General features: G+C 62.4%; 190 protein-coding genes, 38 pseudogenes and 1 other annotated feature (1 of these 229 cut by a window edge). Of the genes and pseudogenes, 123 read left to right on the forward strand and 105 right to left on the reverse strand.

Annotation, left to right across the window (positions count from 1 at the left end; genetic code table 11):
• The 20 genes and pseudogenes from LRS09_RS27725 to LRS09_RS27820 form a co-directional block, all read left to right on the forward strand.
• Nucleotides 1-87: the 3' portion of a crotonase/enoyl-CoA hydratase family protein gene (locus tag LRS09_RS27725; RefSeq protein ID WP_252913172.1), read on the forward strand. Its footprint begins 711 nt before the window's first position; only the last 87 of its 798 coding nucleotides appear in the window; its start codon lies beyond the left edge, outside the window; the stop codon is at nucleotides 85-87.
• Nucleotides 72-1,396: pseudogene (locus tag LRS09_RS27730) on the forward strand (acetyl/propionyl/methylcrotonyl-CoA carboxylase subunit alpha); the annotation flags it as partial. The gene LRS09_RS27725 and the pseudogene LRS09_RS27730, both read left to right, overlap by 16 nt.
• A 399-nt stretch (nucleotides 1,397-1,795) precedes the next feature.
• Entirely contained in the window at nucleotides 1,796-2,086 is a 291-nt protein-coding gene (locus LRS09_RS27735) for an acetyl-CoA carboxylase biotin carboxyl carrier protein subunit (protein ID WP_374684951.1), read from the forward strand.
• 53 nt (nucleotides 2,087-2,139) lie between these two features.
• On the forward strand, nucleotides 2,140-3,249 hold the full coding sequence (locus LRS09_RS27740) for an acyl-CoA dehydrogenase family protein (RefSeq protein WP_252913174.1): 1,110 nt from the start codon (nucleotides 2,140-2,142) through the stop codon (nucleotides 3,247-3,249).
• A 74-nt stretch (nucleotides 3,250-3,323) separates the two neighbouring features.
• Nucleotides 3,324-3,929 carry a biotin transporter BioY gene (locus LRS09_RS27745; protein ID WP_252913175.1) on the forward strand — a complete coding sequence of 202 codons (606 nt, stop codon included), beginning with the start codon at nucleotides 3,324-3,326 and terminating at the stop codon, nucleotides 3,927-3,929.
• A gap of 269 nt (nucleotides 3,930-4,198) precedes the next feature.
• Entirely contained in the window at nucleotides 4,199-5,416 is a 1,218-nt protein-coding gene (locus tag LRS09_RS27750) for a CaiB/BaiF CoA-transferase family protein (protein ID WP_257810475.1), read from the forward strand.
• Nucleotides 5,413-6,579, forward strand: a complete 1,167-nt coding sequence (locus tag LRS09_RS27755; protein ID WP_173194943.1) for an acyl-CoA dehydrogenase family protein — start codon at nucleotides 5,413-5,415, stop codon at nucleotides 6,577-6,579. Before LRS09_RS27750 ends, LRS09_RS27755 begins: the two co-directional genes overlap by 4 nt.
• Nucleotides 6,580-6,689: 110 nt before the next feature.
• On the forward strand, nucleotides 6,690-7,544 hold the full coding sequence (locus tag LRS09_RS27760) for an SDR family oxidoreductase (RefSeq protein ID WP_173194942.1): 855 nt from the start codon (nucleotides 6,690-6,692) through the stop codon (nucleotides 7,542-7,544).
• 27 nt (nucleotides 7,545-7,571) lie between these two features.
• Nucleotides 7,572-8,390 (forward strand): ABC transporter ATP-binding protein, encoded by an 819-nt coding sequence (locus tag LRS09_RS27765; RefSeq protein ID WP_244649507.1) that lies wholly within the window; start codon nucleotides 7,572-7,574, stop codon nucleotides 8,388-8,390.
• A complete protein-coding gene (locus tag LRS09_RS27770) occupies nucleotides 8,383-10,260 on the forward strand; it encodes a long-chain fatty acid--CoA ligase (protein ID WP_257810476.1) in 1,878 nt (625 codons plus the stop codon). The genes LRS09_RS27765 and LRS09_RS27770 overlap by 8 nt, the downstream gene beginning before the upstream one ends.
• A gap of 179 nt (nucleotides 10,261-10,439) precedes the next feature.
• The gene (locus LRS09_RS27775; RefSeq protein ID WP_257810636.1) at nucleotides 10,440-11,192 is read left to right on the forward strand and encodes a branched-chain amino acid ABC transporter permease; all 753 of its coding nucleotides are present in this window, start codon (nucleotides 10,440-10,442) and stop codon (nucleotides 11,190-11,192) included.
• Complete coding sequence (locus LRS09_RS27780; RefSeq protein ID WP_252913179.1) at nucleotides 11,164-12,270, forward strand: branched-chain amino acid ABC transporter permease; 1,107 nt, start codon at nucleotides 11,164-11,166, stop codon at nucleotides 12,268-12,270. Before LRS09_RS27775 ends, LRS09_RS27780 begins: the two co-directional genes overlap by 29 nt.
• Before the next feature lie 127 nt (nucleotides 12,271-12,397).
• Nucleotides 12,398-13,095 (forward strand): annotated as a pseudogene (locus LRS09_RS27785) (ABC transporter ATP-binding protein).
• A gap of 33 nt (nucleotides 13,096-13,128) precedes the next feature.
• Entirely contained in the window at nucleotides 13,129-14,376 is a 1,248-nt protein-coding gene (locus LRS09_RS27790) for an ABC transporter substrate-binding protein (protein ID WP_257810477.1), read from the forward strand.
• 101 nt (nucleotides 14,377-14,477) lie between these two features.
• On the forward strand, nucleotides 14,478-15,320 hold the full coding sequence (locus LRS09_RS27795; RefSeq protein ID WP_257810478.1) for an ABC transporter substrate-binding protein: 843 nt from the start codon (nucleotides 14,478-14,480) through the stop codon (nucleotides 15,318-15,320).
• A 37-nt stretch (nucleotides 15,321-15,357) separates the two neighbouring features.
• A complete protein-coding gene (locus LRS09_RS27800) occupies nucleotides 15,358-15,729 on the forward strand; it encodes a hypothetical protein (protein ID WP_257810479.1) in 372 nt (123 codons plus the stop codon).
• Between the two features lie 86 nt (nucleotides 15,730-15,815).
• Nucleotides 15,816-16,598 carry an enoyl-CoA hydratase-related protein gene (locus LRS09_RS27805; protein ID WP_257810480.1) on the forward strand — a complete coding sequence of 261 codons (783 nt, stop codon included), beginning with the start codon at nucleotides 15,816-15,818 and terminating at the stop codon, nucleotides 16,596-16,598.
• Between the two features lie 13 nt (nucleotides 16,599-16,611).
• Complete coding sequence (locus tag LRS09_RS27810; protein ID WP_257810481.1) at nucleotides 16,612-17,394, forward strand: enoyl-CoA hydratase/isomerase family protein; 783 nt, start codon at nucleotides 16,612-16,614, stop codon at nucleotides 17,392-17,394.
• 41 nt (nucleotides 17,395-17,435) lie between these two features.
• Entirely contained in the window at nucleotides 17,436-18,194 is a 759-nt protein-coding gene (locus LRS09_RS27815; protein ID WP_257810482.1) for an electron transfer flavoprotein subunit beta/FixA family protein, read from the forward strand.
• Entirely contained in the window at nucleotides 18,194-19,120 is a 927-nt protein-coding gene (locus tag LRS09_RS27820) for an electron transfer flavoprotein subunit alpha/FixB family protein (RefSeq protein ID WP_257810483.1), read from the forward strand. The genes LRS09_RS27815 and LRS09_RS27820 overlap by 1 nt, the downstream gene beginning before the upstream one ends.
• A gap of 193 nt (nucleotides 19,121-19,313) precedes the next feature.
• On the opposite strand, the pseudogene LRS09_RS27825 reads toward LRS09_RS27820, so the two are convergent.
• Nucleotides 19,314-19,997, reverse strand: a pseudogene (locus LRS09_RS27825) (transposase).
• Between the two features lie 72 nt (nucleotides 19,998-20,069).
• A pseudogene (locus LRS09_RS27830) lies at nucleotides 20,070-20,411 on the reverse strand (transposase); the annotation flags it as partial.
• Between the two features lie 137 nt (nucleotides 20,412-20,548).
• Between LRS09_RS27830 and LRS09_RS27835 the strand changes: the two are divergent.
• A pseudogene (locus LRS09_RS27835) lies at nucleotides 20,549-21,830 on the forward strand (IS110 family transposase).
• Nucleotides 21,831-22,040: 210 nt separating this feature from the next.
• Here the strand turns inward: LRS09_RS27835 and LRS09_RS27840 are convergent.
• Nucleotides 22,041-22,882: pseudogene (locus LRS09_RS27840) on the reverse strand (IS3 family transposase); the annotation flags it as partial.
• A gap of 84 nt (nucleotides 22,883-22,966) precedes the next feature.
• Here LRS09_RS27840 and LRS09_RS27845 point away from each other — a divergent pair.
• The 3 genes from LRS09_RS27845 to LRS09_RS27855 are packed head-to-tail and all read left to right on the forward strand — an operon-like array spanning nucleotide 22,967 to nucleotide 24,278.
• On the forward strand, nucleotides 22,967-23,122 hold the full coding sequence (locus LRS09_RS27845; protein ID WP_257810484.1) for a hypothetical protein: 156 nt from the start codon (nucleotides 22,967-22,969) through the stop codon (nucleotides 23,120-23,122).
• Nucleotides 23,123-23,127: 5 nt separating this feature from the next.
• Entirely contained in the window at nucleotides 23,128-23,346 is a 219-nt protein-coding gene (locus tag LRS09_RS27850) for an acyl-CoA dehydrogenase family protein (RefSeq protein WP_257810485.1), read from the forward strand.
• The gene (locus tag LRS09_RS27855) at nucleotides 23,346-24,278 is read left to right on the forward strand and encodes an acyl-CoA dehydrogenase family protein (RefSeq protein ID WP_257810486.1); all 933 of its coding nucleotides are present in this window, start codon (nucleotides 23,346-23,348) and stop codon (nucleotides 24,276-24,278) included. The genes LRS09_RS27850 and LRS09_RS27855 overlap by 1 nt, the downstream gene beginning before the upstream one ends.
• Before the next feature lie 296 nt (nucleotides 24,279-24,574).
• Here the strand turns inward: LRS09_RS27855 and LRS09_RS27860 are convergent.
• Nucleotides 24,575-24,829, reverse strand: a pseudogene (locus tag LRS09_RS27860) (transposase); the annotation flags it as partial.
• 75 nt (nucleotides 24,830-24,904) lie between these two features.
• On the opposite strand from LRS09_RS27860, the pseudogene LRS09_RS27865 reads away from it, so the two are divergent.
• Nucleotides 24,905-25,173, forward strand: a pseudogene (locus LRS09_RS27865) (IS110 family transposase); the annotation flags it as partial.
• A 74-nt stretch (nucleotides 25,174-25,247) separates the two neighbouring features.
• On the opposite strand, the pseudogene LRS09_RS27870 reads toward LRS09_RS27865, so the two are convergent.
• Nucleotides 25,248-26,594, reverse strand: a pseudogene (locus LRS09_RS27870) (IS3 family transposase).
• Between the two features lie 32 nt (nucleotides 26,595-26,626).
• On the opposite strand from LRS09_RS27870, the pseudogene LRS09_RS27875 reads away from it, so the two are divergent.
• Nucleotides 26,627-27,445, forward strand: a pseudogene (locus LRS09_RS27875) (IS110 family transposase); the annotation flags it as partial.
• Nucleotides 27,446-28,344: 899 nt separating this feature from the next.
• Here the strand turns inward: LRS09_RS27875 and dctP are convergent.
• From dctP to LRS09_RS27895, 4 genes are read right to left on the reverse strand one after another with little or no spacing between them, the layout of a single operon-like run.
• The gene (gene dctP / locus LRS09_RS27880) at nucleotides 28,345-29,013 is read right to left on the reverse strand and encodes a TRAP transporter substrate-binding protein DctP (protein WP_257810487.1); all 669 of its coding nucleotides are present in this window, start codon (nucleotides 29,011-29,013) and stop codon (nucleotides 28,345-28,347) included.
• The gene (locus LRS09_RS27885) at nucleotides 28,935-29,393 is read right to left on the reverse strand and encodes a hypothetical protein (RefSeq protein ID WP_257810488.1); all 459 of its coding nucleotides are present in this window, start codon (nucleotides 29,391-29,393) and stop codon (nucleotides 28,935-28,937) included. Before LRS09_RS27885 ends, dctP begins: the two co-directional genes overlap by 79 nt.
• Before the next feature lie 58 nt (nucleotides 29,394-29,451).
• A complete protein-coding gene (locus LRS09_RS27890; protein ID WP_257810489.1) occupies nucleotides 29,452-30,738 on the reverse strand; it encodes a TRAP transporter large permease in 1,287 nt (428 codons plus the stop codon).
• Nucleotides 30,735-31,292 (reverse strand): TRAP transporter small permease, encoded by a 558-nt coding sequence (locus LRS09_RS27895; RefSeq protein WP_257810490.1) that lies wholly within the window; start codon nucleotides 31,290-31,292, stop codon nucleotides 30,735-30,737. The genes LRS09_RS27890 and LRS09_RS27895 overlap by 4 nt, the downstream gene beginning before the upstream one ends.
• Before the next feature lie 245 nt (nucleotides 31,293-31,537).
• Between LRS09_RS27895 and LRS09_RS27900 the strand changes: the two genes are divergently transcribed.
• Genes LRS09_RS27900 through LRS09_RS27910 form a run of 3 tightly spaced genes read left to right on the forward strand, consistent with a single transcriptional unit; the run spans nucleotide 31,538 to nucleotide 34,828 of the window.
• Entirely contained in the window at nucleotides 31,538-32,788 is a 1,251-nt protein-coding gene (locus LRS09_RS27900; RefSeq protein ID WP_257810491.1) for a CaiB/BaiF CoA-transferase family protein, read from the forward strand.
• Nucleotides 32,785-33,645 carry a GntR family transcriptional regulator gene (locus tag LRS09_RS27905; RefSeq protein WP_257810492.1) on the forward strand — a complete coding sequence of 287 codons (861 nt, stop codon included), beginning with the start codon at nucleotides 32,785-32,787 and terminating at the stop codon, nucleotides 33,643-33,645. The genes LRS09_RS27900 and LRS09_RS27905 overlap by 4 nt, the downstream gene beginning before the upstream one ends.
• Nucleotides 33,646-33,664: 19 nt before the next feature.
• Entirely contained in the window at nucleotides 33,665-34,828 is a 1,164-nt protein-coding gene (locus LRS09_RS27910) for an acyl-CoA dehydrogenase family protein (RefSeq protein ID WP_257810493.1), read from the forward strand.
• Here LRS09_RS27910 and LRS09_RS27915 read toward each other — a convergent pair.
• The 3 genes from LRS09_RS27915 to LRS09_RS27925 form a co-directional block, all read right to left on the reverse strand.
• The gene (locus LRS09_RS27915; RefSeq protein ID WP_257810494.1) at nucleotides 34,764-35,786 is read right to left on the reverse strand and encodes a CoA ester lyase; all 1,023 of its coding nucleotides are present in this window, start codon (nucleotides 35,784-35,786) and stop codon (nucleotides 34,764-34,766) included. The genes LRS09_RS27910 and LRS09_RS27915 overlap by 65 nt on opposite strands.
• A 191-nt stretch (nucleotides 35,787-35,977) precedes the next feature.
• On the reverse strand, nucleotides 35,978-37,144 hold the full coding sequence (locus tag LRS09_RS27920) for a CaiB/BaiF CoA-transferase family protein (protein ID WP_257810495.1): 1,167 nt from the start codon (nucleotides 37,142-37,144) through the stop codon (nucleotides 35,978-35,980).
• Nucleotides 37,141-38,304: a CaiB/BaiF CoA-transferase family protein gene (locus LRS09_RS27925; protein ID WP_257810496.1), complete on the reverse strand. Its 1,164-nt coding sequence runs from the start codon at nucleotides 38,302-38,304 to the stop codon at nucleotides 37,141-37,143. The genes LRS09_RS27920 and LRS09_RS27925 overlap by 4 nt, the downstream gene beginning before the upstream one ends.
• 107 nt (nucleotides 38,305-38,411) lie before the next feature.
• On the opposite strand from LRS09_RS27925, the gene LRS09_RS27930 reads away from it, so the two are divergent.
• From LRS09_RS27930 to LRS09_RS27995, 16 genes and pseudogenes are all read left to right on the forward strand, one after another.
• The gene (locus LRS09_RS27930; protein ID WP_257810497.1) at nucleotides 38,412-38,783 is read left to right on the forward strand and encodes a Zn-ribbon domain-containing OB-fold protein; all 372 of its coding nucleotides are present in this window, start codon (nucleotides 38,412-38,414) and stop codon (nucleotides 38,781-38,783) included.
• Between the two features lie 4 nt (nucleotides 38,784-38,787).
• A complete protein-coding gene (locus LRS09_RS27935) occupies nucleotides 38,788-39,939 on the forward strand; it encodes a thiolase (protein ID WP_257810498.1) in 1,152 nt (383 codons plus the stop codon).
• A 21-nt stretch (nucleotides 39,940-39,960) separates the two neighbouring features.
• Nucleotides 39,961-40,818: a MaoC/PaaZ C-terminal domain-containing protein gene (locus LRS09_RS27940; RefSeq protein WP_257810499.1), complete on the forward strand. Its 858-nt coding sequence runs from the start codon at nucleotides 39,961-39,963 to the stop codon at nucleotides 40,816-40,818.
• Nucleotides 40,819-40,829: 11 nt separating this feature from the next.
• On the forward strand, nucleotides 40,830-41,957 hold the full coding sequence (locus tag LRS09_RS27945; RefSeq protein ID WP_257810500.1) for a CaiB/BaiF CoA-transferase family protein: 1,128 nt from the start codon (nucleotides 40,830-40,832) through the stop codon (nucleotides 41,955-41,957).
• Between the two features lie 89 nt (nucleotides 41,958-42,046).
• Complete coding sequence (locus LRS09_RS27950) at nucleotides 42,047-42,772, forward strand: transglutaminase family protein (protein WP_244649502.1); 726 nt, start codon at nucleotides 42,047-42,049, stop codon at nucleotides 42,770-42,772.
• On the forward strand, nucleotides 42,769-43,218 hold the full coding sequence (locus LRS09_RS27955) for a MaoC/PaaZ C-terminal domain-containing protein (RefSeq protein ID WP_257810502.1): 450 nt from the start codon (nucleotides 42,769-42,771) through the stop codon (nucleotides 43,216-43,218). The genes LRS09_RS27950 and LRS09_RS27955 overlap by 4 nt, the downstream gene beginning before the upstream one ends.
• Nucleotides 43,215-44,333: an acyl-CoA dehydrogenase family protein gene (locus LRS09_RS27960; RefSeq protein WP_257810503.1), complete on the forward strand. Its 1,119-nt coding sequence runs from the start codon at nucleotides 43,215-43,217 to the stop codon at nucleotides 44,331-44,333. The genes LRS09_RS27955 and LRS09_RS27960 overlap by 4 nt, the downstream gene beginning before the upstream one ends.
• Nucleotides 44,330-44,527 (forward strand): acyl-CoA dehydrogenase family protein, encoded by a 198-nt coding sequence (locus LRS09_RS27965; protein WP_257810504.1) that lies wholly within the window; start codon nucleotides 44,330-44,332, stop codon nucleotides 44,525-44,527. Before LRS09_RS27960 ends, LRS09_RS27965 begins: the two co-directional genes overlap by 4 nt.
• Nucleotides 44,449-44,619: pseudogene (locus tag LRS09_RS30485) on the forward strand (hypothetical protein); the annotation flags it as partial. The gene LRS09_RS27965 and the pseudogene LRS09_RS30485, both read left to right, overlap by 79 nt.
• Nucleotides 44,605-45,480, forward strand: coding sequence for an acyl-CoA dehydrogenase family protein (locus tag LRS09_RS30490; protein ID WP_374684952.1), 876 nt, complete (start codon nucleotides 44,605-44,607; stop codon nucleotides 45,478-45,480). The pseudogene LRS09_RS30485 and the gene LRS09_RS30490, both read left to right, overlap by 15 nt.
• A 19-nt stretch (nucleotides 45,481-45,499) precedes the next feature.
• Complete coding sequence (locus tag LRS09_RS27980; RefSeq protein WP_252913193.1) at nucleotides 45,500-46,309, forward strand: enoyl-CoA hydratase/isomerase family protein; 810 nt, start codon at nucleotides 45,500-45,502, stop codon at nucleotides 46,307-46,309.
• A 30-nt stretch (nucleotides 46,310-46,339) separates the two neighbouring features.
• Entirely contained in the window at nucleotides 46,340-47,536 is a 1,197-nt protein-coding gene (locus LRS09_RS27985; RefSeq protein WP_252913194.1) for a phenylacetate--CoA ligase family protein, read from the forward strand.
• Between the two features lie 206 nt (nucleotides 47,537-47,742).
• Nucleotides 47,743-48,144 carry an MBL fold metallo-hydrolase gene (locus tag LRS09_RS30495; RefSeq protein WP_374684947.1) on the forward strand — a complete coding sequence of 134 codons (402 nt, stop codon included), beginning with the start codon at nucleotides 47,743-47,745 and terminating at the stop codon, nucleotides 48,142-48,144.
• A pseudogene (locus LRS09_RS30500) lies at nucleotides 48,029-48,439 on the forward strand (MBL fold metallo-hydrolase); the annotation flags it as partial. The gene LRS09_RS30495 and the pseudogene LRS09_RS30500, both read left to right, overlap by 116 nt.
• Before the next feature lie 15 nt (nucleotides 48,440-48,454).
• A complete protein-coding gene (locus LRS09_RS30505; protein ID WP_374684953.1) occupies nucleotides 48,455-48,763 on the forward strand; it encodes a hypothetical protein in 309 nt (102 codons plus the stop codon).
• Nucleotides 48,750-49,016 (forward strand): hypothetical protein, encoded by a 267-nt coding sequence (locus LRS09_RS27995; RefSeq protein ID WP_252913196.1) that lies wholly within the window; start codon nucleotides 48,750-48,752, stop codon nucleotides 49,014-49,016. Before LRS09_RS30505 ends, LRS09_RS27995 begins: the two co-directional genes overlap by 14 nt.
• Before the next feature lie 262 nt (nucleotides 49,017-49,278).
• Here the strand turns inward: LRS09_RS27995 and LRS09_RS28000 are convergent.
• Nucleotides 49,279-49,620 (reverse strand): annotated as a pseudogene (locus LRS09_RS28000) (transposase); the annotation flags it as partial.
• Nucleotides 49,621-49,757: 137 nt separating this feature from the next.
• Between LRS09_RS28000 and LRS09_RS28005 the strand changes: the two are divergent.
• Nucleotides 49,758-51,042, forward strand: a pseudogene (locus tag LRS09_RS28005) (IS110 family transposase).
• Between the two features lie 210 nt (nucleotides 51,043-51,252).
• On the opposite strand, the pseudogene LRS09_RS28010 reads toward LRS09_RS28005, so the two are convergent.
• Nucleotides 51,253-52,094: pseudogene (locus tag LRS09_RS28010) on the reverse strand (IS3 family transposase); the annotation flags it as partial.
• Between the two features lie 63 nt (nucleotides 52,095-52,157).
• On the opposite strand from LRS09_RS28010, the pseudogene LRS09_RS28015 reads away from it, so the two are divergent.
• Nucleotides 52,158-52,316, forward strand: a pseudogene (locus tag LRS09_RS28015) (integrase core domain-containing protein); the annotation flags it as partial.
• Nucleotides 52,317-52,714: 398 nt separating this feature from the next.
• Here LRS09_RS28015 and LRS09_RS28020 read toward each other — a convergent pair.
• From LRS09_RS28020 to LRS09_RS28040, 5 genes and pseudogenes are all read right to left on the reverse strand, one after another.
• Nucleotides 52,715-52,852, reverse strand: a pseudogene (locus tag LRS09_RS28020) (NUDIX domain-containing protein); the annotation flags it as partial.
• A gap of 301 nt (nucleotides 52,853-53,153) precedes the next feature.
• Nucleotides 53,154-53,636 carry an ADP-ribosylglycohydrolase family protein gene (locus LRS09_RS28025; protein ID WP_252913201.1) on the reverse strand — a complete coding sequence of 161 codons (483 nt, stop codon included), beginning with the start codon at nucleotides 53,634-53,636 and terminating at the stop codon, nucleotides 53,154-53,156.
• Nucleotides 53,572-53,916 (reverse strand): hypothetical protein, encoded by a 345-nt coding sequence (locus LRS09_RS28030; RefSeq protein WP_252913202.1) that lies wholly within the window; start codon nucleotides 53,914-53,916, stop codon nucleotides 53,572-53,574. The genes LRS09_RS28025 and LRS09_RS28030 overlap by 65 nt, the downstream gene beginning before the upstream one ends.
• Nucleotides 53,913-54,242: a hypothetical protein gene (locus LRS09_RS28035; protein WP_257810506.1), complete on the reverse strand. Its 330-nt coding sequence runs from the start codon at nucleotides 54,240-54,242 to the stop codon at nucleotides 53,913-53,915. The genes LRS09_RS28030 and LRS09_RS28035 overlap by 4 nt, the downstream gene beginning before the upstream one ends.
• A 635-nt stretch (nucleotides 54,243-54,877) precedes the next feature.
• Nucleotides 54,878-56,080, reverse strand: a complete 1,203-nt coding sequence (locus LRS09_RS28040) for a DUF1173 domain-containing protein (protein WP_252913204.1) — start codon at nucleotides 56,078-56,080, stop codon at nucleotides 54,878-54,880.
• Nucleotides 56,081-56,317: 237 nt separating this feature from the next.
• On the opposite strand from LRS09_RS28040, the gene LRS09_RS28045 reads away from it, so the two are divergent.
• From LRS09_RS28045 to LRS09_RS28055, 3 genes are all read left to right on the forward strand, one after another.
• Entirely contained in the window at nucleotides 56,318-57,508 is a 1,191-nt protein-coding gene (locus LRS09_RS28045; protein ID WP_252913205.1) for a DUF932 domain-containing protein, read from the forward strand.
• Nucleotides 57,509-57,898: 390 nt separating this feature from the next.
• The gene (locus LRS09_RS28050) at nucleotides 57,899-58,237 is read left to right on the forward strand and encodes a hypothetical protein (protein ID WP_257810509.1); all 339 of its coding nucleotides are present in this window, start codon (nucleotides 57,899-57,901) and stop codon (nucleotides 58,235-58,237) included.
• 131 nt (nucleotides 58,238-58,368) lie between these two features.
• A complete protein-coding gene (locus LRS09_RS28055) occupies nucleotides 58,369-58,773 on the forward strand; it encodes a hypothetical protein (protein ID WP_252913207.1) in 405 nt (134 codons plus the stop codon).
• Nucleotides 58,774-58,974: 201 nt separating this feature from the next.
• Here the strand turns inward: LRS09_RS28055 and LRS09_RS28060 are convergent, their stop codons facing one another.
• Together LRS09_RS28060 and LRS09_RS30510 are read right to left on the reverse strand one after the other, a co-directional pair.
• Entirely contained in the window at nucleotides 58,975-59,364 is a 390-nt protein-coding gene (locus LRS09_RS28060) for a DUF5615 family PIN-like protein (protein WP_252913208.1), read from the reverse strand.
• Nucleotides 59,361-59,567, reverse strand: a complete 207-nt coding sequence (locus LRS09_RS30510) for a DUF433 domain-containing protein (RefSeq protein ID WP_374684954.1) — start codon at nucleotides 59,565-59,567, stop codon at nucleotides 59,361-59,363. Before LRS09_RS30510 ends, LRS09_RS28060 begins: the two co-directional genes overlap by 4 nt.
• Nucleotides 59,568-59,833: 266 nt before the next feature.
• On the opposite strand from LRS09_RS30510, the gene LRS09_RS28065 reads away from it, so the two are divergent.
• The 10 genes from LRS09_RS28065 to LRS09_RS28110 all read left to right on the forward strand — a co-directional run bounded on the left by LRS09_RS28065 (nucleotide 59,834) and on the right by LRS09_RS28110 (nucleotide 67,464).
• Complete coding sequence (locus LRS09_RS28065; protein WP_257810511.1) at nucleotides 59,834-60,016, forward strand: hypothetical protein; 183 nt, start codon at nucleotides 59,834-59,836, stop codon at nucleotides 60,014-60,016.
• A 147-nt stretch (nucleotides 60,017-60,163) separates the two neighbouring features.
• The gene (locus LRS09_RS28070; protein ID WP_257810513.1) at nucleotides 60,164-62,305 is read left to right on the forward strand and encodes a ParB/RepB/Spo0J family partition protein; all 2,142 of its coding nucleotides are present in this window, start codon (nucleotides 60,164-60,166) and stop codon (nucleotides 62,303-62,305) included.
• 74 nt (nucleotides 62,306-62,379) lie between these two features.
• Entirely contained in the window at nucleotides 62,380-62,856 is a 477-nt protein-coding gene (locus LRS09_RS28075; RefSeq protein ID WP_252913211.1) for a hypothetical protein, read from the forward strand.
• Between the two features lie 83 nt (nucleotides 62,857-62,939).
• Nucleotides 62,940-63,332 (forward strand): hypothetical protein, encoded by a 393-nt coding sequence (locus LRS09_RS28080; protein WP_252913212.1) that lies wholly within the window; start codon nucleotides 62,940-62,942, stop codon nucleotides 63,330-63,332.
• Between the two features lie 136 nt (nucleotides 63,333-63,468).
• The gene (locus LRS09_RS28085) at nucleotides 63,469-64,074 is read left to right on the forward strand and encodes a DUF1419 domain-containing protein (RefSeq protein WP_252913213.1); all 606 of its coding nucleotides are present in this window, start codon (nucleotides 63,469-63,471) and stop codon (nucleotides 64,072-64,074) included.
• Between the two features lie 11 nt (nucleotides 64,075-64,085).
• Nucleotides 64,086-64,523 (forward strand): hypothetical protein, encoded by a 438-nt coding sequence (locus LRS09_RS28090; protein WP_252913214.1) that lies wholly within the window; start codon nucleotides 64,086-64,088, stop codon nucleotides 64,521-64,523.
• Nucleotides 64,524-64,616: 93 nt separating this feature from the next.
• Nucleotides 64,617-65,330, forward strand: coding sequence for a hypothetical protein (locus LRS09_RS28095; RefSeq protein WP_257810515.1), 714 nt, complete (start codon nucleotides 64,617-64,619; stop codon nucleotides 65,328-65,330).
• Between the two features lie 104 nt (nucleotides 65,331-65,434).
• Entirely contained in the window at nucleotides 65,435-65,818 is a 384-nt protein-coding gene (locus LRS09_RS28100) for a hypothetical protein (protein ID WP_257810517.1), read from the forward strand.
• Nucleotides 65,819-65,885: 67 nt separating this feature from the next.
• Nucleotides 65,886-66,890: a hypothetical protein gene (locus LRS09_RS28105; protein ID WP_257810518.1), complete on the forward strand. Its 1,005-nt coding sequence runs from the start codon at nucleotides 65,886-65,888 to the stop codon at nucleotides 66,888-66,890.
• A gap of 151 nt (nucleotides 66,891-67,041) precedes the next feature.
• Nucleotides 67,042-67,464 carry a hypothetical protein gene (locus tag LRS09_RS28110; RefSeq protein WP_252913216.1) on the forward strand — a complete coding sequence of 141 codons (423 nt, stop codon included), beginning with the start codon at nucleotides 67,042-67,044 and terminating at the stop codon, nucleotides 67,462-67,464.
• Nucleotides 67,465-67,497: 33 nt separating this feature from the next.
• On the opposite strand, the gene LRS09_RS28115 is transcribed toward LRS09_RS28110, so the two are convergent.
• On the reverse strand, nucleotides 67,498-67,881 hold the full coding sequence (locus tag LRS09_RS28115; RefSeq protein WP_257810521.1) for a hypothetical protein: 384 nt from the start codon (nucleotides 67,879-67,881) through the stop codon (nucleotides 67,498-67,500).
• A 369-nt stretch (nucleotides 67,882-68,250) separates the two neighbouring features.
• Here LRS09_RS28115 and LRS09_RS28120 point away from each other — a divergent pair, with 369 nt between their 5' ends.
• The 8 genes from LRS09_RS28120 to LRS09_RS28155 all read left to right on the forward strand — a co-directional run bounded on the left by LRS09_RS28120 (nucleotide 68,251) and on the right by LRS09_RS28155 (nucleotide 78,090).
• Nucleotides 68,251-72,708, forward strand: coding sequence for a strawberry notch family protein (locus LRS09_RS28120; RefSeq protein WP_257810523.1), 4,458 nt, complete (start codon nucleotides 68,251-68,253; stop codon nucleotides 72,706-72,708).
• A gap of 12 nt (nucleotides 72,709-72,720) precedes the next feature.
• Nucleotides 72,721-73,770 (forward strand): toprim domain-containing protein, encoded by a 1,050-nt coding sequence (locus tag LRS09_RS28125; RefSeq protein ID WP_252913086.1) that lies wholly within the window; start codon nucleotides 72,721-72,723, stop codon nucleotides 73,768-73,770.
• Nucleotides 73,771-74,021: 251 nt separating this feature from the next.
• Nucleotides 74,022-74,963 (forward strand): DUF2493 domain-containing protein, encoded by a 942-nt coding sequence (locus LRS09_RS28130; RefSeq protein WP_257810524.1) that lies wholly within the window; start codon nucleotides 74,022-74,024, stop codon nucleotides 74,961-74,963.
• 163 nt (nucleotides 74,964-75,126) lie between these two features.
• Entirely contained in the window at nucleotides 75,127-75,387 is a 261-nt protein-coding gene (locus tag LRS09_RS28135; RefSeq protein WP_252913088.1) for a type II toxin-antitoxin system prevent-host-death family antitoxin, read from the forward strand.
• A complete protein-coding gene (locus LRS09_RS28140) occupies nucleotides 75,377-75,796 on the forward strand; it encodes a hypothetical protein (protein WP_252913089.1) in 420 nt (139 codons plus the stop codon). The genes LRS09_RS28135 and LRS09_RS28140 overlap by 11 nt, the downstream gene beginning before the upstream one ends.
• A gap of 336 nt (nucleotides 75,797-76,132) precedes the next feature.
• Entirely contained in the window at nucleotides 76,133-76,666 is a 534-nt protein-coding gene (locus LRS09_RS28145) for a hypothetical protein (protein WP_252913090.1), read from the forward strand.
• Between the two features lie 713 nt (nucleotides 76,667-77,379).
• On the forward strand, nucleotides 77,380-77,703 hold the full coding sequence (locus LRS09_RS28150; protein WP_252913091.1) for a DUF736 family protein: 324 nt from the start codon (nucleotides 77,380-77,382) through the stop codon (nucleotides 77,701-77,703).
• Nucleotides 77,704-77,766: 63 nt separating this feature from the next.
• Nucleotides 77,767-78,090: a hypothetical protein gene (locus LRS09_RS28155; protein ID WP_252913092.1), complete on the forward strand. Its 324-nt coding sequence runs from the start codon at nucleotides 77,767-77,769 to the stop codon at nucleotides 78,088-78,090.
• Between the two features lie 80 nt (nucleotides 78,091-78,170).
• On the opposite strand, the gene LRS09_RS28160 is transcribed toward LRS09_RS28155, so the two are convergent.
• Nucleotides 78,171-78,422 (reverse strand): WGR domain-containing protein, encoded by a 252-nt coding sequence (locus LRS09_RS28160; protein WP_257810527.1) that lies wholly within the window; start codon nucleotides 78,420-78,422, stop codon nucleotides 78,171-78,173.
• A gap of 472 nt (nucleotides 78,423-78,894) precedes the next feature.
• On the opposite strand from LRS09_RS28160, the gene LRS09_RS28165 reads away from it, so the two are divergent.
• On the forward strand, nucleotides 78,895-79,509 hold the full coding sequence (locus LRS09_RS28165; protein ID WP_257810528.1) for a hypothetical protein: 615 nt from the start codon (nucleotides 78,895-78,897) through the stop codon (nucleotides 79,507-79,509).
• Between the two features lie 118 nt (nucleotides 79,510-79,627).
• Here LRS09_RS28165 and LRS09_RS28170 read toward each other — a convergent pair whose 3' ends face one another.
• The 3 genes from LRS09_RS28170 to LRS09_RS28180 form a co-directional block, all read right to left on the reverse strand.
• Nucleotides 79,628-80,227, reverse strand: a complete 600-nt coding sequence (locus LRS09_RS28170) for an XRE family transcriptional regulator (RefSeq protein ID WP_257810529.1) — start codon at nucleotides 80,225-80,227, stop codon at nucleotides 79,628-79,630.
• A gap of 80 nt (nucleotides 80,228-80,307) precedes the next feature.
• A complete protein-coding gene (locus LRS09_RS28175) occupies nucleotides 80,308-80,544 on the reverse strand; it encodes a hypothetical protein (RefSeq protein ID WP_257810530.1) in 237 nt (78 codons plus the stop codon).
• 117 nt (nucleotides 80,545-80,661) lie between these two features.
• Entirely contained in the window at nucleotides 80,662-81,363 is a 702-nt protein-coding gene (locus tag LRS09_RS28180; RefSeq protein WP_257810533.1) for a ParA family protein, read from the reverse strand.
• Between the two features lie 92 nt (nucleotides 81,364-81,455).
• On the opposite strand from LRS09_RS28180, the gene LRS09_RS28185 reads away from it, so the two are divergent.
• From LRS09_RS28185 to LRS09_RS28225, 9 genes and pseudogenes are all read left to right on the forward strand, one after another.
• The gene (locus LRS09_RS28185) at nucleotides 81,456-82,037 is read left to right on the forward strand and encodes a MobC family plasmid mobilization relaxosome protein (protein WP_257810534.1); all 582 of its coding nucleotides are present in this window, start codon (nucleotides 81,456-81,458) and stop codon (nucleotides 82,035-82,037) included.
• Entirely contained in the window at nucleotides 82,037-84,526 is a 2,490-nt protein-coding gene (locus LRS09_RS28190) for a relaxase/mobilization nuclease domain-containing protein (RefSeq protein WP_257810536.1), read from the forward strand. The genes LRS09_RS28185 and LRS09_RS28190 overlap by 1 nt, the downstream gene beginning before the upstream one ends.
• Nucleotides 84,527-84,535: 9 nt before the next feature.
• The gene (locus LRS09_RS28195) at nucleotides 84,536-84,757 is read left to right on the forward strand and encodes a hypothetical protein (protein WP_252913100.1); all 222 of its coding nucleotides are present in this window, start codon (nucleotides 84,536-84,538) and stop codon (nucleotides 84,755-84,757) included.
• A gap of 363 nt (nucleotides 84,758-85,120) precedes the next feature.
• A complete protein-coding gene (locus LRS09_RS28200; RefSeq protein WP_257810537.1) occupies nucleotides 85,121-85,285 on the forward strand; it encodes a DUF4143 domain-containing protein in 165 nt (54 codons plus the stop codon).
• Nucleotides 85,286-85,387: 102 nt separating this feature from the next.
• Nucleotides 85,388-86,599, forward strand: a complete 1,212-nt coding sequence (locus LRS09_RS28205; RefSeq protein ID WP_257805003.1) for an IS110 family transposase — start codon at nucleotides 85,388-85,390, stop codon at nucleotides 86,597-86,599.
• 351 nt (nucleotides 86,600-86,950) lie between these two features.
• A complete protein-coding gene (locus LRS09_RS28210) occupies nucleotides 86,951-87,391 on the forward strand; it encodes a transposase (protein ID WP_257810538.1) in 441 nt (146 codons plus the stop codon).
• Between the two features lie 26 nt (nucleotides 87,392-87,417).
• Entirely contained in the window at nucleotides 87,418-87,744 is a 327-nt protein-coding gene (tnpB, locus tag LRS09_RS28215; protein WP_374684955.1) for an IS66 family insertion sequence element accessory protein TnpB, read from the forward strand.
• Between the two features lie 108 nt (nucleotides 87,745-87,852).
• Nucleotides 87,853-89,331, forward strand: a complete 1,479-nt coding sequence (locus LRS09_RS28220; protein WP_374684956.1) for an IS66 family transposase — start codon at nucleotides 87,853-87,855, stop codon at nucleotides 89,329-89,331.
• 13 nt (nucleotides 89,332-89,344) lie between these two features.
• A pseudogene (locus LRS09_RS28225) lies at nucleotides 89,345-89,515 on the forward strand (AAA family ATPase); the annotation flags it as partial.
• Nucleotides 89,516-89,546: 31 nt separating this feature from the next.
• On the opposite strand, the gene LRS09_RS28230 reads toward LRS09_RS28225, so the two are convergent.
• The 16 genes and pseudogenes from LRS09_RS28230 to LRS09_RS28310 all read right to left on the reverse strand — a co-directional run bounded on the left by LRS09_RS28230 (nucleotide 89,547) and on the right by LRS09_RS28310 (nucleotide 103,493).
• Nucleotides 89,547-89,948 carry a hypothetical protein gene (locus LRS09_RS28230; protein ID WP_257810650.1) on the reverse strand — a complete coding sequence of 134 codons (402 nt, stop codon included), beginning with the start codon at nucleotides 89,946-89,948 and terminating at the stop codon, nucleotides 89,547-89,549.
• Between the two features lie 48 nt (nucleotides 89,949-89,996).
• The gene (locus LRS09_RS28235) at nucleotides 89,997-90,278 is read right to left on the reverse strand and encodes a helix-turn-helix domain-containing protein (protein WP_192568394.1); all 282 of its coding nucleotides are present in this window, start codon (nucleotides 90,276-90,278) and stop codon (nucleotides 89,997-89,999) included.
• Complete coding sequence (locus LRS09_RS28240; protein ID WP_192568393.1) at nucleotides 90,275-90,604, reverse strand: type II toxin-antitoxin system RelE/ParE family toxin; 330 nt, start codon at nucleotides 90,602-90,604, stop codon at nucleotides 90,275-90,277. Before LRS09_RS28240 ends, LRS09_RS28235 begins: the two co-directional genes overlap by 4 nt.
• Before the next feature lie 115 nt (nucleotides 90,605-90,719).
• Nucleotides 90,720-92,760: pseudogene (locus LRS09_RS28245) on the reverse strand (type IV secretory system conjugative DNA transfer family protein).
• Nucleotides 92,757-93,788, reverse strand: coding sequence for a P-type DNA transfer ATPase VirB11 (gene virB11, locus LRS09_RS28250; protein WP_148914172.1), 1,032 nt, complete (start codon nucleotides 93,786-93,788; stop codon nucleotides 92,757-92,759). Before virB11 ends, LRS09_RS28245 begins: the two are co-directional and overlap by 4 nt.
• Nucleotides 93,769-94,987: pseudogene (gene virB10, locus LRS09_RS28255) on the reverse strand (type IV secretion system protein VirB10). The gene virB11 and the pseudogene virB10 overlap by 20 nt, the downstream one beginning before the upstream one ends.
• Nucleotides 94,987-95,795 (reverse strand): annotated as a pseudogene (locus LRS09_RS28260) (TrbG/VirB9 family P-type conjugative transfer protein). Before LRS09_RS28260 ends, virB10 begins: the two co-directional pseudogenes overlap by 1 nt.
• Entirely contained in the window at nucleotides 95,792-96,487 is a 696-nt protein-coding gene (locus LRS09_RS28265) for a virB8 family protein (protein ID WP_257810543.1), read from the reverse strand. Before LRS09_RS28265 ends, LRS09_RS28260 begins: the two are co-directional and overlap by 4 nt.
• 44 nt (nucleotides 96,488-96,531) lie before the next feature.
• Nucleotides 96,532-97,218 carry a type IV secretion system protein gene (locus LRS09_RS28270; RefSeq protein WP_257810544.1) on the reverse strand — a complete coding sequence of 229 codons (687 nt, stop codon included), beginning with the start codon at nucleotides 97,216-97,218 and terminating at the stop codon, nucleotides 96,532-96,534.
• Nucleotides 97,148-97,543: a type IV secretion system protein gene (locus LRS09_RS28275; RefSeq protein WP_257810545.1), complete on the reverse strand. Its 396-nt coding sequence runs from the start codon at nucleotides 97,541-97,543 to the stop codon at nucleotides 97,148-97,150. Before LRS09_RS28275 ends, LRS09_RS28270 begins: the two co-directional genes overlap by 71 nt.
• Before the next feature lie 230 nt (nucleotides 97,544-97,773).
• On the reverse strand, nucleotides 97,774-98,472 hold the full coding sequence (locus LRS09_RS28285) for a type IV secretion system protein (RefSeq protein WP_192568386.1): 699 nt from the start codon (nucleotides 98,470-98,472) through the stop codon (nucleotides 97,774-97,776).
• 11 nt (nucleotides 98,473-98,483) lie between these two features.
• Nucleotides 98,484-99,549, reverse strand: a pseudogene (locus LRS09_RS30155) (lytic transglycosylase domain-containing protein).
• Nucleotides 99,546-101,958, reverse strand: a pseudogene (locus LRS09_RS28295) (VirB4 family type IV secretion/conjugal transfer ATPase). The pseudogenes LRS09_RS30155 and LRS09_RS28295 overlap by 4 nt, the downstream one beginning before the upstream one ends.
• Before the next feature lie 2 nt (nucleotides 101,959-101,960).
• The gene (locus tag LRS09_RS28300) at nucleotides 101,961-102,260 is read right to left on the reverse strand and encodes a type IV secretion system protein VirB3 (RefSeq protein ID WP_252913109.1); all 300 of its coding nucleotides are present in this window, start codon (nucleotides 102,258-102,260) and stop codon (nucleotides 101,961-101,963) included.
• A gap of 3 nt (nucleotides 102,261-102,263) precedes the next feature.
• Nucleotides 102,264-102,557: a TrbC/VirB2 family protein gene (locus tag LRS09_RS28305; RefSeq protein ID WP_245414201.1), complete on the reverse strand. Its 294-nt coding sequence runs from the start codon at nucleotides 102,555-102,557 to the stop codon at nucleotides 102,264-102,266.
• A gap of 54 nt (nucleotides 102,558-102,611) precedes the next feature.
• Nucleotides 102,612-103,493 (reverse strand): lytic transglycosylase domain-containing protein, encoded by an 882-nt coding sequence (locus LRS09_RS28310; RefSeq protein ID WP_257810546.1) that lies wholly within the window; start codon nucleotides 103,491-103,493, stop codon nucleotides 102,612-102,614.
• 167 nt (nucleotides 103,494-103,660) lie between these two features.
• Here LRS09_RS28310 and LRS09_RS28315 point away from each other — a divergent pair, with 167 nt between their 5' ends.
• From LRS09_RS28315 to LRS09_RS28330, 4 genes and pseudogenes are all read left to right on the forward strand, one after another.
• On the forward strand, nucleotides 103,661-104,242 hold the full coding sequence (locus LRS09_RS28315) for a hypothetical protein (protein ID WP_257810642.1): 582 nt from the start codon (nucleotides 103,661-103,663) through the stop codon (nucleotides 104,240-104,242).
• A complete protein-coding gene (locus tag LRS09_RS28320; protein WP_252913111.1) occupies nucleotides 104,239-104,775 on the forward strand; it encodes a thermonuclease family protein in 537 nt (178 codons plus the stop codon). Before LRS09_RS28315 ends, LRS09_RS28320 begins: the two co-directional genes overlap by 4 nt.
• Nucleotides 104,772-105,468 (forward strand): annotated as a pseudogene (locus tag LRS09_RS28325) (thermonuclease family protein). Before LRS09_RS28320 ends, LRS09_RS28325 begins: the two are co-directional and overlap by 4 nt.
• Nucleotides 105,469-105,490: 22 nt before the next feature.
• Nucleotides 105,491-105,976: a hypothetical protein gene (locus LRS09_RS28330; protein ID WP_252913113.1), complete on the forward strand. Its 486-nt coding sequence runs from the start codon at nucleotides 105,491-105,493 to the stop codon at nucleotides 105,974-105,976.
• 60 nt (nucleotides 105,977-106,036) lie between these two features.
• On the opposite strand, the gene LRS09_RS28335 is transcribed toward LRS09_RS28330, so the two are convergent.
• Complete coding sequence (locus LRS09_RS28335; protein ID WP_257810548.1) at nucleotides 106,037-106,429, reverse strand: hypothetical protein; 393 nt, start codon at nucleotides 106,427-106,429, stop codon at nucleotides 106,037-106,039.
• Between the two features lie 222 nt (nucleotides 106,430-106,651).
• On the opposite strand from LRS09_RS28335, the gene LRS09_RS28340 reads away from it, so the two are divergent.
• From LRS09_RS28340 to repC, 6 genes are all read left to right on the forward strand, one after another.
• On the forward strand, nucleotides 106,652-107,278 hold the full coding sequence (locus LRS09_RS28340) for a response regulator (RefSeq protein WP_252913115.1): 627 nt from the start codon (nucleotides 106,652-106,654) through the stop codon (nucleotides 107,276-107,278).
• A gap of 3 nt (nucleotides 107,279-107,281) precedes the next feature.
• Nucleotides 107,282-107,986, forward strand: a complete 705-nt coding sequence (locus tag LRS09_RS28345) for an FkbM family methyltransferase (protein WP_257810553.1) — start codon at nucleotides 107,282-107,284, stop codon at nucleotides 107,984-107,986.
• Nucleotides 107,976-109,781, forward strand: coding sequence for an ATP-binding protein (locus LRS09_RS28350; RefSeq protein ID WP_257810554.1), 1,806 nt, complete (start codon nucleotides 107,976-107,978; stop codon nucleotides 109,779-109,781). The genes LRS09_RS28345 and LRS09_RS28350 overlap by 11 nt, the downstream gene beginning before the upstream one ends.
• A gap of 276 nt (nucleotides 109,782-110,057) precedes the next feature.
• On the forward strand, nucleotides 110,058-111,263 hold the full coding sequence (repA, locus tag LRS09_RS28355; RefSeq protein ID WP_257810555.1) for a plasmid partitioning protein RepA: 1,206 nt from the start codon (nucleotides 110,058-110,060) through the stop codon (nucleotides 111,261-111,263).
• Nucleotides 111,264-111,338: 75 nt separating this feature from the next.
• Nucleotides 111,339-112,325 carry a plasmid partitioning protein RepB gene (gene repB, locus LRS09_RS28360; protein ID WP_252913120.1) on the forward strand — a complete coding sequence of 329 codons (987 nt, stop codon included), beginning with the start codon at nucleotides 111,339-111,341 and terminating at the stop codon, nucleotides 112,323-112,325.
• Between the two features lie 166 nt (nucleotides 112,326-112,491).
• Nucleotides 112,492-113,808, forward strand: coding sequence for a plasmid replication protein RepC (gene repC / locus LRS09_RS28365; RefSeq protein WP_257810556.1), 1,317 nt, complete (start codon nucleotides 112,492-112,494; stop codon nucleotides 113,806-113,808).
• Nucleotides 113,809-113,880: 72 nt separating this feature from the next.
• Here the strand turns inward: repC and LRS09_RS28370 are convergent, their stop codons facing one another.
• The 4 genes from LRS09_RS28370 to LRS09_RS28385 form a co-directional block, all read right to left on the reverse strand.
• Nucleotides 113,881-114,090, reverse strand: a complete 210-nt coding sequence (locus LRS09_RS28370; RefSeq protein ID WP_257810557.1) for a hypothetical protein — start codon at nucleotides 114,088-114,090, stop codon at nucleotides 113,881-113,883.
• Nucleotides 114,091-114,304: 214 nt separating this feature from the next.
• A complete protein-coding gene (locus tag LRS09_RS28375; protein WP_252913123.1) occupies nucleotides 114,305-114,727 on the reverse strand; it encodes a type II toxin-antitoxin system VapC family toxin in 423 nt (140 codons plus the stop codon).
• On the reverse strand, nucleotides 114,724-114,990 hold the full coding sequence (locus tag LRS09_RS28380; protein ID WP_252913124.1) for a type II toxin-antitoxin system prevent-host-death family antitoxin: 267 nt from the start codon (nucleotides 114,988-114,990) through the stop codon (nucleotides 114,724-114,726). The genes LRS09_RS28375 and LRS09_RS28380 overlap by 4 nt, the downstream gene beginning before the upstream one ends.
• Before the next feature lie 82 nt (nucleotides 114,991-115,072).
• Complete coding sequence (locus tag LRS09_RS28385; RefSeq protein ID WP_252913125.1) at nucleotides 115,073-116,278, reverse strand: site-specific integrase; 1,206 nt, start codon at nucleotides 116,276-116,278, stop codon at nucleotides 115,073-115,075.
• 197 nt (nucleotides 116,279-116,475) lie between these two features.
• On the opposite strand from LRS09_RS28385, the gene LRS09_RS28390 reads away from it, so the two are divergent.
• From LRS09_RS28390 to LRS09_RS28430, 9 genes and pseudogenes are all read left to right on the forward strand, one after another.
• On the forward strand, nucleotides 116,476-116,754 hold the full coding sequence (locus LRS09_RS28390; RefSeq protein ID WP_252913126.1) for a DUF1778 domain-containing protein: 279 nt from the start codon (nucleotides 116,476-116,478) through the stop codon (nucleotides 116,752-116,754).
• A pseudogene (locus LRS09_RS28395) lies at nucleotides 116,751-117,283 on the forward strand (hypothetical protein); the annotation flags it as partial. The gene LRS09_RS28390 and the pseudogene LRS09_RS28395, both read left to right, overlap by 4 nt.
• A gap of 203 nt (nucleotides 117,284-117,486) precedes the next feature.
• Nucleotides 117,487-119,073, forward strand: a complete 1,587-nt coding sequence (locus tag LRS09_RS28400; protein WP_257810559.1) for a Mu transposase C-terminal domain-containing protein — start codon at nucleotides 117,487-117,489, stop codon at nucleotides 119,071-119,073.
• The gene (locus tag LRS09_RS28405; RefSeq protein WP_257810561.1) at nucleotides 119,070-119,993 is read left to right on the forward strand and encodes a TniB family NTP-binding protein; all 924 of its coding nucleotides are present in this window, start codon (nucleotides 119,070-119,072) and stop codon (nucleotides 119,991-119,993) included. Before LRS09_RS28400 ends, LRS09_RS28405 begins: the two co-directional genes overlap by 4 nt.
• Nucleotides 119,993-121,180 carry a TniQ family protein gene (locus LRS09_RS28410; protein ID WP_257810562.1) on the forward strand — a complete coding sequence of 396 codons (1,188 nt, stop codon included), beginning with the start codon at nucleotides 119,993-119,995 and terminating at the stop codon, nucleotides 121,178-121,180. Before LRS09_RS28405 ends, LRS09_RS28410 begins: the two co-directional genes overlap by 1 nt.
• A 425-nt stretch (nucleotides 121,181-121,605) precedes the next feature.
• Nucleotides 121,606-122,523, forward strand: coding sequence for a DUF1403 family protein (locus tag LRS09_RS28415; RefSeq protein ID WP_257810563.1), 918 nt, complete (start codon nucleotides 121,606-121,608; stop codon nucleotides 122,521-122,523).
• Nucleotides 122,524-122,525: 2 nt separating this feature from the next.
• Nucleotides 122,526-123,218, forward strand: a complete 693-nt coding sequence (locus tag LRS09_RS28420) for an SMC-Scp complex subunit ScpB (RefSeq protein ID WP_257810564.1) — start codon at nucleotides 122,526-122,528, stop codon at nucleotides 123,216-123,218.
• A complete protein-coding gene (locus LRS09_RS28425) occupies nucleotides 123,215-123,523 on the forward strand; it encodes a hypothetical protein (protein ID WP_257810565.1) in 309 nt (102 codons plus the stop codon). The genes LRS09_RS28420 and LRS09_RS28425 overlap by 4 nt, the downstream gene beginning before the upstream one ends.
• A complete protein-coding gene (locus tag LRS09_RS28430; protein WP_257810566.1) occupies nucleotides 123,520-124,077 on the forward strand; it encodes a LysR family transcriptional regulator substrate-binding protein in 558 nt (185 codons plus the stop codon). Before LRS09_RS28425 ends, LRS09_RS28430 begins: the two co-directional genes overlap by 4 nt.
• Nucleotides 124,078-124,432: 355 nt before the next feature.
• On the opposite strand, the gene LRS09_RS28435 is transcribed toward LRS09_RS28430, so the two are convergent.
• The 6 genes and pseudogenes from LRS09_RS28435 to LRS09_RS28460 form a co-directional block, all read right to left on the reverse strand.
• Nucleotides 124,433-125,602 (reverse strand): ABC transporter permease, encoded by a 1,170-nt coding sequence (locus LRS09_RS28435; protein WP_257810567.1) that lies wholly within the window; start codon nucleotides 125,600-125,602, stop codon nucleotides 124,433-124,435.
• Nucleotides 125,599-126,575 (reverse strand): annotated as a pseudogene (locus tag LRS09_RS28440) (ABC transporter ATP-binding protein). Before LRS09_RS28440 ends, LRS09_RS28435 begins: the two are co-directional and overlap by 4 nt.
• Nucleotides 126,576-126,577: 2 nt before the next feature.
• Nucleotides 126,578-126,886, reverse strand: a complete 309-nt coding sequence (locus LRS09_RS28445; protein WP_257810568.1) for an HlyD family efflux transporter periplasmic adaptor subunit — start codon at nucleotides 126,884-126,886, stop codon at nucleotides 126,578-126,580.
• Nucleotides 126,867-127,535 carry an HlyD family secretion protein gene (locus LRS09_RS28450; protein WP_257810569.1) on the reverse strand — a complete coding sequence of 223 codons (669 nt, stop codon included), beginning with the start codon at nucleotides 127,533-127,535 and terminating at the stop codon, nucleotides 126,867-126,869. The genes LRS09_RS28445 and LRS09_RS28450 overlap by 20 nt, the downstream gene beginning before the upstream one ends.
• A 38-nt stretch (nucleotides 127,536-127,573) precedes the next feature.
• Nucleotides 127,574-128,203: a TetR/AcrR family transcriptional regulator gene (locus LRS09_RS28455; protein WP_173194983.1), complete on the reverse strand. Its 630-nt coding sequence runs from the start codon at nucleotides 128,201-128,203 to the stop codon at nucleotides 127,574-127,576.
• A 77-nt stretch (nucleotides 128,204-128,280) separates the two neighbouring features.
• Nucleotides 128,281-129,180 carry an SDR family oxidoreductase gene (locus LRS09_RS28460; RefSeq protein ID WP_257810571.1) on the reverse strand — a complete coding sequence of 300 codons (900 nt, stop codon included), beginning with the start codon at nucleotides 129,178-129,180 and terminating at the stop codon, nucleotides 128,281-128,283.
• 374 nt (nucleotides 129,181-129,554) lie between these two features.
• On the opposite strand from LRS09_RS28460, the gene LRS09_RS28465 reads away from it, so the two are divergent.
• Nucleotides 129,555-129,959, forward strand: a complete 405-nt coding sequence (locus tag LRS09_RS28465; protein WP_257810573.1) for a helix-turn-helix domain-containing protein — start codon at nucleotides 129,555-129,557, stop codon at nucleotides 129,957-129,959.
• Between the two features lie 819 nt (nucleotides 129,960-130,778).
• Here the strand turns inward: LRS09_RS28465 and LRS09_RS28470 are convergent.
• Nucleotides 130,779-131,075 carry a PepSY domain-containing protein gene (locus LRS09_RS28470; RefSeq protein WP_257810574.1) on the reverse strand — a complete coding sequence of 99 codons (297 nt, stop codon included), beginning with the start codon at nucleotides 131,073-131,075 and terminating at the stop codon, nucleotides 130,779-130,781.
• 143 nt (nucleotides 131,076-131,218) lie between these two features.
• On the opposite strand from LRS09_RS28470, the gene LRS09_RS28475 reads away from it, so the two are divergent.
• A protein-coding gene (locus LRS09_RS28475; RefSeq protein WP_257804818.1) for an IS3 family transposase occupies nucleotides 131,219-132,450 on the forward strand; the annotation gives its coding sequence in 2 pieces (ribosomal slippage) (nucleotides 131,219-131,510 and nucleotides 131,510-132,450; 1,233 coding nt in all).
• Nucleotides 131,503-131,619, forward strand: a sequence feature (AL1L pseudoknot). (Overlaps the previous gene by 117 nt.)
• A 36-nt stretch (nucleotides 132,451-132,486) precedes the next feature.
• Here LRS09_RS28475 and LRS09_RS28480 read toward each other — a convergent pair.
• The gene (locus LRS09_RS28480; protein WP_257810575.1) at nucleotides 132,487-132,993 is read right to left on the reverse strand and encodes a MarR family winged helix-turn-helix transcriptional regulator; all 507 of its coding nucleotides are present in this window, start codon (nucleotides 132,991-132,993) and stop codon (nucleotides 132,487-132,489) included.
• The gene (locus LRS09_RS28485; RefSeq protein ID WP_257810576.1) at nucleotides 132,990-133,469 is read right to left on the reverse strand and encodes a universal stress protein; all 480 of its coding nucleotides are present in this window, start codon (nucleotides 133,467-133,469) and stop codon (nucleotides 132,990-132,992) included. The genes LRS09_RS28480 and LRS09_RS28485 overlap by 4 nt, the downstream gene beginning before the upstream one ends.
• A gap of 79 nt (nucleotides 133,470-133,548) precedes the next feature.
• Between LRS09_RS28485 and LRS09_RS28490 the strand changes: the two genes are divergently transcribed.
• The 4 genes from LRS09_RS28490 (at nucleotide 133,549) to LRS09_RS28505 (ending at nucleotide 137,215) form a co-directional block, all read left to right on the forward strand.
• Entirely contained in the window at nucleotides 133,549-133,974 is a 426-nt protein-coding gene (locus LRS09_RS28490) for a MarR family transcriptional regulator (protein WP_257810577.1), read from the forward strand.
• 1 nt (nucleotide 133,975) lies between these two features.
• Nucleotides 133,976-135,163: an HlyD family secretion protein gene (locus tag LRS09_RS28495; RefSeq protein WP_257810578.1), complete on the forward strand. Its 1,188-nt coding sequence runs from the start codon at nucleotides 133,976-133,978 to the stop codon at nucleotides 135,161-135,163.
• Nucleotides 135,153-136,724 carry a DHA2 family efflux MFS transporter permease subunit gene (locus LRS09_RS28500; protein WP_257810580.1) on the forward strand — a complete coding sequence of 524 codons (1,572 nt, stop codon included), beginning with the start codon at nucleotides 135,153-135,155 and terminating at the stop codon, nucleotides 136,722-136,724. The genes LRS09_RS28495 and LRS09_RS28500 overlap by 11 nt, the downstream gene beginning before the upstream one ends.
• A 284-nt stretch (nucleotides 136,725-137,008) precedes the next feature.
• Entirely contained in the window at nucleotides 137,009-137,215 is a 207-nt protein-coding gene (locus LRS09_RS28505; protein ID WP_257810581.1) for a hypothetical protein, read from the forward strand.
• On the opposite strand, the gene LRS09_RS28510 is transcribed toward LRS09_RS28505, so the two are convergent.
• The 4 genes from LRS09_RS28510 to LRS09_RS28525 form a co-directional block, all read right to left on the reverse strand.
• The gene (locus LRS09_RS28510; protein WP_257810582.1) at nucleotides 137,203-138,825 is read right to left on the reverse strand and encodes an ISL3 family transposase; all 1,623 of its coding nucleotides are present in this window, start codon (nucleotides 138,823-138,825) and stop codon (nucleotides 137,203-137,205) included. The two genes, LRS09_RS28505 and LRS09_RS28510, sit on opposite strands and share 13 nt — an antisense overlap.
• A gap of 131 nt (nucleotides 138,826-138,956) precedes the next feature.
• The gene (locus tag LRS09_RS28515; protein ID WP_252913139.1) at nucleotides 138,957-139,823 is read right to left on the reverse strand and encodes a TniQ family protein; all 867 of its coding nucleotides are present in this window, start codon (nucleotides 139,821-139,823) and stop codon (nucleotides 138,957-138,959) included.
• Nucleotides 139,820-140,701, reverse strand: coding sequence for a TniB family NTP-binding protein (locus tag LRS09_RS28520; RefSeq protein WP_257810583.1), 882 nt, complete (start codon nucleotides 140,699-140,701; stop codon nucleotides 139,820-139,822). The genes LRS09_RS28515 and LRS09_RS28520 overlap by 4 nt, the downstream gene beginning before the upstream one ends.
• Before the next feature lie 135 nt (nucleotides 140,702-140,836).
• The gene (locus LRS09_RS28525; protein WP_257810584.1) at nucleotides 140,837-142,330 is read right to left on the reverse strand and encodes a Mu transposase C-terminal domain-containing protein; all 1,494 of its coding nucleotides are present in this window, start codon (nucleotides 142,328-142,330) and stop codon (nucleotides 140,837-140,839) included.
• A gap of 206 nt (nucleotides 142,331-142,536) precedes the next feature.
• Here LRS09_RS28525 and LRS09_RS28530 point away from each other — a divergent pair, with 206 nt between their 5' ends.
• On the forward strand, nucleotides 142,537-144,159 hold the full coding sequence (locus tag LRS09_RS28530) for an ISL3 family transposase (RefSeq protein WP_257810582.1): 1,623 nt from the start codon (nucleotides 142,537-142,539) through the stop codon (nucleotides 144,157-144,159).
• 12 nt (nucleotides 144,160-144,171) lie between these two features.
• On the opposite strand, the gene LRS09_RS28535 is transcribed toward LRS09_RS28530, so the two are convergent.
• From LRS09_RS28535 to LRS09_RS28600, 15 genes and pseudogenes are all read right to left on the reverse strand, one after another.
• Nucleotides 144,172-144,624, reverse strand: coding sequence for an NADH dehydrogenase ubiquinone Fe-S protein 4 (locus LRS09_RS28535; RefSeq protein ID WP_374684948.1), 453 nt, complete (start codon nucleotides 144,622-144,624; stop codon nucleotides 144,172-144,174).
• 65 nt (nucleotides 144,625-144,689) lie between these two features.
• Nucleotides 144,690-144,887, reverse strand: a pseudogene (locus LRS09_RS28540) (Hsp20/alpha crystallin family protein); the annotation flags it as partial.
• Between the two features lie 109 nt (nucleotides 144,888-144,996).
• Nucleotides 144,997-145,397 (reverse strand): annotated as a pseudogene (locus LRS09_RS30515) (transposase).
• Nucleotides 145,398-145,566: 169 nt separating this feature from the next.
• Nucleotides 145,567-145,785: pseudogene (locus LRS09_RS30520) on the reverse strand (transposase); the annotation flags it as partial.
• A 309-nt stretch (nucleotides 145,786-146,094) separates the two neighbouring features.
• Nucleotides 146,095-147,378 (reverse strand): MmgE/PrpD family protein, encoded by a 1,284-nt coding sequence (locus LRS09_RS28550; RefSeq protein ID WP_257810587.1) that lies wholly within the window; start codon nucleotides 147,376-147,378, stop codon nucleotides 146,095-146,097.
• A gap of 37 nt (nucleotides 147,379-147,415) precedes the next feature.
• Nucleotides 147,416-148,024, reverse strand: a complete 609-nt coding sequence (locus LRS09_RS28555) for a protein dehydratase (protein ID WP_257810589.1) — start codon at nucleotides 148,022-148,024, stop codon at nucleotides 147,416-147,418.
• Nucleotides 148,025-148,300: 276 nt separating this feature from the next.
• Nucleotides 148,301-149,464, reverse strand: coding sequence for an acyl-CoA dehydrogenase family protein (locus LRS09_RS28560; RefSeq protein ID WP_257810590.1), 1,164 nt, complete (start codon nucleotides 149,462-149,464; stop codon nucleotides 148,301-148,303).
• A gap of 3 nt (nucleotides 149,465-149,467) precedes the next feature.
• Nucleotides 149,468-150,271 carry a citryl-CoA lyase gene (locus LRS09_RS28565; protein ID WP_257810592.1) on the reverse strand — a complete coding sequence of 268 codons (804 nt, stop codon included), beginning with the start codon at nucleotides 150,269-150,271 and terminating at the stop codon, nucleotides 149,468-149,470.
• Entirely contained in the window at nucleotides 150,271-151,185 is a 915-nt protein-coding gene (locus LRS09_RS28570; RefSeq protein WP_257810593.1) for an SDR family NAD(P)-dependent oxidoreductase, read from the reverse strand. The genes LRS09_RS28565 and LRS09_RS28570 overlap by 1 nt, the downstream gene beginning before the upstream one ends.
• An 11-nt stretch (nucleotides 151,186-151,196) precedes the next feature.
• Entirely contained in the window at nucleotides 151,197-152,156 is a 960-nt protein-coding gene (locus LRS09_RS28575; protein ID WP_257810594.1) for a hydroxymethylglutaryl-CoA lyase, read from the reverse strand.
• The gene (locus LRS09_RS28580) at nucleotides 152,153-154,174 is read right to left on the reverse strand and encodes a biotin carboxylase N-terminal domain-containing protein (protein WP_257810595.1); all 2,022 of its coding nucleotides are present in this window, start codon (nucleotides 154,172-154,174) and stop codon (nucleotides 152,153-152,155) included. The genes LRS09_RS28575 and LRS09_RS28580 overlap by 4 nt, the downstream gene beginning before the upstream one ends.
• A 4-nt stretch (nucleotides 154,175-154,178) precedes the next feature.
• Nucleotides 154,179-155,787, reverse strand: a pseudogene (locus LRS09_RS28585) (acyl-CoA carboxylase subunit beta).
• Between the two features lie 63 nt (nucleotides 155,788-155,850).
• Nucleotides 155,851-156,339, reverse strand: a pseudogene (locus tag LRS09_RS30525) (phenylacetate--CoA ligase family protein); the annotation flags it as partial.
• Between the two features lie 13 nt (nucleotides 156,340-156,352).
• Nucleotides 156,353-157,177 (reverse strand): phenylacetate--CoA ligase family protein, encoded by an 825-nt coding sequence (locus tag LRS09_RS28595; protein WP_257810596.1) that lies wholly within the window; start codon nucleotides 157,175-157,177, stop codon nucleotides 156,353-156,355.
• Nucleotides 157,178-157,202: 25 nt separating this feature from the next.
• The gene (locus LRS09_RS28600; RefSeq protein ID WP_257810598.1) at nucleotides 157,203-158,147 is read right to left on the reverse strand and encodes an acyl-CoA dehydrogenase family protein; all 945 of its coding nucleotides are present in this window, start codon (nucleotides 158,145-158,147) and stop codon (nucleotides 157,203-157,205) included.
• Here LRS09_RS28600 and LRS09_RS28605 point away from each other — a divergent pair.
• The gene (locus LRS09_RS28605) at nucleotides 158,146-158,352 is read left to right on the forward strand and encodes a hypothetical protein (protein WP_257810599.1); all 207 of its coding nucleotides are present in this window, start codon (nucleotides 158,146-158,148) and stop codon (nucleotides 158,350-158,352) included. The genes LRS09_RS28600 and LRS09_RS28605 overlap by 2 nt on opposite strands.
• A gap of 25 nt (nucleotides 158,353-158,377) precedes the next feature.
• Here LRS09_RS28605 and LRS09_RS28610 read toward each other — a convergent pair whose 3' ends face one another.
• Nucleotides 158,378-159,157 carry an enoyl-CoA hydratase/isomerase family protein gene (locus tag LRS09_RS28610; protein ID WP_257810600.1) on the reverse strand — a complete coding sequence of 260 codons (780 nt, stop codon included), beginning with the start codon at nucleotides 159,155-159,157 and terminating at the stop codon, nucleotides 158,378-158,380.
• Nucleotides 159,154-160,335, reverse strand: coding sequence for an acyl-CoA dehydrogenase family protein (locus LRS09_RS28615; protein WP_257810601.1), 1,182 nt, complete (start codon nucleotides 160,333-160,335; stop codon nucleotides 159,154-159,156). Before LRS09_RS28615 ends, LRS09_RS28610 begins: the two co-directional genes overlap by 4 nt.
• 93 nt (nucleotides 160,336-160,428) lie before the next feature.
• Here LRS09_RS28615 and LRS09_RS28620 point away from each other — a divergent pair, with 93 nt between their 5' ends.
• The 10 genes from LRS09_RS28620 to LRS09_RS28665 all read left to right on the forward strand — a co-directional run bounded on the left by LRS09_RS28620 (nucleotide 160,429) and on the right by LRS09_RS28665 (nucleotide 172,078).
• Nucleotides 160,429-162,462, forward strand: coding sequence for an FAD-dependent oxidoreductase (locus LRS09_RS28620; RefSeq protein ID WP_257810643.1), 2,034 nt, complete (start codon nucleotides 160,429-160,431; stop codon nucleotides 162,460-162,462).
• 32 nt (nucleotides 162,463-162,494) lie between these two features.
• The gene (locus LRS09_RS28625) at nucleotides 162,495-164,024 is read left to right on the forward strand and encodes a class I adenylate-forming enzyme family protein (RefSeq protein ID WP_257810602.1); all 1,530 of its coding nucleotides are present in this window, start codon (nucleotides 162,495-162,497) and stop codon (nucleotides 164,022-164,024) included.
• A gap of 382 nt (nucleotides 164,025-164,406) precedes the next feature.
• Nucleotides 164,407-165,189: an ABC transporter ATP-binding protein gene (locus LRS09_RS28630; protein ID WP_257810644.1), complete on the forward strand. Its 783-nt coding sequence runs from the start codon at nucleotides 164,407-164,409 to the stop codon at nucleotides 165,187-165,189.
• Nucleotides 165,190-165,193: 4 nt separating this feature from the next.
• Nucleotides 165,194-166,834 (forward strand): long-chain fatty acid--CoA ligase, encoded by a 1,641-nt coding sequence (locus LRS09_RS28635; protein ID WP_257810603.1) that lies wholly within the window; start codon nucleotides 165,194-165,196, stop codon nucleotides 166,832-166,834.
• Entirely contained in the window at nucleotides 166,800-167,192 is a 393-nt protein-coding gene (locus LRS09_RS28640) for a hypothetical protein (RefSeq protein ID WP_257810604.1), read from the forward strand. The genes LRS09_RS28635 and LRS09_RS28640 overlap by 35 nt, the downstream gene beginning before the upstream one ends.
• Nucleotides 167,193-167,208: 16 nt before the next feature.
• Nucleotides 167,209-168,093, forward strand: a complete 885-nt coding sequence (locus LRS09_RS28645) for a branched-chain amino acid ABC transporter permease (protein WP_257810606.1) — start codon at nucleotides 167,209-167,211, stop codon at nucleotides 168,091-168,093.
• Nucleotides 168,094-168,096: 3 nt separating this feature from the next.
• Complete coding sequence (locus LRS09_RS28650) at nucleotides 168,097-169,149, forward strand: branched-chain amino acid ABC transporter permease (protein ID WP_173194966.1); 1,053 nt, start codon at nucleotides 168,097-168,099, stop codon at nucleotides 169,147-169,149.
• Nucleotides 169,150-169,231: 82 nt separating this feature from the next.
• Nucleotides 169,232-170,419: an ABC transporter substrate-binding protein gene (locus LRS09_RS28655; protein WP_257810608.1), complete on the forward strand. Its 1,188-nt coding sequence runs from the start codon at nucleotides 169,232-169,234 to the stop codon at nucleotides 170,417-170,419.
• Between the two features lie 63 nt (nucleotides 170,420-170,482).
• Entirely contained in the window at nucleotides 170,483-171,274 is a 792-nt protein-coding gene (locus tag LRS09_RS28660; protein WP_257810404.1) for an ABC transporter ATP-binding protein, read from the forward strand.
• A gap of 15 nt (nucleotides 171,275-171,289) precedes the next feature.
• Nucleotides 171,290-172,078, forward strand: a complete 789-nt coding sequence (locus tag LRS09_RS28665; protein ID WP_257810405.1) for an SDR family NAD(P)-dependent oxidoreductase — start codon at nucleotides 171,290-171,292, stop codon at nucleotides 172,076-172,078.
• Between the two features lie 18 nt (nucleotides 172,079-172,096).
• On the opposite strand, the gene LRS09_RS28670 is transcribed toward LRS09_RS28665, so the two are convergent.
• Nucleotides 172,097-173,200, reverse strand: coding sequence for a CaiB/BaiF CoA-transferase family protein (locus LRS09_RS28670; protein WP_257810406.1), 1,104 nt, complete (start codon nucleotides 173,198-173,200; stop codon nucleotides 172,097-172,099).
• 110 nt (nucleotides 173,201-173,310) lie between these two features.
• Between LRS09_RS28670 and LRS09_RS28675 the strand changes: the two genes are divergently transcribed.
• From LRS09_RS28675 to LRS09_RS28690, 4 genes are read left to right on the forward strand one after another with little or no spacing between them, the layout of a single operon-like run.
• Nucleotides 173,311-174,102: an enoyl-CoA hydratase/isomerase family protein gene (locus LRS09_RS28675; RefSeq protein ID WP_257810631.1), complete on the forward strand. Its 792-nt coding sequence runs from the start codon at nucleotides 173,311-173,313 to the stop codon at nucleotides 174,100-174,102.
• A 17-nt stretch (nucleotides 174,103-174,119) separates the two neighbouring features.
• On the forward strand, nucleotides 174,120-175,358 hold the full coding sequence (locus LRS09_RS28680; protein WP_257810609.1) for a thiolase family protein: 1,239 nt from the start codon (nucleotides 174,120-174,122) through the stop codon (nucleotides 175,356-175,358).
• A 15-nt stretch (nucleotides 175,359-175,373) separates the two neighbouring features.
• The gene (locus tag LRS09_RS28685; RefSeq protein ID WP_257810611.1) at nucleotides 175,374-175,817 is read left to right on the forward strand and encodes an acyl-CoA dehydrogenase family protein; all 444 of its coding nucleotides are present in this window, start codon (nucleotides 175,374-175,376) and stop codon (nucleotides 175,815-175,817) included.
• Nucleotides 175,814-176,539 (forward strand): acyl-CoA dehydrogenase family protein, encoded by a 726-nt coding sequence (locus tag LRS09_RS28690; protein ID WP_257810613.1) that lies wholly within the window; start codon nucleotides 175,814-175,816, stop codon nucleotides 176,537-176,539. Before LRS09_RS28685 ends, LRS09_RS28690 begins: the two co-directional genes overlap by 4 nt.
• 916 nt (nucleotides 176,540-177,455) lie before the next feature.
• Here the strand turns inward: LRS09_RS28690 and istB are convergent.
• Together istB and istA are read right to left on the reverse strand one after the other, a co-directional pair.
• Nucleotides 177,456-178,185 (reverse strand): annotated as a pseudogene (istB, locus tag LRS09_RS28695) (IS21-like element helper ATPase IstB).
• Nucleotides 178,115-179,681 (reverse strand): annotated as a pseudogene (istA, locus tag LRS09_RS28700) (IS21 family transposase). Before istA ends, istB begins: the two co-directional pseudogenes overlap by 71 nt.
• A gap of 115 nt (nucleotides 179,682-179,796) precedes the next feature.
• On the opposite strand from istA, the pseudogene LRS09_RS28705 reads away from it, so the two are divergent.
• Nucleotides 179,797-181,051 (forward strand): annotated as a pseudogene (locus LRS09_RS28705) (hypothetical protein); the annotation flags it as partial.
• A gap of 173 nt (nucleotides 181,052-181,224) precedes the next feature.
• Nucleotides 181,225-181,374 carry a hypothetical protein gene (locus tag LRS09_RS30530; RefSeq protein ID WP_374684945.1) on the forward strand — a complete coding sequence of 50 codons (150 nt, stop codon included), beginning with the start codon at nucleotides 181,225-181,227 and terminating at the stop codon, nucleotides 181,372-181,374.
• Nucleotides 181,375-181,501: 127 nt separating this feature from the next.
• On the opposite strand, the gene LRS09_RS28715 is transcribed toward LRS09_RS30530, so the two are convergent.
• The 7 genes from LRS09_RS28715 to LRS09_RS28745 all read right to left on the reverse strand — a co-directional run bounded on the left by LRS09_RS28715 (nucleotide 181,502) and on the right by LRS09_RS28745 (nucleotide 186,348).
• Nucleotides 181,502-181,957 (reverse strand): PaaI family thioesterase, encoded by a 456-nt coding sequence (locus LRS09_RS28715; RefSeq protein ID WP_257810413.1) that lies wholly within the window; start codon nucleotides 181,955-181,957, stop codon nucleotides 181,502-181,504.
• Nucleotides 181,958-181,974: 17 nt separating this feature from the next.
• Nucleotides 181,975-182,715: a helix-turn-helix domain-containing protein gene (locus LRS09_RS28720; protein WP_257810415.1), complete on the reverse strand. Its 741-nt coding sequence runs from the start codon at nucleotides 182,713-182,715 to the stop codon at nucleotides 181,975-181,977.
• A complete protein-coding gene (locus LRS09_RS28725) occupies nucleotides 182,699-183,553 on the reverse strand; it encodes an NAD(P)H-binding protein (RefSeq protein WP_257810417.1) in 855 nt (284 codons plus the stop codon). Before LRS09_RS28725 ends, LRS09_RS28720 begins: the two co-directional genes overlap by 17 nt.
• Nucleotides 183,550-183,789, reverse strand: coding sequence for a hypothetical protein (locus LRS09_RS28730; protein WP_257810615.1), 240 nt, complete (start codon nucleotides 183,787-183,789; stop codon nucleotides 183,550-183,552). Before LRS09_RS28730 ends, LRS09_RS28725 begins: the two co-directional genes overlap by 4 nt.
• A complete protein-coding gene (locus LRS09_RS28735) occupies nucleotides 183,776-184,201 on the reverse strand; it encodes a hypothetical protein (protein WP_374684949.1) in 426 nt (141 codons plus the stop codon). The genes LRS09_RS28730 and LRS09_RS28735 overlap by 14 nt, the downstream gene beginning before the upstream one ends.
• 163 nt (nucleotides 184,202-184,364) lie before the next feature.
• The gene (locus LRS09_RS28740) at nucleotides 184,365-185,489 is read right to left on the reverse strand and encodes an AMP-binding protein (protein ID WP_257810617.1); all 1,125 of its coding nucleotides are present in this window, start codon (nucleotides 185,487-185,489) and stop codon (nucleotides 184,365-184,367) included.
• A 97-nt stretch (nucleotides 185,490-185,586) separates the two neighbouring features.
• On the reverse strand, nucleotides 185,587-186,348 hold the full coding sequence (locus tag LRS09_RS28745; protein ID WP_173194957.1) for a glucose 1-dehydrogenase: 762 nt from the start codon (nucleotides 186,346-186,348) through the stop codon (nucleotides 185,587-185,589).
• Between the two features lie 113 nt (nucleotides 186,349-186,461).
• On the opposite strand from LRS09_RS28745, the gene LRS09_RS28750 reads away from it, so the two are divergent.
• On the forward strand, nucleotides 186,462-187,769 hold the full coding sequence (locus LRS09_RS28750) for a TetR/AcrR family transcriptional regulator (RefSeq protein WP_257810618.1): 1,308 nt from the start codon (nucleotides 186,462-186,464) through the stop codon (nucleotides 187,767-187,769).
• 20 nt (nucleotides 187,770-187,789) lie between these two features.
• Here LRS09_RS28750 and LRS09_RS28755 read toward each other — a convergent pair whose 3' ends face one another.
• Genes LRS09_RS28755 through LRS09_RS28775 form a run of 5 tightly spaced genes read right to left on the reverse strand, consistent with a single transcriptional unit; the run spans nucleotide 187,790 to nucleotide 191,838 of the window.
• Nucleotides 187,790-188,191 (reverse strand): PaaI family thioesterase, encoded by a 402-nt coding sequence (locus LRS09_RS28755; RefSeq protein WP_257810619.1) that lies wholly within the window; start codon nucleotides 188,189-188,191, stop codon nucleotides 187,790-187,792.
• The gene (locus tag LRS09_RS28760) at nucleotides 188,188-188,673 is read right to left on the reverse strand and encodes a PaaI family thioesterase (protein ID WP_257810428.1); all 486 of its coding nucleotides are present in this window, start codon (nucleotides 188,671-188,673) and stop codon (nucleotides 188,188-188,190) included. The genes LRS09_RS28755 and LRS09_RS28760 overlap by 4 nt, the downstream gene beginning before the upstream one ends.
• A gap of 16 nt (nucleotides 188,674-188,689) precedes the next feature.
• Nucleotides 188,690-189,493: an enoyl-CoA hydratase-related protein gene (locus LRS09_RS28765; RefSeq protein ID WP_257810430.1), complete on the reverse strand. Its 804-nt coding sequence runs from the start codon at nucleotides 189,491-189,493 to the stop codon at nucleotides 188,690-188,692.
• Nucleotides 189,486-190,343 carry an SDR family oxidoreductase gene (locus LRS09_RS28770; RefSeq protein ID WP_308240380.1) on the reverse strand — a complete coding sequence of 286 codons (858 nt, stop codon included), beginning with the start codon at nucleotides 190,341-190,343 and terminating at the stop codon, nucleotides 189,486-189,488. The genes LRS09_RS28765 and LRS09_RS28770 overlap by 8 nt, the downstream gene beginning before the upstream one ends.
• Nucleotides 190,344-190,353: 10 nt before the next feature.
• Nucleotides 190,354-191,838 (reverse strand): acyl-CoA dehydrogenase family protein, encoded by a 1,485-nt coding sequence (locus LRS09_RS28775; protein ID WP_257810621.1) that lies wholly within the window; start codon nucleotides 191,836-191,838, stop codon nucleotides 190,354-190,356.
• On the opposite strand from LRS09_RS28775, the gene LRS09_RS30535 reads away from it, so the two are divergent.
• Nucleotides 191,747-191,941 (forward strand): DUF1446 domain-containing protein, encoded by a 195-nt coding sequence (locus tag LRS09_RS30535; protein WP_257810438.1) that lies wholly within the window; start codon nucleotides 191,747-191,749, stop codon nucleotides 191,939-191,941. The two genes, LRS09_RS28775 and LRS09_RS30535, sit on opposite strands and share 92 nt — an antisense overlap.
• A gap of 420 nt (nucleotides 191,942-192,361) precedes the next feature.
• Here the strand turns inward: LRS09_RS30535 and LRS09_RS28780 are convergent.
• The 13 genes and pseudogenes from LRS09_RS28780 to LRS09_RS28840 all read right to left on the reverse strand — a co-directional run.
• A pseudogene (locus tag LRS09_RS28780) lies at nucleotides 192,362-192,611 on the reverse strand (transposase); the annotation flags it as partial.
• Nucleotides 192,612-193,165: 554 nt separating this feature from the next.
• Nucleotides 193,166-194,752: an acyl-CoA carboxylase subunit beta gene (locus LRS09_RS28785; RefSeq protein WP_257810622.1), complete on the reverse strand. Its 1,587-nt coding sequence runs from the start codon at nucleotides 194,750-194,752 to the stop codon at nucleotides 193,166-193,168.
• A gap of 8 nt (nucleotides 194,753-194,760) precedes the next feature.
• Entirely contained in the window at nucleotides 194,761-195,270 is a 510-nt protein-coding gene (locus LRS09_RS28790; protein ID WP_257810440.1) for a biotin/lipoyl-containing protein, read from the reverse strand.
• On the reverse strand, nucleotides 195,270-196,742 hold the full coding sequence (locus LRS09_RS28795) for an acetyl/propionyl/methylcrotonyl-CoA carboxylase subunit alpha (RefSeq protein WP_257810441.1): 1,473 nt from the start codon (nucleotides 196,740-196,742) through the stop codon (nucleotides 195,270-195,272). Before LRS09_RS28795 ends, LRS09_RS28790 begins: the two co-directional genes overlap by 1 nt.
• 77 nt (nucleotides 196,743-196,819) lie before the next feature.
• Nucleotides 196,820-197,023, reverse strand: coding sequence for a hypothetical protein (locus tag LRS09_RS28800; protein WP_257810624.1), 204 nt, complete (start codon nucleotides 197,021-197,023; stop codon nucleotides 196,820-196,822).
• Nucleotides 197,004-198,011, reverse strand: a complete 1,008-nt coding sequence (locus LRS09_RS28805; RefSeq protein ID WP_257810625.1) for an ABC transporter substrate-binding protein — start codon at nucleotides 198,009-198,011, stop codon at nucleotides 197,004-197,006. The genes LRS09_RS28800 and LRS09_RS28805 overlap by 20 nt, the downstream gene beginning before the upstream one ends.
• A gap of 52 nt (nucleotides 198,012-198,063) precedes the next feature.
• Nucleotides 198,064-199,101: a branched-chain amino acid ABC transporter permease gene (locus LRS09_RS28810; RefSeq protein WP_257810444.1), complete on the reverse strand. Its 1,038-nt coding sequence runs from the start codon at nucleotides 199,099-199,101 to the stop codon at nucleotides 198,064-198,066.
• A 3-nt stretch (nucleotides 199,102-199,104) separates the two neighbouring features.
• A complete protein-coding gene (locus LRS09_RS28815; RefSeq protein ID WP_257810445.1) occupies nucleotides 199,105-199,977 on the reverse strand; it encodes a branched-chain amino acid ABC transporter permease in 873 nt (290 codons plus the stop codon).
• Between the two features lie 10 nt (nucleotides 199,978-199,987).
• Nucleotides 199,988-200,905 (reverse strand): long-chain fatty acid--CoA ligase, encoded by a 918-nt coding sequence (locus LRS09_RS28820; RefSeq protein ID WP_257810627.1) that lies wholly within the window; start codon nucleotides 200,903-200,905, stop codon nucleotides 199,988-199,990.
• A 160-nt stretch (nucleotides 200,906-201,065) separates the two neighbouring features.
• Nucleotides 201,066-201,833 (reverse strand): annotated as a pseudogene (locus LRS09_RS30540) (AMP-binding protein); the annotation flags it as partial.
• Entirely contained in the window at nucleotides 201,833-202,621 is a 789-nt protein-coding gene (locus LRS09_RS28830; RefSeq protein WP_257810447.1) for an ABC transporter ATP-binding protein, read from the reverse strand. The pseudogene LRS09_RS30540 and the gene LRS09_RS28830, both read right to left, overlap by 1 nt.
• Nucleotides 202,618-203,408: pseudogene (locus tag LRS09_RS28835) on the reverse strand (ABC transporter ATP-binding protein). Before LRS09_RS28835 ends, LRS09_RS28830 begins: the two are co-directional and overlap by 4 nt.
• A pseudogene (locus tag LRS09_RS28840) lies at nucleotides 203,395-204,687 on the reverse strand (acyclic terpene utilization AtuA family protein); the annotation flags it as partial. The pseudogenes LRS09_RS28835 and LRS09_RS28840, both read right to left, overlap by 14 nt.
• Nucleotides 204,688-204,780: the final 93 nt, after the last annotated feature.

Below are 204,780 nucleotides of genomic sequence, written 5' to 3' on the forward strand. Positions count from 1 at the left end.
CTGGCCGACGCCTGGGAGACCGAGGAAGGCATCGAGGGGATCAACAGCTTCCTGAACAAGGACACGCCGTCATGGCGGGTGAGTTGAGCTTCACCCGCGTCCTGATCGCCAACCGCGGCGAGATCGCCCGCCGGATCCAGCGCGCCTGCCGGAAGCTGGGGCTGGAAGCCGTGGCCGTCTTCTCCGAGGCTGATCGCGACACACCCTTCGTCGCCGAGGCCGATTACGCCGTCTGCATCGGCTCGGCCGCCCCGGCGGAAAGCTACCTGAAGATCGACGCCATCCTCGAGGCGGCGCGCGCCACCGGGGCAGGCGCTATCCATCCCGGCTATGGGTTTCTGTCGGAGAATGCCGAATTCGCGGGGCACGTGGAAGAAGCCGGATTGGTCTTCATCGGGCCTTCGCCCGAGGCCATTGCGCGTATGGGATCGAAGATCGAGGCCAAGGCCACGGCCGAGGCCGCCGGCGTGCCGGTGCTGCCCGGCTATCGCGGCGCCGACCAGTCCGACGGCCGGCTTCTTAAGGAGGCGCAGGCGCTCGGCGCGCCCTTCCTGGTCAAGGCCAGCGCCGGCGGCGGCGGGCGCGGAATGCGGCTTGTCACCGATCCCGGCGCAGCAGGCGAGGCCATCGCCGCCGCGCGGGCCGAGGCGAATGGCGCCTTTGGCGATCCGACAGTGTTCCTGGAGCGCTACGCGCCGCGCGCCCGCCACGTCGAGGTGCAGGTGCTGGGCGACGCGTATGGCCATGTGCTGCATCTGGGCGATCGCGACTGCTCGCTCCAGCGCAACCACCAGAAGCTGATCGAGGAAGCGCCCGCCCCGGATATTCCCGACGCTTTGCGCTCGGCCATGCGCGATGCCGCGGTGCGGCTGGCGCGGGCCATTGGCTACCGCTCGGCGGGCACGGTGGAATATCTTGCGACCCCACGCGGGCCGAATTCTACTTTCTGGAGATGAACACCCGCCTCCAGGTGGAGCATCCAGTGACCGAGGCCATCACCGGTATCGACCTGGTGGAGTGGCAGTTGCGTATCGCGCGTGGCGAGGCGCTGGGGTTTGCGCAAGAGGACGTTTCGTTTGACGGCCACGCCATCGAGGTCCGCGTTGCCGCCGAGAACCCGGCCGAGAATTTCCGTCCCGAAACCGGGACGATTACGCTATGGGCGCCGCCGGGGATCGTGCGACTGGACAGCGGGGTGGAAGAAGCATCGGTCGTAAGACATCACTACGATTCGATGCTTGCCAAGTTGATCGTCCACGGTGCGGACCGTGACGAGGCGATCCGCAAGGCGGTCGCGGCGCTCGATGAATTTGCGGTCGGCGGAGTGGGAGTGAACCTGGCGTTTCAGCGAGCGCTGATTACGCATCCCGACTTCGTCGCCATGGCGCACTATACGGCCAGTCTGGCCGAGATGTTCCCCTGCGGCTGGACCGCCCCCGTATCCGACGACGAAACCCGCGCTCTGGCCGCGCTGGCCCTGCACCTGCATCTTGCGCCCGCGCCGGACACGCCTTGGCAGAGCCTCGCCGCCTGGCGGCTGACAGAGGCTGCGGGGCGGGCGGGCGCGGCCTGCTACTGGAGCGATGACGCCGATGCGCCGATCAGGGTCGCGGGGCAGGGCGCGCGGCTAAAGGTGATACTGCCCGACGGCACCGCCCTTGGCGTCGACGCTGCGCGCCTGACCGCGCAGCGTCTGACCGGGCGGATGGACGGCGCGCCCTTCACCCGCCGGGCCCATGTGCTGCGGTCGGGCGACCGCTGGCAGGTGCATCTTTCCGCGCCGGAAGGCATGACGATGGTGCCACTTCGTACGCTCGAGGACCGGCACCTGCAGCGCGCCTCCGGCGCCGTGGGCGGTGCCGACACCGTGCGCGCGCCCATGCCCGGCGCGGTGGTCGAGATCCGGGTGGCGCCCGGCGAGCGGGTGAGCAAGGGCAAGACGCTGGTGGTGCTCGAAGCGATGAAACTCTTGCAAAGCCTGCCCGCGCCCGTCGCGGGCTTGGTAGCCGAGATCTACTGCGCGCCGGGCGACACGGTCGCCGGCGGCGCGCCCCTGGTGAGGCTCGATCCGGAGGACAGGACGTGACCCGACACGAGACTATCGACGCGGCCACCGGCCCGTTCGGCGAGGATATCCAAATGATCCGAGCTCAGCTGCGGCGCTTCATCGAAACCGAGGTGAAGCCCAAGGGCGAAGCCTGGGAAGAGAAGGGCATGGTTTCGCGCGAGGTGCTACGCCAGATGGGCGCGCTCGGCGTTCTCGGCATGCGCTATGACGAACAGTATGGCGGCGCCGGGCTCGATGTCATGTCGAGCGTGATGCTGGCCGAGGAGGTCGGCCGGTCCACCTTCGGCGGGTTCTCGGCCACGGTGCTGGTGCATACCGATATGGCCTCGCCGCACCTGGAAAACGCCGGCACACCCGAGCAGAAGGCGCGCTGGTTGCCCGGCATCACCGCGGGCGAGACGATCACCGCCGTCGCCGTGACCGAACCGGGCGCGGGCTCGGACGTTGCGGGGATGCGCACCCGCGCCGTGCAGCATGGGTCGGATTGGGTGTTGAACGGCACCAAGATGTTCATCACCAACGGTGTGCATGGCGATCTCTACTTTGTTGGCGCCAAGACCGACCCCGACGCCAAGGGCTCGCGCGGGATCACCATGTTCGCCATCGAAAAGGGCACACCGGGCTTTTCGGTCGGCCGGGCGCTGAACAAGACCGGCTGGCTGTGTTCGGACACGGCCGAGCTGATTTTCGAGGATGTCCGCGTGCCGGCCGAGAACGTCCTCGGCGAGGTGAACCGCGGCTTTTATGCGGTGATGAAGAACTTCCAGAACGAGCGGATCGTGCTGGGCGCGATGGTCTGCGCCGAGGCGCAGACCGCGCTGGACATGACCGTGGACTATGTCAAGCAGCGCAAGGCTTTCGGCGGCGTTTTGTGGAACAAGCAGGTCGTCCGCCAGCGTCTTGCGGACTGCCAGACACGGATCGAGGCGGGCCGGCAGCTCGTCTATCACGCCGCGCGGCTCGACGCGGCTGGCGTTGAATGCGTGCGCGAGGTGTCAATGGTGAAGGCTTATTGCGGCGAGCTGGCCAACAGCGTGCTCTATGACTGCGTGCAGTTCCATGGCGGCATGGGCTACATGCGCGAAAACCCGGTCGAGCGAATGTCGCGCGACGTTCGTGTGCAGGCGATCGGCGGGGGCGCGACCGAGGTGATGCTTGAAGAAGTCGCCAAGCGCATGTGAACAGCCAATTGAGCCCCAACCTCTGAAGAAAACTCTTCAAGATCTCAGCCCAAGTCATGAAAGGAGTCAGAAAGATGTATAGCAACAAGATGTTTGTGGGACGGAATATTGGCGCAACATTGCTCGGCGAGGCGCTCATCCTGATCGCCGGTACGATACTTCTGACGGCGTCTGCGAAGGCGCAAGTTCCGTTCTATCCAGTTCCGATGACGTTGCAGACCCTGGTGGTCGTTGCGCTTGGCCTGTTCCTCGGGCCTGTCCGTGGTTCAGGCATCGTCATTGCCTATATCCTGCAGGGGCTGGCAGGCTATCCGGTCTTCGCCGGCACGCCACCGGCGTCTTCTGGCCTGGCATATGTTGCCGGGCCGACGGGCGGCTACCTTGCGGGTTTTGCGATATCGGCCTTTGCGGCTGGATGGCTGGCAAGAAAAGGATATTCCAAGACAATCCCGGGGGCGGTCACAGTTGCAGTCGTCGCAGGTGCGCTGATCTACGTTCCCGGGCTCGCATGGCTGGGTGTCTTCACCGGCTATGGAGAGCGCCTCCTCACGGCCGGCTTCTATCCGTTTCTGTTGGGTGACTTGGTTAAATCGGTTATCGCCGGTCTGCTCTTCATTGGCGCATCCGCGGTCGTTCCGGGACTTGGACACATGTCGGGAGAAAAGCCCGAGAAGAAATAATGGAGTGTCCCTTCTCGACCGCGAACGATGCGGAGACCAAAGATGGTGTCCGCGTTTCGAGGGCGATGGCTTTCGCCTTGTGGCGTCCTGGCCGAAATGCCGCCGCACGGCTTCATTCAGCCGGCGAGGCGACCTATCGAGCGAACGGGCGATCCGTGACTCGCCCGCTTCGCCCCATCACTTTCTTGCGGCCTTCGCGTAGATTCCCTCCTTCAAATCTAACATATGTTAGATTATGCTTGCTTTCGTGAGTACCAGGGAGGGCTGACATGGCGATGCCGCTCGGCGATATTCGGATCATTGAACTTGGCCATGTGATCGCAGGGCCGCTGGCGGCAGCACTCCTTTCGGATTTCGGTGCCGAGGTGATCAAGATCGAAGCCCCCGGCCGAGGCGACATGATGCGCGAATTGGGCCCGAAAGCGCAGGACGGGGTCGGCGTCTGGTGGAAGACGCTTGCCCGCAACAAGCGAATCCTCGCGCTCGACTGGAAGAGCGATCCCGGGCGCAAGGTCCTGGAAAAGCTGGTCGAAATGCCCGATGTTCTGGTGGAAAATTTCCGTCCCGGCGTGCTCGAGCGGGCGGGGATCGGGCCTGAGGTTCTGCATCAATGGAACCCCGACCTGGTGATCTTGCGGGTGTCGGGCTACGGACAGGATGGGCCGATGCGTAAGACGCCGGCCTTTGGGCGCGCCGCCGAGGCGATGAGCGGCCTGGCGCACCTCACGGGCTACGCCGATGGCTCGCCAATGCATCCCGGTTTCCCGGCCGCCGACAGCACGACGGGGCTGATGGGAGCCCTGGGCATCATGATCGCCCTTTTCGCCCGCGAGAGGGGCAGGGTTCGCGGTCAGATCGTCGATCTGGCGGTATTCGAAGCCCTGTTGCGGCTAATCGATTATCATATTCCCGCTCTGACCGGAGCAGGTGTCTCGCCGATGCGCAACGGGCTGCGTCAGCCGATGGATTTTGCGCCGGGCGGCACATTCCGCACCAAGGACGGTGTCTGGGTGACCGTCTCGGCCGGGGGCGCGGAGACGGCCAGACGGCTGTTGCGCGCGGTGGGCGGGGACAGTTTTGCCGAGGATCCGCGCTTTGCCACGATGGAGGGAATCTCGGCGCATATGAGCGAGATCTTTGACCGGCTCAACGAATTCGTCACCGCGAGGGAGTTTGCCGAGGTCGAGGCGGAATTCGCGCTCCACGACGCGGTGGCCGCGCCAGTGCTGAGCGCCGAGAACATCGTGGCCCACCCGCAGATCGCCCATCGCGGCGATATCGTATCGGTCGAAGGCGATGCGACGAAGGTGGTCGGCCCAGTGCCGCGTCTGAGTGATACGCCGGGCAGCGTTCGCTGGTTGGGGCGGCGGCCGGGCGCGGACACTGCTGAAATCATGCAGGAGCTCGGCTGCGACCTGGCGACGATCGAAAGGTTGGTGGAGGCAGGCCTGATCGCAGTTAGCCCTGCCGGGGAGGAAACGGCATGAGTTTCAGGCTGACCGAACACCAGCAGGACATCCGCGATACGATCCTGAGGATCTGTGCGGCCTTCGACGACGAATACTGGCTGGAGCGCGACCGCAACGGCGGCTTTCCCCACGACCTGCACAGGGCGATGGCGGACGGCGGCTGGCTGGGAATTGCCATGCCGGAGGAGTTTGGAGGCGCCGGCCTCGGGATCACCGAAGCCACGATCATGATGCAGGCCATTGCCGAGTCTGGCGGCGGTGCCAGCGCGGCCTCGGCCGTTCACATGAACATCTTCGGACTGAACCCGGTCGTGGTCTTCGGCAGCGCGGAGCAAAAGGCACGGATGCTGCCACCTCTGATTAAAGGGCGCGAGAAGGCCTGTTTCGGCGTCACCGAGCCGACGACCGGCCTCGACACGACCAGGCTCAAAACGCGCGCGGTTCGACAGGGGGACCGCTATGTCGTGCATGGCCAGAAAGTTTGGATTTCCACCGCCCAGGTGGCCGACAAGATCTTGCTTCTGGCGCGCACGACGCCGCTCGAAGAGGTGGCAAAACCGACCGAGGGCCTGTCGCTCTTCTATACCGATCTGGACCGGACCTTCGTCGATGTGCGCGAGATCGAGAAGATGGGCCGCAAGGCGGTCGACTCGAACGAACTGTTCATCGATGGGCTGCCGATCCCGGCGGAGGACCTGATCGGCGAGGAAGGACAGGGTTTCAGACAGATCCTGCACGGGCTCAATCCCGAGCGTATCCTCGTGGCCGGGGAGTGCGTGGGCATTGCCCGGATCGCTCTAAAACGCGCTGCCGCCTATGCCAAGGAGCGCCAGGTTTTCGGACGCCCGATCGGACAGAACCAGGGGGTGCAGCACCCGCTCGCCAAGGCCTGGGCGAAGGTCGAGGCTGCGAACCTGATGGTAATGCATGCGGCGGCGCTCTACGACGCGGGAGAGCCGTGCGGGGTCGAGGCGAATGCCGCCAAGTTGCTGGCGGCCGAAGCCGCTGTCGAGGCGACACAAACGGCACAGATGACATTTGGCGGCTTCGGCTACGCCAAGGAATATCACATCGAGAGACTGGTTCGCGAAGCGCTTCTCTTTCACATCGTGCCGGTCACGCCGCAGATGCTGATGTCGTTCATCGCCGAGAAGGCGCTGGGTCTGCCCAAATCGTACTGAAACCGGAGCGAAACCGTTCCAGTGAAAAGGGGGGTTGCGCATTTTTCTAACGTGCGTTAGATTTAGTCAGATCAAGGACAACAGTCCGATCCGCTTTGGGAGGAACGTCAATGCCGGAAGCCGGTTACGGGTTTTCCCGTGAACGACTGCGCGATCATCCAACGGTCTATGTTGATGGGCTGTTCTCGGGAAAAACCATTGTCGTGACCGGCGCGGGAGGCGGGCTGGGCCTGGCGATCGCCACCCTGTTCGCCCGTCTCGGGGCTGATCTGGCCATCAACGGGCGGAACGAGGAAAAGCTCGAAGAAGCCGCAAAGTTCCTGCGTGGCTTTGGCGGGCAGGTGCTGGCTCGTCCCATGACCATCCGGAATCCCGAACAGGTACAGAATTTCGTGGATGGCGTGGGCGATCATTTCGGCGGGTTCGACATTCTGGTAAACAATGCGGGTGGACAGTTTCCGCAGCCCGCCCTTGAATATGCGCCGAAGGGCTGGAACGCCGTCATCGACACCAACCTCAATGGCACCTGGTGGATGATGCAGGCCGCGGCCCGAAACTGGGTCAAGGCCAAGCGTCCTGGTGCCATCGTGAGCATTGTCGCGGATATCTGGCGCGGGATGCCTGGTATCGCGCATAGCTGTGCTGCGCGCGCCGGGGTCATCTACCTGTCCAAATCGGTGGCCGTCGAATGGGCGCCGCACAATATCCGCGTCAATTGCGTGGCGCCGGGATGCTGCGAAAGCACCGGGTTTGCGCGATATCCCGAGGAGGGGGCGGCGACGTTTGAGGAGTCGAACCCGATGCGCCACGCCGGAGACGAATGGGATGTCGCCGAGGCGGTAGTCTATTTGGCTGCGCCTTCCGGCAAGTTCATTACCGGCGAAGTGTTGACCGTGGACGGCGGGCAGCAGCTGTGGGGCGATCCCTGGCCGACGGGCCGGCCCGACTATTTCCGTATCGCGTGATACCAGAACAAGAGCTTCGACGGCGATATGAATGAAATGACAAACAATTACACCCGAGAGCAACAACACGCCAAAGCTCCTCCCGTATTGGAGTGTCGCGGAATCGAGCGTCGATTCGGCGGTATTGTTGCCGTTAGCGGCGTGGACCTCAGTATTCATAAGGGCGAAATATTTGGCCTCGTCGGACCGAACGGGAGCGGGAAGACGACGGTGACAAATGCGATCACCGGGTTCTATCCGCCGAACAAAGGCTCGATATGTCTCGATGGCAAGGACATCACGGGCACCGCGCCTCACAAGGTGGCCAAGCTCGGCGTCGCCCGGACCTTTCAGAACCTTGCGCTTTTCAACGGCATGAGCGTGCTCGAGAACATTCTCTTGGGGCGCCACATCCACATGAAGCCCGGAGTTCTTCCCACTGCGCTGTATTGGTGGGTGGCGCGACCGAGCGAGATCAGGAACCGCGAAGTGGTAGAGGAGGTGATCGAATTCCTCCAGCTCGAAAGCATCCGCAACGAGCTTGTGGACGGGATTCCAATCGGGCTCAAGAAGCGTGTGGAACTGGCACGGGCACTGGTCGCCGAGCCCCATCTTCTCATTCTCGACGAGCCCATGGCCGGCATGAACCAAGAGGAGAAGGGGTACATGGCCCGTTTTATTCTCGACGCGAGAGCTGAACGGGGCATAAGCGTGCTGCTGATCGAGCACCACATGGACGTCATTACCGGTATCTGCGACCGGATGCTGGCGCTCAATTATGGCGAGATGATCGCCAGCGGGATTCCGAAGGAGGTCGTCAAGGATCCCCGGGTCGTTGAGGCGTATATCGGGGGCGCCCATGGCTGAGACCACACAAAGCCCGACGGTCGCGGGTGAAACCATTGCCTCGGTTCTGATGCGGAACGCGTCCGAACACGGCAGCGACATCGCATTGCGGGAAAAAGAGCGTGGGATTTGGAAGGCAACCACCTGGGCTCAATACACGGAAGAGGTGCTGGCCTGCGCGGCCGGCCTCGACGGGCTCGGCCTGAAGCCGGGGGACGCGGTGCTCATTCTCGGCGACAATCGTGTACGCCTCTATTGCGGAATGCTGGCGCTGGCCACGCTCGGAGTTTACGCAATGCCCGCCTATCCGGGCACCACACTCGAAGAGCTCCAGCATTTCGCGGACGAGGCGAACGTCGTAGCCGCTCTCGCCGAGGACCAGGAGCAGGTGGACAAGATTTTGGAACTGCGTGACGCCGGGGCCGCGCAGTTGAAGTACATCGTGTATGACGACGGCCGGGGCCTCGGCTTCTACAAGGCGGCCGGACTGATGTCATGGGAGCATCTCGTCGAGAGCGGCAGCCATCGTCTCAACGGTGAGCCGGGGCTGCGCGAGAATCTGCTCGGCCGGGCCAAGCCCGACGATCCGGCGGTGTTCCTGCATTCGTCGGGCACGACGGACAAGCCCAAGGGCGTCGTGCTGAGCCAGAAGAACGTGTTGGCGGCGGCGCGGAACGGCCATGCCGCCGGGGCCTTCGACTTCGGAGAGCAGGTGCTGGCCTATCTGCCGATGGCCTGGGTGGGCGATTATGCGATCACGGTAGCCGCCGCGCTTCTGCTGCGCTTCACCGTCAACGTGCCCGAACGACAGGAAACCGTGCTGCGTGATATGCGAGAAATCGCGCCGACATTCTATCTGGCCGCACCGCGCAGCTGGGACAACATCCTGACCACCATTCAGGTAGGCATCGAGAATTCGACGCCGCTGAAGAAGTGGCTTTATCACTTGTTCATCGAACGGGCCATGGCAGCCGAGCGTCGCAAGCTCAACGGCATGAGCGCTGGCGCTTTGGAAGGTATCGGCCGTTTCATCGGCGAGATTCTGATCTTCGGGCCGATCAAGGACCAGTTCGGCATGCACCGTCTCAAGAACGCCTTCACCGGCGGTGAGGCGATCGGAGAGGACACCTTCGTATTCTACCGGGCGCTCGGCATCAAGCTGCGCCAACTGTATGGTCAGACGGAGAACAGTGCCATCAACGCGATCCAGGCGCCTGATGAGGTGCGGCTCCACACCGTGGGCAAGGTTGCCCCGGGGGTCGAGGTGAAGATCGCCGACAATGGCGAAATCCTCCTGAAGTCGGATAGCGTTTTCGCCGGATACTATAACAAGCCCGAAGCTTCGGCCGAGACGCTTTCCGCTGGCTGGTTGCGTTCAGGCGATGCCGGCTACCTCGAAGACGATGGCAATCTCGTGGTGCTTGGCCGCGTTTCAGAAGTGATGCACACAAAAGCCGGAGAGCGCTATGTGCCAAATTACATCGAGAACCGCCTGAAGTTCAGTCCATACATAAAGGACGCGGCCGTGGTGGGCGCAGGCCGACACGAATTAACGGCAATGGTGTGCATCGATTTCGATGCCGTCGGCCACTGGGCCGAAGTGAACGGCGTGCCCCTATGTGTCCTATGCCGATCTGTCTCAGCGCGAAGAGGTGGCCGCGCTTCTGAGCGAGGCATTCCTGCGGGTAAACAAAGTCCTCCCGGAGCCTCTGCGGCTCAAAAGGTTCGTCAGCCTGCACAAGGAATTCGATCCCGACGACGGAGAGATCACGCGCACGCGCAAGCTGCGCCGAACGGTGGTGGAAGACCGCTACCAGAACGTGATCGCGGCGCTTTACGACGGATCAAAGCACGTCCACGTCAGCGCCGTCGTGACCTACGAGACGGGTGAGACGGGAAGGGTCGACCGCACCCTCCCTGTCAGGGAGGTTTAGATGGAACTAGTTTTCTTGGCTGAGCTAGCGGCGAACGGAGCTCTCACAGGGTTGCTCTACTCGTTGTTCGCGATCGGCCTGGGCACTGATCTACAAAGCCTCTTCCGTGCCAAACCTCGCGCAGGGCGGGCTCACCATGGTGGGAGCGTACGTTGTGCTGGCGCTAGCTCGCGACATAGGGCTTCCGCTCTGGGTGGCAATCCCCGTGGCTGCCGTCGCCATGTTCGGTTTCGGTATGGGGATCGAGCGGGTTGCGCTGCGCCGGCTCGCTGGCCGACCGATCGTGATGATCCTCATGATGACGCTCGGGATTGACATCTTTCTGCGCGGCACGACGCTTGCTATCTGGGGCGGTACGTCGCGCTCGGTCGAACTAGGCGTCGGCTATGATCCGCTTTTCATTGGCGACGTTCTGATCAGCCGCATCCATTTGGTTGGCGCTGTTGTAGCCCTCGTTTTGTTTGTGGTCTTCGTCCTGTTCTTCCGCAGCCGACAGGGTATCCGCCTGCGCGCAATAGCCGACGATTACATGGCCTCATGGTCCGTCGGCATATCTGTCGAGCGTGGGGTTGGCCTGTCCTGGGGACTGGCTTCGATCGTTGCGGTGGCGGCAGGCGTCATATGGGGCGAGGTTCAGGGCGTCGACCAGTCGCTGTCGCTCTTGCTGCTCAAGGGATTGACGGTAGCCGTTCTAGGCGGGCTGGACAGCATCTTTGGCGCGGTGCTCGCGGGGATCATTCTCGGCATCATCGAGAATGTGGGGTCCGCCTATCTGGATCCGTTCGTGGGCGGTGGCAGCCGCGACCTGATCGTGGCAGCGGTGCTCATCCTCACTGTCATGCTTCGGCCGCACGGTCTGTTTGGCCGTCAAGACATCGAAAGGGTTTGACGCGATGTTTTACCGGCTATCTGGTATCCATCATACCAGCTACGTATCCGACAGTCGGCTCTACAAGATTCCAGCCGACAGGAATCTCGCACTGTTCTTCCTGGCGCTCGGCCTGGCAGCTCCGTTCCTTGTCGGGTCGCTGTACCTCAACAGCTATATGTTGCCTTGGCTTGTTTGGACGGCAGCGGCGCTCGGGCTCAACCTGGTGACGGGTTGGGCCGGCCAACTGCACCTCGGCTATGCGGCGGTGATGGCCGTCGGCGCATATTCGGCTGTTCACGCGGCCAGGTACGGCTTGCCCTGGGAATTCGCGCTCCTGATCGGTGGGATTTCCGCCTCGGTCATCGGCAGCCTGTTCGCCTTCGCGGCCCTGCGGGTGAAGGGCCTCTATCTGGCCTTGACCACACTGGCGATGCAGTTCGTCATGGACTGGGTGCTGACCCATTCGCCGGCGATCTCGGGTGGCTCGCACGCTTCGCTGCAGGCGCCCACATTTGCACTTCTGGGCCAGCGGATTACGTCGGATACAGGCCTGTATTATGTCGCCTTCGGCTGGTGTCTGCTTGTCACCATTTTTATGCTGAATCTGCGCCGTACCGGTCTGGGTCGTGCGCTGGTGGCAGTCCGCGAGAAGGACTATGCGGCGGCCATTCTCGGAGTCAACAGCTTCTACTACAAGATTGTTGCGTTCGCGACCTCCTCCTTCATCGGCGGAGTCAGTGGAGCGATCCTTGTCGCTACGTTCTTTTTTCTGGCCGCGCCCGAACAGTTCTCGGTCGCCGTGTCGATCCAGGTTCTGGCTATGGTGATCGTTGGCGGCCTCGGCAGTATCATCGGCACCTATTTTGGTGTCGCGTTGATCCTGCTGGTGCCGGGCGTCGTCAATGGCCTCGTGGCAGAAGGCGCCGGAGCACTGGGGCTTCAACTGAATGTCGAATCGCTGGCCCACATTCCGAACGCGGTCTACGGAGCGATCATCATCATCATCCTGATGATCGAGCCGCTGGGATTGGGCAAGCTTTATAGCAACATCCGGGACTACCTGAGGGTGTGGCCCTTTGATCAATTCAAGAAATAGGCCGGAGATGACCCACGCTCCCGACAAAGAAGCAGAAAACATCCTGTCGATGAACAGTGTAGAGGTCCTGTATGACAACGTCATGTTGGCGATCAAGGGGGTCTCCATCCAGATTCCAAAAGGAGGAATGGTAGCGCTGCTTGGGTCCAACGGGGCCGGAAAGAGCACGACGTTAAAGGCGATCAGCGGCCTTCTCAAGGCCGAGCGCGGCCGCGTCAACCGCGGCGAGATCAGCTTCGACGGCGCAGTGATCACCGGTGTTCCTGCGCAGCGACGTGTAGAGATTGGGATTTGCCATGTGATCGAAGGCCGTCGAGTTTTCGAACATCTGACGCCCGACGAGAACCTCGAAGCGGCTGCACCGATTTCGATGAATCGCGCCACACTCAAAACGGAAAAGCAGAGAATCTACGTAGCTTTCCGCGCCTCGCTGAACGGAAGAACTCCCAGGCGGGATATCTCTCAGGCGGCGAGCAGCAGATGCTGGCGATTGGTCGAGCATTGATGACCCAGCCCCGTCTTCTGATGCTCGATGAACCGAGTCTAGGCTTGGCTCCTTTCCTGGTGGCCGAGATCTTCAGCATCATCAAGAAGGTCAACGAGGAAGAGAAGTTGTCTGTTTTGCTGGTCGAGCAGAATGCACTCGCGGCGCTGGAGATCGTCTCGGACGGGTATCTGATCGAGAATGGCCGCGTTGTCATGCACGACACGGCCCAGGCATTGAAAGCGAATTCAGACATTCAGGAATTCTATCTGGGGGGAGGTTCGGGAACGAATTTCCACGACATCAAACATTACAGTCGGCGCAAACGCTGGCTGAGCTGACTCGATTGTTCCAAACGAGACCGGGAGGAGAATATGCAGTCGATTGGAAGAACACTGGCTTTGGCCTTGCTCGCCGCAGGCCTCCTATCGGAATCCGCCAAGGCGGCGGATCCCGAGCCATTCAGGATCGGCGTTTGCTACGATCTGAGCAAGGCCTATACTTTCGCTACGCCACAGGTCTCGCAGGCGGCGCTCGATCTTGCCGATCTCGTCAACATGAAAGGCGGAATCGATGGGGCACAGGTCGAGGTGATCGTGCGCGACCACGGCAATGAGCCGCAGCGCGGGATCGAATGCTACAGCAAGCTCAGCCGCGAGGGTGTGTTCGTTTTCGACACGCTGTCCACACCGGTTTCACTGGCGATCTTGCCGCGCGCAATGAAGGACCAGCGCATCCTGATGCAATCGCTTGTCGGGCGAGGCGACGCTGTCGACGGCACCGTGTTCAACTGGGTCTATCCTGTCGGACCGACCTACTGGGGCCAGGCGGCCAACGACATCGCCTATATCAAGCAGCTGCACGACGGAGATCTTTCGGATGTAAAGGTGGGCTTCGTCTACTTCGATTATCCCTTCGGGCAGGAGCCGATCGAGATCCTTAAAACACTGTCGGGTAAGGAAGGATTCGACCTGGTCCTCTATCCGGTTCCGTTGCCTGGCAGCGACCAGGCGAGCGTCTGGTCCAAAGTGCGCCGAGATAAGCCTGACCATATCATCAGCTGGATGCTTGGCGGTGCGCACGTGGTTGCGTCAAAGGAAATGAAGCGTAACGGTATCCCAATGGAGAAGTACATCGCCGTCAACTGGCTCAACGAGGTGGATATCTCCAATATCGGCGCGGCGGCGGCGAAGGGGCTCAAGCGCGGTACGAATGTCGTGGGCGGTCAGGACATCCCACTCTACAAGGAAATCATGACCGAGCTTTATGACAAGGGCAAAGGTAACGGCCCGGTCGAAAAGACGCTGGATGTTTTCTACAATACCGGCCTTGCGATGTATTCGATCGTGTTCGAAGCTGCTCGTCAGGCGGCTTTGCTGCACGGCCATCCGATCACTGCCGAGTCATACAAAGCCGGGCTAGAGGCGATCGAGAAATTTGACGCAAATGGCCTGATGGCGCCGATCACGGTGACGGCGGAGGATCATGGCGGCGGAGGTCGCACGCGCATCGAAATGTGGGACGGGGCCACTTGGGTGCCGCAGACCGACTGGATTGCCGCCTATCAGGATGTCGTCTGGGAGGTTGTTAAGGAGAGTTCGTCGAAGTTCGACGGCAATTGATGTGAAGCAGGTGCAAGCCGCACCGTCCGTGGGGCCTGTGAAGCCGGGCCCCGCGGAGTGGGCAGTCAATGAGGAAGCGATATGCAACAGGGAGGTTCGACATGACTATATTCAATAGAGTGACTGCCGCTGTACTGGCAGCGGCGCTGGGACTGGCAATCCAGACAGCCGCGGCACAAGACAAGGAGCCGATCCGCTTCGGCCTTTGCTTTGATCTGAGCAAATCCTACACCTTCATCTCACCGCAGGTGGCGCAGGCTGCGCAGGATCTGGCCAAATACACAAACGACGACGGCGGCATAGAAGGTCATCCAGTCGAAATTATCGTGCGCGACCACGGCAACGAGCCGCAGCGCGGTGTCGAATGCTACGAACAGCTCAAGCGAGAGGGCGTCTTCATTTTCAACTTCCTCTCGACGCCCGTGACCAATGCCGCTCTGCCACGTGCGATGAAGGACGGCAACATCGTCATGCAATCCTTCGTCGGCCGCGGCGACGCTGTGGATGGCGATGTGTTCAAGTGGATTTTCCCGGTCGGTCCGACCTATTGGCAGCAGGCGGCCAATGACGTGGCCTTCATTAAGGATCAGTTGGGAGGTGATCTGAGCGAAGCCAAGATCGGCTTCATCTATCTAGACTATCCTTTCGGTCAGGAGCCGATCGAGATTCTCAAGACCCTCTCGGAGGAAGAAGGCTTCGAACTCAAACTCTATCCAGTGCCACTGCCCGGCAGCGACCAGGCGAGCGCCTGGACTCAGATTCGGCGTGACAAGCCTGATTACATGATCAGCTGGATCCTGGCCGGCGGTCACGTCGTGGCTTCGAAGGAGATGAAACGGAACGGATTTCCGATTGATCGCTATCTTTCGGTGAACTGGCTGAACGAAGTTGACATCAAGAATATCGGAGCCGATGCAGCCAAAGGCATCTTGCGGGGGTACTAACGTGGCGGGTGGCCAAGAAGTTCCTCTGGTCAAGACAATGCTCGAGACCTTGTATGCCAAGGGTGAAGGCAGTGGTCCGGAATCGCTCGTCCGCGACGTCTATTACAACACCGGGTTAGCTATCTATGCCACTGGGTTCGAAGCTGCCCGCATTGCGATCGAAAAACACGGCTGGCCGCTGAATGCCGAAAGGATGAAGGAAGGATATGAGTCCATTGAGAATTTCGACGGAAATGGTGTGATGTCGCCGATCACCGTGACCGCGAAAGACCATGGAGGCGGCGGTAAGACCCGCGTCGAGCAGTGGGATGGTTCGACCTGGGTGCCGCTCACGGATTGGAGCGCGGACTACACCGACGTGGTGTGGGAAGTGATCAAGGAAAGCTCGTCGAAATTTACCGTCGAGTGATTTGACGGCGTGCCTGCGGGTCGGAGTGACCCGCAGGCATAAGCCGGTTCCCAGTCGTGCAAGGTCAGTCTGCGAGGGATCGAGAAATGGAAAGCAGCCCCATCGAAGTATCCGTCGAAGGTGGCGTGGCCATCGTCACTATCAACCGGCCCGACCGCAAGAACGCGCTCTCGGTCGCCGCCGCCAACGGATTGGTCGATGCATGGGAGCGGATCGAGGGCGACGATACGGTCAGCGTTGCGATCCTGACCTCGGCTGATTGCGGCGTCTTTAGCGCCGGGCTAGACCTCAAGGAGGCGGCAGAGATCGCGCGAAATGAGGGCGTCGACATCCTCAGCAAGATGCGCGACCCCTTTCACGACACGATGCGCGCCTGTCGCAAGCCGATCATAGCTGCCATGACCGGCTCCTTGATGGCTGGTGGGATGATGCTGGCGCTGAACTGCGATTTGCGGGTCGGACTCAAAGGAACCAAAATCGGGATCACCGAAGTCAAGATCGGACGCGGCTCGCCCTGGGCAGCGCCGGCGCTGTGGATGCTGCCGCAGCCTGTCCTGATGGAAATCGTTCTGACCGGCGATCTCATGCCGATCGAGCGGCTGCACGGTTACGGCTTCACCAATTATCTTGAAGACACGCCTGATCTGGTTCGCGAACGGGCCCGCGACCTCGCACGTCGGATCGCCAGTGCCGCACCGCTTTCGGTAGTAGCTGCGAAGGGCAGTGTGCGCGCGACCATGGATCTGGGCTGCGCCGCCGGGCTGGAAGAGGGTAAGCGCCTGCACGAAGTGGTCTATGCCAGCCAGGATGCCATCGAGGGCCCGCGGGCCTTTGCCGAAAAACGCGCGCCCGTCTGGCAAGGCCGGTAAAGGAGAGAGAGGCATGGGCGAATTGATGCGGCTTGATCGTGATGGGCCTGTGGGCGTTTTGCGCTTTCTCTGCCCGGAACGGCGCAACCCTTACAGCATTGCATTCGTCGAGGCGCTCATCGCCAATCTGCGTCAGGCCGAGATGGACGATGCGATACGTGCCGTGGTGATGACCGGCGGCGAGCATTTCTCAAGCGGCGGCGATCTTGTCGGCTTCCGCGCCGAGATCGCCAAAGGCGCCCGCGCCACCTCGCAGATGGTCGACATGGTCCACGACGGCGGTCGTGCCGCCTATCAATTCAAGAAGCCACTCATCGCTGCGGTGAATGGAATCGCCTATGGCGCGGGGCTAAGCCTGGCGCTGTCGGCCGATATCGTCGTGGCTGCCGAGGATGCGCGCCTCTGCGAGGTCTTTGCCAAGGTCGGCGGCTGCCCCGACACCGGGTCGAGCTGGCTCCTTCAGCAGCGCGCCGGGGCTGGGGTGGCCCGGATGCTGGTGCTTACCGGCCGCGAGATCGACGGACGAACGGCTCGCGAGCTGCGTGTAGTCGAGGAATGCGTCCCGGCCGGCGAGGTCGAAAACCGGGCAATCGAGATCGCGCGAGAGATCGCCGCCCACCCCGCCTTCGGCATGCAGACAACCAAGCGTGTCATGCGGGCGGCTGCCGAATGCTCCTACCTCGAGGCTCTGGAGATCGAGCGCGATGCGCAAAGCGTGCTGCTTTGCGCCCATGATTTTCCCGAGGCCATGAACGCCTTCCAAGAAAAGCGGCCGCCACGGTTCAAGGACTGCTGATTGCGGCCAAAGACGTTCAAACAGTCATAGGAGAAACGCCGATGAAGGTGCTCGTGCCCGTCAAACGCGTGATCGACTACAACGTGAAGGTTCGCGTGAAAGCGGATGGGAGCGGTGTCGATCTCGCGAATGTGAAGATGTCTATGAACCCTTTCGACGAGATTGCGGTTGAGGAGGCGATCCGTCTGAAGGAAGCGAGGACGGCGGACGAGGTCGTAGCAGTTTCGATCGGGGTGAAGCAGGCGCAGGAGACGCTGAGAACGGCGCTGGCGATGGGGGCGGACCGCGCGATCCTGATTGTGGCGGCCGCAGATGTGCATCAGGACATCGAGCCCCTGGCGGTGGCGAAGATCCTGAAGGCGGTGATCGACGAGGAGCAGCCGAACCTGGTGCTCGCCGGCAAGCAGGCGATCGATAACGATATGAATGCCACCGGGCAGATGCTCTCGGCGCTGCTGGGCTGGAGCCAGGCGACCTTCGCCTCGGAAGTGAAGGTCGAGGGCGGCAGCGCCGTGGTGACGCGCGAGGTCGACGGCGGGCTGCAGACCGTCAAGGTCAAGCTGCCGGCGATCGTGACGGTCGATTTGCGCCTCAACCAACCCCGCTACGCTTCGCTGCCGAACATCATGAAGGCCAAGAAGAAGCCACTCGACGAGAAGACGGCGGCGGATTACGGCGTCGACGTGAGCCCGCGGCTCGAAGTGGTGAAGACGGCCGAGCCGGAAACACGCCAGGCTGGCGAGATCGTGCCGGATGTCGATACGCTGGTGGCGAAACTCAAAGAGAGGGGGTTGGTGTGATGGCTGTTCTTCTGCTGGGCGAAGTAAATGACGGCGAACTGGCGCTGGACCCCACCGCCAAGGCGGTGAATGCCGCCAAGGTGCTGGGCGAGGTCACCGTGCTCTGCGCCGGGGCTTCGGCGGCAGCCGCCGGCGAGGCAGCCGCGACGATCGAGGGCGTGGCGAAGGTTCTGGTGGCCGAGCATCCGGCGCTGAGCCACCGCCTGGCCGAGCCGACTGCGGCAATGATCGTAAGCCTCGCGGGCGACTATTCGCATATAATGGCCCCGGCCACCACCGACGCCAAGAACGTGATGCCGCGGGTGGCCGCGCTGCTGGACGTGATGGTGATCTCTGATGTCTCGGGCGTTGTCGATGCTGAAACGTTCGAGCGCCCGATCTATGCCGGCAACGCAATCCAGACGGTGAGATCGAAGGACGCCAAGAAGGTCGTGACCCTCCGAACCTCGGCCTTCAAGGCCGCCGGCAAGGGCGGCCCGGCCAAGGTGGAGACCGTAGATGTGCCCGGCGATCCGGGCCTGTCGGAATGGGTAGAGGACAAGGTGGCCGAAAGCGACCGCCCCGAACTGACCTCTGCCGGGGTCGTAGTCTCTGGCGGCCGCGGCGTCGGCTCGCAGGGAGATTTCGCCCTGATCGAGAAGCTGGCCGACAAGCTCGGCGCAGCAGTGGGCGCCTCGCGGGCCGCAGTCGACGCGGGCTTCGCGCCGAACGACTGGCAAGTCGGCCAGACCGGCAAAGTCGTGGCGCCCGAGCTCTATGTTGCAGTGGGCATTTCCGGGGCGATCCAGCACCTTGCAGGGATGAAGGATTCGAAGATCATCGTCGCAGTCAACAAGGATCCGGACGCCCCGATCTTCCAGATCGCCGACTACGGCCTTGTGGCTGACCTCTTCCAAGCCGTACCCGAGCTGATCGAAAAGCTCTGAGACGCGGACTGCCCTCTGTCTTAGTCCAGGAGCTCGCCTGAACTAGCCGTCTTTTTGGAAGCTGGACACTTCTACCAAAGCCCTGATTGAGGCTGGATCGGCCCACGTTGACGCGCGGAAGGGCTGGTTCGGCGGCGGCTGATGGCCTTGTTGGCCCATCAGCGCGCTGGACATGGACTTCCGGTGACGGGCTTCACGTGACGGCGGCAACGCGCTGTAGGTGGATCAGGCGTTTCATGTTGAAGACCATGTTGGCCATCCCGATCTTCGTCGTGGCTCGCGCGATGCCGATGGTTCGGATGAACAGCCCCATGCGGCTCTTCTGCTCGCCGAAGACATGCTCGACGCGGGAGCGGACCTTCGATTTGAGATTGTTGGCGCGGCGGATGGTTTCGGGCATGGGCCGGCCTTTCGGTTTCTTGCGGTGGACCCGGCTGACGAAGCCGTTCTTCTCCATGAAGGCCTCGTTGGCCGCCGACCTGTAGCCGGCATCTCGCAGCATGGCGTCGAAGCGCTCGAACAGCGCATTGATGGCGCCGGCCTTCGTCAGTCTCTCCCGGAACAACCAGATCGTGCGTGCGTCGGGAACCCGGTCCGAAAGGAACCGCATGAAGGACAGCCGGTCGTTGATCAGGAACTCGGTGCGCTCGTCCGACAGGTTGTTGGCGGTCTAGATCACCAGCACCTTCAGCATCATCACCGGATCGTAGGGCGGGCGGCCCCCATGGGTTCCGCTCGAATAGGCAAGCGCCCTTTCCAGTTCGGGCCTGAAGGATTCGAAATCCACCACTCGGCCGTAGGCCTCGAGCTGGTCGCCGAGGTCGCTCAGCCTCCGCAGCCGATCGTCGAAATCGAAGAAACCCGGCGCGCTCCTCATTCGAACCCCCATCCGCCATCAACAGGCGAATGGAATCATGATCGGCCCCCACGGACGGGTCCAATTTGATTGTTAGTGCAATGATGGTCGTGGCGCCAGCGCGGGCGGCATCGCTGGTTGGGGTTGCAGGGCCGCCCGCGCGAATGCCGGGATGAAGACCTCCGGCGCCGGCGGCTTGTAGCCGAGCGATCCATGCGGACGCACGGTGTTGTAATGCCGACGCCAGCTTTCCACGATGATCCTGGCCTCTTTGAGCGTGTAGAAGATCTCGCCGTCGAGGAGTTCGTCGCGCAGGCGAGCATTGAAGCTCTCGATGTAGCCATTCTCCCATGGGCTTCCGGGTGCGATGTAGGCAGTCTTCGCCCCGACGGCGGTGATCCAGTCCTGCACGGCCGTGGCGATGAACTCCGGGCCGTAGCACGTCGGGAAGAAGATTGTTTGGGAAGGCTATGGCCTCCTGCGCAGCCTTCAAAATAGCGCAGCAGGTGGCCATAGCCGGGTCTCGGGTCTCTACAGTGGTTTTGCGAACCACACCGTAAAGGAGACCGGCCATGACCATCGCCAACACTATCCCCGTTTCGCCCCTTCTTGTAGCCATCGACATTTCCAAACACCGGCATGAGGTGCTGATCGCGGTTCCCGGTAAAGCGCGCCGGCGCCGATTGGCGATCCGGAACAGCCTCGAGGATTTCGAGCGACTGATCGCGGTTCTTCGCCAGTATGGCTTGCCGGTCCGGATCGGATTCGAGGCGACGGGCAATTATCATCGGGCACTCGCGCATCATCTGGGCGCAGCCGGTTTCGAGCTGAAGCTGATCTCCTCGGTTGCCCTCGCTCGGACGCGGGAAGCCCTTCACAACAGCTGGGACAAGAACGACCCAAAGGACGCCCAGGTCATCCTGCGCATGCTGGAGATCGGCGCGGTCCAGTTTTTCCACGATCCGCTGATCGCGGGCACGAACGACATTCAGGAGCTTTCCAAGACGCACGAGATCATCTCGCGCTCCAAGACCGAACTCTGGCACCGGATCCTGACCCACTACCTGCCGCTGTATTTCCCTGAAGCCGAGCGGTTCCATCGCAGCGCACGCAGCGACTGGTTCCTGGCCTTTTTGGAACAGTTCCCGTCGCCGCACATGATCTCGGCAATGACGAAGGAGGCCTTCATTGATGCCGCCTGGAACGTCGTCGGCCGGAAGGTTTCCAAAACGCTCCTGCTTTCAGATATTTACGAGTCTGCCAAAGACTCTGTCGGCTTACCTGTAGCAGCAGAGTCCGATGCCTTGCGGATGTTCCGGCTGGTCCTCGCCGAGGGTCGCGGCTTGGTGCGCCAGCGCGATGAGGTCGAGAACCGCGCTGTGGAACTGCTGTCCGACCATCCCGACTACCAGCTACTGGTCACCGTTCCGGGCATTGGGCCGATCAACGCCCTGACCATTCTCGCCGAAGCCGGCGATCTGCGCCGTTTCGGGCATCATCGCCAGTTCCTAAAGTTCTGCGGCATGGATCTCGCCACCGTGCAATCAGGCATGTTCCGAGGACAGAGCAAGATCTCAAAATATGGCAACGCCCGGCTTCGACGGACCTTCTGGATGGCAGGGCAAACCGCAGTGCTACACCGAACCAACAGCTTCCGCGATAGGTTCGAGCGCTACATAGCCAAGGATCGGCACAACGCTCACCTGCGTCGCAAAGCCTATACCGCAATCGCAGCCAAGATGGCGCGTACTACGCCGTGATCAAACACGGCGAACCCTATCGTCCCTTCTTCGAGGGGGCGAGCCCAGGCGGAAGAACCCTTTTCTGACAAGGGCCGTGGAGGCAGTTCGCTGACCTCGTAGATAATGTTCAGGTCTTCCGCTTGGGATTCAGGATCTCGTCTTAAGGACGGTGAGAGCCGCCATCGTGCGTACTCTGTGTTTGCTATGGGAGAGACCGCTTCTTGACGGCGGAGCCCGCCTGGGCAACTTTATCAGGGTATCTGATCGCTCAGATGCCCCGTGACCTGACGCCCGATACCGCCAATTCTTCCCAACATAGGACGTTGTCGGAACGGATGTGCTCAGGCACGCCGCGCAGGATGAACAGGTCGGACAGGACGTCGATGACGTCGGTGGAGTTGAGCTTGCGATCGATGCGGATCGCCAGCGCCTCATGCGTGAACTCGTCGATCACGTTAAGCATGCGGTACTTCCTTCCGTCATGAGTGCGGTCCTCGACGAAGTCGTAGGACCAGACATGGTTGGGCCGCTCGGCGCGCAGGCGGATGCATGATCCGTCGGCGAGCCAGAGCCGGCCTTTCTTCGGTTGTTTGGCTGGAACCTTCAGCCCCTCTTGCCGCCAGATGCGCTCGACCCGCTTGTCGTTGACCACCCAGCCCATCTGGCTGCGCAGAAGCTCGGCGATCTTGCGATAGCCGTAGCGGCCATAGCGGCGGGCCAGTGCAACGATGTCCTCGGTCAGTTGCTGCTCGTCGTCCCGGCCGCGAGGAATACGCCGCTGCGTGGAGCGATGCTGCCCAAGCACGAGGCATACCCGGCGCTCCGACACGCGCTTCGGCAGAACCGAGCGAACATGGTCGATGCAGGCACGGCGACGCGAGGGGCTCAGAAGTTTCCCCGCGCAGCCTCCGTCAGGATCAGCTTGTCCAGCGTCAGATCGGCCACCGCCTTGCGAAGCCGTTCGTTCTCCTTCTGGAGATCCTTCAACTGCCGAAGCTGGTCACGGCTCATGCCGCCATATTGCTTGCGCCACCGGTAGAACGTCAGTTCGGAAACGCCGATCTGGCGAACGGCATCCGCCATCGCCATGCCTTGGCCGCGCAAAACCTCAACCTGCCGAAGCTTCGTGACGATCTCGTCGGGCTTGTGTCGCTTGTTTGCCATTGTGGTCCTCCTTCATGGTCAAAACCATACTTCAAGGTGGACCCGTTCAATGGGGGTGGATCAGTCGGCGAGATCGCCCGCGGGATGCTGGGTGGCACCGCAAGCGGGATGCACTTCGTGATCTACGGGGTGCTGATCGTGATCATCATCCTGTTCATGCCCGACGGATTGGCCGGAGGCCTGACGCGGGTGCGCGCACGCCTCGTTCGCCTGTCGCGCGGGACGGTTTCGGAAAGGTAGGAACGATGGATTTTCGACTAACGACCGAGCAGGAGATGCTCAAGTCTTCGGTGCGCCGCTTCATGGAGCGGCGGGTGGCCCCGATCGTCGCAGATCACGAGCAGCGCGAGGAATTCGCCTGGGACCTGTTGCCCGAACTGACCGAATTCGGCTATATCGGCGGCCTCCTGCCCGAATCCATGGGCGGCTACGGCATGGCCTACACTGATTACGCCGCATACTGATGGAAGAGGCGGGCTATCAGTGGATGGCGTTGCGCGGCACCCTCAACACCATCAACATCGTCGCCTCGATCCTGGGCAACTGGGGCAGCGAGGCGCAGAAGGAGACCTATCTGCGCCCGCTCCTGGCCGGCAAGCGGAGGGTCTTCGTGGCCATCACCGAGCCCAATCACGGCTCGAACGTGGCCGGGCTCGAGACCCGGGCCGAGGCGCGCGGCGGCGCCTGGCTCCTGAACGGCTCGAAACTCTGGATCACCAACGGGCTCTGGGGCGAGTTCGGGATCGTGGTGGCGAAGACCTATAGCAACTCTTGCGACGGCGGCATCAGCCTGTTTCTGATCGACCGCCAGCAGAGCAGCTACACCGCCGAGCGCGTCAAGACCATGGTGGTACGCGCGACCGGCACCTCGGCCCTGACCTTCGCCGATACGGTGGTCCCGCACGAGAACCTGATCGGGCGCGAGGGCGAGGGCCTGAAGATGATCCTGACCGGGCTCAACTTCGGGCGCCTCAGCGTCGCCATGGGGGCGGTCGGCGCCGGGCAGGCGGCGCTGGATCTCTCGACCACCTACGCCCAGACGCGGCAGCAGTTCGGCCGCCCAATTGGGGGCTTCCAACTCGTGCAGAAGCACATCGTGGACATGACGGTGCGCGTCGAGGCGGCGCGGATGCTGGGCTACCGGGCGGCCTGGGCGTTGGATGCGGGGCTGCCGGCGCGCCAGGAATGCTCGATCGCCAAGCTCTACGCGACCGAGGCCGCCCACGAGGTGGCCGACATGGCGCTGCAGGTCCACGGCGGGATGGGTTACAGCGCCGACTATCCAATCGAGCGGATCTTCCGTGATACCCGCGGCTCGGTGATCCCCGAGGGCACCTCCGAGATCCAGACCTTGATCGTCGGCCGAGAGATACTCGGCATCTCGGCCATCGCCTGACTGGCCGACGACATGTGCGGAACGGCCCGTATGGCGAGCACCTTTTCAGCCGATTTTCACACTCGGGAACGGTGCGGTCCTATCACCACCCTGGCAGCGCTTTGCGAGCCGCCAAACTGCGGTATGGGTGTCTGGCGCGGTCGAACCGGTCGCTATATCGTGGACGGTCGGCAGGCAGTGCATCCCCGCCGCCGGGGGCCTACCGCCCGTTCGCCCGGGCGCCAGGCGATGAGATCCTCGATCGAGATCAGCTTCATCCCATAGCGGCGGGCGAAGCCGGCTAGAGCAGATTCGACTTATTCAGGGTCATATCCCGCCGCCTCGAAATAGTTCCTGCATTCCTCGGGCGTAAACGCTGTGAGGCAGTCGGCGACGACTGACCAGAGTTCGTCGATGGTGCGGGCTGCGGCCTTCCTAAGGAGGGCTTTGAGCTTTGAGAAGGCCATCTCGATCGGATTGAGGTCGGGAGAATAGGGCGGCAGGAACAGGAGCCGGGCACCGGCCTTCTCGATCGCTTCGCGCACGCCCCTGATCTTGTGGGCCGGCAGGTTGATGGGGTGGACGCCCCCTCACGGCATCGCTGTGCCAAAGTGGTGTCGTTGATCATCACTTGAATGGAGGCGTCCATGTTGGAAGGTAACACAATCGGATTGGACCTGGCGAAGAACGTGTTCCAGGCGCACGGCGCAGATGGGTCGGGAGCTGTGCTGTTCAGGAAGAAGCTTCGCCGCGATCAGGTAAGCTTCGCTTTCTTGCCGACCAGCCGGCCTGCACGGTTGCCATGGAAGCGTGCGCCGGCAGCCACTACTGGGCGCGGGAGATTGCGAAGCTCGGGCACGAAGTCCGGCTAATCGCTCCGGGATACGTCAAGCCATTTGTGAAGCGTCAGAAGAACTGTCCGTCGTCAGATCATTTGGCGCAGTTTGGGTCTTGGATTAGCGGAGTATCGGCCTCGTCTTTGGGTTGATGTTATGCGGCGAGCTTGCGGTGCTGCAAGCGCCGATGCTGGATGGTTTGTCGTTTGATCCTTTCGCGCTGTTTTATGATGGCTGCGGCCCTGCCGAAGTAGGCGTCTGCCGGGGTCACGTTGTCGAGGCTCTCATGATAGCGCCTGTGATTGTAGTGTTCGACGAAGGCGCCGATCTGGGCCTCCAGGTCGCCGGGCAGGAAGTAGTTCTCCAGCAGGATGCGGTTCTTCATGGTTTGGTGCCAGCGCTCGATCTTGCCCTGGGTCTGGGGATGCATCGGGGCGCCGCGGACGTGGCTCATGCGATTGGTCTGGATATAATCGGCCAGTTCACTGGCGATATAGCAGGGGCCATTATCGCTGAGCAGCCGGGGCTTGTGATGCACATGCACCTGGTCGCAGCCTGAGGCCGCGAGGGCCATGTCCAGCGTGTCAGTGACGTCCTCGGCCCGCATTGTGTTGCACAGCTTCCAGGCGATGATGTAGCGCGAGTAATCGTCGAGCACCGTGGACAGATACATCCAGCCCCAGCCGATGATCTTGAAGTAGGTGAAATCGGTCTGCCACATCTCGTTGGGCCGCACCGTTTTGGTGTGGAACGCATCTGCCGCCTTGATCACCACATAGGCCGGGCTGGTGATCGTGGGCCTTGAGAAGCCGGTAAACGCTGGCTTCGGACACGAAATACCCCTTCTGGTCGGTGAAGCTCACAGCCAGCTCCCGAGGCGAGAGTTCGGACTCTTCCAACGCCATCTCGATGAGCTGATCATGGACGGCAGTCGGGATCCGGTTCCACACCCGACTGGGTGCCGAAGACCGATCTTCTAGTGCTTCAGGACCGCCACCGAGGTAGCGGTCATACCAGCGATAGAAGGTCCGGCGCGGGATGCCCAGCCGGTCCAGCGTGCGTTTTGTGGGCAGGTGCGACTGCTCAACCAGATTGATGATCTCGAGCTTTTCGGATGCGGGATATCTCATTCTGGCTCGTCCCCATCCGCGATCATGCTTTTTTTAAGCAGACGGTTTTCCAGCGTCAGGTCGGCAACGCATTCCTTGAGCGCACCAGCCTCTCGGCGCAGATCCTTGACCTCATCACTGGTCGCAGCACGAGCAGTATCGCCCGCCAGTCGGCGCTTGCCGGCTTCCATGAACTCTTTCGACCAAGTGTAATACAGGCTCTGCGCGATGCCTTCCTTGCGGCACAGTTCGGCAATGCTGTCTTCGCCGCGCAGACCATCGAGAACGATCCGGATCTTGTCTTCAGCTGAAAAGTGCCGTCGGGTCGCCCGGCGAATGTCCTTCACCACCTGCTCGGCAGGCTTTTTGGTGCTCGGGGATTTAGCAGTCATCTTGGTTCCTTCGTCAGACGACGAGACCAAAACACTCCTTAAAGCTCAACCCTGAATCTGTGCCATGGGCGCTGACGGGGAACAAGAAGAACGATGCGGCTGACGCTGAAGCGATCTGTGAAGCTGCTCAGCGGCCGACCATGCGGTTCGTAGCGGCAAAAAGCGAAGAGCAGCAGGCTGCGGCAATGGTGTTCCGCGTCCGCGATCTTGTGGTTCGCCAGCGGACCCAGACGATCAATGCAATACGCGGCCATCTTGCGGAATTTGGACTTGTGGCTGCGCAAGGCCTCTTCCACGTCGCTAAACTTGTTACGGCGATCGAGGAGAAGGACCCCACCATCCCCGAAGCCGCCCGCTCGATCCTGTCTCTACTCGTTGAGCAGTTGCGGGCGCTGGATACGAGAGTGGCCGAACTCGACCGAGAGATTGCCCGGCGCGCCAGAGAGGATGCGGAAGCCAAGCGCTTGATGACCATTCCCGGTATAGGACCGATCACCGCGACGGCGCTTGCCGCGTTGGCCCCGTCCGCTCAGACCTTCAAGAGAGGCCGGGACTTCGCGGCATGGCTCGGACTAACGCCGCTGCAACGTTCTTCGGGCGGAAAGCAGAAGCTCGGCGAGACGTCTCGAATGGGCGAGCGAACCCTGCGACGGTTGCTGATCATTGGGGCCAGCGCCGCTGTGCGCTGGGCCATGCGGAAGGGATCGACCGGGGATCCGTGGCTTTCGCGGATGCTTGAGCGCAAGCCACCCATGCTGGTCATCGTCGCCTTGGCCAACAAGACGGCGCGCATCGTGTGGGCATTGATGGCCAGAGGCGGAACCTATCGAACGCCGGCCATAGCAGGATAGTCCGCTCCTCGAGCGGGCTGCCATGGTGTGAGAAGGTCGAACGGAGAGTATGGCGCTACGGTCAAAGAGACGGGCTCGGGAAAACCAGATCATGGATACGCGCCTTGAGCGCGCGAGGTTGAATTGGACCCGATCCGCGAACTCCCATACGGGCCCGCGGCATGTGATAGCCGCAACAGAGGCCGGACACATGTCAGCACCCGACCACGCTGCGCTCTTCGAAAAGATTCTTCTTGCACCAACGGGGGCGTCCACACATGTCCATGACCACGACGTCGCCGGGGCGGAGTTCGGGTGCGAGGACCTGTTCCACATAGGCGAGGAATTACCGGAATCCGGCGATGGTGGCTGCATGACGACTTAGCGGTGTACCTGAAGCCGGTACGTCGGGGAATGTGAGGAAGGCAAGAACCGCATGGGCAAATGATCGATCAGATCGGGGTCAGAGAAAACCAGCATACACTGCGGGAGCTGACAGCTCGTACGTCAGATTTGGACCTGATCCGCGCATCACCATACCGGCCCGCGGCATGTGAATGGCCGCACATGAGAGGCCTGACACAAGACCGCACTCGATCACATGCTCAAAAGTTCGAAATTTTCCTTGCAAAACGGCCGGCATCCACACAAGCAGTTGTGACCGACGATCCTGATCCAAGCCGACCTGTTGCAATCGGGCGGGGTCCATATACGTTCCACATATGGTATGAGTTCCTGAGAACGGACGCGTCCCCGCCCAGACCGGGTGGGGACGCAAGAGATTTTCGTGAGGCGACTGCCGAGCAATATCCGACGGCTTCGAAATGGAACACGGTAGAAACCGCCAACGCCGGTTTGGGTAAATGCCGCATTAAGCCGCATAGTGACGCCGCGAGTCGCGGGCCGCGACATAGGCGGCTTCAGTTCTTGGCCAGCGCCGCCCTGAAGGCTTCCAGGATATCGGAGCCGGGCTTGCCCTGGGAATCAAACTGGGCAGCCCATTCCGAACCGACGGTCGACAGGATTTCGCCCAGTTTCTCGACATCCTCGGGCGGCAGGTCAACAAAGGTCACACCGGCATCCGCGATTTGCTGCTTGACCTCCATGTTCCCGGCGTCCGCGGTTTCGCAGCCCTCCCGGGTCAGTTCCTTGCCGATCTCGGTCATCGCCTGCTGGACATCCTCGGGAAGGCTGTTCCACTTATCGGTGCTGATGACATAGGTCGCCACGAAGGATCCGAAGTTCAGACCCTGGGTGCCCCAGTCCAGGAACGCCTCCATGCCGTAGGGTGTGACGCTTGGATACGGAAAGAGCCCTGCGTCGATCGTTCCGCGCGAGAGCGCCTCGCGCACTTCGGGGGCCGGCATCTGAACCGGAACGCCGCCGATCTTCTGCACTGTCAGGTCGAGGGCCCCGCCGGTGCTGCGGATCTTCAGTCCCTTCATGCTGTCCAGATCGGTGATCTCGCGGCTCGAGGTCAGCAGGTTGTAGGGCGGCAGCACCATGGCCATCAGCAGACGCACGCCGTTCGGGGCGAATTCGGCCTCGTCGAGCGGGCCACCGGGTTTGGCGATCTCCCAGTAGGCCATCTGCCCTCGCAGGAGGTCGCAAAGGCTTCGGGCAATTGTCCTACTGCCGACAACGGCATCTTGTCACTGACATAGGAGGGGCCGACATACCCGATGTCGGTCACGCCGGTCTGTGTGAGGGACAGCAAATCCTTGGCCTTGCCAAGCTGCTCGGCCGGGAAATACGCGAACTCGGTCTTGCCCGTGCGTTCGCTCACGCGCTCCATGAACGGTTCGATCAGGCTCTGGGCGATGTAGTGGCCCGTAGGCAGGCTGTCGGCCGCCCGCAGCTGGACCTCCTGAGCCGTGACCGGCTGCGCGGCCAGCGGCAGGACGGCGAGGGCCAGGGCCCACCCCGCAGCGCCTAGGGGTATGACGGATTGTTTGGGCTTCTTGGACATGTTTCGGTTCTCCTCCTGGTTAATCCGGTTGCGGCCCTGCGCGGTTTCGGGGCCTGCTTCAATTCATCGTCGAGGGCAGCCAAAGAACGAGCGCAGGAAAAGCGGTCAGCAGCGCGATGACCACGAGATGCGCCAGCACATGCGGAAAGGTGCCACGGAAGATTTCGCCCAGTGGCCGCCGGGTATATCGCGCCACCACGAAGACGTTCATGCCGAGCGGCGGCGTCACCATGCCGACCTCCGCCGTCACCACCACGATTACCCCGAACCAGACTGGGTCGAAACCCAGGTTCAGCACCAGCGGTAGAAGCACCGGCACCGTCAGGATGAGGATGGCGATCTGGTCCATGAAGGCGCCGAGGAAGATGTAGATGATCAGGATCACCACCATCACCCCCATCGGCGACATGCCGAGTCCGCCGATCCACTGGGTCAGATCGTTGGTCACCCGCGTGAGGGTGAAGAAATAGCCGAAGATATGCGCGCCGAGGATCACGAAGAGGATCATGCAGGTGGTCTGCGCCGCGCGCCTCAGGCAGCCCCAGGCCGGGCCGAAACCCAGCTTGCCCTCGCGCAGCGCCAGCAGCATCGCGCCGAAGGCGCCGATGCCCGACGCCTCGGTAGGCGTGGCAAATCCGGTGTAGATCGTGCCGGTGACGGCCAGGAACAGCACCAGCATCGGCCCCGTGCGCGACAGCGATGCGACTTTCTCGCGAAACCGGTAGGGGCGGCCGGCCGGCGCAGCCGAGGGATCGATGCGCACGAGAACGGCGACCGTGGCCATGATGGTGAGGGTGACCAGAATCCCGGGGATCACCCCGGCCACCAGCAACTGCCCGACCGAGACATCGGCGATGATGCCGCACAGGATCAGCGCCACCGACGGCGGGATCAGCATGGCAAGCGTGCCCGAGATCGCCACGACACCGCTTGCCAGCCTGGGGTCGTAGCCTTCGTCGATCATGGCCGGGATCGAGGTCGAGGCGAGCGTTGCCGCCGCCGCCGTACTCGATCCCGAGATCGCGCCGAAGCCCGCCCCCGCCACCGCGGTGGCCATGGCGAGGCCGCCCCGCAGGCGGCCGACCCATATGGTGGCGGCCCGGAACAGATCCTGCGCCACGCCAGAGATGATGACGAACTCGGCCATCAGGATGAACATCGGGATGGTGATGATCTCGTAGGAATTCGCGGTGCTCAGCGGCGCGGTCTTCAGGATCCCGCCCAGCACGGCCATGCCGCCGAACATGTAGAGCCCCAGCGCGCCCGAGATCGCCAGGGCCAGTGCCACCGGCAACCCCGTCACAAGCAGCGCGGCCAGGAGGGCGACGACCACGGCCACCATCACAAGGCGTCCTCGCCTTCGGGGCGGGCAGTCTCGGGCGGCGGCGGCATCTCGACCAGATCGTGGCCGGACAGCGACGAAAACCCGTGCCCTGCCGCGCGGTAGGCCAGTCGCAGGGTCAGAAGCGCGGTGCCCACCATCACAATCAGATAGGCGGGCCAGGTCAGCCACGGCACGATTGCGGCGATCCTCTCCTGTCCGTCGAAGGCGGCATTGAAGCGATCCCAGGCCTCGCTCCCGATCAGCGCCATGACCACGGTGCCGCCGGCGTAGCTGAGGGCCAGACCCACATGCCGCAGCCGGCGCGGCAGCGTGCCCTGGAACAGGTCGATCGCCACATGACCGTGATTGTGCAGCGTGTCGGGCAGCATCAGGAAGAACACCGCCACCATCAGGTAAAGCCCGATCACGTCGTAGGACCAGCCCAGCGGCATCGACAGCGCATAGCGCATCGCCACGTCCACAACGACGATCAGCATGATCGCCGCCAGGGCGAGACAGGCCAGGGCGGCCAGCGCGGTTTCCATAGCGGCGAGGCCGCGCGACATCGCCGTCATGGCCCGAGCGGTTGGCCCGCCCCTTTCCCCAGACTTGACCGGTACCATAATCCTCCCCCGGCGGCCTTCCTCACTCCTCCCGCGCATGAAGAAAACAGCGCCAGAGAATGCCGCAATCACCTCTACCTTGCGGCGAGCGTAGCAAGGTGCCCTTGCATGTCAACGATCTGCGTGCAAAAAAAGTCCTATAGACCAGTTTTTATAGACCGGGGCGCCGGCGCCAGTGATCTGCAAGGGGGAGGGCCATGTTTCATTTGCTCGACGGGGTGCGTGTCGTAGAGCTTGGGCACATTCTGCTGGCGCCTTACGCGACACAGTTTCTGGGCGATTTCGGCGCCGACGTGATCAAGGTGGAGGCCCCGGAGGGGGACTATTACCGACGGCTCGGCGTCTCGCGCGCGCCGGGCATGACTGCCCAGTGGATGGCGGTGAACCGCAACAAGCGCAGCATCGCACTCGATCTCAAGTCAGCAGAGGGGCGCGCGGTTCTGCTGGAGATGTTGGCCCAAGCGGATGTGGTGGTCCACAACATGCGCGTGCCCGCGATCGAGCGGCTGGGCCTTGGCTACGAGAATGTGCGGGCGGTCAATCCGCGCATCGTCTATTGTGCGGCGATCGGGTTCGGGCAGGGTGGGCCGTACGCGGACCTGCCAGCCTTCGACGACCTGATCCAGGCCCGCTCGGGCTTGGCCGAGGCCAATGGGCGAAATGCCGGCGCCCCGGCCTTCGTGCCGATGGTGGCGGCCGACAAGATCACCGGCCTGGTGCTGGGGCAGGCGATAACTGCCGGCCTTTTCCGGCAGCGTGCCACCGGCGAGGGTTGCTATATCGAGACGCCGATGTTCGAGACCATGGTCTCGGTGATGCTGAGCCAGCATCTCAGCGGCGCGTCCTACCGGCCGCCGGAAGGCGGGTTCGGCTACGCCCGCGTGATGAGCCCGTTCCGCAAGCCGGCGCGCACCCGCGACGGTTTCATCGCGCACGGGGTTTACAAGTTCGACCAGTGGCAGCGGTTCCTGCGCGCGGTGGGCCGCGATGACGTGGTCGATGGACCGATGATGACCGACCCCGTCACCGCGCAGCGGCACTTCCCCGAACTCTACGAGATCGCCGTCGCACAGATCCTGCCGCAACGAACCACGGCAGAGTGGCAGGCGCTGTTCGATTCGCTCGACATTCCGAATGCCCCGGTGGTGGCGATGGAGGATCTGCCCGACGATCCGCATATCCGCGCCGTCGGGCTGATCGAGGATTACGATCATCCCCAACAGGGGCCGATGCGCCGGGTCCGCAGCCCCTACACGATGCGCGGCGTGGAGACGGGGCCCGACCTTCCGGCCCCCGCGCTCGGCGCGCAGGGTGCGGCGATCCTGGGCGAGTTCGGCCTTTCGCCCGAGCGGATTGCGCGGCTGATCGAGACCAGGGTTCTTGCGCAGCCTGCGACGGCCGCCGCCACGCCGGCGGGGGCCGCGCGCCATTCCGGCGGTCGGCCTTGACTGGCCTGCGGGTCGCCGGCACGGGTGCGGACAGCGCCGCCGTGGGCGGCCCGGGCGAGGATCCACTTCGGCAGCGCGACGGCATACCGCTCTATCTCAAGCTCGCCAGCCTGTTGCGCGAGAAGATCCGCCAAGGCCAATGGCCGGCGCAAAGCCAGTTGCCGACCTTGCAGGATCTGCGCGGCGAATATGGCATCGCCCGCGAGACGGTCCGTCAGGCTCTGGGGGTGCTGCGCGGCGAGGGGCTGATCGACAGCGCCCGCGGAAGGGGCACCTTCGTCACCGCGGCGGCCGAGCAGCTGGGGGACCGGGCGCCCTCCTACGATCCGCTGACGCTCCGGGCGCAGGTGCGCATCGAGATCCTGTCACGCACGTCCTGCGCCGAACTTCCCGACCTCGACCGCGACCTGACGGGAATGGAAACCCCGTTGGTCCATGTGCGCAAGCGTCACCATGCCGGGGCGCGGCCCTATTCGCTGGTCGAGCTGTGGCTGCCGCAGCGTTATTTCGATATGCTGCCCGAGGGGGCCGACCAAACGCGGCTCTATTCGCAACTGCTGCGCGATCATACCGGCCTGTCGGGCCTGTCGGGTGACCAAGTCATCACCATCATGAGGGCCGACATCGCGGTCGCGCGGCTGCTGGGGATCGCCCTCAGCGACCCGGTGGCCCATCTGGCCTCGCGGCTGTTGGATCCCGACGGGTGCCCGATCATGGCCCACCGTGTGCTGATCCGCAGCGACGTCTTCGCCGCCGAGCGCCGGTTCGGGGATCTCGCCACCGGCGATCCCGGCACCTGGCGTCCGCATATGACACCGCCCCCCGCGCCCGAGGCCGGGGAGGAACCGCAAGCATGACAGCAGGAGGAGCGACGTCATGGATTTCGATCTAAGCCAGGAGCAACGGGCCATCCGCGAGGCGGTGGCCAGAATCTGCGCGCGTTTCGACGATGCCTACTGGCTCGAACGCGAACGCACCGGCACCTTTCCCGACGATTTCGCGGCCGAGATCGCGAAGGGCGGCTTCTACGGCGTGACCATGCCCGAGGAATACGGCGGCTCGGGCCTTGGCATCACCGAGGCGTCTCTGGTGATGCAGGAGATCGGCCGCTACGGCGCGGCAGCCAGTTCCTCGGTGCATATCAACATTTTCGGGCTGCAACCGGTAGTCGGCTTCGGAACCCCCAAGCAGAAGGCCCGGATGCTGCCGCCGCTGATCCGGGGCGAACACCGCACCTGCTTCGGGGTCACCGAACCGGATGCGGGCCTCGACACAACGCACATCTCCACCTTCGCGCGCCGGCGCGAGGGCGGGGGATATGTGGTGAACGGGCGCAAGGTATGGACCTCGACCGCGCAGCGCGCCGACCACATCCTGCTGGTCACCCGCACCACCCCGATCGAGGAGTGCAAGCGGCCGACCGACGGCATGACGGTGTTCTACACCGATTTCGACCGCAGCAAGATCGACGTGCACGAAATCCACAAGATGGCCCGCAACGCGGTCGATTCGAATGCGATCTTCATCGACGGGCTCGAGGTGCCGGAGGAAGACCGGATCGGGGCCGAGGGCGAGGGCTTCAAGGTGCTGCTACACGGTCTGAACGCCGAGCGGATCGTTGTTGCCGCCGCGGCGGTCGGCTTCGGGATGTATGTCCTGGAAAAGGCGGCGGCCTATGCGCGCGAGCGCATCGTCTTCGGCCGTCCGATCGGCCAGAACCAGGCGATCCAGCATCCGCTCGCCGCGGCGTGGATGCGTCTGCAGGCGGCGGAACTGATGACCTACAAGGCCGCCACGCTTTACGATCAGGGTCGGCCCTGCGGGTTGGAGGCGAACACGGCGCGCAACCTCGCCGGTTCGGCGGCCTACGAGGCGGCGTTCCGGGCGGTTCGCACCCACGGCGGCTTCGGTTTCGCGCAGGAATATCACGTCGAGCGCTACTTCCGCGAAAGCATACTGAACTTCATCGCCCCGGTCAGCGAGGAACTGATCCTTTCGCACGTGGCCGAGAAGGCGCTGGGGATGCCCAAGTCTTACTGAGCCATAGCCAGCTTGGGTGGCCCCCATTTCCCGGACAGGTTTGCGGCGTTTCTAGGCTTGCCCGTTGATCATGCCGCCGCCTCGAGGCGGGGCCCCTGATGGGCCTCGACCGATCTAACAGTCCTCCACAGTCTGGCGTTTGGGGCACTTGGCCACCGTCTTCAAGAATTCTTTTTGCCCGCTCCACAACTGGGCGGTCGACGAGCTTGCCGTTGACGCGCACCGCGCCCGCATCGCTCGTCCGCGCGGCCTCCACGACCGCCTGCGCCCAGGCGAGCGTCGCCTCGTCGGGTGCAAAGCCTTTGTGCACCGCTGCCAGTTGACGGGGATGGACGCACAGCTTTCCGCCGAACCCCAGGGCGCGCGCCGCCGCGATGTCGGCGCGCAGCCGCTCTTCATCGTCAAGCGCGATTGTCACACCGTCAACAGGTGGCGCGATACGGGCAATCGTCGAGGCGAGCACCAAGCGCGAACGGGCGTAGAGCAGAGCCTCGCCCTCAGCTTCGATGCCCGTGTCGAGCTGGAAATCGATCGACCCGAAGGCAAGTCGCGTCACACCCTTGACACTGGCCAGCTCCCGAGCGTTCCAAATTCCGAGTGCGCTCTCGATCAGGGGCACTATCGGCAGACCTTGAGGCAAAGCGGAGACGAAGGCGTCGAGCGCCGCAGGCTCTTCCGCCTTGGGCAGGAGTGCTGCGGCGACGCCCGGCGTGGCCAGCAGCACCACATCTTCCTCGTGCCATTCCATTCCGATGCCGTTGATCCGGACCGCCGAGCGGCCGCCCATGCGAAGCCAGTTGCGGACCGCCTCGCGCGCGCGGGCCTTGCTCTCGGGAAGCACAGCATCTTCGAGATCGAGCACCACAATGTCGGCGCCCGTCGCAAGCGCCTTGTCGAAGCGGTCCGGGCGGTCGCCGGGGACGAAAAGATAGCTGCGCGGAATCAATGTGACCTCCATTGCTATTTAGCCGCTTAGCCGAGAGCCTCCCCGTCGAGAGCTGGCCCGTACCCAAGGCGGATCAGGGAAAAACTGTTCGACAGCATTGCTACCGATCTGATGCGGCATTCCTAAAGCCTTGCGAAAAACCGCCAGCAGCCTCTAGTCTTAGTCTAAAGGGCGCGTGATCGCTCCCGGAGCTGGAAAGCTATTCAGTCCTCCACCACTCCGCTCAGGATCTCTTCGCTATGTTCACCAAGGCGCGGCGCGGGGCGCAGATCGTGCCGCGCCGGCGTGGCCGAAAACTTCACCGGAGGTTTGGTTGTCCAGATGGCGCCTTCGGTGGGATGCGCCACGCGCTGGAAGAAGCCGGTTGCCTTCATGTGGGAATCCTGCGGCAGGTCGGGCAGCATCCGCACCGGCATGACCGGGATGTCGGCTTCCCCCATCAGGTCGATCCATTCCTGTGTCGTCCGCGACGGCGCAAACTGCGCTACCATGTCATAGACCGCGCCGATATTGCGGCTGCGTTCGTCCATGTTCGTCACCCACGGGTGACAGAGCATGTCTTCACGTCCGATGGCGCGGAAGAAGCGGGCCCATTGCGCGTTGGAATAGGGAAGGATGGTGATATAGCCGTCCTTCGTCTGGAGCGGACGGCGATGCGGCACCAGCATGCGGCTGTAGCCGAAGCTTTGCGGGAGGTTTTTGAATGTGGCGGCGGCCATGTGCTCCACCAGCAGAAATGATGCCAGCGTTTCGAACATCGGCACCTCGACATGCTGCCCCTCGCCGGTTCGTTCCCGGTGGTAGAGCGCGGCCATTACCGCCCAGGACGCCGTGACTCCGCCCAGCTTGTCGGCCAGAATGGTTGGCGCATAGGAGGGCGGCGCGCCGGGGTCGCGCATCGTGGCCAGCCCCGCCATGCCCGAGACCGCCTGAACGCTGTCATCATAGGCGGGCTTGTCGCGGTACGGCCCGTCCGACCCGAAGCCCACGGCAGCCACGGTAATGAGGCGGAGATTTTCGCGACGCAGAGCGTCCGGCGCCAGGGACAAGCGGGCCAGTGCGGAAGGGCGAATGCTGGATATGAAGACATCGGCGTCGCGTAAAAGCCGGCGCAAAGACCGTCGGCCGTCATCGGTCTTGAGATCCAGCACGACGCTGCGCTTATTGCGATTCACGCCCAGAAAGGCTGCTCCCATGCCGGGGCTTTGAGCGGGTTGTACCTGGCGCAGCATATCGCCCTCGGGGCTTTCTACCTTGATGACGTCGGCCCCCAGATCACCCAGCATCTGCGTGGCCAAGGGACCGAACACGACCGAGGTCATGTCAATGATCCGGACCCCCGACAGAAGTGCGGGTCTTGCCTCGCTCATGTCTGGTCCTCGCCTGCGACGGGCACGGCGAATTCCCGCCGGATCGCCGCATTATGCGCCCCCAGCGCAGGCGAGGCGCCCAGCGGCATATTCTCGCCCGACCTGCGAATCGGTGGTGCCGGTAGACCAACTTCGCCCGAAGGGCACTGAATGAGCGTCCGGTCGAGCTGCGGGTGGCTGGAAAGTGCCGCGACGTTGTTGACCGCGCCCGAGGCGATGTCGGCTTCACTCAGGAGCGCCAGCATCTGCGCCCTGTCGAGCGCAGCGAAAGCGGATTCGATCATCGGCTGCAGCACATCCCGGTTGCGGTTGCGGTTGTCATTGCCGTCGAAACGCGGATCCTCAACGAGTTCGGGCCGCTTCAGAACCGCGTTGCAAAAGCGCGCCCATTCGCGCTCGTTCTGCACCGACAGTACGATCTGGCCGCCATCGCGGCAGGTATAGGCGCCATAGGGGCAGATCACCGGATGACTGAGGCCCACCCGAGGCGTTGGACGTCCGGCACAATCGTGAAAGATAAGCGGCACCGCCATCCAATCGGCCATGGTGTCGAACATCGCCACGCTGACGCCGCGGGCGCGCCCGGTGCGCTGGCATTCGATCAGCGCTTCGCAAATCCCCGCATGGGCGGTCATGCCCGTGGCGATGTCGCACACCGAAATGCCGACCCGTCCGGGTCCGTCCGGCGTGCCGGTGATCGATGCCAGTCCGCTCTCGCATTGCACAAGCAGGTCATAGGCCTTGGCATTACGCATCGGCCCATCATCGCCGTAGCCCGTGATATCGCAGGTGACGAGCTGCGGGAAACGCGCGCGCAGCGATGCCGAATCCAGTTCCAGCTTTTCGAGCGAGCCGGGGGCGAGGTTCTGCAGGAACACATCGGCGCGGGCGAGAATCCGTTCCAGCAGCGCACGATCGTCTGGGTCCTTGATATCAAGCTCCAGGGATTCCTTGCCCCGGTTAAGCCAGACGAAATAGGCGCTTTCCCCGTTCGCCGCTCTATCGTATCCGCGAGCAAAATCGCCCGATCCCTTGCGCTCCACCTTGATGACCCGGGCACCCGCATCTGCAAGGCGCGACGAGCAGAATGGCGCGGCAACCGCCTGTTCCAGCGCGACCACAAGCAGCCCATGCAGCGGGCCCTTTTCGTCGATGTTCATATTCTTCTCGAACGCGTGAATTTTGAGCTTGCCAGAAATCTAACATCTGTTAGAAATATCGTCAACTCAGATGACCTGGAAGCGCAGCCAGGGAAGGGTGGTTGAGAATGCACGAAGGCCCGGATGTAGCCTTTCGAAGGGGGCTGGCAGAAGGCAAGGTGGTTCTTCCCAAGTGCAACGCGTGCGGACGTTTCCACTTTTTCCCGCGCGTGGTCTGTCCGCATTGTTACGTAACCTCGTTCACGTCACACGAGATTTCGGGCAGGGGCGAGATCCATACCACAACGGTCGTCAGGCGCGCGCCCGATAGGGGCGGCGATTACAATGTCTGCATCGTCGAACTGGAGGAACGGGTTCGGATGATGAGCCGCGTTGAGGGCGTTGCGCCTCCTGACGTGGAGATCGGCATGGCGGTGATCGCCTATGCGGGAGAGATCGACGGCACCCCCGCCGTGCTGTGCAGGCCGGAAGGGGGCTGAAGAGGTGGAGAACAAGCTGCGCGGCAAATCTGCGATCGTGGGCACCGGACACGCCGGCTTCGGCGAGGCGCCCGGACTGACGGCCTACGACATCATGGCGCAGGCGGGCTTGGCGGCACTGGCGGATGCGCAGCTGAAACTGTCCGATGTGGACGGACTCTTTTGCACGATGATGGAAGACAGCATGCCAGCGTTGATGGCGGCGGAATATCTTGGCATCCGCCCGCGTTTCGTCGAGGGGACGATGACCGGCGGCTCTTCGTTCGTCAACTACATCACCGCGGCCACCATGGCGCTCACAGCGGGGTTGTGCGATGTGGCGCTGATCGTCTACGGCTCGAACCAGCGCAGTGGGTCGGGCAAGCTCGTTACGGCCTCGCGGCCGCCGCCTTACGAACAGATCTATCGCCCGCGCTATCCGATCTCCGCCTATGCTCTTGCGGCGGCGCGGCACATGCACGAATTTGGCACCACGCGCGAACAGCTGGCCGATGTGGCGGTTGCCGCGCGGGCCTGGGCGCAGCACAATCCCGAGGCCTTCGCGCGCGGCGACCTGACACGCGAGGATGTGCTCGCCGCCCGCATGGTGAGCGATCCGCTGACGGTGCGCGACTGCTGCCTCGTCACTGATGGCGGCGGGGCGATCGTGATGGTTCGATCCGAGCGGGCGAGGGATTTCCCCAAGCCGCCGGTTTACGTTCTTGGCTCCGCCGCCGAGAGCACGCATCGACAGATTTCCCAGATGCCGGATTTCACCGTCACGGCGGCCAGGGAGTCGGGTGCGCGCGCCTTTGCCGCAGCAGGGGTGACTCCGTCCGACATCGACGTGGTGGAACTTTACGACGCCTTCACCATCAACACGATCCTCTTTCTGGAGGACCTGGGCTTTTGCGAGAAGGGCGAGGGCGGGGCCTTCGTCGAGGGCGGGCGGATCGCGCCGGGGGGTGAGTTGCCGGTCAACACCAACGGCGGCGGGCTCTCCTGCGTGCATCCGGGCATGTACGGCATCTTCACGGTGATCGAGGCGACCCGCCAGATCCGGGGCGATGCGCCGGGACTTCAGATCGCAAATATTGATCTGGCGCTCGCCCACGGCAACGGCGGCACGTTGTCGAGCCAGGTCACTGCAATTCTGGGCTCGGAGAACACGTTGTGAAACGACTGGGGAGGCGAAGCGATGCCGCTCAATTATGAGGCTCTCTCCAACTGGGAGTTTGAAGATGTAGCGCAAACCCTCACCGAGCGCGACACCATGCTCTATGCGCTTGGCTTGGGCTTTGGCGAGAATCCGACCGACGAAAAAGAACTAGCCTATGTCTATGAGGACGGGCTGATGGTCGTGCCGTCAATGGCCGTCACGCTTGGCTACCCCGGTTTCTGGCTGCGCGATCCGCGCACCGGGATCGATTGGAAGAAGGTCTTGCACGGCGAGCAGTGGCTGGATGTCTACAAGCCATTGCCGGTCAAAGGTGAACTGATCGGCCGTACCAGGATCGATCAGATCTCCGATAAGGGCGAAGAGCGCGGTGCGGTCATCTATCTGAGCCGTGACATCATCAATGCGGCCAGTGGCGAGACGCTGGCCAAGGTCTCGATGTCGACCTTCTGCCGCGGCGACGGCGGGTTTGGCGGCGAAAACAAACCGGGACCGACGCCTGCGTCCATCCCCGAGCGCGAGCCCGACCATGTTTGCGATCTTGCGACGCTGCCACGCCAGGCGCTGATCTATCGCCTGTCGGGCGATTTCAACCCGCTGCACGCTGATCCCAAGGTCGCCCGTGCGGCAGGGTTCGAGCGCCCGATCCTGCATGGCCTGGCCACCTACGGGCTGGCGGCCCGCGCCATTCTCAAGACGCTCTGCGACTATGACGCGAGCCGGCTGACCGGACTGGATGTGCGCTTTTCCGCCCCGGTCTATCCGGGCGAGACGGTGCGGTTTCATATCTGGCGGGAAGGCAACGAAGCCCGGTTCAAAGCCTCGATCCCCGAGCGTCAGGTCGTGGTGCTGAACAACGGCGCAGCCCGCTTCGCCTGAGGACAGCGACCATGGCTCAGCCGCTCAGCGATATTCTCGTGCTGGATTTCAGCACGCTTCTGCCTGGCCCCTTGGCGACCCTGATGCTAGCCGAGGCAGGGGCGGAAGTTGTCAAGCTGGAGCGCCCTGGCAAGGGCGAGGACGCGCGTCATACGGAGCCGAAAATCGACGGCGTCAGCATCGGTTACGCGATCCTGAATCGCGGCAAGAAATCGATTGCACTGGATTTGAAGGCTGAAGGTGCGGTGGAGAGCCTCCGTCCGCTGATCGAGAAGGCCGATGTCCTGGTCGAGCAGTTCCGCCCCGGCGTGATGGATCGGCTGGGCTTGGGATATGAGGCGGTGCGTGCCATCAATCCGGGCATCGTCTATTGCTCGATCACCGGCTACGGACAGACCGGGCCGAAACGGGACTTTGCCGGCCACGACCTGAACTACGTCGGCGACGCCGGAATTCTGTCGCTCAGTCGCGGTCCCGACGAGCAGCCGACAATGCCGTTCGCGCTGGTGGCCGACATTGGGGGCGGCAGCTACCCGGCGGTGCTCAATATCCTGCTCGCCCTGCGCGAGCGCGACCATGCGGGGCAGGGTGCCCGTCTAGACATCGCCATGGCCGAGGGCGCCTTCGTTTTCGCCTATTGGGCGCATGCCAAGGGCGTTGTCGCCGGAGAGCCGATTGGCAATGGCGCCGACCGGTTGACGGGCGGATTGGCGCGCTACAGGCTCTATTCCGCCGCCGACGGACGGCAGATCGCCGTGGCGGCACTCGAAGAGAAGTTCTGGCAGGCCTTCTGCGATGTGATCGGACTAGGGGCGGAGCTGCGCGACGACATCGCCGATCCGCAAGCAAGCACCGCCGAAGTTGCCCGCCTCTTGGCGACGCATCCGGCCTCGCACTGGGAACCGCTTTTGGCCAAGGCCGATTGCTGCTGCACGGTGGTCAAGACCCCGGCCGAGGCGGCATCCAACGACCATTTTGCCAAGCGGGGCGTTTACGGCCGGCGGGTGCGAATCGGGGAACGGCGCGTACCCGCTCTGCCGCTGCCGATCGCGCCGGCTTTTCGCGCGCCGCCCTCCCGCGACGAGGCCGCGCCCGATCTCGCACGTGACAACCGCTATTTCGGGCTGCCCGACCCATGAGACACCGCCAAGAACGCCGAACCATTGACGGTGGCAGCGTGGTCCATTAATCTAACAGGTGTTAGAATTGCTTCTCCCAGAAGGTGGATATGATGACGACCTCCCAAGAAGAGCTCCCGGAAGAGGCCGCGAGATACGTCGTGCCCACGTATTTCGTGAACAGCGACAGCCCCGAGGTCCAGCAGTTCGTCGCCCGGGCTCTGCGCGATCTACCCAACGATGCATCGAAGAGCGATAAGGCGATCCGCCTATTCGAGGCGGTGCGGGACGGTATCCGTTATGATCCCTACACCTTCGCCTTGACGGCCGATGCTTACCGGGCGAGCGCCATCGCCGGAGCGGAGGCCGCCTTCTGTGTGCCCAAAGCGATCCTCTTGGCGGCCTGCCTGCGCGCGGTCGACATTCCTGCAGCGCTGGGATTCGCCGATGTGCGCAACCATCTGAACACGCCCAAGCTGCGGGAGCTGATGGGCACCGATCTCTTCGTCTATCACGGCTACGTGCAGCTCTGGCTCGACGGCAATACCTATAAGATCACGCCTGCGTTCAACATGGAGCTGTGCGAGCGGTTCGGGGTCAGGCCGCTAATCTTCGATGGCAACAGCGACGCCCTGTTTCACGAATTCGACGTCAAGGACCAGCGGCACATGGAATATGTGAACGATCGGGGGCTCTACGTCGACGCACCGATGGAGGAATTCCTGCGCCTTTTCAAAAGGACCTATCCCAAGCTCGAGCAGTTCAATCGCGAGCGCATCTCGCACAGCGCCGAAGGGGTGGACGCCGGGTTTGCGGCAGCGGGCAAGGTCTCATGAAATATCTGGAAGATTTCCAGCCAGGTCAGATCTACAGGTTCCGCGCAGAGCCGCTGAGCAAGGAGGAGATCATTGCGTTCGCGCATGAATGGGATCCGCAGCGGCTGCACACCGATGAGAACTATGCCGTGTCCGTCCACGGCAGCCTGATCGCCTCGGGCTTTCAGACGATGCTGCAGGTGTTCAAGCCAGTCATGCATGGAATGATGCCGGAGATCGCCAATATCGGGGGGTTGGGTTTCGATTCGCTGAGATGGCCTCGGCCAATTCGGCCCGGCGAGGCGCTGGACATCGAACTGGAAGTCTCTTCGGTCACACCTTCGAAGAGCAAACCGGATAGGGGCGTGCTGGCCTACACGCTCAGAGCCATGAATCCCGCAGGACAGGTCGTGTTCACTGCCGATACTCCGGTGATGATCAAGCGCCGGCCCTCGGAGGAAAAATGAGCAACGCTGCACATCACGACCAGGACGATCTCCGCCTATTGCGTCAAAGCGTCCGCACGCTGTTGGAGCGCGCGGGCGGCGTGGCGCGAGCGCGCAAGATCAGGGACGAAGGCGGCGGCTGGGATGCGCCCGTGATGACGGAACTGGCCGAGGCTGGCGTGTTCGGCGCAGTGGTTCCCGAAGAGGCCGGCGGCCTCGGCATGGGGCTGGCCGCCGCCGGTATCATCGCCGAAGAAGTAGGCCGGGCGATCGCGCCCGAGCCTGTGGTCGCCTCGGTTGGGCTCGCAATTGGCCTTTTACGCCGACTCTGCCCCGAGCATGCGCTTCTGACCGAGGCGCTGGCCGGCACGACGGTCCTGGCAACAGCATGGCAGGAGCGTGACGCCAAAGGTCTCTCCAACACCCTGTCATGTCGGTTCGAGAACGGCGCTCTGACCGGGATGAAATCATGGGTCGCGGGGGTGGCTGCTGCAAGTGGCATCCTCGTCGTGGCGGAGGCCGGCGGCGGCCCGGCTCTCGCTTTGGTTGAACCCGGCGGCAAGGGCATAGCCATCGACAAACGGCGTCAGTCCGATGGCAGTATGCTGGCCGAGCTACACCTGTCGGGCGCACCAGCCGAATTGCTCGCAAAGGGCCCGGCCGTCGCAAAGGCTCTGGAAGCTGCCGTCAGCGACACGACAGCGCTGACGGCGGCCGAGCTTGTCGGGGTCAGCGCCAAGGCGCTGGAGATCACGCTCGACTACATCAAGACGCGCGAGCAGTTCGACAAGCCAATCGGTTCGTTCCAGGTCATTCAGCATCGCGCGGTGGACATGCATGTCATGCAGGAAGTGGCCGAAGCGGGCGTGCGCGACGCGCTAGGCCTGATGGACGCGACAGAAGCCCCGCGCCTGCGTGCCCGCCAGGCCAGCCGCGCCAAGGCCCGGGCTTGCACCACGGCCAGGAAGATCACGCGCGAGGCCATCCAGCTGCATGGCGCGGTCGGCTACACCGACGAGTTCGACATCGGGCTTTACCTGAACAGGGCGCTGGTGCTCTCGGCCTGGCTGGGCGACGACGTCCATCACCGGCGGCTCTGGCTGAACGCCCGCAACGCAGAGGAGGCCGCAGAGTGATCGACTACAACGCCATGAGCGACGCGGACTTCCGCAGGGAGGTACGGCAGTTCTTCGAAACCGAGTATCCCGAAGAGCTGCGCAATCTTTCGCATCGCCCGAAGTTCGCCGAAATCGAGCACTGGCACCGCAAGCTTCATGCCAAGGGCTGGGTCGCACCGGCCTGGCCTGCGGATGCGGCGGCATGGGGCTGAACGCGGCCAAGCTTCTCATCTTCTATGAGGAACAGCAGCGTTGGGGGGTCGTGCGCGGCCGCGACATGGGCGTGCAGATGGTCGGTCCGCTCATCATCAAGTTCGGCACCGATGCTCAGAAGGCATACTGGCTGCCCCGCATTCTGAGCTGTGAGGACATTTGGTGCCAGGGCTATTCCGAGCCGGGCGCAGGGTCCGATCTGGCGAACCTGCGCACGAACGCCGTGATCGACGGGGACGAGTTCGTGATCAACGGACAGAAGATCTGGACGACGATGGCGCATGACTCGACGCACATTTTCATGCTGGTGCGCACCGATCCGAAAGCCCCAAAAAAACAGCAGGGGATCAGCTTCATTCTCGTGCCGATGGATCAGCCGGGGGTCGAGGTCCGAACGATCACCACGCTGGCGGGCGAAACCGAGTTCTGCGAGGTCTTCTTCGACGATGCCCGCACCCCGTGCGAAAACCTCGTGGGCGAACTGAACAAGGGCTGGACGATGGCCAAGTCCCTGCTCAGCTTCGAGCGGGTGTTTATCGGCGCACCGAATCTGGCCCAGAACGCGATTGGCCAGCTTGAAACCTACGCCCGCGGTGCCGGCCGCTTCGACGACCCGGTCTTTTGCGACCGCTTCGCCGAGGTTGCGCTCGATGTCGAGGATCATGCGGCACTTTACGCGCGCTTCGCCGATCAACTCAAGCGGGGCGAACCGCTGGGCGCGGATGTCTCGATGCTCAAGATCTGGGTGACCGAGACGTTTCAGAAGATCACCGAACTCATGATCGAGGCGGCAGGACCCGACGGCGGCACCCTCGGCCCATTGCAGGTCGGCAATGTTGGTGTCGATGTTCTGGCGACCTTCTACAAGGCCCGGCCGACCACGATCTACGGCGGGTCGAACGAAATCCAACGCAACATTCTATCGAAAGCTGTCCTGGGCCTGCCGGGCTGATCACGAGGGAGGATTTATGATGTCCGATCGTTACGCGAAATACGACAAGCTGAAATTCGATTATCCGGCCGAGCGCGTGCTGCGCATCACTTTCGACCGGCCCGAGACCTTCAACTCGGTGGACGCCGAGACCCACACGCAGATGACCGATATGTGGATCGACATCGATCGCGATCCCGACATCAATGCGGTGATCGTCACCGGTGCAGGCAAAGCGTTTTCGGCGGGCGGCGATTTCAGTCTGATCGAGAGCATGATCGGCAATTCGCACGAGATCATGAAGACGTGGAAAGAGGCCAGGAACCTCGTCTACAACATCATCAACTGCAACAAGCCGATCATCTCGGCGATTAACGGTCCCGCGGCCGGCGCCGGACTGGTCGTCGGCATCCTGGCCGACGTATCGATCGCCGGCAAGAAGGCCAGAATCGTTGACGGCCATCCTCGTCTCGGCGTCGCCGCCGGTGACGTCGCCGCGATCATCTGGCCACTGCTGTGCGGCATGGCCAAGGCAAAATACTATCTGATGACCTGCAAGCCGGTCTCGGGTGAGGAGGCTGACCGGATCGGGCTAGTGTCGATGTGTGTCGAGGATGAGGTTCTACAGCAGACCGCGCTCGACATCGCCACCGAGCTGGCAAATGGCTCGCAGAGCGCGATCCGCTGGACCAAATACTCGCTCAACAACTGGCTGCGTCAAGCCGGTCCGATCTTCGACGCATCCACTGCTCTCGAAATGCTCGGCTTCATGAGCGAGGACGTCAAGGAAGGCGTCCTGTCACATCGCGAGAAGCGCGCGCCAAACTTCCGCAAGGATTGTCCGATCTGAGCCGAGCGTAGGAGGGAGAATAGGAAAACAATGTCCATCGACATCTATCAGGATATCGCGACCGCCTACAACGCGGCCGCAACGAAGGCACCGGGATTGAAGGCGCGGTTCGAAGCGGCCGGGTTCGACCCTGGCAAGGTGTCATCACTGGCCGAGCTCTCCCGCCTGCCGGTGATGAAGAAAGAGGAGCTGCTGAAGCTCCAAAGAGAGAACCCGCCTTTTGGCGGGTTCCTTGCCGCTGATCTGAAGGAGATCGCGCGCATTTATGTCTCCCCAGGCCCGATCTTTGAACCGGCGCTGCCAGGCGGCGGCGGCCACGGACTGGATCTGCTGTTCAAAGCGGCAGGCATAGGCGCGGGCGACATCATCCTGAACACATGGATGTATCACCTCGTGCCGGCTGGACTTCTTTTTGACGAGGCAGCGCAGGCCGCAGGCGCCACCATTATTCCCGGCGGCGTCGGCAACACCGAATTGCAAGCCCAGATCGTCGTCGAGACCGGCGTCACTGCCATCTGCGCGTCGACGGCTTTCTTCCTAACGCTGGCCGACAAAGTGATCGAGACCTATGGCCGCGGCGCCTGGAAAGTGAGGACCGCCCTTCTGGGCGGAGAAATGGGCGACTGGATGTCCAAGCGCCGGCGGATCGAGGCCGAGTATGGGGTCGCTACATGGGCGGCCTATGCCACCGCTGATCTTGGCCTTGTCGCGTATGAGGATGGCGGCGAAGGTTACGTCGTGCATCCCAACCGGGTGGTACAGATTTGCGATCCTGTCCGCGGCGGCCAACTCCCCCACGGCGAGACGGGCGAGGTCGTGGTAACCGCACGCGATGCTACCTGGCCGATGATCCGCTTCGGCACTGGTGACAGCGCCTTTGCACTGGAGAGCAACCAGGACGGCAGTGTGCGCCGGCTATCGGCGCTGCAGGGCCGGGTGGGCGCGGCGGTGAAGGTGCGCGAGATCTTCGTCTATCCACGCGTGATCGAGGAGGTGGTGATTGCCACACCCGGGGCAATAGCGGCTCAGGCCGTGGCGACGCGCGAAAACGACCGAGACCTTATCAGCATCTCGATCGTTCTGCAGGAGAGCGCCGACCGCATTGCCGCCGAAGCGGCGGCCAAAGAAGCGTTCCAGCGACATGCCCGCATCCGTGCAGACGAGATCATCTTCATTGATGCGCTTCCCGAGAACGCGCCCCTTATCGTCAATGGCAAGGACATCTGAAGCCACAGCTCAAACTTCAGCGACGGTTAAGCGAGCGCCACCAAGGCATGTGTGAGCCTCACCGTCGACGAACCCATACTCACTACGAATAGGAGAAGGTTTCATGAAAGTTCTCGTCCCGGTGAGGCGGTGCTCGAGGCGAACGTGAAGCCGCGCGTAGCCTGCCGGTAGACAAAGCTCTCGAATGCCTCCATCTGTTGGAAATTATGCCTCAGTTTCCCTTCCATTCGCCACCGGCGGCGGGGCAAGTTATCTCGGTTGCGCCAGGGGTTCTCTGGGCCCGCATTCCGCTGCCGTACCGTCTTGATCACGTGAACGTCTATCTTGTCCAGGATGGCGAGAGCTGGACGCTGATCGACACCGGTATCAATACGGACGAGGCGAAGGCAGCTTGGCAGGCTCTCCTGGGGGGGACCGCTATCGCATGTCTCCATTTCGCGCGTCGTCGTCACCCATCATCATCCGGACCACATCGGGCTTGCAGGATGGCTTTGCGGCAAGTTTGGCGCCGAAATGCTGACGAGCCAGACTGCCTACATGACCAGCAGGGTCATCTCCCTAGCCCCGCACGAGACGGGGCTTCGCCACTATTTCGATTTCTATGTTAACCACGGCATGAGCGAGGAAGGCGCCGGACTCGTCGCCATTCACGGCAGCGAATATCTGATGCTGGTTTCGGAACTGCCTCCCACCTTTCTCAGGCTCGTTCTGGCCGACAGAATCACGATCGGACGCCGGGAATTCAGGGTAATCACTGCGGACGGGCATGCCCCCGAGCAGATCCTTCTTTACTGCGAGCAGGATAGGCTGTTGTTCGCTGCTGATCAGATCATCGAGAGGATCTCGCCCAATGTCAGCGTCTTCGCCGGCGAACCTAATGGCGACCCGCTCGGACATTTTCTCAGGACGCTGCGCTTTATGCGTCAGGAACTGCCGGACGATGTCCTGGTGCTGTCGGGACACGGCCGCCCGTTCTACGGGCTGCATGAACGATGTCTCGAACTTGAGGCACATCACGAAGGACGCTGCCAACGGATCCGGGAAGCATGCGCAAAAGCGCCGCACTCAGTGGCGGATCTCGTTCCTATCCTCTTCACCCGCAAGCTCGATGCCCACCAGATGAGTTTCGCGTTCACGGAAACGCTGGCTCATATCAACCGGCTGGTACGAAGATCGGAGCTGATCGCAGTCAAAACTGCGGAGAAGGTCCGCTATGTCACCACCTGATATCGCCCATGCACGTGAGAACGATGACGTGTTCGTGCTTGTAATGCTTGTTCTCGTTGCCGGAGCGGATGCGGTATTCTCAGAGGGCTTGGCTTTCGCGACAGCCGCGGCGCTGGCGCTGGCGCTGGCGAACGTAGCCCACGAGGGGATCGTACAAGGCGCAATGACCTTACAGTTGTTGAAAAGCGACGATGAAGGGAAGCTTGCAGCAACTACGGCCTTCGCGCTCGGCATGGTGTTGTTGGGGAATTGAACGGAGGCGCTCCGATGGACCGGATTGGGAACTAAACGGAGCCTGCGGAACATTGGAGGCTTCGATTTGAAGAACTCGCGCTCGGGGAAGCTAAATCTGAACCTTTGCGGCTTGGCTTTGCGGCGCAGCTGAAGTCGCAAGTTGATCAGGCGGTTTCCGGCATCGGCGGCGGAGATGCCCGATTGGCTTGGCGCTACCTTCGCGATCCAGATCGGACGCGTGTCGCCTTGATCGGCCCCCACGGACGGGTCCAATTTGATTGTTAGTGCAATGATGGTCGTGGCGCCAGCGCGGGCGGCATCGCTGGTTGGGGTTGCAGGGCCGCCCGCGCGAATGCCGGGATGAAGACCTCCGGCGCCGGCGGCTTGTAGCCGAGCGATCCATGCGGACGCACGGTGTTGTAATGCCGACGCCAGCTTTCCACGATGATCCTGGCCTCTTTGAGCGTGTAGAAGATCTCGCCGTCGAGGAGTTCGTCGCGCAGGCGAGCATTGAAGCTCTCGATGTAGCCATTCTCCCATGGGCTTCCGGGTGCGATGTAGGCAGTCTTCGCCCCGACGGCGGTGATCCAGTCCTGCACGGCCGTGGCGATGAACTCCGGGCCGTAGCACGTCGGGAAGAAGATTGTTTGGGAAGGCTATGGCCTCCTGCGCAGCCTTCAAAATAGCGCAGCAGGTGGCCATAGCCGGGTCTCGGGTCTCTACAGTGGTTTTGCGAACCACACCGTAAAGGAGACCGGCCATGACCATCGCCAACACTATCCCCGTTTCGCCCCTTCTTGTAGCCATCGACATTTCCAAACACCGGCATGAGGTGCTGATCGCGGTTCCCGGTAAAGCGCGCCGGCGCCGATTGGCGATCCGGAACAGCCTCGAGGATTTCGAGCGACTGATCGCGGTTCTTCGCCAGTATGGCTTGCCGGTCCGGATCGGATTCGAGGCGACGGGCAATTATCATCGGGCACTCGCGCATCATCTGGGCGCAGCCGGTTTCGAGCTGAAGCTGATCTCCTCGGTTGCCCTCGCTCGGACGCGGGAAGCCCTTCACAACAGCTGGGACAAGAACGACCCAAAGGACGCCCAGGTCATCCTGCGCATGCTGGAGATCGGCGCGGTCCAGTTTTTCCACGATCCGCTGATCGCGGGCACGAACGACATTCAGGAGCTTTCCAAGACGCACGAGATCATCTCGCGCTCCAAGACCGAACTCTGGCACCGGATCCTGACCCACTACCTGCCGCTGTATTTCCCTGAAGCCGAGCGGTTCCATCGCAGCGCACGCAGCGACTGGTTCCTGGCCTTTTTGGAACAGTTCCCGTCGCCGCACATGATCTCGGCAATGACGAAGGAGGCCTTCATTGATGCCGCCTGGAACGTCGTCGGCCGGAAGGTTTCCAAAACGCTCCTGCTTTCAGATATTTACGAGTCTGCCAAAGACTCTGTCGGCTTACCTGTAGCAGCAGAGTCCGATGCCTTGCGGATGTTCCGGCTGGTCCTCGCCGAGGGTCGCGGCTTGGTGCGCCAGCGCGATGAGGTCGAGAACCGCGCTGTGGAACTGCTGTCCGACCATCCCGACTACCAGCTACTGGTCACCGTTCCGGGCATTGGGCCGATCAACGCCCTGACCATTCTCGCCGAAGCCGGCGATCTGCGCCGTTTCGGGCATCATCGCCAGTTCCTAAAGTTCTGCGGCATGGATCTCGCCACCGTGCAATCAGGCATGTTCCGAGGACAGAGCAAGATCTCAAAATATGGCAACGCCCGGCTTCGACGGACCTTCTGGATGGCAGGGCAAACCGCAGTGCTACACCGAACCAACAGCTTCCGCGATAGGTTCGAGCGCTACATAGCCAAGGATCGGCACAACGCTCACCTGCGTCGCAAAGCCTATACCGCAATCGCAGCCAAGATGGCGCGTACGTACACGCCGTGATCAAACACGGCGAACCCTATCGTCCCTTCTTCGAGGGGGCGAGCCCAGGCGGAAGAACCCTTTTCTGACAAGGGCCGTGGAGGCAGTTCGCTGACCTCGTAGATAATGTTCAGGTCTTCCGCTTGGGATTCAGGATCTCGTCTTAAGGACGGTGAGAGCCGCCATCGTGCGTACTCTGTGTTTGCTATGGGAGAGACCGCTTCTTGACGGCGGAGCCCGCCTGGGCAACTTTATCAGGGTATCTGATCGCTCAGATGCCCCGTGACCTGACGCCCGATACCGCCAATTCTTCCCAACATAGGACGTTGTCGGAACGGATGTGCTCAGGCACGCCGCGCAGGATGAACAGGTCGGACAGGACGTCGATGACGTCGGTGGAGTTGAGCTTGCGATCGATGCGGATCGCCAGCGCCTCATGCGTGAACTCGTCGATCACGTTAAGCATGCGGTACTTCCTTCCGTCATGAGTGCGGTCCTCGACGAAGTCGTAGGACCAGACATGGTTGGGCCGCTCGGCGCGCAGGCGGATGCATGATCCGTCGGCGAGCCAGAGCCGGCCTTTCTTCGGTTGTTTGGCTGGAACCTTCAGCCCCTCTTGCCGCCAGATGCGCTCGACCCGCTTGTCGTTGACCACCCAGCCCATCTGGCTGCGCAGAAGCTCGGCGATCTTGCGATAGCCGTAGCGGCCATAGCGGCGGGCCAGTGCAACGATGTCCTCGGTCAGTTGCTGCTCGTCGTCCCGGCCGCGAGGAATACGCCGCTGCGTGGAGCGATGCTGCCCAAGCACGAGGCATACCCGGCGCTCCGACACGCGCTTCGGCAGAACCGAGCGAACATGGTCGATGCAGGCACGGCGACGCGAGGGGCTCAGAAGTTTCCCCGCGCAGCCTCCGTCAGGATCAGCTTGTCCAGCGTCAGATCGGCCACCGCCTTGCGAAGCCGTTCGTTCTCCTTCTGGAGATCCTTCAACTGCCGAAGCTGGTCACGGCTCATGCCGCCATATTGCTTGCGCCACCGGTAGAACGTCAGTTCGGAAACGCCGATCTGGCGAACGGCATCCGCCATCGCCATGCCTTGGCCGCGCAAAACCTCAACCTGCCGAAGCTTCGTGACGATCTCGTCGGGCTTGTGTCGCTTGTTTGCCATTGTGGTCCTCCTTCATGGTCAAAACCATACTTCAAGGTGGACCCGTTCAATGGGGGTGGATCAGAAAGCTGGCGTCGGCATTACAACACCGTGCGTCCGCATGGATCGCTCGGCTACAAGCCGCCGGCGCCGGAGGTCTTCATCCCGGCATTCGCGCGGGCGGCCCTGCAACCCCAACCAGCGATGCCGCCCGCGCTGGCGCCACGACCATCATTGCACTAACAATCAAATGGACCCGTCCGTGGGGGCCGATCATCCGCTCCTCCAGTGGATCGTGAATCCCCCGTGGCCGCTTTGCTCGCGGCTTGCCTTGTTGTCGTATTCCTTCTGCTCTATCCGATCTTGTAGCCAATACAGCAAACTTGTTGTGGATGGATTGAATACGCCTAACCGCGGTAGAGTCGATTGTAGCTTGAAGCGCCGAATCGCCACGCCCGTTACGGGACGTAGGTCGATAATTTACCAACAACGTTACGCAAACCGCCTCGACAGCTTCAGCATGAGCGAACCACCGCAGGGCATCGATTTCTTCCACCTGACGACGCAGGACAACCCCGTCAGTCACGGAGCAGTGGAAGATTTTTGCAAGCTGCCCGTCGTGATCGAGGCCGTGCCGTTCCTTATAGACAGAATCGTAGATTGTACTCGGAGCGGATATTGAGCGGGACGATTGAAGCCAGTTGGGTGGCGTCCAGCCCGGGTTCCTCGGTCAGTTCGCGCTCAACTGCCTCGGCTGCCGTTTCGCCGCCCTCTACGCCGCCTCCCGGAAGGGTTCAGCAGTCGTCCTCATAGCCGTGCGGCCGGATCAGGAGAACGCGGGTGTCCGTGACGACCGCACGCACCTTGCGGCGCAGACGAAGTCCTTCGATGGTCGCGAATGATGTCATGTTGGCTCCTTATTTCACGCCGGCGCCTTAACCATCTCGGCCTCGCAATCAGCTTAACGGGCTGGCGAAGGATTCATTGGTGGTAAAGACTGCCTGACCATAGGCGGCGCCATCATTTGGCAGATCGATGCGCTCTCGATGATCATCTGTTCGGCAACAGACAAGCGGGAGATCATCTCGCGACGGCTTTATCGAATCGAACGAGCACCTCGAGTAAGTCTTGGCTGAGATGCGCGCGCGCCTGCTCCGCGACGGAAACGGGAACTCCGTGGATGGCTTCGGCCACGGCGCCCGCTATGCAGGCAAGTGTGTCCGTTGTCGCCTCCGAGCAGCACGACTGTGCGTACCGCTTCGTCCCAATCTCGCGAATCGAAAGCCGACGCCAGTGCAGGGGCACGGTTCCTGCGGCGCTTACATCGAATCCGCCACTGATGAAGGCGACCCCGGGCCGCAGGTCGTATCCGAATGTCCGCTCCGTTTCGTGGCGCACATTTTCGACGGATTTGCCATGCCGGAGATCGAATATTGCCCTCGAGACGGCTTGAGCGGCGCGGACAGCATCCGGATGGTTGTGGCTCACGATGGCCTGCCTAGCGGCCAGTTTGTCCACGTCGTCGACATCCTTCGCAATCCATCCGGCCGCGACCGTACGCATCGGCGCGCCATTGCCCCCAGCTGCCGTAGGCCGAAGCGCCCGGAGACATCGCCCAATCGATGAACATCCCGCCGTAACCCGCATCGGGGTGACGTCGAACGAAACGGCGCAGGGTCTCCGCGAAATCGTCTCTGCGCAGGATGGCGTCCGCGACCGCGAGGAGGCATACGGTATCATCTGTGACGCGGCAGTGCGGATGGAACAGCTCGAAATCGGCTGGCGGTGCAGGATGTCCCTCGAAGCGCGAGCCGATAATAGCACCTGCGATCGCGCCGATCACGACAGGTCAAGCTTCCTGGTGCTCTCAATGTACCGCGGCAGGACGGATTCGAATTCCGGGAAATAGCGGGAGATCACGTTGATATCAAAGCGGGAGAGGATCGACTCCTTCGGCTCGTGATCGAGGAGGAAATGAAAAGCGGCCTCGACAACAACAGAGGGTTTGTAGTCCCCGCTTGTCATTCTATCGAAATCCGCGCGGGAAAGGCTTACCAGATGCTCGGTTGCGCCGCCGCCGTGCTCGACCCTCACCTCGAACTGCAACGGGTCGCCGTAGTCGATTTGCGCGACCGTGATCATAGCAAGCTCCTGGATGCCCGACTTCATGCTTTCGTATCCGGAAAAAGGCCTTCCTCGTCCAGTTGGCGAAGATCTCGTCGTTTTGCCCAGTACGCTTCCGAATCCCGGCATGCCGCTCTTGTAGACTTTGCCGACGACGGCGGGACTTTCCTTGTTGATCCGGAACAGCACGCCATTAGGGTGATGCGTGGGCCTGGTGGTGATCGCTCGTGCCCTCGCGCATCGTGTCCTTCAGCGCGTTCCGCAGGGTCGGGGTCCTTGTCCCGAACGATCCGGTTTTCCGCGACTACGGCCGCAATCCCTATGCGAGCTACGACACCGCTTCGGTTCCGTTCCTCTATCGGGCAGATCTACCCAAAAACATTCCCGCAATGGCGAGGGTCGCTTTATCCGACCGGCGCTTCGGATATCAGCGATATACTCTGATCGATGGATTCAGCCTGGAACCTCATCATCCTGCCTCTAGGGTTCGGGCTGCTCGAGACAAATGGTGCTTGTCCAATGCGGATAAAGAAGGATGGCCTGGAAGTACCCAGCGTTCGCGTCGGCTAATCTAGGCGCCAATTCGATAACGATCCCCTAGATACCCCCGTCTACGGCACCGTTCTTGACTGCGGCGCTTGGTCAGCGCCGACCCCGGTCGCGGCTCGAATGGCATATCCTCACCGAACCATGAGAAGCGGCATTTCCCCATCGGCCACCCGCCACGTCCATGCATCGACTTCCGGCCGCGATGCGATGAGCTCTTCGAGCGCTTCCTCGTAGTCTCGGTCCACCGTGGGCGGAATAATATAGAGGGCAAGCGGACGCGACTGACGCTGCAGCATTGCCGCTGCGCTCGGCCGCTCAGCGAGCAAGCTGTAGCGCAGGCCCTTCACGCTTCGTGTGTTCAGCTTGGCGAGCGCATCGATCAGCTTCTTTTCGTGGACGGAGTCGTATGGGATCCAGTTCTCCGAAACCACCATCAGCGCCATCTCTTCTATCCTGGCCAGCCCTGTCGGAGTGAGCCCGAAGGTCCCGATCGCCATCAGGTGGGAAGCTTCGTCAGCACCCCAGAGCATCAGTTCATTTTCGAACCGCGTCCGAAGCCTTCGATGAAACTCTTCATCCAGCATGAACAGGAAGTCGGGCATATGCTTGACGATCAGGCGATGTCCGGTTCGCGTCGGCAAGATATCCTTGACCTCGCCAAGCAGGATCATCAGTTTTCGAGGTCCACTCTTTGGCGGCAATGCGGGCGCCAGCGCCTCCGCCCGCCGCTGCTCGATCGCCGCCTTGTCAGTGGCGCGAAAGGATTCGGGCACGAACAGCACATCGCTCAGCGTGCCGCCCTTTACCGTCATCTGCCTTGCAGCCTCGAGCAGATGCCATCGAATGTTCCACCAATGGCGCTTGCCGGCCCATCGCGACGTCCAGGATGTCAATTCGGCCTGGTGCCAGAGATAGTGGAGAAGACTGCGCAGCGTCAGTTTCTTCGCCTCGCCAGCCACACTGTCGGCGCCGCCGGCGCCAGCAACAGCAACAGGGGTTGTGCGGGCACCCACCTTCGACAGGCTGAAACCGAGCTTGAGTGCCGACAACCCGCTTTCGGGGTCGACCTGAATCGCACTGCCCATCAGAACGCCAAGGCCCGAAAGTTCGTCGGGCGGCTCATAAGACGGGCATGCAGGATCGTGCCCGCCACCGGTGAGAGGCATCCGCTTGACGAGGTATTGATCCTCCACCTGCGCAATGTACATCGCAAGACCGGGATCCATGCACATGCATAGAGGTCGAATCCTGCGCCGATGAGCGTCGGCTAGAACCGTCTGAAGATCAGACGCCGATTCGCCGATAATCCTGTCAGCAATCCTGAACCGTCGCATGGCCTCCATCGCTCTGGGTGCCGCCGCAATCCCGTATCGCTATTGGTTCACGGTTTCCCCGATGACGCAACGGGATGGTCTCGGGCCGAAATGAGGAGGGTACTGGCGCGTACGTGCTGCGTCGGCGCTTCAACCTGCCGCGGGCGGCGCCGGCAGAGGAGGGAGAGGGGCGGCAGGGCGTGGCGGCGGGCCGAGGGCCGGGAGAGAGGCTTCCGGCACCCGCTGCGGAGAACAATCATGCCCCAGATGGAAATTCAGGCGCCGGCGCGCGTTGCGCGCAACGGCTACAAGGTCGATGTCAGCCGCGGCCAGCGCATCGGCCGTGTGTCGTCGGAATGGTTCAGCCGCCCGGCCGATGAGCGCTATTTGTCGCTCACCGACCTCCACAATTCGGTGAAGCGACGATCCGAACGCAGCAAGACCCGCATCGTCGAAAACGAGGCAATCCGTGTCGAAGCAAGCCGTGACGACCCCGAACGCCTGAAGCTGATGCTGCCTGGCGCGGACGCACCGATTGCGCCGACCCACTGGAGCTTTGGCCAGCTCGCCAGCCTCGTCGGGGCGCCCGCCAACTATCTGCGCCAGCTTCCGGCACCGCTCGCCGGCATCAACCTGCAATACGGTCTGACCTCGCATCGCGCCGAGCAGGTCAAGACGCTGGAGATCGAGAACGGCCGCTGCGAGCTACGAGCGGTTACCGGCCCGGACTACGGCAGGATTTTCGATCACGAACTGGTCGAGGCCGTGCAGAAGATCGCCGGCAACGGCACCGGCGACACACGTTGGAAGGTGCCTGGCGTGCTCGACTGGTCGACAAGCATCTACAACCCGCACGCCGACATCACGAAGGATACGACAACGCTCTATGCGTCCGACCGCGATGTCTTTCTTTTCCTTGTCGACGATCTCAATCCGATTGAGGCAGGCAAGCTGCCCGACGGCTCGCCCGACATTTTCTTCAGGGGGTTTTACTGCTGGAACTCCGAAGTCGGAGCTCGCACGCTCGGGATCGCCAGCTTCTATCTGCGGGCCGTGTGTCAGAACCGAAATATCTGGGGCGTCGAAGATTTCGAGGAGATCGCGATCCGGCACTCCAAATATGCTGCCTCCCGCTTCGCCCTTGAAGCCGAGCCGGCATTGATGCAGTTCGCGGAATCCTCGCCCATGCCATTCGTCAACGGCATCAAGGCGGCGCGCGAGCGCATCGTTGCCCGTGACGACGAGGATCGCGCGGCGTTCTTGCGCAAGCGCGGTTTCTCGAAGGCCGAAACGACGAAGATCATCGATACCGTGCTCACCGAGGAAGGCCATCCACCTGCCTCCATCTTCGATTTCGTGCAGGGCATCACCCGGGTCGCCCGCGACAAGCAACACCAGGATGTGCGGCTCGAAATGGAAGGGAGGGCCAAGAAGCTCCTAGCCAGCTGATCCGTCACGGGCTGGTGATGCCGTACGTCGCGTCGCCCGTCTTTCCATGATGGTCGCATCAAAGGCGCCGCCCTCCGAGCACGAGGGCGGTGCCTTCTGGCGTGACACGGGTCACGAGTCGAAAGGTGGGCTTTCGGCCGCCCGTTGCGGAGACGACCGATGAATGACCCAAGCCACCAGCCGACACACGTCCTGTCGTCGTCCGGCGGGTCGCGACGCTGACGACCGCAGGCAGGGAGGGAGGGGCATGACCGAGCCCTCGCTTCCGATGCGGCGTTCGCTCGCCATCGTCTGCTCAGCGACCACGCTCGACCGCCCGAATGGCCCGATGAGTCAGGATCTGCGCAGACCGGCTCTTGAGAACGCGCCGACGGCCGGAGGCCGACCATGATGATTCATCACGAGGCGCGGCGGGCGCTCGCGCGCATGGAAGATCGCCTGCGCGAAACGCGCCACAATCTTTACGAACTCGAGCGGTTCCTTCGTGATCGCGCCGAGGCCGAAACCATCAGCTCGCGGCCGAAGAAACGGCGATACAACCGCCGAATGACGAACTGGGCCGGTGCGGACGAGCAAGCCTATTGCCAATTCCTGGCCCGGTTGACCGACAGCGCCGCGGCAGATCTCGATCGGCTACGCGGCAAAGTCGAGCGTCAGGACGCGGCGATCGAGGCGCTGCGCGAAAAATACCGCGTCAACGCCGAACGGCCGATCTTCTCTCACCTGTAAGCGACCGTGGTGTCGTCGCCACCAGCGCCATCTCCATGCGGCATCGCCATCCCCTCTGATCGAGGGGGTGGCTTTTGTCGTGACGGCTTTTCCGGTCGGGACCCCTCGCCAGCCGTTGCGGAGAAAACACCATGCTTAAACGAACAACCGCCGCCGACTATTTCGCCGACATTGCGGCTGCCCTGACTACCAAAGGCGGCCATCTTTCCATCGGCCGCGGCGGCTTCACGCTGCACTATTCCGATGGCGCGATGCTCTCGGGCTATGGCTGCGAGCAGATCAAGGCGCAGTCGATCGCTGCCGGCCTTCCGGTCATCGACAGCCGGAATGTCGATTTGGATATCGTGCTGCAACTGACGCTGGGAGGACCGCTCGTGGCGGTGGGGCGCGACCCTGAACCCGCGCCCTGGCACGGCCTATCCTACGCGCCGCTGCGCGCAGTCGCCGCTGATTATGCCGCGGCCGGCGCCGAAGTCTGGAACATCCCCGGCATCGAAACGATGGCGGCGCCGGCCAAGAGGAGGACCGGACCATGAGCGGCCGGCCCCTTCTCCAGCTCTACACCACAATGCACGAGTTCGAGGAACTGCATGCACGGCAGGATCGGACACGCAGCACGAGCAAGACCGTTACGGTCGAACGCCAGGCGCTGATCCACATTCTCATGGATCATGCCCGCATGCTTGAGGCCCTGCGCAAGGTTGGCCGGGTCGATATAGCCGAGTCGAGCGAGCAAATCATCGTGGCGGAAGATCGAAATTCTCGATCGTCACGGTCCGGTCCGCCGCGACGGTGATCTCCAGCACCTGGTTCCACGCCTCTTCGCCGCCGAGTTCGGAAAGGGCGAGATCGAACAGCCTGATCTGAAGGTCGAGACTCATCAGCCCGGGCGCCGTATTGAAGGTCACCAGTCCGACATGCAGTTCCTCGCGGCCGTAAAGGCCGCGGAAGTCCGCCGTGTTGTGCGTGACCAGGACATAACCATCATCCACGGCGCGGCGCGTCACGGCATGGTCCTTCGCCCCGGCGAGGCCCAGCCAACGCACATGATTGGACTCGGCGTAGCCGCATTCGCGCGCCAGCTTTGCCAGTTCGGGACTCAGACATTCGTCGATCAGGAACTTCACGAAGCCGCCGGCAGATCGCCAAGACGGATAGTGCGCGACGATTTTGCCGGGGAGGCCCGCCAGGCCGGCTTTGTCGGTGGCCGTCCTCGACGTGGATAGGCAAGTGCATAGTCCGCTGCGAGTTCGATCTGCTTAAGCCCGAGTTGGGGGTAGGCTGCATGAACAGCCTCGGCCGTGTCGCCATTGGCAAGCATGTCGGCGATATCATGTACAGCACGCGCGTGCCGGCGAACACCGGCTGACCGCCAAGCACGCCCGGCTCCCGCGTCACCATCGCATTCGCCTTCTTCAGTCGGCTGAGCCCGGCCTTTACCTCTGAGGCGATAGGCTTCAGGTCGACCTTGAGCGGGTCAGCGGCGACAACCGTCGCGGTATCACTTGTGATCGCGCTCTCGACGATGCGTCGCCGGGCCGCCGGCGTCAGCGTATCGGCCGTCAACCAGGCGAGACGAAGCCCGACCAGCCCTGATTGAACGATGACGCGGCTGCCGCGGCGCGTCTCGACACGGCCGCGCAGCAAGCCTGCATCGATGATGCGATGTACCTGCTTGAGCGGCACCGCCGTCACCGCGGCCGCCTCGTTGGCGGTAAGGACTTCGCTATTGAATCCGGGCATGACTATAATCCTTCCACGATCATGGAATATATATAGCCGTGCTTCCCCCAACAGTCCAGCCTCACGCTTCGCGAGCCTTCTGCGCTGGCGCGAGGCCGGGAGGCAGAGGGGGAGGGGGAGGTTTCGTGACGGGCCAGGAGGTTCGGGGAGAGGCCCCGGGCCGCCCGTCGAGGAGACCTGATCATGGCAAAGGCCATTCAGAAGATCGCAATGAACGCCGCGGAGAACATCCCCTACGACAAGCTCGTCCTGTCGCAGAAGAATGTCCGCCGTATCAAGGACGGCGTGTCCATCGAGCAGCTTGCCGACGACATCGGACGACGCAAGCTGTTGCAGAGCCTGAACATCCGTCCTGTTCTTAACGAAAGCGGAGAGGAGACCGGCACATTCGAAGTGCCGGCCGGGGGTCGCCGATATCTCGCGCTCGGCATGCTCATCAAGCAGAAGCGCCTGGCAAAGACCGAAGCCATTCCCTGCATCGTCAATCGGGCGGCAACCACCTCGTCCGAGGAAGACTCACTCGCCGAGAATGTCCATCGCGAGAACCTGCATCCACTCGATCAGTTCCGGGCCTTCAAGGCTCTGGGCGACCAGGGCCTCGACGTCGAGGAGATCGCGGCCCGTTTCTTCGTGTCGGCTGCGACCGTGAAGCAGCGCCTGAAGCTTGCCTCGGTCTCCCCGAAGCTGCTCGAACTCTACGAACAGGATGAAATCCGCCTCGAGCAGATCATGGCGTTCTCGATCTCGGACGACCATGCGCGTCAGGAGCAGGTCTGGGAACGAGTTTCCAGCTCGCATATGCAGGAGCCCTACTACATCAGGCGCCTGCTGACGGAGACCACGGTGCACGCCGACGATCGACGCGCCGTCTATGTCGGCGCAGAAGCTTATGAGGCGGCCGGCGGCGTCATCCTGCGTGACCTCTTCGAGCAGGATTCCGGCGGCTGGTTCCAGGATGCGGCTCTTCTCGAACAGCTGGTCTTCGACAAGCTGAAGGTGGATGCCGAAGCCATCCGCGCCGACGGCTGGAAGTGGGTCGAAGCGGCGATCAGCTTTCCCTATGGCCACACCTCCGGCATGCGGCGCGTCTATGCCGAGCCGGCGGAGCTGAGTGCGGAGGAGATCGCCCGCTACGACGCCGTGAAGGCCGAGTACGACAAGCTCGACGCCGAATATGCCGAGGCCGAGGACGCCGACGAGGAGATCGAGAACAAGCTTGATCAGCTCGGTGCCGAACTTGACGCCTTCAGCGATCGTCCCCAAGCATACGATCCCGCCCAGAAGGCCATTGCCGGTGCGTTTGTCACGCTCGGCGCCAATGGTCAGCTTCAGGTCGAGGCAGGGTTCGTCCGACCCGAGGACGAACCACGGGTCGAAACGGACGATGACGAGGAGGCGGACGGCGAGGATCGCACCGCTCCGCACGACGACAGTGCCGATGGCATCGTCGTCAATGGCCGTTCCGTAAACGGTGCATCCGACGGCGCCGAAGAACCTGAGGACGAAGGCGTCAAGCCGCTGCCCGACCGCCTTGTTTTCGATCTAACCGTACAGAAGACGCTCGCGCTACGCAATGCGCTCGCGAGCGATCCTGACATCGCCTTCGTCGCGGTCCTCCATGCCCTCGTGCTGCAGGTGTTTTTCCGGTTCGCCCCGGACAGTTGCCTCGAGATCAGCATGAAGAGCAACAGTTTCGGTCAGGTCCAGGGTCTTGCCGAGACATCCTGGGTGAAGGAGATCGCCGAGCGGCATGAAGCCTGGGACAAGGATATGCCTGAGAGCGATAAGCTGTGGGACTTCCTCCTCGGTCTCGACGAGGCGAGCCGCAAGGCTCTGTTCGCGCACTGCGCGTCGCTCTCGCTCAACGCCGTCGTGGAGCCTTGGAACAGGCGGCAGGGAGCGCTCGCTCATGCCGATACACTGGCCACCACGCTTGGCTTCGACATGGTCGCTGCCGGTTGGGAGCCGACCGTCGACAATTATCTCGGCCGCGTCACCAAGGCTCGGATCGTTCAGGCGGTTCGCGAAGCCCGTGGCGAGGACTCCGCGCCACTGATCGACCACATGAAGAAGGACCTCATGGCACGTGAGGCTGCCCGTCTCCTCGAAGGATCGAACTGGCTGCCGGAGCCGCTGCGTCTCGAAGCGAGCGAGGCCGTTGTCGACATCAGTGAGGACGCCGTCGGCGACATTCCCGGGGAACCCGATCTCGACACCGATGCGGCCGAATTGCCGGCCTTCCTCGCCGGCGATGCGGACGCGGTGGCCGATGAGTCGACGTCCAGCGCCGACGAAGCGACGGACAGCCTTCAGGCCGCCGAGTAATCGACCTCCCGATCCGCACAGGGCCCGGCACATTCGCCGGGCCCTTCCTGTTTCCAGACTTGGAGAAACCCGCAATGTCCGCACATATCATCCACGACGCCGCGCACCTAGGCAGCACCATCCGCTACAGCGACGGCGCCGCGAAACCGCCATCGCGCTTTACGAAGAAGCTCGCCGCCTGGGAGAGCCGCAACGGCGTCGGCCGCCTCGTCAAGAAGGAACCGCCGCAGACGCGCACGACCTATTGCTCGCCGGCCTGTTTCACCCTGCACGAGGGTGATTTCGGGCAGGGCGGCATCATCGTCGTTTCGGTCAGACGCACCTATTCCGTCGACAGCAACCTGCGTTTCGAGATCGTCGAGCGTCCCAGGATCGGCATGGTCCGAGTCCTGCAGGCGCTCGGCGACAGCCCGGAACTTCTACATCTCGCTGAGAACCGCGAGGCGGCCGAACGCTGGCTCGCCAGCAACGCCTACAGCCGAGCCTATCTCGAAGAGGTCACGGCCGACGAGGTCGGCGCGGATGTCGTCGAGGGCCGCACGGCCGCCTGACCTTTCACCTCGGAGAACCAACGATGACCGGTCCGGGATCGCGCTAGCGATCGCCGGGCCTGTTCCGTTTCATGGGGATCGACATGTTCGACTGGAACAGAAGCTGCTCCTATGACGAGCAGCAGAAGAGACGTTTTCACACGACGGCCCGTTCGCGGTTGAAGAAGCTCGCCGCGGAGCTTGCACTGCCGCCGGGCAGCTATGACCTGCGCTCGAACAAGGCAGGCATCGCGGTTTCCGGCGAAATCACCCTGCACCATGACCGCGCTTACATCCAGGTTGGCCAGTTCGGGCTGTCATCGGGCCACGGTATCCTGATCCGGACCTGCAAGGGTCGCAAGGACTATACAGGTGGGGCCAATCACTTCGTCGCGCTCGGCATGCTCGACGACATCCCGGCGCTCGCCGCAGCCGTGCGCGCCGTCACCGGCGTCGGTCGAGACGGTGCTCTTTCAGCCAGCCGTCGCGCTGCCTGAACCTGGCAGACGTCTGACGCCGATCACGACCGATCCCAGTGACCACGTCAAATTCATCCTGAGCCCGGCCATCGCGCCGGGCTCAGTCGTTTCAGGTCGCGCACCACGCCGTCGACCTGCGCTCAGGAGGAACCCCATGACTTCACACCCACCTTTCCGGAAGGTGCTCCACGGCGTCGCAACGCGCGAGCAGATGTTCCACCTCTTCAACCGACACAACGACACTCCTGGTGTCGATCCTGTTTCCGGCACGCCTTACGCCGGCGAGTGGCTCGAGATTGCCGCCGAACAGTACCACTTCATGCTCGCTCTCCTGCCGCCGCTTTTCATGCGAACCGGCATGTTCGGCATGTCGGAATTCAAGGCTGGCAACGTCACCAGCGTATTTTTCGCGATCAGGATCCGTGGCCGCGAACGCTGGTTCCACGGCTTTTGCGACCTCTCCGACAAGCACAGCCCCGATACGATGCGGGCGGCCATCATCGCCCACGAGACGGGATCGGCCGACAGCATGACCCGCGAGGAAAAGCTCGAGGCAATCTGGAACGCCACCCGTCCGGACTTCAAGGGTATCGCCGGCGAAGCCAATCCCCATGCATGGCCCGGCGAACACCACGGCAAGCGCACGATCCTTATCGACGGAGGCCGCCACGGCACGATCCTGAAATTGCTCGGGGACCTCTCGGACGAGGAGATCGACAGGTGCATGCCGGCGATCCGTGCACGACGCACTGAAAGGTGAGGAGTTCAATGATGCAGCCCCGTCGTAAGCAGCCACGATCGGCCGCGACAAATGCCAATGAGGCGCATTCGACTTACACCGCCGGCCTGGGCGTCCCTGATCGTCGCCGATACCGACGCACACCGCCCGGTGCGCCGACGGTCGCCGATCTCGTCCGACCCGGAGACAAGGTCGCGACCTCATACAGCACCGGCGGTGTCGTGATCGCGGTAAAGGAGTATTTCTACGCGGCGCCAACCGGCGAGACGCTGTCTCATTTCACCATCGTCTATGTGCCGCCCGATCGGGCGGCGAAGGTTCGCGATTCCGACCGTCACTGGATCAATGAATGTGTCGCCGTCGGCGACCGCATCCTGATGCTGTTCGAGGCCAATACGGACGAAGTCTTCGTCGTTGACCGAATCCGACCGGCCGACACGCGACCGTCCCGGACCATTCTGATCTCATAGGCGCCTCGACGCATGCCACCACGCTGCACCGGGCGCGCCGGCACCTCGGTGATCGCAGGCGCGTACTCGATTGATTCACGAAAGGAACCCGCCATGGCCAAAAAGACCTTCTTCGCCGCCTTCGTTATCGACGAGGAGGCGTACACGCCGGAACCCGGTCCGGAGGATCGCCACTTTGTCGTTGCCGATCTCGCACAATCGAGTTTTGGCGAGCAGTACGGCGTTTCGAGCTTCATCGTCTGGGAATCCGTCGAAGACCTGATCACCGACCATCGACAGCAAGGCCCGATCACGGTCGACTATCTGCTCGGCGAGGACATCTGCGCCGACTCTGTCGCCGTCAATCGCAACACGTCGGAGAAGGGCGTGGTGACACCGCTGGCCGCTCCCGGCCCGTCCTTCCGCGATCACCTGTCGCCCGCGATGCGTGACACGCTCGCCTTCGAGTATTTCGAAGTGAGGCCCTGCATCGAGCGCGATCGTCAGGTGACGTCCTACCGCGACGAGGATGAGTTCGCTGACGAACTCGCCAGGACGCAGAAGGGCGCCAAGGAGTTCCGCGCCTTCTGGTCCCTTTATGGCGTGGACAGAAGCTCCACCACCGCGATCGGCGACTTCATCTCGAAAGACGCTGCCCATGAGGTGATGAACGCGATCCTCGCCGTTCCGGCGGCGGTGCGCAACGCTGTCAGTGCGGAGATTTCCGCTCGACGCCAGAACGGCGCCGCCGTTGAACAAGCTGCACGATCTGCGGCCGATTGGCTCGACGACATGATCAACCAGTCCTCGAGCGATCAGCGGATCTGACGGTCCGCCTGATCACCTTCTTCAAACCCGCCTCTCGATGCCCGGCCTCGCCGGGCTTTCGCATTTCTGGGGCCGCACACGCGGCCTAGTAAGGGAGAAACCCCATGTCACGCCTCAATGATCCGGAGAACTTCCGCGGCCGCGTCAACTATGCGGCCAAGATCATCGCCTACGGACGAAGCCCAACCCGCGCCCTCGACAATTGCTTCGAGAATTATGATGGCGACGAAGTAGCGACGGCGATCCTGCGACGTTCGCGCAAGAACGCGCGTCTCGCGGCTAACCTCCAGCGCTATCCGAGTCTCTCTTGCATCGAAGTTGCGGCCAATCGGCTCGCCGATGTTCCCACGCGCAAGCTGGCGGACGTTGCCCGGCAAACGCGTGCGCGCCGCAAGTCTGCGTTCGACGCCTGGTTTGAACAGCAGCGCAAGGCCGATGCTCCAGCCGATCGAGACCCAATCATCGCCGATGCGAAGAGCACGTCATGACCCGTAATCCTGCCATCGCATCCCACCCGGCGCTCGTTGCTGTCGACCACCAGTAGCGAGGTCTTTCATGCCGCTCACCCACCGACAACGGCATAGGCTGCAGGCCGCACTTGGCGGCCGTCTCATTGCCGTTTGCTACGGCGCCGGCGTCGATTCCACCACGATGCTGGTCGCCCTGAAACAGGCTGCCTTGCGCCCCGACATCATCACCTTCGCGGACCTGTCTGCCGAGAAGCCACCAACGCTTGAGCACCTCGATCGCATGGACCGAATTCTCGCCGAGTGGTCATGGCCCGCCATCACCCGATGCCGGAAAGAAACGCTTCCCGGAACGGACTATTCCGACCTCTACGGCAACTGCATTGCCAATGAGACGTTGCCGTCGCTGGCCTTCGGCCTCAAATCGTGCTCGATCAAATGGAAGCAAAAACCGCAGGACCAGGCGATCAAGGGCGCAAAATCGGGACCCAACGCGGCGCCGCCGCACCCCGTCTGGATCGACGCAAAGCGGCGTGGCGTTCGTATCGTCAAGCTGATCGGATACGATTGCGGCCGCGCGGACCTCCGTCGCTCCCGCAACTTGGCCGTTGCCGATGCGGATTTCGACTACGCCTACCCGCTCCAGATTCTGGGCTGGAACCGCGCTGATTGCGTGCGCACCATCACCGATGCGCTTGGCGCAGACATGGTTCCGATAAAATCCGCCTGCTTCTTTTGCCCGGCATCAAAAATCTGGGAACTGTGGTGGCTGGCGGCGTATCATCCCGATCTCCTCGAGCGCGCCCTGGTGCTTGAGCGCAATGCGCTCACCGGACGTCACAGCCGTTTCGATGAAGTCGAGTTCGGCGCCTCCTGGGACGCGCTCGTCCGCACTGCCGATCGCTTCCCTAGCACTTCCACCACCTTGGGACTCGGACGCAACTTCGCCTGGAACCAGTGGGCGCGGATCAACGGCGTCGTCGACGATGCATTCCGCGTGAAGCGCGGGGCCGAAGAACGCGTCCGCTTTCGCGCAATGGCCGACCAACTCCGGGGCGACGACAACGCGCTCGACGTCCGCTCCGTAGCCTGACTGGCGACGCGGTGCGGTGGTCGGTTCCGATCGCAGCTGACCCGAAACGATGTCGTCCAGCCGACCGAAATCCTCATCACCTTTCGTCTCACCTTTCGTCCTCGTCCGGCGCTCGCGCCGGATATCGCACGTTCACAGCAGGAGCATGGCAATGCCCAAATTCACCGTAGAAAGCACGTACCATCTGCCCGTCTATCGGCAACGCACCTACGATGCCGCGACGCCTGCCGAAGCCTGTCGTCAGGCCATCGAAGACGACGACTGGTCAGCCGAAAAATTCGACTGCGAAATGGCCGGCGAGACCTACGTCACCGGCATCTGGTCCGGTGCGGATGCCGTCTACCGTGCCGACTCCGTGGCTGTGCCATCGCAGTTTCACGAGATGGTTCAGCGCAAGGCAGGCCACTTCCAGGAGTTGTTCGATCAGCTCGCCTATGTCGCCCAACCAATGGGCCTGTCCAGGACCGACTTCGAGCGCTGGCTGCCGACGGCAATTGCCGCGGTCGAGAAGGCAAAGGCAATCATCGAGGAACGCCGTGATCCCTATGAGCAGACAGAGCCACCAGGGTCATGAGCAGCACCGCCGCACGACCAGGAATCCGGCAGTTCACCGACGAAGGGCTTTTGGCAGCCGTCGCTTCCAACGCTGGCCACGCGGCAATGCTGGTTCGTCGCGACGCCTGGCACGTTTTCGAGACGACCGCGCAGGTTCCTCGGCAGCGCCTTCCGTCACGACCTCAGTGGGATGCGCTTCTGCATGGGTCGCATCGGCAACGGCATGCGCATCACCGTCGTCGGATGGAGCGTCGATGGCGGACTCGCTATTGTTAGCACGGTTGACCTCGACGACCGGATCGGGATCGCGATCCCCGGCCGGCTCAAGAATCCCCTCGGCAACGGCCAAAGGGTCTGCGGCTATAACCGAAAGGTCCAGGTCGCCCCAGATCGATCGCCGGTTTGCAAAACTGCCGCGCTTCTTCTTCACTTCCACGACGAAAGGTCGCGTGGGCCGTCTCATAGACAGGTTCCTTGGTGAGAATCGATCCGTTTGCCCGATCCACCGATCATCTACTTCGGTCAGGCGCAGCCGTCCACCGGGCATATCGACGGTGTCAAGATGAGGACGATCCGCTCCGTCTGGTCGAGGCTTCATCGCTGAGGCGCGAAACATGAACCACCGAAATACGGCTACCGCCCCGCTCGCCTGACCGAGCCCTCATGTAACAACCCCCAAAAGACCTCCTTTGCCCGCTCTTCGTTCCAGTCGCTGGAGGGAGAGCGGGGCCGTGAGGAGTGCGGCCGGCCGGGGCACAGAGAGTGCCGGCGGGGTCGGACACTCTCTTCCGCGAAGGACATCTCCATGAACATTGTTTCGACCTCATCGGCCGTCGCCCGGACGGCCGCTCCCCTTGCAGCACCGGCACCCGTTGCCATCGACAACGCTCAGGCGATCGACCAGGCGGCAGTGCTGCTTCTTCCCCTTCTCGAACAGGGCAAGCCCATCACCACAGGCGCACTGCGCGCCGCCATGACGGAGAGCTCCGGCGGCACCGATGCCCAGGGATTCTGGATCTGGAAGGACGCCTATGAGGCGCTCGAAGCCGCACAGGTCCTGTTCATCCGCAGGTTCGGACCGGCGATCCTGTCCAGATCGGCCTCGCCGCAGGCGACGCTGGCGATGATGAAACGCATCGCCGAACTTGTTCCCACCCACACACGGCGCTCCGACGAGAGCCAGGCCATGCAGCAGCTGTCGACGCCGCTGCCGCTCGCCTTCGTCACCGCCCACGCAGCCGCGATCTGCTCTTCCGATCTCGTGCTCGAACCCTCGGCCGGGACCGGCCTTCTCGCCGTTCATGCCGAGATCGTCCGTGCTTCGCTCGCCCTCAACGAGCTTGGCGCGACGCGCGCCGATCTGCTCGGCCTGATGTTTCCGCGTGTTCCGATCTCCCGACACGACGCAACCTATATCGACGATCATCTCGATGCCGGCATCAAGCCATCCGTCGTGCTGATGAACCCGCCTTTTTCGGTCGGCGCCTATGTCGACGGCCATGTCGCCGATGCGGCATGGCGGCACCTGTCATCGGCATTCGCACGGCTGCGGGTTGGCGGCCGTCTTGTCGCGATCACCGGCGCCGGGCTCTCGCCGGAAAACCCCAGATGGCGGACTGCTTTCGAGCGGTTGCAGCACCGGGGAACCATGCTCTTCACCGCTGCTATCGACGGCCGGGTCTATGCCCGACATGGAACCACCGCCGAAACCCGCCTGACGGTCATCGACAAGGTGCCAGCAGCCGACCCGTCCCGCTTCGTCGCCTCGCCCGGCAAGGCGATGGACGTCGAGACGCTGCTCTCCTGGATTGCCGATATCCCGCTCAGGACGCCCGGCGGCCATCCGAACTCGATCGGCGCCCTGTCGAACGGCATCTTACGCAAGGCCGCGATGCAAATGGCCGCCGCCCGATCTGCGGCGAAAGCCGCACCCATCGCCGCTTCAGCGGCCGCTCCGAAAGCCGTTCGGTCAGTCCGCCCAGTTGCCCGGGCGAAGCCCATCGGCCCGGACACCGCAAACATCGCCCCCGCGGCACCGCTTGCTTATGAGCTGCGCGACTGGATGCCGGAGGAAGGTGGCCGGCTCACCGACACGATCTATGAGCCCTATGCACTCCAGTCGATCCAAATTCCGCGGGCAAAGCCGCATCCGACGCCGCTGGTCCAGTCGGCCGCGATGGCTGCGGTCGCCCCGCCGAAGCCATCATACCGGCCTCTGCTGCCGGATGCGATTATCGATGAAGGCCTACTGTCGGACGCACAACTCGAGAGCGTGATCTATGCGGGTGAAGCCCACTCCGCATATCTCTCCGGTGACTGGACGGTCGACGAAACCTGCGATGTGGTCTCGGCCGCCCCCGAAGGCGCCGAACGCGCGGTCCGGTTCCGCCGGGGATGGTTCCTGGGTGACGGAACCGGGTGCGGCAAGGGTCGACAGGTCGCCGGCATCATTTTGGACAATTGGCTTCAGGGCCGACGCCGTGCGATCTGGATCTCGAAGTCTGACAAGCTGCTCGAAGACGCCCAGCGCGACTGGGCAGCACTTGGCCAGGAACGTCTTCTCGTCCAGCCGCTCTCTCGCTTCCGGCAGGGAACGCCGATCCGCCTTGCCGAAGGCATCCTGTTCACCACTTACGCGACCCTGCGCTCGCAGGAACGCGAGGGCAAGAAGTCGCGGATTGCCCAGATCATCGATTGGATCGGAAGAGACTTCGATGGTGTGGTAGTGTTTGATGAAGCACACGCCATGGCCAATGCCGCGGGCAGCAAAGGCGAGCGTGGCGACGTGGCGCCCTCGCAGCAGGGCAGGGCAGGCCTGCGCCTGCAGCATGCGCTGCCCGACGCCCGTGTCGTCTACGTCTCCGCAACCGGCGCGACAGCGGTCGAAAACCTCGCCTATGCCCAGCGCCTCGGCATCTGGGGCAGTGAAGACTTTCCCTTCGCCAACCGTGCCGAGTTCGTGGCGGCCATCGAGGATGGCGGCGTCGCCGCCATGGAGGTTCTTGCCCGCGACCTCAAATCGCTTGGCCTTTATGCAGCGCGCTCGCTCTCCTATGACGGTGTCGAATACGACCTCCTCGAGCACGAACTGACCGAGGAGCAGATCCGCATCTACAATGCCTATGCGGACGCCTTCCAGGTCATCCACAACAACCTCAACGCGGCGCTCGAGGCGGCCAACATCACCAGTGACTCCGCCACGCTCAACCGCCACGCCAAGGCGGCAGCGCGATCGGCCTTCGAGAGCACCAAGCAGCGCTTCTTCAGCCATTTGATCACCTCGATGATGACGCCCACCCTGATCGGCGCGATCGAGCAGGACCGCGCCGATGGTCATTCGGCGGTGGTGCAGATCGTCTCTACCGGCGAAGCGCTGATGGAACGTCGGCTCGCCGAAATCCCGACCGAGGAATGGTCTGATCTGCATGTTGACGTGACACCGCGCGAATATGTCGGCGGGTATTTGATGCACTCCTTCCCGACGCGGCTGTTCGAGGAATACTCCGATGCCGAGGGGAACGTCTATTCGCGGTCCGTGCATGACGCGGAGGGCAACCCGGTCCAATGCCGGGAAGCCCTGCGCCGGCGCGACGAGATGATCGAGAGGCTCGCCTCGCTGCCGCCGGTCGGCAGTGCGCTCGACCAGATCATCCATCACTTCGGCACCGACACCGTCGCCGAGGTGACAGGCCGCTCGCGCCGTATCGTCAGGAAGACAGGCCGCGACGGCATCGACCGGCTCGCCGTCGAGAACCGTCCCGGCTCTGCCAATCTCGCCGAGACCCAGAGTTTTATGGATGACGACAAGCGCGTGCTGATCTTTTCGGACGCCGGTGGCACCGGCCGATCCTACCACGCCGATCTCGGCGCAAACCAGAGGTTGCGCAAGCACTATCTGCTCGAAGCCGGATGGCGCGCCGACAACGCCATCCAGGGTCTCGGACGGACCCATCGCACCAACCAGGCGCAGCCACCCCTGTTCCGGCCGATGGCAGCGAACGTGAAGGCCGGCAAGCGCTTCCTCTCGACGATCGCACGACGGCTCGACACGTTGGGCGCGATCACGCGCGGTCAGCGCCAGACGGGCGGGGCAGGGTTGTTCCGCGCCGAGGACAATCTGGAAAGCCCCTATGCCCGCGCGGCATTGCGGCAGTTCTACATGCTGCTGCATCAGGGTAGGATCGAAGGCTACTCGCTGACCACTTTCGAGGCGGTCACCGGGCTGTCGCTAACCACAGATGAAGGCGGGTTGCGCGACGAGTTGCCGCCGATCACGACCTGGCTCAACCGTCTGCTGGCGATGCGCATAGAGACCCAGAACCTGCTGTTCGAAGTGTTCGAGCAGTTGATGACGGCCAAGATCGAAGGCGCGGTTGCCGCCGGCGCCTACGACAAGGGTCTGGAGACGATCACGGCGGAGAGCATCACCGTCACCGATCGTCGGACGGTCTACACCCATCCGGTCTCGGGCGCACAGTCGCATGTCCTCACCGTCGCCCGCAAGGACCGCATTCGCCCTCTCGGTTTGGTCGACGCGCTCGCGATCGAACGCGCCGAGCCGCAATCGGTCCTGCTCGCCAATACGCGGTCGAGACGCGCGGCGATCCAGTTGCCGACGGCGAGCCTGATGCTCGACGACGGAACGATCGAGCACCGTGTGCGCCTGCTTCGACCGACCGACGAGCAGCGCTTCGGCCTCGGTGCGCTTGCGGAAACCCACTGGCAACCCGTCGACCGCAAACTGTTCGCGGAACTCTGGGACGCCGAAGTCGCCGCCGTCCCGGAATTCACCACCAGCACCTTCCACATCGTCACCGGCTTGCTGCTGCCTATCTGGCGTCGGCTGCCGGACGACGACTGTCGTGTCTACCGGATCCAGACCGATGCCGGCGAACGCATTATCGGCCGCCATATCGCGCCGACACTGGTCGCGACCATGCTCCGCAATCTCGGTCTCGACGATGTCCCGACCCTCGCACCGGACGAGGCATGGACCGGCCTGGCAGACGGCCGGATCGGGTTGCAGCTTGCCGATGGCCTGATCCTGCGCCGCAGCCGCGTCATGAACGACTACCGGGTCGAGTTGATCGGCTTCACCGATGCAATGGTCCCGCGCCTGAAGGCTCTCGGCCTGATTTCCGAGATCATCTCCTGGAAGCTCAGGCTGTTCATTCCGAACACGGCGCAAGGCTCCACCATGCTCGCCTCGCTTCTCGATCGTCACACGCTGGTCGGTGTTACCGACCGCACGGCCGCAGCGTGAACGGAGGCGATCATGACCGGCTCGGCCTCCGAACTGGCGCGCCGTCTAGGCGAATATGCCGAGGCGGTGTGCCGCGAGTATCTCTCCAAGGGTCATCGCTCCGGCAATCACTGGATCGTCGGCGACGTGCGCAATACGCGCGGCCGATCCATGCATGTGCGGCTGAAAGCAAACGCAAAGGGTCCAGCAGGCAAATGGGTCGATGAATCGAACGGCGAACATGGCGATCTGCTCGATGTGATCCGCGAAACCTGCGGCCTCATCGAGTTCCGCGAGGTCGCCGATGAAGCGCGTCGCTTCCTCGCCATGCCGCGGCCAGAATCCCAATCCAGACCATCTGGCGCCACGCGCGAACCACCTGCGGCGCGCGGCTCTCCAGACGCTGCGCGGCGCCTCTTCGCCATGTCGAAGCAGATCGCCGGCACACTTGCCGAACGCTATCTCGCCGGCCGCGGCATTTTGCTGGCCGCGCCTGAGCGCACCTTGCGCTTCCACCCTAGCTGCTATTACCGGGATCTCGTGACGGGCGAGACGCTGACCCTGCCCGCATTGATCGCGGCCGTGAACGGCCTCGACGGACGTATCGCCGGGGTCCAGCGCACCTGGCTCGATCCGGCAGGCAACGGCAAGGCGCCCGTCGCTGATCCGCGCCGGTCGCTCGGTCACCTGCTCGGCAACGGCATCTGGCTTGGCCTCGATCCCGGTGTGCCCGTTCCAGTGATGGCCGCCGGCGAAGGTTTCGAGACGATGGCGTCGCTGAGGACGCTGATGCCGGCGCTGCCGGTGGCCGCGGCCACCTCGGCCAATCACCTCGCGGGCCTGACCTTCCCGCCTGGCTGCCGTCGCCTCTACATCGCGGCCGATGCGGACGCCGCCGGCCGGCATGGCATCGAGCGTCTCAGCCAGCGCGCCGGTGAGGCCGGGATCCTCGCTCTGGCGTTACGGCCGCAGCTCGGCGACTTCAACGACGATCTGCGCCATCTCGGCCCGGCCCATCTCGCGGCATGCCTGCGCGAACAGCTCGTGCCGGAGGATGCCCGTCTGTTCCTGCCGCCCGCATGACCGGTTCCGGCCGGCAGGCGGCAGGCGGGCAGGGGCGGCGTCACCGCAACGCCCGCAGGCATGGCGGAGGTCCATCGGAGAGGCCGCGCCCGCGGCCTGCCGAGAGGCGATCCCTGCCACTCCCCGGTCACGGCCGCAACGGCTGCGCCGTCCTCCGCTTCACTCCGGCCTTCGGTGCGGCCGCGCCCTGGGCGCGGCCGGGTTTCGCTGTCAGGCCGCGATCGGCGCGGCACAACCGACGGAGACACGCCATGACGTACGAGCTTCCTTTCGACGACGTCTACGAGCCCTACCACGCCTCCTCGCCGACCGACCGCGTCATCCTCGAACTGCAGATGTACGGCCATCGCCCGCATCAGGACGAGCCCGATCCCCGCCCGTTGCCCGACGACGAGGTGATCCGTGCCGGCCTCGCCGGGATCGTCGAGACCTTCGCCGGCATGCTCGGCGACACCAGGCTCGAACCCGACCTCGACGACCTGCTCTGGTCCTTCGCCAATCTCTTCCACCGCGCCGCCGAGCGCGTCGCCCGCAACCTCGACCGCAACGAGGAAGCGCAGCGATCGAGCCAGGGAGAGCAGGACGGCTCCGAGGTGAAGTCCGTCGAGCTGGAACGGCTCACGGCCGAGGGCACCACCTATATCGAGCGCCGCAACGTGCTGGAAATCATGCGCGACGAGGCCGCCGACCTCTACGAGGCGCAAACAGGGTCGGCATGGCGGCCGCGCACCGGGTCCAAGGTCTCCCATCAGGCGATGACGTCGGCGGTGATCGACTCCCGGGACTTCCTCGCCGCACGCCGCCGCGCCGAGACCGAGGTGGTGGTGCCCGCTGGTACCAAGATCGCCTTCGCCGGCGGTCTCGATTGCAACGATCACGATCGGATCTGGGAGGCGCTCGACAAGGCCCATGAGAAGCACCCGGACATGGTGCTGCTCCATGGCGGCAGCCCGCGCGGCGCCGAGCGCATCGCCGCCTGCTGGGCGGAGAACCGCAAGGTCACGCAGATCGCCTTCAAGCCCGACTGGAACCGGCACGCCAAGGCCGCACCCTTCCGCCGCAACGATCAGCTGCTGTCCGTCGTGCCCTACGGCCTAATCGTCTTCCCCGGCTCCGGCATCACCGAGAACCTCGCCGACAAGGCACGCCGCCTTGGCATCCCCGTCTGGCGCTTCACCGAGGGTGGCGCGTGAGCGCCACCTCCCTTTTACCGCGTCGAAGAACCCGACTGTCTGCGCGGTCGGGTTTGTCGCGCGCATAGCTTCCTGGATCCGCCGCTCTGGTGTCATACCGTCAGAGCTTTTCTTGCAAATCGGGAAAATCGGGATAATATGGAGTTCGATAAGGAGCTATGGCATGCGACAGTTCACGACAGGCGATCTCAACAAGCAGGTAGGCGACGTCACCGATGCCGCCAGCCGCGAACCGATTGTGCTGACCAAGCACCGCAAACCCCGCTTCGTGCTTATGAGCTACGAGCATTATGAGCGGATGCGTACAGGCCGGAATCCGCGTCGCGCCTATCCCGTCTCCGAGATGCCGCAGGAGCACAAGGACCTCTTCGCCGGGGAGATCGACCGGCTCGCGCGCGGCGAGGGCTATGACGATGAGCCGTGAATACCTGCCCGGTCAGATCATCGCCTATCCCTATCTCTGGGCATGGCAGCAGGATCGCGGCGAGACCGAAGGCCGCAAGAACCGGCCGACCTGTGTCATCGTCGCCGTGCGCGACGTGAACGACGAACTCACGCATCTAGCGCTGCTAGCCATCACCACGCAGCCGCCGCAGGGCGGTCGCATGGCGCTGGACATCCCGGAGATAGAGCGCCAGCGCGCCGGACTCGGCGACCTCAAGCGATGCTGGATCGTCGTCGACGAATACAATTATGATATCGCCGAGCGCTCCTGGTACATCGAGCCGGGCAGCCATGTCCTCGGCCGTTTCAGCAAAGCCTTCGTGATGAAGGTTGCGACCGCCTTTGCCCAAGCACGACAATCGGGACGTCGCATCAGCCGCCTGGATTGACAGGTGTTGACCGATCGGGCTGACCGACGACGCTGATTTCTTTGCCCATTCAGTCATTGTCATCGCGAGTCGACGCCGAGCGCTCCTTGCACGGTTGGTCCTTCTTCCTCGTGGGAAAATCTGTCGATTCTCCTGCGCTATGCGCGCTGACTGAAGTTCCCGTCTCCCGATCTGTCAGAGCGCGCCGGCCTGCGGCCGGCCGGGCTCTACTCGCGGTGTGCCGCCGCTCCCCGAGCCGGGTTCGCCGTCTCGGCCTTAGGTGACGATCCCTCGCGCGGGAGAGAGGGAGAGGAGAGCCGGGCCGGGGTGGTTGGTTTGAGAGAAAGGAAAGCGACCATGGCGATGATATTTTTGGGCGGCTCACGCGACATCTTTGAACTGCCGTTCCCCGCGATCGAACGGATCGGCGCAATCGTCTCGGCCGAGCACGGTGTGCTGATCGGCGATGCGCCGGGAGCCGACGCCGAGATGCAGGGCCTGCTCGCAGGCTACAACTACGAGCATGTCGGCGTCTTCCATTCCGGAGCAGAACCCCGCAACAATCTCGGCGACTGGGCTGCCTATCGCATTCCCCCACCGGACGATGCGCAAGGCTTTGCCGTCCACGCCGGGAAGGACCGCGAAATGGCTCGCCGCGCCGACTTCGGTCTGATGATCTGGGACGGCGCATCCCCGGGCACCTGCCTCAACATGCTGCGCCTTGCCGTGATCGGCAGCCCCTGCGTCGTCTACGACATGATGCGCGGCAGGGTTGCGACAATCCACAACATCGAGAATTGGCAGGCCATGGTGCACCATGCTGGATCTGACGTGCGCCGCGAGGTCGATGCACGCATGACGGCGGACGAGCGCCTCGCACTGGCCGACTGATCGCGGCGAGCCGACAGACACCAGATCGCGACCGGGGCGGCTAATACCGTCCGCGCTGACCCGGCCGCAGGCGTTCACCGGCTCCTTTGCGAAGCCGACCCGTCGCAGCCTGCCGGCAATCCTCAGAAACGTCCTGCCTGTCTGCCGCGCCCGCGGGTAGGGCGGTTACGGGATCAGGCAGCGCATTCCCGGCTGCAGCGCTTGACCCGGGAATGCCCCGGCCGGCGCCGCGACAGAGCGTCACCAGCCGCAGCGACCGCGGGACCGGACGCGTGACGGAAGACGGGGCAGGGACCTCCGCGCGGGGTAGTCGGGCGCGGGACGGTGATGAAGGGGCAGGCTCGCAGCCGGGCAAACCGCACTCCTGATTGCCGCGCCGGGGCAGTGGGGATTGCGATGGTGGCCGGGGGGTGCCTCGCCGTCGGTCACATCCGGTCCATTCCCTTTTCATGTCGCCTTTGTAGAGGACCGCCTGCCTTATGCGGTCAACCCCGTTGGGGTGCTCTCGACAAAAATTCAGGAAAATTCGATTTTCGTTTTTGGTTACGGGCCAGGCACTTTCCTTCCCGCAAGCGGGGCCCTTGAAAGTGCGGCCCGCCGATTTCGGCAAATAGAATTTTCCAGAATTTGTGCCGAGATGACCGCAGCAGGACGGCCCTCTCCTTCGACGCCATCGGGAATGGTCCCGATGCAACCGAAGGAGAACTACTACCATGGCCACCACGATCGCAAACCTCACCGCCAAGGCCGACGGCTCGATGGAAGGCGTGTTCGCCACGCTGCGGGTCAACGCCCCGATCACCTTGATCCCGAACAACACCAAGTCCCGCGAGGACGCCCCGGACTACCGCATCGTCAACAAGCGCACGGGCTTCGAGATCGGAGCCGGCTGGCACCGCATCTCCCAGCGTTCGGGCGAGGAATACCTCTCGGTCAAGCTCGAGGCTCCCGAGATCGGCGTGATCTTCGGCAACCTCGCTCCCGCCCCCGGCGGCGACGAGACGAAGAAGGTCATCCTCTGGAACAACCCGCAGTGAGCCGCGACGGGCCGGCCCCACAAGGGGCCGGCCCGTTCCGCTCCACAAGAACAGGAGGCTTCCATGAGCCGCTACACCGTTACCGTCACGAGCGGAGGCCGCTCAGATCCCGACGCCGTCATCGGCTACGATCCGCCGCTTCGCACCTTCTTCCTGCAGGCGTTTCCGCACCAAGTCACCGATGACCCTGCGCTCTGGCTCGGCACTTTCGATTACGAGTTCGAGACGCTGGATGGGCTCCATCATGCGGCGCTAGCCGAAGGCTACCGCTTCACACTATCCGAGAGTGTCGCGGTGCAGCTTGCCGACGACAAGGCCAGAGATGCCGACAGGCCGCCGCACGACGGTCCTCTCTCCGCCCTCCTGCGACATCCGCAGACGAAATAGTCGCCTCAACCGAAAGGCCCGCGCTGGGTGACGATCCGGCGCGGGCCACTTTTTTTGCCCGGTCGTCATGATGATCCTTCTCACCTATCTCCAGGCGCGTCACGGTAGCCGCGTCGCCTCTTGGCTCGTTCCAATGCAAGGCGTGCGACTTTCGCATCCTCCGCGCTAGCGTAGAGGTCAATGCGCATACGGCTTGGCCGGCCGATCCTTCCCCACTCCCGCACGAGACAGATATCGCCGAACAGGCTCGGGGTCGCCGACAGGCGATAGAACCGTGCCATGTTGCACGCAGGATCGATGCGGTGGAGATGGATCGCGTCTTCGGTTTGCATAACGTGATCGTTGCGTCTGGGATCAACGCCGTCCAACGAGTTCTATGAATCGGTCCGGCCTCATCGATTCAGGATGTTGATGCATCGGTTGAGGTGCGGTGGCCGGGCGAGCCGACCTGCGGCCGACCGGGCTCTATTCGCTTCGCTCGCGCGCCGCTCACGGAGCCCGCTGAAGCGGTCTCCGCCTTCGGTAACGATCCCCTCTCGCAGGGCATCCGGGACCGGATCGACCGCCCCCGATGCCACGAGGGGCAACCTCTCGCGCACCCCGCCGGCTGATCGCCGCATATGGGCGCATCCCCGATCGGGGATGCGGGTCTCTATCTCTCTGACATCCCAGTCTACTGGCCGCTCCCATCGCCTCAAGGACGCGCGGTCCCGCCAATTTTCAGCCGTCCACCTGGCGGGCGCCGTCAGAAAATCGGGACCCCCACGCGCCGCCTCCGGCGGTCGCTGCGCGATCCTTGACCCGATGCTCGACTTGCCCGTCGCCGGCCTCCGTCATCAAGATGAAGGAGACCATGACATGGCACACAACACTCTCATGCTTTTCGCGCAACTCTCGGGCTTGTGGATCCGCGTTCTGGCCAGTCGTCTCGGGTGCGATACCGAACTCGCCCGCACTGTGCACGACACCGTCGCTGCGAAGCTTGCGAGAATGATCGACGCGCAGCGCAAGATCCTCGCGGCCGACCGGACCCTTGTTGCAGCGCGCGGCACATCGGACGAAGAGGACGCCTTCTACGACCTTCACCACTACCAGATGGCCTACTATGAAACGTGGCTGATTGAGCCGGTCGCGCTTCTCGACGACTATCTGGTCGACGATCTCACGCACGAATATTTCAATTTCTACACCGGTGAATGGCATCACCGCGACTCAGAAATCCCAATCGCGGTGCCGGTTCCGGCCGGTAAGCTCTGCGGCCTCAGTAGGATCATCGCCGAAATCGAGGACGTCAGCGGCGCGAGGTTCAGCGTCGAGAATGTCTACTACAGCGAGGCCGAAGCCGAGGCGGCGTGGTGGGCAAGCACAGGGGCCAACCCGGACGAGGTGCTCGCAATGACCGAAGCTAACCACCCATGAGACCGGCGATCGAGGCGGCGAAAAGCCGCCTCGATCTTCTGTTTATCACGGCGCGGCGGGCTCACCGTGTCGACGCCGCCTATCGGTCGATAGTACCGTTCCTGTCTATCGTGCCCAGTCAGCCCCGACGTTTCGGGTCTGTCGGCTTGGTCGCGTTGTCCGTCCCGCTGTCCGGCGACAGTTCCTCGACCAGCATGAGAAGGTTCTGTGCCGTCGCAGCCGGCAGGTCCAGCATTCGCATCACGAGCTTGAACCTGACCTCCGCCTCCTGCTCGGTCTCGCCGAAGAACTGCGGAGCCGCCGCGTAGATCGCTTCGATTGGTGAGAAATCGAGCAGTTCGGCCAGATGCAGTAGCCGTGTTACTCGTAACTTGGCTCCAGCCCGCTCATGCCGGGCGTAAATTTCGTGATGCAGGCCGACCATCATGCCGACCTGCTCGCGGTTCAGATTTTGCGCATCGCGCCGCTCCCGCAGGAAGCGGCTCAGTTCCTCCTCGATTTCGAGGAGACCGCGAATGCCGTCAAATCCCGGCTTGCGCCAGATCGGCTTTCCAGCCTCGGAATCCTCCGTTTCGACAAGGCCATGCCTGTCGATGTAAGTCTGTAACGTCCTTGATTGCCATTGTCTGGCTCGCTCGAATCCGCTCGCTGCCCCAACCCCGCCAAAAGAGACGGGAAAATCCCCAATTTGGCTCCAAACCCCAAAAATCGGAGCCAAAACGATAGTATTCCTAGCAGGGATTCGGACACGACATCAACTCGACTCTCGGCGTAGCTCGGTGCAGACCACACTTCCCGTCAAAATCCGTTCGCGTCCAGATACTGTCGAATGGCCTTCTCCATAAGGGCCTGCATGGACGTCTCCAGGTTGAAGGAGGCCAGCTTGAGCCGGCGCTTCGTGTCGCGATCCAGATTGACATTCACGAAGTGGCTCGCCCCTTTCATCCGCGCCCGTTTCATCTGCCGCAGCGCCTTGCTCGCTTCGCTGGACGTCTCGCCCTTCTCGCGTTCTACTTCTGTCACAGCGTCCGGCATGGCCCTCGTCGCGGCCTGCACCCTCGTTCTGCGCGCGCCCGGGGTGAGAGGGAGCCGCCGGACGCTGCCGGCGTGGCGCGGTGACGAATTCGTCCAGCGACAGGCTTTCCTTCCCGCTCATGCTGCCCGTCCCGTCGCCGCCTCGTTCATGAGCATTTCGTCGACCTCCGCGACCAGCGACTGCGTTTCCCGCCGCGCCTTGGCGATCGCCTCCGTCACCTCCAGCATCTGAAGCGTGCCGATGCCGTTGTGGATGTCCTTGTAGACATTGCGCTCGAACACCTCGGTGCGGAACAGATAGGTTCCGACCTTGTCCTCGATGATCGGCCTGATCTTTCGGTACAGTTCCGTGTGCCGGACCGTCACGGTGATCCGGGTCCGCAGGACGCCATGGCGGCAAGTCCTGCCCAGCGCTTCGTTTACGCGCAGCACATTCTCGAAACTGTCGATGGCACCGAGCACTTCGCGTTTTGACGGCTGGATCGGCGAGATCACCAGGTCGGCCGCCGCGATCACCGGGTCCACGATCGACGTGTCCTCGCCGGGCGTGTCGATCAGCACGTGATCGAATACACTGTTGTTGTCTTCCATCCAGCGTTCCAATCCTCTTGCCGTCTTGTGGCTGTAGACTTCGATGCCCTCGGGCTGAGCGTCCTTCTCCTGACAGTCCGTCCACCACTTTATGAGGTTGTTCCGGGCGTCCATGTCGATCATGGCGACACGTCCGCCGCGCAGGGCATATTCGCCGGCGATGTTCATCAGCGCGGTCGTCTTGCCCGCGCCTCCCTTGCCATTGATGGCGGCGATCACGACGGTCATCGACTTATCTCCCCTAGAAAATGTGTTTCTACTCACACACGAATCCATGTTCGTGTGGGCGTGGATTCACATCGATATAGAAACACACGAACATGGAAAAACACAATCATATTGATATGGAAAAAAGCACATCAAGCGTCAATATAGGAAAAATCTCTGCCATTTGTGTTGGCAGGATACGGAAAAATGTGATACATTTTTTCCTGACGATCGAGGGACAGGCCCTCGATCCGCGGCCTGCGGCCGCAACCACCACACGATCAGAGGTATGGCTGGCGATGGTTCGCAGCATTTCCGAAGCGTCGAAACGGAAGGACAGGGTCGCGCATGTCCGCTTCTCGCCGGCCGAGTTCGATGCGCTGGAGGCGGCCGCGAGCGCCGCCGGGATGACCGTTTCCGCCTTTGTCCGGTCGCTGTCGATGGAGGGCGCCGGCGTGCGGCCGTTTCTCGGGGACGAGGATCGCATGGTGCTCGGCCTGCTCGCCGACGGCATGCGGGCGATCGGCGGCAACCTCAATCAGATTGCCAGAGCCATCAACACCGGCAGAGTCCCGACTGACGGCGACGTCACAGGCAGCATCAAGGATGCGCACAGCGTTGCGACCACGCTCGCTGCCGAACTCGCCGAGATGACACGGCGGTCCGCTGCAGCCCGACGCGGGGAGGGCGCCTGATGGAGTTCTTTCCCGGCGCCTTCGAACGGGAATGGGAGCGCCGTCGCGCCACACTGGTGCATGAAATGCAGCTCGGTCATATCGAAAAGAGCGACTGGGAAGAGCCGCGAAGGGGAGGGATCGCGCGGATCGGCGATGAGCGGCTGGACGGCTTCGGCCGAGCGCGGCGGCGGCAGGGCGGAATCGGGGCGCGGTGGTCGCGTGGTGGCGTGGGCGCGGCCGGCCGCTCGATGAGGACGCGCTTTGGTGCGCTGGCGCGCGGCAGTCAGCCTGCCGTAGTCAAGTTGGCCTCCTACGGCGGCGGCGGCCGTGCCGGCGCGATGATGAGCTATACGTCGCGGGGCGGTGAACTCGCCCTCGAGAATGAGCGCGGCGAAAGGGTGCTCGGAAGGGACGCGCTTGCCGAACAGCGCGCCGAGTGGGAGCATCTCTTCGACAATCGCACTGCCAGCCGGGATCTCGGGGTCTTTCATGTCTCGGTCGATGCAGCATCACTGCGTGATGATGTCGACCAGGATGACCAGCTGCGCGAGATCCTGCGCTCGGGATTTGGTGATCGGCGGTTCATCTACACCGCGCGGGAGCGATCCCCTGACGAGGTCTATGTCTCCGGTATCGTTATGCTGCGCGATGGGCAGGGCGAGCGGCTGAGCGGCGACCGGAAAGCTGCCGAGATCGTCCAGCAGCGTTTTGAGGTTTCCGACGCCGGCCGTGATGTCGAGGCGAGCTTTCGGTTCCACGGTTACGGCAACGGCGTGGAATGGGGCACCGCGCGCGTGCGCGAACTGCTCACTGGGACCGACAGGGAAGTTCGTGACGACACCGGGCGGCTAATCGGGGATGCGGCGCTCGCCGGCGATCTTGTCCAGAAAGAATGGCGCAAGGAATTGCACAGCCGCAGGGGCAGGGACGTCATGCATCTGATCGTGTCGGCGCGGGCCGGCACAGATGGGGCCGCGTTTGAAGCAGCCGTTCGCGAGTTCCTGGGCGAACAGTTCGCGGGACATCGCTATGTGTTCGCCGTTCACGATCCGGCGCTCGATCCGAAGGAAATGGCTGAGGGCGGCAAGCGGCCACACATTCATGCCCATGCGATCGTCACCATGCGCTCGGAGACCGGTGATCGGATCGTCACCAGCCCGCAGATGTTCCGGGAATGGCGCTCCGTGATGGCGGAAAAGGCGCGTGAGCAGGGGATCGACATGGAGCTGACTGATCGTCGTGAGTTTGCCAGCGCGCCGGCCTATACCCGCAATCAAGTCCGGCCTGTCAGCTATCGCGGCCGGACCGAGCATGAGGGGACCAGCGCCGCCGCGCACACCCGCTACAGGGCCAAGCGGTCGAACAAGGTGACTCTCGCAACAACCGATCGCAGCCGGCAATATGCAGCGTCTGCGGCCGAGGCCTGGGGCGATCTTGCCAATGAGGCGGGCGGCACGCGCGAGGGCGCCTTTGCAATGCGTCAGAGCCGTCGTCTGGAACGATTAACGGAGAACACTCAAAATGAGCGTGTTTTAGTAGATAGTCCAAGTGAATCTGTCAAAAACATAACCAATATGATAGAGTTGACGGAGCTCGTGAACGATGAGGATGGACAGATGCGAGAGATGACGCGTCCCGAGTTCGAGGCCTATGAAACCCGCGTGGAAGCGGTCCTAGCGTCGGTGGAGCAAACGCTCGATGCAACAGATCGCGCCGATTTCGAGGAGGTCGTGGCCGCGGCGCGCGAGGTGGTCGACATTCGTCGTGAATATCTCGAGTTGACCGAACGCCAGTGCGACCGTGAGGGCGGGCGGGCATCTGACGGCTCGTACGACGACCCGTATGAAGACCCCAATGCTGATTGGAATGCCGAGGTTGCGCGGTTCGGACTGCAGGTGGTCGAAACAGCAAACGAGGTTCTCGTCCAGGTTAGTCACTATCGTGAGGGGCTTGAGCGGATCGAAGCGCGCGAGCTGCCGCAATCCTACACGGCGAGCTACCGGGCAGGGCTTGAGCGGGAAATCAACCGGGCCGCGGAAATGGCGATCGATGGCGACAACCAATATATGCGCGAAGCCGCGAAATCGGATCAGGAGCTGCAGCGCACGATCGATCAGATCGAGCTGTCCCGCGTCGAGAACAGGCGCAGCGACAGGGGAGAAAACAGCGATCAGAAAGCTGATTCAATCGACGCCGACGCGAAGCGCCGGAATGACGGCGCGCCTGGCGGGTTCCAAGGTGCTGCCGAAGCCGAGCAACATCGCGATCCGGGTCAGGAGGTCCGTTCGACGCCGGAGCACGATGACCAGATCGTCGAGCAGCAGGCGACGATGCCGTCCGAGCAACGAACAAGGCATCCCGATGATCGATCCGTTGAAAGGAAACCGACCCTCGACGCGGAACTTGCCAGATCCGATCCGCCGCAGCAGCATGTGCCGCGTCTTCGCCAAATCGAACTGGAACTCGAGGAGCGTCATGACCGCGATCGCGACGATCGCGAAAGGTAGGAGTTGGTCATGAAGAATGACAACTGGCCATATAAATACGGCCCGCCTCCAGACGAGTTGCCAGAAAACGACCACGGCTGGCCCGGTTCTTGGCTCTTGCTCGCCTTTCTGTTGATCGCTCCGCTCATTTACTTCGGGCCCCAGCTCGGCAGCGTCGAAGCGTGGATTGTCGATCTCTACCGTACGGTCGAAAGTTGGGTGGCTCCCATCAGGGAGTTTGTGTTCAGCTAGGACGCCACGGCCCAAGCACAAGCCGCGTCCGAAGGCAATGATGAAACTAAGTCGCGAGCTGCACGATCTAGTCTGGTCGATGCCAACGACGGAGATTGCCCGGCGGTCCGGCGTGTGCGATCAACACATCGGGAGGCTTGTGACGGCGCGGAGGTGGCACGCCCTCTCGCTTGCTATTGGCAGAAGGTCGAGCACGAAAAACGCGTGACCTGTGATTTTTCATGGAATGATGACCTCTGTTTGAAGGGTGATTTTCGTCCAAACGAGGCCCTGACGCGATCTCGATGATCATGCTGGTGCCGTCAACCTCGAGCGCCTCTTCCTAGACTAGTCCGGACCTTGGCGCCGTGGTCGAGCAACCGGTTGAGCCGCCTCGTCAAGACGCCGAAGTTGCATTTTCTCGACAGCGGGCTACTCGCGACATTGCGCGAGGATGAGCACGGAGCGCTGCAGCAGGATCGGACGCGCTTCGGCGCCCTGCTCGAAACCTTCGTCGTGTCGGACTTCCTTAAGCTCGCATCGTGGTAGGAGCGACGCGTCTCCTTCTCGCACTACCGGACCAAGGACCAGGATGAGGTCGATGTCGTGATCGAAGATCGTCGCGGGAGGATCATCGGAATGTAAGACCGTATGTCCGCCTCTGTTGGTGAGGTGGCTCGTCCTACACTGCGCGTCCGAGGGTTGCTTGGACTGGCCGAGCCGATCCTCATCACAGGAGGACGAGCCGTGGCAGATTATAGGGAAGCATTTGTCGGAATCGATGTCGCAAAGCTTAGGAACGCCGTGGCGATTGCGGATTCCGGCCGGGAGGGAGTAGTTCGCTTTTTCGGCGAGGTCGACGCCTCGGATCAGAGCATGCGCCGCGTTATCCAGCGGATCGCCTGCAGGTTCAATCGCGTCCATTTCTGCTATGAGGCCGGACCGACCGGCTATGGTCTCTATCGGCTGATCCGATCGCTCGGCCATGAATGCATGGTGGTCGCCCCGTCGCTGATCCCAAGGAAGCCCGGCGATCGGGTGAAGACGAATCGCCGAGATGCTCTTGCGTTGGCTCGACTGCTGCGCGCCGGCGAACTGACGGCGGTGTGGGTTCCCGATGAAGGTCACGAGGCCATGCGGGATCTTGTCCGCGCCCGAGCAGCAGCAGTCGAGACGCTTCGCGTCCACCGGCAGCATGTGAGCGCCTTCATGCTCAAGCACGGGCGTATCTATCCCCGCAAGAAGGGCTGGACGATGCGCTATCTGCGCTGGCTGCAGGAGCAACCGTTCGATCACCCTGCGCATCAGATCGCGCTTCAGGAAATGGTCGAAGCGGTCCGCGTCTCGAAAGAGCGGGTCGAGCGACTTGAGCGTGTGATCGAGGAGTTCGTTCCGGCTTGGTCGCTGGCCCCCGTCGTGCGGGCTCTGCAGACGTTGCGCGGCGTAGAGCTGATCGTCGCCGTAACATTCGCAACCGAAGTTGGCGACGTACAGCGGTTCGAGAGCCCGCGTCAGCTCATGGGGTATCTCGGCCTCGTTCCCGGAGAACGATCAACAGGCGAAACAGTCAGACGGGGCGGCATCACCAAGGCCGGGAACGGCCGCGTCCGCCATATGCTGGTCGAAAGCGCGTGGACCTACAGACACCCGCCGAGGGTCGGCGCGAAGAAGCTATATCGTCTCGAGCAAGCATCGCCAAAGGTGCGAGAGATCGCCTGGAAGGCACAGACCCGGCTGACGACCCGGTATCGGATGTTGAGCGGCCGGGGCAAGAAGACAACGGTGGTCTGCACAGCAATCGCCCGAGAGCTGGCCGGCTTCATGTGGGCCGTTGCAAGGGAGGCGCAGGCGATCAGGTCGTAGACCGCTGCGACGGCTTCATCTCGCTCATGGGCGGAGGCGGAACCACGGCAGGGGAATGTCCGTCAGACGCTTTGTGGCCGGCAACCTGGCCGACGCCCGCAGTAAGATAGGAACAGCCCCGGACGCACAATCGGGAATGCGGTAGCCAACCCGCGCATCAGAGCTTGATCACCGACGTCCTTCAGTTCCGCCTCCACCCATGCGCGATCATCAGAATGAGCAGCCGTTCCTCGGACCGGATGATATCCTGCGCCTCAAACCTTGACAGCGGACATCAGAGCGATGTCCCGGTTCCACCTTTCACGTTGAGGCGTGAGGGGCGATGTTCGAGGCCCTTGAGGGCTTCGACATATGCCGATTTCAGAGTTTACGCTTAAGTCCAGGGATGATGAGCCCGTCCGCCGGCTTGAGATATTCACTGGTTCGGGTCGCCGGCGCGAGTGGCCGCCGGAGGAGAAAGCCCGGATTGTTGCCGAGAGCTACGAGGCGGCCGAGACGGTCTGTGCCGTGGCACGCCGACACGGCCTGACCCCGCAGCAGTTGTTCACGTGGCGGCGCGAAGCGCGCAAGCGAATGGAGGCTGAGGCGCCGCCCGCCTTCGTGCCGGCGGTTCTGGTCGCGGCCGACCCCGTGGCGGAGAAGGAGCAGAAGTCGCGCGCGAAGCGGCGAGCGCCACGACGACGAGCTGGCACCATCGAGATAGAGGCGTCGGGGGTTACGGTGAGGTTCGGCGATGGCGCGTCGCCGGCCACGATCACAGCGGTGATCCGTGCGCTGAAGGACGCGCCGTGATCGGCCCGACCGGCGCCGTGCGCGTCATGGTGGCGACCAGGCCGGTAGACTTCCGCAAGGGTGCCGACGGCTTGGCCGCGCTGGTGCGCGAGACGATGGGCGCCGATCCGTTCTCTGGCGCGATCTACGTCTTCAGGGCCAAGCGTGCTGACCGGATCAAGCTCGTCTACTTCGACGGCACCGGCGTGTGCCTGCTGGCGAAGCGTCTGGAGGACGGGAAGTTCGTCTGGCCGACGATCACCGATGGCGTGGTCAGGTTGACGGCGGCGCAGTTGCAGGCGCTCCTGGAAGGGTTGGACTGGCGGCGCGTGCATGACGCTCGCGAGACGCGCGCGCCGGTCGCGGCGAGTTGATGCCAAGGGCAGCAAGAACGCTGGCAAAGCTTTGGAATCCATGATTCAATCAGCTTTGTGAGCAATCCGGCCCAATCTCTGACCAACGATCCGATCGCGCTTCAGGCGATGCTCGCGGCCGAGCGTGCCGAGAACGAGCGGCTGCGTCAGATCATCAAGGAACTGCAGCGTCACCGCTTCGGCCGCAGGGCAGAGAGCCTGCCCGTAGACCAGTTGTTGCTGGGCCTGGAAGAGGTCGAGCAGGTCGAGGCAGAAGGCCTCGCTGCTGAGGAAGCTGCCAATCCTGCGAAGCTGGAGGCCCGCGTCAGAAAGCGCCGCGCCAACCGGGGTTCACTGCCCGCCCACCTGCCGCGCATCGAGCAGGTCATCGACATCCCTGACAAGATCTGCCCGTGCTGCAAGGGAATGCTGCACGTCATGGGCGAGGACGTTGCCGAGCGCCTCGACATCGTGCCGGCCCAGTTCCGTGTGATCGTCACGCGCCGCCCAAAATATGCCTGCCGGGCTTGCGAGGAGGTCGTGGTGCAGGCGCCGGCTCTGGCGCGCCTCGTTGAAGGCGGCATCCCGACCGAGGCGACGGTGGCGCATGTGCTGGTATCGAAATACGCCGACCATGTTCCGCTCTACCGCCAGTCCCAGATCTATGCCCGTCAGGGCGTGAACCTCGACCGATCGACACTTGCCGACTGGGTCGGCAAGGCGGCCTTCCTGCTGCGGCCCATCCACGAGCGAATGTTCGAACGGTTGAAGGCCTCATCGAAGCTCTTCGCCGACGAGACGACCGCGCCGGTGCTCGATCCCGGGCGCGGCCGCACCAAAACGGGTCAGCTGTTCGCCTATGCTCGCGACGATCGCCCTTGGGGCGGGATCGATCCGCCTGGTGTCGCCTATATCTATGCGCCCGATCGAAGGGCCGAGCAGCCACTTAGGCACCTTCAGGGCTTCGTCGGGATCCTGCAGGTCGACGGCTACGCCGGATACCGGGCATTGGCCGAGCGCGACGCCGTCAGCCTCGCCTTCTGTTGGGCGCATGTCCGTCGCCGCTTCTACGAACTGGCGCAGTCCGGCCCCGCGCCGATCGCCACTGAGGCCCTGCAGCGCATCGCGGAGCTTTACAAGATCGAGAATGAGATCCGAGGTCGCCCAGCGGAAGAGCGCCGCGCCGCCCGCCAAGAAAAGAGCCGACCTATCATTGATGCTCTTGAGCCGTGGCTACGCGAGAAGCTCACCCTGGTCAGCCAGAAGAGCAAGCTCGCCGAGGCAATCCGCTACGCGCTCGCGCGCTGGCCTGGACTTGGTCGCTTCCTCGACGACGGCCGCGTCGAGATCGACTCCAACGTGGTCGAACGCTCGATCAGGCCAATCGCCCTCAGCCGGAAAAACGCGCTCTTCGCCGGCTCCGACGGCGGTGGAGAGCACTGGGCCACAATCGCCTCGCTGATCGAAACCGCGAAGCTCAATGGCGTCGACCCGTACGCCTACCTCGCCGACGCAATCACCCGCATCGTCGCCGGTCATCCGCAAAACCAGATCGACGACCTCCTGCCATGGGCCTATGCCCCCACGCCACTCAAGGCCGTGGCCTGAGAACAGCGGTTACATCGGAATCGAGGTAAAGGCAAGCGCAACGGTGCGGGCGCAGGATTTCCGAGGGCTTCGTCAGCTGCAGGAAGCGGTGGGCAACCGCTTCGTGCGTGGACTCGTGCTCCATGACCATGATCGGGCGACGCCGTTTGGTGAAAAGCTGCAGGCCGCACCGTTGTCACTTCTCTCGCGGCCCAGACGGCGCAACCGCCTAGCGGCTACGTTTCGGGGAAGTTGGCGCACAGATAGTCGTTGGCGGCCTCGGCGGTTGGGAATGTCCCGAGTTCTTTTGGTTCTTCGTCCGGCCGCTGCGATTGCCGGATCACCAAGACCTGTTCTGCGTCGAGACAGACGCTGGGACGCTCACGGAACTTAAGCCACTCCGCCTGCTTGGCTTCCGCCAATGCACACGCCGCATCGTAGTTTTCGGCGACGCCGAGATATGTTGAACGGTCCCACGCCCCACCATTCAAGCACCGGACCTCGATTCGGCCGTCCGACAAGGTGATGCCGTAGGGACGATCCCACCACGCATCGAGTTGTTGCTTGCTTCGCGTGTCGTTCGGGGTTGCGTCAAAAGTCTTCGGCAGCTTGGGGTCCAGCGGAATCCGGTTCGGCATTGTGTCCTCTGATCAGGGTGACATCGCCCACAGACCGGGCGCTAATGATTATGCAGCTTCCCGGACACTAACCTCGACATGCAGGCCGACCGCGACCAGCATATTGACGAGGGTGTCGAGGGCGAACAGGTTGATTTTGCCGCGCAGAAGATCGGACACGCGCGGCTGCGTCACGCCGAGTTGGCGCGCGGCTTCGGCCTGGGTCCAGCCCTTTGCCCGGATGTGCTGCTCCAGCGCCATCATCAGCGTGGAGCGGAGCTTCATGTTCTCCGCTTCGGCCGGCGTGTCTTCGATCGCGTCCCAAACACTTGCAAAAGTTTCGTTGCTCATTGGCCTAATTCCTTCACCAGATCGCCGTAGCGTTTCGCGGCAAGGTCCAAGTCCGACCTGCTGGTCTTTTGCGACTTCTTCTGGAAACAGTGTAGCACGTAGACGGCCTCAGCGAATTTGGCGACGTAGATGACCCGGAACGCACCGGCTTCGTCCCGAATCCTGATTTCCTGGACGCCCTTCCCGACGGTGCCCATTGGCTTCCAGTCGGCTGGAGCCTGCTCGTTCTGTACCTTGTCGAGTTGATAGCCCGCTTCACGCCGTGCCGACTCGGGGAAGGCGCGCAAATCATTGAGGGCGCTGCCCCGAAACCTAAGCACTTTCATCGGCGGAGTATACAAACTTTTGTATGCTTGGCAAGGAGCCAACTACGCGATCGATCCTATTCACCAAGAACGGCATGTTCGCGCTCTCGAAACAGAACGCGATGAAAGTGGAGAGTCAGCTCGCCTCGGCCTCGGCGATCTCCAGTTCGTCTGGAATGGTCTCGTCGAACACGCGAGCCCAACTGCCTTGCTTTACACGCTGGTTTCCGGACCTGGCCGGAGCCTTGGTAAGAGCCTTCAGTTTCCGGGCGGCTTTTGCGAAACGAGCATCGAGTGGACCAGGCGTTGCTTTCGCTGCGGCCCCTGCTCGCAACTGTGCCTTGGCCGGCGCGACCGCTCTTGTTTGGCGCCTGTCGCCAACATCAGCGGGTTCGGCCCAAGCGGAAAGTTCTCGACCGGCACGCTTTGCCTTGTCCGGTGCCTGGGCACCCTGGACTTCAGTTTTCGAGATATTCGTGCCCTCGCCAGCATAGGCAGGAATTGTTGCCGGCACGGGCCGCTGCGGCAGGAACTCGGTTGCCGGCACGTCCGGCACATGTGTCTGTGAGAAGCTCTCCATTTCGCGGAACGGCGATGTCCGGAAAAACCGAAGCTTATCAGCAAAGACCTGCCCCTGACCTTCGGCCAGAATGACCATCTTGTCTCCCGGCATCTGCCGCACCTCCTGCGGCATCATCAGGTCGCGCTCCCTCAACTGCTCGACCTTTTGTACGGCGATGCAGGCCCATCAGCTCGATCGTGCGGGACTCGGTCTTGTATCGGACGGTGCGCTTGCCCAGGGCTTTCGACACGGCTTCGGCTGTTGCCTGGTCATTGGCGCCGAAGACCAGCTGGTAGCCACAATTGCCCATCAATGAGTGGCGGGACGTCTCGCCATAGGTCTCGTCCAGGTTCTTCAGGTCCTGGATGACGAAGGCCATCTTGACGTTGTAGCCAGCCACGTAGGGCAGCTTGGTCGTGATCTCGCTCATCTTCTTCAACTGACGGAACTCGTCGAGCAGGAAGTAGACCGGCACCGAACGTTCCGCGTGCTCGATCATCAGCGTGTCGAGAGTCTGCTGCACAAACAGTGCGAGCAACGGCCGCAGCAGTGTGATGTCCGTGACCTTGGGGGCGAGGTAGATCGAGATCGGACGCCGCTTCAGGGCGCGTAGGTCCATGTCGGTCGCTGATGTCGCTGCCACGACGCGCTCGTTGCGGAACGGCCGCAAAGCCTTCTGGATGTCAAGAAGCGCCGAGGCGGCGGCGCGTTCGGACAGGGCGATGTAGGCGTTAAAACTCTCCGTCGTGAAGCGAGACAGATACGGTTCCCGTTTCTTGATGAGCGTCATCATCGCTTGGAGATTTGCGCCGCTGTTGAAGAAGGACGTGACCTCGCCGAGAGTGCGATGTCCCTTATAGTAGACGCTTTCGTTGATGTAGCTGATTGCGCCGGCGATGACCTGCTGGGCGGTAGCCTGCCAGATCGAATTCTCGGATTCGGTGACTTCCGGCACAAGAATGGCAGCCATGTTCTGGATGTCGGTGGTACGGTCACCGCGGTCCGCTCTGATGAAATCTAGCGGATTGTAGCGATGCGACCTTTCCGATCCTGGCGCGAACAGGAATACCTGACTGCCCCTGGACTTGCGATAGCCGGCGGTGCTGCGAAAAATCTCGCCCTTGAGGTCGGTGACGATCATCGAGCCTTCATGCGAAAGTGCGTTTGGAATGACGTAGCACGCCCCCTTCCCCGAGCGTGTCGGCCCGATAATCAGGTGATGCCGATCGTCGTCGACACGAAGGATTTGGCGCCCGAAACGGCCGAGGATTTTCCCCTTCCGCCGGAACCATCCATCACGGCGGAGGGTCATCGCGGTCTGGAATCGGGCGTCGCCGAGGGGGCTCAAGTTCGGTCGAAGGCCGGCATAGGCCACGATGCCGGCAACCAGCGCGGCTGGGAGGAGGGCACCAAGCGCCACAACGCGCAGGACGCCGCTGTCCCCATAGGCGATCAGCTGCTGTAATGGGGCAAACGGATTTGTGGTGATGGTCGCCTGCAGGACCCGACCATCGCGATACAGCAACTGCAAACCAAGACCATAAGCCAACAGCCAGACGGCAAGGGCGACGGTTAGGCAAAAGCCGAAATAGAAGACGCGGAGCGACCCGGTCATGCCGCATCCGTCCGTCCGCGAGCGAAGAAGATTTCGGAGACGCCGCGTCTGCCCCCTTCCCTGCGCAACTGGATCACGATCGGAATGACGCTCTGGATGTAGGAGATGAGATCGGCTTTCGGATAGGCGGCCGATAAGCCCGACTGCATCACCATCATGGCGAGCTGCTCGTAGGCACCAAGCGGCGTGTCGGCATGGACCGTCGACATCGAGCCGGGATGGCCCGTATTAATTGCGCGCAGAAAGGCGAACGCTTCCGATCCCCTGACTTCTCCAACGAAAAGCCGATCCGGTCGCATGCGCAGCGAGGCCTCGAGCAAGGACTGGATCGTCACATTGGCCGTTCCCTGGTCGCCACGAGAGGCGAGCAGATGCACCGCGTTTTTCTGTGGCGGGAAGAGCTCCCGCGTATCTTCCAACGTGATGATACGTTCCTGCAGGTCAACTGATTTGAGGCACGCGTTGAGGAATGTCGTCTTGCCGCTGGAGGTGCCGCCACTGATCAGGATGGACACGCGATTGATGATGGCCGTTCGAATGAAGCCGTAGATGTCCCTGGCCGAGAGCTGCTCGATCAACGTATGATCGGTCCCGCTGAGACCGCCGACGGCGACCGTCACCTGATCAAGCGATCCCTGATCGCGATAGTCGTCGAGCGTGAAGTTGCTGATGACTTGCTTGCGAATGGAAACGGCACCGCCTTCGGGCGCGGCGGGCGGTAGGACGACCTGTATTCGCTCTCCTGTCGGCAGGGCGGCGCTGAGGATCGGACTTGACCGGTTGATGAACTGGTTGGTTGTGGCCGCGACGCGCTCGCCGATGTTGACGATCTCGTCGGCGGTGAGCTCAGGTATTTCATAGTGTTCCATGTGGGCCGAGCCCATCCGCTCCACATAAACTTGGCTCGGGGAGTTGATGGAGATCTCGACGACCTGGCTGTCATCAAGAAATGGCCGCAGCGACTCAAGCGCCCGGTTCAGAAAATGGTGTTTCTGTTCGGCGGCGAAGCTAGTCGAGATTACGTTCACGACGGATCTCCCTCAGTGCCTCGGTGACGGGATCCTCGTACATGGCGGAAAAATCGAGGTCCTGGCGGACGAAGACGAAGATGCGCTCGCCTTGGCTGACGCTGATCGTCGGTGGAATTCGTAAGGAGTCTCCCAATGCCTGGTTGGCCATGTCGGAGAAGGTCTGCGCGAGGGTTTCACGGGCCAGCTCTTCAGCGTTCTGCGCATTGTCGCTGTCTCCGGCCGCCGCCTCGCTGCCGTAACCGGTTAGGTAGCTGGCGCCGGCGCCGACGATTGAGAGCAGAATGGCTGCGCCGAAGCGCTCGCGAAACTTCTTGTCGACGCGCCCGGTCAGGCCGGCACGGCCCAGACTGTCGGCGCCGATCGAGTTTAGCCGGACCGACACGCCGTCATCGCGCAGCATGCGGGTCCAGACCACGAAAATTCTCGTCTGACCCCGCGTGATTTCGGACTGGGTACTCACCGATGAGACGGGTGCCGGTGGGGATCAGAATGCGTCGACCGTCAAAGGAGTAGACGTCCTGAGAGACGATCGCCCTCACCTGCCCGGGAAGGTCGCTGACGATAGCGGTCTCTAATATTCCAGGGATCAACGTGCCTTCAGGAACGAGTGCGTCGATACGTTCGATCTTTCGCGCCTTGGCGCCGCGGTCGCCAATGCTGGAGGCTGCGGCGAGGAACTTGCTGCTGCGATCCTCACCGGCGACGGTCAGCCCCTCCACCTCGTTGCCGGTCAAACTGCCTTGCCCGCCGGCGGTCGCATTGTCGACCACGACCAGTTTCGAGCGGAAGCGCACGGGGAATTCTTCAGCCGGCGCATCGACCGCTTCCGGCGGCGGCGGCGCACCGGGAACGGGCGGCGGTGGCACCTCGAACTCGGTCGTATCGGCCTCTTCGGCCGGAGGAGGCGGAGGCGGTGGCGGCGGAATCTGGACGATCTCCGGCGCCGGAGGTTCCGGCTCGGGCTCTCCCTCGCGCACAAAGGATGGAGGACGAAACGTCGTGGTGGTGAACTCCTCGTCGCCGTCGAGCATCTCGCGGACCGGCGGCTGCCTGCCGGCGAGAACCAGATAGCCGGCAGCAATGCCCAGCAGGACCAGAACAGCGCCACCGACGAGTTGCTTACGACGAACGGCATTGTCGGCAATGACGGAATCGTCGCCCTGACCGAGAGCCTCGAGTTCGGGGGAGCGCTTCATCAGTTTCCGCTCCGACGCCGGCGTTTGGCCTTGTCATCTTCGACTGGCCCGAGGATTGCCGGATCAGGCGCCGCGAAATCCGGCTTTCTGAGATTGAAGATGCAGATCCACTGATCGCCATCACGCAGAGTGAACTGGGTCGCCGTCCCGTCGACGACGATGTCTCGCCTTCCCTGCGGAAGTTCCGCAGCGTTTCGGAGAAATCCGAATTGACCGCGAAGATCGCCGGCACGCGTCGGTCGAATTTGAAGAAGGTCTTGTTGCCGTCATCGAAGACCATCAGCGGCTTCAGGCGCGCATCACCCGAGAACGAATAGTCGATGTTGACGTTGGCCTTGTCGATGCCGGAGATGTTCGGCCAGGCAGCTCGTTGTTCGGCCTCCTGTCGCAAAGCAGCGTTGAGATTCTTCTCCGGGTAGTGGAAGCGGATTCCAAAAACCTTGCGGCGAGCCTCGGGCGCGAAATCATGCAGTTCGAGATAGTAGATGCGCTTGTCGGTGACGACGTTCATGTTCGTAACGACGTCTTTGGCGATCGGCTTGACGAAGAGGATGTTGCCCTTCTCGGCCGGGACGACCTGCCAACTTTCCGTGTCGCCGAGCGAAATCGTTTCAAACTTCTCGTCCTCGTCGAAGATGATCATGGTCGAGATGCCGTAGGTCGCGAAAACCTGGACGACGTTGTTCTCCTGGTAGGTGACGCTGGTCACGCGGGCATCCAGAGAACCGCCCTTCGGGGTCTGCGCCGCCATCGCCGGCCAGAGGGAGCCGCACAGCATGAGCGCAGCCGTCCAGGAGCGGCCCCTCATTGCACATCTCCGGGCGTGACCGTTTCCTGATCCCGGCGGTAGGAATAGACTTGGAAGCCGAGCGGGTTCTCGAAGCGCCACTCGTTGCGAATCGGCGTGTCGGTGTAGCGGAAGCGCACGACGGAGATCCAATGACGGACGACCGATTCCGTGTCGCTGCGTTCGTTGGTGGAGAACCTGACGATCGCCGTGCTGGCGTTCGGGAACGTCACCGATTTGATCTCGACGAGGACCCGTTTCAGCCGGCCATAAACCTTCGTGGGGTTCTGTGCATTTGCCGCGCTGTAGAGAGTCTGCAGTTCCCGCGCCGCTTCGTCCGCGGAAAGAAGCGCTGCTATACCAAAATTCTCGGTGATAGCGTAGGGGTCGTAGCCCTCGCGGGCGCGGATGTAGCGCACGACATTGGCTTGTGTGATCGCCTGCTGCTCGTTGAGGTTGGCCGGCCGTGTCAGGCCGGACTTCACCTCGATGTAGCCTGTGGTCTGGTCGACGGTGACGACATAGGGCTCGAAGCTCTTCAGCGGCAGCATCAACACCACGGCGAGCAGGCTGAGCATGGCGATCCCGGCAAAGACGATCGAGAAGAACCAGGCGACGCGCGCCGAGCGCTTCGCTCGCTTGATGATCTCCTGCTCCCAGATATCGCCTTGCTGGAAATAGGACCGCAGCGCGGATTCGGACTTGTCTGCCATCCCTGCCCTTCTCGTGTTGTTCGGGATCCAACATCAACCTGCCGTCAGGTCTGCCGAGGCGTTCCATTTGACGTGATCGCGCGCTGCATGGAGGCGCCCACGCCATCCTGCCGAGGTGAGTGGAGTCGGGCCTGGACGCGATGCACGGCAGCCCGTGTCTGGCGTGCCGATTGCCCAATCGCTTCGCGTCCGAGATAGACGCCGCGATAAGCATGTCGGCGCGACTCGTGACCGATGGCGGTTGCGAAAGCCCCAACGATGCCTTGCGCTAAGGACTGCACTTGGAAAAGCACGAACGCGCCGGCGATGCACAGCATGATGAAGGCAGCGAAGTCGCTGAGCTTCAGTTCGCGATTGCCGGAGATGCTGTCGATCGTCGTCAGTTCCGGTTCCATCGCCGCGATCAGGAATGCGGCGATCACGTAAACGAACAAAGGAATCATCGCATAGAGCAGCGACTGATTGAGCCAGCCGACGGCATAGTTACGAGTCGAATCGAAGAAGAAGCACGAGATGAAAATCGGCGCTGTGCCGAGGAGAACCCAGAGGATCACCTTCGCAAGAACCAGAATTCCCAAGGCGATTGCGACGAAGATGCCCGCGAACAGCATAATGACGATGCCAATCAAGGCCGGCAGAACGGACAGATAGCCGGCCTGTTCAGAGAAGGTCGCTGCGGCGGTGTTCGCGGTTTTCCAGATTTGCGACAGCCCGTTCGTGGGTTCGGTCACGCCGGTGCCCCGACGCCGCCAGAATGGCGCGGCCGGCCGCCTCCGGCACCGTCGTCAGCCAGTCATAGACAAGATCGTTGAAGTTCGACCATGTGCCGACCAAAATGAGAATGACGAATACACGCACCAGCCGACCAATGATTTCGGCGACGCTGAGGCGGGAAGTCCCGAGGAAAAGCTGCACGCCGTAGAACAGGACGGCAAGGACGAAGAGCAGGCGTAGAAGCGGCTCGAGATCCTGGCTCAGCGCCTCGTACGCGCTCTGGGAAAAGTTCTCTCCCGAAGCGTCAATCCGATCCAGCAGTTCTCCAATGAAATCGTCCACCGCCCTGCCCTATTCTTCGTCGCCAGTCGCGAAGCCCTGGATCGCCGCCAATGCCGCAGCCCTGTCCGCGTTGACCGAAAACATCGGTCCGCATTCGTCCCCGGTGCTGGCATAGCTCGACAGATTGGCCGGTCGTGTGCACGGCGCCGTCTTCTCGCGCGGTGTGCCGCACCCGCTGGAGAGAACGGCCAGTGCGAACACCAAAGCGTTCGAGATGCACTGCCGCCCTCTCATTCGTACCGCAGCGCCTTTTTGGTGTTCGACATGTCGGTCAGCTTGCGCTGGTTCTCGGCGTGCAACGACTGCACGCCGGCGTTCAGCACGCCGATCATTTCGTTCAACGTCAGGCCCGTCTGGACCTGGAGCTGCGTGTTCTGGTCGATAGAGCCTTTGATATCCTCGGCCTTGCCGATGTCGCCGCCGGCGGTTTCGAGTGCGGAGCGGCGGGTTTCGACCGCAGCTTGAGAACCGGTAATCAGAGCCGACACGCCCATCACCGTTTTCATGAGCTCCTCATAGGATTTGTCGCTGGCCAGCGAGCTGTTGTCCTTGCCCGAAAGAGAGCGCACGAGTTGCAAGCCGTTGATGAAAAGCGTGGCAGCTTCGACCACTTTGGGATCGAGTGAGCCGAAATCGGCGATCCCACCCTTCAGGATGCTGTCGAAGGACGGCATGGATGAGACGCTAAAACCGTTGCCGATCGCGATATCCTTCAGGGGACCAGCGTCGCCCCCGCGGTCGCCGGTGACCGCCTTCAGGGTCTCCTCGACCGTTGTGAGGATTTCCTTGTTCGTATCGAGAATCTTGCCGGTCTTTTCAGCGGTATCACGTGCGACCGCGTAGTTGGTCTTGTCGATGACCGGGATATCGGCTGCTGCCGGCGCTATGCCTGCGCCGACGAACGCCAGAATTGCCAACGAGCGTTTCATGTCGATCTCCATCATTGAATATCGAGGAGCAGCTGCGCCTGCGCGTCGATGTGTTGAACACATGCCTTCGCGTCGGCGTCCCAGACAAAGCCTTCGCGCCCGTCGCAGAAGCCAGCCACTGGCCGATCGTCGCCTTCGTTGCCCGTCTCATACCGGGTCGATCGGTTTGTGCCGGACAGGTCGCCTAGCGTCATGGCGTTGGTGGAATTGGTGAGATCGGCGAAGGCCATACTGAGCAGGATCAGCCGATTGATGAGCTCGATGTTCGCGTTGCGCGCGCCCGAATTGTGATCCCAGCTGTCCTGGATCGTGCCCGAACTCATGTCGCGAAGTTGCGTCAGCCAGGACGTGACATCGCCGGACCCCTCTCCGATCGCCGCGGTCAGGCCCATTGCGATCATGGTGCTGGTCCGGGCGCCCGCATAGGCGCCGCCACCGCCATAGTTGACCGGAATGCCCGATTTGTCGGAGCCGCCGAAGGCAGGCAGCCACTTCCGGGTTATGTTGGCGACATAGCCCTGCGTCTCCTTGAACGGCGGGATGCCGCCATATTTGTTCACGTTCCCCGCGCCGGCATTGTATGCGGCAAGCGCCAGCGAGACATTGCCGTTGTAGCTTTCGAAGCTGCTGCTTGTAGTAGCGCGCGCCGCCGCGCAGGTTCTGATCGATATTGTAGGGATCGACGCCAAGGTCGCCGGCGGTTCCCGGCATAAGCTGGGCGAGGCCGATCGCCCCGGCACCGGACTTTGCACAAGGATTGAAACGGCTTTCCTGGTAAACGAGCGCCAGGAACTGGTTTTCGTCGACACCTTCTTCCCGCGCGATCCGACGAACGAGGCCGGCGATCGCCGGATTGGCATTCGCCGCTGCGACCGGATCATCCTTTCGGCCTGGCCGGTACATTGAGCAGGTCACGCTCTGATTGTTGACGTAGCGCTCCTCATCGACCTTCTCGATCTCGCCGGTTTTCCGGTCGCGATCCTCGCGCTGGTCGAGGACCGTATTGTCGATCGTCGGAATGTCAGCAAGCGCTGGTGATGCTGCAAACACCAAAAGCATGGAAACAGGCCGAATCATGCTGGAACCTCCCAGCCGCAGAAAACAGGCAGCCACTTCGCCGGATCGTCACCGAGTTGCGCGCGAAGTGCTGCGCATTGCTCGATCGTCTCCTTGCGGCCGGACATCACGCGCACGAGGTCCGGCATTGAGGATAGATCCAATCGGGCGATGACCGAGTCGTTTCCGTGCTTGATCAAGAACGTCCGCCGCTCAGGCGGGGTGTTGCGAATGAAGGCGTATTCCTTGGCGGTCAGTCCGAAGCGCCGGATGTAACTTTCCTCATCTGCGCGTGGGTTCGGGAAATGCAGATTGGTTGCCGACTGCTCGATCAGCGTGTGCGATTGCGGCGAGCGCGCAATATCGGCCGCCGACTGTGTGCCGAACCCGACGATCCCGTTGAGCTTTCGGATCGTCTTCATCTTGTCGACGATGTAGTTGGAGAAGATCGGGTCCTGGAGAAGCTTCCAGCCCTCATCCATGAAGATGAGAACCGGCTCGCCGGTGAGCAGCTCGTCCAGCCGATGGTAAAGGCATGAGCGCTGGCGCATGCACATCCTGATTGTCGAGGATGTGCGTCATGTCGAAGCCGAAAATTCGGCGGCCCGAGAACGACAAGACGTCCTGCGGCGCGTTGAAGAGCCAGGCCTTCTCGCCCTCGAACCATGGACGCAGACGTGACTGAAGATCGTTGGCGTCGGAGCGCGCGCGACCCATCAACAGGCCGGACAGGTTGGCGAGCGTGCGCTGTTCGACCGGCTCCTGGCAGATGCGCCCGATCGCGCGCTCCAGCGTGTCCTCTTCTTCCTGGGAAAAACCGTGGCCGTCGGCCGGGTCGAGCATGGCCTTGAGAAGCCGATGCAGGAACTCGCGATTTGTGGCGTTGTTCTCGAGCTGCAGCGGATTGAAACCGGTGACAACGCCTGGCTGGAGCACCTCATAATCGCCGCCGACGGCGCGGATGAAGATCTCTGCGCCGCGGTCCTTGTCGAAGAAGACGGCCCGCGGCTCAGGCGAGATCCGAAAGGCCTGCGCAAGCAGGAAGGTCAGCGCCACGGTCTTGCCCGACCCGGTCGGTCCGGTTACCAAAAAATGGCCGATATCGCGTTGGTGGAAATTGAACCAGTAGGGCGTCTGCGACGTCGTTTCGAGGATCGAAATCGGCAATCCCCAGTGGTTGCCGCTAGCCGAGCCTGTCGCGAAGTTGTGCAGCGACGAGAAACCCGAAAAATTCGCGCTCGACAGCATGCAGGAACGCGCGATGTAGGCGTGGTTGCCCGGCAGTTGCGCCCAGAACGAAGCCTCCATGTTAAGGTCTTCGCGTAGCCAGTTGATGTTCATGTCGGTGAGACACGAGCCGAGCTCGGCGACGGCCTTGTCGAGCCCAGCGAGATCGCGCGACAGGCACAGCAGGCTGAAATGGTGATAGCCGAAGACGGCTTCCTGGTTGAGTAGGCTGTTCAGCGCGAAATCGATATCGGTCTCGACGGTGCTGCCCGATTCATCCGATGCATGGATCTGACGCTGTAGCCGGGAAATGCGCTCCTGCGCGATCGGCTTGTCGGCAAGCGTGAACGACTGGGTGCAGATGAACTCGTGATTCATCTGCAGGAGCCCGTCGAGCATCCCAGGTCCGGAGAACGGAGGATATTCCTTGATCGACATCATCGCGCCAAAGCGATTCTCCGCCTCGGTCGGACCCTGCGCCTGTAACGCCCGCTTCGAGAAGTGTAGCCGCGACGTGCCGACATAGCTGCGGATGCCCATTCGGGGCAGGCGCATATCGCGCGCGATGCCGCAGGTGAGCAGCGTGTTGATAAAGGCGCAGGGTTCCGAATAGGGCTCGCCGTCCCGGTAGACGACGCCAAGCGGACGCGCGCCGTACTTTTGCAGCTCACGCGTGACGTTGCCCACGATCTCTTCGAGTTCGTTGATGCGTTCGTGCAGCCGCTGCTCAAGGACCTCCTTGCCGGAGGAGCGGTCGAGCAGTCTTGAAAAGCCTTCGGCGGCGCCGAGCGCGCCGCGCATTCCGGAACGGACGATCGTGAGGTAGAGTTCGTTGGTGAACATGCGCTTGTCGCGCAACGATGCCACGTAGCGCGTGTTCAGAAGATCGCAGAACGGGTCCGAGTAGATCCCGCCGATCCAGGGCTTGACCTCCTTGCGAATCACCGTCGACCAGAGCGAATAGCGGCTCGAGCCGAGCGCTCGAATCAGCGTGTTCTGGACGGCCGCACGCATGTTGAGCTCGGCCTGGTCCTCGGTCTGGAAGAACAAACCATCCAGCTTGATCACCGAAAGGATCGCCCCGCTTTCGAGGCCGATCACGGCGTCGGCGACATGGCGCAGATACGGGATGTGGATCGACATGGGCCGTTCGCGCCGGCTCTCACGTCCAAATCCAAGCTCTTCGATGACGACGTTCAACATGATCACGGCCCGTAGGAGTTGGTGCGCCAGAACAGCCGGTTGGGCGTCCGAGGTGTGCGGCGACCGACGACCTGCGCGAGATCGAGAATCCGGATGTCGCGGCTGCAGAAGGCGAAGAGCGCGAGATAGATCAGCGGCGCGATCAGCGCCGACCAGAAGCTCGTGCTCACGAGGAAGGCGATCAGCGTGAAGCCGACGATGATGTAGAAGGCATTGAGAGGGATGCCCCACATCATTGGCGGCCGTGTCAGACCGATCACCAGCGGCGTCAGATGGGGTTGTTCGTCGGTGACCTCGCCCATGGCTCAGTTCCCCACGGCCGCGATCATCTCGTCCACGATCGCCGGCGCGCCAAAGACGAGGCCGATGCCGAGCACGACCGCGCCGGCGGTGAACCAGGAGAGGCGGCCGGCGAAAGCAAGGAAGCCGAGCGCGATCACCGCGATGATGGCGAGAAGCCGTCCGAACGGCCCGGTGATGAAATCCACGATCATCTGGACCGCGGTTTCCAGCGGCGCAAAGGCGCCAGAGGATTGCGCCAATGCCGGCTCTGCAAACAGCAGACAGATGGCCAGCATCGTGACGAATGCAATTGGCATTGGGATGGGCCGAGCAGCAGGCGAATAGGAAACGTCGTTCATGATGACCTCCGGCTAGAAATGCATGACACCGCCGATCCACTGGCGGCGTTCGCGCGACGAGATGACTCCGCTGGCAGGGGTAGATTTCTGCTCATCAACAACGTCACGCGGCTCGCTTGCAGTCGCACCGCTGCCCTCAGGACCCATCTGGATGTTGAGGACCTCGGCGACGTATCCGAGCGTTTCCTTGAAGGGCGGAATGCCGCCATAGTCGCGCACGCGTCCCGCGCCTGCGTTATAAGCGGCGGCAACGAGAAGCGGATTGCGGAATTCGTCGGCTAGTTCGCGCAGGTAGCGGACCCCACCATCAATGTTCTCTTCGGGATCGCAGATATCGGTCACACCGAATCGCTCGGCCGTCGCCGGCATTAGCTGCATGGGTCCACGCGCGCCTTTGGGCGAATTGCGCAGCCGATCGAGCCGGCTTTCGGCGGTCACAACCGCGACGGCGAATCCCGCATCGACATCGTGCCGTTCTGCCGCCTCGATCACGAGGCGGGTGATCTCAGCAGGCGTTGCCGGAGACGGCCCGCACTCCGGCGTGCCAGGCTGAATACCACTATCAAAATGACTGCCGCGGGATTCGAGCCCGACGACCTCGGCTGCTGGCACTCCGATCAGCTCGGGCGCCTGGTTTTGGGGAACTATCTGACCACCCTCTCCCAGCACGTAGTCGTCAGGCAGCCGCGCCCAGCGTGCTTCGGCCACGGCGTCAGCGGACGACGGAACATCATCATGTTGTTGTCCATTTTCGCCTGTCTCGACCGGCTGGAATGCCAGGCGCGAGGACAGTTCTGAAGCCAATGTTACTTTGGCCGCGGCAACGCATATGCTCGTGAGGATTGTCACGGCCAGGATCGGCGCTATCGACGGTGATTTTGCCTGCATCGCCATGGGTCCGCATCCAAAGCCTTGTCACGACAGATGCAGGAATGGTTAGGCGAGAGAAAAAACAATGTCAATTTGATTGTGATTTTTTCTTGCAAAGAGAGAGGAGGCAGGTCAATGTCGAGCAAGGTGACAACCTGGAGGCGATTGCATTGAAACGAGCGGCCAGTTGCCTGGCGGTGATCGGCGCATGCCTGCCGGCCTATGCGGCCGGGCCGGTGGACGAAACCTATGTTCGTTCCCTCGCGGCACCCGGGAAGACCGTCCTGGTCATGGAATATTACGACGGCCAGGGGAACGTGTCGGAGCGCAAAGGCTATGCGTCGGCTTCCGGATTCAAGGCAGTGTCGCCTACTGACTTCCGCGTCGACGCGAATCTGACGGTGCACCTCTACGGGATCGAGCCTTGCGCGGGCGACATGGTCAATCGCAAGGAAGGATTTGCCGGGTCCTGTGACGACTACGCTCGCCATGGTCTGGCAACGCTGCTCCAGTCGCCCCGTGTGATCTACTGCCGCGCCTTTGTCAGCGAGTCCGGCGCGCAGGCGCAGGACGCAACCTGCTACGGCTACTACAACTACCCGGGCAGCCTCGACTCGATCGACATGTTCGAGGAGCAGCTGGTCTCGCTCGGCACTCACCGCATCGCAAAGCGGGCGGACGGGACACCCACAAGAGCCGATCTGAAAGAGGCCGAGGACATCGGTCGTCGCGGCTACGGCATGTGGGCGGATCCAAGGGTTGCCGGCCAATGAAGTCCCCTGCCCTCTTCCTGTCGCTGACCGTCGGTTTGACGCCGGCAACGGCCACACCGCCGGAGGGTTACTTCGAGCTGAAACCAGGCGTGACGCTCGAAAGCGGAGACAGCTGGCAGGACAGCGGCCGACATTTCCGTCTCTTCGGCGTGCAGGCCTGTCTGCGCGGTACAGCCTATATCGATAATTCGGGCGCTCGTCGCGACTGTGGCGAGGCCTCCTTGGCCGTGTTGGCCGCCTACATCGCAGATACACATCCCGTCTGTGCGAAGGTCGCGCAATCGGCTGGAACGGTCTTCGTGTCCTGCTACGCAACGATCGGCGCCGACAGGCTGGATCTGGCCAATCTGATGATCTCCTCCGGGTTTGCTTTCGCGTCCCTGGACGAACGCGGCCTGCCCCATCACACGCCTTACGCCGTGGTGGAGCAGGCCGCCCGGGAAAAGAAGGCCGGTCTCTGGCAATTCGACGGTGTCCAGCACCCGGCGCTCCTGCTCGGACAAGGCGCGGCCGGTGAAGGAACGTCGCCATGACGTCAGCGGCCGTCAAGTCGACCGTCGCGGCTTTGCTGCTGGCCGCCCAGGCCTATCCAGCCCATGCGGCGGACCTCCTGCGCGATCAAAGACGATCTTCCGTCGAAGCAAACTCGGTTCCCGAACTGAGCGAGGCAATACGAATCGACGGCCGGACATCTGTCATCGATGGCAGAACGCTCTGGTTCCCGATGAGCCGGCACAAGGCACGACTGGCTTCGATCGACAGCTGTGAACTGCCGCAATGGGCCTACGATCCTCGCCGCCACGGCGAAAGCGCGATCCCGAAGCCGGTGCCGTGCGGGCCTCTGGCGAAGGCGTGGTTGAAACGGACAGTAGGCAACGCCCAGGTGACCTGCTCGGTTCTGGCGAAGGATGTCGATGGCGCCCTTCTCGGCCGCTGCACCATGCGTGGCCGTGATCTTGCCCTCGAGATGCTACGGGTCGGCTGGGCCCGCATCGATCGCGCGGGCGCCAGCCGAGTATGACGCCTGGCAGAACTACGCGATGTCCGCCCGGCATGGCATGTGGGCCACCTATGTGCTCGATATGCCGGAATGGCGCGCAAAGGCCGTGGACCGGACGTTGTCCCGGCGACCGATCGCGGATTTCAACCTGCTTGCCGAACGCGAAAGCGAGATCTCTCCGCCGTTCGAAGATGCGCGCAGGCGCCCCAAGCGGACAGATCGATAGGCTGATCGAAGGAGACGTCCCCATGAACGGAGTCAGGCTGACCGCGACAGCGACAATCCTCGCCGTGGCGACGTGGATGTGGTTTCCGGACCGTGCTGAGGCGAGTGAATGGGGATGCGAGGTGCTCTTGTGTGCGTCATCCTCGAACCCGTCCTGGCGCGGCGTACCGGCGTGCCACGCTCCGATGTATCGCCTGATTTCGGCGATGGGCAACTGGGGATTTTCCTGGCCGACCTGCCCCGAAGCCGGGACAGGAAAACCGGGCTATGAAGCCTATGACGATTGCCCGGCAGGCTGGAACATCGGCTACAGCAACCAGGACCACCGCGGCGGTAAGCCCGACCTTTGCGTGCAGGTGCGGGACACCTGCCCCTCAGGCTTCGGTGGCCGTGACGATTGCCAGCAAACTGTCACCACGGCCCGGCCGCTCCGCGAAGACCCATACTATTTCGACATCCGGCACGATGACGGCAATGTCACGCGACACTGGTTCAGCCTGCGCCGATAGTCGTCACGACACTTTGACCCGTCCGGTTACACATCCGATTGTGTTGTCGCGCTGGTAAACTTAGATATCGGAGGCGGGTCTTCGCCAATCTCGATGGCGGTCCCCACAAGGCCCGGTGGAGAGAGCGTCGCCAAGGTCCGACTTGAACGGACGCAGGGTCAGAATAGCGCGTTGGACGTCGCTCGGCGGCAGGGTGACAGCGTTCGAGGACATGAGCGCCATCAGGTAAATGAGCTTCTCGCGCGCCTCCTCGCAATCCGCTGGATCAAGAGCAACCACAGCTTCCAATGCGGTCTTTCCGCGTAGCCGGTTGAGCTGGGCGAGAGGATAGAGCAGAATCGACCATGGCATTCGTGAATATCCGTTCAGCCGATTCGCAGTCGTGCGCGTTCTGTTGTGCAGCGATACTGCTTGTCGGATGGTAACCACCCGACCGTTCAACTTGATAGGCATCCGGTTCTCTCCACAATAGCCTTCTCCGCATGCGAAGGTTTGCCAAATCGTGCGAGGCGTGCCGAATCTTACTCTCAGCAATCAAGTTTGATTGAAAGGGGGCATTTGCCTCCCGTTTTTGGCGAAGGGGGATGGCCTCATCCCCTTTTGTCCAGCGCGAATATGCGGTCTTATGCATCGTGCTGGGCGGCGGGGTAACTCGATTGATCGGGAGACCGACTCATGCACCGAGCCCTCGTCGTCGAAGACCAGAATCTGATGCGCCTGGCCCTCATGACCGAACTTCGCGCGGGGCTGCGCGACTGTTATGTCGCCGGCGCCCAAACCCTTCCGATGGCAAGACAGCTTCTCGAGCAAGATCGGTTCGACCTTGTCATTACGGACCCGGGCTTGCCAGGCTTCGATCCCACTTCGCGTCATGATCGACTTCACGTGGTCGAGACGATTGTTGAGGCCGCACCGGACGCCGCACATATCGTCGTCACCGGTTCGGATGACGAGGACGAGGCATTGGCCTGCCGATTGCTCGGCGCCAGGAGCTATGTTTGCAAGACCGGGTTGGCGCCAGGCGAGCTGCGCAATGTCCTCGAGCAGATTGACAGGGGCGAGACGCCGATCCGCTTGTCCGAGCTGGACGCCGCGAAGCCGGATGTGCGCTTCCCTACCCTAACCCCGCGTGAAGACGAGATTCTCGCTATGATGATGCGCCGCAAGGCGGGAACGAAGCGCCGCGAAGTCTTCGAGACCATGTCGGGCAAGACCGGGATCAACCCGGCAAGCGCCGAGAAATACTATAAGCAGGCGCGCGCCAAGCTGCTGAAACTGGGCCGCCTTCCGAAGGGGCTTTGACGGATGACCGAACTCACCGTCCACGGCGTGCGCGTGCCGATCTCTCCCGACGAAGTTTCCGCCGAAATCTGGCGAGCATTGCAGAGCGGCAGCTACGAGGCCAACGAGGCGCGACGGATTGCTCGTGCGATTCGACCCGGGGATCGTGTCCTCGAACTTGGCGCCGGGTTGGGAGTCATCACATCGATCATAGCGTCGGTCGACGACGTTCGCGTCTGGAGCTTCGAGGCCGATCCGCAGACCACCCAGCTTGCCCAACGCGTTATTGAGCTGAATTGCAACGGCAATGTCCTGCTCTCAAACGGTATCCTCGCCGCAGGACCTCCCCAGAAGGTTTCCTTCTTCCGGCGATCGGATTTCTGGATGTCGTCGGGGTTTGCCGACCAAGGGCCATACCAGCAGGTCATCGAGATCACGTCGCGGGATATCGATGCCTTCATAGCGAAGCACGGCATCAACGTCCTGGTCATGGATGTGGAAGGAGCCGAACTGGACCTGCTCCAGAACGCGTCACTGCCGGGGATAGAGCGTGTGTTCCTCGAGCTGCACGACCACCTCTACGGCCTGGCAGGCGTTCAGACGATCACCGCGGCCATGGCGCGCAAGGAACTGATCTACGATCCTCGGGGGTCGAGTGGCCCCTGTGTCTTGTACTCGGTCGATGACGGGGAAAGGCAATTCGATGCGGAGGTTGCCCATGCGACGTGAAACATTCCTCAGCGCCGTCTCGGGGCTGTTAGCCTTCGCATCGACGGCCATCGCTGCCTACTCTGATCCCAGCATTCTGACCATCGAGGGTAGTCAGCGGACGGTTTCTGATCGATATCCCGTCGAGCGGCTGCGCTCGGATTTCAAGAACGTCGAGATCGAAACACGAACTCCGTGGACCAAGGAAGGTGAGGCCATCAGTTTCCGGGGACCGAGGATCGCCGACGTTCTGCTCAAGCACGGCCTGGATTCCGCAAAGTCGGTGCAGTTCATCGCCTACGACAATTTCACCTCGGAGATCCTGCTCAAGGAGATCCAGAGCTACCAGCCGATCTTTGCGATCGACCGCGCCTGCGTGAGCGCGGACATGCGGGCTGGTAGATGCAAGTCAGATCAGGAGTTCACGCCGCTATCTCCCGAGGAGCAGGGACCGATCTTTCTCGTCTGGCCCTATGATCAGCTCCCTGCGGAATATACCCGCCCGCAATTCGATCTGGGTCTGGTTCGTCGTGGCCGTCAGGCCGGTGGAATGAGGGGGTATGCGCCGGGGCTCAAAGCCGCCCTCCCCTTCGCAAGCTTGGGTATCGCGCTGCTTCTCTGCGGCGGTGCCTTCGTCCGATCCGAACAGTATCGTGCCGAATCGGACCTGAACTATAGTCAGACGTACGAGGTTCAGTGGCGGACGACGCAGATCCGTGAGCATCTTGCTCGTATCCACGGCGAGCTGCGCCTGGCGGCGGCGACCGGCCGGATGGAAGCTGATCTCAAACGCCAGGTCTTCCTGCTCAATGCGAATGTAGACCAGCTGCTAAAGCTCGAATATGCCCCAAAATTTCTCGGCGACCGCGATGTCGAGCTACTGCGCGGCTTGCAGGCCGTGGCAAGCGACTATCTCGATCCAATACTCGAGGGCAGCACGGACTTCGAGGGCGCGCTTCAGGTCATGCCCGATTTGGAACAGCGGATGTTCGAGGTTTCCGGCACCGCGGTTGCGCATGCCGAGACATTGAACACGACGGCTCACATTGAAGAAGCGGCGTCACGAAACAGGTTCCTGTTTGCGGTTGCGTTGGTACTCGCCGCCGTCGGCTATGCGATCATCCATCTGCGAAATGCGCTCGCAAGACGGCAGGAACAGCACTTGCGGTCGTTCTCTTCGCTCTACGCGCACATGACGCGGTCGCGTGTCACCGCCTTGAAGCTGTTTCTGGGCTACCAGGACGAAGACAACGTAAAGAACCCCGAGATGCTGATGCCGGCGAGAGAAGCGGTCCAGCAGCTGGAAGCCATCACAAACGGTCTCGGCACAATAGCGTATGCAAATAGGGATACCCGACGGGAAAGTCTGGCGACGGTTCTCGATCAGCTAAGCGCGATCGGTTCCTGCAAACTTCATATGCGCGTCAGCCCGGACGCCGCTCAGGTACAGGTGCCGGCCGCGCCCATGCGACTGATCCTCGATGAACTCGTCCAGAATGCCGAGGCCGCGCTTGGAGCCCAGCAGAAGGGCCAGATCACCGTCGCCGCGAAGGTCAAAGATCATCGTTTCTCCAAGCGGCGCGACCTGGTGGTCGAGATTGTCGATGACGGCCCGGGAATGTCGGCCGAGGTAGTGGCGAGGGCGAAAACGCCGTTCTTTTCTACACGCGCGGGCTCACATACCGGGTTGGGGCTGACAGGCTGTACGCAGATGGCGGCGGCTTTCAACGGGACGCTGGTGCTAAGTTCGGAATATTCCAAAGGTACGTCAGTCCGGGTTTCAATTCCGATCGAGCCCTTCGATTGTCACGAATGAGGTGGAGTTGACAGCCGTGCAATGCGAAGAGTTTTGCTGCCATTTCAGCAGCATAGGCCCGGCGCGATACTCGCTCCGCGTCGTTTGCATGGTCATTGCGCGGATGAGGGCGTTCTCAGTGAAGCCTTGTCCGGTTGTCTCAGGGCGCCGTATGCCGTTGGATGACGGTTACTTTCTGTTAACGAAAAACTTCTTGCTGGATCGTCCGAATCGGCCATTAATCACGCTTACGATGCAGTTCGCTGCGGAAAAGCGTTATTCCGGAAATAGGCGCCGATGAATGTGATGCCAGAGATCGATGTTGAGCTTGAGTTCGACGAAGAGATTCTCGAGCAAGGAGAGCTCATTTCCGACAAACTGAACATGCTGCGGCTTGAACAGTATCCTCCCGATGCATTGAAGGGACTGCGGCGGTTCTCGTCGGCCGAGGTGGCAGAGTTTCTTGGAGTTACGCAGAACCATATTAAGAAGCTGCACCTCGAGGGCAAGGGTCCTGCCCCGGACGTCTCAAGTTCCGGTCGTCGTTCATATACAGCACAGCAGATGTTGGAACTGCGTCACTACCTCGACAAACATGGCCGTTCGGACTTTAAGCGTTATGTGCCGCAACGTCGACTTGGCGAGCCGCTTCAGGTTATCTCAGTGGTCAACTTTAAGGGCGGCAGCGGTAAAACTACGACCGCCGCCCATTTGGCGCAGTATCTGGCGCTGACCGGGCATCGCGTGCTGGTGATCGACCTAGATCCCCAGGCGTCATTGTCTGCGCTTCACGGCGTGCAGCCCGAACTCGACAAGAACCTCTCGCTTTATGAAGCGCTACGGTATGACGAGTACAGAAAGTCGATTAAGGAGGTTATCCGCCCGACGAACTTTCCTGGCCTCGATATCGTGCCTGCCAATCTAGAGCTCCAGGAGCATACGTGCGAGACGCCGTTGGCGGCATCGAATCGAAATTCGCCAGAAGGCCGCTTGTTCTTTACGCGCATTTCCACCGCACTTGGCGAAGTCGACGATCGCTATGATGTCGTCGTGATCGATTGCCCGCCACAACTGGGCTACCTCACTCTAACGTCGCTGACGGCGTCGACATCCGTTCTTATCACTGTGCATCCACAGATGCTCGATGTCATGTCGATGAGCCAGTTCCTGCTAATGCTTGGCGGCATTCTTCAATCTATCAAGGAAGCCGGGGCCACTGTCCGGCTGAAGTGGTTTCGCTATTTGGTTACGCGCTACGAGCCCACCGATGGCCCTCAGGCCCAGATGGTGGGCTTCCTGCAGGCGCTCTTCAACAAGCGCATGTTGAAGAATCAGATGCTCAAGTCCACTGCCGTCTCCGATGCGGGGATTACGAAGCAAACCCTCTACGAGGTCGAGAAAAGTCAGTTTACTCGCACGACATATGAGCGAGCGATTGAGAGCTTGAACGCCGTAAATGCGGAAATCGTCTCCCTTGTTCACAAGGCGTGGGGGCGCAGATGATTGTCTTGACAGCCGTGCAGATCGGCAATTCGCCTTACAATTTCAACACGTTCACAGGTCATCCTCGGTGTGCGAATGGCTAGAAAACACCTCCTCGCAAGCGTGACAGCTTCATTGAATGCTGAGAGATCACAATCATCGTCGGAAGCTCGATCCGAGTATACGAGGAAGGGTGCATCGCGTTCGATGCGGCAGTCTCTCGACGAACTTGCCGAGAGCAGCATGAAGATGCTTGCAGGTGAAACAGTGGTTTCGCTGGATCCAGCTGACCTCGATAGCTCATTCGTCTCCGACCGGATTGACGAAAGCGATGAAGAGTACGCACAGCTGCGAGAGGCCATCAAGCAGTCTGGCCAATCGACGCCGATCTTGGTGCGTCCGCATCCTGATGCTGCGGGCCGGTACATGATCGTGTTCGGCCATCGTCGGGCCAAGGTAGCGCGAGAACTCGGGACTCTGGTCCGAGCGGTGGTCAAGCCGCTCGCCGATATCGAACACGTAATTGCGCAGGGCCAGGAAAATACCGCCCGGTCCGATCTGTCATTTATCGAGAAAGCGTTGTTCGCGCAGCGATTGCTCGACCAAGGAATGACCAGGTCCACCATCAAGTCTGCTTTGACTGTGGATGATACGCTGCTCTCGCGCATGTTGTCTGTCGCCGGGGGGATACCTAAACCCGTTCTGAGCGCTGTTGGTGCTGCCAAGGGAGTCGGCCGAGACCGCTGGGAAGAACTGAAGAAGCTGGTTCAGAATCCGACGAACGCGGAAAGATCGGTCGAGTTTGTCGAGGCCGACGAGTTCGCCAAAGCTCAAGACAGCGAGCAAGGGTTCAATCTTCTTTTGAGTTTTCTAAAGAGCACTAGAACCCCGAGAAAAGCACGTGTCATTCCTGGATCGAAGGACTGGGCTCCAGAGGATCGATCGCTCGTAGTCGCTGTCAATCCCGGGGCAGGCGGTCTCTCGCTCGAGTTCAAGGACAAGGGAGCAAAGCCTTTTGGCGAATGGCTCGCCAGGAATCTGGACAGCCTCTACGAGGCCTTCAGGAAGTCGGAAAATAGATAACGGAGATCGAACCAGCAAAAGAAAAAGGCCCCCGAACGTCACCGCGCGGAAGCCCTTCTCGTATTCTCTGACAAGATCGAGAATCGCAAATCCGCGAATCACTGTCAAGAGTCTCGGCGCTGTTTCGGCGAGCGGATTTCTTTTGCCTAACGACAGGTGAGAGAAGATGCAGACGCATATCACAACGACGCCCTTTGGGCGGCGGCCGATGACGCTCGCCATGATGGCCAGCCAGGTCGCAGCAAACGCCATGCCGGAAGGCGCCAGCGTTCAGAAATGGCATGTCTTCAAATTCATACGTGAAGCCAAGGATTTGATCGGCGCCACCGATCGCTCACTGGCGATCCTCAACGCGTTGCTGTCCTTCCATCGGGATATGGAGCTTTCGGCCGATGGCGAACTCGTCGTGTGGCCATCGAACGAGCAGCTCATGGCCCGTGCAAACGGCATGCCGGCGACAACATTACGGCGTCATCTGGCCGTCCTGGTCGATTGCGGGCTGATCATCCGCCGGGACAGCCCAAACGGCAAACGCTTTGCGCGCAAGGGCAGGGGCGGGCAGATCGAACAGGCTTACGGCTTCGATCTGTCGCCGATCGTCGCGCGAGCCGGGGAGTTCGCCGAGCTGGCTGAGACGGTTCAGACCGAAAAGCGCGCCTACAGGGCTGCCAGGGAGCGCCTCACATTGTTGCGCCGGGACATCGTGAAGATGATCGACGCCGGCCTCGAGGAGGGGGTTCCAGGCAATTGGGGCAAGATGACCCGAACCTATCAAGGGATTATCGGCCGGCTCCCTCGAACCGCTCCCCGGCAACTCCTCGAGGATATCTGCGAGGACCTGGATCTGCTCTGGATCGAAGTTCGTGACGTGCTGGAATCTTTCACGAAAACACAGAATCCGGACGCCAATGAGTCCCATTCCGGTAGCCACATACAGAATTCAAACCCAGACTCCATCTCTGAATCTGAAAGCGGCACAGGAAATAACGAAGAAGCGACCGGCAACGCTGCGGAAAACGACAACCTGCACAGCTTGCCCAAGCGGGAGTTGCCCTTGGGGATCGTGCTGGACGCCTGCGGAAGCTGGCGCGAGCTGGCCAAGGATGGCGAAATCCGCAACTGGCGCGACTTTTTGGCGGCGGCGGAGGTCGCCCGGCCGATGCTGGGGGTCAGCCCCAGCGCCTGGCGAGAGGCCTGCGAGGCGCTGGGCGAACGCCAGGCGGCGATCACGCTGGCTGCCATCTATCAGCGCGCCGATCAGATCAAGAGCGCCGGCGGCTATTTGCGCAGCCTGACGGACAGGGCCCGCGACGGGAAATTCTCGGCCTGGCCAATGGTGATGGCGCTCTTGCGCGCGAAACTGGATACCCAGAAGGCCGCAGCGCAGACCCATGGCAGATCGGCGGATGATGGTGACGAGGGGGAAGGGCGACTTGAGGTGTCGGAAGCGCTTCTCAGAAGTCTGCGTAGGCCGAAATCGTGATGGCGGATGAATCGGTGTGTCCACAGACGGCTGATCGGTGGTACGGTCGCGCGCGTGGGTCGAGCCATGGGCTCATTCTTCGCATACGAGACCGTCGAACGCCTCAAGCAGCGCATCCACGATCGCTTGACCAAGCGCGTGAGCAGTCTCGCGGGTTTGTGCTTCGTCTCCGCGGCGCGAAGCGGTGGCCAGATTCGAACCTTGATCGGTCAGGATCGCATTGGCCCGATCGATCGCCCATTGTGCGAAATCGTCTCGGCTGTCGACGATCCTGGGATCCATGAATGCGCGCTCCGGCGTTTACCTTTCCTTCGGCCGATCCGGCTAAAGTCAGGGGGCGCGATAGGTATTGCGTTCGCGCATATTCAATCATGGCCTCTCAGTCCCTGCTGGACAAGCGGTTCCGCTTTGCCCGGTCGAGAAGACCCTTAGCGCCTGAGGGGAGGCCGTAGACGGTCACGCAGCCCTCCCAGATGGCCGGGGTTTCGAACGGGATTCAGGCGGTCCAAGGATCGAACAGCTCGAAGGCAAACCCCTCGAAATCCCTCGTGTTGCGGGTCGCCAAGGTGAGCTGTTTCGCGGTCGCTGTCGCGGCGATCAAGGCATCCATGGATGACAGACCGCGGCCGCGACGCTTGGCCTGGGCCATCAGATCGCCCCACGCTAAAGCGATCGGCTCGTCTACATGGAGAACCCTTTGCTCAAAACGCTGCGGCAGATCCTGCGCCAGCCATTCGGCCAGAGCCTCGCGTTTCCGGCCTTCGTCCATGAGGGCGACGCCGCGCCGGATCTCGGCAATCGACACCACGCTGATGAACGAACGGTCCTCATCGAGCTGGTCCAGCCATTCCAGAACCCGCGGGTCGGGGGCTGGCTTCGTCACCTCAGAGAGAACATTCGTATCGAGCAATAGCCTCACAGCCGCAGATCACGCGGTTCGTCGCGCTGACGGTCGACGTCGAGATCGGTGCCGCGCAGCGGCGAATCCATAAGGAACTCCGCAAGCGTGCCCTTGCGCACCGTCTTGCGCTGCCATTCCTCGGCCGAGACGACAACGACACTTGGCTTGCCGTTCCGGGTGATCGTTTGAGGTGCAGACTGTGCGCGCTCGATGACCTCCGACAGCCGAGCTTTGGCTCCTGCGACGGTCCAGTTGGTATCTTCTTTGGGTGCAGATAGCATCGTAGGCCTCCATGACCACTATGACTATCCTGACTATATGGGATTGCCCATACGGCTGCAACAGGGGAGGGGAGGGAGCTTTTCAGAGCCCTGATGCCTTGGTGAGATTGACGCGGAAACGATCGCGCCGCCGCTGGTACTTGCGGGTCATTTCGGCGCTCGCATGTCCAAGCTGCTTTTGCACATAGCGCTCGTCGACCTCGGCTGAGGACGCGAGTCCGGCTCGCAGAGAATGGCCCGCGAAGAGCTGTCCACGTGCTCCCTCGGGCAGATCGCCGCGCACGCCGGCGGCCAGTACGGTCCGCTTGACCAGACGGGCGACCTCCTGGTCGTTGAGCCGATCGGCGCCGACGGCCTTGCCTTGCCCTGTCACCCGGCGGAACAAGGGGCCGTGCGCGATCCGACCGAGCTTGAGCCAGGTCTGCAGGGCGACCACCGGGCAGGTGGCGTCAGCCGAGCCGCGGCCGATCTCGACCTCACGCCATCCGGTTTTGCCGCGCAGCGTCACGAGCATGCCCTTGTCAAGGATCTCTATCCAGCCGGAAGAATCCTCGGTCTGGTTGCGGCCGCAATCCAAGCCGACCACCTCGGAGCGGCGCAGGCCGCCGGCAAAGCCTAGAAGCAGCATGGCGCGGTCGCGCAGGCCGCGCAGGGTGCCACGGTCGAGCGTTTCCAGCATAGCGATGAGGTCCTCGGGCAGGATCGCTTCCTTTTGCCGGGGCGGGGCGGCGTGCTTGTTGCGGATGCCGGCCATGACGGTGGCGATGTGACGGTCCTTCCTGTCGAGCGGCTGGCCGCGCTGCACATAGTTCCAGGTCAGCGAGGACAGCCGTCGTTCGATGGTCGAGACGGAGTTCGGCTTCTTGACGCCCGTCGCCTTTCCCGAGGCGCAGGCGGTAATGTAAAGGCCGACGACCTGGGGATCGGCCGGAAACATCTCGACGCCTTGGCGTCGGCACCAACTCGAAAAATGCTTCCAGTCGGCGGCATAGGCGCGGCGGGTGTTAGCCGAGCTCGCTGCTTCGACATAGTCGCGGGCGTGGCCGGCAAGCGCGTCGAGATGCGCCGGCAGGCGTGGCGTGGCGACGGCCGGGAGAGGGGGCGAGGAGTGGTCGGCATCGCCGGCGGAAAGCCAATGATTTGGCTTTTCGAGCGACGAACGCCCGGAGCCATAGCGGAGGGCCGAGGCTTCGGCCGACGGTCCCTCCGGCGCGCGGCCCATTTCCATGACGACATCGACGATGTCGGGCAGGTCATTGGGGTCCTGGTTGTCGGCGTCGTCGGTCATGACAGGGATTATAGCGTGATTTGGCCGGCGACGGCGAGGGGCGATCGAGACAGTCGCGCGGCTGGTTGAGTGCCTTCCGGCTGTTTGATGGCTGTTTCGCAGGCAGCTAATAGCGCTTGTACGCCTTTAAGACACATATACTTGACGCACGGGCGCTGCTCAGCTACATCAGGGACGAGAGAGTAAAGGACGTTCTTATGCCTCGGGCAGCGGTTGAAGCGAACGAACGGATGAATTTGCGGGTGGCGGCGCAGCAGAAGGCGACGCTGATGCGGGCGGCCGCGCTTGTGCACGCGGACTTGACGGAGTTCGTCACCCGTGCGGCCTTGCGCGAGGCCGAAGCGGTCATCGAGAGCGCCGAGAGGATAGAAGTCTCGGAGCGGGATTTCCTGCGCATTCTGGAGCTTCTGGACAACCCGCCGCCGCCGAACGAAAAGCTGCGCGCCGCGATCGCCGCTTTGCCGCGTGACCGATGAGCGTTCCGGCATGGCATGAGGAGCCGATCGCCAAAGAGCACGATCGGAGCGGCTTCGATTGCGGCGATGCGGACATGAACGCGTTTCTGGCCCGTTATGCGCGCCAGAGCCATGAGCAGAACGCCACCAAGACCTATTGCGCGATAGAATTGGCCCGTCCCGGGCGGATCCTCGGGTTCTATTCGATCGCGCCGTCGGCTGTGGCCCACGCAGCCGTGCCGGCGCGGATGACCAAGGGATTGGCGCGCCACGACGTTCCGGGCTTTCTGCTGGCGCGTATCGCCACCGACAGGTCGGTCGCGGGGCAGGGGTTGGGTGGCCAGCTGCTGGTTGCCGCAGCTAGGCGGTGCCTGCGGCTGGTGGCGGAGGGTGGCGGCATCCTTTTGATCATCGACGCCAAGACCGAGCATGCGGCGGACTGGGCGCGTCGTTTGGCGCCGAGCGCCTGCAGGGCCAGTCCCAGGGCGGGCCGTTGCGGCTGGCGCTCCATCTGACGACGTTCGCGGCGGATTTGCGGGCTGCCGGCCTGTCGCTCGCGTTTCATCAACGGACGACAACTCATTGGTCTGGTGCGAATCAAGTTTTGGGTTCATTTCCGGATTCTAGCCGAATCAGCGGATTTTTCGTAACATTCGAGCGGACGAACTTTACAGCGAGGCCGCTGTGGTTCACGGGCCCGATAAGGACACGATCGGTGATGCCGCCTGGAATGAGGCGGTTGCAAGGGAGGTCGTGATCCGGAAGCTGGCCTCGCTCGACGGCCCAAGCCGGTCAGATTTCCTGCGGGCTTGCCACGAACTCGGCCTCAAGCGAACCCGACTTTACGACCTGATCAGAGCGTATCGGGAGCATCCGGTCACAAGTTCGCTGCTGCCGCGTCCGGCAGGGACGAGACAAGGCAGCCGCCGGTTGCCGGACGAGACCGAAGCGGTGATCGCCGAAGCGGTGCGGGACTTCTACGAGACACGCCAGAAGCCGAGCATCAACCGGCTGCACAAGGAGATCCGCAGGCTCTGCCGTTCGCGTGGCGTGCGGGCGCCGTCCTGGCATGCGGTAAAGGCGCGGATCACGGCTATGGATCCCGCCGAACTTACCAAGGCACGGGATGGCTCGAAAGCCGCACGTGATCGCTTCCGGCCAGTGCCGGGGGAATTTAGCGCTGAGTTCGCGTTCAACGTTGTCCAGATCGACCACACGCTGGTCGATGTCATTGTCGTCGATCGCCAATATCGTCGGCCGCTGCAGAGGCCGTGGCTGACGCTCTCCATCGACGTGGCGAGCCGGATGGTTGCCGGCTTCTACCTGACGCTCGAAGCGCCGTCGACGGTTTCGGTCGCGCTCGCAATCCAGCACCTCGTGCAGCCGAAAGAGGCATGGCTCGCCGGGCTGGGGATCGATGCGGAATGGCCGACCTCCGGGTTTCCCGATGCGATCCATCTCGACAACGCCAAGGAATTCCGATCACGCGCCCTGCGGCGCGGCGCTGAGGAACATGGCATCGAACTCATCCACCGTCCGGTCGCCACGCCCCACTATGGTGGCCATATCGAGCGGCTGATCGGCACCATGATGGGCGCCGTCCACCTCCTACCGGGCACGACCTTCAGCGACATCGATGAGCGTGGCGGCTACGATTCAGCCGCCAATGCGACGATGACAATGGATGAACTGGAGCGGTGGATAGCGCTCGAGATTACGCGCTACCATGCCGATCGGCATGGAACGCTTGGGATTCCGCCGCTCGCAGCTTGGCATGAGGCCGCAGCCCGCCGTGCCAGACCGGTGCGTCATCCCCATGATCTCGCGGGTTTCATGATCGATTTCCTGCCCAGCGTCGACCGTCTGCTGCGGCGTGACGGCATTCACCTGTTCGGTGTGCGCTACTGGGATGACGTGCTGAGCATCTGGGCCGGCCGGCTCGATCGGCCGCTGCGCGTTTCCTACGATCCGCGCGATCTTTCGAGGGTTTTCGTGCGCGCGCCGGACGGGACGCGCTGGCCGATCCGCTTTGCCGATTTGCGCCGCCCGGCGATCACGCTTGGCGAGCATCGCCGCGCCCGGACCGCCCTGCGGGAGCGTGGTCTGGCGCTGGTCGACGAGCAGCTGATCTTCGAGACTATCGAAGCACAGCGCGCGCTGGTCGATGAGGCTACCAGACGCACCAAGGCGGCGCGTCAACTGGCGGAGAGGCGCGACCGGGCGCTCGGCTCTGCCGCTTCAAGCAAATCGTCCCCACCGACCGAGCCTGCGCAAGCTAAGGACGACCGGCCGATCGATTGGAGCAAGGTCCCCGTCTATGCCGTCGAGGAATGGTCATGAGCGGGGAGGGGACATATGAACACCTCGACGAGCGTTACCGCCGCTATGCCGCGCTGCCCGACGATGAGCGCATTGCCTGGATCAAGGCCGACCGCTGGATCGGTTTCGACCAGGCGGAAGCCGCCCTTGTCCGCCTGAATTCCCTGCTGGCCTATCCGGCGCGTGATCGCATGCCCTGCCTGCTGATCTATGGCGACACCGGCATGGGCAAAACCAAGATCCTCCGCAAGTTTGAGCGCGCACACCCGCCCACATTCTGCCAGTCGACCGGCGTTACCAATAGGCCGGTCGTCGTGGCGCAGGTGCCCTCGGAGCCGGTCGAGCGCGATCTCTATCGGGAATTGCTGGCCAGCCTGCAGGCTCCCGCGCTCGTTGGCGGGACACTTGCCCGCGAGAAGGACATCTGCCGCTCGCTGCTGCGCACCGTCGGCGCCAGAATGATCGTGCTCGACGAGGTCAACGGCATGCTGGCGGGGACCTATCGGCAGCAACGGATTTTTCTGAATGCGCTGCGGTTTCTGGCGAACGACCTGAGAGTGCCGCTTGTCTGCGCCGGCACTGATCTGGCGCGCCAGGCCTTGCTCACCGACGCGCAACTCGCCGAGCGTTTCGAGGCGTTTCATCTCAAGCCCTGGAAGAACGACCATGCCTTTGCACGTCTCTTGAAGAGCCTGGCCGGCATCCTGCCGCTGCGTGCCCCGTCCGACCTCGAAAGCGCAGCGGTTCGTGAACGGATCCACAGGCTCACCAGCGGCGTCACGGCCCGGATTTTCCGGCTGATCGAAACGGCGGCCGAGAAGGCGATCCGGTCGGGAAGGGAACGGCTCGACCTGATGAGTTTCGGCGATGATCTCGTGCTGCCGCTTGTGTCGATGACGCAATCGGCACGCCGGCGGATGCCGCAGGCGGCGGCCGGGTGATGGGGCCGGGTCGTCTGCCCGTCGCGCCGCGGCCCTATCGCGACGAGTTGCTGTCATCTTGGATGGCGCGGGTGGCGTGCCGCTATGGCCTAACGGGGCAGGAGCTGGCCGGTCATTTCGCCCACGACGGCAGTTGCTATTCGTCGCCCTTGTCGATCGACGACACGGCTCCGGCGGCAGATCAGATAAGGGTATGGGCGAGGGCCTGCGGTGTCGACCCCGATCGGTTGCATCGCCTGTCCTTGAGCTGGCGCTATCCGCGACGCGCTCGGGGATGGTACCTGAGCAGGGGGCCGAAATGGATGCCGTCGACAGTGACGGGATCGCCCCCGGTCTGTCTCGCCTGCTTCGCTGCCGATCAATCCGCAGGGCGCGACGGCTATTTGCGAGCTGGCTGGATGCTCGCCGAACGCTGCATCTGCCCAACTCATGGCGAGGTGCTGCACGATCACTGCATGTCGTGCCACCGGCGTCTTTCCGTGGCTTTCCGCCTGCTCGACGGTCGCGCGCGGCCCGCCTGCAGCTTTTGCGGCTCGATTTTGGCCGATAGGGGAGGGGAGAGCGGTCGTCCACCCAACCAAAACCTTATGCATAGCGCGCTTGCCGTCCAGCAGCGGATCATGGCGAGGGTCAACGGCGAAGATGTCGAGCGAGCGAAGGTCGAGAAGGCGCTTGCGACGCTCTGGACGCCGCTCGACCACCCGGCCGCCGCGCGGCCCGTGCTGGCGCTGTGGTTCAACGAAGCGGGCTGGCGCTGTCCCTACGACGTCCGGCATGCCGTTGGCGCCGCAGCTCCGCTCGGCCTGTTGCCGGTGCGCTGGCGTTTTCTCACGCTGCTGGCTCTCGATGACATTTTCGGCGCCGACCCGCGTGTGGATGGGGAAATGCCGCCTCTCGCCACCCAGCTTGTGCGGCGGGCCGCGCCACGGCGGGAACGTCTCTCAAAGTCGCGCCGATGGCCGCATATCCAGCTACAGAAACGCTCGTCGGCCGAATACGAGAGCCTCGCCCGTCAAATTCTGGCTGATCCGCGCTGGATCGCAGCGGAAGAGCTGCCTCGGCGAAAGCGAGAGCGCGTTCGGGCACGTCTGATTGATGCTGCGCTTGCCGAAAACGCGGCGGCGGCGCCTGGGGTGGGACTGCCGCCCCAGCCGCGCTGCGATGCGCAGGCGATTCAGATATCGTGAGACTACGTGCCGTGTTGCGTAGTCTCACAATTCCGATTCAGCCAGTCTCACAATTGTGCTCGGGGAATCTCACAATCGTGCGCGAGATTTCGATCGCAGGCACGGTTGACGCCAATTTTGGCATTCTGCTCGACGAGAGAGGCCATCCCCGGCTGAGTCCGGGAATCAGGCACGAACCCAGTCCGCTCAATAAACGCGAATTCTCGTCGATCTGACGCCTAAAGGATGCCGTCCGGCGATGAAAAGCGAGCGACATGGGCCATTCTGTCTATAAAGACGAAAACGAACGATAATGCAAGATTATCGTTCGTTTTTATCTACCAACAGCTGGTGCGGATAGTGACGATAAGTCTCGCATAAACCGCACATTGCGTGTAGCCTGATTTGCAATGAATCGGCAAGCCGCATCAACCTCGTCTCCTGCCATGTCCAGCCCGCGCGTGCCGGCCTGGGCGGTGCCGCGCGCGCCGATCGAGAGCGATGTCGAGGCCGCCTACATGGCCGGCAGCGCCCTGAGTTCGCTCGACACTCTCGTGCGATCCGATGCGCCGTGGATCGGCGCGTGGCGCCACCGGCTCGCCCTGAAGGCCGCCGCCGCGACCGCAAAACTGTTGCGCCGCACCGAGGACGAATCCGCCCTGCGCGATGCCTGGTATCTGCGCCAGCCCGGTGACGCGCTTGGGCCTGCCGGCAACGTGCTTTCGGCCTGGCGAAAGCTCGTCGGCCGGTCGCTGCCCGTATCGGTCGAGGATTTGCAATCGGTCGCCGATCTGCTCGGCATCACCTGGTCGGATGACTTTGCCGAATGCATCAAAGATGTTGCCCGCGACGTGCGTTCGGGAGCTCCCGCGCCGCTGATCGCCGCGCGTGCCGCCACGGCGGTCATGCGGGAAGTTCCGAAGGCCGAGGCCCTGGCGTGGTGGATCGCCGATCTGGCTCTGGCATGGCGAATGGGCTGGAGCCAAGCTGTTCCGGTGCTCGCGAGCCAGATCCACTCGCCCCTACTGCGCATCGGCGCCGATCGCCAGCGCGCCCGTCCCGACAGGCCGGGCTATGAGCTGGCGATCTGCCTTGCCGCAGCGGCTGGGGCGGCCGAGGCCTGCCGGCTGGCCTCCGGCATGGCGCAGCAGGCTGAGCGCCTAGCAGAGGTGACGCCAAAGCTGCGCGCCAAGGGGGCAGGGGACGTCATTGCCCTGTTGTTGTCCGACGATGCCATCTCCGGATCCTTCACCAGTAAGGCGATGACCCGCTGGGCCAGCCGCCGGCTGTTCGAGCGCCTGCAGCAGCTTGAGGCCGTGCGCGAGCTCTCGGGGCGACCCACTTTCCGACTGTACGGGTTGTAGCCATGGGACGACCCGCACGCGAAAAAAATGCCGGACTGCTGGATACAGAGCTCGACGCCCTGCCGCCGGAGCTCCGTTGGCGCGAATGGATGACCCGCGTCGAGGCCGTCATCTTCGCCGCGCCCGAGCCGGTGACCCGCGAGATGCTGGCGCGCCTGGTTGGTCGCGATTGCAGCATAGATCTGCTGATCGAGGATATTGGCAACGAGCTGGCGGCACGTCCCTATGAAATCGTCACTGTTGCCGGTGGCTGGCAGTTCCGGACCCGGCCGCGGCAGGCCGAAGTGCTGAAGGCCGCGTTTGGCGGCACCACCACCGGCGCCGACCTCACCGAGGGTGAGATGATCGTGCTTGCCTCGATCGCCTACCACCAGCCGGTCACCCGCGGTGCCCTGTCCGACATGCTCGGTCGCGAGGTGTCGCGCGATGTCATCGGCCATCTGCGCCGACTCGACATGATCGCGTCGGGGCCACGATCGCCGCAACCCGGCGCGCCCTACACCTATGTGACGACGCGAAAATTCCTGGAACAATTCGGGCTCGACACACTGCGGGATCTGCCCGACCTGGAAGCGCTCGAGGATGCTGGGCTTCTCAGCAGGACAGAAATGGCGGATGGGATGCCGATCACCGAAGGGGATTCAGAACAGGAACCCATTGAGATCGGAGCAGACGAATGGGGGAAAACACCATGACCGCCGAAGAAGTGAAGCGGCTCGATCCCACGCCGTCCACGATCAAGAAGCTGTTCGCTTATAGCGGAAATCAATGCGCCATGCCCGAGTGCCGCGAGTTCCTTGTCGATGAGACTGGCGCGATGCTCGGCAAGATCGCTCACATCCACGCCGCTGAGAAGGGCGGGTCGCGGTTTTGCTCCAAGATGACGAACGAGCAGCGCCGCGCCTTCGACAATCTCATGCTGGTCTGCGGCAAGCACCACGACATCATCGACTATCCGGAGAATGCCGAGACCTATATCCCAATCTGCGTGTCTCGGTGAGGACAGGGGTCGGGGCCTTGCTAATCCCTGCACTTCAGGCCGGAGAGATCAGCCTTTACGCGGGCGGTCTGCGGAATCCTGACGAGGCGAGTGGCGATACACTCGAGGAGCTCTTTCTATATGACCAGTCGAACTGCATCGTGGCTTCGCGCGCCGGTCCCCTCGCGGCGCAAACCGAAGTCCCACTGGAGGAACTCGTGCGGCGACCCTGGGTGATGCTGAGCTACGACAGTATCGCGAGAGAACAGATTGAGCGGCTGTTTAAATCCAGAGGGATCGTCGGTCCGAAATCCGTCGTGTCCACCGAATCGCTCGAACTGGCCCTGGAACTCGTGCGGCGGGATGGCTTCCTCACAAGCCTGCCTCGGCCGCTCCTGCACCTCGACATCAATACCGATTTGTCAGCGCTGAACGTGCGCGGCTACGAGTGGACAATCAGGAGCGGCGTCACCTATCGCAGTTCGATGCGGTCGCTTGCCCCGGTAAGGTCGATACTGCGCATGCTGAGGGAAGATGTTGCTGGACTGGGCTTGGCTAAGCCGACTGAAGAGTAGTCGCGTTGGCGTTGAGGATGTCGCGTCACGGTTACGATAGGCGATTTCGAGGAAGCCAATTCGAGCAGTTCGGCGTTCGTCGACGATCTCTCCGTCCGACCCTTTGGCGCATGGATGCGGTGGGTGCCACGATGCAACCTGTGCAGGAGGGTGAGCGGCGGATGAACCATGGGCATGGAGCACCATGAGATTCGTCTGCCGCCGTCATGATGATCCGTTCAGCGCAACGCGCAGCGCTAGTCGCCCGCAATCATTGTGGAGCACCCGCCGTGGCGCTGAGTCGAATTTGGCCGCAGGATCGGCTGAAATACCCTGTCATCCAGTTCACGAGCGGCGTCGCGATCGTCCGGTCGGATCAGTCCAGTGTCTGGCTGAATCGATTGACAGCTACCGCCATCGCGACGAACGTGAACAGGCCGAGAGCGCCGACGGGTATCGCGAGATGTGACAGGTCAGCTCCTTTCAACATGATGCCGCGAACAATCCTGAGGTAATGGGTCATAGGCAGGGTCTCGCCGATCCATTGGGCCCAGTCTGGCATGCCGCGAAACGGAAACATGAACCCGGATAGAAGGATGTTGGGCAGAAAGAAGAAGAACGACATCTGGACCGCCTGAAGCTGGTTCGAGGCTAACGTCGAGAACGTGTAGCCGACGGCAAGATTTGCGACGACAAAGAGCGTCGTGAGCGTCAATAGCAGTGCAAGACTTCCGACGATCGGAACGTCGAACAGCAGCCAGGCCGCCGACAGGATCAGCACCATCTGGAATGCACCGACAAGAACGTAGGGCGCGATCTTCCCAAGCATGATCTCGACCGGCCTGATCGGCATCGCCAGAAGGCTCTCCATGGTCGAGCGCTCAATCTCGCGCGTGACTGAAAGCGCGGTGAAGATCAGCATGGTCATCGACAGGATGGTGCCCATCAGCCCCGGAACGATGTTGAGATGCGTGTCCCCAGCCGGATTATAGCGTCGTTGGACACGAATCTCGTAGGGTGGAGGCCTCGCAGCGAGAGCTGCGGTTGGTCCGATGAGATCGCGCTCGAAAGCCCGCGCTGCGATCCCCTCCAGAGCCCCGACAGCGTTCACGGTAGCGGATGGATCCGTGGCATCGGCGATGACGAGAAGTGCGGGTCGCTCGCCGCGAACGAGCTGACGGCCAAAGTCGGATGGTATTTGAACTCCGAACTGGACGGCTCCCGACAGGATCAAGTCGTCGAGTTCGCTTTCACTCGCCACCCTCTCGCGAATGTCGAAATAGCCGGTCGTCCGCATTGCGGCGAGGAAAGACCGTGTGAAGACGCTTTCGTCCTGCGCCAGCACGGCTGTTCGAAGTTCCTTCGGATCGGTGTTGATCGCATAGCCGAAAAGAAGGAGCTGGACCAGGGAGATGAAAATCATCGAAATCAGCGTCACCCGATCGCGACGCAACTGGATGAATTCCTTGACAAGGACCGCCACGAAGCGCCGCCATGCTGCCACCGGTCCTTGCGTCGTTCGCGGATATGCCAGCACCGGGGTCATCCGAAGTTGTCCCGGCCGCGGTCCATCAGGTCGATGAAGACGTCTTCGAGCGTTGGCTTGTCGCGACGCCAGCTGTAGCGTTCGTCAGCTCTTGCCGCCTCAGTGGCACGCATGAGCAGCGCGGGGTCTCTCCCCCCACATGCAGTGCCGAACCGAAGGGCGCGACCATGTCAACCCCCGGTTGCCCTCGAAGTGTCTCGGCAAGTTCCCGCAAGGCGACACCGGTCACTGTCCAGGTGTCAAGGCCGGACTGCGCGACGACATTCGAAACTGTTCCCTCGGCAAGGAGGCGACCGTAGGCGATATAGGCTATCTCGTGGCAGCGCTCCGCCTCGTCCATGTAGTGCGTCGACACGAGGACTGTGAGTCCTTCTCCCGCGAGACGATGGATTTCGTCCCAGAAATCGCGCCTCGCCTTCGGATCGACACCAGCCGTTGGTTCGTCCAGAAGAAGAAGTTGCGGACCCGGCAGGATACTGGCGCCAAGCGCGACACGCTGCTTCCAGCCACCCGACAGCTCGCCAGCAAGCTGATGCGCCCGGTTCTCCAGCCCGAGGCGATGCAAGGCATCTCCTGCTGCTCCTCGCGGATCGTCGAGACCGTGAATGCGGGCCACAAATTCGAGGTTCTCGCGGATCGAAAGATCCTCGTAGAGCGAGAAGCGCTGCGTCATGTAGCCGACATGACGCTTGATCTCGTCCGATTGGGTGAGAATGTCGTAGCCCAAGCAGGTCCCACGGCCAGCGTCGGGCGTCAGCAGGCCACAAAGCATGCGTATCGTCGTCGTCTTGCCGCTGCCGTTCGGACCGAGAAATCCGTAGATGAGGCCGCGACGGACTTCCATGCTAAGGTCGGAGACGACGGTTCGGCCGTTGAACGATTTCGTCAGGCCGGAAACTTCGATGGCGATGTCTCCCGCAAACGCACCGGCGGCCTTGATTGGTTGCGCAGGACTGGGCAGCGTGGCACGCATAACTACCTCTTCTCCGCCACGGCATCAGCTGTCGGAACCACAGTTACCGGAAGTCCGACGGGCAGGGCATGCTCGTTGCCGATGAGGCGTGCTTCGACCTTGAAGACCAGTTTGGAACGCTCTTCCTCGCTGAAAATGACCGGCGGCGTGAACTCGGCTTCCCTGGCGATAAAAGTAATGCGGCCTTCGATGTCGGGCGCACATCCGTCACAACTCACCAGGATTGCGCCGCCGAGCGAAAGCGCAGAGAGAGCAGGCTCGGGCACAAAAAAACGAATCCGCAGATTGCCGTCAGGCAAGAGGGCCAGCACAGGGGTGCCCCGCCGGGACGACCTCACCGGCGCGGTAGAAGACATCTTCCACACGGCCGTCCTCGGGGGCCCTGACTTCCGCTTTGGCGAGCCGCTGGTCAGCCTCTGCCAGCGCGGCTTTTGCCGCGTCGACCGCACCTTCGGCCGCGCGAATATCGTTGTCACGGCCACCGAGCCCGGCTGCAACAATCTGCCGCCGAATTTCCTCCTGGGCAGCGCTATTCTGTTGATGTGCCGCTTCTGCCTGCTCGACAAGAGCCTTCGACGCTACCCCCTTGCGGAAGAGTTCGCGCTGACGGTCGAGTTCGATGGCGGAGAGCTGACTTGCCGTTGCGGCGCGGCGCTCCGACGCCCTGAGAACCTCGATCTCTTCAGGCCTCTGTTGGGGAGCCTCGACGTTCCGCAATCTTGCTTGCGCCTCGCGCAAACGAGCTTCTGCCTGCTGAAGTTGTATCTGCTTGAGAGCGGTATCTTGTCTAAACAACGTCTGATTCCGTTGAACGTCATCGCCAGAATCTACGTGAATCCGAAAGATCGTTCCCCCTTCTTCCGCGGAAACATAGATCGTCTGACCCTCGACATAACCTTGGAATCGGGGCAGCGGCGCATCGCTTTTCGGGTTCGTCAGGAAGAGGGCTGGCAACGCCACTCCTGCTGCTATCATCACAAGGCCGGCCCGACGCATTGTCATAGGTCCGATCGCATTGCTCGCTGCAGCAGGTCGAGGTGCGATTCAATCATGGCTCCCAAGTCGAGGGGCTCGACGTCCTGGAACAGATCGTTCCAGGTTATAGCCACCAGGACGGATGCGACCGCAAGCTGTGGAAAGCGAACCAGGACATTCGATCCGAATTCGCCCCGCTCACACGCGCGCTGCGCGATTTGCTTCAGGAACTCCATGACGGGATGCACGAGTTCCCGATGGCAGAAGGCCGCAATCTCCGGAAAGCGACCGACCTCCGACAGGATGAGTCGCGCGATAATTTCCCGATCCGTTCCGAGAAATTCGTTTCGCACCCAGTGGGAAAGGAGACCAAATACTGTTTGGGCCGATAAATCCTGCGCCAGCAATTCAGTTCGCAAGCTATCGACGGGCAGCACAATGGACGTCCGGATCAGCTCTTCGAACACCGCCTGCTTCGAGGGGAAGTAGAGATAGATCGTGCCCTTGGCGATGGCCGCCCTGGTAGCGATATCCTCAAGACGCGATGCGCCAAGACCTTTCTCGGCGAAAGCGTCCAGAGCCGCACTCAATATTGATTGAAGCCGTGCTTGGCGTTCCTCGTCGGAACGCGCCGCCCGAAATTTCTGAGCCATAAAAGAAATATAGTGACTGAAACGTCAGTCAGCAAGGCTCGAGATGGCGAGCCTCGCAGGATTTTGCGTCCAGGCTCTCAAGCGGCGCCCGGCTCCAGCAAAGACGCGGCGTTCTTGCGGAGGAAATCGCGCACGCTGGCAGGCGCTTTGCCGGTGAGATCTTTCACAGCATTGGTGCTGACGGCCATATGGCCTTTTGCGATTGCTTCGTCGAAGGACGCGAAGGCTTCGGCCATGGCCGGCGGCAATCCGTTGGCGATCATCCCGGAACGAAGGTCATCCACGGTAATTGGGACATAGGCGATCGCCTTGCCCGACAGGTCCGACAGGATCGCAGCGAGATCGGCCTGTGAGATGAGGTCGGGACCGGTGACATCATAGGTGTTTGTTTCGGTTTCGTGCATCAAAGCGGCCGCTGCCGCCCTCGCGCAATCTTCGCGGGTGACATAGCCCGCTCGCCCCTGGCCCGTGGCGGCAAACAGTTGGCCCGATCTAATGGCTTGCGGTGCACTCATCAGGAACAGATCGGTGTAGAGGTTGTTGCGCAGGATGGTGTGTGGGATGCCGCTTTCAACCAAAAGAGCCTCGGTTTCCCGGTGGTCAACGGCAAATGTGATTGGCGAGTCCGCGCCCGGGTTGGTAAGCGAAGTGTAGACGATATGCTCAACACCAGCGGCCACCGCGGCCTCGATGGCTCCACTGTGAGCAACCAGACGCTTTCCCGGCTCCAGATCGTCGGTGCTGATGATCAACAGCCGCTTGGCCCCGGCGAAAGCATCCTTCAGGCCCGCCGGATTAGTGAAATCGGCCCTGCGCACCTCGACACCTTGCGCGGGCAGCCGCGACAGTTTGTCCACTGACCGCGTCGTGGCGATCACCGGCCGGGCTCCGGCCTGCAGCAGCAACTCCACCACCCGGCCGCCCAGCTGGCCCGACGCCCCGGTGACCAGGAACGGCCCGTTCTGCATTGCTGTCATGATCTTGCTCCTCCAGGTTCAGATTTCAATTCGTGTCGCATCAGCCATAACCGCATGCGAATTCGACCGTGCCCACACATCATTCAGCACCCTGACGCCGATAGATCCCGGCGGCTGCCGCGACTACATGCAGCGGCAGGAAATGCTCCTCTCGCGGCTGGGCGTCACGGGCAGAGGCGCGCGCGTGGTCACCTCATGAAGCCGGCCGCCCCGAACACTTTGGCGAGCAGGATCGGGGCGACCCGCAATGAGATACTCAATTTTCTAGCCAACGTCGCTTCCCTCTTAGTGCCCATTAGATACTTTCATCCTATTCGTAATCAACCACATTGAAAGTAGGCACGTGGGAATAAGTCTGTTACCAGCGCGTAACCATGGAAGATGAAATCGTGAACGTTGAAATCTCGATAGAAGCCGCAGGCCCCGCCGCTCCGGATCTCTGTCCGGTGCGACCGCTACTGGACCGGATGGCCGACAAGTGGAGCCTTCTCGTGATCGCACGATTGGCTGAGGCGCCGGGGAGTCGACTGCGTTTCTCGAAATTGATGCGCGCGGTTGGAGGGGTATCGCAGCGCATGTTGACGGCGACTCTACGCAACCTCGAGCGCGACGGGCTTGTCATCCGTGAAGTGTTCCCGGAGGTTCCCCCTCGGGTCGAGTATGAGCTGACCGAAAGAGGAAAGAGCTTTCTCATTCCGGCATTTACGCTAATCGGCTGGCTGGAAGCCAACTGGCCTGATATACAGCGCAGCCGTGACCTTTACGACCAGAATCACTGAAATACTCTGGCGTGGCATATCTTGAAGGAATTTCGATTTTTCGCGATCAATCGAGCAATAGTTTTCACAACATGCTCGACGATATTTTGAAACGACGGAGCTCTGTTTGGGCGCACTGTGTGACTGGGAAGGCCACCAGAAACCTCAGATAAACCCCTTGGTCAGGAAAGTGGCGCGTGAAATCGCCACGGGATCTCTACATCCCACTGTCACGCCCGAGCGGGCAAGATCGCAATTCGTCTGCCGATGCGCTCGACCGCTCGACCAAGGCTTGTGCATAGCAATCGGCGGCGATCGTCGATCGAAGATAGCTGATATTTTGGCTGAGAGTTCTTGGCATTGAGGTCGCCCGTGTGAAGGCGAGCAAGCTGGACGGCGAAAGTTCGCAGAGACTGGCGACGATGCCGCCGTGCAGCGCCCTGATCATCGGATTGCCAGTGTGGTGTTCGGCGACGCAAAGTTTCGGGACGACGCGATCGGCGGCATCTGTGGCTCAATGTTCAGGAACGGGGCAAAGGGGAAAATGGCCAGAAACTCGGCCAAAAAAGATTCACTCTTGGTCTCGTTGGCTGTGGAAGACAACTCTGGACTCATGATGGGATCGATCGCGGCCCCCGCGTACCGACCGATGAATGTCGCACTTCATTAAGCGCCTCTGTTTACTCAATCACCGCCGAACGGCCACAACGATTCGTCATATGAAGAATGCTCTCCAGTTTATTGCCGCATTATTCATTCCACATTGCGCGATCCGCAAGTGGAATCCACTGGGTATTATATTACTTCGTGGGCCATCGCTGCAAGATAATGCGTACATTTCTAGTTGCCAAACAGGCCGCGCCGCGGCGGCCTGCTGGCGCCCGTTTTCGCATCGTAGTTGATGCGCACTTCCGCGCCATCCGCCATGAAGTAGACGATACGGTACTCACCGTCAGAAAACGAGATGCTTTCAATGCCATAGAAACCTGGACGTCCTTCAACCTGCTCGATAACAGTCGAAAGCTTGATGCTGTCCGGTGGCGGCAACTTCGACAGGGGATCATCATCCTGAGCGGAGGCAGCGACAAGCGATCCGAATAACAATCCAGAGACGAGAACGGGAGAAAGGAAACGCATCGAGGAACTTCCACTTCCGGTGAGTATGCGGTCCCAGAGTCTGAGGCCGACGTGGCTAGTGAATAGGAGTCTGACGCCCTCGCGCTAAATGTTTGAACCGCGCCGGGTTGATCGGAGGCTCCAATCCTTGAGAAGGTGGAGCCATGACAAGCAAGACAACGAACAGGTTTTCTCCCGAGGTCCGTGCCCGCGCGGTGCGGCTGGTTCTGGATCACGAAGGCGAGCACACCTCGCGGTGGGCGGCGGTGTCGTCGATCGCCGCCAAGATCGGCTGCACGGCGCAGACGTTGCATGAGTGGGTGAAGAAGGCCGAGCGCGATAGCGGCGTTCGCGCCGGTGTGCCTACGGATGTGGCGACGAAGCTCAAGGCTCTGGAACGCGAGAACCGCGAGCTTCGGCAAGCCAACGAGATCCTGCGCAAGGCGAGCGCGTATTTTGCCCAGGCGGAGCTCGACCGCCGGTTCAGGCCATGATCGCGTTCATCGACGATCATCGTGGGGCGCATGGGGTCGAGCCGATCTGCAAGGTGCTGCCGATTGCCCCGTCGACCTACCATGACCGTGTCGCCAAGCGCGTCGATCCCTCCCGGCTGTCGGTTCGGGCAAGACGGGATGCAGCCTTGAAGGATGAGGTTCGCCGCGTGTTCGAGGCTAACTTCCGCGTCTACGGCGTTCGCAAGGTCTGGCGCCAGTTGCAGCGCGAGGGCTTCGATGTTGCCCGCTGCACGGTTGCCCGCCTGATGAAGGCCATGGGTCTCGAAGGCATCATCCGCGGCAAGCCGCTCCGCACCACGGTGAGCGACAAGGCCGCACCTTGTCCGCTCGATCACGTCAATCGCCAGTTCCATGCCCCGGCACCGAACATGCTGTGGGTCTCCGACTTCACCTACGTCGCGACCTGGACCGGCTTCGTCTATGTCGCCTTTGTCATCGACACTTATGCGAGAAGGATCGTCGGCTGGCGGGTGAGCCGGACGGCGCATGCGAGCTTCGTCCTGGACGCTCTGGAACAGGCTCTCCACGATCGGCGGCCAATCCATCGCGGTGGGCTCGTGCACCATAGTGATAGAGGCAGCCAATACGTCAGCATTCGATACACCGAGCGCCTGGCGGAAGCCGGCGTCGAGCCGTCGGTCGGCAGCGTCGGCGACAGCTATGACAACGCTCTCGCCGAAACCATCAACGGTCTCTACAAGGCCGAGGTGATCCACCGACGCGGACCATGGCGCTCATTCGAGGCAGTCGAGTTCGCGACGTTGGAATGGGTGGACTGGTTCAACAATCGCCGGCTGCTGGAGCCCATCGGCAACATCCCGCCGGCGGAAGCCGAGGAACGCTACTACGCCATGCTGGTAGAACCAGCCATGGCCGCGTGACTCAAACGAAACGGCCTCCGGAAAACCCGGCGCGGTTCAGTTCGGCGGAGTGGCCAGGTTCCCCGTCATATGTGAAAGCCCGACCCGCATCAGTTCGACTTGTTGTTTGCAAACACCCTGTTCCGCTCTGTTGCAGAGCGCGCTCACAATCGCCTCGACCCTTGGCGCAAGCGCTTTGCCCCTGGGCTGCAGATAGATGCACTTGACGCGACGGTCCACCTCATTGCGCTTGCGGATGACCAGGTCGGCGGCCTCGAGGCGGTCGAGGATATCGACAAGCGTCATTGGTTCGCAGGAAAGAATGTGAGCGAGATGGGATTGGCTGAGACCCTCGTTATGGCCCAATAATATCAGCACGCGCGCTTCGGCCGGCGTCAGAGCCAGTCCCGCAAACTCGAATTCGGCCAAGAGTTGTTTTCGAAACGCTTTGACGAAGGCAACAGCCCCGAGGGCCAGAGCGTACTTGTCAGTTGGGAACCCAACTGCGGTATACTTGTGTTCGGTATTCGCGAAGCTGCTCGGCACCGGGTCGACGAAAGTCACTCTGGGACCCCATAGTTCGGTTTGAGTCTGTCGAACTCCGAGTCGGAAACCTCCATTCGTCCGATCAGCATGCTGCAGTTTAGATGGTCGATGAGATATGTGGCAACGGACCCCGACCACCAACGCGCCAGGGTCCCGTGCTGACGATGCCCGATAACGACCAGATCGGCGTTGATTTCCTTTGCGACGGCGCGAATTTCCGGTCCGGGATCGCCCATCGCAAGCCGCGTGTCGGGCTCGAATCCTATATCCCGCAACCGCCGTTCGCCTTCGGCGAGGATGTTTTTATAGACCTCGCTCTGCTCGCCCACGACTCCGGGATAAACACCTTCGGCAAAGACAATTCCGGTGGAAATCTGCACGACGGCCAGCAGACACACCTGGGCCTCGCAGAGCCGTGCCAGGCGTGCGCCTTCGCGCAACGCCAGACGACCTTCGACGGACCCGTCATAGGCGAGGAGGATGCGTCGATACATGGGTAACTGGGTTGCCACGTTGCACCGTAACGGGAGTTGCGCTATGTCGGTAGCATACTATCAATAAGAAAGCTATCAAGTGAGCGTCGGCCAGGAATTCGCCATGGAGCTTGCACGGGTTGGGCGTCGTTGGAGAACCGGCCTCGATGCGCGTGTGAAACATCTCGGATTGACGCAAGCGCGATGGATCGCGCTGCTGCATCTGCGGCGGTGGGGGGCGATCTCGCAGAGGAATCTCGCCGCGCAGATCGGGGTAGAGGGACCGACCCTGGTGCGTCTTCTGGATGCGCTCGAGCAGCGCGGTCTGATCGAGCGCGTCGATTCCGATGATGACCGGCGCGTCAAGAATATCCATCTCGCGGAAAGCGCCAAGCCACTTATCGAGGAGATCACGCGCATTTCCGATGCGTTCAGGGAAGAACTGCTCGAAGGCGTTCCCGCGGATGATCTGGCGACAGCGCACCGCGTGCTGGCTCTCATCGGCGACAGGCTGGAAAGATCGTAGAATGAACATGGAAGCAAGGCCGTTGCAATTCTCCGGGGCTGCGAACGCAGCTGCTGGCACTGCCGAGACACCGGCCGCTACCGAGACACCACCCGCTACGAAGAAGAGCGGGCGAGCGCGCAGGTTGGCTCGCGCGACGGCGCTTTTCGCGGTGCTCGGCGTCGTCGCCTATTTCACCTATCCCTGGCTGGCCGCGCGGTGGACGCATGTCTTTCTCGACGACGCCCGGATCGCGGCAAATATGATCGCCGTCAGCAGCGAAGTGTCCGGCAGGATCATATCGCTTCCCGTCATCGCGGGCGACAAGGTCGTTCGTGGACAGGTTCTGGCTACCATCGATGCGGCATCCGCCTCACAGGAACTGAAGGGCCTGGAAGCACAGGTCACAGGCGTCAAATCCCAGCAGGACCAGCTGCGTTCCCAGCAGGGTTTCGTTCGAGGTCAGGTTGCGGCGAAGCTTCAGGCGGCAGAAGCCCAGATTGCCGCGGCTCAAGCCTCCCATGCCGCCGCCGAGGCTGCGCTCCAGAATGCGAAATCCCAGTTCGACCGTGTCAAGGCGCTCGCAGGTCGAAACGTGCTATCGGCCCAGCAACTCGACGATGCGAATGCCCGGCTGGCTGCCGCCACCCAGCAGGAACGGCTGACTGCGGCCGGGATACTGACAGCCCGCGCCAATCTCGAAGTCGTGACGGCTGAAGAGGCGCAAATTGGCGTGCTCGACCAGCAGATCGCGACCTTTGATGCGCAGGTCGAGGCACTTTCCGCGCAGATCGAACAGAAACGCATCGACCTCGGCCGCCGCGACATCAGGGCAGAGTTTGACGGCGTTATCGATAGCACCTTTATCGATGCGGGGGAGTACGTATCGCCCGGCACGCGGCTCCTGATCTACCACGACCCGAGCACAGTCTGGGTCGACGCCAGCGTCAAGGAGACGGACTTCAGGCGGCTGACGGCCGGCGCGCCGGCGCAGATTACTATCGACGCGTATCCGGATCGGGAATTCCGCGGCGAAGTCGTCCGGATCGGCGAAGCCGCCACCAGCCAGTTCGCTCTGCTCCCGAGCCCCAATCCGAGCGGCAACTTTACCAAAGTCACCCAGCGCCTGCCGGTGCGAATATCCATCGAACAGCAGGATGGTCTCCTGCGCCCCGGAATGATGGTGGAAGTCAGCATCGATGTCGATTGAGGACCTGTTCGACAGCTACGGTCCGGCCTATCGCTGGCTCGCGACAGGCACTGTTATGATCTCGGCCATCGCCGTCGTTCTGTCGACGACCATCGTCAATGTCGCGATACCCGGCGTCATGGGCGCTTTCGGCATCAGCCAGGTCGAGGCGCAATGGATCTCGACCGGTTTCCTCGCGGCAATGACGGCGACCATGCTGCTGGCCGATTGGGCCAACAAGGCGTTCGGCCAGCGAGCCAGCATGGTAACTGCCCTGGCCTTGTTTGCAGCGGGGTCCGTTCTTGGCGGCGTCGCGCCGAACGAAACCGTCCTGACTGTCGCAAGGGTGATCCAGGGCGCCGCCGCTGGCATCATTCAGCCTCTCGCCATGGTCCTTCTGTTCCAGGTTTTTCCGGCTGATCAGCGCGGCGCCGCGATGGGTATATTCGGCATCGGCGTTGTGCTCGCGCCGGCGCTCGGCCCATGGATCGGCGGCATCCTGATTGACGCTTTCAACTGGCGCTACGTCTTTTATCTCGGGATTCCGTTTGCCGCCCTCGGCATTTTCTTGTCAAATCTGTTTCTGCCGACTCGCGCCGACAAGGGTCCTCGTCCAGGATTCGACTGGTTCGGCGTGCTCCTTCTGAGCGTATTCCTTGGTGTTCTCCTGAATGCGCTGACAAACGCTCAGCGCGAAGGCTGGACGTCCGATCCGATCCTGGCGCAATTCGCGATTGCTATGATCGCGGCCTCAAGCTTTATCTGGTGGGAGATCAGGGCGGCCAAGCCCATGCTCGACATGCGGCTCTTTACCCAACTGCCGTTCGCTTCGGCTTGCCTGGTCGGCTTCATCATGGGTGCCGGTCTGTTCGGATCGACCTATCTGGTCCCGCTGTTCGTGCAGACGATTCAGGGTTTCACCCCGACCCAGGCCGGATTGCTTTTGATGCCGTCGGGATTTGTGCTGGTCTTTGTCTTCCCGATTGCCGGACGCATGTCTGATAAACTCCCATCCGGCTGGTTGATCGGCTCCGGGATGGCCATTTTCGCCTATTCCTCTTACCTGACGGCCGACATCGACATCAACACCACCTTCTGGATGCTTGCCTGGCTCACCGTTCTTTCGCGCATTGGCCTCGGGCTGGTGTTTCCTTCTCTGACCTCTGCATCGCTCAAGGTTCTTCCAAGAGAACTGGTCGCGCAGGGATCAGGCGCGATCAACTTCATTCGCCAGCTTGGTGGCGCGTTCGGGGTCAACCTGTTAGCCGTGTTCATGGAACGGCGCACCGTCATGCACGCTGACGCGTTCGCCGCGACCCAAACCACCGACAACTCCGCCACGATGTCGTTGCTCAGCCAGGTCGCTGCAATGGTCAAGACAGCGGGTGTCCCCGACTTCCAGCAATTGCCGACGGCCGCGTCGTTTCTGGCGCAAGCCATCATCATTCAGGCCAACACCGCCGCGTTCCGGGATGGGTTTATCGTCGTGACGATCGTCTTCCTGGTCGCTCTAGGGCCGACGTGGCTGCTGCACCGTGCCGAAGCGCGGTGCACCGGCTTCAATCCCACGCGGAGCCTGTGAGCGCCAAGGCGCGATGACAGCAATCGAGTGGAGTCACTGGAACTACCGGACAGCCAAAAGCTTGTAGGCCGCGGCCGATACTGACGAGAGCCTCCGGAATGGGGGGGCCTGGAATTCGATAATGATACTTCTTGTAGCACGTTTTCCGGATCCGCCGCCACAGCGGTCGAAAGCTATCGGCCGGATTTACACTGAGCGCTTCTTTCCAAAGCTTGTCTCATTTAACGCCACGTATATCAACTTGATAGAGCTATGATTTTGAACGGGTGATTCGGAGGAAAGCGATGGGCGGCACAAATCCCATTTTCATTGCGGCCTTGCTGACGGCGTCAGTTGGCATGAGCCAAGCGGGCGAAAACGATCCCTTCATCTATTTCGCCACCCAGGATCCGTTTGTCAGCCCTGAAGCGCCAATCACCAAGAACGATGTTCATCTATTCGGCGGCGTCTGTCGCTTGGCATTTAAATGGGTTCTTCCTCACTTTGTGTGATTCAACGGTAACATACGGGCTCTCATCAGTTCTGGCCCGGCTCTGCCATACATGGCTCGCTTCAGTGTTTTTAGGCGATTGATCTGGCCTTCGGCTTGACCGTTGCTCCAAGGGAGCTCGATTGCGTTTTTCACGGCATCGATATCCCGCCGCAGGACACTGGCGAATCGCATGATTGCCGTAAGTTCGGTCTCGATGGCATCGTCGATCCACTTATCCAGCGCATCAGGGTTCCTGCTGCGCAGAATTCCGTTAAAGCGCATTGCCAAGCCACGCATCACGCGGAACGCTTCTGAGCCCTGCTTCAATGCATCGACCCGTCTTGCCTGGCGGTTTGTCAGCAGGCCGCGCGGCTTGATGCACAAAGCAGCGACGGCATCGGCAGAGATGACATGGCCAGTGTCAGGATCACGGACAGGCTCTGAAACCTTTACCTCGGGCAGCGTCACCTCGGAGCGGACGTTTTCGGCTTGTCGCCACACCTGCAAAAGTCGTTCCAGGTTCGAACGGCTTCCAGTATAGCCCCGGTTCTTGAGGTCATGGAAAAGATGACGCCCAAGGCGGTTTCCATCCTTCCAGCACTCAGCCAGGAACGCTTCGAAATACAAAGGGGATGTCGGATTCAATGCCGCTCGATTTCTGTCCCTGGGTGCACTTGATGTTAGCCAGTTGGTGACGCTCCGACGCTCAAATCCCGTGCGTCTAGCAATCTCACTGTAGGTGAGACCCTGCTGGCGTAGAGCATGCAGCATCTCGAATATTTCCTGGCGCGACTGCCGATGGGCAAGGCGCGCACGGCGGTGTTGAGCCGTGGTGCTGGCAATGGCGTCTTCCGACAGTATCGGTCTGACGTTGGCATGGCCGCAAAGGCTCATCTGTTCCTTGATAGCCGCCCTGAGATTCTGAACCAGATGAAAGCGATCCGCCACCTGGCGGGCCTGCGGCGCGCCCTCTCGAGAAGCCTGGGCATAGAGACCGCAACGATCTCGACTGACGACCTCAATAGAGGGACGTGCTTGCAGCCATGCTTTCGCGCTCGCAACGCTGCGGTCGTCCAGAATATCAACGACTGCACGACGCTCGAGATCGACCATGATCGTGCCGTATCGTGTGGAGCGACGCCAACTCCAATCATCGATGCCAACGACTCTCACTGCATCCTGAATTGAGACCGAAGCTCTTCGTTTGATCTGGCGAAGGATCGTGTCATCGCTGACAGGCATACCAAGGCGACCCATCAGATGTTCCGCGGGGCGGCCACCCATGCTGTAACCCACCAAGTCTACAATCGCGGCCATCCGAGCGGTACGCCGCGTGTAGGGTGCAGCGATATCAGGCAATCGGTCAGTGAAGGTTCGCCGCTGACATTCCCGGTGTCTGCATTGCCACCGGCTCAGGGTGAGCTGAACGTTCACCACCTGCCCCTGAACCGAAAGGTCTTGAAGAGTGCGCTTGCGCCAACCGTGCCGATGACGACTTCGCATACAGCAATCCGGACACGTTCCGACTGGCTTCGCGACCGCGGAAACGGCCCATTTGCCGTCGTTTTGGAGTGAGATGCCCAGAACATTGACCCCTGGGCCGGGTGACCATTTCGATTTCGTGCGCATTCCCGCAGGTAGCAAATGCGATGCCTACAACCTGTTAACCACACAAAGTGAGGAAGAACCTTTAAATGCAAGAATGCGGTGGTTTTGCCCGAGTTAGGCACTTAATCGTGAGAATCCCTGCAGCCAGATTCTCAAATTAACTGCATTTGCCTAGAAGCTCGCAGCGTGCCGGCTTGAGCTATCATGTTCTCTGCGGCGTCAGAGAATCGGGCCCGGTTGTCGCCCATCATGTGCCCACGCAGCATCCGGAGCATTTCCGGGCCGGCGCGCTCGACGATCGCAACGCCGGCCAGCAGAGCCGGCCGCATATCAAGCGGCAGGATCGGCTTTGCAGGTGTGGGCAGATTCTGCAATTGCTTGGCAACGACATGGTCGAGATCGGGAATGATGGCGCCGAGCACCCGGTAGCGCCAAAGCTCATGCTCGCGCGGTAGGGGCCAGATCACTCGCCGCATCAACAGAAGCCGGGCGATTTCGGTCGCCGATGTCCAGGTTCGAATACCGCGTTCGGCTTCGTCGTCGAGCAGCTTTTCACCCCGCAGAGCCGCACGGTGATTTTGCCGGAAAGGGGAGGGAAGTTCATCTTTGCCGAACCCTCGTAGTAGTGTTCCGCAATGCGCGCAGGTAATCCGCCACCCCAGCAGCTGGTTTCGCAGGATTGGCGCTGGTTCCGCGCTACCGGGGCTGCAACGTGCACAGGTCTGTGCCGGCCTCGCGGCGATTAGTCGATGCGACGACTTCGGCACATTGATGAAGGTCATTCGACGTAAAACAGCCGGTTTGGCGGCGAAAATACTGGCGAGGCGGACTTCCTGATCGCCGCTCAGATGGAGATCGACTGCTCGCAATGAGGAGGCCTCCGGCAGGCAATGCTGGAGCATGACGAGCGGCGGGACCGCGTAGAAGGCGGCATGGCGACTGATCCAGGACGACAGAAGCTCGTCAGGGTAGGGCGGCAATCTCACCGGCAACTGCCGTGGCGGCGCGGTCTCCGTCATGCGAACGCCGCCTCGGCCTCGAACTCCGGCTCCCAGTTTTCGACAGCTTCGTCTGCAATATGCTCTTGTCCGCGTTCGATGGCGTCAACCGCGAGATCGTTGATCATGTGGAAGATGCTGGCGGTAATGCCCTCGGTTATCTGCAGAATCCGTCGCAGTGATTTCGGCGTGAGAACCGAGGGTCGACGCAGTGGCGTATTGCGCAGGATCGACGCCACCAGCGTCTCGAACTGCTCGTTCGCCGCCCACCTGCTCAAGGTGAACTGCTCAAACCGGCGTGCAAGCTGGACGTCGCCACCGATCGCCTCGCGCGCCTCGTTAACGCCGAAGCAGACCAGGGAGATCTGCAGACGATTGCTGAGGAAACGCAGCGTGTTCAGGACAATGCGCTGCTCGCGATAGGATCCGGCGAGAATGTTGTGCACTTCGTCGATCACCAGCACCTGAACACGAATGGCCTCCATGATGCGTAGCGCCGCTTGTTCCATCTGGGCGATGTCGGCGCGTGGCCTTTGTGGTGCGCCGAGAAGGGTGAGCAGTTCGGCGTAGAACCGCCGCTCGCCGGGCCGGCTCGTCATCTCCATGGCCAGAACGGGTGTCTTCAGCGTACCCGTCACCGGGTTGAAGCACGGCGGGTGTTCGTCCCGGAACCGCTTCATCATCATGGTCTTGCCCATGCCACTGTCGCCATAGATCGCGACAGAAGGCATGCGTGTGCCGCGTGGATGGTCGAGGAGCCGGCTCAGCCGATCGAGCGCCTGCTTGGCACGTGGGTAGAGCACCCATCGGCGCGATCGTATCGCGCGAATGCGCCGCTCGTCAGGTTCGGCAAGCAGTGCGCCGGCGCCGGCGGTCAGGTGGGAGATTTGATCGCTCATGTTTCACTCCAGCTCATTCTGTATCCTCAACAAAGGGGCACAGGTTTGCTGGAGTCGACGCCGCGGAGCGAGCCCAATCCCCGGTCATCCACCTTCGATTTCGAAGAAGCCTTCCCGCGTCGCGCAGCCGCCGTCTTATTGGTTGCCGCCTGGACCAATTCTCGCTGCGCGACGGCGGTGTGGACGATGGCGCGGGTGTCGACTTCGCGACGGCCCTTTGCACGTAAGGGTACGCCGGGCGGTGAGTGCCTCGTGCAGCGTTATCGAGGGCAGGGTCACGTCGGCATAACGGGCCTCGACGAAGTTTCCCGATGGCCGCCGGACGAAGATGCGCGCCATGTCGCGCGGATCGTATTTTACGAGTAGGCGCCGGTCAGAACGTCCGACGTCGGCGCTCAATGCCGGCGACCAGTAGCGCAGTTTGAACAGATGAATCCCGTCAGGCATCAACGTCCGCTCCTGCTCCGGCAGGAACGTCAGCCAGAAGCGCATTCGATCTTGCGGGAACCGAAGCGGGATTTCGCCCTCGTGCTCCCGCCACACCGCGATCGGCGGTCGACCCAGACTGCTGTGGATCGATTGATGATAAGCGCCGACAATGTCGAGAGCGATGTAGCGCTCGAGCTCCCTCAGAGTCAGTGCCGCATGTCGCTTCGAGTCATAGGCGCCCAACTCCTGTTCGTGGCTGAACGTTGTTCCGGGCAGGAGATGCAGCCTGCCCATCTGAGTGCCGATCAGGCGCTCGATATGACCGCCGAAACGCGGCTCACCGGGTGGCCGCCACTCGATCGCGATGCCCGCGTCCTGGCACCCTCGCTTGAAGGCCCGGCTTCGGAAGTCGGCACCATTGTCAACATGCACCATGTCCGGCAGACCGGCGACGGGCCAGGGCTCCGTTATCTCGCGCTCCCGCAGCCATGCCGATTTGTCGAAGACGGAGTGTAGCAGGCACATGCTGGTGGACAGGCGGGACGGCGCATCCATCGTGAGATAAAAGCCGGTCACCATCCGGCTGCAGACATCCATAGCCAGCGTCAGCCATGGCCGTCCGATAGGCTGCCGCGTCTCCTCGTCAACGACAAAGATGTCTGCCTTGGTATGGTCGATCTGGACCACTGCCAGGGGACGGGAGACCTCGAATGATCCGGGGACGGCCGTTGTCGCCTTGACGATTTTCTGTTCGCCACGCCGATTTGCGCGCTTCTGCAGGTCGATGTCCTTCACGCGGGCGACGATCGTTCGGCGATGTGGCGGCTTCAGCCCGACCGTAATACAGTTCGTCTGCACGTCCCGCACCAACTGCGAGATCGTCGGTCGGGTCCGCTTCAAGTAGAGCTTTTTGATTGTCTTGCTAACGATCTCTTCCCGTTTCTCGTCCAGCGCACGATGACCCACAGGACGTCCGCGCCTGCGATCGACAAGAGACAGAACGGTCCCACCGACGCGGAACAGCTTGATCAGCCGGTAGGCCGTCGCCTGGCTCACATCCATCTCGGCAGCGAACCCCGAAACGTTTGCCGCGGTCGTGCCGTCAGGATTGCGCCTCAGGAATTCACGGAGCGCATCTGCCCTTCGGCAAGCTTCATCCCAAAGCGCTTCGTCGATCTCATCAGGGAACCGATCGCTCATGGCAGGCTCGCGAGGAAAACATAACGAGTCTCATTCTCACATTAAGTGGCAAAAGCCAATGGGCATTATCGAATTAACTGCCCATTCGCAAATTAAGTGCCGGCGTAAGCATCTGAGATCATTGAAGCATGATTCTCATCATTAAGGGTTCTTCCTCACTTTGTGTGGTTAACAGGTTGTAGGCATCGCATTTGCTACCTGCGGGAATGCGCACGAAATCGAAATGGTCACCCGGCCCAGGGGTCAATGTTCTGGGCATCTCACTCCAAAACGACGGCAAATGGGCCGTTTCCGCGGTCGCGAAGCCAGTCGGAACGTGTCCGGATTGCTGTATGCGAAGTCGTCATCGGCACGGTTGGCGCAAGCGCACTCTTCAAGACCTTTCGGTTCAGGGGCAGGTGGTGAACGTTCAGCTCACCCTGAGCCGGTGGCAATGCAGACACCGGGAATGTCAGCGGCGAACCTTCACTGACCGATTGCCTGATATCGCTGCACCCTACACGCGGCGTACCGCTCGGATGGCCGCGATTGTAGACTTGGTGGGTTACAGCATGGGTGGCCGCCCCGCGGAACATCTGATGGGTCGCCTTGGTATGCCTGTCAGCGATGACACGATCCTTCGCCAGATCAAACGAAGAGCTTCGGTCTCAATTCAGGATGCAGTGAGAGTCGTTGGCATCGATGATTGGAGTTGGCGTCGCTCCACACGATACGGCACGATCATGGTCGATCTCGAGCGTCGTGCAGTCGTTGATATTCTGGACGACCGCAGCGTTGCGAGCGCGAAAGCATGGCTGCAAGCACGTCCCTCTATTGAGGTCGTCAGTCGAGATCGTTGCGGTCTCTATGCCCAGGCTTCTCGAGAGGGCGCGCCGCAGGCCCGCCAGGTGGCGGATCGCTTTCATCTGGTTCAGAATCTCAGGGCGGCTATCAAGGAACAGATGAGCCTTTGCGGCCATGCCAACGTCAGACCGATACTGTCGGAAGACGCCATTGCCAGCACCACGGCTCAACACCGCCGTGCGCGCCTTGCCCATCGGCAGTCGCGCCAGGAAATATTCGAGATGCTGCATGCTCTACGCCAGCAGGGTCTCACCTACAGTGAGATTGCTAGACGCACGGGATTTGAGCGTCGGAGCGTCACCAACTGGCTAACATCAAGTGCACCCAGGGACAGAAATCGAGCGGCATTGAATCCGACATCCCCTTTGTATTTCGAAGCGTTCCTGGCTGAGTGCTGGAAGGATGGAAACCGCCTTGGGCGTCATCTTTTCCATGACCTCAAGAACCGGGGCTATACTGGAAGCCGTTCGAACCTGGAACGACTTTTGCAGGTGTGGCGACAAGCCGAAAACGTCCGCTCCGAGGTGACGCTGCCCGAGGTAAAGGTTTCAGAGCCTGTCCGTGATCCTGACACTGGCCATGTCATCTCTGCCGATGCCGTCGCTGCTTTGTGCATCAAGCCGCGCGGCCTGCTGACAAACCGCCAGGCAAGACGGGTCGATGCATTGAAGCAGGGCTCAGAAGCGTTCCGCGTGATGCGTGGCTTGGCAATGCGCTTTAACGGAATTCTGCGCAGCAGGAACCCTGATGCGCTGGATAAGTGGATCGACGATGCCATCGAGACCGAACTTACGGCAATCATGCGATTCGCCAGTGTCCTGCGGCGGGATATCGATGCCGTGAAAAACGCAATCGAGCTCCCTTGGAGCAACGGTCAAGCCGAAGGCCAGATCAATCGCCTAAAAACACTGAAGCGAGCCATGTATGGCAGAGCCGGGCCAGAACTGATGAGAGCCCGTATGTTACCGTTGAATCACACAAAGTGAGGAAGAACCTCATTAAGTGCCGAGCGACACCTGCAACCAGGCATGCTGCAGCCGGTTCTGGACAATGTCGAAAAAGGCCTGCTCCTCCATTGTCCGCCGTGCGGCAGGATCGTGCCGATCAGGGCATGAAGTATCCTGCACCACATAGGTGAGACCCTGACGTTCCGCGTAAGCGATCGCAGCCTCGCGGGTCGGGAAGCTGAGTTCTACCTGGGTGAGCGTGTCCCTGGAGCCGGTATAGCCCATCAGTGGCTCGATGAAGGGCGCACTCCGGCGCTCGAACGATAGCCGCCAGGCCCGACGAGGCCGTGCGGATGTCATCGCCGACCGCGCCGGCCTGTAAATGCGCGCAACCGCATCGCGCGGGAAAGTGGAGCGTCCGAAGGACAACGCGAAAGAACCGACCGGACAATTGTCGTTGTCGGGCCGGTGATTGTTCGCCGTGGGAACCGTATTGTTGTGCATAGTTCGTGTTTCCCTCGCAAGAGAAGGAGATGCTGGAGGCGGCCAGACCGCCTCCAGCACCGTAGTCAGTGCTTGCCGTTGATGGCGATGCGCTTCGCCTTCGCCTGCGCACGCTCGGTCTTGGGCAGGGCGACGGTCAGCACGCCATTCTTGAAATCGGCGCTGACCTTGTCGTCCTCGACCTCGTAGCCGAGTGGTATGCGGCGCTCAAAGCGGCCGTAGAAGCGCTCCGAGAACTGACGGTCCTTGTCCTCGGTCTCGGAATAGGGCGTAAAAATCGCCCTCAGCAAGGCGTCTAGGCTTGCATGACGTTCTTTTCGTTCGGGTCCATTGCGATCAGGCAGGACAAGCTCATGAGCAGACGCCAGGGCGCTAGGCCGTGTGGACGAATTTGATCAAGCATAGTCCCGCTGCGAAGCTGACGATGGATCGATAGTTACGGGCGGTTTTCTCGCACCGCAGGGCGACGCGCTTGAAGCGTTTGACGACGCCGATGCCCTGTTCGATGCGAGCGCGAGCCCTGTAGAGGACCTTTGCGAAGAAAGCGGGCTTGTCCTTCTCGTTGGCCTTGTAGGGAATGACCGGGGCGATGCCTCTGCTCGTGCGGCGGCCCGGTTCGCCTTGCTGGCATAGCCTTTGTCGCCGATGGCGGCGCGGGGCACGATGTCCGGCCCGATGTCGAGGAGGATGGGGAAGTGCGGCGCGTCGCCTTTCTCGCCGCCAGTCAGGTCGAAACCGATCATGGTTCCCGATGCATCTGATTTGACATGGATTTTCGTCGTGAACCCGCCCCGCGAGCGGCCGAGCGCTTGACCCTGCTGCCCCCTTTTGCGCCGGCCGCTGAGACATGGGCACGCACGATGGTGCTGTCGAACATCTGGATCTCTGGATCAGATGCGCCGATGTGCTCATCGAAGCCAGCGTGTCGAAGAAGGCCTCGAACACGCCCGCCTTGCTCAGCCGGTCGAAGCGCTTCCACACGGAATTCCAGGGACCGAACCGCTCCGGGAGCGCACGCCAGCGCACGTTCTCCACCCTGAAGAAGTGCATCGCTTCCAGGAACAGCCGGTCGTCCGCCGCCTTGCGCCCGCGTCGCGGCAGGCAGGCCCGGAACACCTCCAGCGTGTGCGCCCAATCTGCTTCCGTCATCCTTGTGGACATCGCCGACCTCCAGAATCAGTCGGCTATCTATGAATCAGACCGGATTCCGCGACGGAACCCTCAAACCTATATCTGAGTCAATTCGTCCACACGGCCTAACAGCGGGGTGAACCACACAAATTGAGGAAGACCCCCAGACCTTCAACACAGTCTGATTGGGTTCGACATTCGTATCCAGTGGTGCCGAAGTAAGAAGAACAGCAGTCAATCAGCGAAGCAGCGATCCGATCTCATCGAGTGAAGCAACCGACCAAAGTTTGCGGGAGACGCGAGTCCACCCATCGCCATCGAGGGCGCCACCATACTGTGCTAGAGTACGCGCTTTTTTTCGATCTCGTCGCGCGTCAAGGTGTTACCGGGGTCTCCTTTCGGCTCGTCGACACGGGCTGTCAAAACCGTCCCGCCTCGTATCGTTACCGATACTTTCCCCATCCAGGTGGCCGGGTAGTTCTGCTCCACTTCCGGGTCGAAGATCATGTCGACCCTTCGCATGAGCTCTCGGACCGCTTCATCCTCCAGGACCGTATCGAATTCGTCCAACCCGGCGCGCCGATGCACGGCAATGAGCCCCAGCGTAGCAGGCATCGAGAATTTCGCCTGATGCACAGTGGCGGGCCGCACGACCGACCCCAGCACGTCGATTGCCGCCTGGTGAACGTGAGCGGTGACATGCTGAATATCATCGGCGCGCAGATCGTGCTCATGCAGAATTTTTAGCAAAGCGTCGGCGGCAGGGTGCGTGTGGCGGCATGACGCATGAAACTTAAAGGAGGTCTCGGCGAGCGCCCATCTCACACCAAGACCAGCTGTGATTTTTGCGGGGTCGCAGTTTCGTGACATTCCTGCGCCCATGCCTTGTTCCCCCTCCAAGATGCGACGTGCGCCGGTAAACCCCCGCGCTGCGAGACTTGCTGCAGTCATCCCGTTGGCTGCAGCCTTCCCGGTGTGGAGCTGCTTGGAGTCGGCGGCGTCTCTGAGAAACTCCCATACACCCGCGGCCTGGGTTCCGGCCGAGCCGAAAGCATTGAGCATCTGCTCAGAGCCCAACCCAAGCAGCCGGCCAGCAGCAGCGGCCGCAGCGAGAGTGCCCGCGGTTCCCGTGGTGTGAAAGATCTTGTAGTGCGGAAGGCCCAGATATTCGCCGGCGCGAATGCCTGTCTCATAGCCGGCGACGCATGCCGTCAGGAAGTCGCGGCCACTTGCGCCGATATTCTGGGCCACGGCCAGTGCGGCGGGAAACACCACCGCCCCCGGATGGAACACTGAACCATTGTGCACATCGTCCTGCTCAGAGACGTGCGAAGCGGCAGCGTTAACCATCGCGGCGAATAGCGGTGAGGTCATGCGGCCCGAGATGAGCACTTCTGACCGGCCATGGTTGGGGCCCATTTCCTTGGCGAAATCGTCAACCGCAAGGATCGCGTGATGGCGTGCGCCTGAAAGCGCCGATCCGGCCCAATCGACAAAGAGGTCTACGCACCGTTCGACGACATGTTCGGGAATATCCCGTATGGACAGCGCTGACGCGAATTCAGCCAGTTCGGCAGTGCCATGTTCGCCAGAACGCTTCCGGCTCGTCTCCGTTCCGCTCAACATCTTCTCCCGTGAATTCGATCGTTCGTTAAAGCGATCAGGACTGATATGTGCCTTGCATTGTTCTCAGTCCGTCGGCTGTCTCGCACCACACCGTGCCTTCGGTCGGCGTCCCCTGTTGGCACAGCATCAACATCTTGCCGCTATAGCATGGCGCCAAGCCCCGATAGCTGAAAACTGCCGGTATGCGGCCACATGCCTTCGCGGCCAGATTGATGAGTAATGTAGCCTGCAGCGGCCCATGAACCACCAGGTCTGGATAGCCCTCGATTTCGCAGGCATAGGGACGGTCGTAGTGGATACGATGGCCGTTGAACGTCATTGCTGAATAGCGGAACAGCAAAATGGGATCGGGCGTCAGGACCTCCTGCACGCGCTTTGCCGCCTCGGGCGGAACAGCGGGCGCGGGCCCGGGCACCGTGCTTGCCCGATAAACAATGTTCTGGGTCTCGACAACCGCGGTTTCGCCGTCAGCGACATATTTGTGCTTGACCGCAACCAACACCAGCGGGCCACTGCGCCCTTGTTTCAGGGTCACATCGGCGATGACCGACCGGCGCTTGACGGTTCCCAGCGCAGGCAGCGGCCTCAGATGCCGCAACTCGCCGCCGGCCCACATGCGCGAAGGCAGAGGCACAGGAGGCATAAAGCCGCCCCGGGCCGGGTGTCCGTCCGCTCCAAGCGTCTCGAAATCGGCTGGAGGCAGTGTGAGGCACCAGTGGAGGCCCAGTGGTCCGTGCCCTGCCTCGGCGGGCGCGAGCCACCGGCCCAAGGTCGCGCGGTGCCCGTGCCAGCAGTACGTCGCTAATGGTTTCCGAAGCGCTCTCCTCAGTGCCGATCCAGCCTCGCAGATGATCGATGTCGACTTCGGTTGTCATCCGCGCTCTTCCCGTTCCAGATTGCCGCGCCAGCACGAGGCGCCTCAAAACGACCTTGGCATGCCGAGGATGTGTTCCGCGACATAGGACAGGATCAGGCTGGTCGATATCGGCGCCACCTGGTACAGACGGGTTTCGCGAAACTTGCGTTCCACATCATGCTCCCGGGCGAACCCGAACCCGCCATGGGTCTGGATGCATGCATTGGCCGCCTCCCAGGACGCATCGGCGGCAAGCAGCTTGGCCATGTTGGCCTGCGCCCCGCAATCGCCGCCGGAATCGAAGCGGCGGCAGGCTTCGAAACGCATCAGATTGGCTGCCTCGAGGTTGACGAAAGCCTTGGCAATTGGGAACTGCACTCCCTGGTTCTGGCCGATGGGCCGGTCGAACACGATCCGCTCCCCCGCATAGGCGCGGGCTTTATTAATGAACCAGTAGCCGTCGCCGATACATTCCGCAGCGATCAGGGTGCGCTCAGCATTCAAGCCATCCAGGATATGATAAAAGCCGCGCCCTTCCTCACCGATCAGGTTCTCTTCTGGGATCTCGAGCTCATCGAAGAAAACCTCGTAGGTTTCGTGCCCCGGCATGTTCGCGATCGGGCTTACTCTCATGCCATTGCCAATCGCCTTTTTCAGATCGACCATGAAGATCGACAGGCCCTGCGCCTTGCGCTTGACCTCATTGATCGGCGTCGTGCGCGCCAGCAGGATCATTAGGTCGGAATGCCGGATTCGGCTGATCCAGACCTTCTGACCGTTGACCACATAGCGGTCGCCCGTCTTGACCGCGGTGGTCTTGAGCTTGGTAGTATCGGTGCCGGTGGTGGGTTCGGTCACGGCCATTGATTGCAGCCGCAGTTCGCCGCTGGCGATGCCGGGCAGGTATTTCCGCTTCTGCTCTCCCGATCCGTGCCGCAGGAGCGTGCCCATGTTGTACATCTGGCCGTGGCAATGGCCAGCGTTGCCGCCCGAGCGGTTGATCTCCTCCATGATGATCGAGGCCTCGGTTAGCCCTAGCCCCGAGCCGCCATATTCTTCGGGGATCATCGCGGCAAGCCAGCCCGCGCGGGTCAGCGCCTCAACAAACTCTTCGGGGTAGGTCTCATCCGCACCATGCTGGCGGTGATATTCGGGTGGGAATTGCGCGCAGAGCGCGCGCAGCGCCGCGCGCAGATCGTCATGGTTTTCGGGGGCAGAGGTCTGCATTCGTCACCTCGCCCTGTGCGCGCCAGGGCCGCTGGTCTCGAGGATCTCCTCTTCGGCGCGCTGCCATATTTCGTAGGAAATCGGATTTTCGCTCTCCTCGAGGATATGGCCCACCAGCCCGATCGCGCGCGCCATTACGCCAAAGCCGCGCACGATCTTCCATGGGAAGCCGAATTCGCAGCAGATCGCTCCGATCGCGCCAGTGGCGTTGATAGGCAGCATCTTGCCTGACTTATCTTCGGCCACGGCCTGAATTTTCTGGATCAGCGCGACATATTCGCCGGACTTGCCGTTCTCGGCCGCAATCTGGAAAAGCCGCGGCGCGCGGGGATCGACCGGCTTGTGCACCGGATGGCCCAGCCCAGGAACGATCGCCCTGCGGGCGCGGAATTTTTCAACCGTTTCAGCGGCGACAGCATCCAGATCTGCGCCGGTGCCCAGCTTGTCCTGCGGCAGCGCCTCGTACAGCATCTTTGAGGCGCCTTCCATCGAGCCGACGAACACCATGCCGAGCCCGCAGAGCCCCGCCGCGACTGCGGCCTGAAGCGATTCCGGCGCGCCCATATAGGTCATGCGCGCGGCCAGGGCGGACGGCGTGATACCATGTTCGACCAGCGTGATGACGATGGCGTTGAACACCCGGCTCTCCTCGGGCGTGGCCTTGCGGCCCGTCAACTGGAGAAACGCCAGATCGCCGAGGTTCATGTGGCCCAGGATCTCGTTCGGCAGGTCGAGTCCGCGCACGCAGATCTTATCGGGTGTGCTCCAGCCGATATTCGACGTAATTTTTTGTTTGCGCTTGCTCATCAAACCGGATCCCAGGAAAAGACGTCCGCCGACACTTCAAGCGGCGTGAAATGCGACTTGAGCGCGGGAATGGCATGCTCGGCGATCGTTTCGGCGGTCCAGCCGTCGCCGGAATGCACCGAACGCACCGGCCGCGGCTGGCTCATCAGGAAGATTTCGTTCATCCGAACTGCAAAGATCTGACCCGAGATCTCTGCGGCCTGATCGCTCAGCAGATAGCAGGCCATCGGCGCGACCTTGGCGGGCGTCATCTTCTTGATCTTCTCGACCCGCGCCTCCTGTTCCGGCGTGTCGGTCTTGATCGAGGAAATCATCCGGCTCCAGGCGAAGGGCGCGATGCAGTTGGACCGCACGTTCCAGCGTTTGAGGTCAAGCGCGACGGATCTCGAAAAGGCCGCAATACCCAGTTTGGCCGCCGAATAGTTCACCTGGGCGTAATTGCCGATCAGGCCCGAGGTCGAGGTCATGTGCACCAGTGCGCCGCCTTCCTGCTCGCGGAAATAATCCGTCGCGGCGCGCGAGGTATTGAAGGCGCCGTAGAGGTGTACCTTCACCACCGCATCGAAATCCTCGTGGCTCATCTTGTGAAAGAAGCCGTCGCGCAGGATTCCGGCATTGTTCACGACTGCATCGATGCGGCCGAATTCCTTCACGGCGGCCTCGACCATGGCCCGGGCCGCGTCCGGGTCGGTTACGCTGCCGCCATCGGCGATGGCGTCGCCACCGGCGGCCTTGATCTCGTCCACGACCGTTTGCGCTGCGGTGAGAGTGTGGCCAATACCCTTGAGCGTCGCGCCCAAATCGTTGACCACGACCGCCGCTCCCTCGGCTGCCGCCATCAGGGCGATCTCGCGGCCGATCCCGCCGCCCGCGCCGGTGACCAGCACAACCTTTCCATCCAGCGTCTTTCCCATATCAATCCTCCTCATCGCGCCTTGCGATATTTTGCGAGGCCGCCGGAATGCATCACCCGGCCCATCAGAGGCGCGCCGATGATCTCTTCGGCCTTGACCGAGGCGGCGATCAGCTTGTCCAGGTCGATGCCCGTCTCGATGCCCAGCTCGTGGCACAGAAAAACCGCGTCCTCGGTGCAGACATTGCCCGCGGCGCGCGCGTTGCCGTGGCCGGCGAAGGGGCAGCCGCCAAGGCCGGCGACCGAGCTTTCGAACATGTCCACCCCCATTGACAACGCCGCATGGATGTTGGCGATGCCCAGCCCGCGCGTGTCGTGAAGATGCATTCCGATGCGCGCCCCGGGCGCAATCTCGCGCAGGGCGCCGATCATGCGCTTGACCGCCTCTGGGTTGCCCCAGCCCATCGTGTCGGCGATCACGAGGATAGGTACCGGAATATCCTCTTCCTCGCAAAGTTGGAGGACAAAGCGGAAGTCGTTCAGGACCTGCTCCTGCGGAATCGGTCCCTGCAGGTTGCAGCCGAACGCGGTCATCACATAGGCCGCATCGACGGTGTAGCCCGCTTCCCTGTAGAGCCGCACCCACTCGCGCTGCCGCTCGCGCATCTCCGCTGAGGAGCAGTTGTTGTTTGCCTGTGCGAAAGCTTCAGACGGATAGAACAAAAGACGCGGGTCGATATCGACTTCATGCGCGGTCAACGCCTTGCGGAACCCCTTCTCGTTCAGCCAGAGCGAGGTGTATTTCACACCGGGCTTGCGCTTGATGCGCTGGAACAGCTCGCCCGTATCAGACATCTGCGGCACGTATCTGGGGCTGACGAAGCTACCCACCTGAATGCGATTCAGCCCGGTATCGCTGAGCATGTCGATCAGTTCGATCCGCTGTTCGATGGGGTAGGGCTTGCTTTCGATCTGAAAGCCCTCGCGCGGGCCTTCTTCACGAAACTCTACGAACTTGGGAAAGTCGGTCATGCCTGTTCCTTTTCGAATGGTATGATCTCGGCGATCATCTGGCCGCGATCCACCATCATGCCTTTGGAAACCGCAACATTCGCGGCCATGCCGGAGGCAGATGCCTTGATGGAGATCTCGAGCTTCATTGATTCCAGGACCGCTACGACATCGCCCTCCGTTATCGCGTCGCCTTCGGACACTTTGACGTCGACGATCATTCCGGTTAGTGGCGAGACGACGATCCTTTCGGCAGCGCTGTCGCCGCCGGCCGAGGCCAAGGGTGGTGCCGGGCGGAAGACAAGCCGGCCCGGCGCAGCGTCGATCTCGATCACCTCGGAATAAAGGCGCGCGGTTGCCATGTCTACCGTCTCGCCACGCGCCACGCGCCACCGGCCCGGCGCGATCTCACGGCAGGAGAAAGTGAGGGCGTGTCCGTCGCTGCCGTAGACCGTGTAGGTGTCGCCGGAGCGGACCGGACCGACGCAGAGCTCCTCAAACCTTCCCGCTGCGTCGGTCAGCATCACGCGCTGGCCCGCCTCCATTGCGTCGCCGCCAAGGCCGAGCCGCCAGTTGGTAAAGAGGTCGCGGTTCGACCAAGGTTCGGCGGCGCCGTCTGAGCGCCCGCGGGTGACGAAAAGCACCGCTGCCATGGCCTTCCAGAGCCGGGCGCCCGGCACTTTCGCCGCCGCGGTCAGATCGTCCAGCCGCTCGTCGATCCAGCGGGTGTGGACGTTCATTTTCCCGAAATCGGCGTTGCGGGCGAGCGCGGCGAGGAAGGCGCGGTTGGTCTCGACGCCTTCGACCGCGACATGATCCAGCGACAGCGCGAGCCGCGCCAGCGCTGTCTCGCGGTCGGGCGCGTGGATGATCAGCTTGGCGATCATCGGATCGTAGTAGGGGGTGACGGCATCGCCTACCTCGACGCCGCTGTCGATGCGCAGACCGTCGGGCAGGCTCAACGTGGTCAGCGTGCCGGTGGAAGGAGCGAATTGCATCGACGGGTCCTCGGCATAGAGCCGTGCCTCGATGGCGTGACCGTCAATCGTCAGATCGTCTTGCTTCAGGCCAAGGCCCGCACCCTCGGCAATACGCAGATGCAACGCCACGAGGTCGAGCCCGGTGATCGCCTCGGTCACGGGATGTTCCACCTGGATGCGCGGGTTCACCTCGAGGAAAAAATAATCCTCGCCCGCCACCAGGAACTCCACCGTGCCGAGCCCGCGGTAGTCGAGCGTCTCCCCCAGCCGCACGGCGTCCTGGGCGATCCGTTCGAGCAGGTCGCGGGGCAGCCCCCAGGCGGGGGCTTCCTCGATCACCTTCTGATGCCGGCGCTGCAGCGTGCAATCGCGCTCGAAAAGATGCACGACGTGGCCCTTGCCATCGCCGGCGATCTGCACCTCCACATGGCGGGCCTCGGGGAGGAACCGTTCCAGCAGGAGACCTTCCGAGCCGAAGGTAGACTTCGCCTCGCGCAGCGCACCCTCGATGTCGGTCATCAGGGTCTTTTCGTCTGCCACCAACCGCTGTCCACGTCCGCCGCCGCCGCCCACGGCCTTGAGCAGCACGGGCAGCCCCATCCGGCGCACTTCGGCGGCGATTTGATCGGGATCGGACAGGGCGCCCGCGGCGCCCGAGATCACCGGCAGGCCGGCCGCGATGGCGGCATCCTTGGCGCTGGCCTTGTCGCCGAACCGTTCCAGGGTTTCCGGCGTCGGTCCGATGAAGATCAGACCGGCGGCCTCGACCGCGCGGGCGAATTCGGGGTTCTCGGCGAGGAAACCGTAGCCGGGATGGACGGCGTCGGCCCCGGTGGCCTTCGCCGCGGCCAGCACGGCGTCGATGCGTAGATAGCTTTCCGAGGCCGGCCCGCCGCCGATGCAGATCGAGTGGCCGATCTCGCGCACGTGGAGCGCGTTTACGTCGGCTTCGGAATGTACGGCGACAGGCCGGACGCCCCGTATCCGCGCCGTGCGGGCGATCCGGCAGGCGATTTCGCCGCGGTTGGCGATGAGAAGCGTCTTGATCCTCACTGTCACCGCCTCACATCCTGAAAACGCCGAAATGGGTTTCGACCTTTCGCCGCCGTGAGGTGATGTCGAGCAGCAGCGCCATGACGTCACGGGTCTCGCAGGGCTCGATCACGCTGTCGACCCAGAGGTTGGAGGCGAAGTTGTAGGCGCCCTGGAAATCCTCGTATTCCTTGCGGATAGGCGCCTTGAAGGCCTCTTCCTCCTCCTTCGTCCAGGTCTTGCCCTCGCGCTCGTTGATCTGGGCGCGCACCTGGGCCAATACGCTCGCCGCCTGTTCCGGCCCCATGATCGCAGCGCGGCCGGTCGGCCAGGCGAACATCGCGTCGGGCTGGAAGGGGCGGCCCAACATGGCCAGGTATCCTGCTCCGTAAGAACCCCCGGTGATGATGGTGAACTTCGGCACCCGCGCCGAGGACATGGCGGTGATCATCTTGGCGCCCGCCTTGGCGATTCCCATCTGCTCGACCTCGCGGCCCACCATGAAGCCGTTGACATCGGCCAGGAACAGCAGCGGAATATCGCGCTGCACGCAGAGATTGATGAAATGCGTGGCCTTCAGCGCCGCTTCGACGAACAGCACGCCGGTATTGGCGAGAATCCCCACCTCGTGCCCGTGAATGCGGCCCCAGCCGGTCATCAAAGTGTCGCCGTAGAGCGGTTTGAACTCGTGGAAATCGCTGCCGTCGACCAGCCGCGCCACGATCTCGCGGTTCTCGGTGGGTACTTTGGGGTCCCGGCTGACGATGCCGTAGATCTCTTCTACCGCGTAGGCCGGGTCGCGCGGCGACGCCGGCGTCTTGCGCGGGGAGAGCTTCTCGCCCAGGTGCTTGACGATTTCTCGCGTAATGGCGAGCGCGTGGGCGTCGTCCTCGGCGAGATGGTCGGTCACGCCCGAGACCGAGCAGTGCATCTTGCCGCCGCCGAGGGTCTCGTTGTCGACCTTCTCCCCAGTGGCGGCGAAGGTGAGTTCCGGCCCGCCGAGATACATGAAGCCCTGGCCGCGCACGATGACCACCTCGTCGCAAAGCGCCGGGATATAGGCGCCGCCGGCGGTGCAGGGGCCCATGACCACGGCGATCTGCGGCACGCCGTCGCCCGACATCCCGACCTGGTTGTGAAATATCGAGCCGAACTGGCCCTCGTCGGGAAAGATGTTCTCCTGGTCAGGCAAAAACGCGCCGCCGGAATCGACCAGTGTGACGACCGGCAGGCGATTGGCCCAGGCGATCCGCTGGGCGCGCACGTGCTTACGGCAGGTCATGCCGAAATAGGTGCCGCCCTTCACCGTGGCGTCGTTGGCGATGATCATGCAGTGGCGGCCCTCAATCACGCCGATGCCAGTGATGATGCCCGCGCCGGGCGGCACGCCGTCGTAGCTTGTCGAGCCCGGCGAGTTCGCCGAGCTCGAGGAACGGCGCGCCCGGGTCGATCAGCCGCTCGACGCGCTCGCGCGGCAGGAACTTGCCCTTCTTCACGTGGCGCGCCCGTGCGCTTTCCGGCCCGCCGACGCGTTGGCTGAGCCGCAGCGCGTGCAGCTCGGCCACTTTGGCGCGGTAATGCGTGTCATTGGCCCGGAAGTCTTCCGACCCGGTGTTGACCAGGGACTTCAGCTTCGTCATGGCAGATCGGGGTAGCTTTCTCAACACGAAGGCCACTTTGGCCGCGCCCGGCTTTTCGAAGGTGTCGGCATCGACGATCCGGACATCGGCCCGGAACACCAGGGCGTCGCGCAGGCGCTGCTCGATCTTCTTCTTCAGGTTCGCGTCACCGTCTCGGTCGCGGTCGGGACCGCGTTCGACGATGATCTTCAGTGGTTCCTGCGTGGTGTGGCCCTCGAAATCGGCCACCACACGCATCACGCCGTTCGTTTGCGGCACCATCTCGTTGACGATGCTGTTGATCGCCGAGGGAAACACGTTGGCCCCGCGCACGATCAGCATGTCGTCGGTGCGCCCTGTGCAGCGGATCTTGGGACCCGACCGGCCGCAGGCGCAGGTCGTGCCCAAGACCTCGATGAAATCGCCAGAGCGGAAGCGCACCAGCGGGCTCGCCCGGCGGCCGAGGGCGGTGTAGATCATCTCGCCACTGGCGCCCTCCGCCCAAGGGATGATCTTGCCGGTCTCGGGATCGAGCAGTTCGGTCAAAACGTAGTCCATGTTGACCATGTGCATGCCCGACTGCTGGTCACACTCGGCCCAGTAGGTCACGCCCAGGTCGGGTACCGCCCAGCATCTCGGTGCACTTGGCGCCCCACAGTTTTTCGATCTTGGCGCGGATCGCCGGAATGCCGCCGCCCGGCTCCCCGCCGACGACGACTCGTTCCACGCCCAGTCTGCTCGCTGGAACGCCCAGCACCTCTTCGGCCTTTTCGGCCAGGTGGATCACGAAATTCGGCGCCCCGACGACGCAGCGCGGGCGCGTGTCGGCGCAGGCGCGCAGGAGCCGGTCGGCGCCGCCGTCGGCTCCCACCGGCACGTCGATGGAGCCCATATATTGCAGGCCTTGCATCACCGGGATGCCGCCTACGAAGCCCTTGGCGAGCGAGAAGGCGTGCAGCACCATGTCGCCGGGCCGCACGCCGTTGGCGAAGAAGCAGCGCGCCGTCATCTCGTGCCACATCTCGGCATCGGATTCTGTCAACGCCACGTAGGAGGGGCTGCCGGTCGTCCCCGAGGACGCCTGCATCTGGATGATGTCTTCCACGGGCGCGGCGCGGTGGCGGCCGAAAGGCGGCTCGGCCGACAGGCTTTCGCGTATCTCGGTCTTGTAGGTGAAGGGCAGCCTCTGCAGATCCTCAATGGTGCGGATCTCATCGAAATCGATGCCGGCCGCAGCGAACTTGTCTTGGTAGAAGGGCGAGTTGGCCTTGAGATAGGCCATCTGCTCGACCAGCCGCTCCTCCTGGATGCGGCGCACCTCGTCGAGCGGCATGCCCTCGATCTCGTGCCAGAACCGGTCGTTGGCCTTCGCGCCGGCATCGGCCCGCCGGAAGCGCATTCCGTGTTGCATGCTTTCCTCCCTGGGTTTTTCGCGATCAATGCGACCGCGGCAGACCCATTACCTTCTCGCCAATAAAGCTGAGGCACAGTTCACGGTTCACCGGCGCGGTGCGTAGCAGGCGCACCAGCGGATAAAGCTCGTACAGCCCGGTATCTTCCGTGAAACCCGACCCGCCATGCGCCTGAAGGGCGGCGTCCACGGCTTCGATCCCGGCCTCGGCGGCGGCATATTTCGCCATGTTCGACGAGGCGCCGGCCGAAAGCTTGTTGTCGAATTCCCAGGCCGCGCGGTGGGTCATCAGGCTCGCCATTTCCACGGCCGTGTGGGCCTTGGCCAGCGGATGCTGCACGCCCTGGTGCGCGCCGATCGGCTGACCAAAGACGTTGCGCTCGCAAGCATAGGCCACTGCCTTCCGTAAGGCGAACCGGCCAATGCCGCAGCAAAGCGCCGCCAGGATGATGCGTTCGGGATTGAGCGAATCGAACAGGATCGAAAAGCCGTCGTCCACCTCGCCCACGATATCCTCGGGACCGAGATCCACCTCGTCGAAGAACAGCGTCCATTGTTCTTCCGGCAGTGGGATCGAGACCTTCACCCGCTGCATTTCTACGCCCTTCTTCTTCAGGTCCACGGCGAACAGCGTGAAGCCGTCGGTCTTGCGGGAGACCTCGGTGTGAGGCTTGGTGCGCGCCACCACCAGGCAGTAGTCGGAGACGTCGGCGCCGGTGATGAAGGTCTTTTCCCCCGTTAGCGCAAAACGGTTGCCCTTGCGCCTGGCAAGCGTCGTGGCCTTGATCGTGTTGGACCCCGCGCCCGGTTCGGTGATCGCAAAGCAGAACTGGATCTCGCCGCGGCAAGCCAGGGGCAACAACTCCTTCTTGTGAAACTCGGTCCCGTGGCTGGCGATATGTGCCAGCGACATGGTGGGGCCGACCACCATCATCAGGAGCGGGATGCCGTGGTTCGCCGTGCCCTCCATGAAGAGCGCCATCTCGGTCATGCCGAGACCGGCACCGCCATATTCCTCGGGGTACCATGATGCCGAGAAAGCCGTCCTCGGCGATCTGCTGGAACATCTCTTTGGGAAAGGCGTGCCGGCGGGCGTGATCCAGCCAGTAGGCGTTGTCGAATTTCTGCGCGAGCTGGGCGCCGTAGTCGTAGATCTGGCGCTGCTCATCGTTTAGCGTGAAGTCCATCCCGCACCTTTTGTCAGGCTTTGAAGGCCGGCGCGCGCCGGTTTTCGAATGCGTCCAGCCCTTCGGCCACGTCCTCGCTTCGTAGCGCGCGCACGGCAGCGTCGCGCTCCAGCCGCATCTGCTGGTCGAGGCCCATGTCGGCGCCTTCGCGCGCCAGGCGCTTCATCTCGGCGATGCCGGGCCGTGAGCGGGTGGAGATCGTCACGCAGTAGTTCAACGCCGCCTGGCGCAGCTCTTGGTCCGGCACGACGTAATTCACCAGTCCGGCCTGCTTCGCCTCGTCCGCCTTCAGCCAGCGGGCCGAGAACATCAGATCGAGCGCCCGGCGCAGGCCCATCAGCCGGGTCAGCCGCTGGCTGCCGCCCCAGCCGGGGATCAGCCCGAACTGCGCGTGCTGGTCGCCGAACTGAGCGCTTTCCGCGGCGAAACAGACATCGCAGGACAGCATCAGCTCGAGCCCGCCGGCCAGGCAAAGGCCCTGCACCGCGACGACCACGGGGAGACGGCTCTGTTCCAGCCTGCGAAGCCCTTCCATCCCAAAGGCGATGAAGTGGTCCAGCGCCTGCGCATCGCTCATCTTGCCTTTCACCTCGGTCAGGTCGGCGCCGGTGCAGAAGTGCTTTCCCTGTGCGCAGATCAGGATCGAGCAGATGTCGCGGTCGGCCTCAAAGCTTTCGCGGGCCCTGGAGATACACTCGTGGATTTCCAGCGACAGGCAGTTGAACTTGTCGGGGCGGGCGAGCTCGATAATGCCGACGCTGCCCTCGGCGCTGACATTGACGGGAACGCTCATTTCGCGCCTCCCTTGGCCTTCCTGTCGTATTGCAGCGCCATGCGGCCGACCTTCTCGCGCGCGATGACGAGCTTCTGGATTTGCGCGGTACCGTCGCCGATCTGCAGGCCCAGAACATCGTTGTAGCGCTGATGATGAGGCAGGTCGGTGGTATAGCCGTAGTGGCCATGCAGGATCAGGCACTGATGGATGATCTCGCACGCGGTTTTCGGCACGTACCACTTGCACATCGCCGCCTCCTTGGTGTGCGGCAGGCCACGGTCGCGCAGATCGAGCGTGTAGTAGCAAAGCTGTCGCATCATGGTGAGCTGCGTTTCGGCCTCGGCCAGCGGGAAGCTGACCCCCTGATACTGCGCCAGCGGCGCACCGAAGGCTTCGCGTTCCTGCACATAAGTCCAGGTCTCGTCCACCGAGGCCTGCGCCGCGCCCAGACATTCCAACCCGATCAGCGCTCGGGAATAGTCGAAGCCAGCCATGATCGTGCCGAAGGCACGGTCCTGCTCGGCCATCAGGCATTGGGAGGGGACGAAGACGTCGTCAAAGAAGACCGAACCGCGCCCCACGGGCTTGGTGCCAATGTCGTCGAAATGCGTGCGGTTGATGCCCTTTTCATTCAGGTCCACAAGGAACGCACTGACGCCCCGCGATCCGCCCTCTGGATCGCCGGTACGGGCAAAGACCACCGCCGCGTCGGCCTGCGCGGCAAAGCTCATCGACGTTTTCTCGCCGTTCAGCCGCCAGCCGTTGCCGGATTTGGCGGCCCTGAGTTGCAGGTTCGCCGCGTCCGATCCGCCGCGCGGCTCGGTCAATCCCAACCCTATCACCGCCTCACCCGCCGTGACGCGGGGCACCCATTCCTTGGCGATGTCGGGCAAGGCGTGTTTCGCGACCATGCCGCCCATCAGCGACCCCAGAAGCTGGATGTAGCTGACATTGAAATCGGCCCGCGCGATTTCCTCGACGATCAATCCGGCCGTGACGGAGCTCTCGCCCAACCCGCCGAACTCCTCGGGCAGATCGGCGCCGATCAGCCCAAGCGCCCCCATCTCCTTGATGAGCCCGCGATCCATCACGTGCTCGGTTGCCCGCTTCTGATAACTCTCGGCCAGCTTTTCACGTGCGAAACGCTGTGCTGTCTCTCGAAAGGCCTGCTGGTCATCTGTCGGTTGAAACTGCACGTGATAGCCCTCCCGAGCCTGTGAATCTCACTTCCCAAAAAACCTAACAAACGTTAGAATGCTTGGCAAGATGCAATGGGAGGTAACGTGGATATGTCCGACAGGCGCGGAAGAACCTTCGAGAAATTGCTGTCCCCGATCCGGGCCGGCGTCCACGATCTGCGAAACCGGGTCATTATGGGCTCGATGCACACGCGGCTTGAAACCGAAGCGAACGGTATCGAAAGACAGGTCGCGTTCTATCGTGAACGCGCGCACGGCGAAGCGGCAGTCATCGTGACTGGCGGTTTTTCGCCCAACGCCGAAGGCATGTTCGATCCGGAAGGTCCGCGGCTCGACGATCCGCAGCAGGCGCTGAGCCTCAAGCCGATTTGCGATGCAGTCCATCAGGAAGGCAGCCTGATTTGCGCGCAGATCTGCCACGCGGGGCGTTATGCCAAGTTTGAAGGTTGCGTGGCACCTTCGCCGATTCGGGCGCCGATAAACCCCTATTCCCCGCGGGAGATGAGCGAACAGGATATTCTGCACACCATTGAAGATTTCGCCCAGGCAGCGCTCAACGCGCAATCTGCCGGTTTCGATGGCGTCGAAATAATGGGCTCCGAAGGCTATCTCATTAATGAATTCACCGTGACCCACACCAACAAACGCGAGGACGAGTGGGGTGGCAGCGCCGACAACCGGCACCGCTTCGCGGTCGAAATCGTGCGCGCGGTGCGCGACCGCTGCGGACCGGATTTGCTGGTCATCTACCGTATTTCGGCGGCCGATCTTGTCGAGGGCGGCGCGCCCGCCGAAGAGATCGCCGCGCTCGCCCGCAAGATCGAGGCCGCCGGCGCCGACATTCTGAACACCGGAATCGGCTGGCACGAGGCGCGCGTGCCAACGATCGCCTACCCAGTACCGCGTGGCGCCTGGCGGAAGGCGGCGGCCAACGTGAAGGCGGCGGTGTCGATCCCGGTGGTGGCCTCGAACCGAATCAATACCCCCGAGGTCGCCGAGGACATCCTGGCCTCGGGAGATGCCGACATGGTCTCGATGGCGCGGCCCTTCCTCGCCGACCCTCATTTCGTGAAGAAGGTGCGCGAGGGTCGGGCCCATGAGATCAACACCTGCATCGCCTGCAATCAGGCATGTCTGGATTTCATCTTCTCGGACCGTCCGGCAAGCTGCCTTGTCAATCCGCGCGCCGGCCGCGAGACGGAATTCCGTGACACCCCGAGCGAGACCCCGAAGAAGGTGGCGATCGTCGGCGGCGGGGCGGCGGGTATGGCCACGGCGGCCGAGGCCGCGCGGCTTGGGCACGCGGTCACTCTTTTCGAGGCAGAGAACCGGCTGGGCGGGCAGCTCAACCTGGCACGTGCGGCCCCGGGCAAGCACGAGTTCGACGAAACGCTGCGTTATTACACTGCTCAGATGGACAGGCACGGCGTCACCCTGCGGCTGGGCTGTCGCGCCACTGCCGACGATCTTGCCGGGTTCGACCATGTGGTGATCGCCTCAGGCGTGACCCCTCGCATTCCGGACATTCCGGGCATAGATCATCCCAAGGTCGCCACCTATGCCGAGATCCTCTGCGGCGCACGGGAGGCGGGACAGACCGTGGCCATCATGGGCGCCGGCGGGATCGGCCATGACGTGGCCGAATTCCTTGTCACCCATCCGGCTGAGGCCAACGAGAACGCGGCCTTTTTCGACACGTGGGGTGTGGACGGACAATTCAGGAACGCCGGCGCGCTGGCGGGCGATCCACTGGCCGCGGTGCCTGCAAAGCGCAAAGTGGTGATGCTGCAGCGCAAGACGAGCAAGGTGGGACAGGGGCTTGGCATTTCGACCGGCTGGATCCTGCGCAACGCGTTACGCAAACACGGAGTCGAGACCTTAGCGGGCGTGGTCTACCAGCGTATCGACGATGGGGGGCTCCACGTCCTTTCGAACGGCGAGACAAAAGTTATCGCCGCCGATACGATCGTTCTCTGTACGGGACAGGAACCCGTACGGACGCTGGTCGAGGCGCTTGCGGCCCGCGGCATTTCCGCCACGATGATCGGCGGTGCGGCCGAGGCGGCTGAACTCGATGCGCTGCGTGCGATCGATGAAGGAGTGCGCCTCGCCCAGTCTTTGTGAACAACCAGGAACGATTGCCAGGGAGGAGCATCATGCTGCCGGAGGTGGCCCGCGCCGGGCGGGCAGATGTCTTTTCGATGTTTCGCACGAGAGCGCGCGAGCAACAAGATGCGCTTGCGCTCGAGAACGGAGAGATAAGACACAGCTACGGCACCCTTCTGGGCCGTGTGGACCGTCTCGCTGCGGTGCTTCTGGCGCGGGGGGTAAAGACCGGGGACCGGCTGGTGATCCTGTCGAACAATCGCGCCGAGTACCTTGAACTGCAACTGGCCGCCGCCGGGATCGGGGCGATCGTCGCCTGTTTGAACTGGAGGCTGACCGCGCCGGAGCTCAAGCACTGCATCGACCTGGTTGAACCGGTTCTGGCCGTGGTCGAGCCAGAGTTGCGCGCGGCCTTGGACGCGGTTTCGCACCTGCCGGTTCTGGAAATCGGCCCCGACTGGGAGGCCGCACTGGCTGGAGCAGAGCCCGATCCGCGCATCGACGCGCTGGTGAATGACGTGGAGGCGGGGCTGACCATCCTTTACACCTCCGGCACCACTGGGCTGCCCAAGGGCGCACTCATCAGTCATCGCGCCCATATCGCGCGTGCCATGGTTTTTGCGGCGCAGCTCGCGCTCCAGCCTGATGACGCCTTCATCGCCTGGGCGCCGATGTTCCATATGGCGTCGACCGACCATGCGCTAGCCACGATCTTGCGCGGTGGCCCCGTGGTGATGGTCGATGGGCTGCAGCCGGCGGTCATCAATGAGGCGCTGAGCCGCCACAAGGTCGGCTGGTTCATAATGATGCCGGGCGCGATCGACGCCTTCATCGCGGAACGTCGCGCCAATCCTCTGCCGATCAGAGGCGTCAGGGTCTGCGGCGCTATGGCCGATCTGGTGCCGCCGCATCAGATTGCAGAACTCACGTCGCTGATCGGCGCGCCCTATCTCAACTCCTTCGGCGCGACCGAAACGGGGCTGCCGCCGGCCACGGCCGAGCTGATCCCGGTGGGCGTCGCGCCGAAACGTCTGTCGAAGCGCGCCAGCGCCTTCTGCGAGGTGCGGCTGGTCGATCCGGAGGGGCGCGAGGTGGCGGATGGAACGCCCGGAGAAATGGCCGTGCGCGGCCCCACGCTATTTTCCGGGTACTGGAATGCCGACGAGACCAACGCCCGCGACTTTCGCGGTGGCTTTTTTCATATGGGCGATGTCTTCCGCCGCAATGCGGACGGCACCATCGACTTCGTGGACCGCGCCAAGTATCTTATCAAGTCGGGTGGGGAAAACGTCTATCCAGCCGAGATCGAGCGGGTGCTGCTGGCGCATCCGAAGGTGATCGATGCCGCCGTCGTAAAGTCCGGGGACCTGCGCTGGGGCGAACGCCCGGTGGCCTTCGTGGCACGGCACGTCGACGGCCCCGATGCCGACGAGCTGATGCGGCTTTGCCGCGATCAACTGGCCGGCTATAAGCGGCCGCGCGAGATCCGCTTCATCGCTTTCGAAGACTTCCCGCGCTCGACCAGCGGCAAGATCCAGCGCCACGTCCTGGAGACCTGGATCGAGCGCGAGGCCAACTGAGGCCTGCCTCGACTGCGCCTTTCCGCTGACACCCGTCCCGTCTGAACCGCGCCATCAGCGTACCGGTCATCGTGGCAGCCAGCTTGTCGGTCCTGCGCTTCAGCGCATGTGCGTATCCTCCGGATGCCGTCTTTGCCCCAGCCGCTCACCTATCCAAGCGCAAAGAAGGCAAGTCCACAGGTCGGACGACAGTAAAGAGAGGGCAGTTGATTCGAATTCTAACGTCTGTTAGATTGTTCGGTGGGGTTTGCTGAAGCCCTGCACAAACGACAGGGTCGACGGGAGGAAGATCGTTGATCGGTAGCGAACGGACCTGTGGCCGGTGTGATGACTCACGTTCCCTGCGCCCGCCGCCAGGAATGCGTGACGGCATCGCGTGCTCATGACCGCCGCGCGAAAAGAGCGACAGGCACCGCCGCTTGCCGTCCGCAGCGCCACCCTTCGGTTCGGCGGAGTGACGGCGCTGGATGACGTCTCTATCGAGGTGCGCGAGGACGAGCTTTTGGCGATCATCGGCCCCAATGGTGCAGGAAAGACATCGTTTCTGAACGTCACTGCCGGTTTTTACCGCCCCCAGCAGGGGTGCGTCGAACTCATCGGGCAGGATGTGACCGGCCTCCGCGTGGACCAGATCGCCCGCAGAGGCTTGGCACGCACCTTTCAGGGAACGCACCTCTTCGGGGGGTTGACCGTGGTCGAGAACATCCTGATTGGCCGCCACACCCTTATGCGTTCGAATGTAGTCCAGGCCTTCTTCCACTACGGGCCGGTGATGCGCGAGGAAACCGAACATCGCGAGGCTGTTGAGGAAATCGTGGAATTTCTCGAGATCGAGGCGATCCGAAACCGGCAGGTGGGCACGCTGGGCTACGGGTTGCGCAAGCGCGTCGATCTGGGCCGCGCCTTGGCGCAAGAGCCCTCTATCCTGCTTTTGGACGAGCCGATGGCCGGAATGAACTCCGAGGAGAAAGAAGATCTCGCGCGCTTCATCCTCGACGTGCGCGAGGCGCGGAAGATCCCGGTGGTGCTTGTGGAACACGACATGGGCGTCGTGATGGACCTGGCCGACCGGATCGTAGTGCTGGACTTCGGCCGGGTGATCGCTGAAGGGACGCCGGCTGAAATCCAGAGGGATCCGGCCGTGATCAAAGCCTATCTGGGGTAGAACAGTGGAGCGCACAAGAGCAGCGAAGGTCTTCAGCGATCCCGCGGTGACGCAAAGCCAAACGCTGCCGCAGGTGTTGCTGGCGCGAGCCAAGGCCACGCCGGCTGCCTTGGCCCAGCGGCACAAGCGCCTCGGCATCTGGCGCGAGTTCACCTGGGCCGACGTGCTCCAGCGGGTCCGCGCCTTGGCGCTTGGCCTTGACGATCTGGGATTCGGCTCAGGCGACTCAATGATGGTAATCGGCGAGAACGAACCCGAACATTTCTGGGCCGAGTACGCCGCCCAATCGTTGGGCGGGAAGGTGATCTCGGTCTACCCCGATCAATCCTCCGCCGAGGTTCACTATCTGGCGCGGGATTCGGAGACGCGGATCTTCCTTGTGCAGGACCAGGAGCAGGTGGACAAGTGCCTCGAGATCGCCGGGGACCTCGAGGGCATCATCGCCATTGTCTACTGGGACGATGCCGGGCTGTGGACCTACGCACACCCGCTCTTGCGCTCGTATCAGGCGGTGAGCGATGCCGGAGCCCGCCGTCACGACCAGGACCCGAAGTTATTCGAGGCTCGTGTCGCGCGCGGTAGACGCGGCGACATCGCGGTTCTGTCCTATACCTCGGGCACGACCAGCAAGCCGAAAGGCGTTATGATCTCACAGCGCTATCTTTTCGACAACTCCGCCCGGGTGATGGGCGCGGTCGAAATCGCGCCGGGCACCGAGTACCTCACCTATATTTCCCCGGCTTGGGTTACCGAGCAGATCTTCGGGCTGTCGATCGGGCTGCTTGCACCGATGGTGGTGAACTTCCCCGAGGGGCCGGAAGAGATACTCGACAACATCCGTGAGCTGGCCGTCAATGCGCTGGTCTTCAGCCCGCGTCAGTGGGAGAACCTTGCCTCGATTGTGCAGGCGCGGATGCTTAGCGCGGGGCCAATTCGGCGGGCGTTCTACAACTGGGCCATGAGGGTGGGCCGCGACGTCTATGTCGAGCGGCTTGAAGGGCGTCGGCCTTCGCTTGCAGCGCGCCTGCAGCTGCCGCTGGCCGAGGTTCTGGTGCTTTGGCACCTGCGCGACAACCTAGGCCTGAGAAAGGCCAGGAACGCCATGTCTGGGGGGGCGCTCATGGCGCCTGACGTCTTCCGCATGTTCCACGCCATGGGCGTGAAGCTGCGCAACGTATACGGGGCAACAGAAGTCGGACTTCTCACAGCGCATATGGGCGAAAGCTATAAGCTGGAGACCAGCGGGCGCTGGATGCAGGTCAATCCTGTCTATGGCGATCCGCTCGAATTTCGCATCGCCGAGGACGGCGAGCTCCATGTGCGGGGCGGCTCGGGGTTCGGCGGCTATTTCCGCAAGCCTGACAAGACCGCTGAGGCCCAGACCAGGGACGGCTGGTACGCGACCGGCGACGCCGTCTCAATGACCGATGATGGAGAGCTCGTGTTCTTCGACCGCGTAAAGGACATGCGGCATCTCTGCAACGGTCACAGCTATCCGCCGCAGTTCATCGAAACCCGTCTGCGCTACAGCCCCTTCATCAAGGACCTGATGATCCTTGGAGACCAGACGCGCCCCTTCGTGGCGGCGTTGATCAATATCGATATGGAGAGTGCTGAGCCGCTGGGTCGAGGAGAACCAGCTTAGCTTCTCGACCTATACCGACCTGTCGCAGAAACCCGAGATCCTCGAACTGATCAGAGCGGAGGTGGAGCGCATCAACATGCTTCTGCCGGAAGGCTCGCGGGTCCGGCGTTTCGCGAACTTCCCCAAGGAGCTCGATCCCGACGAGGGCGAGCTGACCCGCAGCCGCAAGCTGCGCCGAGCCTTTCTGGAAGAGCGCTACGCCGATCTAGTGGAGGCGATCTACGGCGGGGACCACAGTGTCGATCTCGAAATCGCTGTCACCTATCAAGACGGCCGCCGGGGCGTTCTAAGAGTCCACGTCGCCGTTACCGATGTAGAGGGCGCTCCGCGCACCGCCCGGAAGCAACACGCCGCGTGAAGGAGTTCACGAAACGATGATCTACGTTATCAACGACATCATCACTGGCGCCCTGATCGGGCTGCTCTATGCTCTGGTCGCGATGGGGTTCGTGGTGATCTATCGCGCCAGCAAAGTGTTCAACTTCGCCCAGGGCGAACTGGTGATCCTGGGCGGCTTCATCGTGTGGTACACGACCTTCGAGCTGGGTCTCGACCTCTGGCTGGCGATCCCGCTCTCGCTGCTGCTTTCGGCGCTGGCAGGCTACCTGATCGAGCGGATCTTCCTGACCAAACTGATCGGAGAAAGTGTATTCTCCATGGTCATGGTCACCGTGGGGCTGTTGATATTGCTGCGCGGGATTGTGCTGCTGCTTTTCGGACCCGCGGTGCGGCCCTTCCCGGTGATCTTCCCTCTGAAGCCGCTGTTCCTGGGAGAGATGCTGATTCCGATGAACCTCCTGATCGGCGGTCTCATCACCGTGGTCGCGGCGGTCGGGCTCTCCTGGTTCTTCAATCGGACCCGCGCCGGGCTGCGCATGACGGCGGTGGCCGAGGATCATGTGGTGGCTTCGTCTATGGGGATCTCGGTCAAGGGCTCGATCGCCTTCGCCTGGGTCCTGGGCGCGGTTCTCTCCACGGTGGGTGCGATGATCTTCCTGAGCGGCAAGTCGCTCACTTTCCTTGCCTCCGAGATCGGCTTCGCCGCGCTTCCTGTTGCGCTGTTTGCCGGGCTCGAATCCATCGGCGGACTAATCCTTGCCGGCGTAATCGTGGGCGTGGCACAAAGCTTGGCCACCAACTATCTCGATCCGCTGGTGGGCGGTGCGCTCGGTGCTGTCGTGCCCTACCTCATCATGCTGGGCATCCTGCTGATCCGGCCAACCGGACTGTTCGGCTGGCGCACCATCGAGAGGGTCTGAGCGATGGATCCTTCCGGCATCTTCGCCACCAGCTACCGCGCCGACCGGCGGCTGGTCCGCACCCGCTGGCAAGCGCTTTCGCTCATCCTATTCATCGCGGTGCTGCTGGCGGCGCCCTATCTGGTAGGGCCGCGGATCGTCGCCATCCTCAACATCATGTACATCAGCGCCGTGGTCGCCGTGGGGCTTCAGATCTGCACCGGCTATGCCGGTCAGATCAACCTCGGTCAGGCGGCATTCATGGGAGTTGGCGCCTATACGGCTGCGATCCTGGCCGAGAAGACCGGGCTAACCTTCCTTCTGACAATCCCCATCGCCGGTTTCGCAGCGGCTGTCTTCGGCTTCCTCTTCGGGCTGACGGCGGCGCGGATCAAGGGCTTCTACTTGGCGCTCACCACCATCGCTGCACAATTCATCTTCCACTTCGCGGTACTCAATCTGCCCTCGTCCTGGCTTGGGGGATCGAACGGGGTGACCGTGCCGCCGGCCACGCTTTTCGGATTGCGGATCGTGAGCGAAGGCGCGCAGTACTACCTTATGCTGTTCGTTGCCGCGATCATGGTGGCCGGCGCCTTCGGAATCGTCCGCTCGCGCTTCGGGCGTGCCTTCGTGGCGGTCCGCGACGACGACGTGGCCGCCGGCATCATGGGCATCAATGTCGCCGCCACCAAGGCCAACGCCTTCCTGATCGGCGCATTCTACGCCGGGGTGGGCGGCGGGCTCTGGGCCTACCTGATCCGCTTCGTCGGCGTGGATCAGTTCACCCTGTTCAACTCGGTGTTCTTCATAGCGATGATTATTGTTGGCGGCATGGGCTCTGTCGTCGGTGCGCTCATCGGGGTCTTCGTGATCCGCGTGATTCAGGAGATCATCGCAACCGTTGGGCCGAACATTGCCGACAGCGTCACCTTCCTCGGCGGCGACATCGTCTTCGCGGGAATGAACGTGATCCTGGGCGGGGTCATTGCCCTCTTCATGATCCTCGAGCCCAAGGGACTGATGCATCGCTGGACCATCCTGAAGTCGTCTTACCGCATCTGGCCGTTCCCCTATTGACCAGGGCCGGCCCTCAACTGGGAGAAAGAAAATGACAACGTCGTTGAAATCGAGGTGCCGCACTCTTCTTGCGGCGGGCGCAATGGCACTGGCCTGGGCACTGCCGCTGAAGGCGCAGGAGGAAACCCGCTACAACGTGGCGCTCCTGTCGGACTTCTCGGGGCCTTATGCCGACATCATGCCGATCCTCGCGGCGGGGCGCGAGAAGGTGATCGACTGGTGGAACGCCACCCGCGGCGCGCAACTGGGTGTGACGCTGAACTACAAGAACTACGAGACCCGCTATGACGCCGCCCAGGTGGCAAGCCTGTGGCCCGGCATCAAGTCCGAACTCGAGCCCATCGCGGTAATCGGCCTCGGCGGCCCCGACGTCGCCGCACTGTCCGAGCGCCTGCCCGAGGACAAGATCCCGATGTTCATGGCCACCGCCGCGTACGGCTATGCGTGGAAACCGGACTCCTGGATTTTCAATCCCCGTCCCACCTACTCACACGAGAGTGCGGGCTTCCTGAACTGGCTGCGCCGGAAGCGGGGCGGTGATGGCCCCATCAAGGCAGCGATCATGGCCTCGGAGGCCTCGCCGGCCTATGTGGACATGGCCAAGGGCCTGGAGAAATACGCCGAAGAGCACCCCGACGAGATCGAACTGGTTGAGGTGATCTATACGGAAGTGCAGCCGACCGATCTGACGGCGCAGATGCGCCGCGTGGCACGCTCGGGCGCCGACGCCCTGATCATCCAGACCAACACTTCGATCGTAGTTGCCGCAAAGCGCGGCCTGCAGGCCAATGGCGCCGATGTGCCGATCATGATGAGTTCGCACAATGGCCTTCCCGCCTCGGGCAAAGCCCTGGGCGGCCTCGAACAGCTTGAAGGCGACTACGAAGCCTACGGCATGGCCATCGCGGCCGACGAGGATACGCCGCCCCGCCAGTTCTACCAGACCCTGTCCGACAGTTACGGCCTGAAGGCGCCTTGGAACGTAGTGACTGCCATGGGCATCTCCCAAGGGCTTTTTGCCGTTACGGTGATCGAACATGCGATAGAAGCCAACGGTCCGGAGGGCCTGACCGGCGAGAAGGTGCGCGAGGCGCTTTTCGCAGAACCGATCACTACAGAAGAAACCCACGGTTTCCTTCCCACGCTGTCCTTCACGCCTGAGGCACCCTTCCCCCTGAAGGGACTTCAGGTCAACGTCGGCAGCGTGCGCGACGGCAAGATCGTGGTCGACGCCACCGGTGCCGCCATCCCCAACGTCGAGAAGTGGTGAGACCTGCCGGGCACCGCCCGCTCGTGGTGCCCGGCCCTATCCTAAGAACGGGGCAAGCGGCCGATGCTGGAACTTCACAATGTAGAGGTTACCTATTCCGATGTCATCCTTGCGCTGAAGGGCGTTTCCCTGAGCCTTCGGGAAGGGCAGTGCGTCGCGCTCCTTGGCGGCAACGGCGCCGGCAAGAGCACGACCCTCAAGGCAATCTCGGGCACGCTGAAATCCGAAGACGGAAAGGTGTCGGCCGGAGCAATCACCCTCGAGGGCACTCCGATCCATAACCTGGAAGCTTCGGAGGTTGTGCGGCGCGGCCTCATCCACGTGATGGAAGGCCGCCGCGTGCTGCGCCACATGACAGCGGAGCAGAACCTGATTGTCGGGGGACACATGGTGCCTGACCGGGCCGAGCTGAAGCGACGGCTCGATCACGTCTACATGCTGATGCCGCGCCTCGCTGACCTGAAGTCCCGCACGGCGGGCTTCATGTCGGGCGGCGAACAGCAGCTCCTTCTGATCGGCCGCGCGATGATGGCCCGGCCTAAGATCATCGCCATCGATGAGCCTTCGCTCGGCCTCGCTCCGCTGATGATCCGCGACGTCTACGAGGTGCTGAGCCGGCTGAAGGAGGAGGGCACGACCTTCTTTTTGGTTGAGCAGAACAGCGCCGCGGGGCTGGGATTGGCCGATTACGCCTATGTGCTGGAGAACGGCCGGGTGGTTCTCGACGGGCGCGCCGATAAGCTGGCCCAGAACGAGGACGTGAAGGAATTCTACCTCGGCGTGACCGCCTCAGGCGAACGCAAGAGTTATCGCGAGGTCAAGCACTACCGCCGGCGCAAGCGCTGGCTCGGATGATGAACAGGGGGAGGCATGAAACACATTCTCGACCTCAAGGGACGGACAGCGCTGGTGACCGGCGGTGGACAAGGCGTGGGGCGCCAGGTCGCCCTCTATCTGGCGCAGTTCGGCGCCGGCGCCGTTGTGATCAACGATTTCCACGCCGACCGCGCCGAAGCGGTGGCATCCGAGGTAGCGGCGCTCGGTGCGAAGGCGCTGCCCCTGGCCTTCGACGTCTCCGATTTCGAGGCCGTCGGCGGCGCGTTCGCCAGGGCGCGTGAGGCGCTGGGCGGGGTCGACATCCTGGTGAACAACGCCGGCAATGCAGGCCCGACCTCGCGCCTCGACGATTTGGTTCCTTTCTGGGAATCCGGTCCCGACGAGTGGCGACGCTGGTTGGCCACCAACTTAGACGGCGTGCTCAACTGCACCCGCCACGCCATGCCCGGCATGATCAAGGGCGGTTACGGTCGGATTGTCACCGTGATCTCGGACGCCGGCCGCGTCGGCGAACCGCACCTGGCTGTCTATTCCGGTGCCAAGGCCGGCGCTGCGGGCTTCATGCGCGCCATCGCCAAAGCCGGCGGCCGCTTCGGGATCACCGCCAACTGCGTTGCCCTCGGCGGCACACGGACCCCCGCGGTGACCGATCTGATCCCCGACGAAGCCGCTGAGAAAAAGGTCCTTTCGCAATACCTGATCCGTCGCCTCGGTGAACCGGAGGATCCGGCGGGCCTGATCCTCTTCCTCTGCTCGGACGCGGCGAGCTGGATCACCGGCCAGACCTATCCGGTCAACGGGGGATACTCGTTTGCGGTCTGACCTAGGGAAGGCGGGCCACTATCCGCGGCCCCGCCCCAGAACGCCGTCGGTATCGGCCCCAAGCTCCGGAGCCGGGCTACTTGGGCTGCTCTCGAACCCGTCGAACTTCAGAGGCTGAACCAGATGTGTCTCGCTCCCCCCGTCCGGCAGCGCCAGGGTCCGCAGCAGTCCGCGGGCGCGAACATGCGGATCGGCAAGGGTCTCGGTCAGGCTGTTGACCGGGCCCCAGGGCACGCCGGCCTTGTCGAACAGGAGGCCCCACGCGTCGCGCGCCCGGGTGACGATCACCGCGGCGATATCCTCGCGCAGCGCATCTTTTCGCGCTGCGCGGTCGCGGCCCTTCAGGCCGGCAAGCTTCGGCCTGCCGATCACCTCGCAGAAGGGGCGCCAGAACCAATCCTCATGCGCGATCGAAAGCGTTATGAGCTTGCCGTCGCCGCAGGTGAAGACGCCATAGGCCGGCTCGGCGATGAAGTTGCCCAGGGGAGTGCCGTTGGCCTCGGGTACCAGGAAGGCGGTGAGCATCGAAACCACGGCATCCGACATCGAAACGTCCACGTAGCGCCCCCGCCCCGTCCGCCGGGCCGAGATCGTGGCCGAGAGGACCGCGATGGCCGCGAACAGTGCCGCGCCTATATCGGCCAGGGGAACTCGCGGCACTTCGCCTGGCAGGCCCGCGTTGGCCTGCCCGGCCAGAAGCCCGCCCACGCCCTCGTAGCTCAGATCGTGGCCGGCCCGGTCGCGATAGGGCCCGTCCTGCCCGTATCCCGAGATCGACACGTAGACGAGGCGCGGATTGACCTTGCGCATCTCCTCGAACCCTGCCCCGAGAGCAGCGAGCTTGCCGGGGCGAAACCCCTCAACGATAACGTCCGTCTCCGCGGCCAATTCGCGGAACCGCGCCAGCTCTTGGGGTACCTTAAGGTCCAGGGCCACGCTCTTCTTGCCCCGGTTCAGCGCCTTGAACAGCGGCGCGAACTGCCGCGCCGGGTCGCCCATGCCCGGCCGCTCCACCATGATCACCTCGGCGCCCATGTCCGACAGCAGCATCGTGGCATAGGGGCCCGGAAACTGCTCGGCCAGACTCAGGATCCTCAGCCCTTCGAGCGGTGCGTTGCTCATCGCCGCCTCCCATCCTTGTTCCGCCCGCGTGCGGGCCCCTTATTCCACCGCGCGCGGCGCCGGAGATCAACCCCAAAAATCACCATTTTTTGCAATGTCTTCAGGAGGTTATGTTGACTGAAGATCGAAAGACCGTGTCGGTCGAACGCGTTGGGCAAACCCAGTGGATCACCTTTCGGCGCAGCGAGCAGATGAACGCGATGTCGATGCAGATGCTCGACGAGATGGCCGGGGCGCTTGTCCAGGCGATGACCGACGACGAGGTGCGCGCGGTGGCGCTCACCGGTTCGGGCCGCGCCTTCTGCGCCGGAGCCGATCTCAAGGAGGTGAGCGAGGCCGAGTTGAAGCCGGGCGAGCCGGATCTGCTCGATCGCGTTGATCACGCTTTCGGACTCATCCGCAGCGGCCCCAAGCCGGTGATCGCCGCGGTAAACGGCCTGACCCTGGCGGGCGGCCTGGAAATGGTGATGGCCTGCGATCTGGTGTTCGCAGCCGAAAGCGCAAAGCTCGGCGACGCCCATTCCAACTTCGGCGTCTTCCCCGGAGCCGGCGGCGCCGCCATTCTGCCGCGCCGGATCGGGCTCAACCGCGCAAAGTACCTCTTGTTCTCGGGCGAACACGTATCGGCCCGCGAGATGATGGACTGGGGGCTTGTGAACAAGGTCGTGCCCGATGACGAGCTACGCGACACGGTGCAGGCCTTCACCGATAAGCTTGCCGAGAAGAGCCCCGCCGTGCTGCGGCGGATGAAGGCCGTGGCGAACCGGGCGATGAACGTGGACGAGCCCGCCGCCCTGGCCGAGGAAATGCTGAACCTGCGTGCGCACATGCGCTCGTGGGACATCCGGGAAGGGCTCGCGGCCTTTGCCGAGAAACGCAAACCGCAATTCAGGGGCTACTGAGCCCGGAGGGAAATACGATGCAGGATATTTACGTAGTTGGCGTCGGAATGACGCCGTTCGGAAAGTTCCGCGACAAGTCGGTCAAGGACATGGCGCGCGAGGCCGTAAACGCCGCGCTCGAAGACGCCGGGCTTGCGGCCAACCGGATCGAGGGCGCCTTCTTCTCCAACGCCGTCCAAGGCCACATGGAAGGCCAGCACATGATCCGTGGCGAGATCGCGCTACGCGAGATGGGTATCCAGGGTATCCCGGTCGTTAACGTCGAGAATGCCTGTGCCAGCGCCTCGACCGCGTTCAAGCTGGCGATCGACTTCCTCAAGGCGGCCAATGGCGATTGCTGCCTTGCGGTCGGCGCCGAGAAGATGTATTCCGACGATCGGGCGCTGATGTTCTCGGCCTTCGACAGCGGCTGGGATGTTAGCAACGGCGAACAGGTCGCGCAGCGCCTGGCCGATCTGGGCGCTGGGGTCGAGGAACCCGAAGGCTCGAAATCGCCCAAGCCTTACAGCGTGTTCATGGATGTCTATGCCGGCTTCGCGCGGCTGCACATGAAGACCTTCGGCACAACGCAGGAACAATTCGCCGCCGTCGCCGCAAAGAACCATGCGCATTCCGCGCATAACCCGCTGGCCCAGCACCGTGATTCAATGAGCATTGAACAGGTTCTGGCCGCGCCGCCCATTTCCTACCCGCTGACCCTGCCGATGTGCGCCCCGATCTCCGATGGCGCGGCGGCAGCCCTGCTGTGCACCGGCGAGGGACTCAAGCGGCTGGGTCTCGATCCAGCGCGTGCGATCAAGGTCAAGGCGGCGATCCTGCGGTCCGGCACCGACCGTCCGCCCGAGGACTTCAAGAACCACCTGACCCGCCTTGCCGCGCTTCAGGCCTATGAACAGGCCGGACTTGGCCCCGAGGACATGTCCGTTGCCGAGGTGCATGACGCAACCGCCGTCGGCGAAGTTATCCAGATCGAGAACCTCGGGTTTGTCGAATTCGGAGAGGGTGGCCCGGCCAGCCTGCGCGGCGAGACGAAGATCGGCGGGCGCATCCCGGTGAACCCCTCGGGCGGGCTCGAATCCAAGGGCCACCCGGTCGGGGCCACCGGGATCGGGCAGATTTTCGAACTGGTCACGCAGCTGCGCGGGGAGGCCGGCGCGCGTCAGGTCGAGGGCGCGCAGAACGCAATCGCCGAGAACGGTGGCGGATTGCACGGAGTCGAGGAAGCCACCGCCTGCGTCACCATTTTGGGCCGCTAACACAGGTAGACAACAATGGAAAACGTGATCGCCGCCGCTCAGGCAATCTATACCGACGACCAGCGCATGTTGCTGGAGAACTTCCGCAAGATGGCCGAGGCCGAATTCGCCCCGCTGACGGAGAAATACGAAGCTCTGGGCCATCCGCCGGACGCGGACACGCTGAAAGGCTTGTTCGCCAAGGTCGAGGAGTTCGGACTGATCAGCGGCTTGATCCCCGAGGAAGATGGCGGCGCAGGCATGGACCGGATGAGCTACGGTATTCTGTATGAGGAACTGGCGCGCATCTGGCCCGACCTGGCGATCGCCGTTCTGATCCAGGGCCATGCCGCCTTCGCCCTCAGCCTTCTGGGCAGCCCCGAGCAGAAGGAGATTTATCTAAAGCCGCTTCTGCGCAGCGAGCGTATCGCCTGCACCTGCATCTCCGAGCCAGAGGTGGGCTCAAACGACGCGAGGTGAAGTGTCGGGCCGCGCGCGAGGGCGAGAAAATCTTCATCAGTGGTCAAAAGTTGTGGATCTCGAACGGTGCACAGTCGGATTTCGCCATCGTGGTCTGCAATCTGGACGGCGGTATATCGATGGTGATCGTCGACCGCGACGCCGGCAAGTACGAAAGCCGCGAACTGCGCAAGCTGGGCCTGGTGGGCGCCTCGACTTGCGAACTCTTCTTCGACCGCGCCGAAACCACTTCGGACCGCGTGCTGGGCCAGCCCGGCGGTGGGCTCTTCCAAACACTGAAGTTGTTCGAGAGCGCGCGAGTCTTCGTTGGCCTCACCAGCATCGGGATCGGCCAGGCGGCTCTGGAATGCGCGGTGACCTATGCGAAGGAACGCCACCAGCACGGCAAGCCGATCGCCGGGCATCAGTTGATCCAGGGCTACCTGGCCGACATGGCCACCCAGCTCGACGCTGCTCGGCTTCTCTGCCAGCGCGGGTTGAAGCTTCTTGATCTTGGCGTCCGCTGCGACACTCAGACCTCGATGGCAAAGTGGTACGCCACAGAGATGGCTGTCGAGATCACCGGGAAGGCGGTGCAAATCCACGGCGGTAACGGGATCACCAAGGAATTCCCGGTAGAACGGCACTTCCGGAATGCCAAGGTGATGCCGATCCCCGATGGCACCACGGAAATCCAGAAGCTGGTGATCGGACGCAACCTCACCGGCGTCGGTGCGTTCTGATCCGGTGCCTGACACGGGGCTGCAGCTGCCCCTCAAACGTCATCCCAACGGCGGTCATGAGACCGGCAAATCTCTGGGGTCAGGCAGGCGCTCGGATTGATTATCGGAGCCGACGGTCGGTTCACGCTGCCGAAAAAATGCGGTGCCGTAGCGGATTGCGAAGTCCGCCATCGGTGTTCGCCTCTCGGAGAGACTGTTGGCGGCCCGGAGCCCAGCCGAATAGCGCTTTCGGGTATCGACTATCGCACTGCGGTTTGAGCGGACAAAGTCCAGGGGTTTCAATCCGAGGCTATGTAGCCGTAAGTCGAGAACTCGGCCACTCCAGGCGGGTCCTCATAAGAGCCTCTCGCCGTGGACGGCGAGAACGTCTATCCGGCCGAGATCGAGCGGGTGCTGCTGGCGCTGTAGCGCGACAATCTGGGTGAGAGGCGCATTGCTTCGCCAGAACTGTTCCTGAAGATCGAGCGGTTGCCGTATTAAAGATGTTCCCGGAGCGGTTCTGTTCGGGGACGGGAATGAGACGGATCAGCATGGGCACGCGAGACGAGCTACTGAAAGCCGTTGCAGGACGATATCGTGCCGCGTCGCGAGCCGAGAAGGGGTTGATCCTGACGGAGTTTGCCGAGATATCCGGGTATCATCGCAAGCATGTGGAACGGCTTCTTCGGTGTGACCCTGTCGTGGACCGATCGCAGCCCCGGCCCGGGCGGCGCATTTATGACGACGCCGTGCGAGAGGCTCTGGTCGTTGTCTGGGAAGCAGCTGACCGCATCTGCGGTGTCAATCGGCTCGGAATCGGGACCCTGGATAGGCGCCCCAAAGGGACCCCTTCGTAGGGCTCGACATTCAGCGCTCGCCGGGCGGAGTTGGTCCGGGTTGCGCAGCGCGGCGAGTGCGGATCGTTTGGACGGGATGATCAGGCGCGGTTCTTGAAGCGCCAGGATTCGTTGCCGGTCTCGATGATCTCGCAGTGGTGGGTGAGCCGGTCGAGCAGAGCGGTGGTCATCTTGGCGTCGCCGAAGACGGCGGGCCATTCCCCGAAGGCGAGGTTGGTGGTGACGATGATCGAGGTCCGTTCGTAGAGCCGGCTGATCAGGTGGAAGAGGAGCTGGCCGCCGGCCTGGGCGAAGGGGAGATAGCCCAGTTCGTCGAGCACGACGAAGTCGAGCCGGGTCAGGTAGTCGGTGATGCGCCCCTGCTTGCCGGAGCGGTGCTCGGTCTCGAGCCGGTTGACCAGATCGACGACGTTGAAGAAGCGGCCGCGGGCGCCACTGCGTATGAGGGCGCGGGCGATCGCGATGGCCAGATGCGACTTGCCCGTGCCGGTACCGCCGATGAGCACGGCGTTGCGCTGGTCGGCGACGAAGGCGCCGGTGGCGAGGTCGCGCACGAGCGTCTCGTTGACGGGCGTGCCGGCGAAGTCGAAGTCGTCGATGTCCTTGGCCAGCGGCAGCTTGGCGACGGTGAGCTGGGCATTTGATGGAGCGCGCCTGCTTCTCGGCGATCTCGGCCGAGAGCAGGTCGCCGACGACCCTCGGCGGCTCGTGCTGACGCTTGATGGCGGTCGTCATGATCTCATCGTAGGCGCTGCGCATGCCGTAGAGCTTCAGCGTTCCCATCAGGTCCAGAACCTGGGTGCGTTCCATCAGCTTGCCCTCCTGAGGCTGTCGTAGCGGGCGCAGTCCGCCCGCGGCTCGATCGCCAAGCGCAGTGCGTCGGGTGTGAGGATGGTGACGGCCGGCGCCGGATCGCGGCGCCGGGCCAGGATGTTGAGAATGACGGCGCACGAGCAGACGTTCTCGGCAAGCGCCTGCTGGCAGGCGCTCTCGACGGCATCGAGCCCATCCGACAGCACCGCCGTCAGGATCGACACCATCTGACGGTCGCCGTCGTCGGCAGCCTTCAGCCGGCGCCTGACCCGCTCCATCGCCGACGGCAGTTCCCAGCCCTGGAATGGCGCACCGTTGCGCAGCGCGACGGGCTTGCGCGCCAGCACCGGGACGTAGTGCCACGGATCGTAGACGGTCTGGTTGCGGCCGAACGAGCGGGCATGCTCGCCCACGATCGTGCCGTCCTGGCGCACGACGATGCGATCGGCATAGGCCTGGATCTCGACTGGCCGACCGACCGCGGTCGAGAGCACCGAGTACTTGTTGTTGTCGAAGCGCACGGTGCAGGTCTTCGTGACGGAGGCGGGAACCGTGTGGAAGCCGTCGAAAGGGCCGCGATACTCGACCAGCTTGCCGCGCTCCTCCTCGAACACGTCCCAGATGGTGCGCTCCGGCTGGTCGACATGGCGGTGGGCCTTGGCGTAGGCCACGCACTTGTCGAGCAGCCAGGCGTTCAGCTCCTCGTAGCTCCTGAAGCGCAGCCGAGGCGTGAAGAAGCGCTCCCTCACCAGGCCAACCTGGTTCTCGACCTGCCCCTTCTCCCAGCCGGACGCCGGCGTGCAGGCGACGGGCTGGACCAGATAGTGGCTGCACATCTGCAGGAAGCGACGGTTGCATTGCCGCTCCTTGCCGACGAAGACCGTCTCCACCGCCGTCTTCATGTTGTCGTAGATACCGCGCGTGCAGGCGCCGCCGAAGAAGGCGAAGGCCCGGTCGTGAGCGTCGAACACCATCTCCTGCGTCTCGCGCGGATAGGCCCGCACGAACATCATGCGGCTGTGGCAAAGCCGGACGTGGGCGACCTTCACGGTCACCGTCACGCCAGCGAGCAGGACGATCTCGTGGCTCCAGTCGAACTGGTAGGCGTCGCCCGGGGGATAGAACAGCGGCACGTAGGCCTCAGCTGTCGCCCCCCGAACCTTCTCCCGGCTCTTGGCGTAGCGCCGGATCGCGTCGTAGCTGCCTTCGTAGCCCAGCGACCGCAGTTCCTCATAGATGCGGATCAGCGTCAGCCGCTCGCGCTTCTGCTTCGCGTCGTTGCCGTCCAGCAGAGCATCGAGCTGCACCTGCCATGGGCCGATCTTCGGCTTCGGCTGGTGCTGACGCTCATACCGGAACTCAGTTGCATCGGAACGAAGAACCTTGCGGACCACCTTCCGCGATATCCGCAACTCGCGGCAGATCTCCTTGATCGACTTCCCTTGAACCAGCGACAGCCGGCGTATCTTCGCAATCGTCTCCACGACCAACATCCAAAACAACTGCCTCCGATCAAACCGGAGGCAGTGTGAAACACCCGCCGCTACAGGGGGCCCTTTTGGATGCCGATCACCCCTGAAACGGGGTCCTTATTCCACGCCGAAACACATCTGCGGAAAGCGGTTGAAGCCCCTGGTCCCGCTGCTGGTTGCAGCGATGGAGCGGCATGGCCACCTTGCGCTGGACGAGATTGTCCGCACCCGGTTGCTTGCGATCAGCGCGTCCACGATTGACCGGGTTCTCGCCCCGGTCCGGGCCGGCGGGCCGGGCAGCAAACGTGGGTCGACCGCACATTCCTCGGCGGCACGTCGCAGCGTGCCCATCCGGACTTACGCGGACTGGAACGATCCCGCGCCCGGGGCACGTGGAGGCGGATCTCGTTGCCCACAGCGGCCCGTCGGCGAGCGGGAACTTCGTGCAGACGCTGACCCTGACCGACGTGGCGACAGGATGGACGGAATGTGCGCCGCTGCTGTTTCGAGAGCAGCGCCTGCTCGGTGAGGTGATGACCGCATTGCGCCCTGCGCTGCCGTTTCCTCTGCTCGGGTTTGATACGGACAACGACAGCGTCTTCATGAACGAGACCATCAAGGGCTGGTGCGAGGCTGCGCAGGTCGCATTCACCCGCTCGCGGCCGTATCGCAAGAACGACCAGGCTTACGTCGAGCAGAAGAACGGCGCGATCGTGCGTCGGATGGTGGGTTACCGCAGATATGCCGGCATTGTCGCGGCCAGGGAACTGGCGCACCTCTACAGCCGGATGCGGCTCTACGTGAACTTCTTCCAGCCTTCGTTCAAGTTGATGGAGAAGACCCGCGACGGCGCCCGCGTGACGAAGCGGTATCACCCGCCGCTGACACCGTTCCAGCGCGTGCAGGCCCATCCCGCCATAGCGCAGGCGGCCAAGGACGCACTTGCGGCGCAGTTCAGGGGCCTCGATCCGGTGAAGCTGCTCCACGAGATCCGCCAGGCGCAGGCTCGGTTGACCGCGCTGGCCGATGCGACCCCCGCCGCGGATGGCGATGACGCCAAGGCGGACGTCGCAGCCTTCCTCCACGGTCTCCGCAATGCCTGGAAGGACGGCGAGATCAGGCCCACATCCCGGAAAAAGCCGCCAACTCCCCGAGGGCGCCGCCGCCCCGACCCGCTGGCCGAGGTTACCGAGGACCTCAAGGAATGGTTCGAAGAGGATCCCGCCCAGACCGGACGAGAGCTCCTGGGCAGGCTTCAGGCGGCTCATCCGGACACCTTCCCGGATGGCTTGATCCGCACGGTGCAGCGTCGCGTGAAGATATGGAGAAGAGACGTGGCCCGGGCACTGGTGTTCGGCGCGCACGGAAATATGTCGCGCCCCATTCCCCCTGACGCGCTCCGCAATTTGGAGGCTTCACGCGTCAGGGGGCATGGGGAACCGCAAGAAGCTGGCGACCACCACGGTGAGAACGTCCAGGAACAATTGACTGAGGCAACCATATGATCCCTTAGGAACATGGTTCGATGAGGCAATACGCGCTCTCACGTTGATTGCCGCGCCGCATGGCGCATCCGCAGGTGATCGATGCCGCCGTCATAAAGGCCGGGGACCTGCGCTGGGGCGAACGCCCGGTGGCCTTCGTGGCACGGCACGTCGACGGCCCCGATGCCGACGAGCTGATGCGGCTTTGCCGCGATCAACTGGCCGGCTAAACGGCCGCGCGAGATCCGCTTCATCGCTTGCGAAGACTTCCCGCGCTCGACCAGCGGCAAGATCCAGCGCCACGTCCTGGAGACCTGGATCGAGCGCGAGGCCAACTGAGGCCTGCCTCGACTGCGCCTATCCGCTGACACCCGTCCGTCCGAACAGCGCCATCAGCGTACCGGTCATCGTGGCGACCAGCTTCTCCGCCCCGCCCTTCAGCGCATGGGCGCGCGCCTCGCAGATGGTGAGGGTGCGACCCGGTTTGACCACCTCGGCCTGGAAGCGGAAGCACTCGCCGTCGGCTGGGTTGAGGAGGTTGATTTTGAACTCCACGGTCAGCACCGCCGCTTCGGCCGGCATCAGCGAGAAGGCGGCGTAGCCGCAAGCGCTGTCGAGCGCTGTCGAGACGATGCCGGCGTGAACGAAGCCGTGCTGCTGGGTCAGCGCGTCGTGGTGCGCCATCTCCAGAACGATGCGCCCGGGCGACAGGTCGGCAATGGTGATGCCCAGCGTGTGCATCACCTTCTGGCGTCCGAAACTGTCGCGCACGCGTGCGTCGAAATCGGGGTTCTTCGGTTCGAAACCGGGCATGGCCTGTCTGCTCCTCGTCAGGGATCGATGAGCAGTCTTAGGCGGGTTTCGAGTCCCTGATCTTGGAAGAAACGGCCAGAGGGCCGCGCGCAGGCAAGGCGGCGGAGCACGCCCGGTGGGGCGTCGGCGAAGGCGCGGCAGGCGGCCGACATGTGCGACTGGTCGTAGTACCCTGCATCGAGCGCCAGTTCGCTTAACGCCTGATCGCGCGCCGCAAGCCCGTCCAGCAGGGTCCGGAAACGCCGGGTGGCGGCGAGCCGCCGTCGCGACATGCCGGTGGTCGCGCGAACGCAACGCCGTTCACTTCGCGCGCTGGCGGGGGCGGAGTGGCTGCCGGAGAAGGTCAGGTCGCAGGCGAGCTGGTCGAGTGCCGCAACAAGCGGCGCCCAGGCCTCACCGTTCCCCGTCACTGCCAGAAGAGCAAGGGTCAGCGCGTCCAGATTACCTTCGGAGGGGAGAAGGTGGGGCGCGGCGTCGAGGCGCATTCCGGCGATCGCGCCCTCGAAGGGCGCGCGGCGCGGGCTGAAGGCGGGGCGGGGCGGTTCGAGGTCGAGGCGCGGGCGGGGGCCGCGATCGGCTCCGCCGCGCAGCGTCAGGGAAAGCGTAAAGAGATCGGTGGCGAAGTGGCCGGTGCCGGGACCCGACAAGAGGCCGCAATCGCAGTAGACGAAGAAATGGTCGATCTGGGCGGGGGCCCCGGCCGGCGGCGCGAGCTCGAGATAAAGCGGCGCGGGCGCCGCCTTATCCGACGTAGGCATGCCTGTTCCCGGCCACAAAGTCGCGGAAGCGGCGCGCCGGGCGGCCGAGCACCTCGCTGACCGTGGTCTCAATGCCGGCGAGATAGCCCTTGGCTGCGAGCGAGGCCAACTCCACCATGGCGGCGGCGACGTCGGGGTGCATGCCGTTCGCAATCATGCTCGCCTTGGCCTGATTCGGCGGCAAGGAGGCGCATGTCACCGCGCGGCCTGTCGCCTCGCTGAGGAGAGAGGCGATCTCCTCGCCGGTCAACGCCTCCGCGCCCGTCAGGCCATAGGCCTTGCCAGCATGGCCCGCGCCAAGCAGCGCCTCGACCGCCACATCGGCGATGTCACCGGCGTCGACCCACGCCACCGGCCCACCCAGATCGTCATAATAGACGCCATCGGAGACGATGTTTTCAGCCTGCCACAGAAGGTTTTGCATGAAATAGGTGGGCTGAACTAAGGTCCAGTCCATGCCGCTGTCCTTCAGCAGTTCCTGGCTTTCGGAATGCCACATCCCGAAGGTCAGCCGCGCCCTGGGCGAAGCACCGAGTCCGGTGGACATGACCACATGGCGCACGCCCGCCGCCTTGGCCGCGGCGATGGCATTGGCCTTCCAGCGGCGCATGTCCTGATGCGGCGGCGTCACGAGATAGGCCTTCTCCGCCCCTTGGCAGGCGCGTTCCAAAGCGTCGCGGTCGCCGAAATCCGCCACGGCGGCATCGCAACCCTTCGCCACCAACGCCGCAGCCTTCGCAGGCTGGCCGGTGACGGCACGCAGCCTCGCGCCCCTGGTGAGAAGCGCTTCCACCAGTGGCACGCCGGTGGTGCCCGTGGCTCCGAAAACCGTGATCATGGCTTGTCCTTTCTCAGGGCCGCGATGGCCTCCATCGTTTCGGGATTGCTGATCGAGGAGAGGTCGCCCGGATCCTCGTCCAGGAAGGCGGCGCGCACGATCCGGCGCATCGTCTTCATGCTGCGGGTCTTGGGCAGCGCCTCGACGAAATGGATCTCGCTCGGGCGGAAGGGCCTCGAAACCACCTCGCCGACGCGGTCCTTGAGCTGCTCGACGAGCCTGTCATCGGGCGTCACACCGGGCGCCGTGACGCAGATGCAAATCACCGTTGTGCCCCTTTATGGGGTCGGGGACGGGTATCGCCGCTGCATCCACAACTTTCCCCGTTTCGGTCAGCGCCGCCTCGATCTCCGGTGGCCCGATGCGCTTGCCGGCAATGTTCAGCGTGTCATCGGAACGGCCGAGGATAAACCAGGTGCCGTCCGGATCGCGCCGCGCCCAGTCGCCATGGCGCCAGATGCCGGGAAACGTGGACCAGTAGGTGTCGAGATAGCGCTTTTTGTTGCCCCAGATCGTCGGCGTCAGCCCCATCGGCGGCCGGGTGACGACCAATTCGCCGACCTCGCCCGGCGCAGCCTCGCTGCCGTCCACGCGCAGCACCTTGGCACCGACGCCCAGCGCCTGACCCGAAAAGCCACCCGGCTTCACCTCGTGAAATACGGTCGAGGTAAGAATTGCGCCGAAGAGCTCGGTTCCACCCGAAATGTTGAGCGGTACCGCGTGGTGCCGGCAGATATGCTCCAGGTGCCAAAGCCAGGCATCTTCGGTCCAGGGCTCTCCGGTCGAGGCGACGATACGCAGTGCGGAAAGATCATGTCCCCCGCAGCGGCGCGGGATCCTGCGTCATGAATTGCCGCACCAGCGTTGGGGCAACGCCCATATGAGTAACTTTGTTCTCGGCGGCCAGCCGCAGTAGGCGGAAGGGATCGCCCGGCATCGAGGGCGCTCCTTCGGCGAGCACCAACGTGGCGCCCGCAAGCAGCACCGAAATCAGCGTGAGGGGCCCCATCACCCAACCCATGTCCGTCATCCAAAGATGCCGATCATCGGGCTTTAGATCGAGACACAGCAGAAAATCGGCCGTGGCCTTGGCCTGTACGCCCAAATTCGTGTGAACCACCCCCTTGGGCTTGCCGGTGGTGCCCGAGGTGTAGGCGATGAGCAGCGGTGCGTCGGTCTCCACCGGATGCGCCGGCCGCGTCGCGTCGGCCTTAGCGACGGTTTCCTGCCAGTCGAGATCGCGGGCCGGATCGGCCACTGGGCCGCCGAAGCGCCGCAGGCTGAACACGGTATGCACCGAGGGCACCTCCGCCAGTGCCTCGGCCAGGGTGGCTTCCATCCAGACCGGCTTGCCCCGCCGGGGCGTCGCATCCGCAGTCAGCACGGCAACGGCACGGGCGTCGTTCAGGCGGGTGACGATGGCATGCGGCGCAAACCCGGAAAATAGCGGGACCGCTACGGCGCCCAGCCGCGCGATGCCCAGAAGCGCGGCCTCGATTTCGGGGATCATCGGCATGTAGATGCCGACGCCCTGGCTGGGCCTCACTCCACGCGCCGAGAGGGCGGAGGCAACGCGCGCGGCTTCCTCGGCAAGCCGGGAATAGCTCCATTGCTGGCGGCTGCCGTCTTCGTCCACCCAGTCGATCGCTGTCTTATCGCCGAGCCCCTTCTCGATGTGCGCGTCGAGACAGGTTTCGGTGAGATTCAGTGCGCCGCCGATTCCCCAGCGGATGTTCTCCGGTCCGTCGCCGATCTCGCGCAGACGGTCATGCGGGCGGGCGAATCGAATGCGGGTGAGGTCGAGAATCTGCGTCCAGAACCAATCCGGGTCACTGTCTGCGCGTTCGACCAATTCCTCGTAGTTCGCAACGCCACAACGGTCCATGAATGCCGCGAGCGCATTTGTTTCCTTGATGGTTTGGTCGGCCTCGAACATTACGGATCTTCTGACCTAAAAAAGGGGCCGCACTGAATGCGGCCAGGTGGGGAGGAAACCTTGACATCGTTTGGAACCGGAAAGCACCGCCGGGCTGTCAACCGTGCATTGACAGCCCGCCCGATACGGAAATGACCTGTCCGGTTATGAATCCGGCATCGTCCGAGGCGAGGAAACACACAATCCCGGGATAGTCCGTCGGCTGGGCGAGACGTCTCATGGGGATCGCCCGTTTAAGGCCTTCCGCAATCTTCTCTCCGGCTTCGCCCTTGGCGACTTCTGCGAATAGCGGGGTGTCTGTCGGACCGGGCGCGACCGCGTTGAGCTGAATGCCCTTGCGGGCCAGTTCCCGCGCGACGGTCTTGGTAAAGGAAATGATGCCGCCTTTGCAGGCCGAATAGACCGCCTCGCCCGAGGAGCCGACGCGGCCCGCATCCGAACTGATGTTCACGACGCGGCCGGACCCATTCCTTACCATTCCCGGAAGAACAGCATGATGCATGTGAAGAGGGCCGTAGAGGTTGATGTCTATGATCTTCTTCCACAGATCAAGATCGGTCTCGAGGAACGGCTTGATCTCATCCCATCCGGCGTTGTTGACCAGAACGTCGATCGGCCCGCCGGCCTCGAACTCGGCCACTGCGGCGTCCACTGCCTTGCGGTCGGTGATGTCGACGGTGTAAGCACGCGCCTTGCCGCCTGCATCTTCGATCGTTCCGACGGTTTGCCGGGCACCTTCTTCATTGAGGTCGAAAACCGCAACCTCGGCTCCTTCCTCGGCGAAGCGGGTGCAGATCGCCCGCCCGATTCCGCTTCCGCCACCCGTGACGATTACTCTCTTGCCTTTCAGTCCGCGCATTCCCGTTTCTCCTTTTGCCGGTGTCGCAGGCACCGTGGAATGACCGCGCATTCTAACGCTTGTTCGAATTACCTCAACTGATAAACTGATGTCCAGCGTCGAAAGAGAGATCCATGGAAGAAATCCTCCCCCATAGCCCCCGCGACGAGCCATACGGGAAATCGGTGCAGACGCGTCGCGCGATCCTCCTGGCGGCGGCGAAGCTGTTTAGCAAAGAGGGATACAACGCGACCACCATGCGGCGGATCGCCGAGGCGGCGAACCTGGAAGCCGGTAGCATCTACTATCATTTCGGCTCGAAGGATCAGATCCTGGACGAGGTCCTCGATATTGGGGTTAGACAACTCTACGAGCAAATTCGGGGGATCGTCGAACGGTCGGCGGCGGAAGGTGACCCATTCCGGAAAACGTTCGCGCAGCTTGTCGACACTCACCTTTGTTTCCTTTTGAAAGAAAGTGATTTCACTTCAGCGAATATCAGGAACTTCCCTATGCTGTCGGACAAGCGCCGCAGAGCGCATCGTCCCTTGCGAGAGGCCTATGCGCAGCTCTGGCGATCATTCTTGCAGCACCATCAGGACGATCTGCGTGGTGACATCTCGGTCACCCTGGTCAGCCAGTTCATCCTCGGAGCTATGAACTGGACAGCGGAATGGTGCGACAGCGAACGTTATCCGGTCAGTCTGCTGTCGGAACGCTTGTCGAAACTGCTGCTCGACGGCATGTGCACCAAACGTGGCGGAACGGTCAGAAAATCGGTCGAATCTCTTGACCTGACAGATGGACTCGAACCAGCGGGGAAGGCCGAACGAACCCGCCATCAAATCCTTCGCACGGCCGCCCAAATCTTGCGAGAGAGCGGCTACAAGGCCGCTACAATACGACGTGTCGCATCGGAAGCGGGCCTTGAGGCAGGCAGCGTCTACTACCATTTCGGCTCGAAGGAGGAAATTCTCGATGAGGTGCTCGACCTGGGCCTGCATGATCTCTTGAACGGCGTCAGCCATGCGGCCGCCATATGGCCGAACAAGGAAGATCATAGAAACCGGATCGCGACCGCGATCGCGACGCACATGGCATATTTGTTCCGTGCCAGCGAGTTTACCTCCGCCAACATCCGCATCTATGGGATGCTGCCGGAAGGGATCCGCTCGCGCCATCGGCCTGTTCGACACCAATACGCGAAGGTCTGGGATCGGCTGTTGCGCGAGGCGCAGACGGCCGGAGCCTTGCGCTCCGACATAAAGGTGGTTCCGCTACGGCAGGCCATGCTGGGCGCGCTGAATTGGACGGTCGAATGGTTCGATCCCGGCAAGGGCGACCAACGCGGATACTATACGCTTTCAGCTTTCACGGATCTGCTCATCAAAATGCTGCTGGACGGTATTTCGGCCAACGGCTCAGCCCCGAAGATCACATAATCGGGGCGCGAAGAATAGCCTCAGACCAATAGAAAATGATACAACCCTTCGGCCACCGGCCGGGAGTCGTCATCCTGCCAACAGGCCGTCCGCACGCTTGCCATGCGCTTGCCCTTCCGCGTCACTGTGGCTTCGGCCATCAGGGCCCCTTTGACCGCCGGGCGCAAGTAGTCAACCGTCAGATTGATCGGCTTGGGTGGCTGCAGATCGGGACCATGGCTTACGCTGATCGCGGCGACCGCCTCCATGAAGCTCGCGATGATTCCGCCATGGTAGTATTCCATGATCGGATTTCCGATCAGTCGTTCGGCGAAGGGCATCGTCGCGGCCGCATGCGTTTCAGCAAGCTCGGTGATCATGAAGTCGAGAAACTGGAAGAACGGTACTTTCCTGAGCTGCTGAGTTGCCAGATCCGGCGTCATTTGGAGGACCTGCTTTGCGTCATCGCATCGAAAATGCTGACCTCGCCCCGTGTGAGCGCAAAACTAGCGGCGCCACGGGCCACTTCGGCCTGATCCGGCTCATCGAACCAGATCCTGCCCGAATTGAACGCGATATGCCGGGTCTGCCGAATGCATTCTGCGCGCACCATGACGTCGGCCCGCGATTTCGCCGGGCGCAGATAGTCGACGCGGAGGTCGAGTGTCGCCATGCTGCTGATCCCGTCGATCGCCACGAAATTCGCTAGTCCGAACACGCTGTCCAGAAGGGCCGTCAACACCCCCCCATGCAGCAGGGTTTTGACCTCGTCGGCGCAGAAAGCGGGGTTGAACGGCATCCTGACCAGAACGCCATCAATCGCCACCTTTTCAATCTTCAGGTTCATCTCGGTAATCAGACCACGTCCGCGATGGTTCCACATCCTGGCGATCTGATCTAGTTTCTTCTGGTCCGGATGGGTCAACTGTAAGGCCGATCTGTCAGTCGCCAAAGAATGCAGGTTTTCGTTTCTCGAGGAACGCGGCAAGAGCTTCGTGGTGGTCCTTGGTCTGGTGCATCAGTGCCTGGTAGGCGGCGGCGGTATTCAGGAAATCCGGCAGGTCCATGCGTTCGGCATTGCGCATCAGCCGCTTGGCGACGCGCAGTGCGCGGGGCGGCTTGGCCGCAATTACGGCCGCACGCTCCCGCGCCCGCGCCATGAGATCGCCATGCGGCACCACCTCAAGCACCATTCCTAGCTCCAGCGCCTCCTCGGCCCCGACCATCCGGCCGGTGAATGTCAGTTCGGCCGCTTTCTGGTGCCCGAGCCGCCGCAGGAGGAACCAGCTGCCTGCGTCGCCGGGAATGATTCCGAGGTTCAAAAATACCTCGCCGAATTTCGCCTTCTCCGACGCGATGCGCATGTCGCACATCATCGTCAGGTCGCAGCCCGCGCCCACGGCCGGGCCGTTGACAGCTGCGATCGTAGGTATGTCGAGATTGTAGAGCGCGAGCGGTATCCGCTGAATGCCGGTGATGTAGCTGTCCGCCGCGGCCAGCGGATCTTTGCGGAACACGCTTTCGGGGTCTGACATTTCCTTGACGTCGCCGCCGGCGCAGAAGGCCGGGTCCGCGCCGGTCAGGATCATGACGCTCACCTCGGGATCGCGCTGCGCCTGGTCGAACGCGTCGAGCAGCCCCGCGATCATCTCGTTGCCGGTGACGGGGTTGCGCCTGTCGGGGTCGTTGAGCGTCACCGTTGCGATGCGATCGGCAATCTCGAGCAGGACGACGGATTCACTCATTCTTTCCGTCCCCCCGCTGACGCTCCTGGAACATGTCCGGATGGATCATGTCGCGGGCGTCGTGGCCCATGTGCAGGGTTTCTCCCCCGTCCACATACACATCCTCGCCGGTAATGAAGGAACCGAGCCTGGAGGCGAGAAAAATGATCGTCCCTGCGACGTCTTCCGCCGCCCCCATGCGGTTAAGAACTGACCGGTTTAGCTCGTGCCACTTTTTCGGCGGTATCGGGTAGCGGCCGAGCGCCTCTGTCTTGATCGCACCGGGAGCTACGCAGTTCAGGCGGATGCCGTATTCACCCCATTCGGCGGCGAGCGTCTTCATCAAGCCTGTGACGCCTGCGCGCGCGGCAACGGTATGGGCGAAGCCCGTAAGTGCGGTGCGGGTCGAGATCGCGGTTACGAATACGATCGAGCCGCCGTTCTCGAACATGAAGTGGTCGGCGGCGGCGCGCGTCATCTGCCACGAGCCGATCAGATTGTTGCGGATAACCGCCTCGAACCCTTTGTTGGTGATGTCGCGGGCGGCGGCGATATACTGGCCGCCGGCATTGTTCACAAGCACGTCGAGCCGACCGTAGTGATCTTTGATCTTCAGCATTGCCGACTCGACGCTCTTCTCGTCGCGAGTGTCGCCCGGGACGACGAAGGCTTCGCCCCCCGTCGCGCGGATCATCTCGGCGGTTTCCTGAAGCGGCTCCTCGCGACGGGCGAATAGCGCCAGTCTGGCCCCGCAGGAAGCCATTTCGAGTGCTGTGGCGCGGCCCATGCCGGAGCCCGAGCCAGTCACGAGAGCCACCTGGCCTGCCATGAGGTCGGGGGCGAAACGGCTCTGCACTTGTTTTTGTGCCATGTGCCGGGCCTCAGTTCTTCAGCAGTTCGCCGGAGATGATGAGCTTGCGCACCTCCTGCGTGCCCGCGCCCACCTCGAGAACCCGGCCCGTCCGATAGAGGCGGTTGACCTCGGTGTCGCGCATGTAGCCCGATCCGCCGTGAATCTGCACCGCGCGATCCAGCACGAAGGAGGTCGCTGCCGCAGCCTTGAAGATAGCCGCGGCCGTCAGCTTGTGGATCTCGCCACGCCCCCCTTCGCCTTCTTCCAGCCCCTCGCACATGGCGGCGGTGCGCAGCGACAGGCTGCGAGCGGCCTCGATCTCGGTATACATCTCGGCCAGCATGGCCTGCACCATCTGGAAACTGGCGATCGGCTTGCCGAACTGTTCGCGGATCCTGGCGTAATCGAGCGCCAGCTCCAGAGCCCTTTCGGCCATCCCCACGCAAACCGAAGCGACCATCGCCCGCTCCAGGTCGAGCCCGCTCATCACCACCGAAACGCCGCTGTTCTCGGCCCCGATCATGGCCGAGGCGGGCACGCGGCAATCCTCGAACACCAGCTCGCCCGTGGGCGAGCCACGAAAGCCCATCTTGTCGAGCTTCTGCGCCACCTTGAAGCCGGGATTGTCGGTCTCCACGATGAAAGCCGAGATGCCCTTGGCGCCCTTCGCCTTATCGGTTTTTGCGTAAACCAGGATGACATCCGCGATCGGGCCGTTGGTGATGTAGATCTTCGAGCCGTTGATCACATAATCATTGCCATCGCGCACGGCGCCGGTGGCCATCGAGCCCAGCGCGTCCGAGCCCGCGCCGGGCTCGGTCAGCCCAAGTGCGCCGACCAGCTCGCCCGAGCACAGGCCGGGAACGTATTTCCGCACCTGCTCATCCGAGCCGTTCCTGAGGATGTTGTTGAGGCACAGATTGTCGTGCGCGCCGTGCGAAAGGCCGACTGCCGGGTTCCATTTCGAGATGGTCTCTGAGACCAGGGCCTGGGTAAATTCGTTCTGGCCGCTGCCGCCCAGCTCCTCGGGCGCGGTAATGCCCAGCAGCCCGAGCTCGCCCATCTGCCGAAACAAATCCTCGGGCCACCATTCTTCCGCATCCATCTTCTCTTGCAATGGATGAAGAATCTCGCGCGCAACCCGATCCACGTGATCCACGATCTGCCGTTGTTCGGGCGTCAGCGAATAGTTGGCCTTTATGGCCGCGAGCGCGGCCATGCCTGGCTCGGCCTGGACGTTCATCTTTGATCCTCCCGATGGCTGCGCAACTTGCCTATTGATCAAAATCAAACATATGTTAGAAAACGTTTCAAGTGGTGTCGAGCTGCGTGTGTCTTTTTTTTGGGCATGCGCTTGGGAGGAAAGACGGAAGCTTGCCATCGGCGTCCACCCGAATGGACCGGGCGACAGGGAGGTTGCGATGACTGGGCGAACTGTGCGCATCGGCTGCGCCTCGGGGTTCTGGGGCGACACGCCCGAGGCGGTTGGCCAACTGGTGACGAAGGGCGACATCGATTATCTGGTCTTCGACTATCTTGCCGAGATCACGATGTCGCTGCTTGCGCGGGCGCTTAGGCACGCTATAGCGCGACAATCTGGGAGAGACGCCGTATGATGATGCCCCACCACGTTCTCTAATCGCCTTTGTCAACGAGTTCCTTTCTTTCCGCTGATGCAGCGTCTGCCGGGCTCAGGGTTCTCTCCGGGGTCGATCGGAAGGATCGCCCTAGTCTGGCACATGCTCACCAAGGAGAAGGAGTATATGTGGGCTCGGCCAAGCCTGGTCGCTCACAAGGTGCGCGGAATGGAACTGCAGGCGGGGAAGATGCAGAGGAAGGGCAATGCATGTAGGCCAACCTATGCCTACCACGTGAAGGAACTGCGGCATCAGGAGATGAACATCGCCCGAAAGCCGAGGAGAATTACGAGCACTTCGCGGGCGCCTCAATCCGGCAAGGCTTGAATAGGCTGCTCGGCGGCGCTTGCAGCCGATGCACCGCGCTTCTCCACGAGGTCGCCCGCGCATAAAGCGCTTGTCGATCTCATCCGTCGTGTACAAGAATCGGCGTACGTCAAAATGAAAGGCGTAGAAGGGCACGACCTCGCTCCAGGCGCGACGCCAACTCTGGGCGATGGCCGGATAGCGGCGCCCCCAGATACCTTCCTCGAAGGCGCCGAGTGCCGCTTCTCCGGCGACGGCGTCGAACACGATAGATGTTCTTCAGCGCGCCGGCGACCGGCTTGCGATCCTTGCGGGAGACAAAGTCGAGGCTGTGTCGCATCAGATCTGACATAACCTTTTCCCCGGAATCAGTGTCAGCCATTCCTCGCGCGTCCTGCGTCGGATACCTATTCGAACGGCGGATCGGCCAAATCCCGGCGCGACACCAGTCTTACCATAAGCGTAGGCCGTAGCATCCGTGATGCGCCAGTCCGTGCTGGGAACCCGACCATCCTCGCAGGAACCTCCAGCCACCGATGCAAAGACTGGCCGGAAATGGTGCAGCGGGAAACCGCTGCATCCTTCTTGTCGATCACACACCTCGTGGATAAAGATTTGCCGCCCAGTCCAAGGGTGCCAAGGATAGAGAAGCTCGCGCTCAAAACCGGTCCCGTGGGCGTTCCGTCGTCGACTTGTATAACGAGGTGCGCCCGCATGGGGCGATCGGGCGCAATCCGATCTCTTGCTCAATCCCGACGGCGCCACCAGCCCGCCGTTGTGAAATGGCCGGGAAAACTCTCGCTTCCGGCGGTCCAGAGAACGGGACCGGAGCAAAACTTGGGGCGGACTCCAATCTACGGTTGAGGAGAAATCCCTCGGCAGATCACGACCTGTGCCTTACATTCTGTAGACGCCATAATGCGGCGCGCCTGGGCTGACGCCCGCCGCACAGGTCAGCGCGATGCCCAGCATGTTTCGGGTGTCCAGCGGGTCGATGATCCCATCGTCGTAGAGCCGCGATGTAAACCAATAGGCCGAGGTTTCGTTTTCCGCCTTGGCGCGCACGCGGTCGCGCAATTCCTGCACCACCTCGTCGCTGAGATCGGGGTCGGCGCGGCGCATCTGTGCCAGCTTGACATCGCCAAGGGTGCGCGCGGCCTGTTCCGGCCCCATCACTCCCATCTGAGCATTGGGCCATGTCATGAGAAGCCGTGGATCCCATGCCCGCCCGCACATTCCATAATACCCGGCCCCGAACGCGCCAGAGGTCAGCACCGTCAGTTTTGGCACTTCGGAGCCGGCCTGTGCCATCAGCATCTTGGCCCCGTCCTTAGTGATACCGCGTTCCTCGTATTCGCGGCCAATCATGTAGCCGGTGGTGTTCTGCAGGAAAATCAGCGGCGTGCCGGTCTGATTGCAAAGCTGAATGAAATGCGCGGCCTTCAGCGAGCTGTCGTTGAACAGCACGCCGTTGTTGCCGAGAATGCCGACCTTGCAGCCCCAGATGCGGGCATATCCCGTCACCAGCGTGATGCCGTACTTTGGCTGGTATTCGTGAAACCGCGAACCATCGACGATGCGGGCAATGACTTCGCGCATGTCAAACCGCACGCGGTAGTCGGTCGGCACGATGCCATAGATTTCCTTTGGATCGTAGTAGGGCTCTTCGGGGGCCGCCCAGTCGAAGGCGCGGGGTTTGCGCGGAAAGGTGGCGACGATTTCCCGCGCCAGCAGGATTCCGGCCTGTTCGGTATCCACCGGATAATCACCGGTGCCCGAGATCGACGTGTGCATGTCGGCCCCGCCCAGATCGTTAACCGAAACCTCTTCACCGGTGGCGGCCTTGACCAGGGGCGGACCGCCCAGGAAGATCGCGCCGGTGTCGCGCACGATGATGGTATATTCACACAGCCCGGGCACATAGGCCCCGCCGGCGGTGCAATGGCCACAGACGATGGCGACCTGCGGTATGCCTTTCTTCGACAGGATGCACTGGTTGCGGAACACTCGCCCGCCCGGCGCGAAGACGCCTGACATTTCCTCAAGATAGCCGCCCGCGCTGTCGCAGATATGCACGACCGGCAGGTTGTTTTCCAAGGCGAATTCCAGCGCACGCACGATCTTCGGCACCGACATGGGATACCAGGCCCCGCCCTTGTTGGAGCTATCGTCGGCATGGATCACGACTTCGCGTCCGGAAATCACGCCGACACCGGTGATGACGTTGGCCCCCGGTGCCTGACCGTCATAGAGATCATAGGCCGCCAACGTCGAGAATTCCAGAAACGGCGTGCCGGGGTCCAGCAGAAGCTCCAACCGCTGGCGCGCGAGCATCTTGTTCTGACGCTTCAGCCGGTCAAGATCGCGCTGGGGGCGGTCATAGCGGACCTTGTCCTGCAAGTCGTGGAACCGTTTCACCACGTCTTGCATTTTCTCAGAGGCTGCCTTGAACTCGGCTGAGTCCGAGCGGATCTGGGATTGCATTCGGCGCATCAGCTGGCGTCCTTCAGCGGTTCGAAACCAATCAACACCACTTTACCGTCGAAACTATCGCCGGGGGCAAAATGCACCTCGGAAACGACACCATCACGCGGTGCGGTGATGGTGGTTTCCAATTTCATGCTTTCGATCACCATAAGGGTCTGGCCCTCGGTTACGGCATCGCCCGCGGCCACCGAGACGGAGATCACGGCACCCGGCATCGGTGCAATCATCCGGTCCTGCGGGGCACCGCCGTCGGCCTGGCCCAGGGGTTGCGACGGATCGGTGCGCCCGATCTCATAGGCGCGGCCGTCGAGGTGCACGAATGTGGCCTCTTCCCCCACGGCGATCCGCAGCGCGATACTGGTGCCATTCAGATCCAGCGTAAAGGCGCCCTTGCCGGGCGCAGTCGTGAGGGCGCAGGGGATTTCACGATCGCCCAGGTGCAACACATGGAATTGCCCGACCGAGGCCAGCCAGACCGGGATTTCCTCTCCGTGGACTTCAAGAATACGGCGCATCAGTTTCTCCACCCCCCCATCATTCGATAAATCGCGGGCACGCTCTCGACGGCCTGCACAAGGCGCGCGTCGGACAGTGCGGTGGCGGCTAGCAGGATGTCGGTAGAGGAGGCGTCGGGGGCACGTTTCAGCGCGTCTGCTTCCTCGTCCAGAAACCCGGTCGACAGGTCGCCGAACCCGAACCTTGGATGCTCAAGGATCGCATAGAGGTAGCCCAGGTTGGTCGTGACGCCCAGAATGATATAATCTAGCGCCGCGCGGCGGGCGCGCGCGATGGCCTCGGCCCGGTCGCGGCCGTGCACGATCAGCTTGGACAGCATCGGGTCGAAATCGGTGGTGACCTTGCCGCCCTCCAGAATGCCGCTGTCGACCCGCACGCCGGGTCCGGCGGGCTCGTCCATCAACAGGATGTTGCCGATCGCGGGGCGGAAATCGGCATCCGCATCCTCGGCGCAGACGCGCAGTTCGATCGAATGGCCGGTCTGGTGGATGTCGTCCTGCTGCAGTCCCAGCGGCTCGCCGGCTGCAATGCGCAACTGTTCGGCAACCAGATCGAAACCCGTGACCATTTCGGTGACGGGATGTTCGACCTGAAGCCTCGTGTTCATCTCGAGGAAATAGAACCGGCCATCGTTGGCATAGATGAACTCGACCGTGCCGGCGCCGCGATAGTTCACCGCCCGCGCGATGCCCGCTGCGGCCTCGCAGATTTCCTCGCGCTGGCCGGGTCTCAGGGCGGGGGAGGGGGTTTCCTCGATGATCTTCTGGAACCGGCGCTGGATCGAGCATTCGCGCTCCCAGAGATGGACCACGTTTCCCTGACCGTCGCCCATCACTTGCACTTCGATATGGCGCGGGTTTTCGATATAGGTTTCGACAAACAGCCGGCCGTCGCCGAAATAGCGTTCGCCTTCGCGGCGGGCGGTTTCGATCTCTGCCCGCAGACGGGCATCCTCGCGCACGATGCGCATTCCCTTGCCGCCGCCGCCGGCAGAGGGCTTGATCAGCAGCGGATAGCCCACAGCGCGGGCGCGCTCGACGAAATCGCCCGGATTGTCATCCTCGATGGCGGAAGGCGCCACCGGAAAGCCGCGTTCCGCGACGAAATTGCGGGCGCGCACCTTGTCGCCCATCAGGTCGATGACCTCCGCAGTCGGTCCGACAAAGATGATCCCTGCTTCGTCCAGCGCTTTGACGAAGGCCGCGTTCTCGGCCAGAAACCCGTAGCCGGGATGCACGGAGTCGGCGCCGATATGCCGTGCGGCCTGGACGATCTGGCCGATATCCAGATAGGCCGAGACCGGGGTTGGTCCGTCGATGGTCACGACCTGGTCGGCAATTGCGTGTGCCGGTGCGTCCACCTCGGCGGGATGACGCAGCACGGCGGTCTTGATGCCGATGGCGCGGGCGGTGCGCACCACGCGCGCGGCAATCTCTCCTCGGTTCGCCACGAGAAGCCTGGTGATGCTCATATCCGCGGGTCTTTCTGCTTGGCCTTCCCGCCCCCAATGCCGTGTCGGCACGGGGGGGGCGTTGTCATGTTAGCGGATCATTCGATTTCCATACGCTCGGACACGATGGTGAAGTCCTTCTTGTCCGCGTTGGACTGCAGAACGATCGCCGCCGTGGGCGCGTGACGGTTACCTTTACCATAGGTGACGGGCCCCAGCAGGCCATCGGTTTCGAACCCGTCCAGACCTTCCAGTTTTTCAATCACGCAGGCCCGGGTCAGGTCAGCGCCGCATTCGGCCATCGCGTGCTCGAAAATCAGCGCCCCGGCATAGCCCGCCAGCGAGTGCCCGGTTCAGCGAATTTCGTTCGTCCTCGCTGAGGTATGTGTTGGCCAGTTCCATGAACTTCGCCACACCTGGAACCTCAAGCGAGGTCAGCGCGGGCACATAGTCCGCCGCATAATAGCCGTCACCTGCACTGCCAGCCAACGCCTGAACCGGGGTCAGATGCGCGGAATGGGCGCCGAGGAACGTGATATCCATCCGGTTCTTGGCGGCTTCCTTCAGCATAATCGAGTGTTCGGCAACGACGCCGCCGGATACCAGCACGGTCACGCCTGCGGCCCGTGCCCGTAGCATTTCGGCCGAGAAATCCTTCTGGCCGCGCTTGAATTCCAGCTCCAGAACATTGTTGAGCCCGTATTTCTTGACCCCTTCGAGATAGCCGCAGCGCACGTCGTCGCCAAATTCATCATCCTGAAAGGCGATCGCGTATTTGCCATCTTTCAGACCCAGTTCTTCGACGAGGTAAGTCATGCCGGCGGCAATTTCCTGGCAATAGGTTGGTCCGACCACGAACAACGGGTTCAACGGCGGGTTGAAATGGTGCGAGTTCACCGCCATGTTGTTGAGTGTCGGGATGCCGAGCTCGTTGATCATGGGCATCATAGCCGCCAGCTGCGCGCTGCCGGAGGTGCCGATCAGCCCGAAGATGTCATCGACCTCAACCATCTTCTTCAGCGCCTGAAGCGAGCGTGCCGGGACGTATCCGTCATCCTCGAACACGATTTCGACCTTGCGGCCGTTGATGCCGCCACGGGCATTCACGTCATCCTGCCAGACTTGCAGCGCCAGCCTGTGCGCCTTGCCCAGCAGGCTGGGCGGGCCTGTCAGCGGGTCCACGGCACCCAATACGACCTTGTCGTCGGTGACGCCGGGTTCCGCCATTGCACCGACGGCTCCGGCCACCAGGAGGGTGACTGAAAGCGCCCCTTTCAAAATCCAGTTCATTCTCATTCTCACTTCTCCCCTTTTAGTGGCCCGTCCTCCCGGGCCGTTCGCATCAGTATCTGAATGGCCAGTTGACCCAACGGTTCTTGTATTCGCGGTAGATCCCCATCAGCCCGTCCGGCTCGAATCGCAGGAAGAGTACGATGGTCAGACCGTAAAGGAACCCTTTCAGTTCCAGCGCCGACAGCGACCCGAGCGTCCCGCCTAGCGAGCTGAACGCATAGTTCAGGAGTTCGGCCAGCCCCACGACGAACACTACGCCGATCACCGCCCCGGCGGTGGACCCGAGGCCGCCAACGATGATCATGGACACAGCTTCGATCGAGATGACGAGGCTAAAGCTGTCCACGTTCACGAAACGAATATGATAGACCATCAGCGCCCCGGCCACGCCCGCGTAAGAAGAACTGACGACAAAGGCATAAAGCTTGTATCGCGCCACCGGGACGCCCATCGCGCGCGCTGCGATATCCTGTTCCCGTATCGCCAGAAAGGCACGGCCGATGCGGCTGCGCTTGATGTTGGCCGACCCCAGGACGGCCAGCGTCAGAACCGCCAGGATCAGGTAGTAAAACGACTTATCGGTATCCAGTACCATGCCGAAGATCGCCGGCTTGGGTGTCGAGATGCCAGACGACCCATGCGTGATGCTTTCGGCGCTGAGGATGACATGGGTAATGATGATGGTAAATGCGAGCGTAGTGATCGCCAGATACAGCCCCTTCAGGCGCAGCGATGGTATCCCGACCAACAGCCCGAAAGCCCCCGCCGCCAGAGCGCCCGCCGGAAGGCACAACCACAGCGGCATGTTGTAATCTGCCGAGAGGATGGCCGCAGTATAGCCGCCCACCGCAAGAAACCCGGCCTGACCGAAGGAAATCAGGCCCGTCGTACCGGTCAGAAGGTTCAGGCCAATTACCCCGATCGCGGTAATTAACATACCGTTGACCAGCGACGTCACGTGATTGCTCAACACGAACGGCGCCGCCAGCGACATGATGACCAACGCCCAAGTCCAATAGGCCTGCGTCGGGTTGCGGATCAGCGAGATCAGCTCGCCATAGCTCTCTTGAAAGACACCTGTCCGCATAGCTCACACCCTCTCGATCTCGGGCGTGCCGAACAGCCCGTAGGGGCGGATCATCAGAACTACCAGAATGACGAGGAAGCCGGAAATCTCCTTCAGCCCGCGCCCGATATAGCCTTCGGACATGTTCTCCAGCAGACCGATGAAAACGCCGGAGATCGCCGCACCGAACACCGAGTCCAGGCCGCCGAGAATAACCGCCGGAAAGGCGCGCAGCCCTTGCGTCCACATGTCCGGCCCCAGGCCATAGATCGTTCCCAGCAGCACGCCGGCAATCCCGGCAATGACGGCCGCAATGGCCCAGGCCAGGGCGTAAACATAAGTCACGTTGATCCCCATCAGCAGCGCGGTGGTTTCGCGCGCGGCCGTGGCCCGCATGGCGACGCCCGTGCGCGAAAACCGCAGGAAGACCCACATGCCGATCACGCAAAGCGCAAGCAGACCGATAGCATAGAGCTGCGACGTATACAGGAAAACAAGGCCGATCTCGACGCCACTGTCACCGATGTCGGTGGGCAGAACCAGCGGGTCGGCCCCCCAGATCATCACCACTAGGGCGCGTATCATCACCGCCAGCCCGATGGTGACCATCACGGTTGAAAAGACGTCTTGCCCCAGCATCGGGCGGATGAAAATCCGCTCGATCAACAGGCCGACAACCGCCGAAAGCACGACGCAAACCGCCAGCAACCCCCAGAACGGCAGGGTCCAGGAACGTGCTATCGCGAAAGCCATGTATGATATCAGCATCATGACTTCGCCCTGGGCAAAATTGACGACGCTGGTCGCCTTGAAGATCAGAGCATAGCCCATTCCGATCAGGCCATAGATCACGCCGATGGCAATCCCCGAAACGCAGAGCAAAATGAAATAGTCCATGCTGTTCCCCCTAGGCGTAGATTTCCGCCATCTCGGCTTCGAACCTTGTCTCGATGACGTTGCGCCGCACCTTCTGGGTGGCCGTCAGTTCGCCGTCGTCATGGTCGAGCTGCTTTTTCAGAAGCACGAATTTTCGAATGTTTTCCACGCGTGCGAAGGCGTCATTCACCCGTGCCACCTCCTTGGCGATGAGTTCCCTGACCTCATCCAGGCTGGAAAGGTGGCTGAACGTGGTATAAGCGAGGCCTTGCGCCTGAGCCCACTTGCCGACGGTATCGTAGTCAATCTGGAGCAATGCCCCGAGGAAGTTACGCCCCTCGCCGACCACGATCGCCTCAGAGATGTAGATCAGATCCTTCAGGGCGTTTTCAATTTCAGACGGTGTGATGTTCTTGCCGCCCGACGTGATGATGATGGATTTCTTCCGGTCGACGATGACAATTTCGCCGTTATCCAGCTGTTCAACCACATCGCCGGTCTGCAACCAGCCATCAATGATGGTTTCGGCCGTGGCCTTTTCATTGTCGAGATAGCCCAGAAAGACGCTGGGGTGCTTGATCTCCAGCTCGCCATCTTCGGCTATCCTGTATTGCAGGCCCGGCGCAGGAACACCCGCTGCCCCGACCGTTGCCTTGTCGGCATTCTGGAAGAACGCCAGACCCCCCGATTCGGTCATGCCATAGACCTGATAGAGCGGCACGCCGATCACCCGGAAAAACCGGACGACCTCGGGCGAGATGGATGCGCCGCCGACGAAGCTGCAATGCACCTTGTCGATCCCCATGAAACGCTTGAGCGGGTTGAAAACCAGGATCTTGGCTACAAAATGCTTGACGCGCTCGACCGGGTTCAGTTGTTGGCCGGCCTCGATCTTGCGGAAATGCGCCTGTCCCAGGTCCAGCCCCCAGTTGTAAATCCGCCGGGCCATGGGCCGCGCATCCTGAATTCGGATCGACGCGCTTACTGGAGCTTTTCCCAGATGCGCGGGACGCCCAGAAACACCTGTGGTGCAATTTCGCGTAGGTTGACCTGTGCGTGTCGATGGATTCGGCAAAATTCACGGCGCCGCCGATCATCAGGCTGAGAATGGTGGAGAATACACGTTCGGCCACATGGCAAAGCGGCAGGTAGCAGACCACCGAATACCGATTGCGTGTCAGATTGAACTGATCTATCAGCGGATAAGACGCCACAAGCAGGTTGCGGTGCGACAACACCGCGCCTTTCGGCGGGCCAGTGGTGCCTGACGTATAGACCACAACCGCCGGATCGTCGGGCTTGCCCGCATTGACGCAATCGAGGAAGAAATCGGCGTCCTCGATGTGGCCCGAGGCATGATCCAGCCCTTCCTGCACCACTTCGTCAAACGATTTGAGCCGCGTGCGGTCATAACTGCGCATCCCCTTCATGTCGACGCACACGATCAGCTTGAGGTTGGGAAAGGCACCTTCGTTCGCTTCGGCATCCAGCACCTTGTCGACCTGTTCCTGATCCCCGCAAACGATGATGCTGCTCTTGGAATGCCTCAGGATATAGTTGAGTTCGCGCCAGGGATTGGTCGGATAGACCCCGACGGTCATGCCACCCAGCGCCTGCGCAGCGATGTCGGAATACAGCCATTCCGGCGTGTCTTCGCTGGCGATGGCCAGACGATCGCCGCGCCCGAACCCCCTGATGTGGAGGCCCAGGGCGAAGCCCCGCACTTTGGCAAAATATTCGGCCCAGGTGACCCGGTTCCAGATCCCGAGGTCCTTTTCCCGGATCGCCAGTTCATCAGGAATAGTAACGGCCCAGTGCAGCAACAGTTGCGGAAGGGTGATATTGCCGTCCCCAAAGCGCTGGTTCAGATCGTCCATCAACCCGCCCCCAATGCTTCTTCCAGTTTGTGCCCGAGATAGGCTTCGATCACACGCGGATCGGCCCGGATTTCATCCGGCGTGCCATAGGCGATGCGCTCGCCGAAATTCATCACGCCGATATGGTCGGAAATATCCGTGACAATACCAATGTCGTGCTCGATCATCATCACCGTGATATCCAGCTCCTCCCGGAGATCGAGGATAAAGCGGGCGATGTCCTCGGTCTCCTCGGCGTTCATGCCCGAAACCATCTCATCGAGTAGCAAGAGTTTGGGTTCGGTAGCCAGGGCACGGCCCAGTTCGACCCTTTTCTGCAACCCGTAGGCCAGAGCGCCAACCGGCATGTCGCGGACATGCTGGATTTCGAGAAAGTCTATGATCTCCTCGACCCGTTTGCGGTGCGCCCGCTCCTGCGCCCGCGTGGTTGGCCCGAAGATCAACCCTCCCAGAACGCTTGTATTAATGTGGCTGTGGCGCCCCACAAGAATGTTATCAACAACGCTGGCATGCTTGAACACCGCCAGGTTCTGGAAGGTGCGCCCCATTCCAAGGGAGGCAATCTTGTGCGGCGCTGTACGTGTGATGTCCTTGCCATCCAACGTGATCGTGCCCGACGTGACCGGAAGAACCCGGCTGATCATGTTGAACATGGTGGTCTTGCCGGCGCCGTTCGGACCGATCAGGCTGAAGATCTCGCCCTTGAGGACCGGAAAGCTGACATCGTTGACTGCCGTCACACCGCCAAATTTCTTGACCAGATTGTCGACCTGCAAAAGCACGCTCATGACAGCCACCTCTTGCGTCTCTTGTAGTGTTTCACGTCCCGCATGTTGCGCCGATGGCCAGATTCGGAGAAGCCCAGGTAGAATTCCTTGACGTCCTCGTTGCTCATCAGTTTCTGCGGCGTGCCATCCATCACCACTCGGCCGTTTTCGATGATATATCCGTAGCTTGCAATCGACAGCGCCAATTCGGCGTTCTGTTCCACCAGCAAGATCGAGACGTTGCTTTCCTTAACCAGACTGGTCACCGCGGCGAAGATTTCGGTGATGATCTGCGGGGCCAGGCCCAGGCTGGGCTCGTCTAGCATCAGCAGGCGCGGTCGCGACATCAGGGCGCGGCTGATCGCCACCATCTGCTGTTCCCCGCCCGACAGATAGCCGGCAATCGTGCCACGCTTCTCCTTGACGCGCGGGAAGATCGAGAAGACATAGTCCAGCGCCTCGGCCGCGGCCGCCCGGCTTCGGGTGATGCCGCCCATCATCAGGTTTTCCTCGACGGTCAGCGGCTCGAACAACTGGCGCCCCTCGGGCACCATGACGATGCCGTCGCGCACGATTTCGTCGGGCTTGCGGCCAATCAGGTTTTTGCCGTCAAAGCTGATCGTGCCGCCGATGATGTCGCCTTCTTCCGGGTACAAGCGCCGGCTATTCCCTTGAGGATTGTCGACTTGCCCGCCCCGTTCGACCCAAGAAGCGTGACGATCTGTCCCTGATCCACACTCAGCGATGCATCGCGCACGGCCTCGATCACGTTGTCGTAGACGATCTGGACGTTGTTAAGCGTCAGCATCTGCCATCTCCGCAAGCCCGTCGCGCGCGGCCAGATCGGCCGGCACAGGTATTTGGATATCGAGGAGCATCTGTGCGAAGCCCTTGCCCTGCGGGTCGATCCTGACCGATGCGATGCCGCCGCCGCCGAGCGAGTCGTGCAGCAGGAAGTTCAGCGCATGAATGCCGGGCAGTTCGAACCGCTCGACCGGGCCATTGCAGAGATGCTCAAAGTAGTCCTTCACGGTCTCTTCGGTCAGCGCCGAGCGGATATAGGGCAAATACTCGGGCTTGCGGGCGAGAATACCGATATTGGCGATGTCCCCCTTGTCGCCCGAGCGGCCCCAGGCCAGTTCGACCAGGCGCACCATCACCGCGCCGGGACCGGCCTCGCGGCCTTCCACCGCTGCCGCGGAGGAAGCATCAAGTCGCACCGCCTCGGTCGCAACGGTGACGGGCAAGTCTTTGCCGTCGACCTCGACCGCGATCGGGGTATCGGCCTTGTCCTGCAGGAAGGAGAAGAGACGGACCACCGGCTGCACCTTTGGCCGACCGGCGAAGAAACCCGTCAGCCCCTGCGCGGAGGAGACCGCCATCGGCGCGATCTCTCCGGCGAAGATGTTCAGCGCATCGCGGTCATCATGGGTCACGCCGATCTTCAGCACCACCTCGCGGGTCTGGGCGCGGGCGTTGGCGCCATAGGCGGCCTCGGCGCCCAGCACCTCCACGCTGACCTGCCGGAAATCACCGAGGTTGCGCCCGCGGAAAATGCGGCGGCAGCGGGTCAGAATGGCCTCGGCCACACGTTCGGCCTTGGCAGGCGCGTCGATCGCGGCCAGCGTCAGCGTGGTGATCGCCCGCCAGCCGTCGGCATGGGTGGCCGACACCTTGTAGCTGTCGGTGCGTCCCAGCCCCCGCGCGCCCTTCACCATCACCCGGTCGGGCCCCACCTGCTCCAGTGTCACCTGCGACCAGCTCCGCAGATCACATCGGCAGGACGGGCGTAGCGGATCGCCGATTTCGTAGAGCATCTGCTCGCCGACCGAGGCCGGCACCACCAGCCCGCCCGTGCCGAGCGTCTTGGTCATGACAAAGCTGCCGTCTTCCGACACTTCGACGATCGGCATCCCCATATCGTCCCAGCCCGGCACATCCTGCCAATCGAGGAAGTTGCCGCCCAGTGCCCTGCGGCCGCATTCGATCAGGTGGCCGGCCAGCGAGCCCTGGCTGAGCTTGTCCCAATCGTCGCCTTTTCCAGCCGTGAACTCATGCATCAGCGGCCCAAGCGCCACAGCACTGTCAGCGCAGCGGCTTGGTCACCACGATCTCGGCACCCGCATCGAGGGCGGCGTCAGCCGCGCGCCGAGATAGGCGTTCATGCTCATCGGCTTGGC

It is taken from the genome of Mesorhizobium sp. J428 (genome assembly GCF_024699925.1).
In the GTDB taxonomy this organism is placed as follows: domain Bacteria; phylum Pseudomonadota; class Alphaproteobacteria; order Rhizobiales; family Rhizobiaceae; genus Mesorhizobium_A.

Bases quoted from the DNA above. Each gene is read 5' to 3' on its own strand.
- LRS09_RS28105 (WP_257810518.1), top strand. From the start codon at position 65,886: ATGCCGCTCACCCACCGACAACGGCATAGGCTGCAGGCCGCACTTGGC.
- LRS09_RS28090 (WP_252913214.1), top strand. From the start codon at position 64,086: ATGCAGCCCCGTCGTAAGCAGCCACGATCGGCCGCGACAAATGCCAAT.
- LRS09_RS28770 (WP_308240380.1), bottom strand. From the start codon at position 190,343: ATGGCACAAAAACAAGTGCAGAGCCGTTTCGCCCCCGACCTCATGGCA.
- LRS09_RS28380 (WP_252913124.1), bottom strand. From the start codon at position 114,990: ATGCTATCTGCACCCAAAGAAGATACCAACTGGACCGTCGCAGGAGCC.
- LRS09_RS27850 (WP_257810485.1), top strand. From the start codon at position 23,128: ATGGATTTTCGACTAACGACCGAGCAGGAGATGCTCAAGTCTTCGGTG.
- LRS09_RS28205 (WP_257805003.1), top strand. From the start codon at position 85,388: ATGTCCGCCTCTGTTGGTGAGGTGGCTCGTCCTACACTGCGCGTCCGA.
- LRS09_RS28080 (WP_252913212.1), top strand. From the start codon at position 62,940: ATGTTCGACTGGAACAGAAGCTGCTCCTATGACGAGCAGCAGAAGAGA.
- LRS09_RS28725 (WP_257810417.1), bottom strand. From the start codon at position 183,553: ATGATCACGGTTTTCGGAGCCACGGGCACCACCGGCGTGCCACTGGTG.
- LRS09_RS27820 (WP_257810483.1), top strand. From the start codon at position 18,194: ATGGCTGTTCTTCTGCTGGGCGAAGTAAATGACGGCGAACTGGCGCTG.
- LRS09_RS28525 (WP_257810584.1), bottom strand. From the start codon at position 142,330: ATGAGCGATCGGTTCCCTGATGAGATCGACGAAGCGCTTTGGGATGAA.
- LRS09_RS28085 (WP_252913213.1), top strand. From the start codon at position 63,469: ATGACTTCACACCCACCTTTCCGGAAGGTGCTCCACGGCGTCGCAACG.
- LRS09_RS28650 (WP_173194966.1), top strand. From the start codon at position 168,097: ATGGATCCTTCCGGCATCTTCGCCACCAGCTACCGCGCCGACCGGCGG.
- LRS09_RS28130 (WP_257810524.1), top strand. From the start codon at position 74,022: ATGACGTACGAGCTTCCTTTCGACGACGTCTACGAGCCCTACCACGCC.
- LRS09_RS28555 (WP_257810589.1), bottom strand. From the start codon at position 148,024: ATGCCTCCTGTGCCTCTGCCTTCGCGCATGTGGGCCGGCGGCGAGTTG.
- LRS09_RS28610 (WP_257810600.1), bottom strand. From the start codon at position 159,157: ATGAGCGTTCCCGTCAATGTCAGCGCCGAGGGCAGCGTCGGCATTATC.
- LRS09_RS28595 (WP_257810596.1), bottom strand. From the start codon at position 157,177: ATGCAACACGGAATGCGCTTCCGGCGGGCCGATGCCGGCGCGAAGGCC.
- LRS09_RS28155 (WP_252913092.1), top strand. From the start codon at position 77,767: ATGAGCCGCTACACCGTTACCGTCACGAGCGGAGGCCGCTCAGATCCC.
- LRS09_RS30490 (WP_374684952.1), top strand. From the start codon at position 44,605: ATGGTCGGTCCGCTCATCATCAAGTTCGGCACCGATGCTCAGAAGGCA.
- LRS09_RS27800 (WP_257810479.1), top strand. From the start codon at position 15,358: ATGCTCGAGACCTTGTATGCCAAGGGTGAAGGCAGTGGTCCGGAATCG.
- LRS09_RS28510 (WP_257810582.1), bottom strand. From the start codon at position 138,825: ATGCGCACGAAATCGAAATGGTCACCCGGCCCAGGGGTCAATGTTCTG.
- LRS09_RS28220 (WP_374684956.1), top strand. From the start codon at position 87,853: ATGCTCGCGGCCGAGCGTGCCGAGAACGAGCGGCTGCGTCAGATCATC.
- LRS09_RS27815 (WP_257810482.1), top strand. From the start codon at position 17,436: ATGAAGGTGCTCGTGCCCGTCAAACGCGTGATCGACTACAACGTGAAG.
- LRS09_RS28715 (WP_257810413.1), bottom strand. From the start codon at position 181,957: ATGCCCGGTTTCGAACCGAAGAACCCCGATTTCGACGCACGCGTGCGC.
- LRS09_RS28180 (WP_257810533.1), bottom strand. From the start codon at position 81,363: ATGACCGTCGTGATCGCCGCCATCAATGGCAAGGGAGGCGCGGGCAAG.
- LRS09_RS28405 (WP_257810561.1), top strand. From the start codon at position 119,070: ATGAGCGGGGAGGGGACATATGAACACCTCGACGAGCGTTACCGCCGC.
- LRS09_RS28655 (WP_257810608.1), top strand. From the start codon at position 169,232: ATGGCACTGGCCTGGGCACTGCCGCTGAAGGCGCAGGAGGAAACCCGC.
- LRS09_RS27900 (WP_257810491.1), top strand. From the start codon at position 31,538: ATGTTTCATTTGCTCGACGGGGTGCGTGTCGTAGAGCTTGGGCACATT.
- LRS09_RS28195 (WP_252913100.1), top strand. From the start codon at position 84,536: ATGAAGAATGACAACTGGCCATATAAATACGGCCCGCCTCCAGACGAG.
- LRS09_RS27985 (WP_252913194.1), top strand. From the start codon at position 46,340: ATGTCCATCGACATCTATCAGGATATCGCGACCGCCTACAACGCGGCC.
- LRS09_RS28420 (WP_257810564.1), top strand. From the start codon at position 122,526: ATGGGACGACCCGCACGCGAAAAAAATGCCGGACTGCTGGATACAGAG.
- LRS09_RS28455 (WP_173194983.1), bottom strand. From the start codon at position 128,203: ATGGCTCAGAAATTTCGGGCGGCGCGTTCCGACGAGGAACGCCAAGCA.
- LRS09_RS28385 (WP_252913125.1), bottom strand. From the start codon at position 116,278: ATGACCGACGACGCCGACAACCAGGACCCCAATGACCTGCCCGACATC.
- LRS09_RS28370 (WP_257810557.1), bottom strand. From the start codon at position 114,090: ATGGATCCCAGGATCGTCGACAGCCGAGACGATTTCGCACAATGGGCG.
- LRS09_RS27960 (WP_257810503.1), top strand. From the start codon at position 43,215: ATGAGCAACGCTGCACATCACGACCAGGACGATCTCCGCCTATTGCGT.
- LRS09_RS28630 (WP_257810644.1), top strand. From the start codon at position 164,407: ATGACCGCCGCGCGAAAAGAGCGACAGGCACCGCCGCTTGCCGTCCGC.
- tnpB (WP_374684955.1), top strand. From the start codon at position 87,418: ATGGTGGCGACCAGGCCGGTAGACTTCCGCAAGGGTGCCGACGGCTTG.
- LRS09_RS27760 (WP_173194942.1), top strand. From the start codon at position 6,690: ATGCCGGAAGCCGGTTACGGGTTTTCCCGTGAACGACTGCGCGATCAT.
- LRS09_RS28810 (WP_257810444.1), bottom strand. From the start codon at position 199,101: ATGCGGACAGGTGTCTTTCAAGAGAGCTATGGCGAGCTGATCTCGCTG.
- LRS09_RS28415 (WP_257810563.1), top strand. From the start codon at position 121,606: ATGTCCAGCCCGCGCGTGCCGGCCTGGGCGGTGCCGCGCGCGCCGATC.
- LRS09_RS28765 (WP_257810430.1), bottom strand. From the start codon at position 189,493: ATGAGTGAATCCGTCGTCCTGCTCGAGATTGCCGATCGCATCGCAACG.
- LRS09_RS27790 (WP_257810477.1), top strand. From the start codon at position 13,129: ATGCAGTCGATTGGAAGAACACTGGCTTTGGCCTTGCTCGCCGCAGGC.
- LRS09_RS28025 (WP_252913201.1), bottom strand. From the start codon at position 53,636: ATGCGTACGGTCGCGGCCGGATGGATTGCGAAGGATGTCGACGACGTG.
- LRS09_RS28165 (WP_257810528.1), top strand. From the start codon at position 78,895: ATGCTCGACTTGCCCGTCGCCGGCCTCCGTCATCAAGATGAAGGAGAC.
- LRS09_RS27940 (WP_257810499.1), top strand. From the start codon at position 39,961: ATGCCGCTCAATTATGAGGCTCTCTCCAACTGGGAGTTTGAAGATGTA.
- LRS09_RS27925 (WP_257810496.1), bottom strand. From the start codon at position 38,304: ATGAACATCGACGAAAAGGGCCCGCTGCATGGGCTGCTTGTGGTCGCG.
- LRS09_RS28605 (WP_257810599.1), top strand. From the start codon at position 158,146: ATGAAGAGCGCCATCTCGGTCATGCCGAGACCGGCACCGCCATATTCC.
- LRS09_RS28470 (WP_257810574.1), bottom strand. From the start codon at position 131,075: ATGCGTTTCCTTTCTCCCGTTCTCGTCTCTGGATTGTTATTCGGATCG.
- LRS09_RS27950 (WP_244649502.1), top strand. From the start codon at position 42,047: ATGATGACGACCTCCCAAGAAGAGCTCCCGGAAGAGGCCGCGAGATAC.
- LRS09_RS28645 (WP_257810606.1), top strand. From the start codon at position 167,209: ATGATCTACGTTATCAACGACATCATCACTGGCGCCCTGATCGGGCTG.
- LRS09_RS28070 (WP_257810513.1), top strand. From the start codon at position 60,164: ATGGCAAAGGCCATTCAGAAGATCGCAATGAACGCCGCGGAGAACATC.
- LRS09_RS28160 (WP_257810527.1), bottom strand. From the start codon at position 78,422: ATGCAAACCGAAGACGCGATCCATCTCCACCGCATCGATCCTGCGTGC.
- LRS09_RS28535 (WP_374684948.1), bottom strand. From the start codon at position 144,624: ATGCACAACAATACGGTTCCCACGGCGAACAATCACCGGCCCGACAAC.
- LRS09_RS27745 (WP_252913175.1), top strand. From the start codon at position 3,324: ATGTATAGCAACAAGATGTTTGTGGGACGGAATATTGGCGCAACATTG.
- LRS09_RS27910 (WP_257810493.1), top strand. From the start codon at position 33,665: ATGGATTTCGATCTAAGCCAGGAGCAACGGGCCATCCGCGAGGCGGTG.
- LRS09_RS28665 (WP_257810405.1), top strand. From the start codon at position 171,290: ATGAAACACATTCTCGACCTCAAGGGACGGACAGCGCTGGTGACCGGC.
- LRS09_RS28125 (WP_252913086.1), top strand. From the start codon at position 72,721: ATGACCGGCTCGGCCTCCGAACTGGCGCGCCGTCTAGGCGAATATGCC.
- LRS09_RS28285 (WP_192568386.1), bottom strand. From the start codon at position 98,472: ATGAAACGCTCGTTGGCAATTCTGGCGTTCGTCGGCGCAGGCATAGCG.
- LRS09_RS27895 (WP_257810490.1), bottom strand. From the start codon at position 31,292: ATGACGGCGATGTCGCGCGGCCTCGCCGCTATGGAAACCGCGCTGGCC.
- LRS09_RS28600 (WP_257810598.1), bottom strand. From the start codon at position 158,147: ATGGAGGGCACGGCGAACCACGGCATCCCGCTCCTGATGATGGTGGTC.
- LRS09_RS28345 (WP_257810553.1), top strand. From the start codon at position 107,282: ATGACCGAACTCACCGTCCACGGCGTGCGCGTGCCGATCTCTCCCGAC.
- LRS09_RS28300 (WP_252913109.1), bottom strand. From the start codon at position 102,260: ATGGGCGAGGTCACCGACGAACAACCCCATCTGACGCCGCTGGTGATC.
- LRS09_RS28240 (WP_192568393.1), bottom strand. From the start codon at position 90,604: ATGAAAGTGCTTAGGTTTCGGGGCAGCGCCCTCAATGATTTGCGCGCC.
- LRS09_RS30505 (WP_374684953.1), top strand. From the start codon at position 48,455: ATGCGTCAGGAACTGCCGGACGATGTCCTGGTGCTGTCGGGACACGGC.
- LRS09_RS27740 (WP_252913174.1), top strand. From the start codon at position 2,140: ATGATCCGAGCTCAGCTGCGGCGCTTCATCGAAACCGAGGTGAAGCCC.
- LRS09_RS28505 (WP_257810581.1), top strand. From the start codon at position 137,009: ATGGGCGGCACAAATCCCATTTTCATTGCGGCCTTGCTGACGGCGTCA.
- LRS09_RS28520 (WP_257810583.1), bottom strand. From the start codon at position 140,701: ATGAGCGATCAAATCTCCCACCTGACCGCCGGCGCCGGCGCACTGCTT.
- LRS09_RS28095 (WP_257810515.1), top strand. From the start codon at position 64,617: ATGGCCAAAAAGACCTTCTTCGCCGCCTTCGTTATCGACGAGGAGGCG.
- repB (WP_252913120.1), top strand. From the start codon at position 111,339: ATGGCTAGAAAACACCTCCTCGCAAGCGTGACAGCTTCATTGAATGCT.
- LRS09_RS27855 (WP_257810486.1), top strand. From the start codon at position 23,346: ATGGAAGAGGCGGGCTATCAGTGGATGGCGTTGCGCGGCACCCTCAAC.
- LRS09_RS28675 (WP_257810631.1), top strand. From the start codon at position 173,311: ATGTTGACTGAAGATCGAAAGACCGTGTCGGTCGAACGCGTTGGGCAA.
- repC (WP_257810556.1), top strand. From the start codon at position 112,492: ATGCAGACGCATATCACAACGACGCCCTTTGGGCGGCGGCCGATGACG.
- LRS09_RS28515 (WP_252913139.1), bottom strand. From the start codon at position 139,823: ATGACGGAGACCGCGCCGCCACGGCAGTTGCCGGTGAGATTGCCGCCC.
- LRS09_RS28750 (WP_257810618.1), top strand. From the start codon at position 186,462: ATGGAAGAAATCCTCCCCCATAGCCCCCGCGACGAGCCATACGGGAAA.
- LRS09_RS28575 (WP_257810594.1), bottom strand. From the start codon at position 152,156: ATGACCGACTTTCCCAAGTTCGTAGAGTTTCGTGAAGAAGGCCCGCGC.
- LRS09_RS28305 (WP_245414201.1), bottom strand. From the start codon at position 102,557: ATGCCAATTGCATTCGTCACGATGCTGGCCATCTGTCTGCTGTTTGCA.
- LRS09_RS28100 (WP_257810517.1), top strand. From the start codon at position 65,435: ATGTCACGCCTCAATGATCCGGAGAACTTCCGCGGCCGCGTCAACTAT.
- LRS09_RS28230 (WP_257810650.1), bottom strand. From the start codon at position 89,948: ATGCCGAACCGGATTCCGCTGGACCCCAAGCTGCCGAAGACTTTTGAC.
- LRS09_RS27750 (WP_257810475.1), top strand. From the start codon at position 4,199: ATGGCGATGCCGCTCGGCGATATTCGGATCATTGAACTTGGCCATGTG.
- LRS09_RS27810 (WP_257810481.1), top strand. From the start codon at position 16,612: ATGGGCGAATTGATGCGGCTTGATCGTGATGGGCCTGTGGGCGTTTTG.
- LRS09_RS28075 (WP_252913211.1), top strand. From the start codon at position 62,380: ATGTCCGCACATATCATCCACGACGCCGCGCACCTAGGCAGCACCATC.
- LRS09_RS28335 (WP_257810548.1), bottom strand. From the start codon at position 106,429: ATGCCTATCAAGTTGAACGGTCGGGTGGTTACCATCCGACAAGCAGTA.
- LRS09_RS28570 (WP_257810593.1), bottom strand. From the start codon at position 151,185: ATGGGAAAGACGCTGGATGGAAAGGTTGTGCTGGTCACCGGCGCGGGC.
- LRS09_RS27770 (WP_257810476.1), top strand. From the start codon at position 8,383: ATGGCTGAGACCACACAAAGCCCGACGGTCGCGGGTGAAACCATTGCC.
- LRS09_RS28145 (WP_252913090.1), top strand. From the start codon at position 76,133: ATGGCGATGATATTTTTGGGCGGCTCACGCGACATCTTTGAACTGCCG.
- LRS09_RS28235 (WP_192568394.1), bottom strand. From the start codon at position 90,278: ATGAGCAACGAAACTTTTGCAAGTGTTTGGGACGCGATCGAAGACACG.
- LRS09_RS28795 (WP_257810441.1), bottom strand. From the start codon at position 196,742: ATGAGCATCACCAGGCTTCTCGTGGCGAACCGAGGAGAGATTGCCGCG.
- LRS09_RS28755 (WP_257810619.1), bottom strand. From the start codon at position 188,191: ATGACGCCGGATCTGGCAACTCAGCAGCTCAGGAAAGTACCGTTCTTC.
- LRS09_RS27885 (WP_257810488.1), bottom strand. From the start codon at position 29,393: ATGTCCAAGAAGCCCAAACAATCCGTCATACCCCTAGGCGCTGCGGGG.
- LRS09_RS27980 (WP_252913193.1), top strand. From the start codon at position 45,500: ATGTCCGATCGTTACGCGAAATACGACAAGCTGAAATTCGATTATCCG.
- LRS09_RS28390 (WP_252913126.1), top strand. From the start codon at position 116,476: ATGCCTCGGGCAGCGGTTGAAGCGAACGAACGGATGAATTTGCGGGTG.
- LRS09_RS27735 (WP_374684951.1), top strand. From the start codon at position 1,796: ATGGTGCCACTTCGTACGCTCGAGGACCGGCACCTGCAGCGCGCCTCC.
- LRS09_RS28185 (WP_257810534.1), top strand. From the start codon at position 81,456: ATGGAAAAACACAATCATATTGATATGGAAAAAAGCACATCAAGCGTC.
- LRS09_RS28340 (WP_252913115.1), top strand. From the start codon at position 106,652: ATGCACCGAGCCCTCGTCGTCGAAGACCAGAATCTGATGCGCCTGGCC.
- LRS09_RS28500 (WP_257810580.1), top strand. From the start codon at position 135,153: ATGTCGATTGAGGACCTGTTCGACAGCTACGGTCCGGCCTATCGCTGG.
- LRS09_RS28660 (WP_257810404.1), top strand. From the start codon at position 170,483: ATGCTGGAACTTCACAATGTAGAGGTTACCTATTCCGATGTCATCCTT.
- LRS09_RS27795 (WP_257810478.1), top strand. From the start codon at position 14,478: ATGACTATATTCAATAGAGTGACTGCCGCTGTACTGGCAGCGGCGCTG.
- LRS09_RS28425 (WP_257810565.1), top strand. From the start codon at position 123,215: ATGACCGCCGAAGAAGTGAAGCGGCTCGATCCCACGCCGTCCACGATC.
- LRS09_RS28055 (WP_252913207.1), top strand. From the start codon at position 58,369: ATGCTTAAACGAACAACCGCCGCCGACTATTTCGCCGACATTGCGGCT.
- LRS09_RS28680 (WP_257810609.1), top strand. From the start codon at position 174,120: ATGCAGGATATTTACGTAGTTGGCGTCGGAATGACGCCGTTCGGAAAG.
- LRS09_RS27920 (WP_257810495.1), bottom strand. From the start codon at position 37,144: ATGAGCGAGGCAAGACCCGCACTTCTGTCGGGGGTCCGGATCATTGAC.
- LRS09_RS28330 (WP_252913113.1), top strand. From the start codon at position 105,491: ATGAACGGAGTCAGGCTGACCGCGACAGCGACAATCCTCGCCGTGGCG.
- LRS09_RS28685 (WP_257810611.1), top strand. From the start codon at position 175,374: ATGGAAAACGTGATCGCCGCCGCTCAGGCAATCTATACCGACGACCAG.
- LRS09_RS28670 (WP_257810406.1), bottom strand. From the start codon at position 173,200: ATGAGCAACGCACCGCTCGAAGGGCTGAGGATCCTGAGTCTGGCCGAG.
- LRS09_RS28720 (WP_257810415.1), bottom strand. From the start codon at position 182,715: ATGCCTACGTCGGATAAGGCGGCGCCCGCGCCGCTTTATCTCGAGCTC.
- dctP (WP_257810487.1), bottom strand. From the start codon at position 29,013: ATGGCCTACTGGGAGATCGCCAAACCCGGTGGCCCGCTCGACGAGGCC.
- LRS09_RS27805 (WP_257810480.1), top strand. From the start codon at position 15,816: ATGGAAAGCAGCCCCATCGAAGTATCCGTCGAAGGTGGCGTGGCCATC.
- LRS09_RS28790 (WP_257810440.1), bottom strand. From the start codon at position 195,270: ATGCGCCGTATTCTTGAAGTCCACGGAGAGGAAATCCCGGTCTGGCTG.
- LRS09_RS28150 (WP_252913091.1), top strand. From the start codon at position 77,380: ATGGCCACCACGATCGCAAACCTCACCGCCAAGGCCGACGGCTCGATG.
- LRS09_RS27845 (WP_257810484.1), top strand. From the start codon at position 22,967: ATGCTGGGTGGCACCGCAAGCGGGATGCACTTCGTGATCTACGGGGTG.
- LRS09_RS27775 (WP_257810636.1), top strand. From the start codon at position 10,440: ATGGTGGGAGCGTACGTTGTGCTGGCGCTAGCTCGCGACATAGGGCTT.
- LRS09_RS28740 (WP_257810617.1), bottom strand. From the start codon at position 185,489: ATGTTCGAGGCCGACCAAACCATCAAGGAAACAAATGCGCTCGCGGCA.
- LRS09_RS28800 (WP_257810624.1), bottom strand. From the start codon at position 197,023: ATGGCCGAATGCGGCGCTGACCTGACCCGGGCCTGCGTGATTGAAAAA.
- LRS09_RS28465 (WP_257810573.1), top strand. From the start codon at position 129,555: ATGGAAGATGAAATCGTGAACGTTGAAATCTCGATAGAAGCCGCAGGC.
- LRS09_RS28045 (WP_252913205.1), top strand. From the start codon at position 56,318: ATGCCCCAGATGGAAATTCAGGCGCCGGCGCGCGTTGCGCGCAACGGC.
- LRS09_RS28040 (WP_252913204.1), bottom strand. From the start codon at position 56,080: ATGCGACGGTTCAGGATTGCTGACAGGATTATCGGCGAATCGGCGTCT.
- LRS09_RS28565 (WP_257810592.1), bottom strand. From the start codon at position 150,271: ATGAGCAAGCGCAAACAAAAAATTACGTCGAATATCGGCTGGAGCACA.
- LRS09_RS28485 (WP_257810576.1), bottom strand. From the start codon at position 133,469: ATGTATCGACGCATCCTCCTCGCCTATGACGGGTCCGTCGAAGGTCGT.
- LRS09_RS28530 (WP_257810582.1), top strand. From the start codon at position 142,537: ATGCGCACGAAATCGAAATGGTCACCCGGCCCAGGGGTCAATGTTCTG.
- LRS09_RS28120 (WP_257810523.1), top strand. From the start codon at position 68,251: ATGAACATTGTTTCGACCTCATCGGCCGTCGCCCGGACGGCCGCTCCC.
- LRS09_RS28410 (WP_257810562.1), top strand. From the start codon at position 119,993: ATGGGGCCGGGTCGTCTGCCCGTCGCGCCGCGGCCCTATCGCGACGAG.
- LRS09_RS28265 (WP_257810543.1), bottom strand. From the start codon at position 96,487: ATGGCAGACAAGTCCGAATCCGCGCTGCGGTCCTATTTCCAGCAAGGC.
- LRS09_RS28210 (WP_257810538.1), top strand. From the start codon at position 86,951: ATGCCGATTTCAGAGTTTACGCTTAAGTCCAGGGATGATGAGCCCGTC.
- LRS09_RS28110 (WP_252913216.1), top strand. From the start codon at position 67,042: ATGCCCAAATTCACCGTAGAAAGCACGTACCATCTGCCCGTCTATCGG.
- LRS09_RS28625 (WP_257810602.1), top strand. From the start codon at position 162,495: ATGCTGCCGGAGGTGGCCCGCGCCGGGCGGGCAGATGTCTTTTCGATG.
- LRS09_RS28785 (WP_257810622.1), bottom strand. From the start codon at position 194,752: ATGCAATCCCAGATCCGCTCGGACTCAGCCGAGTTCAAGGCAGCCTCT.
- LRS09_RS27930 (WP_257810497.1), top strand. From the start codon at position 38,412: ATGCACGAAGGCCCGGATGTAGCCTTTCGAAGGGGGCTGGCAGAAGGC.
- LRS09_RS28815 (WP_257810445.1), bottom strand. From the start codon at position 199,977: ATGGACTATTTCATTTTGCTCTGCGTTTCGGGGATTGCCATCGGCGTG.
- LRS09_RS28320 (WP_252913111.1), top strand. From the start codon at position 104,239: ATGAAGTCCCCTGCCCTCTTCCTGTCGCTGACCGTCGGTTTGACGCCG.
- LRS09_RS28805 (WP_257810625.1), bottom strand. From the start codon at position 198,011: ATGAACTGGATTTTGAAAGGGGCGCTTTCAGTCACCCTCCTGGTGGCC.
- LRS09_RS28310 (WP_257810546.1), bottom strand. From the start codon at position 103,493: ATGGCGATGCAGGCAAAATCACCGTCGATAGCGCCGATCCTGGCCGTG.
- LRS09_RS30535 (WP_257810438.1), top strand. From the start codon at position 191,747: ATGACTGGGCGAACTGTGCGCATCGGCTGCGCCTCGGGGTTCTGGGGC.
- LRS09_RS28745 (WP_173194957.1), bottom strand. From the start codon at position 186,348: ATGCGCGGACTGAAAGGCAAGAGAGTAATCGTCACGGGTGGCGGAAGC.
- LRS09_RS28175 (WP_257810530.1), bottom strand. From the start codon at position 80,544: ATGCCGGACGCTGTGACAGAAGTAGAACGCGAGAAGGGCGAGACGTCC.
- LRS09_RS28495 (WP_257810578.1), top strand. From the start codon at position 133,976: ATGAACATGGAAGCAAGGCCGTTGCAATTCTCCGGGGCTGCGAACGCA.
- LRS09_RS28140 (WP_252913089.1), top strand. From the start codon at position 75,377: ATGAGCCGTGAATACCTGCCCGGTCAGATCATCGCCTATCCCTATCTC.
- LRS09_RS28350 (WP_257810554.1), top strand. From the start codon at position 107,976: ATGCGACGTGAAACATTCCTCAGCGCCGTCTCGGGGCTGTTAGCCTTC.
- LRS09_RS28435 (WP_257810567.1), bottom strand. From the start codon at position 125,602: ATGACCCCGGTGCTGGCATATCCGCGAACGACGCAAGGACCGGTGGCA.
- LRS09_RS28830 (WP_257810447.1), bottom strand. From the start codon at position 202,621: ATGAGCGTGCTTTTGCAGGTCGACAATCTGGTCAAGAAATTTGGCGGT.
- LRS09_RS28190 (WP_257810536.1), top strand. From the start codon at position 82,037: ATGGAGTTCTTTCCCGGCGCCTTCGAACGGGAATGGGAGCGCCGTCGC.
- LRS09_RS28820 (WP_257810627.1), bottom strand. From the start codon at position 200,905: ATGGCCCGGCGGATTTACAACTGGGGGCTGGACCTGGGACAGGCGCAT.
- LRS09_RS30530 (WP_374684945.1), top strand. From the start codon at position 181,225: ATGGCGCATCCGCAGGTGATCGATGCCGCCGTCATAAAGGCCGGGGAC.
- LRS09_RS27915 (WP_257810494.1), bottom strand. From the start codon at position 35,786: ATGGAGGTCACATTGATTCCGCGCAGCTATCTTTTCGTCCCCGGCGAC.
- LRS09_RS28035 (WP_257810506.1), bottom strand. From the start codon at position 54,242: ATGAAGTCGGGCATCCAGGAGCTTGCTATGATCACGGTCGCGCAAATC.
- LRS09_RS28135 (WP_252913088.1), top strand. From the start codon at position 75,127: ATGCGACAGTTCACGACAGGCGATCTCAACAAGCAGGTAGGCGACGTC.
- LRS09_RS28460 (WP_257810571.1), bottom strand. From the start codon at position 129,180: ATGACAGCAATGCAGAACGGGCCGTTCCTGGTCACCGGGGCGTCGGGC.
- LRS09_RS27955 (WP_257810502.1), top strand. From the start codon at position 42,769: ATGAAATATCTGGAAGATTTCCAGCCAGGTCAGATCTACAGGTTCCGC.
- LRS09_RS28560 (WP_257810590.1), bottom strand. From the start codon at position 149,464: ATGCAGACCTCTGCCCCCGAAAACCATGACGATCTGCGCGCGGCGCTG.
- LRS09_RS27755 (WP_173194943.1), top strand. From the start codon at position 5,413: ATGAGTTTCAGGCTGACCGAACACCAGCAGGACATCCGCGATACGATC.
- LRS09_RS30495 (WP_374684947.1), top strand. From the start codon at position 47,743: ATGCCTCAGTTTCCCTTCCATTCGCCACCGGCGGCGGGGCAAGTTATC.
- LRS09_RS27945 (WP_257810500.1), top strand. From the start codon at position 40,830: ATGGCTCAGCCGCTCAGCGATATTCTCGTGCTGGATTTCAGCACGCTT.
- LRS09_RS27995 (WP_252913196.1), top strand. From the start codon at position 48,750: ATGTCACCACCTGATATCGCCCATGCACGTGAGAACGATGACGTGTTC.
- repA (WP_257810555.1), top strand. From the start codon at position 110,058: ATGAATGTGATGCCAGAGATCGATGTTGAGCTTGAGTTCGACGAAGAG.
- LRS09_RS27765 (WP_244649507.1), top strand. From the start codon at position 7,572: ATGAATGAAATGACAAACAATTACACCCGAGAGCAACAACACGCCAAA.
- LRS09_RS28050 (WP_257810509.1), top strand. From the start codon at position 57,899: ATGATTCATCACGAGGCGCGGCGGGCGCTCGCGCGCATGGAAGATCGC.
- LRS09_RS28775 (WP_257810621.1), bottom strand. From the start codon at position 191,838: ATGTCGCCCTTCGTCACCAGTTGGCCAACCGCCTCGGGCGTGTCGCCC.
- LRS09_RS28620 (WP_257810643.1), top strand. From the start codon at position 160,429: ATGTCCGACAGGCGCGGAAGAACCTTCGAGAAATTGCTGTCCCCGATC.